We start from the raw sequence: 220,657 nt of genomic DNA, 5'->3' as shown, positions 1-220,657 counted from the left end.
CAGCACACCTGGGATTGTCGAGCACCAGCTCGACAACTAGGTTACCTGAACCACTGCTGGTCGAGCTGGTGCTCGACCGTCCCAGGTTGGCTTGCCCGGTACTGTCTGAATCACCGGGGCCGGGTGGAACCCGGCCCTCTTCCGGGAAAGTATCTCAGTTCAGTACATTCTCCACGATGGTGTAGATCAGGCCGGTGGTGACGGCTACCAGGACCAGGTTGCTGCCGGAGCGATGCCATTCGTAGCCGGGGTAGTGGGGTAGGTGTCGTACATGCTGATGGGGCAGGCGCTGGCCCCAGCCGTGGGGGATGGGGCGGCCGGTGATCAGGCGAGCGCGGGGCGGCAAAGCCGGGCCGCGCCCGATATGGTGTCGGTTCCGATGGATCTGGCGGCGCAGCTGGCTGCGGTCGGGTGCCCGATACTGGTGGCGTTGTTCGTAGATCTGCCGGTGACTGGGCGGCCGGGCGTGGTCCCGTGGCCGATAGCCGGAGCCCGGATGTTGCTGGCCGTGGCGGTTATGGTCACGGCGCAGCATCTGGTCGCGGTGGCGGTCCCGCTGTTGCTGATGGTGTTTGAACGCCTTGCGGTGTTCCTGGGATTTACCGGGGGCATAAGGTCTTTCAGCGGCTTGGGCCATGGAGCCCAGCAAGGCCGCTACGGCGAACAGGCTGATAAAAAGGTGGCGTAATCTCATGGTGATACCCTCGTTCTGATAAGGCTTAGAGCAGCGCCGGCGGGTGGAATTCCTCGGTGAGCGAACTTTGTGGGAGATCCAGCTCCAGCTCCGGCTCTCGCCCAAGCAAGCTCAGCATATGGCATTGCCAGGGGCAGAAGTGGTTTGTAAAGGAGGGTTTACTTGGTTTTACGCAATGCAGTCATTGAACGCGGCGCAGATGGGTTTGGTAATCAGCACGATAGAATCGATTGATTTTGGTTATTTGTCCGAGCTGCCTAGGATAGAGCCATCCAATACAGTCTACGGAGCGTTTCACTATGGATCTTCTCAAGCGAATCTTTCTACATACTCGTACCAAGCCCAAGGCGGCCTTGGTCGAAGACCATCCCAACTTCTGGATGTATCGCTGAGCAAATGCGCTTCGCCCTTGGGGCGAGCGCATTGCGTCGTTTACTGTGCGGGGCTGGCTATCGGTAGTATCCGCGGCAGGATATCGGCGAGGGTAACGACACCGCGCATGCGTCCGTCGGTCATGATGACGGCGAGCTGCACGCTTGATTTGCGCATGCGGGCGAGGGACTCGTAGACGGGGGTTTTCGCGTCGAGCACGAAGGCTTGTCGGGCGAGCTCATGCGCGGGGCGGGTATCCGGTTCGAGCAGGGTGTCACGCAGGTGGACAACCAGCGGCGCAGCGTCATCGGTGCCGAGCACGAGGATACGCAGGTGGCCCGACTGGCTGGCCGCTTCGCGAACATCGGCTACCGTTGCGCCATGGGGAACGTGCGTTGGCATCGTACCCTCAGCCAGCAGGGCCTCCACGGGCATGGCACCCAGATCGATAAGGCTCGATATCTGCTCTTGCACGTGCGGCTTGAGCGTGCCGACTTTCGCTGAATGTTCGACGAGCTGCCGGATGGTGGCAATGTCTTGCCCGCCAACGGCCGCGCTCTCGACCGGTTCGACACCCGCTGCCTTCACCAGCCAGTTGGCGATGCGATTGATCCAGCGCAGTAGCGGGCGCAACGGCCAGGTATAGGCCCGCGCGATGATGCCAATCGTCAATGCAGACCTTTCGGGGTGAGCGATGGCCCAGGATTTGGGCGCCATTTCGCCAACCACCAGGTGCAGGAAGGTCACGATGAACAGGGCCAGGGCGAACGCGGCCCCGCCGGCGGCCCATTCGGGCATTCCCCAGAGGGTAAACAAGGGGCTGAGCCAGCTATCGACGGCTGGTTTGGTCACCGCACCCAAAGCGAAGGTGCAGAAGGTGATACCCAGTTGCGCTCCGGCGAGCATCAGAGTCAGGTCGTTCATGCCGCGCAGCGCGGCACGCGCTGAGGCGCTGCTGCCGGCAAGCTCCTCAAGACGATGCCGCCGAGCGCCGAGCAGGGCGAATTCGATGACGACGAAGAAGGCGCTCATGACAATGAGCGCGATGGTTACAAGGATGACGATCAGTGGATCATTCATGGGCTGTCCTCTATCGTCGTTTCAAGTAACCGCACGCGTACCTGGGTCGGGACATAGCGCTCGACCCGCAACACATCAACCACCAGTTGGCGCAGAACCGGTGCCGTGGCAATGACTTCGGAGGGATCAACGGGCAGGTCGATAGTCACGGTGGCGCCTTCCACCGGCAATGCGCCCAGCTCAGCGATGAGCAGGCCGGCTACGGTTTCAACTTCATCGCCGCGCGGCAAGTCGTAACCAATGGCGCGCTCGACTTCGTCGAGGTGCACGTCGCCGTCCATTATCCAGCTGCCATCGTCACGGGGCATGAGATGGTCGCCGGTCTGGTCGTCATGTTCGTCGGTGATTTCGCCGACGATTTCTTCAGCCAGATCCTCCAGGGTGAGCACGCCGGCGAAGCCACCATACTCATCGATGACACAGGCCAATTGGTTGCTGGTGCGAATCAACTGGGCAAGGGCATCGGGCAGAGGCATCAGCGTGGGCAGTACCGCAGTGGGTCGCATCACCGAGGCGACGGTCTCGTCGGGACTGCCGGTGGATAGGCGCGCCAGCACGTCGGCCAGGTGGGCTACGCCCACCGGGGTATCTTCATCGATCACCGGATAGCGGGTATGCCCGCTGGCCATGAGTTCGCGCAGTTCTTCCAGGGTGGTTTCGGGCCGCAGCCAGTCCACCTGCGAGCGGGGAATCATCGCGTGTTCAACATCACGCTGGGGAAAGTCGAGAATGCGGTCCAGCATGAGCGACAGCTCGTGGGGCAGATCGCCGCTTTCGCGGGAGTCGGCAATGATGTGCGGCAGGTCATCGGCCGAGACGCTCACATCGAGGTCATGTACCGGTTCGATACGTAACGCCCGCAGAAACAGGTTGGCGGATTTGTCGAAGAAGCCGATGAGCCAGCCGAACACCGTGAGGTAGATCAGTGTGGAGCGCGCCAGGCTGCGTGCGAGCGGATCGGCGTTGGCGATGGCGAGGTTCTTCGGAAACAGTTCGCCGAAGACCATCTGGATGATGGTCGCCAACGCCAATGCCGACACCGTCGCGACAGTAACGCCCACCTCGGTCGGAATGCCGACGCCACCGAGTAGTTGGCCGAGCGATTCTCCGACCAGTGGCTCGGCGACAAACCCGACCAGCAGGCCGGTGACGGTAATGCCGAGCTGGGCACCCGACAGCATGAAGCTGGTGCGACGGGTTACCGCCAGCGCGCGCTTCGCCGCGGCGTCGCCCTCGGCGGCACGCGCGGCGAGTCGTGTGCGGTCGACCGCCATGTAGGCGAATTCCTGCGCGACGAAATAGCCGTTCGCAGCGATGATCGCCAGGATAATCAAAGTGCCGAGGAGTAAAGCCAGAACCGGTTCGTTCACCGTGCCTCCTGCCTGTATTGGGTAGAAGGCAAGAAACGGCGTGTTACGAGGTTGTTATTCACAAAGGTTCCGAGGCGGCTATTAGTGTCGTCAAGCTATAGCAGCCCTCTTCGCACTGTCAAGACGGCCCCCCGTTTCAGCTTGTTATGCTGGCTCTTCTTCCAGCAAGGTCGCCAGCACATCGGGTGAGCTCTTGAAGGCTTTGGCAAACAGATCGCGGTGTCTGGCCATGTAGATGCCGGCTTCTTCCGCTTGCGCTTCGTTGATCGACGGTACGGCCTGGCGCAGGACGTCACTCAGCAGCTCGGCCAGTTCCAGCATCTTGTCGTGACGGTCGGCTTCGGCTTTATCCATGAACAGGCGCTCCGGGTCTCTGCTGCTTCGATAGACTATTTCAACGGCCATTTTTTACCCCTGGCTTGAATGTGATTCGTTGGGCCTGCGGCGCTGCATGCCGCGCGGCGGTCGACAGTATACTGGTTTTTTATCCAGTTTTGGTTTTTCGCTTACGGCAGATGGGTTGCGCTTGCTAGAATCGCTCATCGCTTGCATCGAATCGAGACAATTTCATGAGCATTGAAACCTGGCTGGCCTTCTTCGTGGCGTGTTGGCTGATCAGCCTGTCGCCCGGCGCCGGGGCGGTGGCCTCAATGGCCAGCGGCATGAACTACGGGTTTGCCCGGGGCTATTGGAACGCGCTGGGGCTGCAACTGGCGCTGGTACTGCAGATCGTGATTGTCGCTGCGGGGGTGGGCGCGTTACTGGCGACGTCGGCCCTGGCGTTTGCGCTGATCAAGTGGTTCGGGGTGCTCTATCTGTTGTACCTGGCTATCCGGCAGTGGCGGGCGCCGGCGCAGACGATGACCCTGGAGCATCGTCCCATCGGCAGGCCGCTGAGCCTGGTGCTGCGTGGCTTTGTGATCAATTTCAGTAACCCCAAGGCGATCATCTTCATCCTGGCAGTGCTGCCGCAGTTCCTCGATCCGGGGCGACCGATGCTGATGCAGTACCTGATCATGGCAGTGACCATGGTGGCGGTGGATCTGGTCGTCATGGCCGGTTATACCGGGTTGGCCGCCAAGGCGCTGCGATTGCTGAATTCACCGCAGCAGCAGCGCCTGCTCAATCGCAGTTTTGGGGTCATGTTCGGCGTTGCCGCCGGCCTGCTCGCCACGGTGCGCCGGGTGTAGCCGACGCCCGCCGGGTTATTTCCAGTCGGCTGACTCGATGTAACGACTGGTGATGATCCAGCCGATGCCGAAACGATCGGTGAGCATGCCGAAGCCCTCGGCCCAGAAGCTGGGCCCAAAGGGCATACGGGTGGTGCCGCCATCGGACAGCCGGTTGTAGGCCTGCTCGGCGGTCAGCACATCATCGTAGTACAGCTGGACAAACACGCCCTGGGCCTGCTGATAGGTACCCGGCGGTGCGTCAGAGCCCATGATCACCTGATTGGCCACGGTGACCTCGCCATGCATGACCTGATCCAGCCAATCTTCGGGCACTCCGGTGCCTTCCGGCGCATCGCGGTGGCTGTGAATTTCCCCCAGGGTGCCGCCCAGCTCCCGGGCATAGAACTGCAGAGCTTCCCGGCAGTTGCCGGGGAAGGTGAGATAGACGGCCAGGCTGACCGGGGTTTTCGGTGTTGTTGCCATGGGTGCCCCCTGGGTGTCAGTGATGGGGATTGGCGGCGTCGCCGCGATTCTGCTGCGGGCTGCCGCTGCTCAGGCCAGAGTCGACTTCTGCAGTCGCCGCGGCATCGGCTGCCGTGGCCGGAGCCATACCTGCGCTCAGCTCATCGGCCAGTTGCTCGGTCATGGCCAGGTGATGCTCCATCTTGCTCTGGGTTGCCCTGGCGAAGTTGCTGATGTCGAAGTCATCGAGCCGGGTGCCGCGCCGGTACAGGTCGATCGCCTTGCGGTGTGCGGTAATCTGATGTTCGGCATAAGCCTGGTCAAAGGACTGGACAGATCTGAGATTCAGCAAGGTGTCGCGGGCTTTTGGGGCGAGACTGTCCGCGCCGGCGACAGGATAGCCGCGGCTGTTGCCCAGTTGTTCAAGTTCACGATTGATCGCGGTGTGATCCTCGATCATCTGGCGAGCGAACTCCTTGACCTTGTCGTTGCCGGTTCTCTCCAGTGCCAGGCGTGCCGCCTCGATTTCGGCCAGCCCCTGGAGCATGGCTGCGTCGATGAAACGGACGGGAGCCGTTTGCGAGGTATCGGCGTATTTACGGTACAGGGCCGTCACGGCGCCGACTGCCAGCAGGCCGTAAGTGAGATTGCGCAATCTGATCATGGGTCCTCCACAGATGATGAATCAGCCATTGAGTTGCCGTTCATTACTGTGATGGGAGGGCGTGCGGGGAGTTCAGGCGGGTGGATGAGTGGTCGGGCAGGCCGTGTTGGCCTGCCCGGTATGTTCAATGGGCGGAATGATCGGCCGCGGGTTGAAAGGTCATGATTCCGGCGCCGTTGCGCAGGGTCAGCCGCGTGCCGGCATCGTTCAGCTGCACTTGCAACGGCTTTTCCAGGCGTTGCTTGATGGCATTTTCGCGGGCCATCAACGGTGGTTCGCAAGCCATCATGGTCTGCATCAGCATACCTACTTCCAGGGTGTCGCCCTTGAGTGTGTAGTTCCCGCCCATGCCATTGCAGGCATTGCTCACGCCGATACGGTCGGGCTGGAAGCTCAGTTCGATGGGTGCGCGACTACCGCCGGTGAGGTCTGTGTCGAGACGGCCGTCGGCGTCGGTTGCTTCGACCAGCGCCCAGGCGTGAGCGGTGAGGGCATCCGGGGACGTGGACGGGGTGGTGCTGGCGCAGCCAGCAAACAGCAGGGTGGCTGCCAGTGTGGCAGGCAGCAGCGTGCGGAAAGTGCTCATGGTATCTCCATTAAACGGGATCGCGCACATCCTGCACGATCCTGCGGTTGTCGTCGAGTCTACCGTCAGGATACGCCGCCATAAGGCGGGGTATTGGCTGAAGCGGCTTTGTCGGGCATGCCGGCGACCTTGACTTCGGGCAGGTCGCCACCGATGAATTCTACGCGACGGATGGGGAAGGCGAACTCCACTTCCATGTCGCGCAGCGCTTGCAACAATTGCAGATTGATCTCTTGTTGAATATCCATGTACTGATTGTAGTCAGCAGTCTGGACGATATGCACCACCTCGAATGTCAGCTGGCTTTCGTTGAAGGCAAAGAAGTGCGCGCGGTCGAATTTGGTCTTCTCGGTGCTATCAATGATGCGTTTGATCTGCGCCCCGACCTCGCGTACCTGGTCCGCCGGGGTGTGGTAGCTGATGCCGAAGGTGAATACGATCCGCCGGGTATTCATCCGCTTGTAGTTGTGCACGATCTGACTGAGCAGGTCGGCATTGGCGATCACTATCTGCTCGCCACTCAGGGCGCGGATACGGGTGGTTTTAAGGCCGATATGCTCAATGGTGCCGGCCACTTCACCGAAGACCACGAAGTCGCCGATCTCGAAGGGCTTGTCGATACCGATGGACATGGAGGCGAACATGTCACTGAGCAGCGTTTGCACGGCCAGGGCGATGGCTATACCGCCAACCCCGAGACTGGCGATCATGGCGGTGATGTCGACGCCCAGATTGGCGAGGATCGACAGCAACATCATGGTCCAGATCACTATGCGCATGATGATGCCCAGCAGGGTAGTGGTCACCGGGTTGCGCGCCTTGCCGTCGCGGGTCAGGCTGTCGGTCCAGAGCTTGACGGCGTGATCAAGCCAGAGTGCGATCTGAAAGGCCAAGGCGATGAACCAGCCATGGGACATCGCCGATTCCCAGCGGGGCGCCAGCTCGACGGTCTTCAGCCCGATCATCAGCGCGAAGGCGAAGATCAGCAGCTTGCTGGTCGAGCGCAACAGCTCCGAGGCGAAATAGAACACCCGGGATTGGGTTCCTTTGTCACGCTGCTCCAACTGCCGACTCACCACCCGCAGTGCGATAGACAGCAGCAGGTAGGTGGCAAGGGTGACGGTAACCAGAATTCCCAATTGCAGCCAGAGTGAGCGGTCGGTGAGGGTTTCCCAATAGGGCATGCTGAACCTCCAGGCGGATAATCGACAAGCCGGTCGCCGGTGAACTAAACGAGGGCAGACCTTATTTCTGTCGTTGACGAGACGGATTAGTTCCGGCAGTTTCGGCGCTCTACCCCAACGCCTATATCAACAGCGACCTGGAGTCGGTGCTGTTTTCCCTGGCGATCCTGTTCAATGCGCTCAATGAACGGCGGTGGTGATCACCCAACGGGATTGATCGCTTTGTGTGCCTGGTCTTGATCGGGCGTCAAATCTTCTCGGAAGTGCAACAGGGATGACACGCGGCGCTGCCATGCTGGCGCGTCATCACAATCCTACCGAGAACAAGTGCATGAAGAAGACTGCTCTGGCGAGTTTGATCGTCGCCGCATCCAGCCTGTGGCTGGCAGGCTGCCTGGATGGTTCCAGCTCCTCCAATGACAATGCCGCACCGGCGCCGGGGGAGACTGCGCCGGATACCCGCGTACGGGTGCTGCCTTACCTGCAGAACCCGACCGATACCGCGATCAGCGTCATCTGGTTCACTGATACCGACGTGGCCGGCGAGCTGGTAGTCGAGGGAGTTGGTAGTTTCACCTCTGAACCGGAGCTGGTCGAGGCCTTGGGCTATGGCGACAGCGAGGTCGAATATATCCATGGCGAGCGTAATTTCGGCGGTATTCATGCCGACGTGGCGGCAGGGCAGGCGCCGGCGTTGCCGTACCGGCACGTGGTACGGGTAGAGGGCCTCAGTGCAGCGACCACCTATGAATACCAGGTTCGGCAACCGGGCAGTGAAACCCTGATGGAAGCGCAGTTCACCACCGCACCGGCTGTGGGCGAACGCGCGAGCATCCGCTTCCTGGCCATGTCCGACATGGAAACCGAGCCAGAGTCCACCGAGAAAAACGTGGCCTGGGGCGCCAGTGCCCTGGTGATCGGTGGTGATAAGTTGGCGACCGATCCCGCCACCTACGACCGCCTGTACCCGGTCGACCAGACCACCGGCTACCGCGCCAATATCCAGTATGCGATGGAACGTCAGCCGGATTTCTGGGCGATTGCCGGGGATCTGGTGGAGAAGGGCGGTCGCCAGCTGGACTGGGATGAGTTCTGGCGCCATGCCGCAGGTGAGTGGAGCGACTTCGCTTCCAGCACACCGATCTTCCCGGCACTGGGCAACCATGAAAACTACTGGCATCCCGAAGGCGGCTCCTACACGCCACCAGCGGTAATGCGCTCCTACGACAAATGGAACAGCTACTGGGAGTTGCCGCGCAACTACGGCACCGATGAGCGCTACGAGAAACGCTACTATCGCGTGGACTACGGCCCGGTCACCCTGATCACCCTCGACTCGTCCAATGGCGATGACAGCGATCCGCTCAAGGACACCAACTTGGCCATTGATGGTGTGCAATCGCGGGTGCCGGACTTCAACCGCGGCAGTGAGCAGTGGAACTGGGCGGTGAGCGAACTGGCTGATGCCCAGGCCAAAGGCCAGGTGATCTTCGTGCAGTTCCACCATATGCCTTTCGGTACCGGGGTACACAGTCTGCCATCGGGCAGCGCCGGCATTCCGAACAACGAGGACAACCAGTCCGGCCAGCCGATGCGCATCTATCATGAGCTGTTCGAGCGCTACGGGGTGACCGCGGTGCTCGCCGGGCATGACGAACTGCTCGAATACGTGCAGCTGGATGGCGTGCATTACTGGGATGTGGGCTTTGCCGGGGACGGTCTGCGTGGCCCGGGTTATGCGCCGACTACCGACTATGTGCCCTTCAATCAGTTGCCCACAGAGGCCCAGGAGACCCATTGGAGTGCCCACGGCGATGCGCCGGAAATCTGGAACGGCAACCAGTTGATCGACGGCGGCAAGCACTATGGCTTTCTCGAAGTCGAAGTGCGGCCTGCGGGGAGCCATGATTACGAAGTGATAATGACGCCGCGCTACGTGTTTCCGCTGATGGATGAACAGGGCGAGGTCACCGGCGAGTTTGCCCATCGTCAGTACAACAAGGTGGTGAGGGTTCAGGTCCAACGGTAAGCAAGGCTGCAGGTTAAGCGCTGGCTTGTTTAGGCTGGCTGGGGGAGGGGCCTTGGAAAGCCCTTCCTACCCGGGAAACAGCGGCTGAATCGTGCCGGGTTCGGGCTGGAGTTCCAGACGGTGACGCTCCAGTTGCCACCAGCGCGGCAGTAACTGTCGTACTGCCTGTTGGCCGAAGCGATCATCCAGCAGCCAGACCACGCCCTGGTCCTCGGTGGTGCGGATCACCCGACCGGCCGCCTGCACCACCTTCTGCAATCCCGGATACAGGTAGGCGTAGTCATAGCCCTTGCCGAACATCGTCTGCATGCGGCTTTTCACTTCTTCGGTCACCGGGTTGACCTGGGGCAACCCCAGGGTGGCGACAAAGGCGCCGACCAGCCGTTTGCCCGGCAGATCGATACCTTCGCTGAAAGCGCCACCGAGCACGGCGAAGCCGATGCAGCGGGTGTCATCGGTGAACCCCTCGAGAAAGGCTTCGCGCTGCGCTTCGTCCATTTGCCGTGACTGTTCCCGCACCGGTATCTCCGGCGCCATTGCGCGCATGACGTCCAGCACCTGCTGCAGATAGGCGTAGCTGCTGAAAAAGGCCAGATAGTTACCCGGGCGCTCACGAAACTGCCTAGCGATCAGCTGTGCGATCGGTCGCAGGCTGTCGGCGCGGTGCTGATAGCGGGTCGACAGGTTGCCGACAAAACGCACTTGCAACTGTTCGGCGGTGAAGGGTGATTCCACTTCCAGCCACTGGGTATCTGCCGGCAGGCCCAGTAGATCGGCGTGGTAGTGCTGTGGGCTCAGGGTGGCCGAGAACAGCGTGCTGCTGTGCGCAACGGTGAAGCGGTCGCGCAGAAAAGGCGCCGGGACGATATTACGCAGGCAGAGGGTCGACAGCGCACGCCGGCCCAGCTGGCGGCGGGTGATATCGAACAGGGAATGGGGCCCATGCTGTTCGGCGAGCCGGCAGAACAGCATGGCGTCCAGATAGAAACGCAGCAACGCCGCATCGTTGCCCTCGGGCTGGTCGCTGAGATGGTCGGTGATGGCGCTGACCGCTTTCTGCAGGCTGAGGATGAACAGGTCAGCGATGGCGGGGTAGATCTGGTACTCGGCCTGCTGGTCGCGGTGTAGCTGGTTCCAATGGCGATTGACCCGATCCAGCGGTGTTTTCAGGGCGCTGGGGGCGGTTTTGCGCAGGGCATTGAAATTACCCTGATCCAGTTCCGCGGTGTACATGCCGCGGGCGCGGTCGATGAGGTTATGGGCTTCGTCTACCAGCAGGGTCACCCGCCAGTCGTTCACCACCGTCAGGCTGTAGAGCAGGGCGGTCATGTCGAAGTAGTAGTTGTAGTCAGCGACCACGATATCAGTCCAGCGGCACAGTTCCTGGCTGAGGTAGTAGGGGCAGATACCATGGGCCAGGGCGATCTCGCGCACCGCCTGGCGGGTCAGCCAGCGGCGTTCCGAGGCGGCCTGCCGGGCCGCCGGCAGGCGGTCGTAGAAACCCCGGGCGAGCGGGCAGGATTCGCCGTGGCAGGCGCGGTCGGGATATTCGCAGGCCTTGTCCCGAGCGACATGCTCCAGTACCCGTAGCGGTAAGTCCGGCTGCTGGACGCGCAGGCTGGCCAGGGCATCCAGGGCCAACTGGCGCCCTGGTGTTTTGGCGGTGAGAAAGAACAGCCGGTCGAGTTGCTGCTCGGGAAATGCCTTGAGCTGGGGAAAGAGGGTGCCCAGGGTCTTGCCGATGCCGGTGGTGGCCTGGGCCATCAGGGTCTGGCCATCCCGAGCGGCCCGGTACACTGTATTGGCGAGCTGGCGCTGGCCGCGGCGAAAGCTCGGCCAGGGGAACTGCAGCTGGGTCAGGCTCTGATCCCGGGCGGCGCGGTGGGCGGTTTCCTGCTCGGCCCAGGCGAGAAAACGGCGACACTGCAGCTCGAAGAATTCCCGCAGGCTGTCGGCGCCGAAGCGTTCGCGCAATACCGTTTCCTGTTGGCTGAGCACGTTGTAATAAACCACCGCCAGGTCGATTTCCTCCAGCTCGTACTCGGCGCACAACAGCCAGCCGTAGACCTTGACCTGGGCCCAGTGCAGCAGCCGGTGATTGTGGGGGATGCGCTTGACGTCGCCGCGGTGGGTCTTGATCTCTTCCAGCAGGTTGAGCGCGGGGTCATAACCGTCGGCGCGGCCGGTAACCAGCAATCCCTGATAGCTACCGGCAAGGGGCACTTCGCTCAGGTATTCCGGGCCGCGTCGGGATACCACGGTCCGGTGTCCGGTCATGCCTTCCTGGGCGCTGGGGGACGGGGTGAAACGCAGATCCAGATCGCCTTCGCGCGCGGTGAATTCGCACAGCGCTCGCACTGCGATGCGGTAGTTCATGGCTTGGCCCACTGCACATGGCAGACCGCAACCGGCATGCCGTGGCGGTTGCAGAATTCCAGCCAGCGGCGCTGATTGTCCTGCAGGCGGTCACCGGGGCCTTTGACCTCGATCATCCGGTAGCGGCGCTGCTCGGGCCAGAACTGGATCAGGTCGGGCATGCCGGCGCGGTTGGCGCGGATATCCTGCAGCATGCGCTGGAACCAGGTCCGCAGGTGGGCTGGCGGCAGGCAGTGCAGCGCCTGGTCCAACAGCGTTTCGGTGAGCACTGGCCAGTGGACGAAGGGACTCTGGATACCCTGTTTGGCGTGCCAGGTATGGCGGATGCGGTGCTGCCAGGTGCCGCTGTCCAGGTGCGCCAGGCTGGCGGCAAACAGCTCATGCCGGCGCTGGTGGAAGTCGGGGCTGTGCAGATCGGCCGGGGCGCTCTGGAACGGGTGGAAGAAGGCCCCGGGCAGGGGCGCGAAGATGGCGTCCCAGCAGAGCAAGCCGAACAGCCCGGTGATCAGGCTGTTCTCCACGTAATGCACCGGCGCCTGGTCGGCATGCAGATGTTCGCGCACGGCTGTCTCGACGCCCAGCGAATGCGGACCGGGGAGCGTCAGGTCGATGCGCAGGGTGTCGGAATCGATGATCACCGGGTGAGGTGGCTGCGCGAGCTTGCGGGCCAGGCGGCGTTGGGCGCGCAGGGCCAGCTGCAATTCGGCTTCGTTCTCCGGTGCGGTGATGGCGGCCTGCACCAGTTCCCAGGCTCCTTGATACTGCTGCAGTTTTTCCAGAATACGAATCTGCCGCTGACGCGCGCCGGTCCAGCCGCTGCGCTCATAGAGCATCAGCGCCTGGGGTAGGTTCGCTTCCCGTTCCAGTTGACGGGCCAGGGCGAACAACAACCGGGCGTGGCGGCTGCGCAGCCAGGGATTGTCGCATTGCGGTTCGCCCAGTAGCGTCAGCACCTCGGCACAGGGTAGGCCGGCCTCCAGTTGGCTGCGGCAGTGATGCAGGTGCCGGTACAGCTCGATATCCTGGCGGCAGGAGAAGCCGCGGGACTCGGGAGTGATGTTCACGCTTTCGTAGCGGAAGATGCCCAGTTCTGCGAGCACGAATTCCTCCCAGCCCTGGGACAGGTTGCCGAAGAACATCAACCGCAGGCGTTCGCATAGCTCACCGACTTGCAGAGTCAGCAGGCGCTCGGCGTGGCCCGGATACCATTGGTGAAAGCAACGGGCCTCGGGTTCGCTGGCCTGCAGGCGCTCCACCAGTTGAGGTTTGCGCAGGGTGCGCAGCTCCGCTGCGGGCGGTAGCAGGGCGGCGACCTCGTCCTTGCGCAGCAGAGCGCCCAGTTCGGCCGCATCCAGAGGGTGTTGATCATTCAGCCAGCCGAGCTCCAGCAATGGCGCGGCGGCGATATCAAGATCGCCAATTTCCGGGTAGTTCAGGCGGCTGCGGCGAAAGTGCGGGCCCTTGCGCATGATCAATCTGACCAGCAGTGCCTGCGACGCTTTGGGAAGTGCATCGAAACAGCTGAGAAAACGCTGTTCCTCATCATCGAGCAGATCGGCATAGCGCTGCCGCACCCAGATCATCGCCTGCTGGAAGTTGTGCAGGTAATAGAACGGCGGCGGTTGATCAGGAATGGTCTGGGCTGTTGGCTGGTTGGGCATACAGTATTCTGCCCGCGCAGCCGCCTGGGCTTCAAGCCTGGAGTGACGGGTGGAGTGCTGCGTCAGAACCGTTCGAGCAAAGTAATGGCGTCCTGAGCACCCATGGCACGGGCCAGATCCAGGGCGGTCTTGCCATCGGCATCGGTCGCCTGTGCGTCCGCACCGGCCTGCAGCAAGCGTTCCAGCATATCGGTGCGGTTGAACATGGCGGCATACATCAGTGGCGGCTTGCCGCCCTGGGGGCAGCCGTTGGCGTCGGCGCCATGGGTCAACAGGAGCTCCAGCATGGCCATGTCACCCTTGAACAGCACGCCGGCCAGCGGTGTCTGGCAGCGGTCATTGGCCAGCTCCGGGTCGCTGCCATGGGTGAGCAGCACTTCGGCGGCGTCAAGCTGGCCGTTATAACTCGCCAGCATCAACAGGCTGTCGCCCTTGCTGTTGCGCAAGTTGGCCGGCAGGCCGCCTTCGAGCATCGTCTGCAATTGCGCGGCATCGCCGTGGCGGGCCAGATCGAACATGCGCTCGGCGAATGCCAGGGTTTCATCGTCAAGGGTGGGGCGGTCGGCCATGGCTGTGCTCCGGAGAAAAGAACCCATTGTGCCTGCCTGGGGGTAACAGGTCACGCGCAGCACACTGACCGAACAGACAATGGCCGGGCTCAAGCCGCAACTTCTGCTTTAATGAATACAGTGACCAGCAATGAGAGGAGGTACCTATGGAACTGCCGAACAAGGATCTGGGGGATCTGTTTGACCAGCTTGGCTTGTCGTCAACCCCCGAGGATATCGAGGCCTTTTTTGCCAGCCATTCCCTGCCGCCTGACATCAAACTGATCGATGCACCATTCTGGACACCGACCCAGGCCCTGTTTCTCAAGGAGGAAATGCGTGAAGACGCCGAGTGGGCGCCGATTGTCGATCAACTCAATGTGCGTTTGCACGAAGATTAAATGTAACGACCGGGTCACGCCTGACCGGGTCGCGATCGACCGGGTCACACTCGACACCCCCTGACGACTATCGCGATGCCCGAGCAGGCCTTGGGGTTTTTCTGTCTCGGCGCGATCTGGCATGATGTCTGATTGCGCCGAGCCCCAAGCCGTTCGGCCCCTGCATTCTGGACCGCTACATGACCTTACGCTTGCTACTCATTCTGGGTGGCCTGAGCGCCTTCGGGCCTCTGGCAATTGATCTCTATCTCCCTGCGTTCCCCGCGATTGCGCAATTCTTCGCCACCGACTCCGAGCATGTTCAGCTGAGCCTGTCGGCCTATTTTATCGGGCTGGCGTTGGGGCAGCTTTTCTACGGTCCTTTGGCGGATCGCTTTGGACGCCGCAAGCCGCTGTTGTTCGGTATCGGCCTGTTTACTCTGGCCTCTATCGGGTGCGCTCTGGCACCGACCCTGGAGTGGCTGATCATCGCCCGTTTTGCCCAGGCGCTGGGCGGATGCGCCGGTATGGTGGTCAACCGGGCGGTGGTGCGTGATATCTGTACCCCTATCGAGGCGGCGCGGGCCTTTTCGCAGCTGATGCTGGTCATGGGCGTCGCGCCTATTCTGGCCCCGCTGGCGGGTGGTTGGCTAATGCTGTTCGGGGGCTGGCAGTTGATTTTCGCGTTTCTGGCGGTGTTCGCTGGCGTCTTCGGTTTTCTGGTGTTCTTTCGGTTGCCGGAAACCCTGCCGCAGCATATTCCGCCCAGCCGGCTATCCAGTGCACTGGGGCGCTACGGCCGGCTGCTGAGGGAGCCGCAATTCATGTTCCATGCACTGACTGGCGGTATCGCCATGGCCGGGATGTTCGCTTATATCGCCGGTTCGCCCTTCGTTTTTATCGAACTGTATGACGTGCCGGTGCAGCACTATGGCTGGTTCTTCGGCATGAACTCGGCCGGCTTCGTGTTATCGGCGCAATTCAACAGCCGTCTGTTGCGTCGACGCACTCCGCTCAAGCTGCTGAAGATCACCACCTTGCTGTTCATGGGCAGCACCCTGGCGCTGTCAGCAGTGGCGCTCTTCGAGCCGCCCGTTCTATGGCCGCTACTGGTGCCGCTGTTCATGTGCATGGCGCTACTGGCGTTGGTATTGCCCAATTCCTCGGCCTGTGCGCTGGCCGGGCATGGACATCAGGCCGGCGTCGCTTCTGCGCTGATGGGCACTCTGCAGTTCACTATCGCCGGCATTGTTTCGGCGCTGGTGGGGGCATTGCACAACGGAACGGCGTTACCGATGACCGGGATGATCAGTGTATGCGGTGTTGCGGCAGCCACCATGGCGCTGCTGGCGCGCCGGGCGACACCGGCTGAAGTAGCCGTTGGCGGGGCTGTGAAGAAGTAGGAAGGGGACAAGCGAAGGCGGGCAGAGGATTCTGCCCGCCATCAGCCTCAGGCGCCGTTCCAGCGCTTGAGGATCAGGGTGGCGTTGGTGCCACCAAAGCCGAAGCTGTTGGACATGATCAGGTCGACGGCCTGGTCCAGGCGCTCGCGCAGGATCGGCAGATCGGCTGCGTTTTCGTCCAGCTCATCAATATTGGCCGAGGCGGCGAGGAAGTTGTCGCGCATCATCAGCAGGCAATAGATGGCTTCCTGCACACCGGCTGCACCCAGCGAGTGGCCCGAGAGGCTCTTGGTCGAGCTGATCTTCGGTGACTTGTCACCGAACACTTCACGGATGGCCTTGAGTTCGGCCACGTCGCCCACCGGAGTGGAGGTGCCGTGGGTGTTGAGGTAGTCGATGGTGCCTTCAACGGTAGCCATGGCTTGCTGCATGCAGCGTACCGCGCCTTCACCACTGGGGGCGACCATGTCGTAACCGTCGGAGGTGGCGCCGTAGCCGACGACTTCCGCGTAGATCTTGGCACCACGCGCCAGCGCGTGCTCCAGCTCTTCGACCACAACCATGCCGCCGCCGCCGGCGATGACGAAACCGTCACGCTTGGCGTCATAGGCGCGGGAGGCCTTTTCCGGGGTGTCGTTGTACTGGGTGGACAGCGCGCCCATGGCGTCGAACAGCATGGACTGGCTCCAGTGCTCTTCTTCACCACCACCAGCGAAGACCACGTCCTGTTTGCCCAGCTGGATCTGCTCCATGGCGCTGCCGATGCAATGGGCACTGGTGGCGCAGGCGGAGGAGATCGAGTAGTTGATGCCCTTGATCTTGAACGGGGTAGCCAGACAGGCGGAAACGGTGCTGCCCATGGTGCGCGGCACACGATACGGCCCGATCTTCTTCACGCCCTTGTCACGCAGAATGTCGATCGACTCCATCTGGTTCAAGGTCGAGGCGCCGCCGCTGCCGGCAATCAGGCCGGTGCGCGGGTTGCTGATCTGCTCTTCCGTCAGGCCAGCATCGGCAATTGCCTGCTGCATGGACAGATAGGCGAATGCCGCAGCATCGCCCATGAAGCGCTTGACCTTACGGTCGATAGCGGCGTCCAGGTCAATCTTCACGCTGCCGGAGACATGGCTGCGCAGGCCCATTTCTGCGTATTCGGGGTTGTGAGTGATGCCTGACTTGCCTTCTTTCAGGCTGGCAGCCACGCTTTCCAGGTCCTGGCCGAGGCAGGAGACAATGCCCATACCGGTAATCACGACGCGACGCATAGTGATGATCCTCAGAAACTATCAGTAGAAGTGAACAGACCCACACGCAGGCCTTCCGCGGAGTAGATCTCGCGACCGTCAACCGCCATGGTGCCGTCGGCGATGCCCAGAGTCAGGGCGCGGTTGATGGTGCGTTTGATATGTATGGTGTAAGTGACTTTCTTCGCGGTCGGCAGGACCTGCCCGAAGAACTTCACTTCGCCCGAGCCCAGGGCGCGACCGCGGCCTTCAAAGCCGAGCCAGCCAAGGTGAAAACCGACCAGCTGCCACATGGCGTCGAGGCCCAGGCAGCCCGGCATCACCGGGTCACCTTCGAAGTGACAGGCGAAAAACCACAGGTCGGGATGAATATCCAGTTCGGCAACGATTTCGCCCTTGCCGAAGCGGCCGCCCGTTTCGCTGATGTGGGTGATGCGATCGATCATCAGCATGTTGGGGGCTGGCAACTGTGCGTTACCGGGGCCGAACAACTCGCCACGACTGCATTTAAGCAGATCTTCCCGGCTGAACGCATTTTGTTTTGACATAGAGGCTCCTGCTCTTCCCCGTTCGGTGGGGCGCTATTGTATCGGCATGGCGGGGGGTTGATGAACGATGAAGTCCGCCAGCGTAAGCTCAGACTGCTGACGCGGGGTGAAAGTCACACCCGGACAGACCAGAGGCGTTGAGGATACCCGTGATGCCAGCGCAGGACAAAAATTTATGTATCTCTGCGCTGGCAGTTAAAGGCTCCAGCTTCAGTCCAGAACGCCGAATTCGGCCTGGAACTGGTCGCGCAGTTCGCGCTTGAGGACCTTGCCGATAGCGCTGCGGGGCAGCTCATCGGTGAGGATGAGGCGGTTCAGGCGCTGGGTCTTGCCCACCTGACCATTGAACCATTGCAGAATGTGTTCGGCAGGGGTATCGGCGCCGGGCTTGAGTACGGCATAGCCGACCGGGGTTTCACCCCAGCTGGTGGAACGCACGCCAATAACGGTGACTTCCACCAGGTCCGGATGCTGGCGCAGCACGGCTTCGAGATCGCTGGGGTAGATGTTGAAACCACCGCTGATGATCATATCCTTGCGGCGATCCATCAGGGTGAGGAAGCCCTCCTCATCGAACCGGCCGACATCGCCGGTGCGGATGAAGCGTTTGCCGGTGTGGTCGTACCATTCGGCTTCGGCGGTCTTTTCCGGCTTGTTCAGGTAGCCGCTCATCATGGCGATGGAATGGCCGACCACTTCACCGATTTCGCCGACGGGCAGCTCATTGCCGTCTTCATCGATGACCCGCATGTCGTGGCCATCCAGCGGCCGACCGACGGTGTTCAGCTTGTCGGTAAATTCGTGGGCCAGCAGCATGCAGGAGCCACCGCCTTCGGTCATGCCGTAAAACTCGACCAACCCGCCTGGCCAGCGCTCCAGGATGTCGGCCTTGAGCTCACCATGGAACGGCGCGCTGGTACTGAACTTCATCTTGAAGCTGGACAGATCGTAACGGTCGAAGTCATCGCGGGCCATGATGCGCTGATACTGCACCGGCACCAGCATGGTATGGGTGGCGCGGTGCTCCTGGGCCAGCTCCAGGTATTTCTGCGCGTCGAACTTGCTCATCAGCACCAGGGTCCCGCCCAGGCCGATGGTCGGCAGGAAGGAGACCAGCGTGGTGTTGGAATACAGCGGGGTGGACATCAGCGTGACGCCGTCGGCGCCGTAGCCGAAGGCGATGCCGCGCTGGATGTGCGACCAGCGCATGAGGTGATCATGCACGATACCCTTGGGCTCGCCGGTGGTGCCGGAGGAATAGATGATATTGAACAGCGTCTCGGGCTTGAGCTCCACGGGGGTGGGCATGCTGTCGGCCAGCCACTGGCTGAAGCCGGTATTCGGCTGGCTGTCATCCAGACTCAGTAACGGTATCTGGATCTGTCCGGTCACCGGTTGCAGCGCCTGGGCGACGGACTGGTCAACGAACAACAGCTTGGCGGCGGAGTCACGCAGCATGTTGACCAGGCTGTCAGCGGTGGACGAGGGCGCTAGCGGGGCGACGACCATACCGGCGCGCAAAGCGGCGAGAAACAGCACGGCATAGGGTATCGAGTTGGCGGCGCAGATGGCGATGGCGTCGCCCGGTTGCAAGCCGTCGCGCTGCAGCGCGGCGGCGGCGCGATTCACCTGAGTATCCAGCTCGGCATAGCTGAGCCGCTGTCCATCCTGGATAACGGCGGGATGATCAGCCCGGTATCTGGCGTTCAGGGCCAGGAGCTCGGGCAGGGTCGCGAAGGGTGATTCCAGTGTGATCGGATAGCTGGCTACAACGCTCATGCCAATGGATTCCTGAAATGATGATGGGGCGGCCAGTGTCGCCCGTTTGCCCCCGCTGAATCCATCCCCGGGATATTGCTAAATGCCAGTCAATCAATCGCGCTGATGCAAGCCGGCTCAGAGCCAGTGTTCCAGTACCTGCCGCAGCGCCTTGCGGGTCACGGGCTTACTGAGAAAACCCTGCATGCCTGCTTCCTCGCTGCGGCGGCGATCTTCGTCGGAGGCACTGGCAGTCAGTGCGATGCAGGGGCGCGGCTGGATATGGACGTCGGCGCAATGCTGGAGATACCAGCGGTAGGTGTCGAAGCCATTCATGTCCGGCAGCAGGATGTCCATGAAAATAATCGAAAAGGCCTGGGTGGGGTCCTTGAGTAATTGCATGGCTTGCTGCGCATCCTCGGCGAGTACCACCGGGAGGGCCAGGCTGCGCAGCATGCCTTCCATGACCATCTGGTTGACCGGATTGTCTTCTACCAGCAACACCGGCAGAGTGCCGACACGGGCAGCTTCGATCGGCGGGATATCCATCGCCGCCTGCGCTTGACCGGTCAGCTCGAAGGGGAGGTTCAGGATGAAGCAGGAGCCTTGGCCGGGTTGGCTGGTCGCTTTCAGCTCACCCCCCATCTTGCGGGCGAAGTTACGGGCGATCGACAGCCCCAGGCCGGTGCCACCGAAGCGTCGGGACGTACTGCTGTCACCCTGTTGAAAAGCATCGAACATGCGCTCCAGGCGCTCGGGGGCGATGCCTATTCCGCTATCCATCACTCTGCAGGCCAGCTGCAGTGTGCCGTTGGCGTCCACCTGCCAATGTGCGCTCAGCTGGATCAGGCCCTGTTCGGTGAATTTCAACGCGTTGCCCAGCAGATTTACCAGTATCTGCCGCAGGCGCGTCGGATCGCCCAGTACCACAGGGGTTGGTGGTTGGCCGTCCCGTTCGACACTCAGTGACAGGCCCTTTTTGCGAGTGGCATATTCGAATGCGATGGCGGTCCGGTCCAGCAGGGCGGACAAGTCGAAGGGAATATGCTCCAGTTCGAAGGCTTCGCGTTCGACCCGGGAGAAGTCGAGAATATCGTTGATGACCTTGAGCAGGTGCTCGGTGGATTCGCTGGCGATGCGGCAATATTCGACTTGTTCATTGGTCAGTTCGGTGGTTTCCAGCAATTGCAGCATGCCCATCACGCCGTTCATCGGGGTACGCAATTCATGGCTCATCATCGCCAGAAAGTCCGACTTGGCCCGGCTGGCCTGCTCTGCCTGTTCACGCGCATTGATGAGTTCGGTCATGGCGTTGTGCTGCTGCATCTCGGCCTGCTGCAGGGTCGTTGCCAGGCGGTTGATATTGGCCATCAGCTCACCCATCTGGTTGCGCTCGCGGATCTCGAGGCGGGTATCGAGGCGCCCGTCCTGCAGGGCCTGAACGGCTTTGCGCATTTCTACCAATGGGCGAGCGAAAGCCCGGGCCAGGCGGGTCGATAACAGGAGGGCAGCGAGCAGCACTACTGCACCCAATAGCAGGCTGCGAAACAGGATGCTGCGCTGACGTTCGACGAATGATTGATAGCTGAGGCTGATACGAACCTGCCCCAATTGCTGGGGTTGATAGTCTTCCACGACATCGGTGTTGAGCAGAAACAAATCATAGTGCAGGGGGATGCCCTGGCGCTCGATCTGGGCGCTGAACAGACGCAGCGGCCCTTGGGCCACAGGAGTCTTCTGCTCCATCGCCAACAAATTACCGTCCTGATCAAGCACCTCGATCTTATGCACATTGGGCATCCTCAAGGAGCCCTTGATGAGGTTTCTCAGCAGGTCGAGATTACCGGTTATGACGCCGTATTCGGTCGCTGGCGCCAGCTGATCGGCAATCAACTGGCCGGTGGTTTGCATTTCGCGGTCTAGTGCTTCCAGGCGGACATGGGTGAAGTAGCCCAGCAGGGTGACCCCCAAGAGGATGGCCGGGAGCAGGGCGATGGTAATCAAACGGCGGGTAATGCTGCCGCGTCGAAAAATATTCATCGGGGCTGCTCCTGCGCGTGCATGCCGGGAAGCGGACACACTGACGCCGGCGTTGTCAGGCGACGCTGCAGCATGACTTGGCCTGGTTCTGAAGTGGTTGAGGCATGACGACAGTCCTTGTCATTCAGGGTTGGCTCAAAAGTTTAGCCCAGAACACGGGGCGCGAGTTGTTTTGACTGATGTCCATGGTAAACCTGCGGCCAGGTTTTTTCATCAGCGCTTCGCTGTTACTGTTGGCGGACATATACTGAGAGTTGTTTTCTGTCTCAAGGAATTTGCATGACCGACCACAAGGTCCCCGTTACCGTTCTGGGTGGCGGCAGTTTCGGTACCACTCTGGCCAACCTGCTGGCGAGCAATAGCGTTCCGACAACGCTGTGGCTGCGTAATGAAGAGCAGGCGAGCGAAATGCGCGAGCAGAGGGAAAATACCCGGTATCTGCCGGGAATCAAACTGGACCCCCAGCTGACCGTCACCACTGATATGGCGTCGGCGCTGAGCGCGGCGGAGTTGGTGTTTCTGGCCATTCCCAGCGGTGCATTTCGCAGTGTGCTGCAACAGATCGGTCCCGGGCTGGCCGGGAAGGGGCTGATCAGCACGACGAAAGGTATCGAGCAGCCGGGCTTTCTGATGATGAGTCAAATCGTCGAGCAGGAGGTTCCCGAGGCCCGCGTGGCGGTGCTGTCCGGACCCAATCTGGCCCGGGAGATGGCGGCTGGGGCGCTGACGGCGACGGTGGTGGCAAGCGATGATGAGGCGCTGAGTGCTCAGGTGCAGGATGTACTGGGCTGCCAGAGCCTGCGTGTGTATGCCAGCCAGGATCGTTATGGGGTCGAGTTGGGTGGGGCGCTGAAAAACGTCTACGCGATCATCTCCGGCATGGCGGCAGCCATGGGCGTGGGTGAGAACACCAAAAGCATGCTGATTACCCGTGCGCTGGCGGAAATGACCCGCTTCGCCGTGCATATGGGGGCCAACCCGCTGACCTTCCTCGGTCTGGCTGGCGTGGGCGATCTGATTGTTACCTGCACTTCGCCGATGTCACGTAACTATCAGGTGGGGCATGCGCTAGGCAAAGGGCTGACCCTGGAGGAGAGTATTGCCCGGCTGGGGCAAGTGGCCGAGGGGGTGAATACGCTGAAGGTGCTGCGGCAGAAATCACTGGAAGAAGGCGTCTACATGCCGCTGGTGGCGGGTCTGCATGCCATCATCTTCGAGCAGCAGCCGCTGGCAGACGTTATCGGCCGGTTGATGAGCGCAGAGCAGAAGCATGATGTCGAGTTTTCCGCCTTCATGGCGAGCACACCATTGACCAAGGAGCAGAAATGAACGCTTTCAAAGAGAACATCACATCGGCCGATTTCTGGCTTCGCCTGATCTATACCCTGTTGTTCGCGGTGGCATGGCAGGTGGTCGAGGTGCTGCTGGCGGCGATTCTGGTCTTGCAGATCGTGTTTCGCCTGTTTACCGGTGAACCCAGCGGGCAATTGGCCGGCTTCGGTAACAGCCTGTCGCAGTATGCCTGGCAGATGGGTCGCTATGTCACCGGGGCGGCCGAAGAGAAACCCTGGCCGTTCATGGAATGGCCGGATGAAAATGCCGAGTGGCAACCGCGCCCGGCCCAGGATCCGGTAACGGTAGACCCGGCGCATGCCGCTCCGGTGCCGCCAGCGGCCCCGGTAGTGCCTGATACCCATGCTCCCGTCGCTGATGTGACGCCGCCACCGGTGGTGGAAGAGGAACCTGATGCGCCGGTGGTAGCACCTGCGGGCGACGTCATCGTGCCGGAGCCACCGGTGCTGCGGCCTGAGGACAAGATCGATGACACGGACGCTACTCCGGGTGATGGCAGCAGGCTGAAACCATGAAGATGTGGATTCTGCGCCATGGCCAGGCGGAGCCTTCGGCAGCCAGTGACGCCGAGCGGCGGCTGACCGACACCGGGCGGGAGGAAGTGACCGACATGGCGGGCCTGCTGGCGGGCCATGGTCTGGAGGCGATTATCGCCAGTCCCTACCGCCGGGCCCAGCAGACCGCAGAGCTGATGCGTCGGGAGCTGGGGTTTCGCCGCAGCATCATTACGGTGGATTGGTTGACGCCGGACAGCGACCCTCTCGCTGCATTGGATGAGCTGGCCGATCGGGTCGAAGGCGAAGTGCTGCTGGTCAGCCATCAACCCCTGGTCGGGCAATTGCTCAGCCTGGTGGTGGATGGGCATCGCCAGCGCCATTATCCCATGCCCACCGCCGGGCTGGCCTGTCTTGAGATGCCGCTGCCGGCAGCCGGCGTGGCTGACCTGGTCAGCCTGGCAAACCCGGCCAGCGTACGGGAGCGCAGCTGAGAAAAGTGGCTGGAATTCGCTGGCAGGTCATATAACAATCACAATTCATCGGTACAGCGGAGTGGTCATGGACAATCAGACAGGACCGGGGGAGGTCCGGGTACTGGACGCGTTTTTCCAGCGGGCGCAGCTGCATCCGGAGCGGATCTGGCTAGTCCAGCCATTGGCTGGCGGCCAGGTACAGGAATTGACCTGGGGGCAGGGCGCTGATCAGGCGCGCCGCCTCGCTGGCTGGCTGCAGCAATTGAATCTGCCTGAGCGCAGTACCATTGCCATCCTCTCGAAAAACTGCGCACATTGGATCATCTGTGATCTGGCCATCTGGATGGCTGGCCATATCTCCGTGCCCCTGCCGCCGACCACGCCGGATGATGCCGTCCGGCGGATGCTGGAGCATGGCGAGGCCAAGGTCGTCATCATCGGCAAGCTGGATGATTGGCAACGGGTGCGGCCGGGCCTGCCCAGCGGCATACCCTGGGTTGGTATGCCGCTGGCCGAGCCTGACGAGCAAATGCTTGACTGGTCGAGCCTGCAGCAGTCCAGCGAGCCCCTGGCGCAGGTCGTAACGCGCGACCCTGCCGAGCTGGCCACCATCATGTACACCGCCGGCACCACCGGGGTGCCCAAGGGCTGCATGCTCAGTTTCGCCAGCATGCAATTTGCCGCCAACAATTTCCTGCGTCTGTTCCTGGTGAATGACCAGGACCGGGTACTTTCGTGGCTGCCATTGTCCCAGGTAATGGAGCGACAGTTCATTGAGATGCAATCTCTGCTGTCGGGCATGACGGTGTACTTCGCCCATAGCCGCGAAACCTTCATCGACGACCTGCAGCGGGCCCGGCCAACTCTGTTTCTCGGTACCTCAACGACATGGCACCAGATTCGCCAGGGCGTCATGCGCCGGGCACAGCATCGGGTACTCGATGCGGCACTGAAAATTCCTCTGTTGGGCAGGCGTCTAGCCGCCGGTATGCTTGAGCAGCTGGGACTGGACCAGCTGCGTTTTGGCGTAGCCGGTGGCGATGTCGCACCGGCTGAGCTGCTGGAGTGGTATCACCGCATTGGCGTACGGCTGTTCCAGCTATATGGGTTGACCGAGAACTGCGGTTACTCCCACGTCGGGCGGCCAGAGCGGCTGCGTCCGGGCTGGTGCGGGCTGCCCAATCCCGGGGTCGAATGCCGTCTGGGTGAGGAGCGGGAGGTGCTGGTGCGCAGCCGCGCGACCATGCTCGGCTATCACCGTGACCCCGAACGCACGGCTCAGATGATTGATGCCGAGGGGTTCTTGCATACCGGGGATCGGGGCGAAATCGACACCGACGGCTTCCTGCGCCTGACCGGGCGCATAAACGACCTGTTCCACACTGCCGAAGGCCGGAAGATCGTGCCACAGCCTCTGGAACATCGCCTGTTGGCCCACGGCTTCATACTGCAGGCCTGCGTCGCCGGGGACGGCTTGCCGCAGCCCCTCGGCCTGCTGACGCTCACGGAGCGGGCCCGCGCAGCTCCGCGGCACGAAGTCGAACAAGAGCTGGAAGCATTGCTGCGGGCAACGAACGCAGCCCTGCCACGGGCGGAGCAACTGGGTTGCCTGGTAATCCTCGATGAGGAATGGAGCCCGGCCAATGGCATGCTCACCGGCACCCAGCAGCTCAGGCGCAGCGTCATCTATGCCCGCTATCATGATCGACTCGGCGATTGGTCGGTACGGGGCAGGCCAGTCGTCTGGGCTGATTGAAGTACCTCTTATGTGGCTGCATTCAGACCCCGGCACTTGCTTGCCCGGGCGCAGCCCCATCTTTACATTCCATTACCTCGATCATTCAATCAATTACGGGACATCCATGAGCGATAGTCATGAGATACGTTTTACCCTGCCGTCGATCGAAGTTGCCGGCAAGGTTTGGGGAGAGCCGGGCGGTTTGCCGGTCATCGGGCTGCACGGTTGGCTGGACAACGCCGCCACTTTCGATCTGATCGGCCCTGCCTTGGACAATGTCCATCTGGTAGCCCTGGACCTGCCCGGTCATGGCCTGTCAGACCACCTTCCGGCGGGCGGTTACAGCCTCTGGCAGCAGGCGGCGACCGTACTGCAAGTAGCTGACGACCTGGGGTGGGAGCGGTTCGCCCTGCTAGGGCATTCCATGGGCGGCATCATCAGTTGCATCCTGTCCGGGGCAGTGCCGGAGCGCCTGTTGGGCGCGGCCATGATCGATGGCATCCTGCCGGTTACCGGTGAGGCGGCCGATGCACCACAGCAGATGGCGCGCTTTCTCAAGGCCACCCAGGCGCTGGCGAGCAAGCGTAAACCGGTCTATGACAGCGCCTCCAAGGCGGTTACCGCGCGGATAATGGGCAGCACTTTCAGTATTTCTCGCGATGCGGCGAGCAGATTGGTTGAACGTGGCTTGATGCCGGAGCAGGGCGGCTGGACCTGGCGCTCTGATCCGCAACTGATGCTGCCTTCGCCGATGCGGCTGACGTTCGAGCATGCGGTGGCGTTCGCCGAAGCGATAAGCACGCCAACCTGTCTGGTGCTGGCCAACCAGGGAGTGATGGCCAAGCGGCCGCAATTGCGCGAGCGTATCGAAGGCTTCGAACACATCCAGACCCACCACCTGGACGGCGGACATCACCTGCATCTGGAGGAACCGGCGCCCGCCGTTGCAACAATTATCAACAGCTTTTTCCGAACCCTTGCTTGACCCCGGGAGGTGGCTGGGCAAAGCTGCCATGACACCCGCTCTGAAAAAGGCGGCCATCGGTACCGGGCGCTGGCGCCACATACGCGCAGGGGCTGTCTGTTCATAGGAGTATTGATGCATTTGCAATCGAAGGTTCGCCAGGATTGGCGGCCGCTGTTGTTGACCTTGGCATTCTGCGGCTTCGTACCGCCCAGTTTGGCCGCGACCCCCGTCATCGAGCCTTTGCCGCGTTCCGAAGTGGCCCGGGAGCGTATCCAGGAAGATGTCGAACATACTGTCGTCATCGGTAATATCCGCCGAATCAACAATCAGGTACGGGCCGAGCGGGAGGTGTTGGCCGAAGGTGAGCTGCTCCGCATATCCTGGCTGATTCCCGAAGGCCATACCTCCAAGGAGGCCATGGCGCACGCCGCCAAGCAATTGCAAGAACATCCGCACACCACCCTGTTCTTCTGCGAGGGGAGAGAGTGTGGCAGCAGCAGCCTGTGGGCCAATCAGGTGTTGGGCTATTCCCGCCTGTATGGCCCCGAGGAAAACCAGTCCTACCTCGCCCTGCGCCTGGACGATGAACCACAGCGTTTCATCAGCCTCTACGCCATTACCCGCGGTAATCGCCAGGTCTATCTGCACCTGGACCAGATGACCCCGGAGCAGCCGGTTACCGACATGCTCTATCCGACCCCGGCGACCCTGGGCAAGATACTGCGTGCTGACGGTGAACTGAAGATATCCGGCATTACGCCCGAAGACAGCGACAGCGCCATCACCGAAGCCTGGCTTGACCTGACCGCCCGCATGCTGCGCTCAGACAACCGCCTGCGTATTCAGGTCGACGGCGCCCAAGCCCCGGCCTTCGTGCAAAGCCTGCTCGACCGCGGCATCAGCCAGCAGCGCCTGGAAATCGGCGAACCAGAACCGGAGAACGGTGTGCGACTGGAAAAGCGCTGATCCATCAGCGCCCCAGACCACTTTGGGTTCAGGCATATCTCTATTCGTAGCCCGCGCGGCTCCATTGTAGGAGTGGCGCCTAGCTGCGATGGCGCCCGAGGGCGCCTATGCAAGGCCCGGCTCATCCAGGGCTTACTATCCTGCCACGGCGCTATTGTCTGAATGTTGGCTTTGAGTAGTAGCTTGATTTGTGGACAGGCTACCCCTTGGTCGATCAAAGCCGCGGATATCAAAGAAGTTCTCTCCTGACCACCAACGAGCGGTACGCTGCGTGTTACTCAGTACCTGTTGGTCGTGGACAAAGAAGGCAAATAGATCTGCGATTTCTGGTTCCAGCGGTGAAGGCTCGAACCACTCTGTAAGTAGAACCAACCAAACCTCAAGTTGCTGTCGCGTGCCGGCAGCTCTTGTGCGATATATGCGTAAACGGTTTCGCATGTCACGCGCCTCTTCATCGACTTCGCTCAACCAGCGAAACTGGTCATGCAGTTCCGCGCGACGTTGATGAACAGCATTTGTCTGTTCCAGTCTGACTTCACGTTGCCGAGCTGTTTCACTACCCAAGCCAAGCGTTCTGGCAAGCCAGGATGAGTCGGAAAACTGGCTTTGATATAGGGACTCCTCCCGGTCATCCAGTTGCTGCAATTCGGCCTTGTAAGCGTGCCAGATGTTGGCCAGCCAGCGTATGTAATAGCGCATGTTAAGAAGGAAGCCATCATGACCGGGTGTTTGATGGCCCAATAGGCGGCGGTAGCGGGCGGTCAGGCTTTGAGCACCCTGTTGATTCGGGGTTTTGTCGTTGAAAATAAAAAGTTTTGCAACGTTGATATCTTTTTCACCCAATTCTTGCAGTGGAAGCAGTGAAACTCCAGCCGAATATGCTGCTCGGTACATCCGGTGCAGGCTGACCAATGCCAGCTCGTTACTGGGTTTTTGCTCGCCGGGGGCAATACCTCCGCCAATATCTTCGCTTACACCGGGCATGAGTTCTTCCCGCCAACCTCGCCGCTGATCGCCCAGCAACCTCGCGCGGCGATAGAAGCGCCGCTCGTGGGCGGCGACCAAGTGTAGCAATGCTTTGACCTCGGGATGGATCAGTCCACCGTCATCAAGAACATTAGTGGTCGGCAGGAAAAATTCCAGTGGCGGTATCTCAGCAGAAGTACGGTCCACTGCGTCGAACAGACCAGCGAATACAACCTCAATTCTTGCCTGCCGGTAGAATTGATCGTTGCCTTGTTTCTGGCTACGTTCAAAGACAGCATGAACGAAGGCACGCGCCAAGGTGGCGCCGAAATCAAAACCGAAAACTGATATCTTGATAGTGCGTAGAGGGATGGAGCTATTAATTTCTACATCTGCAACTTCTCTATCAAACGCAAGTAAGGCCCCCTGCAAACGGGTGCCCGCCCCGGTTTTTATTAGCGAAGCAGCCCATCGAGAGTCTCGTATTGGCTCCACTACCTCGGCTGCTGTAGTAATTGCTGCGTCTTTTAGTATTTTGAGGCCTTTCAGTGGGTTTTGTTTTAAATCACCTAGCTGGCGTCGTAAACGCTGCCATCCGCTATTGCCGTTCCAGCTATCTTTTACTCCTTGCCATGCTTGGTCTCCAGCGACATCGGTTGGGATGTCCATGGTTTTTGATCCTGCTATATGAGCAGAACCTTTAGCTCGAGCACCAAGAGAGGCATCATAATCAGTACCCAGACCTGAAAGATAAACACGGCGATAGAGATTGAGCTCATCATCCTTTTCAGGGTCGTTATGAGCTAGAAATAATCGTGCTACATTACTGACTTTGTTATCTAATAGGTCGTTTTCGCGATGTCGAGCAAAGCCGTCGAAGAAGAACCCAATATGAAGTGTTTTGCCACACGAGGGATACAAGCTATCTGGTACCCGGCTACGTGAGCTTATTGCTTGTGCAAGTAGTAAGTTGTCACAACTGGTCATCAGGTTTCCTCGGATAGAGGGTATCCAGCTCTTGTTTCAGAGGACTGCTGGCACTCCGGTTCCAGGCAAGGCGCACCTGATTGTTTGGTAGGAAATGCACATGGAGAGTGTCATCCTGGCGTAGCCGGGGCGGATTCGGGATATCCATTTCGTGGCGTTCTTCCTGCAAGCCTTGTGTCTTCTGGGTTTTGGTTAGGCTTACAATCCAGACTACCTTCAGGGTGTCGCCCTCTATACGAGAGCAGCAAACCACACCGCCGCCTCCATTAGCGAAAGCGTTACCGCCCCAGATATCATTGACCCAGTAACTGAATATCGGCCGATCCGTATGATTGTGGCTGTACAGCATGGCCCCTCCGGGGCGTTGATACTGCCAGAGTAGATAACCACCAATCAGGGCCAGGTAGAACAGGGTGATCAATGTCCAGCGCACGGGGGATGACAGGTTGCGCCATTTTTTTCTAAGTACATTCATGCTTGGAAAGAGTCTCTCGCTGTGGTCAGTGCATGTTCAAAATCGATGTTCTGGTCCGACACCATTTGCATGACTATGGGCCAGTCTGGCGCATGATCGGGTGGGTGTCCTTCAAGTAAATACAGTATCGCAAACAGGCTATGATCGTCCGGATGGGTAAGCTCTGTTTTGCGGGCAGCAGCTAGAGCCTGTTCGACTTGCCGCAATCGGTCACCGTGACAGTCTGAGTCAAATACCTGGGGTGCGCTGCGCTGTAGTTCGCCCAGCAGGGCGAGAGCTTGCCTATCCATGGCGAGGGCCAAGAGTAGTTCGGTATCCAGTGTTATTGGTTGATATGTCGGGAGGGTAGTCATACCTCCGCCCTCATACTGCTGAACTTCGGTTCCGTTGAACAGCCACCAACTGTTGATCGGGCCGAAAAAAGCAGCGTGCCAACTGCAGTCCTTGCGAGCATGTAAGGCTGGCAGCACCGAAGGTGCGTAGCTTCGTAGCAGAAGATGCTGACCATCCGGCCCTTGGGCCACCAGAGCGTCGCTGAGATGTTGACTCAATGGCTCGATTGGCAGGTGGCTGGTAAGCCATCCCTTTACCGCTTCTTGTTGAAAATCAGACTGGGGGGTATTGAGTCGGGAGAAAGCGGCATCATCGAGCGCAACCAGCCAGGGGCCTGCATGACTGAGATGTTGAAAATCCTTCTGTTGCATCAATGGCAGACAGGAAAACTCAGTTTGTATCGATATCCTTTGTTCACCGGCATTTGCGGGCTGCTCGATGATGACGAAATGAAGCTCGGGCATCTTTATTCTCCAGTCAGCATCGGTTGGTTTTCATGCAGAGCCTTAAGCCAACATTCCACACAAATATTCTTTGGCGCTTGCAGGCGCTGTTCCAGCAAAGCCCCGGGCGTAGCGGCATCGGCTGGCATAACCTCTCCCGGCAACAACGGCTTGGCCTTTGTCCCGATCCCCGCGCTCCCGCCCGAATTCATCTGCACCTGCGGCCCCACCAGCGACACCCCGCTTGGATCGATCTTGAGAAAGCTGCCGCCAGCTTTGGCGGTCAGTTCCATGCCGGCGTCAATGACCAGTTTGGTGCCGGCGTAGTAGTGGATTTCGTTGCCGGCTTCGATGAAGTGGCCGGTGCCGAGTTTGATGTGTTGATTGTTGGCGACGGTCAGGTGGTCATCGGCCTTGAGCTCGGTTTTGCGGTCGGCATGGGTGGTGCGGTGTTCTTCGGCCAGCAGTTCGGTGTAGCTGTTGGCTTCGACGCGGTCGTGGCGTTCGTTGCCGACGCGGATGTGCTGATCGTGCTGGATCTTCTGGTCCCAGTCGCGCTGGGCGTGGATGAAGATCTGTTCTTCACCGGCCTTGTCTTCGATACGCAGTTCGTTGAAGCCGTCGCCGCCGGGGCTGCTGAGGGTTTTGAAGACGCTGCGGGTCTTGTGCTCCGGCAGACTGTACGGGACCTGGTGGGTCTTGTGGTACAAGCAGCCGGTGATCAGTGGTTGGTCGGGGTCGCCTTCGAGAAAGCTGACCAGCACTTCCATGCCGACTCTTGGAATGGCGATGCCGCCGTAGCGGTCGCCGGCCCAGTTGCTGGCAACTCTTAGCCAGCAACTGGTTTTGTCGTTGGCCTGGCCTTGGCGGTCCCAGTGGAACTGGACTTTGACGCGGCCGTATTCGTCGCAGTGGATTTCTTCGGTTTCGGGGCCGGTGACGACGGCGGTTTGGGTGCCGTTGATGGGGTGTTTTGAGTGATTGGGTTGCGGCCTGAAGATCACGTCCCAAGGGGTGGCAGTGAAGGTGTTGCGGTAGCCTTGGGTGAAGTCATCCCCGGGGTTGGTGGCGCTGGTCACCGATTCTTCCAACACTTGGGGCTGTTTGCCTTCGTGGGTCACAGAGGTCAGCAGCCAGAGGTCGTTCCAGTCTGCTCTTGGGTGTTCGGTCAAAGCCAGAAAGTGGCCGCTGACCAGGGTTGGCTGATCGCTGTCGCCTTGCGCCACACGGTAGTCGCTGCGGTGGGCTTCGAGGGTTCTGGTGGCGAGATGTTTGCCGCGGTCGCGGTCTTGGAAGCGGCCGGGGTAATCGTAGTCCTCCAGGGTGGGCAGGGCTTCGCTTTGCGCTTTGCTTTCCATCAGCAGGCGCGGCTTTTCGAAGTTGTAGTCGCGGCGGCTGACGTGGCTGGGGCGGGTTTGCAGGCGCAGGTTGAAGCGTTTGATGACCGGCTCGTCGGCGACCATGCCGCTGCCCTGGTTGAAGCGGGTCGGGGTCAGTTTGGGGAAGACGGTCTGGTCTTCGCCGAACACCAGCTGATGGCCTTCGGGGCTGTGCTGAAAGTGATAGTGAATCCCTTCTTCCTCGCACAGACGCTGGATAAAGTGCAGGTCGGTTTCGTTGTACTGGGTGCAGTAGATCCGCTCGGGGCCGTCTTCGCGCAGTTGGAAGCGGAATGAATCGGTGAAGATGCCGTGGCCCTTGAGCACCTCGGTGATGATCTGCGGCACAGTGCGGTGCTGGAAGATGCGCTGGTTGGTGGCGTGCTGCAGATAGGCCAGCCGAGGGACCAGGGTGATGCGATAGCGGGTCAGGCGTTTGCCGGATTCGCCTTGGGCGACGCTGTGGATCAGGCCGTGCACGCCTTGGTCCGGGCCGGCGTAACTGAGAAATGCCGGCTGGTGCAATAACCCTTCGATATCCAGGTCCGGCCGTTCGCTGACCAGGTCCAGCTCAAAGCAATAAGGCTGGCTGATGGCTTCGGTGCCCTGGAAAGCCAGTACCTTGAAGTCGTGTTCCAGGTGCGGAATGGTGAGGGTGAAGTGCGCGGTATTGGCCGGGGCGAACATCCTGTATTCCCTTGTCTGACGAACAAAGTCGCCGTTATATCAGACCGGGGCCGGCCAGGCTTCCTTGGGTAAGCAGGGTTGTGAGTCAGTTGGCAAAACCGTGGTGCCAGGGCCGGAACAGAGCTGTTCCGGCCTCATCTTCGAGTCGCTTTACTTACCTCGGGGACGCAAGACGAGCCGGTCGGGCAGGGCGCGAATACCCAGCCAGTCGAACAGGTGGGCGCGATAGTTACCCTGGGCGAATAGCTGCGCCTGGTCGTTGTAATGGGGATCGAATGGGTTGCCGGATTGGCCGAGAGGGTTGATGCCCAATGCCGACTCGAGGTTGCCGAGGTCGATCAGCCGGCGGGTCGAGGGGCCTGCCTCCACATCGTAATGATCGCCGCCGCGCTTGAAAGCCATGTTGTTCATGCTGCCATCAGTACCGGTGACCTCTACCCGAGCGCTGTTGAGTCGCCCGGCAAAGGGAATCTTGTCTGCCAGCGGATGCTTGTGCTGCAGGCTGGCGACGGTGCCCCAGGTCCACTCTTCGGGTGCCATGCCTAGCTGTTCCGTCAGCCCTTCGATGGTACGGATCCAGGCTTGTTCGATGGCGGACTGGCGGCCGTCCATGATCGGCTGCTGGCGGTTGTCCCACCAGGGCGATGCGGGTTTCCAGTACAGGCTGGCGAGGGTTTTACGGGCCATGAAGGTGTCGCGGAAGTGCAGGTAGTGGTCGCCCAGCTCATCGGCGAACAGTGCTTCCATCAGGTTGTCTTCCCAGCGCTGAAACAGCACGGCGCCGACGCTGTCCGGCGTAAAGCGGCCATCCCAGTCAGTCAGAATCTGCTTGGCCTGCTCGGCTGTGGGTCGCAGATTCTGCTCCAGCAACTCGCCGTCAAATAATGGCAGGGCGTCCTGAACCATGGCCACAGCATGGGGCCGCTGGCTGTCCAGCTGCATGGCCTTGAAAACGGAAAAGTCGAGCTTGTCCCGGCTTTTCAGCAATTCAGCCAGACGCTCGGCCCGTTCCGCGGGTGCGTAGTAACCCGGCAGGATACGGCGCACACTGCTTTCCGGATAGGGGTTGTTGGCGCTGTAGATGAAGCCGGACGCGGGGTTGATCAATCTGGGGTTGGCGCTGAAGGGCTGATAGCCGAGGAAGTCATCACGGCGATTGCTGCCATCGAGCAGGCTGAAGCTGTTGTTGCTGTTGGGCCAGCGTTTCAGGCGGCCGGTCGCCCACATGGCGATATTGTCGTCGACATCGGCGTAGATGACATTCAGCCCCGGCGACCAGTGCAGTGCGGCTGCGGCCTCGAACTCGGCCATGCTGGTCGCGCGGGAATAACGATAGAAGGCCTCGGTGGAGTCGCTGCCGGGGGTCAGGAAGGTCCAGAACAGGCTTACCGGTTGCGGCGGCGTACTGCCGTCTTCTGCTGCACTGGCCAGATGATCGTTGATGATGGGGCCGTGGCGTGAGCTGCGCAGGCGCACCAGACGATCTTCCTGGCCGCGTACCTTGATGACTTCCTCATGCACGGTCAGGTTCTGCCAGCGATCACCGACCCGCACCTGGCCGGGGTTGTCCGGATTTACCCGTTCGCGGTAGAAGTCGATTTCATCGTTCATCAGCATGGTCAGGCCCCAGGCATGATGACGGGTCTGGCCGAGCAGCGGGAAAGGCAGGCCGGCGAGGAAGTGGCCGTAGACCTCATGTTGCGGCGTGCGGATGTGCGCTTCGTACCACACCGCTGGCACGGCAAAGCCGATATGCGGATCGTTGGCCAGCAGTGGATGACCGCTGGCGCTCAAGGCGCCCCTGACGACCCAGGCATTGCTGCCCTGGAACTGTCCGGCCGGCAGGTGCTGCTGCACCTGGGCGACCTGGTCGAGCAGTGGCTGGAGCAGCTCGACGGTCAGCGGGTTGCCGGAGGGGCGCGGCGGCAAGCCGTGGGGGACGCCCGGCACTAGGTCCTGCACGTGGCGTTCGCCGAGCGTGCCGCGCACGTGGTCCACCAGGGCGTCGGTGCGGAAGGCTTCGGCGAAGGAATAGGCCATGTAGCCCATGACATGGGCGATATCCGCGGTGGAGAAATAGTCCGGCTGGGTCAGCAGCGCACGGTATTCCACGGGCGTGCGGCCCTGGTCGATATATTGGTTGATGCCGTCCTGGTAAGCCTTGATCAGCTTCACATGGGGTTGATCGGCATTCTGTTCCAGCTGCGCTGCATACTGGCGGGCGTGACGACTGATACCCAGGGTGCGGAAGAACTTGTCGGTGGCATAGCTTTCCTGGCCGAACAGCTCAGCCAGGCGGCCGCCACCGATACGCCGCAGGATGTCCATCTGGAACAGGCGGTCCTGCGCATGGAGGTAGCCGAGGGCGCGGTAGGCATCCTCATCGTTCTGCGCATCGATGTGGGGCACGCCCCAGGCATCGAAGTAAACCGACACTTCCTGCTGCAGCCCTTTCAGGCGTAAGGTGCCGCTGCGCTGTGCTTCGGCGCTGTGCAATATCCAATGGCCAAGGGTCGTCAGGGCGACGGCGATGACGAGCAGGACGGCAACAATTTTCAAGCGGAAACGAGTGCGAGGCTGGATCACGGCTGGCCTTGTAACAGAGAATGGTTCCTGAGCGGGGCATCATGCTGAGACAGCGCTCCGGCGTCAATCGGGATTCAATACGGAGATGATGAAATATGGCACAAAGCGTAGCGCTGGTGCTTGGTAGTGGGGGTGCCAGAGGGTATGCCCATATTGGTGTCATCGAGGAAGTCGAGCGGCGTGGATACTCGATCGAGTGTATCGCTGGCTGTTCAATGGGGGCGGTGATAGGTGGCGTCTATGCTGCCGGTGGGCTCCAGGCGTACCGTGAGTGGGTGTCCGGGCTGGCCTATCTCGATGTGCTGCGGTTGCTGGACTTCGGTTTCGGCAATCTGGGTGCTATCCGCGGCGAGCGGATCTTCTCCCGGATTCATGAAATCGTCGGTGATGTGAATATTGAGGAACTCCGCATTCCGTTCACGGCCGTGGCCACCGACCTGACCAACCAGCAGGAAGTGTGGTTTCAGCAAGGTAGTCTGCAGCAGGCCATGCGCGCCTCGGCGGCCATTCCCAGTCTGTTCTCACCGGTGCGCCAGGGCAGCCGCGTGCTGGTGGATGGCGGGTTGCTGAACCCGCTGCCGATCATCCCGGTGGTCTCCGCCCATTGCGATCTGATCATGGCGGTCAACCTCAATGCCAACCACACCAATGGCTATACCTTGCCGGTCATCGAGCGGCCGGCACCGATACGGCAGCAGTTGGAGCAGTGGATGGACTCATTGAGCCTGCGCAATCTGCTGCACTGGAACAGTGAAGAGGAGGAGGGTGAACGGCAGGGCACGCTGGATATCAGCGAGGAGCCGAGCGACGCGGAGGTGGCGGCAAACCGTCAGAAGGATGAGACCAAGCCGGTGCGCGCGGACATCCCGATAGGGCCGGCCAGCATGCTGGAGCTGGTCAACCTGTCCTTCGAAACCATGCAGGCCTCGCTGACCAAGTACAAGATCGCTGGCTATCCGCCGGATGTGATCTTCGACGTGCCCAAACGGCTGTGCAAGTTCTTTGAATTCCAGCGCGCACCGGAACTGATCGAGCTTGGCCGGATGATTGCCAGCGATACGCTTGATCGGTTCGAGCAGGGCAAGCCGCCGGTTTGACCAGCGAGTTGGCTGGAGGGCTGGTAGAATGCGCGCTGAGTTTTCAGCGGAGGCAGTCATGACCGATACAGTGCGCTTGACCGAATACAGCCATGGGGCTGGCTGCGGTTGCAAGATTTCCCCCCAGGTGCTGGATGAAATCCTCGCCAGCAACCAGCCGGCACCTGCGTATTCGCAGCTCTGGGTGGGCAACAGCAGTCGTGATGATGCTGCGGTATTCGGTCTCGATGACGAGCGCGGTATCGTCAGCACTACCGACTTCTTCATGCCGATTGTCGATGACGCCTACGACTTCGGACGCATCGCCGCGACCAATGCCATCAGTGATATCTACGCCATGGGCGGTACACCCTTGATGGCCATCGCCATTCTCGGCTGGCCGGTGAATGTGTTGCCGGCCGCGGTGGCTGCCCAGGTCATGGCCGGTGCCCGCGCCGTCTGTGCCGACGCCGGCATGCCCCTGGCCGGTGGCCATTCCATCGATGCGCCCGAGCCGATCTTTGGTCTGGCGGTGACCGGCCAGGTCACCCGCCAGCAACTCAAACGCAATGACACCGCCCGTGCCGGCGCCCGGTTATATCTGACCAAGCCGCTGGGTATCGGCATTCTCACCACTGCTGAAAAACAGAAAAAGTTGCGTGAGGAAGATATCGGCGTGGCCCGCGATCTGATGTGCCAGCTCAACCGTATCGGTGCGCGCTTCGCGCAGCTGGACGGCGTGCAGGCGATGACTGATGTCACCGGCTTCGGTCTGCTCGGCCATCTGGCGGAAATGGCCGAAGGCTCGGGTGTACTGGCGCGCGTTACCGAGTCCGCTGTGCCGCGGATTGCCGGCGTTGAGCATTATCTTGCTGCCGGTTGCATACCCGGTGGTACCGGGCGCAACTTCGCCAGCTATGGTCACAAGCTGGCAGACATGCCGGAGCAGTGGCGTCACCTGCTATGCGATCCGCAGACCAGCGGCGGGTTGCTGGTCGCGGTCGATCCTGCGGTCGATGAGGCGTTTCTGGCAGTTGCCCGGGAGGAAGGGCTGAGCCTGCAACCGATCGGTGAGCTGCTGGAGCACCGCGGTGGTCACTGGGTCGAGGTTGTCTGATGCGGGATAATAGCGATGATTACCGCAGCCTGTTTCTGACCGACGTGCCGATGATGGATGTGCGTGCGCCGATCGAATTCGGCAAGGGGGCGTTTCCCGGTGTGCTCAATCGTCCGCTGATGGATGACGAAGAACGCCGCCGGGTGGGCATCTGCTACAAGGAGCATGGGCAGGACGCGGCTATCGCGCTGGGCCACAAGCTGGTCAAGGGCGATCTCAAGGCGGCTCGTATCGCCAGTTGGAAAGCCTTTGCCGAGGCCAATCCCAATGGCTACCTGTACTGCTTTCGTGGCGGGTTGCGCTCGCAGTTGGTACAGCAGTGGCTGGCAGAGGCAGGGGTTGAATATCCGCGGGTGATCGGGGGCTACAAGGCCATGCGCCGGTTTCTTATCGACACGCTGGATGAGGCGGTGCGCGATTGCCCGCTGCAACTGGTGGCGGGCCTGACCGGTACCGGCAAGACCGAAATCATTACAGCGCTCGACAACAGCCTTGATCTGGAGCGCCATGCCCATCATCGCGGCTCCAGTTTCGGCCGTCATGCCACGCCCCAGCCAGTGCAGATCGACTTCGAGAACCGCCTGGCGATTGAAGCGTTGCGGGTGCGCGAGCGGGGCGCACGCACTCTGGTGCTGGAAGACGAGGGCCGCATGGTCGGCAGTTGTTCGGTGCCATTGGAGTTGTTCCGCGCCATGCAGACCGCGCCGCTGATCTGGCTGGATGATAGCCTGGAGAATCGGGTGACGCGCATTCTCGGCGACTATGTCATCGATATGCGGGCCGAATTTGCCCTGCAGTATCCGCAGAGCCCGGAGCAGGCCTTCGAGGCGTTTGCCGCGTACCTGCTGGGGAGTCTGCTGCGCATCCGCAAGCGCCTGGGTCCGGAGCATTTCCAGGCGCTGGATCAGCTGATGCGCCAGGCGCTGGAACAGCAGCAACGCAACGATGATGTTCAAGGCCACCGTGGCTGGATCGAAGGGTTGCTACGCGATTACTACGACCCGATGTATGCCTATCAACGTGAAGCCAAGGAAGAGCGGATCGTGTTTGCCGGAGATAGGGATGCGGTGATCGGCTATCTGCAGGACGGACGGTCTTTATAGCGCCGCTCGCGGAAAACCACTTGTAGGAGCGGGCTTGGCCGCGAAGGCGGTGGAAGGCTTCGCGGCCAAGGCCGTTCCCACCCGTGCTCTGCGAAATCAGTCGTCGCGGCCTTCGAGCATTTCTCGTTTCAGTAGTACATACACCGACCCGGTGCCGCCGTGACGCGGGATGCAGGAGGTGAAGCCGAGCACTTTCGGGTGCTGGCGTAGCCAGGTGTTGACGTGGCTCTTGAGGATCGGGGTGCGGCCGTCCTTGCGTTGGGCCTTGCCGTGGGTGACACGCACGCAGCGCACTTCCAGCTTGGTGGCCTCGGCGAGGAACTCCCACAGCAGTTCGCGGGCCTTCTCCACGGTCATGCCATGCAGATCGATACTGCCATCAAAGGGGATCTGTCCGCTCTTCAGCTTGCGCAGTTGGCTTTCCTGCACACCATTGGCGGTCCAGGCGAGTTCTTCCTCGGGCGCGACATCAATCACGAAATGATCGGACAGCCCATCCACTCGGATCTGCTGCTGTGGCTGCACAGCGCGTTGGCGCAGCGCCTGGAGCTGGGCGCGGTCGCTGCGCGGCTTGCCGGTGTCGGCGCGGTCGGTAGTGATGGGGCGGGCGCCCCGGATGGCCTGGCGGAACAGCTCCAGGCCATCCGCATCATCGTTATCCTGGGTCATGGTTGCGGCTTGGTTCGGCTCATTGAACAGGCCGGCAGTCTATCAGATAGCGCCGCCGGTTCCGATCAGCGCAGGACCACCCAGAGCAGCATCAATGCCTGGAAGATGGAAAACACGATAAGACAGCCGATGGCGAAACGATGGCCGATATCGTTGCGCTTGTACTCATCAAGGGTCGCCTGCAGCGAGGTGAGCTGGGCTTGTTGCTGGCGGTTCAGGGTTTCCTGTTCGCGCAGTTGACGCAGGGTGTCAGCGATGTGTAGCTGCTGAACCCGCTCGACATTCCAGCTGGCAACCAGGTCGCTGACCCGGTTGGCCTGGGCCTTGCCTTCGGTGCGGGCGTCATTGCTCCAGGTCAGATGAAAGCCCGCCCGCTTGAGCAGCCGCTCGCGCATTTGCCGAGTCTCCTCGCTGGGCACTTCACTGGCATGGAGCACGATGGGTGTCACCGCATAGTCGGCGCAGTGGCGTTGGCACCAGTCGATCAACTGGGCGAGCATGAATCCGGCCAACCCCCGCTGGGGCGGGAAGATGCGCAGGCCCGACAGCGGCCCGAAACGAACCCGGTGGTGGCGGTGGTCGATCAGCACTTCCATGAAATTGGTATCCGGCGGCACGGTTTCGTCTTCGATCCGGATCTGCAGGCGCAGCAGTTCGAGTTGGGCAACCCGCTCGCGGGTCACGGCGATCTGCGCCAGGCGTTCGCCGTGCAGCATCAGCCTGCCCTTGAATACCGGCTTGAGCTGGATCCAATAGTATTCCGAGGGCCGTGCATGGGCGAAGGGATCGCGCACGGGAGGCGACTCGGGAGCCTCGGGGTGGGTCAGATCTTCATTCATGGGTGTGATTCCTGCCTGCATATTCCGTTATCGGCGGATTGCCATTGTTCTTGAATGTGACATGCAGTGTGACTATCCGCTGATGGCCTGCCAGATGAGGCGCAGCGCCAGAAGCGTCAGCAGGGCATTGAAGAGCAGCGTGAAGCGGCTGTCGGTCAACCGCCGGAGCAGCCGCAGGCCGGCCCATGTGCCCGCCGCACCGGCAGCGATCATCAGCAGAATCAAGCCCAGCCACTCGGCGAACACAAAACCTGCGGCACCGTAGATCACCGCCTTGGGGGCATGTTGCAAACACATTGCGGTGGCGAATGTAGCCACCGTGGAAAAGCGCTCGCCTTTCTGTTGCTGCTTGACGAAAGCGGCAACCAGCGGCCCGGTAGCACCGACGAACAGACTGACGAAAGTGGTCAGCCCGGCGGCCAGCAAGGTGCCCACTGGGCCGGTAGCCACCGCCGGAATGGGCGGCCCCCAGCACAGCAGCAGAATGAACCCGGCGATGCAGATCTGTACCAGCGCCAACGGCAGGTCGACCAGAAACAGGCTACCCAGCCAGGCGCCGAGCAGAACACCGGGGGCGAACCAGAGAATCAGCCGCAGATTGATATGGCGTAGCGTCATGCTCGCCCGGCTGAGGTTGGAGCCCAGCTGGACCATGCCATGCACCGGAATGATCGCGGCTGGGGGCATGACGATGGCCATGATCGCCAGCAACAGTACGCCGCCGCCGATGCCCAATGAGGCAGTGATGGCCGAGGTGAGGGCGGAAACGGCCACCAGCGCGGCACTGGTCAGCGGCGGCAGGGCCGCGGGCAGCAAAAGGTCCAGCAGTGCTTGCATCGGTCGGTTTGGCTCAAGAAGGTCGGGCCGACAAGATTACCGCCGCCATCTCAGGCTGTCACCCGTGCCGGCCGAGCGTTATACTGCCTGCCTTTCTCTGATCTGGAAATGGATGGCACGCATGGCCGGAAATACCCTTGGCACCCTGTTCACCGTCACCACTGCTGGCGAAAGCCATGGCCCGGCGCTGGTTGCCATTGTTGATGGGTGCCCGCCGGGGCTGGAGCTGAGTGCTGCTGATCTGCAGGCGGACCTGGATCGGCGCAAGCCTGGCACCAGTCGGCATACTACCCAGCGCCAGGAGCCGGATGAGGTCGAGATCCTCTCCGGGGTGTTCGAGGGGCGCACTACCGGGTGCCCGATTGGCTTGCTGATCCGCAATACCGATCAGAAGTCCAAGGATTACTCGGCGATCAAGGATCTGTTTCGCCCAGCCCATGCGGACTATACCTATCACCACAAGTACGGTGAGCGCGATTATCGCGGCGGTGGTCGCTCCTCCGCGCGGGAAACCGCGATGCGCGTGGCTGCGGGCGCGATTGCGCGCAAATACCTGGCCAGCCAGGGCATTACCGTGCGCGGCTACATGAGCCAGCTGGGGCCGATCGAGATTCCGTTCAAGAACTGGGAGGCGGTTGGCCAGAATGCCTTCTTCAGCCCTGATCCGGACAAGGTGCCGGAGCTGGAAGCCTACATGGACCAGCTGCGCCGGGATCAGGATTCGGTCGGGGCGAAGATCACCGTGATTGCCGAAGGCGTGCCGCCGGGCTTGGGCGAGCCGGTTTTCGACCGCCTGGATGCGGAGCTTGCCTATGCGCTGATGAACATCAACGCGGTCAAGGGGGTGGAGATCGGCGCCGGTTTCGGCTCGGTCAGCCAGCGCGGCACCGAGCACCGGGATGAACTCACTCCCGAGGGTTTTTTGAGCAACAACGCCGGCGGCGTGTTGGGCGGCATTTCTTCCGGCCAGCCGATCATCGCTCATCTGGCGCTCAAGCCGACCTCCAGCATCACCACCCCGGGCCGCTCCATCGATGTGCATGGCAACCCGGTTGAGGTGATCACCAAGGGTCGTCACGACCCCTGTGTCGGCATCCGTGCGACGCCCATCGCGGAGGCCATGATGGCCTTGGTGTTGATGGACCACCTGCTGCGTCATCGGGCGCAAAATGGTGATGTGCGGGTCGATACGCCGGTGCTGGGACAGCTCTGATGGGCACGCCGACGTAAACGCTTCGACATCGCTGAGATGTTGCCCTACTGGCGTCTGTCCGGCTTCTATTTCTGCTACTTCGCCCTGCTCGGCGGAGTAGCTCCCTTCCTGTCACTGTACTTCCATCATCTGGGCTTTTCCGCGGCGCGGATCGGTGAGCTGGTGGCCATTCCCATGTTGATGCGTTGTTTCGCTCCGGTGCTGTGGGGCTGGTTGGGTGATCGCAGCGGGCAGCGGCTGTTGATCGTGCGGCTGGGTGCCTTGCTTACCGCGTTGACTTTCACCGGCATCCTTTGGCGTCAGGATTATCTGTGGCTGGCGTTGATCATGGCCCTGCACAGTTTCTTCTGGCATGCGGTCTTGCCGCAGTTCGAAACCATTACGTTTGGCCATCTGGGTGAGCAATCGGCACGCTACAGTCGAATCCGGCTGTGGGGCTCGGTCGGCTTCATCGTCACGGTGGTGGTCCTGGGGCTGTTGCTGGACAGGTTCAGTCCGGCAATCTATCCCCAGGCCATGCTCAGTATCATGCTGGCGATCTTCTGTTGTAGCCTGCTGGTGCCGCCAGCCCCGGTGGCTGCGACCCGCTCCGCCTTGCCGGGTGATGGTTTTCTGCGGCAACTATGGCGGCCTGGGGTGCTGGTGTTCTTTTTCAGCGCCGGGCTGATGCAATTGTCCCACGGACCGTACTACACCTTTCTGACACTGCATCTGGAAGCGCTGGGTTACGACCGGGTATTGATCGGGGCAATGTGGGCGCTGGGGGTGGTTGCGGAGATCATCCTGTTCATGGTGATGAGCGTGATACTGGCCCGTTTTTCACTCAAACAGCTGCTGATCGGCAGTTTTATCCTGGCGGCGCTGCGTTGGCTGCTGCTGGGGTTCTGGGCGGACAGCCTCGTACTGCTGGCGCTCGCCCAGGTAATGCATGCAGCGACCTTTGGCTGCTTCCATGTGGTGGCGGTGCACTTCGTCCAGCGCAGCTTTGCGGAGCGTTATCAGGGGCAGGGCCAGGCACTGTATGCCACGCTGTCCGGTTGCGGCGGGGCTCTTGGTGCGCTGTATTCCGGTTACAGCTGGAATGCCCTGGGCGCCGGCTGGACCTTTGCACTGGCCAGCGTGGCGGCGACGCTGGCGGCGTTGTTGCTGCTGCGTTGGATGCCGGGTCGGGCCAGCTGATGGTCTATAGTGGGGCGGAACAGGAGGTGGCGGGATGAATACCAATTTCATTGTCGTGATGGGCGGTCTGGCACTGCTGTTGTTGGCGCTGTCGGCTATCAGCAGTATTGCGCAGAGCACCGAATCACGCAGCCATAAAACCGGCTGGATCGCTCTGGTGGCCCTCGTGCCGCTGGCAGGCTGGGCTCTATGGTGGCGCAAGGGGCCGCGACGCCCATGAATGAACAGTCAGGCGTGCGAGTGGCGCTGGTAACTGGCGCGGCGCGGGGGATTGGCAAAGGTATTGCCGCCAGTCTGCTGCGCGCCGGCTGGGCGGTGGTGCTGGGTGATGTGGATGAAACTGAAGGGCTGGCCGCTGCAGAGGAGCTGGCGCGGCTGGGAACGGTGGAGTTCGTGCCGCTGGATGTGGCAGACGAGGCCAGTGTGCAGGCGGTGGTCGAGCAGATCGAGGAAGACTTCGGGCGGCTCGACGGCGTAGTCAATAACGCGGGTCTGGCTGATCCGGATAACGGACCCCTGGAGCAGTTGACGCTGGAGGCCTGGAACCGCCTGTTGTCGGTCAACCTCACCGGCGCCTTTCTGGTCTCCCGGCAGTGTATCGGCCTGCTGCGCGAGAGTGGTGGTGCCATCGTTAATATCGCCTCGACCCGAGCGTTGCAATCCGAACCCCATACCGAAGCCTATGCGGCGAGCAAGGGCGGCCTGGTGGCCTTGACCCATGCGCTGGCGGTGAGTCTCGGCCCGGATATCCGCGTCAATGCGGTCAGCCCCGGCTGGATCGATACCCGCCCGAAATCATTGCAGGCCACTGACCCGCTGCGTCAGGTGGATCATGAGCAGCATGCGGTCGGTCGGGTAGGGCAGCCGGAGGATATGGGCGAACTGGCGGCGTTTCTGTTGAGCCCGGCAGCGGCGTTCATTACCGGCCAGAATATCGTTGCCGACGGCGGCATGACCCGGCAGATGATCTATCGGGAATAGGGCGGCAACAGTGGGGGGAGATAAGCAGGCGCCCGGTATCGCAAGTCCGGGCGCCGGTAATGCAGAGGCTTACTTCTCGACGAAGGCCCGCTCGATGGCGTAGTGGCCCTGAATACCCTGGCGGGATTCCTCGAAGCCCCAGTCATCCAGGATGGCGGTCAGGTCCTTGAGCATGGCCGGGCTGCCGCACAGCATGAAACGGTCGTCTTCCAGGTTCGGCTTGGGCAGGCCGATATCCTCGAACAGTTTGCCGTTGCTCATCAGGTCGGACAGGCGGCCTTCATTGCGGTAGGGCTCGCGGGTCACGGTCGGGTAGTAGATCAGTTGCTCGCGCACCTGCTCGCCGAAGTACTCATGATCCGGCAGATCCTCGGTGATCAGCTTCTGATAGGCCAGTTCGCGTACCCAGCGGCAACCGTGGGTGAGGATGACCTTGTCGAAGCGCTCGTAGGTTTCCGGGTCCTGGATGATGCTGATGAAGGGCGCGAGGCCGGTACCGGTACTGAGCAGGTACAGGTTACGGCCGGACAGCACGTTGTCCAGAACCAGGGTGCCGGTGGGCTTGCTGCTGACGATGATGTTGTCGCCTTCCTTGATATGCTGCAGGCGCGAGGTCAGCGGGCCATCCGGTACCTTGATGCTGTAGAACTCCATGGTGTCTTCGTAGTTCGGGCTGGCGATACTGTAGGCGCGCATCAGCGGACGACTGTCGACTTCAAGGCCAATCATGATGAAATGACCGTTCTTGAAGCGCAGACCCGGATCACGGGTAGTCTTGAAGCTGAACAGGGTATCGGTCCAGTGGTGGACACTGAGGACACGTTCGGTTCTGAATTTGGACATCCAGGTGGTTCTCCGCTTGGGATGGTTTCGAATTGCAGCCATTCTACCGTCCAGCTAATCTACCGGTTAAATGACTTATTTTAATTTGCCTATCCGGGAAAACCGATAATGAAGTATACCCTCCGGCAACTGGAAGTTTTTCTCGCCACGGCCTTCCATGAAAACCTGACCCGCGCCGCAGACAGCCTGGCGATGTCCCAGTCGGCGGCGAGCAGTGCTCTGCGAGATCTTGAGAGCCAGTTCGAGGTGCAGTTATTCGACCGAGTCGGCAAGCGGCTGCAGCTGAATGAGCTGGGGCGCAGCATCCGGCCTCGGGCCCAGGCGTTGCTGGAGCAAGCCAACGGGCTGGAGGCGGCGCTGGCTGGGCATGAGGAGATTGGTCATCTGCGGGTTGGTGCAACCATGAGCGTTGGCAACTATATCGCCGTGGGCATCATGACCCGCTACATGCTGGAGCAGCCTGGCGCGCGGGTAGAGCTGGAGGTGGCCAACACGTCGAGCATCGTGCGCAAACTGGTCAACTTCGAACTGGACCTGGGGATGATCGAAGGCGAGACCCGGCATCCGGACCTCAAGATGCTTTACTGGCAGGAAGATGAGCTGGTGGTGTTCTGCGCCCCGGATCATGAGCTGGCCGGCAAACCCTGGCTGACCGATGAGGATCTGATGCAGGCGGAGTGGATCGTCCGCGAGCAGGGGTCGGGTACCCGGCAGAACTTCGAGTGGGCGCTGCACGGCCTGTTACCCCAACTCAACATCAAACTGGAACTGCAGCATACCGAAGCCATCAAGCGGGCAGTGGAAGCGGGGTTGGGGGTGGGATGCCTGTCGGCCATTACCCTGGGTGACGCGTTTCGTCGGGGTACACTGGTGCCCTTACCGGTACCGCATCGGGATTTCAAGCGGGGGCTGTACTTCGTGCGTCATCGCAACAAGTTCATCAGCGCGGGGATGCGCCGGTGGCTGGAACTGTGTCAGGAGGAGTCGAACTAGCAAGACCGACCCGGGCAGGGAGCCCGGGCCGGTTGGTATTACTGACCTGCCAGGACCAGTTGGCCGTCCTGCAGGGGGATGGTGTCGCCGGGGTGGCGATCCATGCGCACGGTGCCATTCTTGTCACCGATGCTGTAGTCCACCTGATAGCCGACAACCTTTTCATGATTGTCGTAGACGGTTTCGCAGCGCTGCTCAGTCGTGGTGTAGGTATTACCCTGCTGGATGCGCTCCTGGGTCTTGTTACCGGCATAACCGCCAGCGGCCGCCCCGGCAACGGTGGCGATTTTCTTGCCGGTACCGCCGCCGACCTGGTTGCCCAGCACGCCGCCTATCACGGCGCCGGCCACACTACCCAATACCTGATGCTGATCCTGAACTGGTTTCTGACGGGTTACGGCGACCTGCTGGCAAACCTCACGCGGAGTGCGTTCGTTTTCCTTGATCTCGACCACATTGAGGACTTGCGCGTGGGTCGGCGTCTTGTCGGACAATGCGTTGTAGCCGGCGATGGCACCACCAGCGGTAGCGACGATTGCGCCGATGACGATGCCTGACAACATTGATTTGTTCATGGTGATTTCCCTGTGCACTGCGTTGATCTGTTGCGGGTATCCGCACCTCTTACCGGCTGAGACTGCCAGGTTTGCCACAAGTTCAAAGCGGGCCGCTGTTATCGCTATGCTGGTGCAGTAGTTCGATCAGCGCCCGGCCGGCATTGGAAAGGGTTCTGCCGTTGTGATGAATGCAGCCCAGCTCGCGGACCAGGCCAGCGTTCGGTACCTGTAGCGCGCGGACCTGGGAGTCGATCATGGTGCGTGGCAGTACGCTCCAGGCCAAGCCGATGGAGACCATCATCTTGATGGTCTCCATATAGTTGGTGCTCATGCTGACCTGTGGAGTGATGCCGTGGCGCTCGAACAGCTGGCCGACTACGCGGTGGGTAAAGGTATTGACCCCGGGAAACACCGCCGGATAACTGGCCAGCTGCTGTAGCTGGACTTCGTCTTTACCGGCCAGGGGATGCTCCGGCGCTACCACGAATTCCAGCTGGTCGTGCCAGATTCGGGTGGCAATGATCGGTGGCTCGACCGCCGGGGCCAGGGTGATCACTGCTAGCTCGATCTCGCCATGCAGGACTTTCTCATAGGCAATTTCGGAGTCGAGAAACTCGATATCCAGCACCACACCCGGATAAGCCTTGGTGAAGCGGCGCAGCAGCGGGGGTAACCGATGCAGTCCGATATGATGACTGGTAGCCAGTCTGAGCCGGCCCTGGATATTGGCCGATAGGTTGCCGAGAGCCCGACGGGTGTCGTTGAGAGTATTGATGATGAGCTCGGCACGGGGCTGCAGGGCGCGCCCGGCCTCGGTCAGCCCGACGTGCTTGCCGATGCGGTCGAACAGGCGCGCGCCGAGCTGTTGCTCCAAAGTGGCGATGCGTTTGCTGATGGCTGGCTGGGTCAGATGCAATTGTTCCGCAGCACGGGAAAAGGAGCCAGTGGCAGCTACAGCGAGAAAAGCGGTGAAGTTGGCAATGTCCATGTGGATTCCTGATGGTTATCCAATGCATGAATATAATGAATTTGTTTTATTGATTGCCAGCTCTTACTATCGTTTTGTATTCAAAACTGTCGGCCGGATGTTCAGGGACCGGCAGACCTCAGCCGATTCAGGAGATAAGCATGTCCGCCAAGACGCTCTACGACAAGCTTTGGGATAGCCATCTGGTCAAGCAACGGGACGATGGTTCGGCCCTGTTGTATATCGATCGCCATCTGTTGCATGAAGTGACCTCGCCACAGGCCTTTGAAGGTCTGCGCCTGGCCGACCGCAAGCCTTGGCGCATCGACGCCAACCTGGCGACGCCGGATCATAACGTGCCCACGATCAACCGTGCAGCCGGAGTGGCTGGTATCGATGATCTGGTATCCAAGCTGCAGGTCACCACCCTCGACGATAACTGCAAGGACTTCGGCATCCTGGAGTTCCAGATGACTGATCGCCGCCAGGGCATCGTGCATGTGGTGGGGCCGGAGCAGGGCGCGACTCTGCCGGGCATGACCATCGTCTGCGGCGACTCCCACACCGCCACCCATGGTGCCTTCGGCGCTCTGGCTCACGGTATCGGCACGTCTGAGGTCGAGCATGTGCTGGCTACCCAGTGTCTGGTCGCCAAGAAGATGAAGAACATGCTGGTCCAGGTCGACGGTGAATTGGGCTTTGGCGTAACCGCCAAGGACATCGTGCTGGCGGTGATCGGCAAGATCGGCACCGCTGGTGGTAACGGTCACGCCATCGAATTTGCCGGGTCCGCTATCCGCGGCCTGTCAATGGAAGGGCGCATGACGGTGTGCAACATGGCCATCGAAGCCGGTGCCCGCGTTGGTCTGGTCGCCTGCGACGAGAAGACCGTGGCGTACGTCAAGGATCGCCCCTACGCGCCCAAGGGCGGGGACTGGGACAAGGCCGTGGCAGCCTGGCAGGACCTGGTATCCGACGCCGATGCGGTGTTTGACACCGTGGTCGAGCTGGACGCCGCGCAGATCAAGCCGCAGGTGTCCTGGGGCACATCTCCCGAGATGGTCGTGGCAATCGATGCCAAGGTGCCGAATCCGGCCCGGGAAACCGACGCGGTCAAGCGCAGTGGCTATCAGCGTGCATTGCAGTACATGGGCCTGGAGGCCGATCAGCCGATCACTTCGATCAAGCTGGATCGGGTGTTCATCGGCTCCTGCACCAACTCGCGGATCGAGGATCTGCGTGCGGCCGCGGTGGTCGCCAAAGGCCGCAGGGTCGCCAACACCGTCAAGCAGGCGATGGTTGTGCCCGGCTCGGGCCTGGTCAAGGAACAGGCCGAGCGCGAAGGTCTGGATGTGATCTTCAAGGCTGCCGGCTTCGAATGGCGCGATCCGGGTTGTTCCATGTGTCTGGCCATGAACCCCGACCGCCTGCAGCCCGGCGAGCACTGCGCCTCGACATCCAATCGCAACTTCGAAGGGCGGCAGGGCAATGGCGGGCGCACCCATCTGGTCAGCCCGGCCATGGCGGCTGCGGCGGCGATCGCCGGCCATTTCGTTGATGTGCGTGACATGCTCACAGAGGAGGCAAGCGCATGAGAGCCTTTACCAAACATACCGGCTTGGTAGCGCCGCTGGATCGGGCCAACGTGGACACCGACCAGATCATTCCCAAGCAGTTTCTCAAGTCGATCAAGCGAACCGGCTTCGGCCCCAATCTGTTCGACGAGTGGCGCTACCTTGATGAGGGCTACCCGGGCCAGGACCATACCAGCCGTCCGCTGAACCCGGATTTTGTTTTGAACCAGCCCCGCTATCAAGGTGCCAGCGTGTTGCTGGCACGGGAGAACTTTGGTTGTGGTTCCAGCCGCGAACACGCGCCATGGGCCCTGGATGAATATGGCTTTCGTGCCGTACTGGCATCCAGCTTTGCCGATATATTCTTCAACAATAGCTTCAAGAATGGCTTGTTACCTATTGTTTTAAATGAAGAAGATATTGACGATCTGTTCAAGCAGGCTGAAGCGGAAGAGGGTTATCAGCTGACCGTGGACCTGCAGGCGCAGACGGTGACCCGTCCGGACGGCAAGAGCTACAGCTTCGAGATCGACGCGTTTCGCAAGCACTGCTTGCTCAATGGCCTCGATGATATCGGGTTGACCCTGCAGGACGCTGATGCGATCCGCGCGTTTGAAGAAAAGCATCGCCAGGCGCAGCCGTGGCTGTTTGATGCCATCAAATAAATTGAAGCTTTCAGCTTAAAGAACAAAGGCTTAGTGAAATATGTCAAAGAAGATTCTGGTTCTGCCGGGCGATGGAATTGGTCCTGAAATCGTTGCCGAAGCGGTCAAGGTACTGGACGTGGCCAGCGAAAAATATGGCCTGGGCGTCGAACTGAGCTATGACGATCTGGGTGGCGCGGCCTATGACCGTTACGGTACACCACTGGCGGATGAGACACTGGAGCGCGCGCGGCAGGCCGATGCGATCCTGCTCGGCGCAGTTGGCGGTCCCAAGTGGGATACCATCGACCCGGCCTTGCGCCCCGAGCGCGGACTGCTGAAGATCCGTTCGCAGCTGGAGTTGTTCGGTAACCTGCGCCCGGCCTTGCTGTATCCGCAGCTGGCCGAGGCCTCCACGCTCAAGCCCGAGGTAGTATCGGGGCTGGACATTCTTATCGTCCGCGAACTGACCGGCGGCATCTACTTCGGTCAGCCCCGCGAGCGTCGGATGTTGGATAATGGCGAGCGTCAGGCCTATGACACCTTGCCCTACAGCGAAAGCGAGATCCGCCGCATCGCCACCGTCGGCTTCGACATGGCCCGTCTGCGCGGCAAGAAGCTGTGCTCGGTGGACAAGGCCAACGTGCTGGCGTCCAGTCAGCTGTGGCGCGAAGTGGTGGAAGAGGTGGCGAAGGACTATCCGGATGTCGAGCTGTCGCACATGTATGTCGACAACGCCGCCATGCAGCTGGTCCGAGCACCCAAGCAGTTCGACGTGATCGTTACCGACAACATGTTCGGTGACATTCTGTCGGATCAGGCTTCCATGCTCACCGGTTCTATCGGCATGCTGCCATCGGCGTCGTTGAATGTGCAGAACAAAGGCATGTACGAGCCCTGCCATGGCAGCGCGCCGGATATCGCAGGGCAGGGCATTGCCAACCCGCTGGCGACCATTCTCTCGGTGTCCATGATGCTGCGCTACAGCTTCGCTGAAGCCGCAGCTGCCGATGCCATCGAGCAAGCCGTCAGTCAGGTGCTGGACCAGGGCCTGCGCACCGGCGACATCATGGCGGCTGGTTGCCGTCAGGTTGGCACCCGGGAAATGGGTGACGCCGTGGTCGCGGCGCTGAAAAACCTGTAACCTGTCGCATTGCTTAATTTGTACCCGGCGCTGGCCGGGTGCAGTTGTCGTGAATTTCACCCCATGGGGGTCTGCAGTTATGAAACAAGTTGGTTTGATCGGCTGGCGGGGCATGGTGGGTTCTGTGCTCATGCAGCGTATGCGTGAAGAGAATGACTTTGCTTCCATTGATCCGGTATTTTTCACCACCTCCAACGTTGGTGGCACCGGTCCGGATATTGGCAAGGCCATTCCCGAGCTGAAGGATGCTTACGACATCGAAGCCCTCAAGCCGATGGACATCATCATCACCTGCCAGGGTGGCGATTACACCAGTGCCGTCTATCCCAAGCTGCGTGCCGAAGGCTGGAAGGGCTATTGGATCGATGCTGCCTCCGCCCTGCGCATGGAAGATGAAGCGGTCATCGTGCTGGACCCGGTCAACCGTCGGAACATCGACCAGGCCGTGCGTGACGGCATGAAGACCTTCGTCGGCGGCAACTGCACCGTCAGCCTGATGCTGATGGGCCTGGGTGGCCTGTTCGAGAACGGTCTGGTCGAGTGGATGACCGCCATGACCTATCAGGCAGCCAGTGGCGCCGGTGCGCAGAACATGCGCGAGCTGATCAACCAGATGGGCGTGATCAACGGCTCGGTGACTGATCAGCTGGCCGATCCGGCCAGTGCCATTCTGGATATTGATCGTCAGGTCGCAGCGACCCTGCGTGATGATAGTTTTCCGACAGAGAACTTCGGTGTGCCGTTGGCCGGCAGTCTGATCCCCTGGATCGACAAGCAGCTGCCCAATGGCCAGAGCCGTGAAGAGTGGAAGGCCCAGGCCGAGACCAACAAGATCATCGGTCGCAGCGGTCGCCCGATCCCGGTAGACGGCATTTGTGTGCGCATTGGCGCCATGCGCTGCCACAGCCAGGCGCTGACCATCAAGCTGAACAAGGATGTGCCGCTGGCGGATATCGAAGCCATGCTCGATGCGCACAATCCCTGGTCCAAGGTGGTGCCGAACGAGAAGGAAGCCAGCATCCGTGATCTCACCCCGACTGCCGTAACCGGCACACTGAAGGTGCCGGTAGGTCGTCTGCGTAAGCTCAATATGGGTTCGCAGTACCTGTCTGCCTTCACCGTCGGCGACCAATTGCTGTGGGGCGCAGCCGAGCCGCTGCGCCGCATGCTGCGGATCCTGCTCGAGGGTTGAGTCGCGCCGGATCAGGCAAGTAATCGGGGCACCCCCGCCAGGCGGGGGTGCCCTTTGTGTTTTCAGGATTCAGTGAGAATTTCCTTATATGAGCAAGACCGGTGATGTTGCGATAGTGGGTATGAGCGGGCTGGCAGGCGAAACCCTGCTGAATGTACTGGACGAGCATGAATTTGCCTTCGGCCGCATTCACCTGCTGGACACCGAAGACCGTGCCGGTGGCCGGCCCATGCTCAAAGGGCAGAGCCAGCGGGTAGAAGTGCTGGAGCGATTCGACTTCACCCAGGTGGCGGTCGTGCTGTTCGCTGATGCGGAGCTGGCCACCGGCTGGGCTGAGCGGGCAGTGAAAGCCGGCTGCCTGGTCGTCGACGGTTGTGGCGCCTTTCGTGGTGAAGCCGATGTGCCGTTGGTGGTCGCCGAGGTCAATCCTCAGGCGCTGGAGGGTGTCCGGGCGCGCGGTGTGGTGTCCTGTCCCGATGCGCAAGTGGTCCAGACGCTGATAGCACTGCAGCCTTTGGTGGCTGAAGCTGGCTTGCAATCAGTCACCGTGGCCACTTATCAGTCGATGTCGACCGTCGGCGGTGAAGAGGTCGAAGCCCTGGCGCTGCAGACCGGCCGCCTGCTCAATGGGCAGCCGCCAGAGAAGGGCGCATTCGACAAGCAGGCAGCCTTCAATCTGATTCCGCGGATCGGTGAGCTGGATGAGAGCGGTAGCAGTACTGCCGAGGTGCGGCTGGCGGAGGATATCCGGCGCATTCTGCAGTTGCCGCAGCTGCCGGTGTCGGCCACCTGCGTGCTGGTGCCGACCTTCTTTGGTAGTGCCCAGGTCATGCAGGTCCGTACCCGGGATGCCCTGCCTGCCAAGCGCGCCGCCACGCTGCTGCGCAAGGCGCCTGGTGTCAAGTTGCTGGACCGGCCCAGTGCCGGGGGGTATCCCACACCGGTTGCCGACGCGACTGGCACGGATCAGGTATGGGTTGGCCGGCTGCGGCAGGATTCCCTGGATCCGGTCAGCGTCAGTATGTGGCTTGTGTCTGATAATCTTCGAAAAGGTGTCGCACTCAACGCGCTTGCTGTTGCAGACTTATTGATAAAAGGCCATTTGTAATCGATACTTGCTGCTGGTTTGTAACTATCGATTCAGGTACTGTCCGGGCAAATACTGATTTTGAGTTCGACTTGTTTTCAGATTGCCGATTGCCGGTGGGGAGTCAGGGTGCGTTGGAAACGCCGCTTATAGAGCGCAGGTGTTTTTCAGCGATATCCTGAACCGGTGGGCGGGAATGGGGTTCATGGACGCGTGTAAAACGATAAAGCAAAGGATCTTCGCTATGGTTCGTAAACTGGTTTTGGCTGTCGCCGCAGCTAGTGCCCTGATGTCATCCAATATGGTCCAGGCGCTGGGGGTTGGCGAGATCAACCTGCGCTCAGCCCTGAATCAGCCGTTGGAAGCCGAAATTGAACTGCTGCAGGTGCGCGATCTGTCGAGTAGCGAGATCCGTCCGCTGCTGGCATCGCCCGACGACTTCGGCAAGGCCGGCATCGAACGTTCGTTCTTTCTCACCGACCTGACCTTTACCCCAGTGGTCAGGCCGGACGGCAAGGCCGTTATCAAAGTGACCTCGACCCGGCCGGTCAAGGAACCCTACCTGAACTTCCTGATGGAAGTGCGCTGGCCGTCCGGTCGCGTGCTGCGTGAATTCACCCTGTTGCTGGACCCGCCGCTGTACCAGCCGACGCCGGTTACCGCCAGCGCGCCGGTTGCCCGGTCGGCGACCCCGGCAACTGGTGATATCGTACGCCCGGCGCCGGGCCAACCAGCCTCGGCTGCCGCCGCGGGCAGCCAGACGCCACGCACCGCCGCGCCGCGTCAGCCTGCGGGCCAGGCCTCTGGCGAATGGAAAACCAATCATGCCGACACGCTCTGGGAAATCGCCCTGAAGAGCCGGCCGCAGGGTGCCAGTGTCCAGCAGACCATGCTGGCTATCCAGGACATCAACCCTACTGCGTTCAGCGGCAACAACATCAACAACCTTCGTGCCAACCACACGCTGAACCTGCCAACCGCCGAGCAGGCAGCCGCTCGCAGTCATGCCGAGGCGGTGGCCGAGGTGGCCAGCCAGACAGCCTCCTGGCGCAACCGTGCGCCAGCCAGCGAGCCCACAGCGCGGCAGCTTGATGCTCGCGAGCGGGACGCGGCTGGCCCGGCGCCCTCACAGAGCAGCAATGAGGACTCCCTGCGGTTGGTTTCCGGCACCGATGAGGCCAGCGAGACCAATACCGACTCGGCCGCCGACGGCGAAAACGGCGGGCTGCGCGACGCGCTGGACCGCACCAAGGAACAGTTGGACTCCACCGAGCGGGAGAAGGACGAGCTCACCGATCGGTTGGCCGATCTGGAAGGGCAGCTGGATACGCTGCAACGTCTGCTCGAACTCAAGGATGCCCAGCTGGCAGCCCTGCAGCAGGAGCTGAGCGGCAACGGCGAGTTGCCTGATGTCCTGCCGGTGCCCGCCGAGGAAGGCGGCGCGGAAACAGCTCTGGAAGAAAGCCTTGCGCCGGTCGAAACATTGCCGGAAGAGCCAGTTGAATCGTCGGCCGACATGGAAACCGACGCCGAGCCTGCCGGGAATGGCGAAGAGGCAAGCGACGAGACTGATGCCAGTGAGGAGCAACTGGCTGTGGCGCCGGTGGCCACACCCACCAATGAACAGCCGTCTGGCGGCCCGGGTGATACTGCGCCGGAGCAGCCCGCTCCTGTAGCGCCAGTTAGCGAACAGCCGCGGATGGACAGCGGCTCACCCGAGGCGCTGCTGCAGCGGTTCATGCAGAACCAGAGCCTGTTGCTGGGCGCTGGCGCGGTTGCGCTGCTGGTCCTGTTGCTGATTCTGATGGCGGTCGCCCGACGCAATGCGCGACGGGAAGCTGAACTGGCGGATAGCTTCATCGCCCAGTCGGCGCTCGCCGGCGACAACACCGATGCTGGCAGCGAAGGCAGCGACTTCAATGTGGCCCTGGCCGGGGCACAGACCGACGCGGCTGATGATATGGATCTGGCGCGCGACCCGCTGGTCGAAGCGGACGCCCTGATTGCCTATGGCAAGCTGGACGAGGCTGCCGAAGCGCTGCAGACAGCCATTCATGAAGAGCCTGAGCGTACCGATCTGCGACTGAAGATGATGGAAGTCGAAGGGCTGCGCGAGAATCCGCAAGGCTATGCGGTCCAGGCTGAGGCATTGCGGCGCATGGGTATGGATGACGCTGCCGTGGAGCTGATGAATGCCCGTTACCCGCTGATGGCTGTTGGTCTGGTGACTGGCGCGGCGTTGATGGCAGATGGCGAGCAGGCGGAGCCGGCCGAGTCGCTGTCGATCGACGACCAGGGCGGTGTGGATGATAATGTGGCGCTGGATGCCGAAGCTGACGAATTCGATTTTACCGACTTCGGCCTGGAAGAAGAGGCTGCTGCCTCGCTGGCCGATGCCGATGGCAGGGAGGAAGTCGGTTTCGATCTGGATTTCGACCTGGACGAGAGTCTGGAAGAGAGTCTGGAAGAGAATCCCGATCAGGCGCTGGATGAAGCGCTGACCGATCTCGCCGAAACCGACTCGACGACGCAACCTGCCGTCGAGCCGGCGCCGGTTGAGCCGGCCGAACAGCCGGTATCTCCGGCTCCGCTCGATGACTTCGAGCTGACGCTGGATGATGAGCTGCAGGCAGACAACCTACTGGCCGAGTTCGAGGCGATGAGCCTGGCCGGTGCCGATAACGATTCCCGTGAGGCTGCAGCCGAGCCGGATGACAGCAGTTTCGCCCTGACCGATGACGACCTGGCTGGTTTCGAAGCAGAGCTGCAATCAGCGATGAACAACGATGCGGCCCAGGTGAGCGGCGAAGCTGGGCACGATGAGTTTTCGACCACCCCGAATGAGGGCTCCATGCCAGCCGAGAACTTGGACGACGACGATTTCGACTTCCTGTCGGATACCGATGAGTGTGCCACCAAGCTGGATCTGGCCCGCGCCTACATCGACATGGGCGATGAGGAAGGGGCACGTGATATCCTTGCCGAAGTGGTCGAAGAAGGGACTCAGCAACAGCAGCAGGATGCTCGGGAACTGATGGGGCAACTTGGCTGATAAATGAGTAGTACACCTGTAGATGCGGCCGCCCCCGAGGCGGCCGCTGTTGTTTCAAGAGTGGCAGCCTGTGTTGAGTACAGCGGGACGGCTTATCGCGGCTGGCAGCGTCAGCAGCCTGGCGTGCGCAGTGTTCAGGAAGAAGTCGAGAAAGCACTGTCGCGGGTAGCCAATCATCCAATTCAGCTGTTCTGCGCCGGGCGCACCGATGCCGGGGTGCATGCCTCCTGCCAGATCATCCACTTCGACAGCAGTGCCCGTCGCGAGCCGACGAACTGGTTTCACGGCGCCAACGCCAATCTGCCCCATGACATCAGCTTTGTCTGGGCCAAGCCGGTGGGGCTGGATTTCCATGCGCGCTTCTCGGCAATGGCCCGACGCTACCGCTATGTGATCTATAACGACCCGGTGCGTCCGGCGCAGCTGGGTCGTGAGGTAACCTGGAATTACCGGCCGCTGGATATCGAGCGCATGCAGGAGGCAGCCCAGGTGCTGGTCGGCGAACATGACTTTACCTCTTACCGGGCTACAGCCTGCCAGGCCAAGTCGCCGATCAAGAAGATCCATCACCTGAAGCTGGTCCGTTTTGGCAAGTTCATCGTGCTGGATATCCGGGCCAATGCCTTCTTGCATCACATGGTGCGCAACATTGCCGGGGTGTTAATGCAGATTGGCTGTGGTGAGCGACCGATCGAGTGGGCCGGGGAAATTCTGCAAGCGCGAGACCGGCATACCGGCGGGTTGACTGCGCCAGCCTATGGCCTGTATCTGGTGGATGTGACCTACGCCGAGCACTTTGATCTACCCAAGCGCTACCTGGGGCCGCACTTTCTCTCGGCACTCAATGAGCTGGACGACTGACGCCCCGTAATCGATCTGCTACTATCGTCTGCTTTACCGATTCAGGGTCATCACTTGCCTATGACGCGTATCAAAATCTGTGGCATCACCCGGGTCGAGGATGCTCTGGCAGCAGCCGGGGCCGGGGCTGATGCCATCGGTCTGGTGTTCCATGCCGGCAGCCCGCGAGCGGTGAGCATCGAGCAGGCCCGGGCCATCGTCCAGGCGCTGCCGCCCTTTGTCACTACAGTGGGCCTGTTCGTCGATGCGGCGGAGGAGACCATCCGTGCGGTGCTGGACCAGGTGCCGCTGGACCTGCTGCAGTTTCATGGTGACGAGCCCGATACCTTCTGCCAGCGCTTTGCGCGGCCCTATATCAAAGCCGTTCGGGTCCGCCCGGGCGACGATCTGGATGCCCTGGCGGCCAACTGGCCGGGTGCCAGCGGTATCCTGTTGGACAGTTACAAGCCCGGCGTGCCGGGTGGCACCGGAGAGACCTTTGACTGGTCCATGATTCCTGCCCAGCGGTCCTGGACATTGGTCCTTGCCGGTGGCCTGCAGTCGCAGAATGTGCGCCAGGCCATCGATCTGACCGCGCCCTGGGCGGTGGATGTCAGTGGCGGCGTCGAGGCCACCAAGGGCATCAAGGATATCGACAAAATCAACGCTTTTGTTCATGAGGTGAAGCGTGGCTGATTCAAACCCCATCGATTATGCGAGCGTCCCCGACCAGCGTGGCCACTTCGGCCCCTATGGCGGTCGCTTCGTCTCCGAGACGCTGATGGATGCGCTCGAGGAACTCGAAACCCTGTATGAAAAGCTGTCCCGGGACCCCGAGTTTCAGGCTGAGTTCGACCGCGACCTGGCGCACTATGTCGGTCGTCCATCGCCGCTGTACTTCGCTGAGCGCCTGAGCGCCAAGGTCGGCGGGGCGCAGATCTGGCTCAAGCGCGAAGACCTCAACCATACCGGCGCGCACAAGGTGAACAACACCATCGGCCAGGCGCTGCTGGCCAAGCATATGGGCAAGCCCCGGGTGATTGCCGAGACCGGCGCTGGCCAGCATGGGGTTGCCACTGCGACTGTAGCCGCGCGCCTGGGTCTGAAGTGCCAGGTCTACATGGGAGCCGAAGACGTAAAGCGTCAGGCGCTCAACGTCTATCGCATGAAGCTGCTGGGCGCCGAGGTGATTCCGGTTACTTCGGGCTCGAAGACACTCAAGGATGCGATGAACGAGGCCATGCGCGACTGGGTCACCAATATCGACGATACCTTCTACATCATCGGTACGGTGGCCGGCCCGCATCCCTATCCCAAACTGGTGCGTGACTTCCAGTGTGTGATTGGTCGTGAGGCCCGCGAGCAATCCCTGGCCCAGGCCGGCCGGTTGCCCGACGCACTGGTAGCGTGCGTCGGTGGTGGGTCCAACGCCATCGGCTTGTTCCATCCCTTCCTGGAAGACCAGGATGTCGCCATGTACGGCGTTGAAGCCGGTGGTGATGGTCTGGAGACCGGCCGCCACGCAGCACCGCTGGCCTCCGGTCGCCCCGGCGTACTGCATGGCAACCGCACCTACCTGATGGAAGACGAGAACGGCCAGATCATCGAGACCCACTCGGTATCCGCCGGTCTTGATTATCCGGGTGTGGGGCCAGAGCACAGCTGGCTGAAGGATGTGGGACGGGTCAACTATGTCGATGCCACCGATACCGAGGCCCTGGCCGCCTTCCGTGAGCTGACTCTGGTCGAAGGCATCATGCCGGCGCTGGAGTCCAGTCACGCGGTGGCCTACGCGATGAAACTGGCGGCGACCATGCGTCCCGACCAGATCATCGTGGTGAACCTGTCCGGTCGGGGCGACAAGGACATCCATACGGTCGCCGGTATTGACGGCATCAGCGTTTGAAGAGGGTGGTATGAGCCGAATTCAACAGTGTTTTGATGCCTTGCGCGCCTCCGGTCGCAAGGCGCTGATCCCCTACGTCACGGCCGGTGATCCAAACCCGGAAATGACCCTGCCGCTGATGCACGAGCTGGTCGAGGCCGGCGTCGATGTGATCGAGCTGGGCATTCCGTTTTCCGATCCGATGGCCGACGGCCCGGTTATCCAACTGGCCATGGAGCGGGCACTGGCGCATAACGTCAGCCTGCGCCAGGTGATGGAGATGGTGCGCGAGTTCCGCACCACCAACCAGACTACCCCCGTGGTACTGATGGGCTATCTGAACCCCATGGAGCGCATGGGTTACGAAACCTTCGCCAGGGAGGCCGCAGCAGCAGGTATCGATGGCGTGTTGACCGTGGATCTGCCACCGGAAGAGGCCGAGGAAGTCGCTCCGCTGTTTCGTGAGCACGGTCTGGACTGCATTTTCCTGTTGGCACCGACCACGACCCTGGCCCGGGCGCGCAAAATCTGCGAGCACGCCAGTGGTTATGTCTATTATGTTTCACTGAAAGGTGTGACCGGATCGGCTGCCTTGAACGTCACCGAAGTAGCAGACAAGCTGGCGCAGCTGCGTACTGTCACCGATCTGCCGATCGGTGTCGGTTTTGGTATCCGTGATGGTGCCTCCGCTGCCGCCGTGGCTGGCGTGGCCGATGGGGTGGTGGTGGGCTCGGTATTGGTCAACCAGATTGCCGCCCATGTCGGCGAGCCCGAGCAGGCCCGTGCCGGCATCACTGCCGTCATCCGCGAGATGCGGGCAGCCATGGATCGCTGAGCGACAGCGCATTCGTACATTTTGGTGAAGCAGACAACAGATAAGGATTGGCAATGAGCAACTGGCTGGTGGATAAACTGATTCCTTCCATCGTGCGTTCCGAGGCGCAGAAGAGCAGTGTGCCCGAGGGGCTGTGGCGTAAATGCCCGTCCTGCGACGCCGTGCTGTACCGCCCCGAGTTGGAAAAGAATCTGGAGGTTTGCCCCAAGTGCAGCCACCACCTGCGGATCAGCGCCCGGCGCCGTCTGGATATTTTCCTGGATGCCGATGGCCGTACTGAGATTGCCGCAGAGCTCGAGCCGGTCGACAAGCTCAAGTTCCGGGATACCAAGAAATACAAGGACCGCCTGGTTGCAGCCCAGAAGCTGACCGGCGAGAAGGACGCACTGGTGGTCATGCAGGGCGCCCTCAAGGGCATGCCGCTGGTGGCCAGTGCTTTTGAGTTCAACTTCATGGGCGGTTCCATGGGCAGCGTGGTCGGTGCGCGTTTCGTGCGTGGTGCCGAGATTGCCCTGCGCGAGCGTATTCCCTATGTCTGCTTCCCAGCCTCGGGCGGGGCGCGGATGCAGGAGGCGCTGTTCTCGCTGATGCAGATGGCCAAGACCAGCGCGGCGCTGGCGCGACTGAAGGAAGAGGGGATTCCCTTCATTTCGGTCATGACCGACCCGGTCTACGGCGGTGTATCGGCCAGTCTGGCGATGCTGGGTGACCTGAACGTCGCCGAGCCCAACGCCCTGATCGGCTTTGCCGGTCCGCGAGTGATCGAGCAAACGGTACGCGAGAAGCTGCCGGCCGGCTTCCAGCGCAGCGAGTTCCTGCTCGATCATGGCGCCCTGGACATGATCATCCCGCGCCACGAAATGCGTGATCGCCTGGCGGGTATTCTGGCCATGCTGACCAACCAGCCGGCACCGGCCGTTGTCGGCACCGACCTGCCGGCCGCAGACGGCGAAGCGGCCAGCATCTGATGGCCGAGCTGGGGCTGGCCGACTGGCTGGCGCGGCTCGAGCGCCTGCATCCTGCGGAAATCGACATGGGCCTGGACCGGGTGGCCGAAGTGGCTACCCGGCTCCAGGTGTTGGACCCGGCACCGCTGGTGTTTACCGTTACCGGGACCAACGGCAAGGGTTCCACCTGTGCGGCGTTGGACAGCCTGTTGCGCCATGCCGGACGGCGCAGCGGCTGTTACTCGTCCCCTCATCTGATCGCTTACAACGAACGTGTCAGCATTGATGGCCAGCCGGTCAGCGATGCCGATCTGTGTGCGGCCTTTGCCGCTATCGATCAGGCACGTGGTGATATCTCCCTGACTTATTTCGAGTTTGGCACCTTGGCGGCGCTCTGGCTGTTCAAGCGGGCCGGGCTGGATGCCGTGGTGCTGGAAGTAGGCCTGGGCGGTCGCCTGGATGCGGTCAATGTAATCGATGCCCATGTGGCGGTAGTCACCAGTATCGGTCTGGACCACAGCGATTATCTGGGCGACAGTCGCGATTCGGTCGGTTACGAGAAAGCCGGCATCCTGCGCCATGGGCGGCCGCTGGTCTGCTCGGAAACCGATCTGCCGCCACGCTTTCTGGAGCAGGTGCGGTTGCTCGATGTGTCCACGCTGCAGCGTGGCCGGGACTATGGCTGGACGGATGGCAGTGACGGACATTGGCGCTTATTCGGGCTCGATGCAGCCCAGACTCGGCGGGACATCAGCGTAGCGCCGGTGCGTCTGCCCCGGGATAACCTGAGTTCAGCGGTGCAGGCCTTCTGGGCTGCGGGGCTGGATATGCCCGACGAGCAGATTGCCGCGGCGCTGGTTGCAGCCTTCGTGCCGGGCCGCCTGGATCGGCGCTCGCTGCAATGGGGCGGCCGGGCGCGGGAGCTGCTGCTTGATGTCGGGCACAACCCGCAGGCGGCAGGTTTCCTGGCTGCTCATCTGGCGGCGGCGCCGGCTCGCCAGCATGCGGTATTCGGCTTGCTGGCGGACAAGGATCTGGATGGCATCCTGCAGCCCCTGCGGGGGCAGTTCGGTTCCTGGGCGGTAGCGCCACTGCCAACGCCGCGCTCGCGGGATGCGCAGTCCCTGGCGGCGCAACTGGACGAGGCAGGCGAGCGCACCCGGATATTCACGACCATCGGTGAGGCGATTGCCTGGCAGCTGGATCACAGTGCCGCTGATGAAAAAATCGTCGTGTTCGGGTCGTTTTTCTGCGTCGCCGAGGCCATACTCTGGCTGAACAAACAGAGCGGCGGAGACAGATAATGGACGAAGGCCTCAAGCAACGCATCATCGGGGCGCTGGTGTTGGTAGTGGCAGCGGTGGTATTCCTGCCAATGTTATTGTCCGGGCAGGATGAGACCGAGCAGGTGCAGGTGGATGTGCCGGAGCCCCCGGTTCTGGATGAGCGCGAGATTGCCGCTGCGACACCACCGAGCCTGCCCGAGCCGGCACCGGTGCCCGATATTCCGCAGTCCGCTGGAGCGCCGGCGGATGAGCCCCCAGCCACGCCGCTGCCCGACACCGCGTCGATCGAGCCCGTGCCGGTAGTGACCGAGCCGGCTGCACCTGCCGCCGAGCCTGAGCCGGCGCCAGCCGAACAGCCCGCTGCCCCAGAGCCGGCGACCAGCGGTGGCTGGGTGATCCAGCAGGCCAGCTTCTCCAGCGTCGATAATGCTGAAGGCTTCCGCAAGACATTGGCCGGTCAGGGCTACAATGCCTATACCCGTTCCGCACAGACCGATGGCAAGACCATTGTGCGGGTCTATGTTGGCCCGCTTGAAAGCCGCGAGGCGGCCGCGCGGGTGCGTGACGAACTGCAGCGCCGGCACCAGAACAAGGGCCTCATCCTGGCCCATGACGACAGCAACCGCGCTCGTTGATCTGTCGGGGATGGCTGCAGGTAGCGTGCATGCGCCTGCAGCTGTTTCGAATGTCATGCAGTTGTTGTTGATTGCCGGTTTCGGTGTGCCGCGGGGCTCTGGTAGAATACGTTTTTCGTTATTGGATACCTGACCGTGACATTGACCGGCGTAGACTGGGTGATACTCGCCGTAATTGCCGTTTCCACTCTGATCAGTCTGACCCGCGGCTTCGTCAAGGAAGCACTGTCCCTGCTGAGCTGGATCATTGCCGGACTGGTTGCATGGATGTTCGGCGGCGCGCTGGCCGAGCTGTTGGTTGATTACATTGCCACGCCGTCCATCCGGGTAATCACGGCCTGCGCCATTCTGTTCGTGCTGACGCTGATTCTCGGTGGTCTGATCAATTACCTGATCGGCCAGTTGGTGCTGGTAACCGGTCTTACCGGTACCGATCGTTTTCTGGGCATGGTATTCGGCGCGGCGCGCGGTGCCTTGCTGGTGGTGGTGGCTGTCGGTCTGCTCAGTCTGGCGCCGGTCCAGGCGGATGCCTGGTGGCGTGAGTCAGCACTCATTCCTCATTTTCTGCTGGTGGCCGACTGGTCAAAAAATCTGATTCTCGGCTTCGTCGGCCGCTGAAACCGGCGTGAATATCCGCCGGTACTTCTTCAAATTCAACGAAAAGGTGTTTAGGCATGTGTGGCATTGTTGGCATAGTGGGCAAGTCGAACGTCAATCAGGCGCTCTATGATGCCTTGACCGTCCTGCAGCATCGCGGCCAGGACGCCGCCGGCATCGTGACCTGCGACAATGACCGACTGTTCCTGCGCAAGGACAACGGTCTGGTGCGGGATGTCTTTCATCAGCGGCACATGCAGCGCCTGATCGGCACCATGGGGCTGGGGCATGTGCGCTATCCGACGGCGGGTTCTTCGACCTCGGCCGAGGCGCAGCCGTTCTATGTGAACTCGCCCTACGGTATCACCCTGGCGCACAACGGCAACCTGACCAACGTCGAGCAACTGTCCAAGGAGCTCTACGAGTCCGACCTGCGCCACGTCAATACCAACTCCGACTCGGAGGTACTGCTCAATGTGTTCGCCCATGAGCTGGCCCGCGAGCGTAAGTTGAATCCAACCGAAGAAGACATCTTCAATGCGGTGCGCACGGTGCATGATCGCTGTCGTGGTGGTTATGCCGCGGTGGCAATGATTACCGGCCACGGCATCGTCGGCTTCCGTGATCCACACGGGATTCGCCCGATCGTCTATGGCAAGCGTGAAACCGAGCAGGGCGTCGAATACATGGTCGCCTCGGAAAGTGTTGCTCTGGACGTGCTCGGCTTCGAGACCATTCGTGACCTGGCACCCGGCGAAGCGGTGTTCATTACCGTGAACGGCGAGATCTTCACTCGCCAATGCGCCAGCGACGCGACCTATGCACCCTGTATCTTCGAGCATGTCTATCTGGCTCGCCCCGATTCCATCATCGATGGGGTGCTGGTGTACAAGGCACGCCTGCGCATGGGTGAGAAACTGGCCGAGAAGATCTTGCGCGAACATCCGGATCACGGCATCGATGTGGTCATCCCGATTCCCGACACCAGCCGGACCTCGGCGGTGGAGCTGGCCAATCACCTGGGCGTGAAGTTCCGCGAGGGCTTCGTCAAGAACCGTTATATCGGCCGCACCTTCATCATGCCCGGCCAGGCTGCCCGCAAGAAGTCGGTGCGCCAGAAGCTCAACGCCATGGAGCTGGAGTTCCGTGGCAAGAACGTGTTGCTGGTGGATGACTCCATCGTCCGCGGCACCACCTGCCGGCAGATCATTCAGATGGCCCGTGAAGCTGGGGCGAAAAATGTCTATTTCTGTTCGGCGGCACCGGCGGTGCGCTATCCGAACGTCTACGGCATCGACATGCCCTCGGCCCACGAGCTGATTGCGCACAACCGGACCACAGAAGAGGTGGGCGAGTTGATCGGCGCCGATTGGCTCGTCTATCAGGATCTGGAAGATCTGGTCGAGGCGGTGCGCGAAGGCAATCCGGCAATCACCGATTTCGATTGCTCGGTGTTCAATGGTGAGTACGTGACGGGCGATATCAACGAAGCCTATCTCGGCCGGATCGAACAGTCGCGTAATGATGCAGCCAAGGCGATAGTCGATGTCGAAAACGCCCAGATTGGCCTGCACAACAACTGATCAGCGCGGAGACAAGAGATGATATCCGATTGGGAACCCGGGCGGCTGGACAGTGATCTGCAGGATGCCGGCTTCGACACCCTTGCGGTACGTGCCGGGCAGCAACGCAGCCCGGAAGCAGAACATGGCGAAGCCCTGTTCCTGACCTCCAGCTATGTGTTTCGCAGCGCCAGCGATGCCGCAGCCTGCTTTTCCGGTGAGCGGGTCGGTAACGTCTATTCCCGTTACATGAACCCCACCGTGCGCACCTTCGAACAGCGTATTGCAGCGCTGGAAAATGCCGAGCAGGCGGTGGCCACAGCCTCCGGCATGGCGGCCATTCTGGCCACGGTGATGAGTCTGTGCAGCGCTGGCGATCATATTCTGGTCTCGCGCAGTGTGTTTGGCGCCACGGTCAGCCTGTTCGACAAGTACTTCCAGCGTTTCGGCGTGGAAGTCGACTACGTCACTCTGGCTGATCTGGACGCCTGGCGCGCCGCCTGCAAACCCAACACCCGCCTGTTCTTCGTCGAGTCACCGTCCAACCCGCTGGCCGAGCTGGTGGATATCCGCGGTCTGGCGGCGGTGGCGAAGGAGCAGGGCGCGCTGCTGGCAGTGGATAATTGTTTCTGCACGCCGGCATTGCAGAAGCCCCTAGACCTGGGGGCCGATATCGTCATTCACTCTGCCACCAAATACATCGATGGGCAGGGGCGTTGTCTGGGTGGTGTCGTGGCCGGGCGCAAGGAGCACATGCAGGAAGTGGTCGGCTTTCTGCGCACTGCCGGACCAACCCTGAGTCCGTTCAACGCCTGGGTCTTTCTCAAGGGCCTGGAAACCCTGCGCTTGCGTATGCAGGCCCATTGCGCCGCAGCGCTGGAGCTGGCCCGGTGGCTGGAACAACAGCCGCAGGTCGAGCGGGTGTACTACGCCGGCCTGCCGAGCCATCCCCAGCATGAACTGGCCAAGGCGCAGCAATCAGCCTTCGGTGCGGTAGTCAGCTTCGAGGTTCGGGGTGGACGTGAGGCGGCGTGGCGGTTCATCGATGCCACGCGGCTGATTTCCATCACCGCCAATCTCGGCGATGCCAAAAGCACCATCACTCACCCGGCCAGTACCACCCATGGCCGTCTGAGCGCGGAAACGCGGGAAGCGGCGGGCATTCGCGAAGGCTTGATCCGTCTGGCGGTCGGGCTGGAAGAGGTCGCGGATCTGCGTACTGATCTGCAGCGCGGACTGGACGCGGCCGGGAGCTGACCCAGTCGGCATGCTCGCCGGGCTCAGTGTCCGACGAGCGTGCCTGCTTCATGCAAGGTGATGCGGTTGCGCCCGGCGGACTTGGACTGATACAGCGCCTGGTCCGCCTCCTCGATCAGCATGTGATAGCTTGTCGTCTCGCTATTAATGCAGGCAATGCCGACGCTGACGGTGCAGGACAGCGGCTGGCCCTCATGATCGATTTGCAGCTGCGCGATGCTGCTGCGTAGCCGCTCGGCAAACTGACCGGCGCCGACCAGATCGGTATCCGGCAGCAGAACCACGAACTCCTCACCGCCGTAGCGCCCCGCCAGATCTGTTTCGCGAGCCATCTGCCGAGTTACTCCGGCCACCTGCCGGATGACTTCGTCACCTGCCCGGTGGCCATAGCTGTCATTGAGACGCTTGAAGTGGTCGATATCGAACAGCACCAGGCTGGCCGGACTGCTGTAGCGGGTATGGCGGGCGAACTCATGCTCCAGACAGGTCTCCCAGTGATGCCGGTTGAGCAGGCCAGTCAGGCCGTCATGAATGGCCAGGGTGCGCAGCTGGGTATTGGCCGTCTCCAGTTGCAGCCGGTTGACCGCTGCGTTGGTCACGTCATAGATGATCAGACAGACATGGTCCGAGCTGTTGCTGACCGTACGCAGTGGCAGGATGGTCACATTCTGGTACATCACATCTGCCAGGCCGGTAATCGGGTGATAGCTCTTGAACCGCATCAGGTAGGGGCGCTGCTCCCAGATGGTGAAGGCGCGAGTGCCCAGCATGACGGCGGTTTCCACCTTGTGAGCGAACCAGGGCCGATCAATTTCGGGAAACAGCTCGAACAGCGATTGCCGGGTTACCTGGCTGGCACTTCGACCGGAGTGGTTTTCCATGAAGCTGTTCCAGGCCTGGATCCGGTAATCGCGATCCAGCACCACCACGCCGACGTCGATGCTCTGGACAATGTCGAGCATCCAGTGCAGTTCGCTGATATCAAGGGGAGCGGTCATGACGGGTCGTCCTGCATGAGAGTCATCAGAGCAGCAGCTCGACTCGCTGCTGCAATCGTTCCACCGAGCTTTCGGTGAACAACAGCATCAGGTCGAAGTGGATGTCGTGGTCTTCCAGGCCGTAGCTGATCTCCACCGCCAGGGTCTGTTTCCAGCGCGGGCGGTTGAGGCGGATCAACTCGTCGATGGTGCAGTGCTGACCGAGCAACAATGGATGCCCCAGCGACAGCTGCAATCCCAACTGCTCGGACAGACCATTGAGACAGGCACCAGTGATGATTGCCGCAAGGTCCAGCAGTAGCTCCGGATGGGAACTGGCGTCCAGTTTGGTATCCAGCAGGCCGGCCACATCGGCGATGGCCGAATCATGGAAGATCAACAGCGCTTCGCCAGCGACACCACCACCGATATAACCCTGGCAGATGGCCGAGACTTGCTGATTGCCCTGGGCGTCGCTCAGCGCCATCTGCAACTCACCGGGTTCCAGCAGGTTGACGTTGGGTATTGGCAGGTGGACAAAGACTTTCAATGCCCGCCCGAGCAGCTCCGCAGCGCGGCCCATGGCAATGTTGGACAGCTCCCGGAGGGCGTCATGGAAACTGACCGAGGGGAGCGGATGCTGTGAATGGTGTTGCAGCGCTGCCGGGGCGGGATTCATGCCCAGGGCGAGCAGGGCGGCTTCCAGTTCCGGTGCGGCCACCGGCTTTCTGAGAAACGCCCGGGCGCCGAGCGCGCGGGCGCGGCGTATCGCTTCTTCCTGAACATCGCCGGAAATGACGATTACCTCAGCCTGCAGGCCTTCATCCCGCACGCGGGCGAGCACCTCGAAGCCGTTCAGCTCGGGCATGGTCAAGTCGAGCAATACTATCCGCCCGCGGCCGCTGCGAATCAGCTCCAGGCCGAGCACACCGTTCTCCGCCTGACTGACCCGGAACGGCCAGTTCGCCGGCAGACTGCGGATCAGTTGCTTGCGGGCCATGCTTGAATCGTCGCATACCAACAGCGGGATGGCGTCGTCCACTGAGGTCATCCTTTTCCGGTAGAGACTAACGTGAGGCATAATGCCATCACTGCTGTCGGCTTACTAGCCCCGCGTCTGCCGTATATACGCAGTCAGCGGCAGAACTGAGAGACCTTTCACAGATCCGGCTGCTGGGGCTTTTGTTAGCGTAGCGTTACGCGTAATTTGCTCTGCAGCCGCAGGGAAGCGCGTAATCATTCGATCGTTGTCCGGTTTTTCTCCCTTGAAGTGCGGTATTCATTTATCCAAGGAGAAAGACCCATGAAAAATATTCTTGCTGCCGTCATCCTCTGTCTGACCGCCTGGTCTGTGGTACCTGCGTTCGCAGAAATCCCTGCTGAACCGCTGGTGACAGTCAACATCAACAATGCCAGCGCTGCGGAGATAGCCGAGACCCTGAACGGTATCGGTCTGGCCAAGGCAGAGGCCATTGTTGCCTATCGGGAAGAGAACGGCGGATTCGAATCGGTTGACCAACTTACCGTGGTCAAGGGAATCGGCCCTGCTACCATCGACAAGAACCGCGAGCGAATTGCGTTGCAGTGATCCAATGAGCTCCCGCCAGCGGCGGCTGACGGGAGCTTGGATATCAGGATTTCAAACGTCCGACCGCGGCGGTCAGTTGATGGGCGAGGGCGGCCAGCTGTTCGCTGGTGGCCGCGCTCTGCACCGTCTGCATGACCGTCTGTTCGGTCACATCCCGAATCTGGATGACACTCTGGGTAATGGACTCGGCAACTTCGCTCTGCTGCTCGACAGCAGAGGCGATCTCACTGTTGCCGTTGCTGATCTGACTCACCGAGGCGGTAATATCCGCCAGCGACGAGCCCGCCTGTTCCACTTGCTCGACCGATTCGTGCGTGAGGCGTGCACTATCCTGCATGTCCGCCACCGCATCATGGGTGCCACCCTGCAGAGCCTCGATCATGCGCTGGATCTCATCGGTGGAGTTCTGTACCCGCTGGGCCAGGGCCCGCACTTCATCCGCCACCACGGCAAAGCCGCGTCCGGAATCGCCTGCCCGTGCGGCTTCGATGGCGGCATTCAAGGCCAGTAGATTGGTCTGCTCGGCAATGTCGCGGATCACTCGTACCACGCCGCTGATTTCCTGGCTGTGACCTTCGAGCTTTTGCATATGCTGCGTGCAGCGTTCAATGCTGGTGGCCAGTCCGGTGATCGTCTGACTGACGCGCAATACCTGATCGCGGCCTTCCCGGGCCATGGCATCCGCCTGGGTGGATTGATCCCGGGTCACCGCGCTGTTGCCGGCAATATCCTGCACGGTGGCGCTCATCTCGTTGACCGCGGCAGCGACCATATCGGTTTCGCCTTGCTGGGTAACCATGCCATCCTTGACGCTGCTCATCAGGCGCGCCATTTCATCGGTGCCCTGTTCCAGCTGGCTGGCGGCCTGACGCACGGTGCCCACAACCTCTTGCTGGGCGCTCTGCATGGCGTTGAAGGTCTGCGCCATGGCGCCTACCTCATCCCGCGATACCACCGGCGCGCGCAGCGTGAGATCACCGGTTTCCTGCACGGTGAGCATGACATCGCGCAGTGCCAGCAGGTTGCGCGTGATGAAGGAGATGAGCAGCTGAGACACCATCAGTACGCCCAGCATCAGCGCCAGCACCACTATCGCATAGAGGGGGGCACGGTCCAGCAGCAGAGCGACATAGCCCTGCCGCTCGACCCCGAGCAATCGCGCCTCGCCACCCTGATTGATCAACCAGGCGCCATGCATGGCATCGGTTGCTTGCGATATCGACAGCTGCTCTGGCTGCAGCCAGGTCGCCGCGCCGGTGGCGGTGGCTGCGGTGTTACCTGCCGGCAACCAGCGCAGCCCGGTCAACTGCGTGCCGGTCTGGGGCTGAGTGAGTATCTCTCGGGCCAGTTCCTGGCGCAGTTCGTGAATCCGGTCCTGTTCTACCCAGAGCGCGACGAGAACCAGCAGCATGGTGCTGACAAAGGTGACGCTGTTGACAGCCCAGAACTTGTACTTGAGCTGCAGGTGTTGAAAAAACGCCATTTTGACTCCTGAGAACTGATAATTGCCGCTGCCGTGCGCAGGCATTCTAGGGCTACTAGGTTCTGTATCGGTTGATACGTATCAATCTTGACCCTTGCGGAGAAAAATACTCAGTAAAAACAAGTGACGAGCGACACATCCGGCTAAAGTTGCAGACCGCGGCGAGGAGTCGGTCGGTTATACTGTGTGATCAGGTCAAGGAACCGAATTTATGACAACTGAGGCCCGCCCTCTCATGATCCACCAGGACGCCGTGCTGGCTCACTGGTGCAAACAATGGCTGCAATTACCCTTCGTGGCCGTGGACACCGAGTTTGTCCGTACTGAAACCTTTTACCCCATCGCCGGATTGATTCAGATCGGCGATGGTGCGCGGACCTACATGATCGACCCGTTGACGATCACTGACTGGTCGCCACTGGTTGCGTTGCTGGAGAGTCCTGACGTCGTCAAGGTGCTGCACGCTTGCAGCGAAGACCTGGAAGTCTTTCAGCACCTGTGCGGCGCGTTGCCGGCGCCGCTGTTCGATACGCAACTGGCTGCGGCCTTTCTGGGCATGGACTTTTCCATGGGCTATTCCCGGCTGGTCAGCAATCTGTTGGGCGTTGAGCTGGCAAAGGAGGAAACCCGTTCCGACTGGTTGCAGCGTCCACTGAGTGAACGGCAGTTGCAGTATGCGGCGGATGACACCCTTTACCTGGCGGCGGTCTATCAGATACTGGCACCACGTATCGAGGCAGCAGGGCTGACCGAGTGGCTGCTGGAAGATACTGCCGAGCTGGTGGCCAATGCGCGAACCATCATGGAACCGGCTGAAGCCTACCGGCGGATCAAGCAGGCTTGGCGGCTGAAGCCCGCGGAGCTGGCCATCTTGCAGGTGTTGTGCGACTGGCGCGAACGCGAGGCGCGGCAACGGGATCAGGCACGCAATCGTCTGCTGCGCGAATCGACCTTGTGCCCATTGGTGCAACGTCAGCCGGATTCCCTGCAGCAACTGGCCCGCCTGGAGGACATGCATCCGCGCACCGTACGGCACGATGGCCAGACTATCATTGAGTTGATCCAGCAGGGATTGGCGGTACCGCCGGAGAACTGGCCCGCGCCGATGCCCGAACCCTTGCCGGCTGATGCCAACCGACTGCTGAAGAATCTGCGCAAGGTGGGGCAGCGGCATGCCGAGCGACTGGGCATGGCCAGCGAAATCGTACTGCGCAAGAAGGTGCTCGAAGCCATGGTGCGCACCGGCTATCCCTGCGGGCCCTATACTCTGCCTGCAGAGCTGAGCGGTTGGCGGCGCGAGTTGATGGGTGATGAACTGCTGGCCCTGGCCAATCAATTTTCCAGCAAGGGGCAACCCGCATGAAGATGCTGTGTTCGATCTACCGCAGCCCGCGCAAGCAGGGCATGTATCTGTATGTGCCGCGCGAGAAGGGCACCCGTGAGGTGCCCGAGCAATTGCTGAAACTGTTCGGCAAGCCCGAGCACGCCATGGACATGGTGCTCACCGAAGAGCGCAAGCTGGCGCGGGAAGACATACTGCAGGTACTCGACAATCTGAAAAACCAGGGTTATCACCTGCAGATGCCGCCCAAGCAGGAAGACTGGATAGTGCATCTTCCCGATGAGCTGCTTACGCGCAACGACCCGGTGTGATTACCAGGCCTTTTCCATGTTCTTGACCGAGATCTGCTCGTTCAGCGTCCAGTAGTCATAGAGCACGCCCAGCAGGAACAGGCCGCCGGTGAAGAAGTAGATGATGGCGGTGATCCACTTGCCCATGTACAGGCGGTGGGCGCCGAAGATCCCGAGGAAGGTCAGCAGGATCCAGGTCAGGTTGAAATTGATCCGGCCGCTGCGAAACCGCTGATCGGCCTGCCGATCCATGCCTGGAATCAGGAACAGGTCAACGATCCAGCCGATGAAGAACAAGCCGAGGGTGAAGAAGTAGAGGGTACCGGTCCACGGCTTGCCGTAGTAGAAACGGTGGGCGCCCATGAAACCGAATATCCACAGCAGATAACCTACTGCTTTGCTGTGTGTGTCTGCATATGCCATTGAATTTTTCCCTGTCCTTGTTATGCGATACTGCCCATAGACCATAGATTAGTTCGGGAGTGCCTGCATGGCAGCAATAAAACCACCGCAGTGGCTGGAGCAGGTTCGACAGCAGGCGACCAGCCTGGGCAATCCGCATGTGAAAGTAGGGGTGACCGGCCTCAGCCGGGCCGGCAAAACTACCTTCATCACCAGCCTGATCAACCAGCTGGAAAACCACCAGCGCGGCCTGCTGGCCAGGCGCGCACCCTTTGATCGGCTGGAGGCGGTGCGCTGGCAGCGGGAGGGGGTGGAGCAACCCTTTGCCTATTTGCAGGCGTTGGAGGCCCTGGCCGGTGAGCCGGCGCGCTGGCCTGAGTCCACCCGGGATCTGTCGCGGGTAGTGATCGATCTGCGTTTTCGCCAGACCGGACTGCTGCAGCGAGTACAGCGCAGCCGCTCGTTGCGGATCGAGATTCTTGACTACCCCGGTGAGTGGTTGCTCGACCTGCCATTGCTGGGCATGGATTACGGCCAATGGTGCGAGCAGATGCGCGAATGGCTGGACGCCGAGCCCCGGCGCAGTCTCGCCGGACCGTTGCGCGAAGCCTTGGAGGCAATCGATCCGCTGGCGCCGCAGGACGATCAACGCCTGGCGGAGCTGGCCGCAGCCTGGACCGACTTTCTGCAGCGCAGCCGCAGCGAAGCGGGTCTGTCACGTAACCAGCCGGGGCGGTTCTTGCTGCCCGGTAGCGGTATTGCCGCCGAGATGCTGCTGTTTGTGCCGCTGCTCAGCGGCAACCGCCATACCCGGGGGCCAGCGGGAAGCTGGTGGTCCGTTTGCGAGGCGCGTTTCCGCTATTACCGCGACTATGTGGTGAAGGGGTTTTATGACGAGCATTTCAGCCGACTGGACCGGCAGATCCTGTTGGTCGACATGCTTGGCCCCATGGACGCCGGGCAGGCTGCCCTGGCCGACCTGAAAGCTGCGCTGGAATCGGTACTGCAGAGCTTCCGTTATGGTCGCGATAGCCTGCTGGGACGGCTGTTCCGACCGCGTATCAGCCAACTGGCCGTATGCGCCACCAAGGTTGATCAAGTCGCACCGGAGCAGCAGCGGGCCGTGCAGCAATGCCTGGAAGATCTGCTTACCGACAGCCTGGCGGATGTGCGTCACGGCGGCGTACGAGTGCGGGGCTTTCCGCTGTCGGCGGTACGGGCTACACGCCAGGAGGGGGACGCTCTGGTCGCCGGGTTGCAAGGGCAGGCCGGCTGGGTCCGTTACCAGCCTGGGGGCATTCCTGAGCATCTGCCGTTGGATCTGCACATCAGTGGCCCGGAGCTGCTCGACCTGCGTCCCCCGGCCGGGTTGCACCGCAATGAACCCTTCCCCCATTACCGAATGGATGAACTCATCGGCTGGATAGTGGAGGGCCACGCGCTATGACCGATCAACCCAAGACCCGGATTCTGGAAACCCTGGAACAGCCAAAAACCACCGAGGAGCTGACCCGCACCCGGGTGCTCGGCGAGGTGACCGCGACGGCTCGCGAGCAGAGCTTGGCCGCCGAGCTGCCCGCGCCGGGGATGCTCAACGCGCCGGCCCCCAGTCGCTGGCCGGCGCGCCTGGCCAAGTTGATCGGGGCCGTTGTGGTGGGTGGCGTCGCACTGGAATGGAGCCAGTGGACTCTGGCGGCCTGGCACTGGCAGCCGCTGGCTGGTGCTGTGGTCGGGTTGGTGGGAGCAGGGTTGGCCGGTACCGGTCTCAAGGCGCTACGGGATGTGCGCCGGCAACGTGCGCGGCTGACAGACCTGGAGCAGTTGCGTCTGGAAATGCAGGCAGCCCTGGCGGACCCGCGCGAGCGGCTGGCGGTGGACTGGCTGGAGCGCCTGCAGGCACTGTACCGGGACACGCCACTGCAATCGCGTCTGGCGCTGGCATGTGCGGACCTGGATACCTCGCACAGTGCCGAGGAGGTCAGTCGGCGGCTGAGCCTGCTGTTCTACCAGCCACTGGACGAGCAGGCACGGCGCCTGCTGCGCCGCGAAGCGGTGGGCACTGGCCTGCTGGTGGCGACCAGCCCCTGGGTCACGGTCGATCTGCTGCTGGTGGTGTGGCGCAATGTCCGGATGATGCAGCGCATCGCCATCTGTTATGGCCTGCCCATTACCCAATTGAACAGCTGGCGCCTGGCGCGCCACGTGCTGCGTAATATCGCCCTGGCCGGCGGCAGCGAGATGGCCATCGGCGCGCTCAGTGACAGCCTGCTGTCAGGGCTGTTGGAAAAGCTCGCCGCCCGGGTGGGGCAGGGTATCGGCGTCGGGCTGTATAGCGCGCGACTCGGACATTTCACCCTTGACCTGTGCCGCGCTGTGCCGCTGCCCAACCGCACTGGGCTGGCCGAAGATAACCGTGGCATTATCCAGGGCATCAGGGAACGTCTGGGAAAGGTAACGGATGACAAGCTTTAAATCGCGCCGGCGCTGGCTGGCGAAGCGCTGGATCGATCGCCAGCGTGAGACATTGGGCGAACGCTGGTCAGAGCTGCGGAAACAACTGCTGCCCGCCAGTTGGCCGGCACGCTGTGTGCGGGCGAGCAGCCTGCCGGATGGTCAGCTGGGTCATTGGCAGCCGCAACCCGGCTCCAGCAGCGCCGAGCTGACCTTGTTGCTGCGGCCGCTGCCCCTGGTGCAGCGCCAGTTGCTCGCCAGCCTGCTGGATGCTCCGGCAGCCGGTGCGCTGGCCCTGGTGGAGGCGGTGGAGCGTCTGGAACTGGATTGGCGGCAGCGGCTCGACCCGCTGCACAGCCACCGTGAATATGCTGCGCAACTGGAAACCCTGGCCCGGTTGCTCGAACTGACGCCGGCGGCGCGCTCTGCCTACCTGGAGAACGAGTGCAGGATATTCCCGGCCTTCGACAGCCTGCTGTTCGAATCGCTGCCCATGCGCCTGCGCACCGAGATGGCCAACCGGCATGTCATGGGTGATGGAGCCTGCCTGCAGTGGTGGCTGGAGCGGCTGTACGCCCGGGCCGGCATAGCCGGGCATGATCTGGCGGGGCTGGGTGATAACGACTGGCCGGATATGCCACCTGGCTGGTTTGCTCTGGGCTGGATCAGCGGGCTGCGTCGCGGCAGTGCATAGACGGTTATTCGGCCTTCCACCCGGCTGCACTATGGAAGGCCGACCGCGGCCCGACCGGCTTCCATCCCGGCCAGCGGTGGCTCAGCTAGCGCTGTTGGTCGAGCTGGTGCTCGACCGTCCCAGGTATCCGGCGCTGGGAGCTAGCTTGCCCGCGAATGGCCGAGGCCGTTTGCCAGTCACTCAGGCCGTTTCGCCAGCAGGGTGGCGCGTAGCGGTGCGGGATAACCTTCGCAGGTGAGTTCGGCATTGGTCGGGTCGAGGAAATCCGGCAGCGATTGAAAGCGCATCCACTCGGTACTGCGCTGCTCCTCGACACTGGTGCGGTTGAGGTCGACGCAGCGCACGTCGGTATAACCGCAGCGGCGCAGAAAGCGCTCCAGCATGCCTACCGAAGGAAGGAACCAGACGTTGCGCATCTGGGCATAGCGATCTTCAGGCATCAGGCATTGCTGTTCATCACCTTCAATGACCAGGGTCTCCAATACCAACTCGCCACCGGGACGCAGGCAGGCCTTCAATTGCAGCAAATGGTCCAGCGGTGAGCGGCGGTGATAGAGCACGCCCATGGAAAACACCGTATCGAATCCGCCGGTGGGTTCCGGCAGCTCCTCCAGGGTGAACGGCAGTTGCCAGACCGGGGCGTCAGGCAGGTAGCGGCGGATGGCCTCGAACTGGGTCAGGAACAGCAGGTTGGGGTCGACACCGATGACCATGCGGGCGCCGTCCTGCCACATGCGCCACATGTGGTAACCATTGCCACAGCCCACATCCAGCACCCGCTTGCCCTGGAGGGTGAGATGCGGCGCCACGCGATCCCATTTCCAGTCGGAGCGCCATTCGGTATCAATTTGTACACCGAACAACTCGAACGGGCCCTTGCGCCAGGGATGCAAGCCCTGCAGCGTCTCGCGCAGGGCTTGCTGCTGTTCGGCAGACAGTTCATCGGCGGCGCCGATCTGTATGCCCTGCTGCAGTTCCACCGTGGCGGGCAGCAGGTCCGGCAGCTGCGTCAGGCAGGCCTGCCACCGGGGCAGGTCACCGTGCCGGTGAGCCTCGGTCAGTCGGCGTTCCAGGGCGGTTGGCAGGTCGGCCAGCCAGTTCTGCAGCGAGGTGCCGCTCAAATCACGATACAGCGGGGAATAATCAATCACGCGTGGGCCATTATCGAACCGAAATTGAGACATTGAAACCAGGTGCAGGCATGGCTGAACCCAGCCGCTTGCAGGCGCTCGAAATGCGCTTCCTGGGTATCCAGCAGCATGACATTCTCGATGGCGCTGCGTTTCTGGGCGATTTCCAGCTCGCTGTAGCCATTGGCCCGCTTGAAGGCGTAATGCACCTGTTCCAGATGTTGCTGGGTGACGGGGTCGGCGAAGCGGAATTTCTCCGAGAGAACCAGAATGCCATCGGGCAGCAGCGCCTGGCGAATACGGGTGAGCACCGCCAGGCGCTGTTCCGGGGCAATGAACTGCAGGGTGAAGTTCAGCACTACCACCGAGCAGGGCTCCAGCTCCAGCTGCAGGATGTCGCCCTGTATCACGGTTGCCGGCACCAGCTCTTCCATCATCGAATCCTGGGCGGCGAGGTATTCGCGGCAGCGCACCACCATGGCTTCGGCATTGTCCACCGCCAGAATGCGGCAATCGGCGCCGCCCAGATGGCGGCGCATGGATTGGGTCGCTGCGCCGAGGGAGCAGCCCAGATCGTAGATCAGGGTGCCGGGCTGGGCATACTGGGCAGCGATCACCCCGATATTCTCCACGATGGTGGGATATCCGGGGATGGAGCGCTTGATCATGTCGGGGAAAACCCGTGCCACATTGTGATCGAACACGAAATCGCTCACCTGGGGCAGGGGAGCAGCGAACAGCTTGTCTACATCGCTCATGAAAGGGTCCGGCTGGGGTCGGCAAAAGGCAAGTTTACCTCAACTTGGCCGGTGTTACCGACAGGTGCGCCGGATCTCGGTCGTCAAACAATTGGCGAAATGCGAGGCGCTCGGCAGAAATGGCAATTTATTTGACGAGATGAGGCTGTTATCGGTTCGCACGATGTTGCTCTGATGGCATAATAATATCTTTCACGGCGTCGCCACGCCCGAACGGGTGGCCAGGATAAAGCAGAGCTAAGGAAGGTTGAAATGGATGCCCATCATCGATTGATCGTTGGAATGGCTTCGCTGGCCGCTCTGTATGCCGGCAGCAGCCATGCACTCGGGCTGGGTGAGGTGCGGTTGACTTCGGCGCTGAGCCAACCGCTCAATGCCGTTATCGAGTTGCATGGTGCTGAGGGTCTGGCCCCCAATGACATCGTTGTGTCCCTGGCTGATGCCGAGACCTTCTCACGGGTTGGTATCGAGCGGCCATACTTTCTCAACGATCTGCGCTTCACCCCGGTGCGGGTGAACTCGCAACTGGCGGTGCGGGTAGAGTCCAGTCGCCCGGTCAACGAGCCCTATCTCAACTTTCTCGTGCAACTGCATCGTCCCAGTGGGGTGTTGCTGCGTGAATACACCCTGTTGCTCGATCCGCCGTTGTATCGGCCGGCTCCGGTATTGGCATCCAGTGCCGATACCGAGTCTGTTGCCGAGCCGGCTGTGGTAGCCAGTACAGTTGTGGCGCCACCGGTAACGCCGGCTCTGCCCGACCTGCAGCCGCAGGCCGATGCCGGGCGCTACGAGACGGTAGTAGGAGACAGCCTGTGGGCCATTGCCCAGGCCACCCGTGCTGACGAATCGGTCGCCGTAGCTCGGCAGATGCGTGCTATCCGCGCGCTCAATCCCGAGGCGTTCGTCAATGGCGATATGGACCGGTTGCGGGTCGGCCGGGAGCTGATCCTGCCGACCGCCGCGCAGATGGGTGTGACGGGCGACGTTTCGGTGGAACCGCCGCAGCTGCGAATCGAGGAGCCGCAACTGGAGGCGGCGGTAGGGGCCGCCCTCGCCGAGAGTGAGCAGATGCAGAGCCGGCTCGCGGCCCTCGAGTCACGCTTCAATGCATTGCTTGCTGAGCTGGAGGAGCGGGATCGCCAGATCACCAGTCTGCAGGCGGAGCTGGAAGCAGCGCGTAATGCCCGCGCTGCGGCTTTGTCCGCTCTGCCGGTGGCAGGGGAGGAAGCATCCGGGAGTATGCTGCCAGCGGCGCAGACGGCAATGGAGCCGGGCGCCGTGGCGCGGCCACTGGCGGATCCGGGCGAAGCGGCAGAGCCGGTGACCAACCCTGAACAGCGCTCTGCGCTCAAGGGCTGGTGGTGGATGCCATTAGCGCTGGTGGCCGCCATTATTGCCCTGGTAATAGGTTATCGCCGCCGTGAATCAAAACCCGAGGCCGAGCCCGAGCCCGAACTCGCCGCGCCCATCGCGCCCCGACCGGTCCCGCAGCCGGTTACCATGCCGGGCAACCGCGCTGCCGACCCGCTGGAAGGAGTGGAACTGTACCTCACCTATGGCCGTCTGGTCGAAGCGCGCACCATGCTGGACAAGGCCATCAAGGCCGAGCCTTTGCGGGTCGACCTGCGGTTGAAGCAATTGGGTGTGTTGGCGGCACTGGGCGATTCCCCGGCCTTTGCCGAACAGGCGCAGGCAGTCTGCGAGCTTGGTGGTGACGTCTCTCGGATCGAGCAGCTCAAGGCGCAATTTCCGCAGATCGACACTGCCCCGCGTACGGAGCAGGTGGCGCCCATGCACGACGACGCTCTGAGCTCGGGGCAGGCTGATCTGGAGATGGACTTCGATCTGAACGCCGATTGGGAACTGATCGACGGGCTGGGGGCAAGAATGTCACGTTCGGAGGTGGCAGAACCTGGCTTCGAAAGTAACCTGACCGACTTTCCCGAGGTGGGCGAACTGGATGAGGACTTCGCCGGGCACTTCGAGCAGGTCGGGCGCAAGAACGACAACTGACCGGGGCTGGTGAGCAGCCCCGGTTATTCATCAATCAAACAAGACCTTGGCCACATCCGCATAGCGGGCGGCGAAGTGGATGGTCATGCCCTGTTGCAGGTAGTCGGGCAGCTCTTCGTAATCTCCGCGGTTGGCCTCCGGCAGAATCAGCTCGAAGATCGATTGCCGGCGGGCGGCAATGACTTTCTCACGAATACCACCGACCGGTAGCACTTGCCCGGTGAGGGTGATTTCCCCGGTCATGGCCACACCGGTCTTCGGCGGCTGATTACGCGCCAGCGAGAGCAGGGCGCTGGTCATGGTCACGCCGGCGCTGGGCCCGTCTTTGGGTGTGGCACCCTCGGGAACGTGCATGTGCACGAAGGCTTCGTCGAAGAAGGTCCGATCAGCCTGAAACCCCGCCAGATTGGCGCAGATATAGCTGTAGGCGATCTCCGCCGATTCCTTCATCACTTCACCCAGCTTGCCGGTGAGCTTGAAACCGCGGTTAAGGGTATGCACCCGGTTGGTCTCGATGGGCAATGTGGCACCGCCCATGGAAGTCCAGGCCAGACCGGTCACCACGCCGACGCCCTTGAGGGTCTTCTCGGTACGGAAGGCTGGCGTACCGAGCAGTTCCTGCAACTGGTCCGGCTTGATGCTCAACTTCTGGTCGGGGTTTTCCAGCAGTGTCATGACCGACTTGCGCACCAGCTTGGCCAGCTGTTTTTCCAGGTTGCGCACGCCGGCTTCCCGGGCATAGCCTTCGATCAACTGACGCAGGGCGCGGTCGGTGATGCGCAGCTGGCTCTTGCGCAGGCCCGCGCGTTCCAGCTGGCGCGGCCAGAGGTGGTGCTTGGCGATCGCCAGTTTCTCTTCGGCAATGTAGCCGGACAGGCGAATCACATCCATGCGGTCGAGCAACGGCCCGGGGATGCTGTCCAGGGTATTGGCGGTGCAGACGAACAGTACCTTGGACAAGTCCAGGCGCAGGTCCAGGTAATGGTCCAGAAACTGGTTGTTCTGTTCCGGGTCCAGGGTTTCCAGCAGCGCGGACGCGGGGTCACCCTGGTGACTGCTGCCGAGCTTGTCGATCTCGTCCAGCATGATCACCGGGTTCATCACCTTGACCTCTTTCAACGCCTGCACGAACTTGCCCGGCATGGCGCCGATATAGGTACGGCGGTGTCCCTTGATCTCGGCCTCATCGCGCATGCCGCCGACGCTGAAGCGGTAGAAGGGCCGGCCGAGACTCTCGGCGATGGAGTGGCCAATGCTGGTCTTGCCCACACCGGGTGGGCCAACCAGCAGGATGATCGAGCCACCCACCGAGCCCTTGAAGGTGCCCAGTGCAAGGAATTCGAGAATGCGCTGTTTCACATCCTCCAGCCCGTCATGGTCGCGGTCCAGAATGTGCCGGGCGCGCTGGATGTCGAGCCGGTCCACGTGGGTCTGGCCCCACGGCATGGCAGTGGCCCAATCCAGGTAGTTGCGGGTGACGGCATACTCGGGGGAGCCGGTCTCGAGAATCGACAGCTTGTTGAGCTCTTCCTCGATCTTGTTCTGCGCTGCTTCGGGCAGCTGCTTGCCGATCAGGCGTTCGCGGAACTGCTCGACGTCGGCGGTGCGATCATCCTTGGACAGGCCCAGTTCCTTCTGAATGACCTTCAGCTGCTCCTTGAGGAAGAACTTGCGCTGCTGCTCGCTGATGGTGCGATTGACCTCGGCGCTGATCTCGCCTTGCAGGCGGGCGACATCGATCTCCTGCTTGAGCAGCACCAGCACCTTCTGCATGCGCCGCAGCACCGGGATGGTGTCCAGCACGTCCTGCAACTCGCTGCCCTTGGCCGAGGTCAGTGCCGCGGCAAAGTCGGACAGGGGGGATGGCTGGTTCGGGTTGAAACGATGCAGGTAATTCTTCAGCTCCTCGCTGTACAACGGGTTCAGCGGCAGCAGTTCCTTGATCGAGTTGATCAGGGCCATGGCGTAGGCGCGTACCTCGTCCCGCTCATCGCTGGGGGATTCGGGATACTCCACTTCCACCAGATAGGGAGGCTTGTGGCTCAGCCACTGGGTGATGCGCACCCGGGTCAGGCCCTGGGCGATGAACTGGATCTTGCCGTCTTCCTTGACCGCCTGGTGGATCTTCACTGCGCAGCCGGTCTTGGGCAGCAGCTTGGGGTCGAGCACGCCATCGGCCGGCAGTGGCTGGTCCACCCAGAACAGCGAGAGCGCATGATGGGGGGTATTGGCCACCCGCTCGATGGTTTCTGCCCAAGGCACTTCGTTCACCACCACCGGCATCACCTGGGCGGGAAAGAAGGGGCGGTTGTTGATGGGTAACAGATATAGCTTCTGCGGCAGGCGCTGGTCCGGCAGCACCAATCCGGTTCCGGGCTGGTCGCTGCGTTGCTGCTCGATGTAGTCCGGCACGTCGTCCTGATCAGTCATGAGGCACCCTAGTCTGAAATATCGTTCTACAAAGGTGGTGTCTGCGACGGGGTATTTCAATGGTGATTGATAAACCAGGCTGCTGAGCGTCGTTTAACCGACTATGTTGTGATAATGGCAGTAACGGGAGTAGCCCATGATCACCGCAGCAGATGTGCTTGATGGAACCTTCCTCGGCGATAGCGCCGATGATTTTCTGGCGATTGTCAGCGCGCACTATGTGCAGGATGAAGCGGCCTGCCTGGAGCAACTGATGCGGCTGGCCGAGCCGGAGAGCATCGCCGCGGTGGCGGACCGGGCAAGACGCCTGATCGAGTCGGTGCGGCGGCGGGACGATGCGGTGGACAACCTGGATGCCTTGCTGCAGCAATACAGCCTGGATACCCGCGAGGGCATCATGCTGATGTGCCTTGCCGAGGCGCTGCTGCGCATACCGGATGCCGCCACCGCCGATGCGCTGATTCGCGACAGGCTCAATGCGGCGCAATGGGACCTGCACCTTGGCAAGAGCGAGCATGCGCTGGTCAATGCCGCTGCCTGGGGGCTGGTGATGACCGGTCGGGTGGTGAATCTGGAGCAGTCGGACGAGGGCACACCGGGGGCGGTGCTGCGGCGCTTGGTCCGCCGCAGCGGTGAGCCGGTGATCAGGGCCGCCATGCTCCAGGCAATGAAGCTCATGGGCCGTCAGTTCGTGCTCGGGCGCAACATTGGCGAGGCGCTGAAGAATGCCCGGGCACAGGCTGCCCGGGGGTATACCCACTCCTTCGATATGCTCGGTGAGGCGGCCCTGACCCGTGCCGACGCAGGGCGTTACCAGCAAGACTACAGTGCGGCAATCGCCGCACTGGCTGAGTCAGGACAAGATGGGAAAGGGCCTCGGCCGAGCATCTCGATCAAGTTGTCCGCGCTGCACCCGCGCTACGAGGCAGGCCGAGAAACCCAGGTACTGGACGAACTGGGTGCCAGCTTGCTGACACTGTTGCGTCAAGCTCGGGCGGGTAATGTGGACATCGCCATCGATGCGGAAGAGGCCGACCGCCTGGAGTTGTCACTCAAGGTGTTTGCCCAGTTGTATCGCCATCCGGACCTGGCTGGCTGGAGCGGTTTCGGCATGGTGGTGCAAGCCTATTCCAAGCGTGCCTTGCCGGTGCTCTGCTGGCTCACGCTGCTGGCGCGGGAACAGGGGGACCGGATACCGGTGCGGTTGGTCAAGGGCGCCTACTGGGACACCGAGATAAAACTCAGCCAGCAGGCGGGCCTGGATGGCTATCCGGTGTTCACCCGCAAGGAGGCGACCGATGTGTCCTATCTGGCCTGCGCTCGCTACCTCCTCGGACCCCATACCGCGGAATTGCTCTACCCGCAGTTCGCCACCCATAACGCCCACACCGTGACTTGCATTCTGGAAATGGCGAACGGCCGGGATCTCGAGTTTCAGCGGCTGCATGGTATGGGTGATGCGCTCTACGACACGGTTATCGACGTGCACCAATATCCCGTGCGCATCTACGCGCCGGTAGGTGCACACCGGGAGCTATTGCCTTACCTGGTCAGGCGGCTACTGGAAAACGGCGCCAATTCTTCCTTCGTGCATCGGTTGGTCGACCCCCGCGTGCCTGTGGACTCGTTGATCGAGCATCCGCTGCAGGCACTGCGCCGCTACCCGGACTTGGCCAACCCGCAGATCCCGCTGCCACGGGATATCTATGGTTCAGAGCGACGCAATTCCCGCGGCATCAATCTGGATATTCAGAGCCACTGGTTGCCATTGCAGGCCGCGCTGTCCGACTGGATGTCTCGGCAGTGGAGCGGTGCGCCGATCGTCGATGGTCACCGTCTGACCGGCCTGGGGCGGCCGGTATGCTGCCCCTGGGATCTTGAGCGCCAGGTGGGTGACGTGATCTGGGCTACCTGCCCACAGGTCGGTTCGGCCATCACCGGGCTGGCGGCAGCTTTTGCCGACTGGAATGCGCGACCGGTTTCCGAGCGTGCTGAAATCATCGAGCGGTTTGCCGATCGTCTGGAAGAGCATCTGCCCGAATTGATGGCCTTGTGTAGCCTGGAGGCGGGTAAGAGTTTGCAGGACGGTCTCGATGAGGTGCGCGAGGCGGTCGATTTCTGTCGTTATTATGCGCACCGCGCGCGACAAGATTTTGCCGTGGTGAGCCTGCCCGGTCCCACCGGTGAGAGTAACGAGCTGTATCTGCAGGGGCGGGGGGTAATGGTTTGCATCAGCCCCTGGAATTTTCCCGTGGCGATCTTCGTCGGCCAGATGGTTGCAGCATTGTTGAGCGGAAACACGGTCGCCGCCAAACCCGCGGAGCAGACCACTCTGCTGGCGGTGCGCTGTGTCGAATTGCTGCTGGAGTCCGGCTTGCCGCCACAGGTGTTGGCGCTGCTACTTGGCGATGGGGAGCAGGTCGGCAGTGTGCTGACCGCGGACCCGCGGATTGCCGGTGTAGTGTTCACCGGCTCGCTGGCCACCGCACAACTCATCAACCGTGCCCTGGCGGAGAGAGCCGGACCGATCGCCACCCTGATCGCCGAAACCGGTGGCCAGAATGCCATGCTGGTCGACTCCACCGCGTTGCCCGAGCAGGTGATCCGCGATGTGCTGCATTCGGCTTTCGCCAGCGCCGGCCAGCGTTGCTCGGCGCTGCGGGTCCTGTATCTGCAGGAGGATATTGCCGATCAGGTGATCGAACTGCTCAAGGGGGCCATGGCGGAACTGCAGGTGGGTGATCCCTCCCGGCGTGATGTCGATCTGGGGCCGGTCATCGATGACGAGGCGCGGCACAATCTGCTCAGGCATATTGACCGACTCACAGCCGAAGGGCGGCTGATCGCGCAAACGCCACTGCCGGCCGATGCCAATGGCCACTTCATTGCCCCCTCGGCCTTTCGCCTGGAGCGGCTGGATCAGCTCGACCGTGAGCACTTTGGCCCCGTCCTGCATGTGATCACCTGGCGTAGCGACGAGCTCGACGAGATCATTGCCCAGATAAACAACTCGGGCTTCGGCCTGACGCTGGGCGTCCATAGCCGCAACGAACAGACTGCCGCCTACATCGACCAGCGGGTACGTATTGGCAATGTCTATATCAACCGTAATCAGATCGGTGCGGTGGTCGGGGTACAACCCTTCGGTGGTCAGGGATTGTCAGGTACAGGTCCCAAGGCCGGTGGCCCGCATTATCTGGTGCGTATGGCGACCGAGCGCACACGCACCATCAACACGGCCGCAGTGGGAGGGGATACAGGCCTGCTGGCGCTGGGGGATGGCCCCGAGGTTATTTGATGACCGCCAGCAGAAAGCTGTACTCCTCGGCCAGCTCCTTCATCGACTGATAACGCCCGCTGGCGCCGCCGTGGCCGGCGCTCATCTGGGTTCGTAGCAACAGCGGCCGGTCATCGGTCTTGCTGTGCCGCAGTTTCGCCACCCATTTGGCTGCCTCCCAGTACTGTACGCGCATGTCGTGATACCCGGCAGTGACGAACATCGCCGGATAAGCCTGCTCGCGCACCTGTTCGTAGGGCGCGTAAGACCTGATGCGCTCGGCCACCGCGGGATCATTCGGATCGCCCCATTCCTCGTACTCGCCGATGGTCAGCGGCAGGGCAGGGTTGTTCATGGTGTTCCATACATCGACGAAGGGCACATCGGCTACCGCGGCGGCAAACAGCTCGGGGCGCTGGTTGACGACGTTGCCGATCAGCAGGCCGCCGGCGCTGCCACCGGCGATGACCAGCTTGCTGCTGTCGGTGTAGCCACTGCCGACCAAGTGCTCAGCGCAGGCGATAAAGTCATTGAAGGTATTGCTCTTGTGCTCCAGCTTGCCCTGCTGATACCAGGCTTCCCCCATGTCGGCGCCGCCGCGCACATGGGCGATGGCGAAGATCCAGCCACGGTCGAGCAGGGACAGGCGGGCATGGGAGAACCAGGGGTCCATGCTGGCACCATAGGCGCCATAGCCATACAGATAGAGCGGGGCGGCAGCGGCCAGGCTGGCCGGTCGGCCGACCAGGCTGATGGGAATCCGGGTGCCATCCGGCGCGGTGGCCCATTCGCGGCGGACTTCGTAATCATCCGCATCGAATGGCCCTTCCACCGGGGTCTGCTTGAGAACGGTCTGACTGCCGCTGGGCAGATGCAGCGCGCGCACCTGGGCTGGCCGATTCAGCGATTCGTAACGCAACCTAATATGCTCGCTGACGTACTCTTCGCCGCCCTGTACATGCAGGCTGTAGACCGCATCCGGCATGCTCACCTCATAGTGCGCGCCGTTGGCCGGGCGTACCTCCAGGCGGGTCAAGCCGCCGTCACGGTAGTGCAGCAGCAGGCCATGGCGCTGCACGCTGAAATCCTCCAGGGTGCGCTGCGGGTCCACATCCACCACCAGTTCCCAGTTACGGCGCAGCGGGTGATGCGGGTCGGTGCGGTAGAGTGCGAAGTTCTCGCCGCGGTCGTTGCTGCGGATAAGCAGGCCGTCTGGGCCATGGTCCACATGGTATTCATGACCGGTAACGCGGCGGCTGAGCAATTGCCAGTCGCCGGCGGGATGGTCAGCTGACACCACCCGCACTTCACTGGTGTTCTTGCTGTCACTGGCCAGTACCAGCCATTGCTCCGAACTGCTGCGGTAGGCATGCAGATAGAAACGCTGGTCGGCCTCGTGATATACGCGGACCGCCGGGGTCCCCAGCTGCAGACGCCAGAGCGTGGCCGGGCGGGAGGCTTCGTCCATGCTGACGGCGAACAGGGTGACGCTGTCGTTGGCCCAGACCAGGCTGCCATCGGCCTGGTCCAGTGGCAGTTCGCTGATATTGCCGCTATCCAGGTGCTTGAGATACAGGCAGTAGGTCTCGTCCCCCTGGCGGTCGAGGCTGTAGGCGAGCCAGTGGTGGTCGGGACTGATGGCAAAGTCGCCCAGCTGCAGAAAACCATCACCGGCCAGCTCGTTAAGATCCAGTAACAATTGCTCCTTGGTCGGGTCGGTCTGCAGGCTGCCGTCGGCGGGCCGGGGACTGCGGAAGTAGCGGGGGTACTCGGCACCGGCTTCGGTACGCTGGTAGTACAGCCAGGGGCCCCAGACCGCCGGCAGCGACAGATCGGTCTCGCGTATGCGCCCGCGGATTTCTTCAAACAGTTGGGCCCGTTGATCATCATGCGTGCTCAGCCATTGCTCGGTATGGCTGTTTTCGGCCTTGAGGTGGTCGATCACTTCGTCGAGGTCGCGCTGTTCCAGCCAGGCATAGGGATCAGGCGTCGCATCACGGCGAGTTGATGGCGGCATGGTTGTAGGACTCCAGGGTCAAAAAAGCTATTATAGTCGCTCGTTTATCGACAACCGGTCAGAGAGCATGTTCAACGAGTCGGAATACCAGACAGTGTGGATGATTTATCTGGGCGCTGCAGCCTGCGGCTGGCTGGTCTGGACCCAGATGACCCGCTGGATCAGCTGGTGGTACGTGCGTGAGCCGTTGTGGCTGGTGATGGCGGTGATCCTGTTCACCCCGTCGCAGGTCGAACCGCTGGAACCTGGTCTGGCGCCTGCCGCCATCGGCTGGGCACTGGATGTGCTGCTGGGGACCGGCGAGCAGGCGCCGAAACTGCTGGGCGACCTGGCGCTGGCGATGCTGCTGGCGAGCCTGGCCTATGTTGGCTTTGCCTGTCTGCGCCTGGTCTGGCGCCATTGGCGGAGCGGCCGCAGCCGCGCTGCCAGCTGATCATTATTCTTCGTTGTTCTGCTCGTACATGATGCGTGCCAGGCGCATGATCTGCTCCTGGAATTCGGTGCGCTGGGTATCGGTCATCGGGCAGATGCCAACCTGCTCGAACAGGCGATAGCCCCGTACCGAGAAGAACAATACCGCGGCCTGGGCCAATCCCAGGGGTGACTTGGCCAGAATATCGAACAGGCCCTGCACGTCATCCGAGGTGGTTTGCAGCAGGGCCGGGTTGCTGGCCGCCGCAGCAAAGATCGCCGAGTCGAGGTTCTTCTCTTCCGTGGACTCGCTCATGTTGCTTAGCAGCAGGGCCTTGAGTTCGCGCATGGGCTCGTCGGGCAGGACGCTTTCATAAGCACCCCAGCGTACGCGGAAGCGCTCCAGGCGATGTTCGATCATCGCTGTCAGCAAGGCTTCGCGGTCGGGAAACAGGGTGCTGAGGGTGGCTTCGTCGACACCGGTGCGTTCGCTCAAGGTGGCGAAGGTGAGCTGGGATGCGCCCAGTTCACTGACGATGGCTTCCGCGGCGCGGAACAGGCTCAGGTGAAGAGAGTCGGTCGATTTCTGATTGGTGCTGTCCACTGCGAGAACCCCTTTGTCTGGACGTCTGGAAGGAGGCTGGCAACAGAATGGATGGTAAGTCTGTCGTCCTCGGATCATTGCGCATAGGGTACGATGTCGGGGCGGTACAGGCGAGTGATTTTTGCCCTGGGACGCCAGAGCTTAAACGCCAGGCAATAAAAAACCCGGCCGAGGCCGGGTTTTTCTATTCAGATTCGGAATTAACCGATGATCTGAATGTTCGCAGCTTGCTTGCCCTTAGGACCAGTAGTGATGTCGAAAGACACCTTCTGGTTCTCGGCCAAGGATTTGAAGCCTTGAACCTTGATCTCGGAGAAGTGGGCGAACAGGTCGTCACCGCCGCCATCAGGAGTAATGAAGCCGAAGCCTTTAGTGTCGTTGAACCACTTAACTGTACCAGTTGCCATTTCAGATAATTCCTATCAAATTGAAATACTTGAGCAAAGCTCAATTAAAGCGTGGGAATCAAAGATTGCGAGAATGACAAACTTACGTACTAAAAGTGCGCTTGCAGCCTACTACTCTATCTCTTGAAAACCTACGCGCTCACTTTGCCCGGGAATCTGAACCAAGTCAAGACAATTACTTGGCAGGCTCTCCGGTACAAACGAACGAAATTCAGTATACGTCAGTTTGCGGAAATAGCACGTCTTTCGTCGGATAATTTTCACAGGGCCTTGCAACCCTCTGCGGCCCGGTCCTGCAGGCGATGATAGGGGTACACGTCGATCACCTTGCCGTCCAGAATCTGCTGTTGTAGCCCCTTCCAGAAGTCCGCATCGAAAAGGTCGCCATGCAACTGACTGAACAGCCGACGCTGCTGTATGTCGGCGAACAGGAACACGGGAAACTCCTCGGGAAATACATCGTTGGGGCCGACCGAATACCAAGGCTCCGACGACATTTCCTGCTCGGGATAGAGCGGTTCGGGTATATGCCGGAAGTTGACCTCGGTCAGATAGCTGATCTCGTCATAGTCATAGAACACCACGCGACCATGGCGGGTGACGCCGAAGTTCTTCAGCAGCATGTCGCCGGGGAAGATGTTGGCGGCGGCCAGTTCCTTGATGGCCTGCCCGTAGTCCAGCAGCGCCTCGCGGATCTGGGATTCACTGGCGCTTTCCAGATAGATGTTGAGCGGAGTCATGCGCCGCTCGGTCCAGCACTGGCGGACCAGCACGGTATCGCCCTGAATGACCACCGTGGAGGGGGCGACTTCCAGCAGCTCCTGCAGGCACTCGGGCTCGAAACTGTCCCGGGCGAAGCGGAAATCGGCAAAATCCTGGGTGTCAGCCATGCGGCCGACGCGGTCGTGGCGCTTTACCAGCCGATATTTCTCGATGACCGTGGCGCGGCTGATGTTCTTCGAGGGGGCGAAGCGATCCTTGATGATCTTGAACACGGTATTGAAACCGGGCAGGGTGAACACCGTCATGACCATGCCCCGCACCCCCGGCGCCATGATGAATCGATCATCGGGAGTGCGCGCCATGTAATCGATCAGCGTCCGGTAGAACTCGGACTTGCCCTGCTTGTAGAAGCCCAGGGCGGTATAGAGTTCGGCGACCTGTTTGCCCGGCAGCAGGCGCTTGAGAAAGCCGATCATTTCCACCGGTACCGCAGCGTCCACCATGAAGTAGGAGCGGGTGAAGGAGAAAATGATGGATACCTCGGACTCGTCGGTGATCACGGTGTCGACACTGACGCCTTCCTTCTCCCGGTGGATCAGGGGAAGTACAAAAGGCCATTTCTCGCCCTGGCTCAATACGCGCCCGACCAGATAGGCACCCTTGTTGCGGTAGAACACCGGCTGGATCAGCTCGACGGTCAGGCCATGGTCCAGCTGGGCCCAATCCGGCAGTCCCTGACGCAGGCAGCGCACAATCAACTGGCAATCGCGCTCGAAGTCCGCCCACGGCACGTCGAAGGCGTACTGATCCAGGATCTGCCGGGCCAGGCTGGTCAGGCAGCCACCGGAGATGAATCCCCGAGTCAGCGGTACACGAGACGGTTTGCGCACCGTCGGTCGGGTGCTGTGGACGAACATGGTGCGGTCGCTGATCTGATCATGGCGATGCATCTTGAAGAACACCGAGTTGAACCAGGTTTCCGCCAGGTCATCGTCGAAGCGGTCTTCGATCAGTTCTATATAGGCTTGCTTGATCGCCGGCCAGCAATCGGCGTCGAGAATATCGTGGCAGGCCGGGTCGGCGGAAAGCTGATCCCGGGTCTCGAAGATGCGCTCATCGTATAGGTTGATGCGCGCGGTGGAGGTTTCCTGGATTTCAGGCCATTGGGCCTGCTCGAAGCGGGCGCGGGCGCCCAGGGTCAGTTCGCGGAACGTCGCTCGATAAGCATCGAAGGCATCCAGCAGGCGTTGGGCGATATGCACGGCGGTATCTGACATGGGCAACCCTGGTAGTGAATCCGGAGGTGCCCAGAATAGCCAGTCAGCGAGTCCGGCGGAAGAGCCGCGGCTGATCGGATACCGGCGAGGTCACGCCGGCTCCGGATCAGCCCGACGGCTCAGGGCAGCATTTCCTGGTCGGTGAACAGGTCGGCGAACAGCATGGTGGACAGGTAACGCTCGCCGGAATCAGGCAGTACCACGACGATGGTGCGCCCCTGCATATCCGGCTCTTCGGCGATGCGCACCGCGGCGGCCATGGCGGCGCCGGAGGAGATACCGCAGAGAATGCCTTCCTCGCGCATGATACGCAGGGCCATGTCCTTGGCTTCTTCGTCGGTGGTCAGCTCTACCCGGTCGACCAGACTCAGATCCAGGTTGCCGGGGATGAAACCGGCGCCAATACCCTGGATCTTGTGCGGTGACGGCTTGATTTCTTCACCGGCCCGGGCCTGGGTAATCACTGGTGAGCTGACCGGCTCCACGGCGACGACAGTAATGGCCTTGCCGCAGGTCTGCTTGATATGGCGCGACACGCCGGTCAGCGTCCCGCCGGTGCCGACCCCCGAGACCAGTACATCGATACCGCCGTCGGTATCGCGCCAGATCTCCGGGCCGGTGGTCTTTTCATGGATGGCGGGGTTGGCCGGGTTCTCGAACTGCTGCAGGAGAATGTGGGTGTCGGGAGCGGCCTGGGTTATTTCAGTGGCTTTCTCGATAGCGCCCTTCATGCCCTTGGCCGGCTCCGTGAGTACCAGTTCGGCGCCCAGCGCCTTGAGTACCTTGCGGCGCTCCAGGCTCATGGAAGAGGGCATGGTCAGAATCAGTTTGTAACCGCGGGCGGCGGCTACGAAGGCCAGGCCGATGCCGGTATTGCCGGAGGTGGGCTCGACGATGGTCATGCCTTCTTTCAGAATCCCCCGGGACTCGGCGTCCCAGATCATGCTGGCGCCGATACGGCACTTGACCGAATGCGAAGGATTGCGCCCTTCAACCTTGGCCAGGATGGTGACGCCGTGGGGGGCCAGGCGGTTGATCCGGACCAACGGCGTGTTGCCGATGGACTGGGAGTAATCTGTGAAAACGTGGCTCATGGTTGTTCTCCTTGTGGATGCGCGGCCGGACCAGCCTATGCCTGGCGTTCATGGGCGTCAATCGGTTGAACTACCGATAACGGCACAAGTCAATCCTGTTATGAACAAGACCCTGCGTATTTCCATGATAACGGTGGCGGTGCTGGCGCTGCTGTTGATCATACTGCACCTGATGCTGCCCTGGTTGGTACGCGAGTTCCTGAATGACAAGCTTGCCGAGATGGGCGACTACCGTGGCCATATAGAAGATGTGGACATGACCTGGTGGAATGGCGCCTACCGGATCAACGAGCTGGTGATCACCAAGACCGAGGGCGAGAATCAGGTGCCCTTCGTCAAGCTGCCGGTTATGGATATCAAGGTCCGCATGCGCGCCCTGTGGAAAGAGGGCGTGCTGATCGGTGTGGTCGACCTGTATGAACCGGAACTCAATTTTGTCGATGGCGAATCCGAGGCCCAGAAGCAGACCGGTGAAGGGGTCGATTGGCGTGCGCAACTGGAAGACATGGTGCCGGTGCGCCTGAACGAGGTGAACGTACACAGCGGCACGGTGTTCTTCCGTAATTTTTCCAGCGACCCGCCGGTCAACATCAACGCCAGTGATATCCAGATGACGGTGCGCAATCTGACCAACGCGCCCGATGCCCAGGGGCAACGCAGTGCCAGTATGAACGGCACCGCCAATTTCCTCGGTCACGCGCCGGTCGAGGCCACGGCGCACTTCGACCCGCTGGGGCGGGTGGACAATCTCGATCTGCAGTTTCGCATGCTGGGCCTGGACCTGACCCGCATCAATGACTTCGCCGGCGCCTACGGCAAGTTCGATTTCCGCGGGGGCGAGGGCGATCTGACCATGGAGCTGGATGTCGAGGACCGGCAATTGACCGGCTACATCAAGCCTTTGATGCGCGATGTCGACGTATTCGACATGGATCAGGATATCCGCAACGAGGACAAGGGATTCTTCCGGGGTCTATGGGAGGCGATCGTCCATGGCGGGCAGGAAGTGCTGCAGAATCAGCGCCAGGACCAGTTCGCCACCCGTATCGAGCTGAGCGGCAGTCTGGATAACGCGGAAATGAGCGCCTTCCAGGCCTTTATTCAGATCCTGCGCAATGCCTTCGTTGAAGCCTTCACACCCCGCTTCGAGCGGGCGCTGGAGGAAGATCAGGAGTAAAAGCCTGCGGTGAGGCGGTCATTTCGAGTGGGGGCGGCCCTGGCCGCGAAGCTCTTCTGCCAGGCCTCTTCGCGGGCGAGCCCGCTCCCACAATGCCAGTTCGCCGTCGTGCAGGTCCGCCCGCCATTCACTGAGTGAATTCCGCCTGTGCGTTTACACCCATTCGGGGTGCGGGCTATAGTCGAGGGCTGAGAAAATAACGTGAATGCCCGCTGTCAGCGGCCCGTCCCAAGGAATTCCCCATGAAGTTCGAAGGTACCCAGTCCTACGTCGCCACCGACGACCTCAAGCTCGCCGTCAACGCCGCCATTACCCTCGAGCGCCCGCTGCTGATCAAGGGCGAGCCGGGCACCGGCAAAACCATGTTGGCCGAGCAGTTGGCCGAGTCCATGGGCGCCAAGCTCATCACCTGGCACATCAAATCCACTACCAAGGCGCACCAGGGGCTCTACGAGTACGATGCGGTCAGCCGCCTGCGCGACTCCCAGCTCGGCGTGGACAAGGTGCATGACGTACGTAACTACATCAAGAAGGGCAAGCTGTGGGAAGCCTTCGAATCCGAAGAGCGGGCCATCCTGCTGATCGACGAAATCGACAAGGCCGATATCGAGTTCCCCAACGACCTGTTGCAGGAACTCGACAAGATGGAATTCTACGTTTACGAGACCAACGAGACGATCAAGGCCAAACAGCGCCCGATCATCATCATCACCTCGAACAACGAGAAAGAACTGCCCGACGCCTTCCTGCGCCGCTGCTTCTTCCACTACATTGCCTTCCCTGACCGCGAGACCATGCAGCGCATCGTTGATGTGCACTATCCGAACATCAAGAAGGACCTGCTCAGTGAAGCGATGGACATCTTCTTTGACGTGCGCAAGGTGCCGGGCCTGAAGAAAAAGCCTTCCACGTCCGAGCTGGTCGACTGGCTGAAGCTGCTGATGGCCGACGACATCCCCGAAGCCGTGCTGCGTGATCGCGACCCGACCAAGGCCATCCCGCCGCTGTATGGCGCGCTGGTGAAGAACGAGCAGGACGTGCAGCTGCTGGAGCGCCTGGCCTTCATGACGCGCCGGCAAAACCGCTAAGCGCTTCACCCTCTCTCCAGCCCTCTCCCTGCAAGGGGGAGGGGCTATCCGAGTTCTCCCGAGAGGCTGCAATCATGCTACTCAATTTGTTCAATGAGATGCGTGCAGCGAAGGTGCCGGTGTCGGTACGCGAGCTGCTGGATCTGATCAACGCGCTGAAGAACCATGTCGTGTTCGCCGATATGGACGAATTCTACTATCTGGCGCGCACGGTGATGGTCAAGGACGAGCGTCACTTCGACAAGTTCGACCGCGCCTTCGGCGCCTATTTCAATGGTCTGCAGGACCTCAACGAGCTGCTGGAAGCGCTGATTCCGGAGGACTGGCTGCGCAAGGAATTCGAGCGCCTGCTCACCGACGAAGAACGCGAGCAGATCAAATCCCTGGGCGGGCTGGACAAGCTGATCGAGGAGTTCAAGAAACGCCTCGAAGAGCAGAAGGAACGCCATGCCGGCGGCAACAAGTGGATCGGCACTGGTGGTACCAGTCCTTTTGGCTCCGGCGGCTACAACCCGATGGGTATCCGTGTCGGCGACGCGGGCAAGCGCCAGGGGCGTGCGGCCAAGGTCTGGGAGCAGCGCGAATACAAGAACCTGGATGATCAGGTGGAGCTGGGCACCCGCAACATCAAGATCGCCCTGCGCCGTCTGCGCAAGTTCGCCCGCACCGGAGCCGCAGACGAGCTGGATATCGACGGCACCATCGACCACACCGCCCGTGACGGCGGCCTGCTGAATATCCAGATGCGCCCGGAACGGCGCAACGCAGTCAAGTTGCTGCTGCTGTTCGATATCGGCGGCTCGATGGATTCGCATATCAAGGTCTGCGAAGAACTGTTCTCCGCCTGCCGGACCGAATTCAAGCATCTGGAATATTTCTACTTCCACAACTGCCTCTACGAGTCGGTATGGAAGGACAACATGCGTCGGACCAACGAGCGCATCCCCACCATGGACCTGCTGCACAAGTATGGGCCGGACTATAAGGTGGTGATCGTCGGTGACGCGGCCATGGCACCCTACGAGATCACCCAGCCCGGTGGCAGCGTGGAGCACTGGAACGAGGAGGCCGGCCACGTCTGGATTACCCGCCTGCGCGAGAAATATCCCAAGATGATCTGGATCAACCCTTATCCCAAGGATGCCTGGGGCTATACCACCTCGACCCGCATCATCCAGGACCTGGTGGAGGATCACATGTATCCCCTGACGCTGGAGGGGCTTGAGGAAGGGATGCGGTATCTGAGCAAATAAGTGTCGGCCTCTTGGGCTCGGGGCATTGTGGTTGTGGTTGTGGTTGTAGGTGTCTGGTGCAAGGACTGCGCTTGGGTACTGCCCTTGGCGGACACGCCGCAAGTACCCGCAAGCGGGGCCTGCCCGTCAATCACAGATTGCCGGGCGTTCGGCTGCACGCGAAGCAGTGCTTCGCAGACGTTTGCCTCACCCCTGTAGGCTCGCGGTTGCCATCCCTGGCAACCGACGGTCCGCCAAGGGCAGTACCCAAGCTCCGCCGACTAGCTCATCGCATATCCCGGCGAAAACACTATGGGGTCTGCGTAGCACAGCTCCTTCTGCATAAATAGCTTCCCCGCTTGGTACCGATGCAGGTTTTCCGTGCAGCAACTTCAGAACGTGCAGGCAGCGTTTGTCGGTCGGGTCAGGCAGACCGTCGGTTGCCAGGGATGGCAACCGCGAGCCTACAGGGATGTATTCACGGCGTGTCTGCGTGGCCCGACCGGCAAATGCTGCCTCTGCGCCAAACTTTCCGCAATGCGCTAAAGCGCAATCAGGTTATAGGAGCCATCACGTGCAATTGAAGCCAGGCCGCTACCGCCACTATAAAGGTAAGGACTACCAGGTGATCGGCATCGCGCGACATTCCGAAACAGAAGAGCCGTTAGTGGTCTACCGTACCTTATATGGCAAATTCGACCTGTGGGTGCGGCCGCTGGACATGTTCACCGAACAGGTGGTTGTGGAAGGCAAAACATATCCACGCTTTACCTTTGTCAGCGAAGACGTGTAGGCTCTGGCCCTCCAGACCGCCTGCGCCCCTTGCAGGCAACGTTGACGCCTCGCTCCCCCGCGCAGGCCGATTTGATTGATTGAGGAATACTGTTACCCATGGGAAAAGCACTGGTCATTGTGGAGTCACCGGCCAAGGCCAAGACGATCAACAAATACCTTGGCAATGACTTCGTGGTGAAGTCGAGTATCGGACACATCCGCGACCTGCCCACCAGCGGCAGCAGCAAGACCGAAAGCAAACCCAAGGGTGGACGCAAGGCCGCCTCCGCACCGGAAGTCGACAAGGCAACCAAAGCGCGGATGCAGCTGGTCAACCGGATGGGCGTCGACCCTGAAAATGACTGGAAAGCGCATTACGAGATCCTGCCCGGCAAGGAAAAGGTCATCGACGAACTGCGCCGCCTGGCCAAGGAAGCCGACACCATCTATCTCGCAACGGATTTGGACCGCGAAGGGGAAGCCATTGCCTGGCACCTGCGCGAATCCATCGGTGGTGATGAAAGCCGCTACCGTCGGGTAGTGTTCAACGAGATCACCAAGAAGGCCATTCAGGAAGCCTTCTCCGAGCCGGGTGAGCTGGACATGAACCGGGTCAACGCCCAGCAGGCACGGCGCTTCCTTGATCGGGTGGTGGGTTATATGGTCTCGCCGCTGCTGTGGCAGAAGATCGCCCGCGGCCTGTCCGCCGGCCGGGTACAGTCGGTCGCGGTCAAGCTGATCGTCGATCGCGAGCGGGAAATCCGCGCCTTCATCCCGGAAGAATTCTGGGAAGTGCATGCCAATCTGAACACCCCGAAAAGCGAATCCGTTCGCTTCGAAGTGGTCAAGGAAAATGGCGAAGCCTTCCGTCCGCTGAACAAGCAGCAGACCGACCAGGCACTGGAGCAGCTGCAGAGCGCCGACTACAAGGTGGTCAAGCGTGACGCTCGCCCGACCAGCACCAAGCCCGGCGCACCCTTCATTACTTCCACCCTGCAACAGGCTGCCAGCACGCGCCTGGGCTTCAGTGTGAAGAAAACCATGATGATGGCCCAGCGGTTGTATGAAGCGGGCTACATCACCTATATGCGGACCGACTCGACCTTCCTGTCGGCTGACGCCGTGAGCATGGCGCGCGGCTATATAGAGAAGAACTTCGGCGCCCAGTATCTGCCCGAAACGCCGAACGTCTATGGCAGCAAGGCCAACGCCCAGGAGGCGCACGAAGCCATCCGCCCCTCGGACGTGAAGCTCAAGTCGACCGAGCTCAAGAGCATGGAGCGGGATGCCGAGCGGTTGTATGAGCTGATCTGGCGCCAGTTCGTCGCCTGCCAGATGCCGCCGGCCAAGTACCTGTCCACCACCATTACGGTGCAGGCGGGCGATTTCGAGCTGCGCGCGCGCGGTCGTATCCTGCAGTTCGACGGTTTCACCAAGGTCCTGCCGCCGCTGGGCAAAGGCGGGGAAGACGAAGTGCTGCCTGACATGCAGGTGGACAACCAGCTTGAGCTGATCAAGCTCGATCCGAAGCAGCATTTCACCAAGCCACCGGCGCGTTATTCCGAAGCCAGTCTGGTCAAGGAGCTGGAGAAGCGTGGTATCGGCCGCCCGTCGACCTATGCCTCGATTATCTCCACCATCCAGGAGCGCGGCTACGTCACCCTGAACAACCGGCGTTTCTACGCCGAAAAGATGGGTGACATCGTCATTGAGCGGCTCAATGAAAGCTTCCCGAACCTGATGGACTACAGCTTCACCGCCCGCATGGAGGAATCCCTCGATGACGTGGCCCAGGGTGAAGTGATATGGAAGCAGGTGTTGGACAAGTTCTACGCCGATTTCAGCCTCAAGCTCAAGGCCGCCAGCGCGGCGGATGGGGAGCAGGGCATGCGGGCGAATCTGCCGACGCCAACCGATATTCCCTGTGTGGAGTGCGGCCGGCCGATGATGATCCGTACCGCCTCTACTGGCGTTTTCCTGGGCTGCTCGGGCTATGCTCTGCCACCCAAGGAGCGCTGCAAGGCGACCGTCAATCTGGTGCCCGGTAACGAAGTGGCAGCCGATGACGAGGAAGGCGAATCACGCATACTGCGCGCCAAGCGCCGCTGCCCGATCTGTGCCACCGCCATGGACAGCTACCTGGTGGATGAGCGTCGCAAGCTGCATGTGTGCGGCAATAACCCCGACTGCAGCGGCTTCGAGGTGGAAGAGGGGCAGTTCAAGATCAAGGGCTATGATGGTCCGGTGATCGAATGCGACAAGTGCGGCAGCGAGATGCAGCTCAAGACCGGCCGTTTCGGCAAGTACTTCGGTTGCACCAACAGCGCCTGCAAGAACACCCGCAAACTGCTGAAAAGCGGTGAGGCGGCGCCGCCGAAGATGGACCCGGTACTGATGCCGGAGCTGCGCTGCGACAAGGTCGATGACGTCTATGTGTTGCGCGACGGTGCCTCGGGTCTGTTCCTGGCTGCCAGCCAATTCCCGAAGAACCGTGAAACCCGCGCTCCGCTGGTCAAGGAGTTGCTGCCGCACCGCGACGCGATCGACCCGAAGTACCACTTCCTGCTTGATGCGCCGGTGGCTGATCCCGATGGCAACCCCACGGTGATCCGCTATAGCCGCAAGAGCAAGGAGCAGTACGTGCAAAGTGAAATCGAGGGCAAGCCCAGTGGCTGGCGCGCGTTTCACGATGGCAAGGGCTGGGTGGTGGACGATGGGCGCAAGCCCAAGCGCTGAGCGGAGGCTGTATGGCGAATGAGATCTATACCCGCACCAACCAGGCACTCTCATTTGCCCGTCTGGCTCTGACATCCTGGGAGGCGGCGGCAGGCGCCACTGATCTGGGCGCCATGACCCAGGCGCGTTACCACCGTGAGCACGTCCTGTTCCATGGTTACCGCGCGGTGTTGGCGCTGATTCATGAAATTGCCGAGCGTTATCGCTGGCCGTTGCTGGACGCTCGCGATGTCGAGCAGGTATTGCGCGGCGATCTGTCCGAACGTTTTCCCGGGCCGGAACTGGGCGAGCTGACGCAGCTGGCGATGGATGATGGCAACTGGCTGGCTGGGCTGTTGCGGGCCTGGGGGCAACTGTTCGCAGCCGAGGCCGCCCCATCCCGAACTGCTGCCGCCGGCGAGCTGATTGCCACCACGGCTGCTCCGGTGGCGGAATGGGGTATCGACGAGGCGCAGGCAGCGCTCGCTGCGCTGGCCGCGCAGATCGAGCGTTATCGCGAGGGAATGCAGGAGTGGTGAGCGGTGGTCGGCTCAGGGTGGCTGTGATACCCTGCGCGGCTTGACTGACAGGAGACGTACAATGCCTTCACCCTTTCTCGAGATCATAGAGCTTGCCGACGGCACTGTCGCTTTGCGCCGCCCGGACGAAGAGGGCAAGCCGCTGTTGACCATCGAGTTCTCCGAAGAGGCAAGGGACTTTCTGCAGGGCAACTACGTGGAAGTGGCCAAGGCGATGATCAGTACTGGCATGCAGATGGCTGGTCAGATCATGGAAGAAGATCCCGATCTGGAATTCGACGAACACCGCGTATTGCATTGACCCAGTCGGGCAGACGCCCGACCGAGGTGGTCACATCAAGCCATGCCGGTGCTGCCCAGGCGCACATTGAGGCTGGCGCAGTACCCTGAGCGGGCAGCTGCCTCCAGGCGTAGATGGGTGCTTGCCAATGGTGGCAGCCAGCTCACCACTGTGTGGCTGTAGCCTAGCCGCAGAATCTCGCAGCATAATTCCAGTGTATCCATGCCATGCTTTGGGCGGATGATGAGTATGCGCTGGGGATCGAGCCCCGAGGCCCGCAGCCACTTCTGGCTGACCGGCAGCGGCGGGTCGATCAACGTCAGCCAGCCCGGACAACTGGCCTGGCTCAGATCCCGCAACACCGGCGCCAACCATTGCAGGCACTGGCGTGGCGTGCCATTCAGACTGATCTCACTGAAGCCGATGTTCTCCGGCTCGCTGTCAGGTAGGGCCGTACCGCTCAGACTCTGTGCCTGCAGGCGAGACGACATCATGACCTGGTGCAGCAGGTCGGGTTGTGCGGCTGAACCTTTGTTTCGCGCATACTGCATGGCGTACTCCTTCAGTGGCGTATCACGCCGACGCTCAGACCTTCGATGATCAGTTCCTGTTCGCGCAGATCGACTTCTATGGGCGCGAAATCAGGGTTCTCAGCAATCAATGACACCTTGCGGCCCTGCTTGTGGAAGCGTTTGACGGTCACCTCGTCATCGAGGCGGGCGACGACCACCTGGCCATTCCTGACTTCGCTGGTGCGATGTACGGCGAGCAGGTCTCCATCAAGAATGCCGATGTCCTTCATGCTCATGCCGCGCACGCGCAGCAGATAGTCGGCACGGGGGCTGAAGAACTCGGGGCTGATGCGGCAATGGTCCTCAATGTTCTCTACCGCCAGGATGGGGGCGCCGGCGGCCACCTGGCCGATAACCGGTAATCCATCTTCCTGGTTCTGGGCCTCACTGTCGGCCGGCAGGCGGATGCCGCGGGAAGCGCCGGGAATCATCTCAATGGCGCCTTTGCGGGCCAGTGCCTTGAGGTGTTCTTCGGCCGCGTTTGGTGAGCGGAAGCCCAGCTCGCGGGCAATCTCCACCCGGGTGGGGGGATAGCCATTGGCACTCATGTATTCCTTCAGGAAGGCCAGTACCTGTTGTTGCCGTGCCGTCAGTTTAAGCATTATCCAGTACCTGTCTTTTTATACAGTTATTGGGATTATATACAGTTGTGCCCGCAGGGCAAGTCGTTTGGCCAGTTTGCTTGCGCAGGCGGCTGTGGTAAAACGTTCAAGTTGACAGGGAGATCGTTTGAAACGTATGTTTCAAACAAATGTATCTGGGAGTTATCCGTGGCACAGTCTGAAACAGTCGAGCGCATCCTTGATGCCGCCGAGCAGTTGTTTGCCGAAAAGGGGTTTGCGGAAACCTCGCTGCGTCTGATCACCAGCAAGGCCGGGGTGAACCTGGCGGCGGTGAACTACCATTTCGGTTCGAAGAAATCCCTGATCCAGGCGGTGTTCACCCGCTTCCTCAATCCCTTCGTCAGCAGCCTGGAGCAGGAGCTCGATCGCAACGAGCAGGCCGGTAATCCAGAGCAGAGTCTTGAGGAGTTGCTGGACATGCTGGTGCGGCTGGTGCTGGCGGTGAAGCCACGCAGCGGGCACGATCTTTCTACCTTCATGCGGTTGCTGGGTTTGGCTTTCAGCCAGAGCCAGGGCCATTTGCGCAAGTATCTGGGTGAGGTCTATGGCAAGGTGTTCCAGCGCTACATGGCGCTGGTATTGCGCAGCTCGCCCGAGCTGCCGGCGGATGTGCTGTTCTGGCGTGTGCATTTCATGCTGGGCAGTGCGGCATTCACCCTGTCGAGTATGAAGGCGCTCAAGGCCATGGCCGAAGCAGAGTGCGGCGAGCGCGCCGGGACCGAGGAGGTGCTGCGACAGATGGTGCCGTTCCTGGCCGCCGGCATGCGTGCCAGCCCGCAGTTGCGGGGGGAGGCGAGCAGTCGCCTGCGCGATGCCCCGGAACCGGTGGCGCCCTAGGACTTACTTCCCGCTGTGTGATCCGCTATCGTGTATGCCTTTGTTGCAGCGGAGTGACCATGCAGCTGGACCTGATCCATATATCCATCGAGCGTCAGTTGCTGACCGGCTCCAGGGCCGGTCGGCAGCTGTGCCAGTATCCGGTATCAACAGCAAAGAATGGTGCGGGGGAATTGAACGGCAGCGGTTGCACGCCGCGCGGCCGGCACCGGGTGCGGGCCCGCATCGGTGAGGGCCAGCCGCTGGGTGCGGTCTTCATTGGTCGGCGGCCGACCGGCGAGGTCTGGTCGCCTGAGCTGGCCGCTACGCACCCGCAGCGGGACTGGATCCTAACTCGCATACTCTGGCTCTGCGGTGAGGAGCCGGGTATCAACCGTGGCGCCGATCGTGATTCCCAGCGTCGCTACATCTATCTGCACGGTACCGGTGATGATCAGCCGATGGGCATCCCGCTGTCCCATGGCTGCATCCGCCTGCGTAATCCGGATATTCTGGCGCTGTTCGAGATGACCCCGGCCGGCTGTGCGGTAATCATCGAATAGCGCTTGCCCTACATTCCAAGGAGCACTTCATTGAAACAAGGCACATTGATGCTGGATCTGGCCGGCACCTGGCTGACGCCGGAAGACCGCCAGCTGTTGAGACAGCCCGAAGTCGGCGGCATGATCCTATTTGCCCGCAATACCGAATCCCCGGCCCAGGTGCGCGAGCTGGTACGCAGCATTCGTGCAGTGCGCCCCGATATGCTGATCGCCATTGACCAGGAAGGCGGGCGGGTCCAGCGGCTGCGGCGGGATGTGTTGCGGTTGCCGGCGCTTGGCCGAATCGCCGGGTGCGCTGCCGCAGAGCAGGAACAGCTGGCCGAGGCTGCGGCCTGGCTGATGGCGACCGAGATGCTCGCCTGCGGTATCGACATCAGCTTTGCGCCGGTACTGGATCTTGATTACGGGCGCAGCCAGGTAATCGGCGACCGTTCCCTGGGCGGTGATCCGCAGCAGGTGAGTCGCCTGGGTCAGGCCTATATCCAGGGGCTGCGGCAGGCCGGCATGGCCGCGACCGGCAAGCATTTCCCCGGGCATGGCTGGGCAGAGGCTGATTCACACTTCGACCTGCCGGTCGATGAGCGCAGCGAGGCGGCGATCCGCGAATCTGATCTGCAGCCCTTTGCGGCGCTAGCGCCGTTGCTGGATGGGATCATGCCGGCGCACGTGGTCTATCCGGCGGTGGACAGCCTGCCGGCGGGCTTTTCCCGCCGCTGGCTGCAGGACATCCTGCGCGCTGAGCTGGGCTTTCGTGGGGTGATCTTCAGTGATGACCTGACCATGGCCGGCGCTCACGCGGTGGGCGGCATGGCGGAGCGGGTCGATGCGGCGCTGGCGTCCGGTTGCGACATGCTACTGGTGTGCAATGATCGCGCTGCGGCTGAGCAGGCGCTGGTGCATGCGCAGCAGACGGGCATGCAGCCGTCGCCCCGGGCGCAGGGCATGTTGGCCAGGAGCACCCCCGGTATCGATTACAAGGCCCAGCCGCGCTGGCGGCAGGCGGTCGAACTGTTGCAAGGAGCGGGCTTGCTCTGATTCTTGGTGGGGGCATCTTTTGAGCTGCCCCCAACCCTATCAGCTGGGCACAGCCCACTTCATCGACGCTTGCCTTTGCCGGGGCTGGGGGGCGGGCTGGGCACTTGCTGCAGCCGTTCCACCAGGGCTTCGACGGTATTCAGGCGCAGCGCCGCGGTGCCCATGGGCGCGCTGAAGCGGAATACGCTGCCGCCATCCAGCCGGTAACGCTGCGGGTTGTCCTGAATCAGGCGGATCAGCGTCAGCGGATCGACACTGGTATCGGCAGCGAACTCGACGCGGCCATGCTCCGCGCCAACATCGATCTTGGCGATACCCAGCGGCGCACAGCGCAGTTTCAGCGCGGTGACCCGGAACAGGGTTTTCACCTGTTCGGGCAGCAAGCCGAAGCGGTCGATCATTTCCACCTGCAAGTCCTTCAGGTCGTCATCATTGGCGGCATTGGCGATGCGCTTGTACAGGGTCAGGCGTGCATGCACGTCCGGCAGGTAGTCGTCGGGAATCAGCGCCGGCAGGCGCAGGTTGATATCCGGGCCGCCGCTCAGCGGGTTTTCCAGCTCCGGCTCCTTGCCCTGCTGGATGGCCTTGATGGCCCGTTCCAGCATGTCCATGTACAGAGTGAAACCGACCGCCTGGATCTGCCCGCTCTGGCCTTCGCCAAGTAGCTCGCCGGCGCCGCGGATCTCGAGATCATGGGTGGCCAGGGTAAAGCCTGCGCCCAGGTCCTGTGCCGCGGCAATGGCTTCCAGGCGCTTTTCCGCGTCACCGGTGAGTTTGCGCCCGGCCGGGGTCAGCAGATAGGCGTAGGCCTGGTGGTGGCTACGGCCGACCCGGCCGCGCAGCTGGTGCAGCTGCGCGAGGCCGAACTTGTCGGCGCGCTCGATGATGATGGTGTTGGCGCTGGGCACATCGATGCCGGTCTCGATGATGGTCGAGGTCACCAGGATGTTGAAGCGGCGATGATAGAAGTCGCGCATCACCTGCTCCAGAGCACGTTCCGGCATCTGGCCGTGGCTGATGCCGATTCGCGCTTCGGGCACCAGCTCTGCCAGGTCGGCCGCGCATTTCTCGATGGTTTCCACTTCGTTGTGCAGGAAGTACACCTGGCCGCCGCGCAAGAGTTCGCGCAGGATGGCTTCCTTGATCACCGCCGGTTGCTGCTGCATGACGAAGGTCTTGACCGACAGCCGCCGCGCCGGCGGCGTGGCGATGATCGACAGGTCGCGCATGCCGGTCATGGCCATGTTCAGGGTCCGTGGAATCGGCGTGGCAGTCAGGTTGAGGATATCCACCTCGCTGCGCAGGGCCTTGAGGCGTTCCTTCTGGCGTACCCCGAAGCGGTGTTCCTCGTCGATGATCACCAGGCCCAGGTCCTTGAACTGGACATCGCCCTGCAGCAACTTGTGGGTGCCGATCATGATGTCGATCTTGCCATCGGCCAGCTCCTGGGTGGCTGCCTTGACTTCCTTGGCGGAGCGGAAGCGGGAAATCACCTCGACTTTCACCGGCCAGTCCGCGAAGCGGTCCTTGAAGCTGTTGTAATGCTGCTGGGCAAGCAGGGTAGTGGGCACCAGTACTGCGACCTGCTTGCCGCCATGCACGGCGAGGAAGGCGGCGCGCATGGCGACCTCGGTCTTGCCGAAGCCGACATCGCCACATACCAGGCGATCCATTGGTTGCGGGCCGGTCATGTCTTTCGTTACCGCATCGATCGCGGCTTGCTGGTCGGCCGTTTCCTCGAAGGGGAAGGCGTCGGCGAAGGTCTGGTAGTCCTGTTCCGGCTGGCTGAAGGCGTAGCCCTTGCGCGCGGCGCGGCGGGCGTAGACATCCAGCAGTTCGGCGGCCACGTCGCGGACCTTTTCGGCGGCCTTGCGTCGGGCCTTCTGCCATTGCTCCGAGCCCAGCCGGTGCAGCGGCGCGTTATCATCATCGGCGCCGGTATAGCGGGCGATCATGTGCAGGTTCGCCACCGGCACATAAAGTGTGGCCTCGTCGGCGTACTCGAGCTTGAGGAACTCGGCCTCCTGGCCTTCGACGCTCAGATTGACCAGGCCGCGATAGCGACCCACGCCATGGTCGATGTGCACCACTGGCGCGCCTTCGCGCAGTTCGGTCAGGTTACGGATCAGGGTGTCGCCCAGGTCGGTAGCCTTGCCGCGCCGCCGACGCTGCATCACCCGCTGGCCGAACAGTTGGCTTTCGGCGATCAGGGCGACGGGCGGGTCCTGGCTCAGCAGCCCTTGATCCACCGGCGCGATCATGATGGCGCAGGACAGCTGGCTGTTGATGAAATCAGCCCAGCTGTCCACCGGCTCGGGCTTCAGGCTGATGCGTGCCAGCAGCTCCAGAAGCGCCTCGCGGCGGCCGGCGGTTTCGGCGATGAACAGCGAGCGACCGTTGAACTCGTCGAGAAAGCGCTGCAGTTCGCGCAGCGGTTGATCCTGCTTGCTATCCAGCGGCAGTTCGGGCGGCGGGCTGCAATTGAAATTGGTGACCCCGGGCGCTGCCGGTAGCGGCTCATCGTGGCAGATGATGCGCGGGTAACGCTTGAGCAGGGCGAAGCACTCTTCAACGGGCAGAAACAGTTCTGCCGGCGTCAGCAGCGGTCTGGTCGGATCGATGCCCTGTTCCTCGTGGCGATTGCGTACATCTGACCAGAACTGGGTGGCACTGTCCTCGATGCCGGGCAGGCTGAACAGCAGCGTGTCGTCCGGCAGGTAGTCGAACAGGGTGCCCAGCTCTTCGAAGAACAGTGGCAGGTAATATTCGATGCCCGGCGGCACCATGCCATCGCTCAGGTCCTGATAGATGGGGCAGCGCCGATGATCGCCCTCGAAACGTTCACGAAAGCGCGCACGAAAGCCGGTCAGCGCACTCTTGTCGAGGGGGAATTCCCGCGCGGGTAGCAAATGGATGCGCTCAACCTTGTCGATCGAACGCTGGGTCTCCGGATCGAAGGTGCGCAGGGTTTCGATTTCCTCATCGAACAGGTCGATGCGGTAGGGCAGGCGGCTGCCCATGGGAAACAGGTCCAGCAGCGCACCGCGCACGGCGTAGTCGCCATGCTCATAGACGGTGTCGACGCAACGATAGCCCGCCGCATCCAGATCCTGGCGCATGCGGTCGATGTCCAGCCGCTGGCCGACCTTCAGCATCAGCACCGAGCCGCCGAGGAAGGAGCGGGGCGCAATCCGGTGCAGCAGGGTGATCATCGGTACGACCAGGATACCGTGCCCTACCTGCGGCAGACGGTACAGCGTCTCCAGCCGCTGGGAGATAATGTCCTGGTGCGGCGAGAAGCGATCGTAGGGCAGGGTTTCCCAATCGGGGAAGGTAGCCACCGGCAGCTCGGGAGCGAAGAACCGAAGTTCCTGTTCCAGGCGGTCCGCCATGGCGGTATCCCGGGTGATGACCAGGCTCAGGCCGGTATGCTGGGATGCTGCTTCGGCAATGGCCAGGGCGCGCGCCGCGGCGGGCAGGTTGCCCCAGGCTGTTTTGTTACCGAGGTGGCTCTGCAACGGTGCGGCGAACAGAAGTGATGTGTCAGGCATGCTGGTGGGCTTATCTTGTTGCGCAAAACGCACAGTTTAACCCCCCGGGCGGTTCCGTGTTGTGATTGCGCTGTTTTTATCTCCGCTTGTCGAAGTCTGAGGCCGGTTATATCATTCAGCCTGCGTGACGCCGGGCCCCTCTGGCGGTGGTTGGTCCCACCGTGATGTCGGAGTCATAAGTTTATTGAAAACTTTGACAGGAGGGCCGCCATGGAGCCTCTGATTTCGTTTTTGACCAACCCCTTTCTCGGTACTGCTGTCTGGCAATGGTTGCTCTTTCTGACCATCGTGCTGGCCATTCTCGCTTTCGACCTTGGTGTGCTGCACCGCGAAGAACATGAAATCGAAGTGCGTGAAAGTTTCCTGTTGTACGGCGGCTACTTTGCCGTCGGTATGCTGTTCGGTCTGTGGGTCTGGTTCCAGATGGGCTCGGCCAGCGCGCTGGAGTTCTACACCGGCTTTCTGATTGAGCAGTCGCTGTCCATGGACAATGTGTTCGTCATGGCGATGATCCTCGGTTTCTTCGGCATTCCGCGCATCTATCAGCATCGGGTGCTGTTCTGGGGCATTCTCGGGGTGATCGTGCTGCGGGCGATCATGATCGGCCTGGGCGCGGCGCTGGTACAGGAATTCGAATGGATCCTGTATATATTTGGTGTGTTCCTGCTGTTTTCCGGTATCAAGATGTTCCTCAGCAAGGATGAGGTGGAGCATACGGACCTGTCGCAGAACCGGATGGTGATTTTTATCCGTCGGCATTTTCGGGTGACCGACGATCTGCATGGTTCGAAATTCTTCGTCCGCCTACCGGACAAGGCTGGCAAGGTGGTGCTGTTCGCCACGCCGCTGTTCCTGGCCCTGGTGCTGATCGAGCTGGCAGATCTGGTATTCGCCGTGGACAGCGTGCCGGCAATCTTCGCCATCACCCAGGATCCCTTCATTGTCTACACCTCGAACATCTTCGCCATCCTGGGGTTGCGTTCGCTGTACTTCGCCCTGGCTGCGCTGATGCATCGCTTCGTCTACCTCAAATATGCGCTGGCGCTGGTATTGATCTTCATTGGTTGCAAGATCCTGCTGCATGGCCTGGATATCAAGATTCATGCTGGTGTATCGCTCGGCGTTACCTTCGCGCTGCTGGCTGGCGGTGTGTTGCTATCGCTGTACCGAACCCGCAGACAGGTGGTCTGACGGCTGGCTGAAACGGCTGCTTCGGCGGGCGCTGGGGCGGTCGTTTTACGTTCGGTGATTGCCTCCTCGGTCAGCTAGCCTCATAATATTGGCCCTTTAGCTCCCTGACCCTGGAAGGAAAAGCCGTGACTCAAGCCCAATACGAGCAATGTCTGGAGAACTGGACCGACCGCGAAGCTACCGCTGAAGCGATGATCCCGTTGATTGGACGTTTGTACCGTGAACACAACGTGGTCACCTCCATCTATGGCCGCGGCCTGGTTAACCGCTCCGTTATCAGTCTGCTCAAGTCCCACCGTTTCGCCCGGCAGATTGATGACAATGAACTGTCGGTACATGACACCTTTCCGCTGATCAAGGCGTTGCTGGATCTGGACCTGGGTCCGGCCTCGATTGATCTGGCTCGCCTGGCGGGCAAGTACGCCCAGGAAGGTAACGGTGATCTGGACGGGTTCCTGCGCAAGGAGCTGGCCAGCGTTATCGGTCGCAAGGGTGAGAAGCGCCAGGGCCGCGATGTGGTGCTTTACGGCTTTGGCCGTATCGGCCGCCTGCTGGCGCGCATCATGGTTGAGAAGGCCGGCGCCGGGGACGGGCTGCGTCTGCGGGCGATCGTGGTGCGCAAGGGCGCGACCAATGATCTGTCCAAGCGCGCCAGTCTGCTGCGTCGCGACTCGGTTCATGGCTCCTTCCAGGGCACCATCACCATCGATGAAGAGAACAACACCCTGACCGCCAACGGCAACCAGATCCAGGTGATCTATGCCGGCGATCCGGCCAGCATCGACTACACCGCCTACGGCATCAATGACGCGATCATCGTGGACAACACCGGTGTCTGGCGTGACGAGGCGGGCCTGTCCCAGCACCTCAAGTGCCCGGGTGCTTCCCAGGTGGTACTGACTGCGCCGGGCAAGGGTGATCTGAAGAACATCGTGCATGGCATCAACCATGCGAGCATCACGCCGGAAGACAAGATCGTTTCCGCGGCCTCCTGTACCACCAACGCTATCGTTCCGGTGCTCAAGGCGATCAATGACAAGTACGGTATCGTCAATGGTCACGTCGAAACGGTTCATTCGTACACTAATGACCAGAACCTGATCGACAACTTCCACAAGGGCGATCGTCGGGGGCGCAGTGCAGCGCTGAATATGGTCATCACCGAGACCGGCGCTGCCAAGGCGGTTGCCAAGGCGCTGCCGGAGCTGGGCGGCAAGCTCAGTGGTAACGCGATCCGGGTGCCGACGCCTAACGTGTCGATGGCGATTCTCAACCTGAACCTTGAGAAGTCGACCGACCGCGACGAGGTGAACAATTACCTGCGTTACATGGCCCTGCACTCGGATCTGCATAAGCAGATCGACTTCACCAACAGCCAGGAAGTGGTGTCTACTGACTTCGTTGGTTCCCGGCATGCGGGTGTGGTGGATGCCGAGGCGACCATCTGTAACGATAACCGCGTCATCCTGTATGTCTGGTATGACAACGAGTTCGGTTACAGCTGTCAGGTTGTGCGGATTCTGGAAGACATGGCGAATGTTAATCCGCCGGCTTTCCCGGCATAACATGCAGTAACGAAAAAAGGCGCTTCGGCGCCTTTTTTTGTGGGCGTTTGGCAGTCGCCTGGAAGCGGTGGGTCGCGTGTCTTGACCTGTATCAAGCGGGAGTGCCCGAGTGCGACACCCTGACACAGGAAGGCTTTAAAAAACCGCGCCTTGAGTAGCTTTGCCTGGCCATGATCTTTATACTTGGCAGGATTTTTTGATCGAGGTCGTGGTCGCGTTGTCTGACTGTTTCTGCTCAATTTTCGCGGAGCCGATCGCCAGCTCTGCGCATTGCCACTGCCTTCCAACAATTCCATTTTCGTGATTAGGCTATTCGTATGATAAATATCAAACGGGGCTTGGATCTGCCAATCACCGGCTCGCCTGAGCAACGTATTGAAGACGCCCGTCCAGTCAGAAGCGTTGCACTTGTAGGTTTCGATTACCACGGTATGAAACCTACCATGGAGGTGCAGGTCGGCGATCGGGTGCAGGCGGGACAGATCCTGTTCAGTGACAAGAAAAACCCCGGTGTACTCTATACCGCCCCAGCGAGTGGCGTGATCAGCGCCATCAATCGTGGCGAAAAGCGTGTACTGCAGTCGGTGGTGATCGATGTCGAAGGTGATGATGCCGTTGACTTCGGCGCCCACGGTGCCGACAGCCTGGAAGGGCTCGATCCCCAGGCGGTACGTGATCAGCTCGTCCGCTCCGGTCTGTGGACCGCGCTGCGGACTCGCCCGTACAGCAAGGTGCCGGCGGTTGATGCGACTCCCAGTTCGATCTTCGTTACCGCTATCGATACCCACCCGCTGTCCGCTGATCCGGCTGTGGTATTGCAATCCTGTGGTGCGGATTTTGAAAACGGCTTGAAAGTGCTGGCCCGTCTGGCTGGCGTCTGGCTGTGCAAGGCCGAAGGCGCGAGCATCCCTGGCGAGAATGTCGCTGGTGTGCGCTCCGAGAGTTTTGCCGGCCCGCATCCGGCTGGTCTGCCGGGTACCCATATCCACATGCTGGATCCGGTCAGCGAAAGCCGGCAGGCGTGGCATATCAACTACCAGGACGTGGTAGCCGTAGGTCGGCTGTTCACCACTGGCCGGCTGTCAGCCGAGCGCGTTGTCGCGCTGGGTGGTCCGCAGATTGAGCGGCCACGACTGCTGCGCACCGTACTCGGTGCCAACCTGGAAGAGCTGGTGGCTGGTGAAATGAAGCCGGGCAACAACCGGATCATTTCCGGCTCGGTGCTGGGCGGCCGTCTGGCCCGTGGTCCGGTACTCTATCTGGGGCGCTATCACCTCCAGGTATCGGTGCTGCTGGAAGGAACTCAGCGCGAGATACTGCACTATCTGCGTGCCGGTGCGAACAAGCATTCGATCCTGAATATCTTCATCTCGAAGCTGGCACCTTCCAAGCTGTTCAACTTCACCACCAGTACCAATGGTAGTGCTCGGGCGATGATCCCGGTCGGCAACTATGAAGAAGTCATGCCGCTGGACATCCTGCCCACGCAATTGCTGCGGTCGCTGATCGTCGGTGATACCGAGATGGCCCAGAAGCTCGGCTGCCTGGAGTTGGATGAAGAGGATCTGGCCCTGTGCAGCTATGTCTGCGCCGGCAAGTACGAATATGGCCCGATCCTGCGTGACAATCTCACGCGCATCGAGAAGGAGGGTTGATCAATGGGATTGCGTAGTTACCTTGACAAGATCGAGCATCATTTCGAGAAGGGCGGCAAGTACGAGAAGTGGTATGCCCTTTACGAGGCGGCGGATACCTTCCTATACAAGCCATCCAGCGTAACCAGAACCACGGCCCATGTGCGTGACGGCATCGACCTCAAGCGCATGATGATTACCGTCTGGCTGTGCACCTTCCCGGCCATGTTCTTCGGCATGTGGAACGTCGGCTATCAGGCCAACAGCATCTTCGCGGTCAACCCTGAGCTGCTCGAGGCCCAGGAAGGCTGGCGCATAGCGCTTATCGGCATGCTGGCCGGCTTCGACCCGAGCAGCATCTGGGACAACATCATCCACGGTGCCACCTGGTTCCTGCCGATTTACGCTGTCACCTTTATTGTTGGCGGTTTCTGGGAGGTGCTCTTTGCCTCCGTGCGCAAACATGAGGTCAACGAAGGGTTCTTCGTCACCTCGGTGCTGTTCGCGCTGATCGTGCCGCCGAGCATTCCGCTGTGGCAGGTCGCCCTGGGTATCAGCTTCGGTGTGGTCATCGGCAAGGAAATCTTCGGTGGTACCGGGAAGAACTTCCTCAACCCGGCACTGACCGGCCGCGCTTTCCTGTTCTTTGCCTATCCGGCACAGATTTCCGGTGATGCAGTCTGGACTGCCGTCGACGGTTTCGCCGGTGCAACGGCGCTGGGCGTCGCAGGTGCCGGCGGTATCGATGCGGTGGTGACCAGCGGCCTGACCTGGATGGACGCTTTCATTGGCACCATGCATGGTTCCATTGGTGAGACCAGCACGCTGGCCATTTTCATCGGCGGTGCTGTATTGCTGATGACCAAGATCGCCTCTTGGCGGATCGTCGCCGGGGTAATGATCGGCATGATCGCGCTGAGCATGCTGTTCAACGCCATTGGCTCAGAGACCAATCCGATGTTCTCCATGCCCTGGTATTGGCACATGGTCACCGGCGGCTTTGCCTTCGGCCTGATCTTCATGGCCACCGACCCGGTATCGGCGTCCATGACCAACATGGGCAAGTGGATCTTCGGTGGGCTGATTGGCGTCATGGTGGTATTGATCCGCGTGGTCAATCCGGCCTTCCCGGAAGGCATGATGCTGGCGATCCTGTTCGCCAACCTGTGTGCACCGCTGATCGATCATTTCATCGTTCAAGCCAATATCAAGCGGAGGCTGGCGCGCAATGTCTAGTCAAAAAGAATCTACCGCCCGTACGCTGGTGGTGGCCCTGATGGTGTGTCTGGTCTGTTCGATCTTCGTGGCAGGTGCCGCTGTGGCGCTGCGCCCGACCCAGATCGAAAATGCCCAGTTGGACAAGCAACGCAATATCCTGGCGATTGCCGGTCTGGGCAGTCCGTCCATGTCCGGTGCTGAAGTCAAGGCCCTGTTCGGCGATCGTATCATCGCCCGTCTGGTCGATCTGGACAGCGGACGGTTCAGCGATGAGTTCGATGCACAGACCTTCGATCCGCTGGCGGCGGCCAAAGACCCGGCGCTGTCGAAGAACCTGACCGGTGGTGAAGATGTCGCTTCGATCAACCGCCGCGAGAATTACACCGTGGTGTATGTGGTCGAGGGCGCTGACCAGCAGATGGAAACCCTGATCCTGCCGGTTCGCGGCTATGGCTTGTGGTCAACACTGCATGGTTTCCTGGCGCTGCAGGGTGATCTGAACACGGTCCAGGGCTTCGGTTTCTATCAACATGCCGAAACGCCCGGTCTGGGGGGAGAAGTAGATAACCCCAACTGGCGCGGATTGTGGCCTGGCAAGGAAGTCTTCAATGACGACGGCCAGCTGGCCATTCGCGTCATCAAGGGCAACGTCGATGCTGCCAGTCCTAATGCAGATCATCAGGTTGATGGTCTGGCCGGGGCCACGCTGACAGCCAATGGGGTCAACAATCTGTTGAACTACTGGCTGGGCGAGAACGGCTTCGGATCCTTTATTGATAACCTGCGCGCAGGGGAGGCTTGATCATGTCACAGCCGACAATCAAACAGGTCCTGTTGGACCCGGTCTTCAATAACAACCCCATCGGTTTGCAGATGCTCGGGATCTGTTCAGCCCTGGCGGTTACCTCGAACCTCAATACCGCGCTGGTGATGAGTATTGCTCTGACCCTGGTGTGCGGGTTCTCCAACCTGTTCATCTCGCTGATCCGCAGCCAGATCCCCAGCTCGATTCGCATGATCGTGCAGATGGTGATCATCGCGTCGCTGGTAATCCTGGTGGATCAGGTGCTCAAGGCCTATGCCTATTCGCTGTCCAAACAGCTGTCGGTATTCGTGGGCCTGATCATCACCAACTGTATCGTGATGGGCCGCGCAGAAGCCTTTGCCATGCAGAATCCCCCGGTGTTGTCATTCTTCGACGGCATCGGCAATGGTCTTGGCTACAGCATCATGCTGATCGGCCTGGGTATCGTGCGTGAGCTGTTTGGTGCAGGCAAACTGATGGGCTATACCGTTTTCCAGTCCATCAATGATGGCGGCTGGTATCTGCCCAACGGCATGCTGCTGCTGCCCCCGTCCGCGTTCTTCCTGATTGGTCTGTTCATCTGGGCCATACGAGTATGGAAGAAGGAGCAGGTAGAAGCACCTGACTTCCGCATGGCCCCGCAGGTTTCCAAGCAGGAGGCATACTAATGGAGCATTACATCAGCCTGTTCGTCAAAGCCGTGTTCGTGGAGAACATGGCGCTGGCGTTCTTTCTCGGCATGTGTACCTTCATTGCCATTTCCAAGAAGGTAGAAACGGCTATCGGTCTGGGTATTGCGGTCATCGTGGTGCAAGGCATCACCGTACCGGCGAACAACCTGATCTATACCTATCTGCTCAAGGATGGGGCGCTGGCCTGGGCCGGTCTGCCCGACGTGGACCTCAGCTTCCTCGGGCTGCTGAGTTACATCGGTGTGATCGCGGCTATCGTGCAGATTCTTGAGATGCTGCTGGACAAGTTCGTGCCTGCGCTCTACAACGCGCTGGGTGTGTTCCTGCCGCTGATCACGGTGAACTGCGCCATCATGGGCGGCACGCTGTTCATGGTCGAGCGGGACTACAACCTGTCCGAGAGTGTGGTTTATGGCTTCGCTTCCGGCACGTCCTGGGCTCTGGCGATCGCGCTGTTGGCGGCGATCCGCGAGAAGCTCAAGTACAGCGACGTTCCCGATGGGCTGCAAGGCCTGGGCATCACCTTCATTACAATTGGACTGATGTCGCTGGGCTTCATGTCTTTCTCTGGCGTACAGCTGTAAGGATGGAGTGAGCAGATGAACTACGAAATTTTTCTCGCCATCGGCATGTTCACAGCCATCGTGCTGGTGCTGGTGGTGGTGATTCTCATCGCCCGTTCCAAGCTGGTGAGCAGTGGCGATGTGAGCATCGAGATCAACGGCGAGCGCACCATTACGGTGCCGGCGGGTGACAGGCTGCTGGGGACTCTTGCGTCCAATGGCATCTTCCTGTCGTCGGCCTGTGGTGGTGGTGGTACCTGTGCCCAGTGCAAGTGCGTGGTGGAGACGGGAGGTGGTGAAATGCTGCCGACCGAGGAGTCTCACTTCACGCGGCGTGAGGCCAAGGAAGGCTGGCGTCTGTCCTGCCAGACCCCGGTCAAGCAGGATATGAAAATCGAGATTCCGGAAGAGATTTTCGGGGTCAAGAAGTGGGAATGTGTGGTTGAGTCCAACCCGAACGTGGCCACCTTCATCAAGGAGTTGACCTTGCGTCTGCCGGAAGGTGAGAACGTCAACTTCCGCGCTGGTGGCTATGTACAGCTGGAGTGTCCGCCGCATACGGTGAACTACAAGGACTTCGATATCCAGCCGGAATTCCGGGGCGACTGGGACAAGTTCGACCAGTGGCGCTATGTATCCAAGGTGGACGAGACCGTCATCCGCGCCTACTCCATGGCCAACTACCCGGAAGAAAAGGGCATCGTCAAGTTCAACATCCGCGTGGCGTCGCCGCCACCCGGCCGTGACGATGTACCCCCAGGTCAGATGTCGTCCTATGTGTTCGCTCTGAAGCCGGGTGACAAGATCACGGTTTACGGTCCCTTCGGTGAATTCTTCGCCAAGGATACCGATGCCGAAATGGTCTTCGTTGGCGGCGGTGCCGGCATGGCGCCGATGCGTTCGCACATCATGGACCAGCTGCTGCGCATCAAGACCAAGCGCAAGATATCCTTCTGGTACGGTGCTCGCTCATTGCGCGAAGCCTTCTATGTTGACGAATATGACAAGTTGGCTGCCGAGCACGAGAACTTCGAGTGGCACCTGGCATTGTCCGATGCACTGCCCGAGGATAACTGGGAAGGCCCTACCGGGTTCATTCACAACGTCCTGTACGACAATTACCTCAAGGATCACCCGGCGCCGGAGGACTGTGAGTTCTACATGTGCGGGCCGCCCATGATGAACGCGTCGGTCATCAAGATGCTGGAAGATCTCGGTGTGGAACCTGAGAATATCCTGCTCGATGACTTTGGCGGTTAGCATGTTAAGTCGCCTTGTTTGGCCCGTCAGTGTTGCTGCTTTGGCAGCAGCCCTGACGGGCTGTTTCAATTCTGCCGAGCCGGTTTCCGAGATTTACGGCTCAACCATGGGCAGCACCTATTCAATCAAGTGGGTCGGTTCCGAGCAGTCACCAGCCGCGACCGAGGTCAAGGCCTCGGTCGATCAGTTGCTGGAAACGTTCGAAGAAGCAGCTTCCACCTGGCGGCCCAACTCGGAGATGTCCCGTTTCAATGCCGCACCCGCTGGTACCTGCCAGGCTATGCCGCAATCGATACTGGAGATTGTGGAACTGGCGCAGCAGCTGCATCGGGACGGTGACGGCAGCTTCGACCTGACACTGGACCCGCTACTGGCGCTGTGGGGATTCCACGGTGATGGTGGGCAGAACGTGCCGGATGACCAGCAACTGGCTGCCGCCATGGCGCATACCGGCCACCAGTACCTGCACATCCGCGATGGGCAATTGTGCAAGGATGTCGCCTTGCAACTGGACATCAGCGGTATTGCCGCCGGTTACATGGTCGACGAGGTGGTGGAACACCTGGCGAGCATGGGCATCCAAGATTATATGGTGGAGTTGACCGGCGAGTTGAAAGCCGATGGTCATAAGCCAGGTGGTCGGCCGTGGCGCATTGCCGTGGAAGAGCCGCGGGATGACAGCCGGATAGCGCAGTTGATTTTGCCGTTGCGCGGGCTGGGCGTTTCTACCTCAGGTGATTACCGAAACTATTTCGAACACGAAGGCCAACGCTACTCGCACACCTTCGATCCGGTCACCGGTCGGCCGGTAATGCACGACCTGGCAGCAGTGACGGTTCTACATCCCTCCGCCGCCTGGGCCGATGGCTTGTCTACTGTCCTGTTGGTCAAGGGCTCGAAGCTGGGTTGGGAATATGCGATCGAGCATGAGCTGCCGGCGTTGTTTGTCATTCGCCAAGGGGATGGCTTCGTTTCCCGAAGCACACCCCAATTCATCGCTCTGCAACAGAGCAAGGAGTAAATCATGGTTTGGTTACTGGCTTTTGTGGTGATGCTGCTTTGCGTCGCCGGCATGGCCGTTGGCGTCATGATGGGTCGCAAGCCGATCGCCGGTTCCTGTGGCGGCATCGGGGCGACTGGCCTGGACAAGAGCTGCGGCATCTGTGGTGGCAACCCCAACAGATGTGAGGAGTCGCGTCAGGACACCGGTTCGACCAAGAGCGCGGCGCTTGGCTACGACGCCACTCGCAAGGATTGAGGATACGCTGCGCGGATATATTCCTATTGTTACAGGACCGAAATTGAATGGCTGTTTATAACTATGATGTAGTGGTACTGGGTGCAGGCCCGGCGGGTGAGGGCGCTGCGGTTAACGCGGCGAAGAATGGGCGCCGGGTAGCGGTGGTCGAGGAACGCAACATGGTGGGCGGTAACTGCGTCCACCTGGGCACCATTCCATCCAAGGCGCTGCGCTACTCGGTCAAGCAGATCATTCAGTTCAACACCAACCCGATCTTCCGTGTGGTCGGCGAGCCACGGGATTTCTCCTTCCCTGATGTGCTCAAAAGTGCAGAGAAAGTCATCGCCCGCCAGGTGCGTTCGCGCAACAGCTACTATGCGCGCAACCGTATCGATCTGTTTTTCGGCAAGGGCAGTTTCGCCGATGCCCATACCATCGAACTGGTGAACGCCGAAGGGGCGGTGGATCGACTGGTCGCCCAGGAGATCATCATCGCCACGGGTTCTCGCCCGTATCGTCCGGCGGACGTCAATTTCAACCATCCGCGGATCTATGACAGCGACACCATCCTGCAGCTCAACCACACACCGCGCACGCTGATTATCTATGGTGCGGGCGTCATTGGCTGCGAATACGCTTCCATCTTCTGCGGGCTGGGCGTCAAGGTGGATCTGATCCACAACCGCGACCGACTGCTGAGTTTTCTGGATGACGAGATCTCCGATGCGCTGAGCTACCACCTGCGCAATAGCATGGCGCTCATCCGGCACAACGAGGAGTATGAGAAGATCGAGGGCCTGGATGGCGGCGGGGTAGTGCTGCACCTGAAATCGGGCAAGAAAATCAGGGGAGATGCGCTGCTCTGGTGCAACGGCCGCTCGGGCAACACCGATGGCCTGGGGCTGGAGAATATCGGCCTCAAACCCAACAGTCGTGGCCAGGTGCTGGTGGACGAGAACTATCGCACCGACGTACCCAATGTTTATGCAGCCGGGGACGTAATCGGCTGGCCGAGCCTGGCTAGCGCGGCCTTCGACCAGGGCCGCTCGGCAGCGGGCAATATCGTCGAGAATGACAGCTGGCGCTTCGTCGATGACGTGCCGACCGGCATCTACACCATTCCCGAGATCAGTTCCCTGGGTAAGACCGAGCGCGAGCTGACCAGCGAAAAGGTGCCCTACGAGGTAGGCCAGGCCTTCTTCAAGAGCATGGCGCGGGCGCAGATCAGCTGTGAGCCGGTGGGTATGCTGAAGATCCTGTTCCATCGTGACACGCTACAGGTGCTGGGCATCCACTGCTTCGGTGACCAGGCTTCCGAGATCGTGCATATCGGTCAGGCCATCATGAACCAGGAAGGGGAGGCGAATACCATCAAGTACTTCGTCAATACCACCTTCAACTACCCGACCATGGCCGAAGCCTACCGGGTTGCTGCACTGGATGGCCTCGGTCGGCTGTTCTGAATGTCTGGGTGGCCGGCGGGCTCAATGAGTTTCGCCGGTACCACCCAGAACCCTCACGGCCAGATGTGGTACATCGGTTATCAGGCTATCGACACCCATGTCCCGCAATCTCAGCATCAACTGCGGATCGTTCACGGTCCACACCGAGACATGCAGTCCCTGGCGTTGGGCCTGGGCAATCCGGGCAGGGGTGCAGAGTTTCCAGTTCAATACCAGAAAGCGGCACTGATATCTCAGCGCGCTTTTCACGGGATCCAGAAAGCCATATTCCTCGACCAGCCCGGTGGACAGTTCGCCGCCGTTCTGCTGGACGTAGCGCAGCAGGGTGCGACTGGATGAGGTGATCACCACCTTTTCGCGCAGGCCGAATTGCTCCACCAACGGCATGACCGCATTCATTACCCGCCGCGATTGCGCGGCCGAGCCACTCTTGACCTCCAGCTGGTAATGCTCGAATTCGGGGCAGCTGTGAAACAGTTGCTCCAGGGTGGGGATGGCGCAGTGCTCGTTCCAGCCGGCCAGCCCGAGCCGGGCATCCAGGCGGGTCAGCTCGGCGGCAGTGTGGGCTGCAATCTTGCCCTTGATGCCGGTAGTGCGCTTGAGCGTGGGGTCATGAATGACCATCAATTGATGATCGGAAGACAGGTGCAGGTCGAGTTCGACCCGTCTGACGCCGGCTTCCAGGGCTTTGTGAAAGCTCGGCAGGGTATTTTCCGGGGCTTCGCCGCGGGCGCCCCGGTGGCCGTATATCTGCATACCGTCTCTCAATTATTCCGCGGGGTGTGCTGATGCACGCTGTGTACTACCTTGTCATGCTCGAAATACACACTGAAACCGGCATAGTCCCAACGGCTGATGGGCGGTTCGCCAACCGCTGCATGGCGGGTTAGCGGTTCGCCGTATTGCTGGCTGACCGCGCTGGTGCTGGTACCCCGTTGCGGCAGGCTGGATTGTTGGCCGGACGCCTGCTGGCCCACCGGAATGGTCAGGGTGTCGGCCTGGATGCTGACTGCGGCGAGCAAGGTGCTGGTGAGTAATAAGGGTAGTGCGTATTTCATGTCGAGGTCCTTTCGTGGTTTTCCTTGGCAGCGCGGATATCCTGTGCCTGCTTGTGCATGATATGCCGAGCCAGCAACTGGTGCTGGGCATCATTGAACTGATCGAAGCTTACCTGTATCAGATGGAGGCCGGAAGCGTCGTCGCGAAGGCAGGCGGCGATCTGTGCTGGAGCGCTCAAACCGATGGGTGTCGGCAACAACAGGCGCAGATTGATCCATTGGCCGACCGGCAGCGCGTCGTGGGCTGGGAAGGTGATGCCGGCTTCGCTCAGGGTTACCTCGACCGGCGTACCCATGTCCTCGGCCATCTGCGACGCCAGTGCCCGACCGATCAACTCCACCCGCTTGCCAAGGATCTTCAGGTAAGCCGCGAGATTGCGGTCACGCTCACCGATCTGGCGCAGCAGATGCTGTGAATCATGGTCCAGCAGGTGGAGTTCGCCAAGCAGGCCGAACAGGGGCGATTCATCCGGTTGGACTGAGGAAGGTGTCGCTGGCGCCTCGATAGGTCGATAGTCCAGTGCCAGATGATCCTGAATCTGGAAATAACCCGTATGCACATCGGTGAGATTATTGGTTTGCATGTTCAGCCCCGTTTACCGAAACCGGATTCAGTGTAACATGACAGCCCGAACTGCTATTCATTGGGGCTTTCCCCATCAGGTAACTGGTATTCCATGTTCAGACCCTTGCCTTTTTTTATCGGGTTGCGCTACACGCGCGCCAAACGCCGTAACCACTTTATCTCCTTCATTTCGTTGATTTCCATGCTTGGCCTGACCCTCGGGGTGCTGGTCATGATCCTGGTGCTGTCGGTAATGAATGGTTTCGACCGTGAACTGCGTACGCGCATCCTCGGCATGGTGCCCCATGCGAGCATCAACGGCTATCAGCCCATCGATGATTGGCGCTCGCTGGCAACGCAGCTTGAGGCAGACCCGAAGGTCGCTGCGGCTGCGCCGTTCATTCAATTGCAGGGCATGTTGACCCATAACGGCAGTGTCGCTCCGGTGCTGGTCAGCGGCGTGATTCCCGAGGCGGAGGCGCAGGTCTCGATCATCGAGGAGCACATGCAATCCGGCACCTTGGCTGATCTGAAAGATGGCGAATTCGGCATCATCATCGGTGAGCTGATTGCCCGCCGCTTCAGTGTGATGCCGGGCGACAAACTGACCCTCGTCCTGCCGGAAGCTTCGGTCACCCCGGCCGGGGTCTTTCCGCGGCTGAAACGTTTCCATGTCACTGGCATATTCAAGGTTGGCGCCGAACTGGATGGCTCCATGGCGATGATCCATGCCGGGGATGCGGCCCGTCTGAGCCGCTGGGAGCCAGGCCAGATGCAAGGTGTTCGGCTCAGACTGCATGACCTGTTCCAGGCGCCGCAGGTAGCCTGGAATCTGGTTGAGCAGCTGCCGGGCAACTATTACGCCCAGGACTGGACGCGCAGCCACGGCAATCTGTTTGCCGCGATCCGCATGGAGAAGACCATGATCGGCCTGTTGCTGTTGCTGATCGTTGCCGTGGCGGCCTTCAACATCATTTCCACCCTGGTCATGGTAGTGACCGACAAGAAAGCCGATATCGCCATCTTGCGTACCTTGGGCGCATCACCGGGCACCATCATGGGCATCTTCATGGTTCAGGGCTCGGTCATCGGTGTGGTTGGCACCCTGGCCGGGGGCATCCTCGGCGTGCTGGCGGCGCTCAATGTATCGGCATTGGTGGCCGGGCTGGAGCGTCTGCTGGGCACCCAGTTTCTCAGTTCCGATGTGTATTTCATCAGTTATCTGCCGTCCCAGTTGATCTGGACGGATGTCGTTGTCATCTGCACCGCTGCGCTGGGCATGAGCTTCCTGGCTACCCTGTATCCGGCCTGGCGTGCATCCCGTACCGAACCGGCGGAGGCCTTGCGTTATGACTGATGTAGTACTGGAATGCCGGAAACTCAGCAAGCACTACGCGGTCGGACCGCAGCGCCTGCAGGTACTGGACAATATCGACCTGAGCCTGCGCGCCGGCGAACGCATCGCGATTGTCGGCAGCTCGGGCTCGGGCAAGACCACGCTGTTGAACATGCTGGGTGGGCTGGATACGCCGAGCACCGGTGAGGTGTGGCTGGCCGGCCAGCAGATGTCAGCGCTCAAGGAGGCGGAGCGGGGCAAGCTGCGCAATACCGGCCTCGGCTTCGTCTATCAGTTTCATCATCTGCTGGCCGAGTTCACGGCGCTGGAGAATGCCTGCATGCCGCTATTGATCGGCGCAACGCCGATCGCCGAGGCGCGTGAACGGGGGCTGGCGATGCTGGACCGAGTCGGGTTGTCGGCGCGGGCTGGCCACAAGCCGGCGGAACTGTCCGGTGGTGAGCGTCAGCGGGTGGCCATCGCCCGGGCGCTGATCAATGAGCCGGCCTGCGTACTGCTTGACGAGCCGACCGGCAACCTTGACCAGCACACCGCCCGCGGCGTCCAGCAACTGATGCTGGAACTCAGTCAGCGGCTGCATACCGCCTTTCTCGTTGTTACCCATGACCTGGCGTTGGCGGGGCAGATGGATCGTGTGCTGACCCTCGATGAAGGTCATCTGGTAGAGCGGCAGCCTGCTTGAATCAGGACTGACGACGGCGTCGCATTTTGCGGCGCTGCCAGTTGCGTGCCACCCAGAAACGCCAATATAACAGGGTGCCGGCGTAGCCGATGCCGGCCAGCACCAGACCCGACAGCACCGAGCCCAGCAGCATGGGCTGCCAGATATGCTGCAATTCCGTAGTCAGCCAGGTCAGCGACAGCTCCATGGGCATGGTGCGTTCGGGTGTGCCGAGCAGCATGGTGCCGATCTTGTATTGCATGAAGAAGACCGGCGGCATGGTGATCGGGTTGGTCAGCCAGACCAGTCCGATCGAAATCGGCAGATTGGCTCGGGCGAACATGGCGATACAGCCGGACAGCACCATCTGCATGGGGATCGGCAACATGGCGACGAACAAGCCAGTGGCTATCGCCCGTGCAACGCTATGGCGGGTGATGTGCCAGAGATTCGGATCATGAAGGATGGCCCCCATGAAACGCAGCGACTTGTTGCGTTTGATCCGTTCCGGACTGGGCATGTAGCGTTTGAGTAGCTGGCGCGGCATCACAGACTGATCGGCGGGAAGGATAGACAGCAATTATGCCCGTAATGGCTGTGGCCGACTACCACCCGCCGTCGCAATTCACCATCACAGGATACTTCCGCGCATGGATGTGCCGCTGCTGCTGATCGCGCTGATAGCCGGCATGCTGTTGCCCCTGGGGTTGCCCGAGCTGCCGCCACTGTGGCTGACAACGCTGCCACTGGTGCCGGCGCTGATGCTGTGGCGACGCCCCGCGGGCCGCTGGCTGGGTGCGCTGAGTCTGGGATTGCTCTGGTCCTGTCTGTTTCATCAGCAGCTGTTGGCGCAGCGTCTGCCGCCTGATCTGGATGGCAGTCGGGTGCAGGTGCTGGCACGGGTCGACGGGTTGCCTCAGGCCACTGCGACTGGCTGGCGTCTGGCCCTGACCCAGGTGCGTCTACTGGAAAACGATCAACCGCTGCCGCCGATAAGGGCGCACTGGTTCCAAGGGCAGCCGGTCAATCCCGGCGAGCTCTGGCAGTTCGAAGTCACTCTGCGCCGTCCGGCGGGTATGGCCAATCCCGGCGGCTTCGATTATGAGGCCTGGCTGTATGCCCAGGGCGTTGGCGCCCTGGGTAGTATTCGCCAGGGCGAGCGGCTCGCCGAGCCGCCCCGTTTCGCCGGGTTCGCAGCGCTGCGAAACCAATTGCGCACCCGCATAACGGCGGTGCTGGAAGAGCAGGCTGGCGGCGCCCGCCTGATTGCTCTGGTGGTGGGCGACAAGGGTGTGCTCGACCGTCAGGACTGGCTGGTGCTGCAGGCCACCGGCACCGCTCACCTGATGGTTATCTCCGGGCTGCATATCGGCATGCTGGCGGCAGCGGTATTCGGTTTGGTAACCCTGCTTGGGCGGATTGGCGTGCTGCGCTGGCCCTGGCCGCGACTATGGTTGGCGGTGGCGGTAGTCGTCCCTATCACCGCTCTCTACGCGATTCTGGCCGGGTTCGGGGTGCCGGTACAGCGCGCCCTGTTGATGATCACGCTGGGGCTGTTGATCCAGCTGTGCTACCGCCGGCCGGGGCTCTGGACCTTCTGGCTGGTCGCCTTTGCCACCGTAGTGGCGCTCAATCCCGCGGCGCCGCTGCGCGCGGGTTTCTGGCTCTCCTTCATCGCGGTGGGACTGCTGCTCTACGGCATGGGTGCCCGGTTGGGCGCGTCCTCGCTGTGGTGGCGCTGGGGGCGGGCGCAATGGGTGGTCTTCGTTGGGCTGTGGCCCTGGTTGATGTTCTGGAGCATGCCGGCCAGCCTGAGCGCACCGCTGGCCAATCTGCTGGCGATCCCCTGGGTCAGCCTGCTGGTGGTGCCGGCCGCCTTGCTGGGTACGGTCCTGGAGCTGCTGTTCGATATTCCCTGGTTGCTGCAAGGCGCGGCGGTGGCACTTAACTGGTTGTTCGACGGTCTGGCTTGGATCGCAGAGCTGCGTGCCGCGGAGCGCCTGGCCACTCCCGACTGGCTCGGTTTCGCGTTGGGCCTGGTGGGGGTGGCTGCCTTGTTGAGCCCCATGGCCCGACTGCTCTGGCTACCGGGGGCGGCCTGTCTGCTCGTGCTGTTGCTACCATCCCACGAGCGACCGCTGCCAGGTCAGCTGTGGGTAACCGTGCTGGATGTCGGCCAGGGCCTGTCGGTATTGCTGCAAACCGAAGAACATGACCTGCTGTACGACGCCGGCGCCCGGTTCAGCAGTGGCTTCGATCTGGGCGAGGCGGTGGTGTATCCGGCATTGCTGGCGCTGGGAGTGCGGGAGCTGGATGTCATGCTGCTCAGTCACGCCGATAACGACCATGCGGGGGGCGCACCCTTCATTGCCGGCCACCTGCCGGTTAAACGCGTCCTGGCGGGGCAGCATGCCGCGATCGATCCGGTATTGCGGGCGCAGCCCTGTGAACCTGGTGAGACCTGGCAATGGGATGGGGTGCGCTTCGAGATTCTCTACAGCCCACCGCCTCCGGCACCACCCAACGAGCAATCCTGTGTGCTGCGGGCAGTGGCTGGGAGCAGCGCCGTGCTGCTGCCGGGGGATCTGGGTATTCGGGGCGAGTACCAGATGCTCGACCGGAGCCTGGCTGCCGACCTGCTGCTGGCGCCCCACCATGGCAGTCGCAGCTCGTCGTCCTATGCCTTTATCCGGGCGGTAGAACCGCGTTGGGCGGTCTTCAGTGCCGGGCGTCACAGCCAGTACGGCCATCCGCATCCGCTGGTTGTCGAACGTTACCGCGAACTGGAAGCAGAACCGGTTTATACTGCCACCGCCGGAGCGATACGCTTTGTCCTGGACGACACAGGGAAGGCCCGCCGGGATTGGTCCTGGCGAGAGCGTGCACGACGCTTCTGGCATGAAGATCAAGCACTGGCCAGGCTGGCTGAACCGCCAGCAAAGCCCGTGCTAGAGTAGACAAATTTTCTGGAGGGAACGCCTGTGTGGGAACTGATCAGTGCCGGTGGTTGGCTGATGTTGCCGATCGTATTGTCATCCGTGGTGGCGTTGGCCATCGTTTTTGAGCGTCTCTGGGCGCTGCGCAGCAGTCGCGTCGCGCCGGCCAATCTGCTGGGGCAGGTATGGCGCTGGATCAAGGACGGGCAGCTGGATGCGACCCGTCTGAAGGCCCTGCGCGCCGACTCGCCATTGGGCGAGATTCTTGCTGCCGGTCTGGCCAATACCCGCCATGGTCGCGAGATCATGAAAGAGAGCATCCAGGAGGCCGCCACCAAGGTCATCCACGAGCTTGAGCGTTATCTCAATACACTGGGCACCATTGCCGCCATCACCCCGCTGCTCGGCCTGCTGGGCACCGTCATCGGCATGATCGATGTCTTCACTGCGGTGATGGTGCAGGGCACCGGCAATACCGCGGTACTCGCCGGCGGTATCTCCAAGGCGCTGATCACCACTGCGGCAGGCCTTACCGTGGCCATTCCGGCTCTGTTCTTCCATCGCTTCTTCATGCGCCGGGTCGACGAGCTGGTGGTAGCCATGGAGCAGGAGGCGACTAAACTGGTCGAGGTGGTGCAGGGCAGTCGCGACGCCGAGCCGAATGGCAACGACGTGGCGGCCGATCCGGCCATCCGGCAAGCCGCCAAGACGGCGCAGGGGAACTGATCCATGAACTTTCGACGTACCCGGCGAGAGGAGGTCGGTGTCAACCTGACGCCCCTCATCGACGTGGTGTTCCTGCTGCTGATCTTCTTCATGGTGTCCACCACCTTTACCCGGGAAACCCAGCTGAAGCTTGATCTGCCGGAGTCCGCCTCGGGCGAGCCGGTGGAAAACCAGAACCTGGAGCAGATCGAGGTGCTGGTGTCGGCCACCGGCGAGGTCACCATCAACGGCAAGAGCCTGATCAATCCAGACCTGGACAATCTGCAGACCGCGCTGCAACGTGAAGCGGCCGGCAACAACAGTCTGCCGGTGGTGATTACCGCGGATGCCAAGGCCTCTCACCAATCGGTGATCACCGTCATGGATGCGGCAGGCCAGCAGGGCTTCAGTCGGTTGCGCCTGACCACCAACGAACTGGAAACCCCTGCCCAGTGAAGAAGGAGTCACTGGAAGGCTTCATGCTGCGCTCCTGGTATCAGGGGCGCCGCTGGCTGACCCTATTGCGGCCGCTGTCCCAGCTGTATCGGCACGTGGCACAACGTCGACGGCAGCGTTACCTGGATGATCCGGCAGCCAGCTGGCAGCCGCCAGTGCCGCTGATCGTCGTTGGTAACATTACCCTCGGCGGCACCGGCAAGACGCCCATGGTTATCTGGCTGGTGGAGCATCTGCGCGCCCGTGGGTTGCGGGTGGGCGTTATCAGCCGGGGATATGGTGCGCAACCGCCAGCCCTGCCTTGGCGCATCCGACCAGACCAGGACACCCCCGAACAGGTTGGCGATGAGCCGCTGTTGATCGCCCGTCGCTGTCAAGTGCCGGTGGTGATTGATCCGGATCGCCCACGAGCCGGCTGCCAGTTGCTGGAGCAGGAGGCAATCGACGTGATCATCAGCGACGACGGCCTGCAGCACTACCGCATGGGCCGCACACTGGAGGTGCTGATGCTCGACCACGCCCGCGGCCTGGGCAACGCCCGCTGTCTGCCCGAGGGCCCCCTGCGCGAACCGGCTTCGCGACTGAAGTCGGTCGACCTGATCGTTCGCAACGGCGCCGCAGCTGATGCCGCCGACGGTTTCGCCATGCAACTGCAGGCCACCGAACTGGTCAATCTGGCCACCGGCCAGCGGATCAGCCCTGCCGAGTGGAAGGCGCCGCCCCGGGTACAGGCGGTGGCCGGCATCGGCAATCCCGACCGGTTCCGCCGCACACTGGAAAGTCTGGGCTTCATACCGACGCTGCAGGCGTTCGCCGACCACGCCGGTTACAATGCCGACAGCTTCGCCGCATTCGATCATGGCGAGCCACTGATCATGACCGAAAAGGACGCGGTGAAATGCGCGGGCTTCGCCCGTGAACATTGGTGGTATCTGCGTGTCGATGCCCAATTGAGTGCCGCTTTTACTGCGGCTCTGCATCAGCGGCTGGACAGCCATCTGCCGTCCAGCCGGACTACTTCTCTTTGACCGGAGTCTGACGATGGATCCCAAACTGCTCGATATCCTGGCCTGCCCGCTGTGCAAGGGCCCGCTGGTACAGAATCAGGACAAGACCGAACTGTGGTGCCGCGCCGATGGCCTGGCGTTCCCCGTACGCGATGGCATTCCCGTCATGCTGGAGACCGAGGCGCGGGCCCTGGATGCGGACGAGAGGCTGGGACACTGACAATGTTTCACGTCATCATACCTGCCCGTTACGCCTCCACCCGCCTGCCGGGCAAGCCGCTGCAGGACATTGCCGGCAAGCCAATGATTCGCCATGTCTGGGAGCAGGCCCGCAAGAGCGGGGCGGCGACCGTGACGGTGGCAACCGATGATGCGCGCATTGTCGACGCCTGCCGCGCCTTTGGCGCCGATGTGGTACTGACCCGCACCGATCATCCGTCCGGCACCGACCGACTGCAGGAGGTGGTAACCCTGCTGGGCCTGGATGCCGACGCCCATGTGGTGAACGTGCAGGGCGACGAGCCATTGATTCCGCCGGCACTGATCGATCAGGTAGCGGGCAATCTGCGGGCCTTTCCAGCCGCCAGCATCGCCACCCTGGCTGAGCCGTTGCAGGATGTCGAGACGCTGTTCAATCCCAACGCGGTGAAGGTGGTTACGGACCACCAGGGCTTTGCCCTGTACTTCAGTCGCGCGCCCATGCCCTGGTGCCGTGATGATTTCGCCGCCGGCAGGCCGGATCAGTTGCCACAGGTGGCGCCGTTCCGCCGGCACATCGGGCTGTACGCCTACAAGGTGGGCTTTCTGCACGACTACGTGCGCTGGCCGGCGAGCCCGCTGGAAAGCGCCGAGTCGCTGGAGCAATTGCGCGCCTTGTGGTTCGGCTGCCGTATTCATGTGGCTGATGCCTGTGAAATTCCTCCGGCGGGCGTGGATACCATTGAGGATCTGCAGCGGGTGCGCCAATTGCTGGCCTCGGCCGAATGATGCCGGACATCCTCCGCGCGGCAGCGCTGCGCGATCTCAATACCTTCGGCATCAACGAATCCGCGGAGCAGCTGGTGCCGGTCGAAACCGAACAGCAATTGCGCGAGGCGCTGGCGCTCGCTGATGCTCAAGGCTGGCCGGTCACTGTGCTCGGTGGTGGCAGCAACATGATCTTGGCCGGTCCGTTGGCAGGCCTGGTCATTGCCATGCGCAGCCGTGGCCGCCGGGTACTGTCCCGCGAGCCGGGCAGTGCGGTGATCGAAGGGGAGGCCGGCGAGAACTGGCATCAACTGGTGAACTGGAGCCTGGATCATGGTTTCCATGGTCTGGAAAACCTGTCACTGATCCCCGGCACCCTGGGCGCTGCGCCAATGCAGAATATCGGCGCCTACGGCGTGGAGCTGTGCGATGTGTTCGACAGTCTCGACGCGCTGGATCGCACCACTGGGGAGGTTTGCCGGTTCGATCGGGACGCTTGCCGGTTCGCCTACCGAGACAGCCTCTTCAAGCAGCAGGCTGGCCGCTTCGTGATCTTGCGGGTGCGCCTGCGACTGAGCACGCAGCCGGTGCCGCGGCTGGATTATGCGCCGCTGGCAGCCGCCTGGAGTGTCACCGGCCTGAGCCGGCCCGACAGCCGCGTCATCAGCCAGCTGGTATGCCAGATTCGCCGCTCCAAGCTGCCCGATCCGGCGCAGTTGGGCAATGCCGGCAGTTTCTTCAAGAATCCTTTGCTGCCGGCGGACCAAGCGGCGGCCTTGCTGGCGACCTGGCCGGAAGCGCCGCATTACCCGCAGCCCGATGGCAGCGTCAAACTGGCTGCCGGTTGGCTGATCGAGCGGGCAGGCTGGAAAGGTCATTGTCGCGACCGGGTCGGTGTACACCGCGAGCAGGCGCTGGTACTGGTCAACCTGGGCGGCGCCCGGGGAGCGGATGTGCTGGCGCTGGCAGAGGACATCCAGCGAGACGTGCAGGCGAAGTTCGGTGTGCAACTGGAGATGGAGCCGCAGCGGGTAGGCGGCTGATGCCAGTTGCCCAACAGGGCTGTTGCTGACAGTGAATCGAGAATGAAAAAGGGGATGCCAATGGCATCCCCTTTTCTATTGCAGCGATGAAACTCAGCCCTTGGGTGTTTCCGGGCGGTTGTCATCTTCCTCAGGCGCGTCCTGTTGTACCGGTGCGCTGGTAGCCGGATGCTCCGGTACCTCGCCTTCGGCAGGGCTGGGGAGTGCGGCTTCGGCTGCCGGCTCGGCTGACTGAGCGTCGGTTGCTGTTTCCGCTTGGTCAGCGGCCTGAGCTTCCGGGATGTGTTCAATCACTTCCTGGGCCTCGGCCATGGCTTCGCTTACCGGCTCGGCTGCAGCTGCCGGCTCGGCGTCAGCTTCCACTGCCGGGGCAGGTGCTTCCGCTTCGGCCTTGGCCTGTGCTTCGGCCTGCTCGGCCAGGCGCTTGGCCTCCATGCGACGCTTGCGGATCTCACGCGGGTCGTTGAATGCGCGACCGCTTTCGGTGAGGGCCGGAATCGCCTGCTCGACAGGCTCCTGTGCTACCGGGGCTGGCTCCTGCGCTTCAACCTGAGCGGGTGCCTGGGCTGCCTCCTCGGTGACTACCGGGGCCGGTTCGGCTTCGGGCGCTTGGGCTACCGGTGCCTCGGGTTCGACGGCTGCTGCGGTTTCAGCGACGGGTTCGATAACGGCGGCAGGCTGCTCTTCGGCCACGACTACAGCAGGTTCGGCTGCGTCAGCTGTGGCGCTCGGCTCGGCTTGAGTGACCTCGGTCTCGGCCTGAGCCGGGGCGCTGTCATCGCGCTGGGACTGATTGAAGGCTTCAACCGCGTTCTCGATCGATTGCTCGATGTCGGATACCGCCTGGGTCAAACCTGCTTCCACCGGTTGCTTGACCTCAGCCAGGGCTTCGGTAGTCGCTTCCGGAAGGGCAGCTTCGACGGCGGGCTCGTTGATCATCTCTGCCGGCTCATGACCTTCACTGGCGGCAACCGCCTCGGTGACGGCTACCGCGGCAGCAGCCGGAACCTTGACGTCGGTAGCGGCAGCGTCGCCGTGCTCGGCCGTTACCGGCTTGCTGGCGTTGCTGTCATCAGTCGCTTCGCTGGTCTGGTTTGCGCTGGCAGCGTTGTCGCCGCTCTGATCATCCTGGGCGGAACGGCTGCGACGATTGTTGCGACGGCGTTGGCTGTTGCGTGAACGACGCTTCGGACGCTCACCCTCAGCGGTATTCTCGCTGTCGGTCTGCTCGGCATTCTGCTCGACTGGCAATTCTTCGTCTTTCACGGTGGCCTGTTCGGCCTGGCGCTGCGGGCGACGATCCTGACGGGCCGGTGCCTGCTCGGTGGCAGCAGCGCGTTGTTCGCTACTTTCAGCGGTTGCGGCCGCGGTGGGGCTGCGACGGCGACGACGACCGGTGGTGCCTTCTGCCGGCTTGCTGGCGCTCGGTGTGGCGGCGTCGGTATCGGCTACGACGTCGCTGGACTTGCGTTCGCTGCGCTGGGGCTTGTCAGTGCGCTCGGCAGCAGTTTCACCACCACGGTTGCCACGTGCACCGCCGCGGTTGTCACGCTCTGGGCGCGGCCGGCGGTTGCGGTTACTGCGGCGCTCGTTGCCACGGCCATCCGCCGCTGGCTTGCGATTGGCCTGGCTGGTCGCCTGCTGCTCGGCTTCCTCTTCCTGGCGGTTGTCCTGGGCGAACATGCCGACCAGGGACTTGATCAGACTCTTGATCAGACCCGGCTGGGACTCCTGGATGGCCTTGTTGGCTGCGGCAACCGGTGCTGGTGCTGGCGCCGGAGCGGCCGTGGGGGCCGGACGCGAGTGGGCGAGGGTCTTGACCGCTGCTTCCTGGCGTACGATGGCACGGGTCTGGCTCACCTGTACCGGCTCTTCGGGCTCGGCTTCGGTGGTCATGCTGTAGCTGGATTCGCCATTGAGCACGGCTTCCTGGTCGTCGCGCAGACGCTGGACCTCGAAGTGCGGGGTATCCATGTGCGGGTTGGGCAACACCAGCAAGCGCACCTTGGTGCGGGCCTCGGTTTTGGCCAGCACATCACGCTTCTCGTTGAGCAGGAAGGTAGCGATGGATACCGGCACGTGGGCGCGCACTTCGGCGGTGCGATCCTTCAGCGCTTCTTCTTCGATCAGGCGCAGTACCGAAAGCGACAGGGATTCAACGTCGCGGATGGTGCCGCGGCCGTTACAACGCGGGCAGACGATACCGCTGGTTTCGCCCAGGGAAGGACGCAGACGCTGCCGGGACATTTCCAGCAGCCCGAAACGGGAGATGCGACCGACCTGGACGCGGGCGCGGTCGGCTTCGAGGCTTTCGCGTACCCGCTCTTCCACGGCGCGCTGGTTCTTGGCCGGGGTCATATCGATGAAATCAATGACGATCAGACCACCGATGTCACGCAAACGCAGCTGGCGGGCGATTTCTTCAGCCGCTTCCAGGTTGGTTTGTAGCGCGGTTTCTTCGATGTCGCCACCTTTGGTAGCGCGCGCCGAGTTGATGTCGATGGACACCAGGGCTTCGGTGTGGTCGATGACGATGGAGCCGCCGGAAGGCAGTTTCACTTCACGCTCGAAGGCGGTCTCGATCTGACTTTCGATCTGGAAACGGTTGAACAGCGGTACGCTGTCTTCGTAGAGCTTGACCTTGCTCGCATACTGCGGCATGACCTGGCTGATGAAGTTCAGCGCCTCTTCCTTGACGGTTTCGCTGTCGATCAGTACTTCGCCGATATCCTGGCGCAGGTAATCGCGGATGGCGCGGATGATGACGTTACTTTCCTGGTAGATCAGGAAGGTGCCGCTGCGTTCGCTGGAGGCGGACTTGATCGCTTCCCACAGTTGCAACAGGTAATCCAGATCCCACTGCAATTCCTCTGCGCTGCGGCCGAGACCTGCGGTACGGACAATCATGCCCATGTCGGCGGGAACGTTGAGGCTGTTCAGGGCTTCGCGCAGTTCGTTGCGCTCTTCACCTTCGATGCGACGGGAAATGCCACCGGCGCGGGGGTTGTTCGGCATCAGCACCAGATAGCGGCCGGCCAGGCTGATGAAGGTAGTCAGGGCGGCGCCTTTATTGCCGCGCTCTTCCTTGTCGACCTGGACAATGACTTCCTGGCCTTCCTTGAGCACTTCCTTGATGTTGACGCGACCTTCAGGCTGTTTGGTGAAGTATTCGCGAGAGATTTCCTTCAGCGGCAGAAAGCCGTGGCGTTCGGAGCCGAAGTCGACGAAAGCGGCTTCCAGGCTGGGTTCGACGCGGGTAATGCGGCCTTTGTAGATATTGGATTTCTTCTGTTCGCGTGCGCCGGATTCGATGTCCAGATCGTACAGCTTCTGGCCATCTACCAGGGCGACGCGCAACTCTTCGGGCTGAGTTGCGTTGATCAGCATTCTTTTCATGAAGTACCGTTGTGTTTCCAATGCTTCCGGAACACGAGTACGGCACCTGATTCTTCTGTTAGGTGTCAGGCGTGTTTCTGCTTGGGCCAACCTTGCCCTTGTTCAGAATTCAAAATTGCCGTGCCGTTGGGCAACAGCATTTCAGTCTGTCTATGGCGAGTACAGAGAAACTTCTTTGTAGGGAGGAATCAGCCGGACTGGGACGGGGACACACATCAATGCAAGTGTCAGCGCTCGTCACATCATCCTGAAGCTGTGCATCTCCACCTAATCACTTGCCCATCTGAATCGGTGCCGCTCGTCGTCTTCGGGGAGCGGGTTAATATTCTGCCGGCCTGTGGCCTGCAGCATGTTTTTCCATCGAGGTTCGCCGGCGTTGCTTCCAGCCTGGCGAAGGCTCTACATCAATGTTTCTGGGAAGGCTGCAATCGCGTCGATCGCGGCTGCCTTCCTGCTGCCTTTTGCGCAGCTCGTCGGACTATAGCAGCATTAATCAAGTGCTTCAATTGCATGAAAAAATGTATCATGCGCCGATGAAAATCGATCAACCCGTTATTTCCGCTGCCGTGCAGACCGACCTGATCAGCGAAGACCAGGCCGGTCAGCGAATCGACAACTATCTGCTGACCCGACTCAAGGGGGCACCGCGCACTCTCATTTATCGCATCCTGCGCAAAGGCGAGGTGCGGGTGAATAAAGGCCGCATCAAGCCCGAGTACCGGTTGCGCGCAGGTGACAGCATCCGGATTCCGCCGGTGCGCCTGCCCCAGCCCGATGAGCCGGCGCTGGTGGGGCAGGGCATTCTCAATGCGCTGGAGAGCAACATCCTCTATGAAGACAAAGGGCTGATCGTGGTCAACAAGCCGGCGGGCCTCGCTGTGCATGGTGGCAGCGGGCTGGACTTCGGCGTGATCGAGGCGATGCGCCAGTTGCGTCCCGAACTGCAACAGCTGGAGCTGGTGCATCGGCTGGACCGCGACACCTCTGGCTGCCTGATGATCGCCAAGAAACGCAGCATGTTGCGCCATCTGCATGCTGAGCTGCGTGGTGACGGGCCGGGCAAGGGGGTCACCAAATGCTACCTGGCGCTGGTGCGCGGACGCTGGCCGTCAACGGTGAAGAAGGTGCATGCACCTTTATTGAAAAACAATCTGCGCTCCGGCGAGCGCATGGTCGAGGTCAATCCGGAAGGCAAGGAGTCGCTGACCGAGTTTCGGGTAATCCAGCGCTTCGGTGACTTTGCCACGCTGGTAGAGGCCAGGCCCATCACCGGACGGACCCACCAGATCCGGGTGCATGCCCGGCATGCTGGTCATCCGATTGCCGGTGATCCCAAGTACGGCGATGATGATTTTTCCAGAATCATTCGAGAAAAGGGTGGTAAGCGACTGTTCTTACATGCGGTTTCCCTTTCCGCTGAGCTGCCCGAGGGCGGGCGCCTGGAGGTGTCCGCCGAGCCTGGGACGGTCTGGGACAGAACCCTGAGCCGCTTGAGCGAGGAGTGACATGAATACCCTGATTTTCGACTGGGATGGCACGCTGGCCAATTCCATCGACAATATTGTCGTTGCCATGCAGCGCGCGGCAGTGGATGTGAGTCTGCCGGTGCGCTCGGTACGGGAGGTGCGCGACATCATCGGCCTGGCCCTGCCGGATGCGGTAGCGGTGCTCTACCCGGAGCTGGATGACCCTGCTCAGGCTAAGCAATTGATCCAGGCCTACGCCGATAATTACCTGACGCTGGAACAGAATCCTTCGCCGTTGTTCGAAGGTGTACGCGGCGCGCTGGATATTCTGCGCGGCCGTGGTTTCCATCTGGCCGTGGCAACGGGCAAGGGGCGGCGTGGACTGGATCGTATGCTCGACTCCCACGGTCTGGAAAGCTACTTCGATGTGACCCGCTGCGCGGATGAAACCGCCGGCAAGCCGCATCCGCTGATGATTGAACAGATTCTCGCCGAGTTGGACGTAACGCCGGCCGATGCATGCATGGTTGGCGATAGTGAGTTTGACATCCTCATGGGCCACAATGCCGGCGTGTGTCCGGTAGCAGTGACCTATGGGGCCATGACCCATGCGCAGCTGCTGCGCTGCCAGCCGGTGCATTGCGTGGATTCCTTCGATGAGTTTCATGGCTGGGTCCTGCCGCGATTCCGGACGGGCCAACTGACAGAGGTGTAATAGATGGAACAGAACCAATGGACTGAAGGCCCGATGGTTGAGCGCAATGAGCTCAAGGCGCAGAAGGAGGACAAGAAGGCCTGGGCGCTGCTGGAGAAAACCCTGCTGGCTTCGGTGCAGGAGCAGCGTCGATCGCGGCGCTGGGGGATCTTCTTCAAGAGTCTGACCTTCCTTTATCTGATCGGCGCGTTGTTTCTGTTTTCCCCGCTCGGCGCCATCGACGGTAGCAGCGCCACTGGCAAGCCTCACACGGCGCTGATCGAAGTGCGGGGCGCCATCGCCGACCAGCAGGAAGCCAGTGCCGACAACCTGGTCACCAGTCTGCGGCGAGCGTTCAAGGATGAGCAGACCCGCGGGGTCGTGCTGCGCATCAACAGCCCGGGCGGCAGCCCGGTACAGTCCGGATACGTGTATGACGAGATCAAGCGGCTGCGCGCGCTGAACCCGGAAGTCAAAGTCTACGCGGTGATCGCCGATATCGGTGCTTCAGGGGCCTATTATATTGCTGCAGCGGCGGACGAGATCTATGCCGACAAGGCCAGTCTGGTGGGTTCGATCGGGGTGACGGCGGCCGGTTTCGGTTTTGTCGAGACGCTGGACAAGCTCGGGGTCGAGCGGCGCACCTATACCGCTGGCGAGCACAAGGCCTTCCTCGACCCTTTCCAGCCCGAGCGTCAGGACGAGCGCGAGTTCTGGCAGACGGTGCTGGAGACCACTCATCAGCAGTTCATCGAGCAGGTGAGAGAAGGGCGTGGTGATCGGCTCCAGGAGCATCCGGAGTTGTTCAGCGGGCTGGTCTGGTCCGGCGAACAGGCGCTGGAGCTGGGGCTGATCGATGGGCTGTCCAGCGCCTCGGCAGTGGCTCGGGATATCGTCGGCACCGAAGAGCTGGTCGACTTCACCCACCGCGAGTCGCCTTTCCAGCGCTTTTCGCGCCAACTGGGCACCAGCATCGGCAATACCCTGGCGACCCATCTCGGTCTGGCGGCGCCCGCACTGCGGTAAGGGTCGCCTTCCGGCAAGCCTCTCGCTGCAGTGTATGCCGACCAGCGGGAGCGGATGTTTGAGGCAGAGTCTTACGGCAGCTGCACTCCTTCCTGGCGCAGCATCTCGCACAGCCTGATCAGCGGTAGTCCGATCAGGCTGTTGGGGTCGTCGCCCTGCAGGGCGCGGAACAGCGAGATGCCCAGTCCCTCCATTTTGAAGCTGCCGGCACAGTCGTATGGGCGTTCACGCTGCAGGTAACGCTCGATGCTGTTCTCATCCAGCTCGCGGAAGCTGACCTTGAAGGGCTCGCTGGTCAGTTGGTATTGATCGGTGGCGCTGTTGAGCAGGCAAAGCGAGGTGGTGAACTGCACGGTGCGGCCGCTGCAGCGCCTGAGTTGCTCTTTTGCCGCGGCATGGGTCCCAGGTTTGCTGACCGCCTGGCCTTCCAATAGCAAGACCTGGTCCGAACCGATAATCAGGTGATCGTTAAAGCGGCTTGCCAGGGCGCGGGCCTTGTCCAGGGCCAGGCGCAGCGTGAGCTGCTCCGGTGTTTCGCCAGCCCGGGGTGTTTCGTCGACCTCGGGCGCGGCATGCTCGAAGGGAATGCCGAGGCGCTCAAGTAGTGCGCGTCGGTAGGGGGAGCTGGAGGCGAGAACCAGATGGGCCATCTTGGGATCCTTGTGCGATAAATTGCGCTATTCTAGCTTCAGTTGTCCCCGTGACGTCGGTGGCATGGTTTTTTCGGCAAATAGTTTTGACAGCGGCCCCTGCGGTGCCTAGAATTGCGCGCTTATGTCTGGACCCATACCTGCACACATAGAGCCGCGTCGGCTGGTTGACCGTGAAATCGTCCTGAAAGGGACCGTGCCCACCGCCAATATGCCCCGTCTCACCGCCTTGCTTGACGCTCCTGCTGGAGATGTTCAGGCGGAGCTCGCATTTGTGCGGGACGCACAGGGCATCAGCGCCATGCACGGGCATTATCAGGTCGAGGTGGCGCAGATCTGTCAGCGCTGCCTGGAGCAGGTTGTGCTGACGCTGGATACCGAATGTGATGTGGGTTTTGTAACGAGTGACGAGGCGGCGAAGAATCTGCCTCGCCATTATGAACCGGTTATTGTGGATGACGAGGCGCTCGATCTGCACGCGCTGATCGAGGACGAACTGCTGCTGGCCTTGCCCGCAGTGCCGATGCATCCGATGGAAACATGTCAGCACCCGCCAGGCTTTCAGCCTGATACTGCGGAGCCTGAGGAAGAAGCTGAAAAGCCCAACCCCTTCAGTGTGTTGGCCAAGTTGAAACGTGATACCTGAAGCTTAGGAGCTTAAAGTCATGGCTGTACAGCAGAACAAAAAGTCTCGTTCCGCACGTGGTATGCGTCGTTCGCACGATGCACTGACCTCGGCGGCTCTGTCCGTAGATCAAACTACTGGCGAGACTCACCTCCGTCACCACGTGTCCCCGGACGGCTTCTATCGTGGTCGTCAGGTGGTCAACAAGGACAACGACGAATAAGTCTTGTCCACGTCAGTCCGCTTAGCGATTGATGTGATGGGCGGGGACTTCGGTCCCCGTTGCATTATCCCCGCCGTTGCCCGCTGCCTTCAGCAGATTCCTGGGTTCAACGTCGTTCTGGTCGGTTCGCCCGAACCGATGGCCAGCCTCTCCCGTGAATACCGCCTGCCTGACGATCGTGTCAGCTTCGTCCATACCTCCGAAACCATTCTCGCCGACGATCTGCCTGCCAGCGTGCTGCGCAGCAAGCGTGATGCGTCCATGCGCGTGGTCATCGAGCAGGTGCGTGACGGCGTGGCCGATGGCTGTCTGAGTGCGGGTAATACCGGTGCGCTGATGGTGCTGGCAAAAACCCTGCTGGGAACGGTGGAAGGTATTCAGCGGCCGGCGATCATGGCGGCTTTGCCGGTAGCCGGAAAGTTCTGCCATGTACTCGATCTGGGGGCCAATGTCGATTGCTCGGCGCGGCAGCTGTTCGAATTTGCCGTGATGGGCTCCGAAGCGGTGGCCGAGCTGACTGATATCGAGCGACCGCGGGTCGGGTTGTTGAACATCGGTAGCGAAATCAACAAGGGTTCCCTGCGGGTGCGTGAAGTATCCGAGCTGCTGCGTGACAGCCGTTCGCTGAACTATGTCGGCCATATAGAAGGTCACGAGCTGTTCCAGGATCGCGCCGATGTGGTGGTCTGTGACGGCTTTGTCGGCAATGTGGTGCTCAAGGCCAGCGAAGGGTTGGCCGGCTATATGCAGGATGAGCTGCGCCGGGCCCTGGCCGGCAGCTTCGCGCTGCGGCTGATGGCGCCGCTGTTGCGACGGGCATTGAAACCGATGGGCGAGCGCCTGGACCCCAATCGCCATAATGGGGCGGTACTGCTTGGGTTGCAGGGGGTGGTGGTCAAGAGCCATGGCAACGCCGACCAGCAGGCGCTGGAGGTGGCCATCGGGCAGGCCGTGCGCGCCTGCCAGTCGCAGATGCCGCAGCGCATCGCGGCACGCCTGGCGCGCTGCCGGGGCGAACTCTTGTGACCCGTCTGACCAGTGGGTCATCTCAGACGGAGACTTAATCAATGAATGACAACAATGAGGAAAGTTGCATGACTCAAACCCTCGCTTTCGTATTTCCCGGACAGGGTTCCCAGGCGGTCGGCATGCTGGCCGGTCTGGCGGAGCAGCACAGTCTGATTGGCGATACCTTTGTCGAAGCCAGCGATGCGCTGGGCTACGACCTGTGGCAACTTTGCCAGAACGGCCCGGATACCGAACTGAACCGGACCGACCGCACCCAGCCGGCCATTCTGGCCGCCTCCGTTGCCCTGTGGCGCCTGTGGCAGGCGAACAGCGAAGCCCGGCCGGCGTTCGTGGCCGGTCACAGCCTGGGTGAATATTCTGCCCTGGTGGCCGCCGAGGTGATCGGTTTCGCTGACGCGCTGCGCCTGGTCGAGCGTCGCGGTCAACTGATGCAGCAGGCCGTCCCGGAAGGCGAGGGCGGCATGGCGGCCATTCTCGGCCTGGCGGACGAGCAGATCATCCAGCTGTGCGCCGAGGCGGCCCAGGGTGAGGTGGTCAGCGCGGTCAACTTCAATGCGCCGGGCCAGGTGGTCATCGCCGGTCAGGCCGCCGCCGTGCAGCGCGCCATCGAGGCCTGCAAGGCCGCGGGTGCCAAGCGCGCCATCGCGTTGCCGGTCAGCGTGCCGTCCCACTGCGCACTGATGCAGCCGGCTGCCGAACAACTGGCACAGGATTTTGCTGCACTGACCTGGCATCAGCCGCAGATTACCCTGGTACAGAACGTGACGGCGCGCCCGGCGGCGGATCTCGACGGTCTGCGTCAGCAGCTGGTCGAGCAGCTGTACAGCCCGGTGCGTTGGGTCGAAAGCATCGAATACATCGCCGCCCAGGGTGTCACTGACCTGGTCGAATGCGGTCCCGGCAAGGTGTTGTCGGGTCTGAACAAGCGCTGCGCCAAAGGTGTGGCTACCCATAATCTGGACAGCGTCGAGGGTTTTGCCGATGCCGTCGCCCGCCTTGCCGAAGGAGCTTGATATGAGTCTGGAAGGAAAAGTCGCCCTGGTTACCGGTGCCAGTCGTGGTATCGGGCAGGCCATCGCCCATGCGCTGGCCGCCCAGGGTGCCATCGTGGTGGGGACCGCCACCAGTGACAGCGGCGCCCAATCCATCGCCGAGAAACTGGCCGCCGCAGGCTTTCAGGGTACCGGCATGAAGCTGGATGTGCGCGACCCGGCCTCGGTTGCCGAGGTGCTTGAGCGCATTGCCGCTGATTACGCAGCGCCGGCGATCCTGGTCAATAATGCCGGCATCACCGCCGATAATCTGCTCATGCGCATGAAAGATGATGAGTGGGATGATGTCATCAGTACCAACCTGGGCTCGGTTTACCGTTTGTCCAAGGCGGTATTACGGGGCATGACCAAAGCGCGTTGGGGCCGTATCATCTGCATCAGTTCGGTGGTTGCCGGTATGGGCAACGGCGGTCAATCCAACTATGCTGCGGCCAAGGCCGGCATGGAGGGCTTTGCCCGTGCGCTGGCCCGTGAGGTCGGTTCACGCGGAATCACCGTGAATGCGGTGGCACCTGGATTCATTGATACGGACATGACCCGGGCGCTGAATGACAATCAGCGGTCGGTCATGCTCGAACAGATTCCACTGGGGCGCCTCGGCCAAGCCGAGGAAATTGCTGCAGTGGTAGCATTTCTTGCCGGTGAGCCGGCTGGATACATTACCGGGGCAACTATCCCGGTAAATGGCGGTATGTTCATGGGTTGATCTTCGGCTGCTTTTGGGCAGTCGGGGCTTTGACTAGTGGGAATCCGGCCTCTCTGGGCCGGGCCATTTTGACACAGAAGCATTTCCAGCTTGAAATCTCGGGAATTCTTTCTATAAACTACCCGCAGTCCGGCTTATCGGAACTGCAAAATCAGGAGTGAGAACAAGGTATGAGTACCATCGAAGAGCGCGTCAAGAAAATCGTTGCCGAGCAGCTCGGCGTCAAAGAAGAAGAAGTAACCAACAGTGCTTCCTTTGTTGAAGATCTTGGCGCTGACTCCCTTGACACCGTTGAGCTGGTGATGGCTCTCGAAGAAGAATTCGAGACCGAAATTCCGGATGAAGAAGCCGAGAAGATCACCACCGTGCAGGAAGCAATCAACTACGTGAACTCGCACCAGAAGTAATCACGCAGTCTGCTTGCAGGTCGAAAAGGCCGCAGTCCTGATATCAGAGCTGCGGCCTTTTTGTTCGTGTTCGCTTTACAGTAGTTCCCCTGAAATAACTGGTGACGGACGGCCGATAATCATTCAGTTGCCGCGCCGCCCCTTTATGCGGACAATAGCCCGCTGTCGAACGAGTTGAATTAAGGAGTCTCCCTTGTCGCGTAGACGCGTCGTGGTAACCGGCCTGGGCATGTTGAGCCCGCTGGGGAATACGGTTGAAAGCAGCTGGCAGGCGGCTTTGGCAGGCAAGAGCGGTATCGCGCCGATCGAGCATATGGACGTCAGTGCCTTCAGTACCCGTTTTGGTGGCTCCATTCGCGATTTCGATATCGAGCCTTACATGTCGGCCAAGGAGGCACGCAAGCTGGATCTGTTCATCCAGTACGGCATTGCTGCGTGCATCCAGGCGATGAATGATGCGGGGCTGGATATTACCGATGACAACCGCGACCGCATCGGCGTGTCCATGGGCTCTGGTATCGGCGGTCTGACCAATATCGAGCGCAATCACGAGTTGCTGCTCAACAGCGGCCCGCGTCGTATCTCGCCGTTCTTCGTGCCTGGCTCGATTGTCAACATGGTGGCCGGTTATCTGTCCATCCAGTATGGACTGCGTGGGCCGAACTATGCGCTGACGACCGCCTGCACCACGGGTACCCACAGCATCGGCATGGCCGCGCGCAACATCGCCTATGGCGAAGCGGACGTGATGATCGCTGGTGGTTCCGAAATGGCTACCAGCGGCCTGGGCCTCGGTGGCTTCAGCGCTGCCCGCGCGCTGTCGACCCGCAACGAAGACCCGACCCGCGCCAGCCGTCCGTGGGATGCCGAACGTGATGGCTTCGTGCTGTCCGACGGTTCCGGCGCCATGGTGCTGGAAGAGTATGAGCATGCCAAGGCCCGCGGTGCGCATATCCATGCCGAGTTGATCGGTTTCGGTATGAGCGGCGACGGTTTCCACATGACCGCGCCGCCGGAAGATGGCCGCGGTGCAGCCATGTGCATGGGCAATGCCCTGCGCGATGCCGATGTGGCGCCAGAACAGGTTGGCTACATCAACGCCCACGGCACCTCGACCCTGGCCGGTGACCTGGCTGAAACCCGCGCGGTGGCAACCGTGTTCGGTGACCACGCCTGTAAGCTGGCCATGAGCTCGACCAAGTCCATGACCGGTCATTTGTTGGGCGCCGCCGGCGCAGTCGAGGCGATTTTCAGTGTGCTCGCCCTGCGTGACCAGGTGGCACCGCCGACCATCAATCTGGACAACCCGGGTGAGGGCTGCAACCTCGATTACGTCGCCCATGAAGCCCAGGCTCGCCAGCTGGACGTGGTGATATCCAACTCCTTCGGCTTTGGTGGCACCAACGGCAGCCTGGTGTTCCGCCGCCTCTGATGGACATCACCGGGATGGCCGCAACCCGCGTCGCCGAATGCCTGGTCAATGGTGTGCCGACCAGTGCTGTTTCGGCCCGCGATCGCGGCCTGGCCTACGGTGACGGACTGTTCGAGACCATTCTGGTTCGCGGCGGCAAGCCGACGCTGGCAGAGTGGCATTTCCAGCGGCTGGCATTGGGGGTGCAGGCCCTGCGCCTGCCTGTGGATCTAGCGGTGATCCGCAGCGAAGTCGAGCAGCAGGCGCTGCTGCTCGGTGACGGGCTCTTCAAACTGATCATCACCCGCGGTGAGTCCCTGCGTGGCTACGCCATGCCGCAGCAACCTCAGGTGACGCGCATTCTCCAATCCTCTCCACTGCCGAGCTATCCCGCACAACATGCCGAGCAGGGCATTCGCCTGTATCCCTGCGCCACCCGGCTGGGCGATCAACCCATGCTGGCGGGTCTCAAGCACCTCAATCGGCTGGAGCAGGTCCTGGCGCGCAGTGAATGGCAGGATTCAGTCCACGCCGAAGGGCTGGTGTGTAATCTCGCTGGCGACCCCATCGAAGGCACTATGAGCAACCTGTTCATGCGGCTGGATGATCGATGGGTGACGCCTGCGCTCGATCGATGCGGCGTGCGGGGCGTGATGCGCGGCTTCCTGATCGAGCAGTTGGCGGCGCAAGGTGACGCCGTAGAGGAGCGTTCGATATCTTTTGACGAACTGTTGCGCAGCACCGAGGTGTTCTGTTGCAACAGCGTATTCGGTGTCTGGCCGGTGGTGGCGCTGGCAGACTGGCAATGGCCCGTCGGCGTCCATACCCGCGACATCCAGACCCTGGCTAAGCAGGTCCTAATGTGAAGTGGTTTATAAGGTTTTTAATGAAAGCTGCTGTTTTTTCAGTGGTTTTGTTGGCTGGCGCTGGGCTCTGGGGATACTACACCCTGAATTCCACGCTGGATCAGTCGTTGCAGATCAAGGTCGCAGATACGCTGGACGTTCCGCCCGGCAGCACGCCCGCCCGGGTGTTCTCCAGCCTGGAGCAACGTGGAGTGATCGAGCGGTCCAGCTGGATACGCCGTTACTGGCAATGGCAGATGCCGGACACCGTATTGCAGGTCGGCGAGTATCGACTCACGCCCGGCATGACGGTGCAGCAGTTGCTGGCATTGCTGCAACGAGGTGAGGTGATACAGCGCAGCGTTACCCTGGTCGAAGGCTGGAACTTCAGCCAATTTCGCGCTGCTTTGGCCAAGGCCGAACGGCTGCAGCACAGCTTGTCCGACGAACTGAGCAACGCCCAGGTAATGGCCGAGCTGAACCTGACGGAAGATCACCCGGAAGGCATGTTCTTCCCTGATACCTACCGGTACACGCTGGGTATGAGTGATCGCGACATCCTGCTGCGCGCCCATCAGCGCATGCAGCAGGAGCTGGAGGCAGCCTGGGAGCAGCGTGGCGAGGGGTTGCCGATCGATACGCCCTACGAGGCGCTGATTCTGGCATCGATCATCGAAAAGGAAACCGGTGTACCCCATGAGCGCGGCGAGATTGCCGGCGTGTTCACCCGCCGCTTGCAGATGGGCATGCGCCTGCAGACTGACCCGACAGTGATCTATGGCATGGGCGAAGACTGGCAGGGCAAGATCCGCCGCAGCGACCTGCGCCGGCCGACACCTTACAACACCTACACCATCGACGGGCTGCCGCCAACGCCCATCGCCATGCCTGGTCGCGAAGCGCTGCTTGCCGCAGTCAATCCGACCCCAGGCAAGTCGCTGTATTTCGTGGCCCGGGGGGATGGCTCCCATGTCTTCTCCGAGACCCTGCAGCAGCACAACCGCGCGGTCCGCCACTATCAGATTCTGCAGCGGGCCCCCAACTATCGCTCCAGCCCGCCTCCGGCGGAGCCAGTAAAAGACAGCGGGGCGGCGCAATGAGCGGACTGTTCATCACCTTCGAAGGCCCGGAAGGGGCTGGCAAGTCCACCAACCTCAAGGTCTTTGCCCAGGCGCTGGCCGAGCGGGGTTGCGCGCCGTTGATCACGCGTGAGCCGGGCGGCACGCCGCTGGCCGAGCGTATCCGCGACGTGCTGCTGAGCCTGCATGAGGAGCCGATGCACGCAGATACCGAACTGCTGCTCATGTTCGCCGCCCGCGCCCAGCACCTCAACGGCCTGATCCGCCCGGCGCTGGCCGAGGGGCGGGTGGTGATCAGTGACCGCTTCACCGATGCCACCTATGCCTATCAGGGCGGCGGCCGCGGTATCGATCCGCAGCGTATCGCCGCGCTGGAGAACTGGGTCCAGGGCGACCTGCGCCCCGATCTGGTGATCATCTTCGATGTGCCGGTGGAGCTGGGCATGGCCCGGGCCCGGGCCCGCAGCGAGCTGGACCGCTTCGAGCGCGAACAGCAGGCATTCTTCGAAGCGGTCCGCGGCAGCTACTTGCAACGCGCAGCGGCTGATCCGCAACGCTATCGGGTGATCGACGCCAGCGGCGACCTCGACTCGGTGCGCCAGGCCATGCAACCCCTGATAGATGAAGTGCTGGAGCGCCACCATGGCTGATCAGGCCGTCAGTCCTTGCCCCTGGCATCTGCCGGTCTGGGATGCCCTGACCGCCGGCAGCCGGCATGCCCATGCCTTTTTGTTCGCCGGCCTGCCAGGGGTCGGCAAGCGGCTGTTCGCCGAGGCCTTCGCCGCTCACCTGTTGTGTCTGCAGCCTCAGTCCGGGCGTGCCTGTGGCCAGTGCCGCAGTTGCCATTTACGCCAGGCGGGCAGCCACCCTGATCGGTTGGTGGTGGAGCCGGAAGAGCAGGGCAAGGCCATCCGCATCGATGCAATCCGCCAGCTTGGCGATTTCATGGGGCAGACGGCGCAGCAGGGTGGCCGCAAGGTCATCATCCTGCATCCAGCCGAGGCGATGAACCTGAACGCTGCCAACGCCTTGCTCAAGTCCCTGGAAGAGCCTACTTCCGATACCTATCTGTTGCTGGTCAGTGATCAGCCCAGTCGATTGCTACCGACCATCCGCAGCCGCTGCCGGGTACAGCCACTGGTCACTCCCGGCCACGCCGAGGCGATGGCCTGGCTGCAGCACAGTCTTCCGGACCTGGATGCCGAGCAGCACGGCGCGTTGCTGTTGATGGCCGGTGGTGCCCCCCTGCGCGCAATTGCCCTGCATGAGATGGACGCCGCCAGCCTGCGTCAACAGGTCGTGGAGGGCGTCAAGGCGCTGTTGAAGAACCAGCAATCGGCCTCCCAACTGGCCGAGCGCTGGCCGAACCTGCCGCTGGAGCTGCTGGCCGACTGGTTCTGTGACTGGACGCTGGATCTGCTGCGGCTCAAGACCGGAGCCATGGAAGCTCCGGTCAATACCGATATGGACAAGGTACTGCCCTACATGGCGCGCCACCTGCAATTGCCCGCGTTGCTCAACTGGCAGAGCTGGCTGCTGCAACATCGGGGCATGCTGCTGGGCAAAGCCAACCTCAATCGGGTGCTGTTTATCGAAACGCTGCTGATCCAGTGGAAACAGTTGCTGGAAAGACGCTAGTCTAGATGGCAGACCCATGCCGAGTATCAACAAGGACAACGATATGAGCATTGCGACTGCGCCAGGACCCCGCAACGGCATTCTTTCACTGACGATCAAGGACAAGTCAGTGCTGTATGCGGCTTACATGCCTTTTGTAAAACACGGCGGGATGTTCATTCCCACCAACAAGACCTATCGCCTGGGCGATGAGGTCTTCATGCTGCTGAACCTGATGGAAGAACCGGAGAAGATCCCGGTGGCAGGCAAGGTCATCTGGATTACCCCGCGAGGCGCCCAGGGCAACCGTGCAGCCGGTATCGGAGTCCAGTTCAGTGATCAGGACAATACCGCCCGCAGCAAAATCGAAACCTACCTGGCCGGCGCGCTCAAATCCGACCGCCCGACCCATACCATGTGACCATGCTGATAGATTCCCACTGCCATCTCGACCGCCTCGACCTCACTGCCCATGACGGCTCTCTCGACAACGCTCTGAATGCTGCGCGCGAGCGTGGTGTCGGCAAGTTTCTCTGTATCGGCGTGGACGCCGCCAACGCGCCGGTGGTCAAGCAGTTGGCCGAGCAGTACGACGACGTCTGGTGCAGCGTAGGGATACATCCCCTGGACCTGACGCGTAACGATCCAACCGATCTTGCCTGGTTACTGGAGGCGCTGGAGCATCCGCGAGTAGCCGCCATCGGTGAGACTGGCCTGGATTATCACTACGAGCCGGACATGGCCCAGGCGCAGCAGGACTCCTTCCGCTATCACCTGCAGGCTGCCGCCACCACTGGCAAGCCAGTGATCATCCACACCCGCGAAGCGCGGGAGGATACCCTGACCATGCTCCGCGAGGCAGACCTGCCCAATGCCGGAGTACTGCACTGCTTCACTGAGGACTGGGACATGGCGCGGGCGGCGCTGGATCTCGGCTACTACATTTCCCTATCTGGCATCGTCACCTTTCGCAATGCCGATGCGCTGCGGGACGTGGCGCGGCGGATTCCCGCCGATCGGTTGCTGGTCGAAACGGATTCACCCTACCTGGCACCAGTGCCGCACCGCGGCAAGCCGAACGAGCCGCAATTCGTCTGCGAGGTGGCTGCCTTTCTTGCCGAGTTGCGCGGCGAGCAGCTGGAGCGCCTCTGGGAGAACACCACGGCCAACTTTCACCGGTTGTTCCCCCTGACGGCTGTCTGAATCAACGGGTCAGCTTGCTGGCAATCTGCGCTACATGCTGGCCCTGATGACGTGCAATGCCCAGTTCCCGTTCATCCGGCTGGCGTGAGCCATCGCCACCGGCAATGGTCGAGGCGCCATAGGGAGTGCCGCCGCCCACCTGGGATATATCGAACAGTGCGGGGGTGGTATAGCCGACAGGCACTATCACCATGCCGTGGTGCGCCAGGGTGGTCCAGGTGGAGGTGATGGTCATCTCCTGGCCGCCGCCAGTGCCGGTGGAGGTGAACACGCTGGCCACCTTGCCCGCCAACGCACCCTTGGCCCAGAGGCCGCCGGTCTGGTCGAGGAAGTTGCGCATCTGCCCGGACATGTTGCCGAAACGGGTCGGTGTGCCAAAGATGATGGCATCGTAGTCGGCCAGTTCCGCCGGGCGGGCTTGGGGGGCCTGCTGATCGGTCTTGCCGCCCGCTGCGGCAAAGGCCTCGGCGGGCATGGTTTCCGGCACACGCTTGATGTCGACTTCGACACCGGGAACCTGACGTGCGCCCTCGGCGACGGCATTGGCCATGGTTTCGATATGGCCGTACATGGAATGGTATAGCACCAGTAGCTTGGTCATTATTGCTTCCTCTGTCGTTATGGTACTCAGTGATTCAACCCATTGGAGTTGCGCCTCTGGCGCATCGTTCAGCTGGATGCGGCCCTGATCAGGCAACATCCACCAGCACGACCTCACTCTCTTCTTCAGCGGTAATCCGCAGCAACGTCTCGCCCTGCACCGCGACGCCGTCACCGGCATTGGCGGTAACACCGTTGATCTCGACCCGGCCGCTGGCCGGTACCAGATAGACCTTGCGCCCCGTGGCAATAGCATAGTCCGCAGTCTGCCCCGGTTTCAGGGTGGCGGCGACCAAGCGGGCATTTGCCCGGATGGGCAGGGCATCGCCATCCTCCGCCAGCCCACTGGCCAGGGTAACAAAGGTTCCGCTGCGTTCACCCTTGGGGAAAGGTCTGGTACCCCAGGAGGGGGCCAACCCTTTCTCGTCGGGCAAGATCCATATCTGGAACAGCCGCGTTTCCTGGTCCTCCAGGTTGAACTCGCTATGGGCGATGCCAGTGCCGGCACTCATTACCTGTACATCGCCCGCGAGGGTCCGGCCCTTGTTGCCCAGACTGTCCTGGTGGGTGATCGCTCCCTCGCGGACATAGGTGATGATCTCCATGTCGCGGTGCGGATGGGTTGGGAACCCCGAATGCGGAGCGATGATGTCATCGTTCCATACGCGCAGATGTCCCCAGTGCATGCGTTTGGGATCATGGTATTCAGCAAAGGAAAAATGGTGCCGGGCATTCAGCCAACCGTGGTGGGCACCACCCAATTCTTGGTAAGGACGCAGTTCGATCATTGTCTGTCTCCTGTTCTATGGTGATCGGAGCTCTGGCTGCTTCGATCAGATGCAGCGATGATCTATCAAAGTAATCTGGGTTAAAAGCGCAAAATACCCAGCATAAATATCGAACAAGTTGATGTATTCTCTGTTGAATAGTTAAAAAAAACCCGAATTCCGGGGGAGAAATTCGGGTCAAGACCATTAGGAGTGATACAAAGCCGGACGGGGCCGGCTCTGCCAGATGCGGCACTTGGGGGAGGTGCTGCATCTGATATGAGAAGTATTGCCGACTTTTGCGGCATTTCCAGTCAGATAGGCCCTTTCATTAAACCTATTCGGAATAAGGTGCAGGAGCTTATCGTGACTGGTTCAGTCTTGCCGCTGGGCGAGGATGCCTTTGAGGATAACCAACGCTCGATCCAGCACGTCCTGCCGCGTATAGAAATGCGGTGACCAGCGAATACCGCCACCGCGAGCGGCGCAAATCACTCCGGCTTCCTTCAACTGGGCAAACAGCTGGCTGGTATCCCAACCCTCGATGCGAAAGGTGACGATGCCCGCGCGTCGTTCAGGTGCCGCAGGGCTGAGAATACGCACCCCCGGCAGGCGACCAAGTGATTGCAGCAAGTACGCCGTGCGCTGCTGCAACGCTTCCTGAATGCGCTGTTCGCCGACCTCCAGCAATAGCTCCAGGCTCGCCGATAGAGCATGTTGGGCGAGGGTATTGGGACTGCCGGGCTCGAAACGTCGGGCGGTGCTCGCTGGCATCCAGTCTTCGCGGTCATAGTCGCCCATGGCCTCGACCATGTGCCAGCCGAATTGCAGCAGCTTCAGCCGGTCGCGCGCAGCGCGTCGGCAATAGAATACGCCCAGTCCTTCAGGCCCCAGCAGCCATTTGTGCCCATCAGCCATGGCGAAGTCGCAATCGATTGCCTGCACGTCCAACGGCAGGGCGCCTAACGATTGAATGGCATCGACGCAAAACAGGATGTTGCGCTCGCGACAGGCGCGCCCCAGGCGCGTCAGGTCCATGCGCAGGCCACTGGCATATTGCACGGAGCTGATGCTCAGCAGACGAGTCGCCGGCCCCATTGCCGCAATCAATGCCGCTTCCGGATCATCTCCATCGAGGCTCACCTGACGCAGAATAACGCCACGACTCTCCAGCGCCTGCCAGGGAATGCGGTTTGAAGGAAACTCCTGATCGCTGACGAGGACCTCGTCGCCGGCCGTCCAGTCCAGCCCCATGGCCACCAGGGATAACGCCTCGGAGGTGTTCTTCACCAGGGCGATATCGCCTTTGCTCGGCGCGTTGAGCAGGGTCTGGAATTGCCCCCGCAGGCGATGCTCCAGTTGAATCCAACGAGGATAATCCTCCGCTCCCCGTGTAATGTTCTCCCGGGCGAAGGCCGTCACTGCATCAGCGGCGCGTTTGGGCCAGGGGGCAACAGCTGCGTGATTCAAATAGCAAATGGTGGGGTCTTGGGGGAACTCATCATCCCATTGCAGTTTATGGAGCATGGTCGGGTCCTGTGCGGATTGCATTTCTGTTGCCGATGATAGCGTGCCTGGAGCCAAACGGAACATGGTCACTGTAAAGGCATGAACTTTTGGTCATATTAATACCAAAAGTGTGCAATTGGTCATGAAATTGGCATAATGCATTTTCATCGTCACGCCCATGCAGGTAAGCATATGCAGAAAGAATCACGCAAGATCCGGGAGTTTCGGCGCCGGGAACAGGAAATTCTGACCTCGGCGTTGCGTTTGTTCCTGGAGCAGGGAGAAGACAGCGTCACGGTTGAAATGATTGCCGATGATGTCGGAATCGGCAAGGGCACCATCTACAAGCACTTCAAGTCAAAAGCCGAGATCTATCTGCGCCTGATGCTGGACTACGAGCGCGATCTGGCCGAGCTGCTGCATTCGGAATCCATCGAAACGGATCGAGAGGCGCTCTCCCGGGAATACTTCGCCTTTCGCATGAGTGATCCGGAGCGCTATCGGTTGTTCGATCGGCTGGAGGAGAAAGTTCTCAAGGCCAATCAGATGCCGGAACTGGTGGAGGAGCTGCATCGCATCCGCGCCTCCAATTTCAATCATCTGACCGGGGTGATTCAGGAGCGTATCGACGAAGGCAAGCTGGAGGATGTACCGGCGTACTTTCACTATTGCGCGGCCTGGGCTTTGGTGCACGGCGCCATGTCCATGTATCACTCGCCGTTCTGGCGCGAAGTGATCGAAGACAAGGAAGGTTACATGCAGTTTCTGATGGATATTGGCGTACGCATGGGCAACCGTTCCAAGCGGCGGCGCGATGGCGATCCCGCCTGAGGGCAGGGCGTGAACTTGAGGCGAAGCGGCGGGTCTACCGGGCAATCGACTTGAACAGGAGTACCCGCTTGCCGCCTTTCCGTTCTGCCTTGTGTCTCCTCGCCGCGCTGGCGGTCTTGCCCGCCCAGGCGCGTGACTACAGTTATACCGATGCCCATCTGCATTACGTCGACTTCTTCCAGGAAACCGACGGCATGACCGAGCTGTTAAAGCAGATGGATGAGCACAATATCCGCCACGCCATGATCAGCGGTGTTCCGGTAGCCAAGAAATGGCATGAAAATGAACCACGTCGGCCGCGTTATTACGCTGGGGATGACGCAGGGGCATACTGGTTCAGCGCAACGGATTACATCGTCGCTCATGCGCTGGAAAAACTGGATGAAAAACAGCGGTCGCGTTTTCATCCCTTCCTCTCTGGTTTCAACCCCAACGACAAGAACTCCGATGAGCACCTGCGCCGCCTGCTGGAGACCTATCCGGGCATGTGGCAGGGCATCGGTGAGGTATTCACCCGCCATGACGACCTGACCGCACTGACCAACAGCGAGGTGCCCCGCGCCAACAGCGAGGCCATGGACCGGATCTACTACCTGGCCGCCGAGTATGATCTGCCGGTGATGATCCACAGCAATATCACCTCCAAGCGTGAGCGCAATCCGCTGTATCTGCCGGAGCTGGAAGAGTCCCTGCGTGACCATCCACAGGTACGCTTCATTTGGGCCCATGCCGGCACCAGCAAGGAAATCCATCGTCACCAGGAGAAGCTGACATTCCTGTTCGATGAGGTGGAGCGATTGCTCGGGCTGTATCCGAACCTGTATATCGACCTGTCGTGGACCATGCTGGAGCCTTACCTGCTCGACAGCGAAGGCAAGCCGGACCCGCGCTGGCTGCAACTGGTCGAACGCTTCCCGGATCGCTTCATGATCGGCTCGGATGTGGTGGGCAAGTTCGGCAGTCTGGGGGAGTACATGAGCGGCTTCGACGTTTTCCTCGATGCCTTGCCCGAGACGGTGGCGCACAAGGTGGCGGGGAGTAATTTCCTGGCGATCCTGCCACGGCAGAGCCAGGATAACTGAACCGTGGCATCGACTGATTCGATGCCACGGCTGGAGCCTGCCTTACCCCAGGGGAATGCGCGGCGGGTTCTCCCAGTAAGCGCATTGGTGGGCTGTGTTGAAGGCGCTCTGATCGACCGCGGCCGGGGTCGGAGCGTCAAGGCGCAGGATCTGCCCGCCTGACGTCAGACGTGGCCATTCCACCGCTTCCGCTGCGCCGTCAGTGCCATTGGGGCCGATGGCTGGGTCGTCGCCGTATTTGGCGAAATTGGTCCAGTAGCGGGCCATATGTTCCGCCAGGGCGAGCTGATCTTCTCCGGCGCCACGGTCAATCAGTGTCTGTTCGGAGCTCAACACGTATTGAATCTCGAAGGAATGAGCAGCACCCAGGGGGAAGGGCGCCGTTACACCGGCAAGAATATTTGGTGCGTTGCGATCAGCAAACCAGTAACCCCAGGTATCCACTTGGCTCTGTAACAGGTTCCACTGGTTGTTGTTCGGGCAGTTGAAGCGCCAGTCGGTACCGATTGCCGAATAGGCATTGACGAACTGCAGGGGGCCGGTGGGTTGCTCTGCGGCATAATCATCGGCGATCTGGCCGGCGTCCAGGGTTGGGTCTTCTGTCAGCAGCTTGGCGACAGCGGCGGTATAGCCCGCCGGGGTGAACAGATCCTCGCCGTCTCCCAGTGCCAGCAGGGTAAATAGCGCGCCTTCATCCAGGTTGCTGCCCATCATCACCGGGACCTCATTGAACTCCCCGCTGGCCAATGCCTGGTTGATCGACCGGGGGAGCGTCGCGGTGTTGGTGACAGGGAGAATATTGCCCGGCTGGGCATCGAGCAGCTCCCGTACGGATAAGTCTCCCAGGCATTGCAGCAGTTGCGCATCCGGGGTATCTCTACAAGTGGTCTGGGCAATGGTGGGGAGGCCAAACAAGCTCTGGCCGCCCGGAATGACAGTGTCCAGCCCCAGGGGGATATCCCCCAGCGGTACCTGCGCGCCGTTGTAGGAACCACTCTGCACGATGGCCTTGTGGAACAGGCCCGCTGCGCCCGGTGAGGCCAGCTGACTCATGACGCTGTGGCCGCCCGCAGACTCGCCGAAAAGGGTGACGTTATCTGGATCGCCATCGAACTGGTCGATATTGTCCTGGACCCACTGGAGTGCCAGCTGCTGGTCCTGCAGACCGAAGTTGGCATTTGCCAGCGCGACATGGGGCAGGAAGCCCAACGCACCCAGGCGGTAATTGAGGGTCACCACTACCACGCCTTGCTCTACCAGCCGCACTGGTTCGTAACTGGCACCGCCGGAGCCATAAATGAAGGCGCCGCCGTGGACCCAGACCATGACCGGATACTCCCCGGGCTCTTCCGGCGCATAGACATTCAGGAACAGGCAATCCTCATCCAGACTTGCTTCACCGAAGGGGCTGGCATCTTGCGGGCAACTGCTGCCGAAGGTTTCACTCAACTGGATGGCATCAGCGTGAGCCGGCGGGAGAGCGGGCGCGGCAAAGCGCTCGGCTACACCGTAGCGAAGGCCACGGAATACCCGCATGCCGTCATGCTCGATCCCGATGTAATCACCCTGCTGGGTGGTGACCTTCAGTGGGTTCTCAGCGGAGCCGCCGTCATGACTGCTGCCGCCACCGCCTCCCGACAGGCAGCCACTCAGGCTGGTAGCCATGACCACTGCCGATAGGGTGGACAGGATGAAGCGAGATGGTGTGATGCTGGTTGTTTTGCGCATTGTTATTATCCGTATGATTATTCAGCCGATTACCCTGGCAAAATGCCTTCTTTCGGTACGGAAACCATAAAAGAATCATCAGCCGCGCGCTAAACCCATACGGGTGATCAATCACCGGGGAGGGCGTATGCCCGGCTATTCTGTAAACTGAGCAGCGAACCTTGATTGGAGTGATGCATGTCAGCCCAGCCCCGTTTTCCCATCGACTACATCGAGCCGGTATTTCGTCCGCCGAGCGAGGCGCATTCGCTGATCTTGCCGGTGACTAACGGCTGCTCATGGAACCAGTGCACCTTCTGCGATATGTACACTGCGCCGCAGAAGAAATTTCGCGCCCGTGACGAACAGCAGGTGCTGGATGAGATCCGCCGCAGTGGCGAGCAGTTGATCGTGCAGCGGGTGTTTCTCGCCGACGGCGACGCCATGGTGTTGCCGACTCACCGCCTGCTACGCATTCTCGAGGCGATAGGCGAGCACATGCCGGAAGTACAGCGGGTCACCTCGTATTGCCTGCCGCGCAATCTGCGCCGCAAATCCGTAGAGGAACTCAGACAGTTGCGCGAGGCCGGCCTGCAGATGCTCTATGTCGGTGCCGAGTCTGGTGATGACGAGGTGTTGCAGCGGGTGAACAAGGGCGAGACCTTCGATTCCACTGCCGAGGCGTTGCTCAAGGCCCAGGAGGCTGGCTTGCAGACCTCGGTGATGATTCTGAACGGGTTGGGTGGCCGGAATCTGTCCGAGCAGCATGCGGCGAACTCAGCCCGGTTGATGAACCTGACCCAGCCGGATTTCCTGTCCACACTGGTGGTCAGCTTTCCCCATGGCATGGAGCGCTACCAGGCGCGTTTCCCTGACTTCCAGCCCCTCGATCAGCTGGGACTGTTTCGTGAGATCGAGATGCTCCTGTCTGCCCTGGAGCTGAACAATACGGTTTTTCGCAGCGACCATGCATCGAACTATCTGGTGCTCAAAGGGATACTGGGTGCTGACCAGCCGCGTCTGCTGGCGCAGGTGCGTCAGGCCATCGAGCAACCGGAACAGGCCGGGCTGCGCCCCGAGCGGATGCGTGGATTATGAAACCGATGATATCGCTGTCCCGAATTACTGCGGTGCTGGCGCTGGCCGTGCTGGCCTGGGGTTGTACGCCCTCGCAGATGAAGGAGGAAGGGCGCTTCTACCTCAGCGATGCCGGGCTGCTGGATCGCTATCAGATCACCCGCAGCGGCAACTTCCGCCTGCAGGCCGACTCGCGATTCTACATAGCGCAGAGTCACTTCGTGCCAGTCGGTCATGCCTATGCGCGCCCGAACATTCTCGCCGAGGAAGGATTTGCCGCCGCAGTGCAGGTCTTTCCCCTGGTGCGGCGCGCGGAACAGCCGTTGGGGCTGGATGAGGCGTTGCTGCATACCCGACAACAGGGGCTGGATTATCTGCTGTACACCCGCTTCGCCAGCGCCCAGAGCAGCGCCGGCGCGCAGCCGACCGCGGAGCAGGCCAGTGCAGGCCATGTGGGGCGCGATGCAGTGGTGTTGCAATTGATGCTGCTGGAAGCGGGCACCGAGCGGCTCATCGATTTTGCCACCATCACCAGCCGCACCGGCTTTCTCGCATTCTACAAAACCCGTCCGGAAGGTCTGCTGCGGGAACCGATGGAAGACTATACCCGTCAATTGCTGGGCAGACCCTAGCCATTCCGAGATCGAGGCACCCTATGGACAACCGACCACCACCACCCCAGTCGCTGCTCGACAGTTTGCCTGAGTCGAGTACCGGCGACGCACGCGAGCCGGCGCCAGTGCATCTGTGGCATCCGGATTTCAGCGGTGAGCTGGATATGCACATTGCCCGTGACGGCACCTGGTATCACGAAGGCGGACCCATCAGCCGCAAGTCCCTGGCGCAGCTGTTTTCCGGCATTCTGCGGCTGGATGAAGATGGCCGCTATTACCTGGTCACGCCGGTGGAGCGCTGGGCCATCCGGGTCGATGATGTCCCCTTCGTTGCGGTACGGCTGGAGGTGGAGGGGCAGGGCCGCGAACAGCGTCTGACCTTCTTCACCAGCCTGGGCCACAGTGTGCTGGCTGGCGAGATGCATCCGATCACCGTCCGAGTGGATGCCGACACCAGCGAACCTTCACCCTACGTGCTGCTGCGCAGCAACCTGCGGGCGCTGATCCATCGCAACGTATTCTATGAACTGGCGGACCTGGCGGTCGAGGAACAGGTCGATGGCCAGCCCCGCATCGGCGTATGGAGTGACGGACATTTCTTTCCGATAGATGGCTCGGCGGTCACCGCCTGAGCTGTCGCGGCCTGCATGCAAGTCAAGATCTCCAGGCCGCATTTTCAGGTTTCCTTTGTTGTTGATCTTTACCATATCTGGGTCTAGGATTCGCACTACGCACAACCAGTAGTGTTTTTCAGGTGCAGGGGTGAGCAGGCGTGAACGTTTGTCAAGCCCGGACAGCACTGATTCCAGGAGAATATGATGAGTCAAACAGCCAAGGTGCAACGTCTGCATAATGTCGTAACCAACATTCCCATGCAGCCGGCCTCGGAAGATATCTGGGATACCAAATATCGGCTCAAGACCAAGGATGGCGTAGCCATCGACCAGACCGTCGATGAGACCTATCAGCGTGTCGCCCGCGCCCTGGCCGAAGTCGAGCTGCCGGAGCTGCGCGAAGAGTGGTATGACAAGTTTCTCTGGGCGCTGCGCCATGGTGCCATCCCCGCCGGCCGCATCACCTCCAACGCCGGCGCGCTGGAACACAAGCCTGCGACCTCGACCATCAACTGCACCGTCTCGGCGACCATCGGCGACTCCATGGACGATATCCTGTCCAAGCTGCACGAGGCCGGCCTGACGCTGAAGGCCGGCTGCGGCATCGGCTATGAATTCTCCACCCTGCGGCCCCGCGGTGCTTATGTCTCCGGCGCTGGCGCCTACACTTCCGGCCCGCTGTCGTTCATGGATATCTACGACAAGATGTGCTTCACCGTGTCGTCCGCCGGTGGCCGTCGTGGTGCGCAGATGGCGACTTTCGATGTGGGTCATCCGGACGTGGCGGACTTCATCCGCGCCAAGCGCGAGGGCGGTCGCCTGCGTCAGTTCAACCTGTCGCTGCTGATCACCGAGGAGTTCATGCAGGCGGTGGAGTCCGACAGCGAATGGAAACTGGCCTTCCCGCTGGGCATCGGCGAAGCCGAAGCAGACAAGATCGATGTCAACGATGCCGAGCAGGTGATCTGGCGTGAGTGGCCAAGCAACGAACGTTATGTGACCCGCGACGACGGCCTGGTAGCCTGCCGCGTGTTCCGCACCATGAAGGCGCGGCGCATCTGGGACATGATCATGACCTCCACCTACGACTTCGCCGAGCCCGGTTTCATCCTGATCGACCGAGTCAACCAGATGAACAACAACTGGTTCTGCGAGGAAATCCGTGCCACCAACCCCTGTGGCGAGCAGCCGCTGCCGCCCTATGGCGCCTGCCTGCTGGGCTCGATCAACCTGACCCTGTTCGTACGCGATCCCTTCACCGATAAAGCCCGGTTCGATTGGGACGAATACCGCAAGGTGGTGGACATCTTCACCCGCATGCTGGACAACGTGGTCGAGATCAATGGCCTGCCATTGGAAGAGCAGCGCAATGAGATTTTCCGCAAGCGCCGCCACGGCATGGGTTTCCTCGGTCTGGGCTCGACCATGACCATGCTGTGCATGAAGTATGGCGATGCACAGTCGCTGGAATTCACCGAGCAGGTCTCCCGCGAAATGGCCCTGCAGGGCTGGCGCACCGGTCTCAAGCTCAGTGAGGAGAAGGGCCCGGCGCCGATCATGGAAGAAGAGTTCACCATCACGGGTGCCATGCTCGCCAAGCGTCCGGAAATGCAGAGGGACGGCTTCAAGGTCGGTCAGCAGATCAAGGGCAAGGTGCTCTGGGCCAAGTACAGCCGCTACATGCAGCAGGTCGCGGGTGAAGATGCGGCCTTGGTCGAGGCGTTGGCGGAACAGGGTTCGCGCTTTACCCATCACAGCTCCATCGCCCCCACCGGCACCATCTCCCTGTCGCTGGCCAACAACGCCTCCAATGGCATCGAGCCGAGCTTCGCCCATCACTATTTCCGCAACGTGATCCGCGAAGGCAAGAAATCCAAGGAAAAGGTCGACGTGTTCAGCTTCGAGCTGCTGGCCTATCGGGAATTCATCGATCCCCAGGCGCTGCCGGACATGGAAGCTGCCTCGCGCAACCTGCCGGATTATTTCATCGCTGCCGATGACGTGAAGCCCACCGAGCACGTGGACGTGCAGGCTGCGGCGCAGAAGTGGATCGATTCGTCGATTTCCAAGACCGCCAACGTGCCGACGGATTATCCCTACGAGGACTTCAAGGATATCTACCTGTATGCCTACCACAAGGGTTTGAAGGGCTGCACCACCTTCCGCTTCAACCCTGAGGCCTTCCAGGGCGTGCTGGTGAAGGAACAGGACCTGGCCAACACCACCTACCGCTTCAAGCTGGAAGACGGCAGCATCATCGAGGCCAAGGGCGGGGAAGAAATCGAATACGACGGCGAAATGCATTCCGCCGCCAATCTGTATGATGCGCTCAAGGAAGGCTACTACGGCAAATTCTGAGCCGCTGGATTACTGCATTGCACGGCTGAACAAACAACACAGCCCCGCCAAGGCGCGGGGCAAGGAAGATGGACATGGCACTCAAGATAACCAGCAAGATTGTCGACTACGCAGTGGTCAAGCCGGACGAGCCGGCCAAGGCGCCCGAACCGGCTGCGCCCACCTATGTCGAAATGCACGAGAAGCTCAAACGCCCCGAGTTCCTCGAAGGCTCGACCTACAAGATCAAGACGCCAACCTCCGAGCATGCCATCTACGTCACCATCAATGACGTGGTGCTCAACCCCGGCAGCGACCATGAAACCCGCCGGCCCTTCGAGATATTCATCAACTCGAAGAACATGGAGCATTACCAGTGGATCTCGGCGCTGACACTGATCATCTCCGCAGTCTTCCGCAAGGGTGGCGACTGCACCTTCCTGGTCGAAGAGTTGAACAGCGTATTCGATCCCAAGGGCGGTTACATGAAGCGTGGCGGCCGCTGGATGCCCTCGCTGGTTGCGGAAATCGGCGATGTGCTGGAGCAGCACCTCAAGCGCATAGGCATGCTTGAGGATGGGATGGACGAGCACCAGCGTGCCTATCTGGAGCAGAAGCGGGCCGAGTTCACCAGCATCAACGCCCCAGCCCAGGCGGCAGCGGACTGTGACGACAGTGCCGAAGCCTACCCGGCCGGCGCGCAGATGTGCGGCAAATGCCACACCAAGGCCGCGGTGCAGATGGACGGCTGTCTCACCTGCCTGGCCTGCGGCGACAGCAAGTGCGGCTGATGGTCTGACGATTCCACTGCGCCGGGGCTACCGGCGCAGTGTCCTGCCTTTACCCCGCTGGCGCTCGCCGGCCATTGTTCCTACCTTCATGCGCTTCGCCCATGGCTGTCACAGTCATTGCCGCAGGGCCGCTACTCGCGCTGGTCGGTGAGGTCGCCACCTCGCGTTAACAGCCAACGGTTACATATTCAGCCATACGCAGGGATAATACCGGGCAGCCATAGGAGATGACCCATGCCCCTGAATGAAATGCGGTTTCTGTTGCCCTTGCTCAGCCTGGCCCTGCTGGGTGGCTGGCTGCTCACCGGCTGGGTGTTACTGCGCCGGGAACGGTTGCTGCAAGGGCGGGTCGATGAGTTGCTTGAGCAAAACCGCAGCCAGCAATTGGAAATGCATCAACAGCTGGGTGCACAGCTGAGTCTGGAAACCCGCCTTGAGCACCTGCAGGAATCCGTAGCCCGGCTGGATGCGGAACGTGGTCGGCTGGCAACCCGCCTGGCTGATGCAGAGGGGCAGTGCAATGAATGGCAGCGTTCTGCCGAGCGCTTTCAGGTCCAGGCCCAGGAGCAGCAGCGCCAGGGCGAGCAGTTGCAGGCCGAACGCCGGACCCTGGAGCAGCGGCTGCAACAATTACAGCAAACCCACGAACAGCTGCGGGTCGAGCATTCCACCTTGCAGACCACCCTGAGCCAGCGCCAGCAGCACTTCGATGAACAGCAGCAATTGCTCAAGGACAGCCGCGAGCAGCTCAAGCTGGAATTTGAGCAACTGGCCGGACGCATCTTCGAAGCCAAGGGCCAGACCTTCACCCAGACCAGTCAGCAGTCTCTTGACGCGTTGCTCAAGCCGTTCCGCGAGCAGATCGATCAGTTCCGCAGCAAAGTGGAAGATATCCATCACAAGGACACCCAGCAGCAGGCGGCTCTGGCGCAGGAACTGCTGCACCTCAAGCAGCTCAACCAGCAGATCACCCAGGAAGCCCACGACCTGAGTACCGCCCTGCGCGGGCAGAAGAAGACCCAGGGCAACTGGGGTGAACTGATTCTGGAGAACGTGCTGGAGCGCTCCGGTCTGCGCGCCGGCATCGATTTCAAGCGTGAGGTGAGCATGACCGCCAGCGATGGTCAACGCCAGCGCCCCGATGCCTTGGTCTACCTGCCCCAGGACAAACATCTGATCATTGATGCCAAGGTGTCGCTGAATGCCTACACCCGCTATATCAACAGCGAGGACGATACCGAGCGCCGGCTGGCCCTGGCCGAGCATGTACAGGCCTTCGGGCAGCGGATACGCGAGTTGGCCGAGCGCAATTACTTCGACCTGCCGGGGCTCAACGCACCCGAGATGGTGTTCATGTTCGTGCCCATCGAATCCGCCTTCGTCGAAGCGCTGAAAGCCGACGAAACCCTGTTCCAGAAGGCCATCGAGCAGAACGTGCTGGTGGCGACGCCGACCACCTTGCTGACCAGCCTCAACATCGTGCGGCAGCTGTGGCGCTTCGAAGACCAGAACCGCCACACCGCCGAGCTGGCCGAGCGGGCCGCACGGGTGCATGACAAGCTACGCACCTTCCTCGGCAGCATGGAGAGTATCGGCAGCAGCCTGGACAAGGCCAGCGAGGCTTATCACAAGGCCTGTGCCCAGTTGGTCAGTGGCCGTGGCAACCTGGTCAAGCAAGTAAATGATTTCAAGGAGTTGGGCGTATCTGTTAAAGCAGAACTTGGGGAAAACTGGACCGATCGTGCCGAGCTTGAGCTCGGCCACGATGTACCGGCAGCGGATACGCTGGGATGAAGTTCGGAAGGGAAGAGGGAAACCCGGCAGGGCGCCGGGCTTTACAGATGGAAGTCGCCGCTTGCTTCGGGCTGGTATTCGATATCGATGATCTTGAGCTTGAGCGGGCGACCATTGGGGCCGGTCCAGTCGATGCTCTGGCCTTTCTTCAGACCGAGCAGGGCAATGCCCACCGGCGCGAGTACCGAGATGGTACCATCCCGTCCGGCCTTGTCAGGGTAAACCAGAGTCAGGACCATTTCGCGGCCGCTGGTTTCATCCGCGAAGCGCACCGTGGAATTCATGGTGACCACATCCGGAGCAACGCGCGTATGAGACACGACCTTGGCTCGCAGCATCTCGTTCTCGAGAGCCTCCAGCAGGTCGATCGGCGCGTCCATGGTATTCAACACCTCATCCAGGCGTTGGACATCCAGACGGGTGAGCACGATAGAGGGTGATTTGCTCATGGCGAACAGCATTACTCCTTGTTAAAGACAATGAAAAAACGGTAGTTGGGAAAAACAGGTAAAGAAGCCAACAGGACATCGGCATAGATAGACAGTACCAGAATGGCGACTTCTTGCAAGCTCCTCGCCGGTTTTGGTGCTGGCGCTCGCCCGGTTTCCACCCGGCCATGAGACTGGAGAAGCTCAGATGCACGCAGTGAAGCAGATCGCGTTGTTCATTCGTACCAATTTATGGATTGTCCCCCTGGCGCTGCTGCTGGCCTGGGGGCTGTTCCGCTTTCTCGACCCGGCGCCGCCGCGGACCCTGGTGATGACCACGGGTGGTGAGTCCGGCGGCTACCATGGCTTCGCCCTGGCCCTGCAGGAACGGCTGGCAGAGGATGGGCTGACGTTGGAATTGCGCCCCAGCAGCGGCTCAGTGGAGAACCTGCAGCGCTTGAGTGATGGCACTGGCGAGGTGCAGCTGGGTCTGATTCAGAGCGGCACCACCAGCCTGATCGAGCCCGCGCAGCGAGCCCGGCTGGAGGGTTTGGCAGCCATCTATCACGAGCCGTTGTGGCTGTTTCAGCGTCGAGGTGCGGATATTACCCGGCTGGCGGACCTGCATGGCCGCAGAGTCTCGGTCGGCACCATGGGCAGCGGCACCTGGGCAGTAGTACACAGCCTGTTCAGTCAGCTCGGTGATCAGGTCGGCGAGGCAGATGTGCTGGCGGGTAACTGGCAGCGTTTGTCGGCGCGGGACTCGCTGGAGGGGCTGCGCAGCGGCGAGCTGGACGCGGCCTTCTTCGTTCTGCCGGTGAATAATGCCACGGTACGCCAACTGCTGGCCGACCCGGATCTGGAACTGGTCAGCCTCGAGCAAACCGAGGCGCTTGCCGCCAGACTGCCGTTTCTCGATACCCTGAGTATTCCCGAGGGGCTGCTCGATCTGGAGCGTAATGTACCGGCCCAGCCCACCCGGTTACTGTCGCCGGTCGCCACCCTGGTGGTCAACGATGCCTTCCATCCGGCACTGGCGTCGCTGGTCTTGAAAGCAACCACCGATGTGTTGCGTCAGGGCAGCCTGCTGGACCCGCCGGGGGCCTTTCCCGCGGCTATGCCCATGGAATTGGAGCTCACTGGTGAAGCGGAGTACTACCATAAGAATGGCGTGCCGATGCTGCAGCGCTATCTGCCGTTCTGGGTGGCCTCGATTTTTGACCGCTACGTGGTGCTGTTGATCCCCTTCATCGTCATCATGCTGCCGCTGATCAAGAGCATGGGGCCGCTCTACAGCTGGCGCATGCGGGCGCGGGTCTATCGCTGGTACGCGGACCTGCGGCGGGTGGACAAGCTGATTCATAACGGCGGTATCCATCAGGTGCTGGAGCGGGAGATTGCCAGTCTGGTAAAGCTGGAAGACGAGCTGACCCGGGTCGATGTGCCCCTGTCCTATGCTCATGAACTGTATAGCCTGCATCTGCATGTAGGCTACATGATCACCCGGTTGCGGCAGATGGAGGAGGAGCAGGGTGCTGCCCGTGGCGAGAGGGCCGCGGGTGTGTGACAGTTCATTGCGCGGGGTTTCAACTGTCAGGGACTGACCATAAGATGGACCAGCAGGCCAACGAGAGGTGTACATGAAGGATGTGCTGAGTAACGCAACGGATGCAATCAACCAGGTGCTGCTGGGCAAACAGCATGCGGTCAAGCTGGCAGTGGCCTGCATACTGGCCCGCGGGCACCTGCTGATCGAGGACCTGCCGGGTATGGGCAAGACCACTCTGTCCCAGGCATTGGCGCGGGTGATGGGGCTCAGCTATCAACGCATCCAGTTCACCAGTGACCTGCTGCCCGGCGATATTCTCGGCACCTCGGTATTCGATCGTGACAGTGGGGGCTTCGTTTTCCATCCGGGGCCGATCTTCGCCGAGCTGGTGTTGGCGGACGAGATCAACCGCGCCACGCCCAAGAGCCAGAGCGCGCTGCTGGAGGCCATGGAAGAGGGGCAGGTCACCGTGGACGGTGCCACCCGGCCGCTGCCTGAACCCTTCTTCGTCATTGCCACCCAGAACCCGGCCTCCCAAGGCGGTACCTTCGCCTTGCCGGAATCCCAGCTCGACCGATTTCTGATGCGCCTGTCCCTCGGCTATCCAACCCCGGCGGCAGAGAAGACGCTGTTATTGGGCGGTACCGGGCGGGCGCGCCTGGATGACCTCAAGCCGGTGCTCACCCGCGCGCAGCTACAGGCATTGCAGGCAGCGGTGCCGCAGGTAACAGCGAGCGAGGCGATCATCGATTACATCCTGCGACTGGTCACCCGCACGCGGGAAAGCCATCTGTGTGCCTGGGGCCTGTCGCCCCGGGGCAGCCTCGGCCTGCTGGCAGCTGCTCGCGCCTGGGCCATGCTGGAACACCGGGCCTACGTCATTCCCGAGGATGTGCAGGCGGTGCTTCCGGCTGTGGTCAGCCATCGTCTGCGCGCCAGTGAGGACCCAGCCGGGCACGGCGGCGGCAGTCTGGCCCAGCGGCTGCTGAACGAGGTGCCGGCGGTTTGATCGCCCGGCTGGGTGGCCAGACCAGCGCCCTGTTCCAGCGCTGGTTGAAAAAGCGCATTCCGGCGGCCAGCCAGGTGACGCTCAACCATCGGCGCATCTTCATCATGCCTACCCGCGCCGGCATGGGCTTGCTGCTGTTGCTGCTGATCATGCTGATCGGCGCCATCAACTATCAGAACAGCCTGGTCTATGCCGTGGTGTTCCTGCTCGGGAGTCTGTTCTGGGTCGGCCTGCACCACACTTACCGCAACCTCGCTGGACTTGAGTTGCATGCCAATGGCAGCCTGCCGGTGTTCGCCGGGGAGGAGGCGGCGCTGACACTGACTTTGCTGGCGCCGCGCCGGGAGCATCAATCGGTCGCCCTGTTCTGGCCGAGCACCCCGCCGCGGCAGGTGGATGTGGAGCAGCAACTGGGCACCACGCTGTCGCTCTATCATCCGACTACCCACCGTGGCTGGTTCAAGCCTGATCGCTTGCGTGTGGAGACCCGTTATCCGCTGGGCTGGTTCGTGGCCTGGAGCCTGGTGGATCTCGACTGGCAGGTATTGGTCTACCCGCAGCCGCTGAGCCTGCCACTGCCGGGTACGCGTGCTGCCGAAGCAGGCGAGGGCGACCAGTTGCTGGCTGAAGGTGTGGACGATTTTCAGGGCCTGCGTGCCTATCAGCCCGGAGACTCGAAGAAACGGCTGGATTGGCGCGCCTGGTCGCGGGGCCAGGGGTTGCACAGCAAGGTGTTTGCCGAGCCGCAGCATGACAGCCTCTGGCTGAGCCTGGAGCAAGCACCCGGCGCCTCGCTGGAGCAGCAACTGAGCTGCCTGGCCGGTTGGGTGCTGCAACTGGAAAGCCGCCACCGGCCCTACGCGCTGGAGCTGGCCGGCCAGCGGATCGGCCCGGCGCTCGGCGAAGCCCACCGGGATGCCTGCCTGCGTGCGCTGGCGCTCTATGGAGTGACCCCATGACGTCCTATGCGCTGATACCCCGCAACAGTCTGGTCTGGTTGCTCACCGCACAAGTGGTCGCACTGGCGCCACACCTGCCCCGGTTACCGGTGTGGGTAGCCGCCCTGTGGTTGGGCTGTGCATTGTGGCGGGTGCAGATTCAGCGCATGCGTTGGCCCTATCCGGGATTCCTGGTACGGGTGCTGGCGCTGGTACTGGTGACTACCGGGGTGTTTCTGGTGCAGGGGACCCTGATCGGGCTTGATGCCGCGGTGATGCTGCTATTGATGCTGTTCATGCTCAAACTGCTGGAAATGCGCAAGCCCCGCGACGCGCTGGTGGTCATCTACCTCGGCTTTTTCATCGTCGCCGCGGCTTTTCTGTTCGATCAGGGCATACCGCTGGCGCTGTTCCAGTGTTTCTCCTTGCTGGTGCTGGTGGCGGCACTGGTCGGTCTGCAACAGACACCGGGGCGCAATGACCCGGCTCGGGCCATGCGCACCGGCGGCATACTGCTGATGCAAGCCGTGCCGCTGATGGTGGTTCTGTTCGTGCTGTTTCCGCGCCTGGGCCCGCTATGGTCGGTCAATGCACCGGGCAACCAGGCGCGCACCGGGCTGGCGGAAAGCATGGCGCCGGCAGATGTGGCCGAGCTGGCCCGTTCCGGTGAGCTGGCCTTCCGTGCGGCGTTCGACGATGCAGTGCCGGCGCAGCCACAGCTGTATTGGCGCGCCATGACCCTGAGCCGCTTCGATGGCCGCACCTGGAGCCGTTCGCGCTTCACCACGGCGGCGGCGCCACCGGAGTGGCAGCCACGGGGCGAGCCGATTGGCTACCGCGTCATTGCCCCGGCCAGTAACCAACCCTGGGTATTCAGCCTGCGCGGCGCCAGTACCGAGGATGAGCGCTTGCTGCTCACCGGCGATTTCGTGCTGCAGGCCCGGCAGCCGCTGGGACGGGCTATTTCCTACGTCGCCAGCTCCAGGATGGACAGCCTGCTGCAACCGCAGGAGCTGGACCCCTTGCAGGAACGGGTCAATCTGCAGTTGCCGGAGGGTAGCGACCCCCGCAGTCGAGCCTTCGCTGCGCAATTGCGTCAATCCCATCCCGAGGATGCAGATCTGGTTCTGGCGCTGCTTGGCCATTTCAACCGCGAACCCTTCCATTACACTCTGCGTCCAACCCCGTTGGGACTGCACAGCAATGATGAGTTTCTGTTCGACAGCCGCCGCGGCTTCTGTGCGCATTTCGCCGGCGCCATGACCTTTGTCCTGCGTGCGGCGGGCATTCCAGCTCGGGTCGTCGCTGGCTACCAGGGTGGGGAAATCAATCCGCGGGGCAATTACGTGCTGGTACATCAGTTCGACGCCCACGCCTGGGTCGAGGCATGGTTGCCAGGGCAGGGGTGGGTGTCGGTCGATCCGACCTTCCAGGTGGCGCCAGAGCGTATCGAGCGGGGCTTGCAGGACGCATTGTCGGAGGAGGGCAGTTTTCTCGAGAACTCGCCCCTGGCTGCAGCACGCTACCGCGACATCGGTTGGCTGAACAATACGCGGCTGTTCTGGGATGATCTCAACTATCAATGGCAACTGCGAGTACTGGGCTACCAGAGCGAGCGTCAATTGGAATTCTTCCGCCGCTGGCTGGGCACGGCCGACTGGCAGCGTATAGGTCTGATTTCCCTGGGTGTGCTGTTGCTGTTCATGCTGCCGATGGCGTTGTGGATCCTCCGTCCAGCCCGGCAACCGCGTGACCCGCAGCAGCGGGCCTGGCAGACGCTGAACCGGCGTCTGGCGCGGCTGCAGCTGCAGGCAAAGACGGGAGAAGGGCCGCGTCACTGGCAACAACGACTGGAGCAAATACTGCCTGGGCAGAAGGCAGAACTGGCGGCCTTCTTCGCTGAATACATCCGTCTGAGCTATGCCACCGCGCCGGCGGCAGCTACGCCGGCAGCAACACAGTTGAACCTGGCCCTGCGAAACCTGCTGCGGGTCTTGCCGCGCACCCGCCCGCGGCGATCGATTACGTCGCTGGACTTGCCTGGTTAGGGCCGCGGTTGTAATGTGAGCGCGTTCACGCTGTTAGACAGGAGCCTGCAGTGCACCCTTTCAATGCCTCACGCCCACCCGGGCTTGCCGTTGGGCTGGCCATGGCTGCACTGGTGCCTTTTGTTACCGGCGCACTGGGTTTGTGGGTTATTCCGGAGGGCTGGCGTGTCTGGGTGATGGAAGAACTGCTTGCCTTCGCCGCGGTGATGCTGGCCTTTATGGGCGCAATTCACTGGGGATTGGCCATGCGGGCCGATGAGTCGAGCCCCGACGCACCGATTCAATTGGGCCTGTCCGTCATTCCGCCGCTGCTGGGCTGGTTCGCTCTGAGCCTGCCGATCGACTTCGCCGTACCGCTGTTCTTCTGTGCCTTCGCCGCGCTGTATTATGCGGACATCTGGGCGGTCAGGCACGGCCTGGCGCCGGATTGGTACCCCGCGTTGCGCAAACCCATCAGTCTGGTCGCCGTCGGCTCGATGGCGGTGGCCTGGGGCGCCACGCTGGTGAAGAATTACTGATCAGCTCTTCTTGACGAACTCGGACTTGAGTTTCATCGCACCGATGCCCTCGATCCGACAATCGATGTCGTGATCTCCGCCCACCAGCCGGATATTCTTTACCTTCGTGCCGACCTTCACGACTGAAGAGGAGCCCTTGATCTTCAAGTCTTTGATGACGGTAACCGAATCCCCATCTTGCAGAATATTGCCATGGGCATCGGTGATAACAGTCTCATCTGCCAGAGCTTCTTGTTCACCCTCTTTTGCCCATTCATGCGCGCACTCCGGACAGACATACATGGTCCCATCTTCGTAAGTATATTCGGAGCTGCAAGAGGGACAGTTGGGAAGTGTGCTCATGATATTACCTTCATTGTTTCCGGCTCTCGGAGCCTGGGTGAAAGCCTGTTTGAATTGGCCCGGACAGTAGCATGCGGAGGAGGGGTTGTCCATTTGCAGGCCCCGAACCAGAGGGCTTCGGCTCTTTCATGGCTGGGTACAGAAAAGTCCCAAGGTTGTAGCAAAGAGACTACTGCTGTAGAATCGACCAATCGAATAAGTCGGCATGGCCCTGAAACAGGCGTTCTGTCCAGTCGATATCGCCATTGTAAAGTCTGCTGTTCATCGCCACTTTCGCAGGTATCGACAGCGTTGTTTCATTGTCTGTCGGGTGAATACGGGTCGATTACCCAATACGTCCGGTTATGTTTGCATCAGGAGATGTTCGTAAAGCCAGCCATATAAATGGACAGAAGTAGCATCGGAGAATAAATAATGTCTATGTTCAACTATCGTGATAAAGACTTAGCATCAGCCCTTCGTTTAAAGACCGCGTTTTACAATCATTCAGCCTACAAAGGCTACCATTAGCACTTCTGCTGTCCTCTCCCGGGAATCTCTGAAAAGCGGCAACGCTCGGCCACGCTGATCTTTCATCGGGCCTGAATCAGGTTTTTCATTCGCGTTTGGCCGGACTCCGGCGCGCTGCGTTTTCCAGAGCATTCTTGTTTCATGGTCGTTTGTCGTGCGCGTAAGTCGAGCGCAGCGGAGCGATTTCGTTTCTTTTTTGTGGTTCGGTCATGCCCCGAATTCGGGTGCTGGGCTCCGCCGCAAAAAGCCTTGAGGTCAAGTAGTGAATTCCGAATTGTTTCAATTTTCCACCATCACGGTCCTGTTGTTGATGGTTGCCTTCTATGGCGGCACTTATCTGCTCTCCACCCGGCTCAAGCAAAACGATGGGGATGCCGATGGCTTTATGGTCGCCAACCAGCGGATCGGCCTGGGTATGGGCGCGGCGAGCATGACGGCCACCTGGATCTGGGCGGCATCCTTCTACGCGGCTGCCACCTCGGGTTACACCTATGGTGTTTCCGGGCCGCTGCATTACGGTTTCTGGGGCGCGCTGATGATCCTGTTCATCTACCCCTTTGGCCGTCGCTTTCGCGAACTGGCGCCCAATGCCCATACGCTGGGTGAGCTGATTCATGCGCGCCATGGCGCTTCCAGCCAGCTGATCCTGGCGTTGTCCAACCTGCTCGGCAGCATCATCAGTCTGATGGTCAACCTGACGGCGGCGGGTGCGCTGGTGTCGGTGCTGTCGCCGCTGTCCTTCCAGGCGGGGATCGTCATTGCCGGACTGGGGGTGCTCAGCTACACCCTGTATTCGGGTTTTCGGGCCTCGGTATTCACCGACTTCGCCCAGTTGATCGCCATGATGGCAATTGCGGTGGTGATCATTCCCGCGGTGCTGTTTGCCATGGGCGGGCCGGCGGTGATGGTCGACAACCTGTCGAACCTGACAGCGGAGCAGGCCAATATCTTCTCCCGTGAAGCCTTCCTGCATCAGGGCGCGCCGTACTTCGTGGCGGTGCTGGCCTACGCCATCGGCAACCAGACCATCTCCCAGCGGCTGTTCGCGGTGGATGAGTCGCATATCAAGCCGACCTTTATCACTGCGACCATCAGCTACGGTGCGATTGTCATCGGCCTGGGCATGATCGGTCTGATGGCGCTGACACTGGGCGTGGAGCCGATAAATGGCAACATGAACAATCTGATCCCGCAGATGGTGTCGAGTTATCTGCCGCCGTTCTTCATCGGCCTGTTCTTCATCCTGGTAATCGGTTCGCTGTCTTCCACCGCCGACTCCGACCTGTCAGCACTGTCGGCGATCATGATGGCCGACGTGTATGGCAAGAACATCGCCAAGAACAATGCCGATCCGAAGAAGATGCTGCTGATCGGTCGAATGACCATGATCGTCGCCACCGTGCTGGGCATCATTCTCGCCAGTTTTTCGCTGGATATCCTGGTCATGCTGGTATTCGTTGGCGCGCTCTGGGGCGCTGTGGTGTTCCCGGTTATCGCCAGTTGCTTCTGGGACCGTGTTACCAACAAGGCCTTTACCTGGGCGGTGCTCTCGGCGCTGGCGGTTTTCTGTCTCGTGCGTTTCGACCTGCTGCCAATGACGGGAGTGCTGGCCATTGGCGTCGAGCTGCTGGCATCGATCGGCGCAGGTGTGGTGGGCGGCTTGATGGTTTTCGGCTTCCTGGGCAAGCGTTTGGGTGTAGCGGCTTTCTTCATCGCTGCCGTGGTGGTGGCCTGGATCGGCGTGGGCACGTTGCGCGAATACACCGTGTTGCTTTCGTCCCTGACCGCCTACGGCGTGAGCACACTGGTTTGTACTGTCATCAGTCTGGCCAGCAACGAACGCTTTGATTTCGATCTCATTCAGGAGCGGGTGGTGGAGTACAACAAGCCCGCCGCCGACGAACTGAAGGGCGAGACGGTCGCCGCTCGCTGAAACAATTTTCAGCAGCCTGCGGTGGCCGCAGGCTGCTCTTTCAACCAAGGAGAATAATCATGCAGACAATCATTCTGGGTTCCTACATCCTGGTCTGGCCCGCTATTACCCTGGGCATGCTCGGGCTGATCAGCTACGCGGTGGTGCGTGACTACCGCGAAGCCAGACGCACCAATGCGGACATGGTGTAACCGGCAGCGTTACTGCCGGTCGGGGGAGCGCTCAGGCTCCCCAGCCGGCTGCAATGCGGTGTTGGCGTCGGCGGTGATGCGTTCCGCGATGCCGCAAGCTAGATCCAGCCGTCGCAGTATCCAGGGTTTCAGGTCATAGACGAAAGGGTCACTGTAGGTTCCTTCCTGCTCCCATCCTCCCACGCTCAGCGGTATGCTCGGCTCCGGCGCTTGTGCGGCGGTCAGGGTACTGTCGATTTTTGCAGCTGCTACGCGCAGTGCGTCTTGGACATCTTCTTGCTCCTGATGCCGCCGCATCAATAACATGGTTTTCACCGTGGTCAGTTGTGCCAACAACTGATAACCATGCCCCAGCAGGCTTTCCAGTGATTCGAGTCTGGGCCGTACCGCTCGTGGCTCGGCGATGGATCGCCGGGTAGCCTGAACCAGCGCCGAGAGGCTGTCATAGGCCTCCTTGCGAGCAAGTCGCCACTCCAGCTCCGGCTCGTTATCCACCGCGGTCAGATGACCCAGGTTCAGCGCGACCTGCGCATGCCGGGCCTGAGCCAGCAGTGTGCGGTTCACCAGCGAGGGAATCTGACTGCGTTCCCAGGATGGCAATACATAGCTGAACGCCCAGGCGATGCCGACCCCGATCAGGGTGTCGGCAATGCGCTCCAGCGCATTGAATACCGGAATATCGACGCCACTGAGCAGGTGCGCCTGGACCAGGCTGACCACCGTCGCCGCGACGGCGGTGATCAGATAGCGTTTGATGGCGAAGGAATGGGATACCGCCTGGGCAATCGGCACTATCACCAGCAGCAGTAGCGTCGGTGCCTGGGTGGAAAGAATCGCGCCGGCCAGAACGCAGCCCAGTATGGTGCCGGCGACACGGCTGTTGCGGCGCTCCAGAGTCTGCGACAGGCTGCCGCGCAGTACTACCACGATGGTTACCAGGATCCAGTAACCGTGGGTAGCCCAAGGCAGCGCCAGGGACAGCAGATAGCCGGTGCCGATCGCCAGCGCAGCGCGGATGGCGTGGCGCATCGGCGGCGCATCCCAACGCCACAGCACCAGGATCGGGCGTAGTGACCAGTTGGTGGGGCTGACGAACAGCTGCCAGGCAGTGCGTACTGCCGCCAGATCAGGTTCCACATCGCCACGTGCCAGCCGGTTCAACCGCAGAATCTCGTCGTTGATGTTGCCTACCCGGTTGGTCAGGCCACGCAGCAGGGTGCGAAGTGACGGTGTATCGCCCGGCTGGCCGGATGACTCGGCCTGGATCCGGTTGAGCGCCGCCAGCGCTGGTCGCAGGTCAGTGAGCGGTGCGGGCTTGCGACCGCGCAACAGCGCATCGGCCATCCGATCGACCTCATCCGCCAGTTGATCGATGACCTTGCGCATGGCGGTCAAAGCCTCCGCCGAATCCGGTCGGGATTTGATCAGGTCCAGATCCAGCTCGCTGGCCAACAGGTGGTCGCGCATTTCCAGCACGTTGATCAGCATGGCGGCCAGACGCTGGCGGCGGGTTGTGCGTGGCGACTCCAGCAGCAGATCGCGGGCCGATTGCAACTGATCCGCCAATGCGGCTTGCTGCTGCATCAACTGGCCGGTCGACGGGGTATCCGTCGTCGGGTCGAAGCGGTCGGCCTGGGTGCGCATCAACTGGCTCAGCGTCAGCATGGACTGTGCCAGCAATTGCACCCGATAGCGGCCGTTGAGCAGCGCATTGGACGCGGTGGCATACAACACGTAGCACGCCGACCCCATGGCGAAATACAAGGCGGTATTCATCAGTGAGCCGGTGTTGAGATGCTGGGGTATGGCCATCGAGAAGATCATCGCGAGCATGATGGAGATGACGATGGGTACTCCGCGCTGCCCCCAGGCACCAGCCAGAAATGCGAAGAAGGTTGCCGGGACCAGCAGCAATCCCAGATACAGCGGCTGGTCGTGCAGTGCCTGGACGCTGACGAACAGCGGCAGACCGAGCAGGGCCGCTGGCAGCAGGCTGCGGAGCTTGCCGCGCCGGGGCAGGGCATGATCGGGCGGGATACAGATGATGGCGCCCACGGCGGCCACCGAGGCGGGGAAGCGGCCGAACAGCAGATAGACGCCGGCTGACACCAGTAAGAGTCCGACCCCGGCAGATATGCCGGTCGTCACGTAAGAACTCAATAACACTCGCAGCGCATTGCCGAGCCGCCTAGCCATATCTTTCCCCTTCCTGCCTTGACTCCAGCATAGACGCAGGTGAGCCGTCACGGGATACGCTTGGCTTCGGCTCAGAGCGTTTCACCCCTTCAGGGCGCACATCGCCTAGAGCCAGGGGCCAGTACGGAAAGTGGTGCCGACGATAACGAAGGCTACGCCGAGGGTGGTGATCAATCGAATGCGCAGCGCCATGGCCGGTAGAGTATCGGCCGATAGCCGGGGAATGACCCGCAGTCGCGCGTCCATCGCCACGGCCAGAGTCAGCGCGAGCAAGGTCAGTTTCAGCAAGATCAGCCGGGTGACGAAATTGTCCGCGGCAAACCAGGAGCCCATATCCGGGATCAGCGTATGGGCGAGCCAGAGGCCGGATAGCACCTGTATCGCCAGCGCCGCCATGCCCCATTTTTCGTAGGCCGACTCGAAGGCCAGCAGATCGGCCACCGAACGTTCCCGCAGAATCCTTGGCAGCAGGGCCAGCGTCAGGACCAGGTGGCCGCCGGTCCAGATCGTGGCGGACAGAATGTGCAATACCAGAACATATTTGTACACGGAGGCTTTCCTTGACGCGGCTGGGTTGACCGCGCGATCAATGCGCCGGGGCGGGGGTGTCCGACACCTCATCGCGTTCGCGATGGCGGGAGAAGTCGTTCTCGGAGAACACGTCGGTGAGGATCGCCTGCTCGATGAAATTGCGCTCACCGGCTTTGGCGGGGATGCGCACGGTCAGGTGGATCTCGCCGGCGACCGGCACCTGGATGGTTACCCGAGGGTCAACCGAGGGCATCATCAGGCCACGCTGGTTGCCGATCTTGCTCATGTAGCGCCGCACCAATTCCAGGTAGGGTTCGCAGTGACGGGTCGCAGACGCCAGCAATGCTTGCTGGGCTGCCTGCCAGTTATCTTCCCGCTTGAAAGGGATGGTGAACACATGAAAGTCGTAGTGGGTGGTGAAGCTTTCGTTGATCACCGGCTCGGATACGAACAGCGCGTTGGGAATGACGATCCGGCGCCCGGTGCGCTGGTGCAGATGCTTGCCAGGACCAACTTCCAGAATGGTGGTCGCCAGCAGGCTCTGATCGATCACGTCGCCACGCAGATCCTTGATCTGGATGCGGTCGCCGAGGACGAAGGAACGCGAACCACTCTTGAGGATCGAGCCAGTGAAGCACAGGATGAGTTCCTTGGTTGCCACTACGAACGCCACAGCGATAGCGACGATGGACAGTGCCAGTGTTCGCAGCTCTTCGCCCCAGATCATTACCAGCCCGAGCAGCAATAGCAGCAGGAAGCCGTTGCGCGAATTGACCAGCCATTTGCCACGCAGTTCGGGCGACTGCACGGTGCGCTGGATGAAGCGTGTCGTCAGTGCGCGTAGGATGAAAACCGTTACCATCAGAATGGCCGAACTGGCCAGCAGGCTCAGCACCGCGTCGGAAATGACGAAGTTATCCGGTAGCCAATCCACATTCTCAAACATGTTGCGTATCCCTGTTGCGGTCAGGCAGGAATGATCTGCTGTCGTCGCGTCGGCGTCAATCTATGACCGCACGGCTGCGTCTCAATAGGGGAAATACGACTCCAGCTCGGTAATCCGTTGGGCGGCCCGGGTCTGCATGCAGCCGAGATAGACGGCGGTGCGGATACTGCCACCGGCGTACAGGGCGAACTGGGCATCGCAATCAGCCTTGCGGAAGTCGATCCACAGACGCTGGGCGGCGCGCACCTGCTCCCGTACCGAGCCAGGATCATCCAGGCCGCTATCCGGCTCGGCAAGGCGATCCATCAACTGCTGATATACCGCATTCAACTGGGCCTCGGTCTGCTCCTGTTGCGCCGCGGCACAGGCATTGATTTCCATGGTGGTCAAGGCGTTGCTGCAGCTGTCGGCCGCAGGCTCTTCGGCGTTGCTGCAGCCAGCCAGTAACATGAACAGGGGCACGGCTCTGAGCGCTTTCATGTTTTCAACCTGTGTTAGGCATTTCTCGATAGTGCTTCGCGGTTTCGGCAGCCCAAGCCGGCGGGTACCTGCCTGGGATGGTAGCAGAGCCGCGAATAATAGTCGCGGCAAGTATAACAGCCCCATCTTGCCTCCAGACTGAGACTGTGATGTTGGCAGTCGAACGTGAAGCATCCGCGAAGAATTAAATAGCACTCTGGCGGGCGGTGGCTTATTCAGGATAGATGTTAGTTGGCCATTCACACGAAAGAGTGAGTACGGTGATTGTAACTCATTGATTTATTGCAAAATACATCGCTTGGTCGACATGTTTATAACCAAGCGAACATTTGAATTAACCCATGCGGGTGAACTTGCCTGTTCGCCATTGACGCCGTGGGCAGCAACTAAAATACTTTCCCGCTGTTGATGGCGGTTCTCGTTCGGGACATCAATATAAAGCGTTATATGCAAGTAACAACAAACTGAAAAACATGTTCCTGGAGTAATAATGATCAATAAAAATCTATCCCAATCGCTGCTGGCCATGATGGCCGCAGGCGCGCTGCTGCTATCGTCCTCTGCCTTTGCGGTCAACCCGCCGACTGATGGACCGACTGATCCCGATCAGGCTTACGAGCGAGGGCCTGACCCGAGCGTCGCCTTCCTCGAGGCACCCACTGGTCCCCACAGTGTGCGGACCAGTCGGGTTTCCGGGCTGGTCAGCGGTTTCGGTGGTGGGACCATTCATTACCCGACCGGCACCACTGGTACCATGGCCGCCATCGTGGTGATTCCGGGCTTCGTATCCGCCGAGTCGTCCATCGAGTGGTGGGGCCCCAAACTGGCGTCCCATGGCTTCGTGGTCATGACCATCGACACCAACACCGGCTTCGATCAGCCGCCTAGTCGTGCCCGTCAGATCAACAATGCGCTGGACTACCTGGTTAGTCAGAACACCAGCCGGACCAGCCCGGTCAATGGCATGATCGATACCGAGCGTCTGGGTGTCATTGGTTGGTCCATGGGCGGTGGTGGCACACTGCGGGTGGCCAGCGAAGGGCGGATCAAGGCAGCCATTCCGCTGGCGCCATGGGATACCACCCGCTTCAGGGGAGTACAGGCACCCACGCTGATCTTCGCCTGCGAGTCCGATCTCATCGCCCCGGTACGCAGCCACGCGTCGCCCTTCTACAATCAACTGCCGGATGACATCGACAAGGCCTATGTCGAGATCAACAACGGATCGCACTACTGCGCCAATGGGGGTGGTCTGAACAATGACGTACTCAGCCGCTTCGGGGTGTCCTGGATGAAGCGCTTCCTGGATAACGATACGCGCTACAGCCAGTTCCTGTGTGGCCCGAATCACGAGTCCGACCGGAACATTTCCGAGTACCGCGGCAACTGCCCTTACTGATCGGCAACAGCAACAGGAAGCCGACCTTGCGAGGTCGGCTTTTTAACATCTGCATCCAGCATCAGCGGCAGAAACCGAAGCCACTGCCGTCGAAGTGAAAGTGATTTTCATGGGGCTGGTTGTAATCGGGCCCCAGCACCGTACCGAAGTAGCCACAGGCGGCATCATGGGCATCCTTGAGGAAGGCCGATTTGTACGTGGCATCTTCATCGTCCCAATGCGTCAGCACCGAGATCTGCTGCCCATTCTCGAAACGAAAGCCCGCCACGTCGAAGGCGTTGGCCGTTGCATGCTGACTGCGCCGAGCGCCTTCACGATGATAGATATTGCGACAGGCAAAACTGCCCAGATGGTCGACCCGTACCAGCGCGCTGTCCAGATGCTGCTGTGCCAGCGGCTGGAGCTGCTGGCGCTCGAACATGACCCAGGCCACCGCCAATGGACAGGTCACCGTGAAGGTGGAGCTGAAACGCACGCCGGTACGGCTGACCCGCACCACATTGGTCAAGGGGCAGCCGGCAACGGGTGTGTAGTCATCCAGCGCCAGGTAGTCAATGGCGCCTTCGGGGGCGGTTTCCAGCACCGCCAGACATTGTTGTGGGTCTTCCTGGAGGCGGGATAGCTTCCATTTACTCACTACCGTCATCGGATGATCAATGGCCAGTGGCTGCCATGGGTGCCAGTGCGGCGGAATACGCTCCCAGGGGCGGGTCAGCACAGCTGCGGCAATGATCCCCAGGACCAGCAGCCACTTCAGCAATCGAAACAGGATGGTCTTCAACAGCAGGCCTCCAGCAATGATGCGGTTCGATAATTCAGACCGGGACGGTGCCCGAAAGTGCAGGCTGTCTGCGATTGCCGGCCCCGGAAGCCGCTGATTCTGTTATGGTTGCCATCCTGTTTTTGCTGGTCGGGAACGTCCCATGTCCACTGTAGACCCGATTACCTTCGCTGGAACCGAAACCCTGAGTCTGCGTCAGCTGGATGAGCTGAACGGCCTGCCCAAGGGCACCAACTTCCGCTGGTTCAAGGTCTGTGAGGCTGATCTCGTTGAGAGGGTGGACTATTTCCTGTTGCCGGCTGATGAGCATCAGGAGCTGATCGACAGGCTCAAGGCCGACGGCAGGATTTATCCCAGTACCCGTCATCTGCTGTTGCTGACCCGCCGTGGTTATCAGCAGTTGCGTCAACGATCACTGAGCTGAGCACCCCTATGTTTTTCGAACTGTTCGCCGTCATGGCTCCCGTACTGATCGTCGCTGGTATCGGCTATGGCTGGGCGCGTTCCGGTCAGGCCTATCCCACCGAGTTCGTTACCCGCCTGGTGCTCAACATCAGCACCCCCTGTCTGGTGCTCTCGACATTGAGCCGCGCCGAGATAGATCTGGAGATATTTGGTCAGATGGCCCTGGGCTGCGTGGTGATCACGCTGTTGATGGCGGTAGTCGGCTGGGTGTTGAGTCGCACGATCAATGCTGATCCTAAAGTGCTGGTGCCTGCTTATATGTTCCCCAACACCGGCAATATGGGATTGCCGATCAGTCTCTACGCCTTTGGTGAGCCGGGACTGGCGTTGGCAGTGGCGTTCTTCGTGGTGCTCTCGGTGGGGCACTTCAGTGTGGGGATGATCCTTTCCGGCGCAGCGGAGTCCTGGCGGCGCCTGTTGCTCAACCCGGTGATTCTCAGCCTGGGGGTAGCGCTGGTGGTCCTCTTGCTGGATCTGCAGTTGCCGCGCTGGCTGGGTAATACGATTGATCTGCTGGGGAGTCTGAGCATTCCCATGATGTTGCTGACGCTGGGTGTATCCCTGGCCAGCATCCGGCCCAAGCAGGTAGGGAAGGGCATGGCGCTCGGCGGGCTGCGGATGCTCTGCGGCGCGGCCATCGGTTGGGGTATCGCCCTTGCCCTGGACCTGCCACCGCTGGCCCAGGGGGTTCTGGTATTGCAGGCGGCGATGCCGGTGGCGGTGTTCAATTACCTGTTTGCGGTGAAGGCCAATCGCTCCCCGGAAACCGTCGCCAGCCTGGTCATCTGCTCGACCCTGCTGTCATTCATATTTATCCCGTTACTGCTGATCTGGTGGTTGCCGGCAGCCGGTTGATAGCCGGCCTCAGGCCTCGCGCCCGTGTGCCTGTTCCGCCAGCTTGCCGGCATCCACCCGCACGAAGATCGAATCACCGATAGCGGTCAGCACATCACCAGCGTAGATCTCGCAAATGATGCGGCTCTTGCGCCCGAGCGGGCCATCCACTCGGGCACGCAGGGTCAACCCCACGCCCATGGGGGTTGGCTTGATATATTTGATGCCCAGTTCGCCGGTCACGCAGTTGATCGCGGTCGGGGCCTTGCCCTCGGCCTGTTCGGCGCGCAGGTGATAGGCCATTGCCGTCCAGTTGGAGTGGCAATCCACCAGCATGGCGATCAGCCCACCGTACACCAGGTCCGGCCAGCCGCAGTATTTGGCCTCCGGCAGATGCCTGGTGATCACATGCACCCCGTCCGTATCCCAGTGGCTCTTGATCTGTAACCCGTGCGGATTGCCGCCGCCACAGCCGTAACATACGCCGTGCGGTGAAAGAAGGTCCTGCAATGCCTGTTCTGTCATGGAATGCCTTGTACTTGTCTCATGGATCAGACAGTCAGTCTGCCCTTGAGCATCGGAAAAGGCCATGCCGGCACTGCGACTATCATCCAGATAAATGGTCATCCATGGCGGTCACAGAATCAACGAACGATGTTGTTCATCGCTTGCCGAATCGACTCTGCATCCTGCGGCCGCACCAGCCGTTCGATTTCTTCCCCGTCGCGCAGGAAGATCAGGGTGGGCCACAATTTGACCCGGAAGGATCGACCCAGTGGCCGTCCGGGACCATCTTCAATCTTCAGATGCTGCAGATGGGGATGTTCGCTGAATGCCTTGGCGAGATGCGGTTGTGCTGCCTGGCAGTGGCCGCACCAGTCGGTACCGAATTCGATCACAGTGGCGCCCTGGTAAGCATCGACCTCTGCGCGGGAAGGGGCCTGCTCGGAATAGTTGCTTAGCATCGCCATGGTGCCCTCCTGAATGAGCCGTTATTGCGGTGTATACAGGGTTGGACTGCCATTTGCGGCCCAGGTGCAGAAATCCGAGAGTTCATTCGATACGAAAACCGGGGCCATGGGCCCCGGTGTGTTTCGGTTCAGACCAGCTCTGCCCAGAGATCATATTCATCGGCGGCGGTGACCCGCACGCTGACGATGTCGCCGGGCTGCAGCGGCTCATCGCTGTCGATATAAACGTTGCCATCGATTTCCGGCGCATCGGCCATGGAGCGGGCGATGGGGCCTTCCTCGTCCACCTCATCAATGAGCACCTGGATGGTCTTGCCGATCTTCAGCTGCAGGCGAGCGGTAGAGATGGCCTGCTGGTGGGCCATGAAACGGTCCCAGCGGTCCTGCTTGATCTCGTCCGGCACAGCTTCCAGGCCCAGTGCTTCGGCGGGAGCACCCTCCACTGGGGAGTACTGGAAGCAGCCGACGCGGTCGAGCTGCGCTTCGGTCAGCCAGTCGAGCAGATATTGGAAATCTTCCTCGGTTTCGCCGGGGAAGCCGACGATGAAGGTCGAGCGGATGGTCAGCTCGGGACAGATCTCGCGCCACTTGCGGATACGGGCCAGGGTCTTGTCTTCGAAGGCAGGGCGCTTCATCGCCTTGAGCACTTTCGGGCTGGCATGCTGGAAGGGAATATCCAGATACGGCAGGATCTTGCCCTCGGCCATCAGCGGGATCAGCTCATCCACGTGCGGGTAGGGGTACACATAGTGCAGCCGCACCCAGACGCCCAGTTCGCTGAGCGCCTCGCACATTTCAGTCATGCGTGACTTCACCGGGCGGCCATTCCAGAAACCGGTGCGGTACTTGATATCCACACCATAAGCGCTGGTGTCCTGGGAGATGACCAGCAGCTCCTTGACGCCCGACTTGACCAGACGCTCGGCTTCGCTCAGCACCTCGCCCACCGGGCGGCTGACCAGCTTGCCGCGCATGGAAGGAATGATGCAGAAACTGCAGCTGTGATTACAGCCTTCGGAAATCTTCAGATAGGCGTAATGCCGGGGGGTTAGCTTGACGCCCTGTGGCGGTACCAGGTCGATCAGCGGATTGTGATCAGCCCGCGGCGACACGACTTCGTGCACAGCATTGACTACCTGTTCGTATTGCTGCGGGCCGGTTACTGCCAGCACGCTGGGATGCACATCGCGAATGGTTCCTTCCTCGACACCCATGCAACCGGTGACGATGACCCGACCGTTCTCGGCAATCGCCTCGCCAATGGCGTCCAGGGATTCCGCCTTGGCCGAGTCGATGAAACCACAGGTATTGACCACCACCACATCCGCGCCCTCATAGGTCGGCACTACCTGATAGCCTTCAGTGCGCAGCTGGGTGAGGATGCGTTCGGAGTCTACGAGCGCTTTCGGGCACCCAAGAGATATGAATCCTACACTGGGGGCACTGTTCTTGGTGGGGGGCGCGGTGTCAGTCATCGAAGGCCATGGAGTAAGAAAAAACGTGGCGTATTCTAGCTGGCAGCCCTGCACCGCGCCATAGCCGTGGTACACCATCGGTCGATCATTTCCGCCGTTAGGTATGGTACGAGCGCTCTGACTATACTGCGGCAATCCACCCGTATGACCGGAGATGTAGCCATGAAGTCATCAATGCTGCGTTGTGTTCTGATTGCTGCCGCTCTCCTGCTGCCGGCAGCCGCCTGGGCCGATAACGAACCGGCGCAAGCGCGCCACCTGCTGTCCAGCCTGCTGGAGGCGGTCGCCGCGGAAGATTACCAACAGTTCAGGGCGCTGGGCACCGAGGACTTCCAGACGGGAATCCCCGAGGAAGAGTTCAACCGGGTGACTGACGTCATCGCTGAGCGGGTCGAGCAAGGTTATGAAGCAGATTACCTCACCCATCTGAATCAGCAGGGGTACCGGGTGGAAATCTGGAAGATCAGCTTCGCCGATGGAGGTGATGACACCCTGGCCCGGCTGGTGGTGTTCGAGGGCAAGGCGGCGGGGTTCCTGTTGCAGTAGGGTGCGGCGTCTTCATGAGAGCCGCTCCCACAGGTATTGACTAACCTCACTGCTTGGTCATTTCATCCTACCGTCTCTTGCGCCGTAGCCTGTCCAGCAATACGCCACGTTCGCGCCAGGACTCTATCTGGCGGTCAAGGAAAAGGAGATAGGTGCGCCGGCGGGCGCGTCTTCTGCGAGACTTTCGGCGTATACGTGAACGCCGTACGTTTGCCATTGCTGCTGCCTTAATGTCGATCCTGATGTTCATCCTGGGTGGAGCGGTCTGCTTTGGGGTGCCCTGCGGGGCGCGCGCCCGCAGGGCAGGGCGAGATCAACGTTCCTTGATTTCGCGGACATCGCCCTGCGGAATCTGATTATCGCGGCCGCTATGGTCCTCGTATTCGATCATGCCGGTGTCGTCGTCGATTTCCGGTTTATTGTCCGCTTCAATGACCTGTCCGTCGCTGGTGCGAATCAGGTGATCGTTGGAGCAGCCGACCAGAGCAAACATTCCGGAGATGCAGAACGCGGCAATTAACCATTTCTTCATGTTTTCAATCCTCTTGTTTGCGTCATCTTTCAATGCAAGTACAAAATTTGTGACAAGAAATCCTTCCGGCCGGTTCCGGTTGTTTTTCGCCGGCATAAAAAAACCCCGCACAGAGCGGGGTTCTTTCACTGATTACGGGTAATCAGATTTCGGTCACCGGAATGCTGGCAGCAGCCTTCTGGTAGGACGCGATTTCGTTGAAGTTCATGTAGCGGTAGACCTCGGCAGACATGCTGTTGAGATCAGCTGCGTAGGTCATGTACTCATCAACGCTCGGCAGACGACCCAGGATGGCGGCAACCGAAGCCAGCTCGGCGGAGGCCAGGAAGACGTCGGCGCCATCACCCAGGCGGTTCGGGAAGTTCCGCGTGGAGGTGGAAACCGCAGTCGACTTGGCGGCGATGCGTGCCTGGTTACCCATGCACAGCGAGCAGCCCGGCATTTCCATGCGCGCACCAGCCTTGCCGTAGATGCCGTAGTAGCCTTCTTCGGTCAGCATCCACTGATCCATCTTGGTCGGCGGGGCGAGCCACAGACGGGTCGGCAGAGAGTCCTTGTTCTTCTCCAGCAGCTTGCCAGCGGCGCGGAAGTGACCGATGTTGGTCATGCACGAGCCGATGAAGACTTCGTCGATCTGGCGGCCGACAACGTCGGACAGCAGACGGGCATCGTCAGGATCGTTCGGCGCGCACAGGATCGGCTCCTTGACGTCGGCCAGATCGATTTCGATGACCGCAGCGTACTCGGCATCGGCGTCGGCTTGCATCAGTTCCGGGTTGTCCAGCCAGGCTTCCATTGCCTGGGCACGACGCTCCAGGGTACGAGCGTCGTCGTAGCCTTCGGCAATCATCCAGCGCAGCAGGGTGATGTTGGACTTCAGGTACTCGGCGATGGCGTCTTCCGGCAGCTTGATGGTGCAACCGGCAGCGGAACGCTCGGCGGAGGCGTCGGACAGCTCGAAAGCCTGCTCGACAGTCAGACCGCTCAGACCTTCGATCTCGAGAATACGGCCGGAGAAGATGTTCTTCTTGCCTTTCTTCTCGACGGTCAGCAGGCCTTCCTGGATCGCGTAGTAGGGGATGGCATGGACCAGGTCACGCAGAGTGATACCCGGCTGCATTTCACCCTTGAAGCGCACCAGTACCGATTCCGGCATGTCCAGCGGCATGACGCCAGTGGCTGCGGCGAAGGCGACCAGGCCGGAACCGGCCGGGAAGGAGATGCCCATCGGGAAGCGGGTGTGCGAGTCGCCACCGGTACCGACGGTATCGGGCAGCAGCATGCGGTTCAGCCAGCTGTGGATAATGCCGTCACCCGGACGCAGCGCGACACCACCACGGTTGTGGATGAAGTCGGGCAGGGTGTGGTGGGTGTTGACGTCGATCGGCTTCGGATAGGCTGCGGTATGGCAGAAGGACTGCATCACCAGATCGGCGGAGAAGCCCAGGCAAGCCAGGTCTTTCAGCTCGTCACGGGTCATCGGGCCAGTAGTATCCTGGGAGCCGACGGTAGTCATCTTGGGTTCGCAGTAGGTACCCGGGCGAACGCCTTCGACGCCACAGGCCTTGCCGACCATCTTCTGCGCCAGGGTGTAGCCCTTGTTGCTCTCGGCAGGTGCTTCCGGCTTGCGGAACAGCTCGGAGCCGCCCAGACCCAGCTCGGCGCGGGCCTTCTCGGTCAGACCACGGCCGATGATCAGCGGAATACGGCCACCGGCGCGTACTTCGTCGAGCAGCACCTGGGTCTTCAGTTCGAAGGTGGTGATGACTTCGTCAGTGCCGTGTTTGCAGACCTTGCCTTCGTAGGGGTAGACGTCGATGGCGTCGCCCATGTTCAGGTCGTTGCAGTCGAACTCGATCGGCAGGGCGCCGGCGTCTTCCATGGTGTTGTAGAAGATCGGAGCGATCTTGGTGCCGAAGCAGAAACCACCAGCGCGCTTGTTCGGCACGTTGGGGATGTCGTCGCCGAAGAACCACAGCACCGAGTTGGTGGCGGACTTGCGCGAGGAGCCGGTACCGACCACGTCACCGACGTAGGCAACTGGCAGACCCTTGGCCTTCATGGCTTCGATCTGGGTCAGCGGACCGGTAACGCCGGGCTCGACCGGCTCGATGCCGTCACGGGCCATTTTCAGCATGGCCAGGGCGTGCAGCGGGATGTCCGGGCGCGACCAGGCGTCCGGAGCCGGGGAGAGGTCGTCGGTGTTGGTTTCGCCAGGCACCTTGAACACGGTCAGGCTGATCTTTTCTGCAACGGCAGGGCGGTTGGTGAACCATTCACCGGCGGCCCAGGATTCCAGCACGGCCTTGGCGTACTCGTTGCCGTTCTTGGCGCGCTCAGCGACGTCGTGGAAGGCGTCGAACATCAGCAGAGTGTGCTTGAGTTGTTCGGCGGCGGTGGCAGCCAGTTCTTCACTGTCGAGCAGCTCGACCATGGTGGCGATGTTGTAGCCGCCCTGCATGGTACCCAGCAGTTCGACGGCGCGGACCTTGTTCAGCAGCGGCGAGGTGGCTTCACCCTTGGCTACTGCAGACAGGAAAGCGGCTTTGACGTAAGCAGCTTCATCCACTCCCGGCGGAACGCGGTTGGTGAGCAGATCAAGCAGGAATTCTTCTTCGCCGGCCGGCGGGTTTTTCAGAAGCTCAACCAGACCAGCGGTTTGTTCGGCATTAAGCGGCTGAGGCACGACGCCTTGGGCGGCGCGTTCTTCAACGTGTTTGCGATAGGCTTCAAGCACAATAATTACCCTCATCAGTCTGTTCCGTTTGTGACGGAACGGTCATCCTCACGGACCTGGGATGCCGAAAATAGGGATGGGTGCAAGCGCAGGCCCGATCTGGTGGGGGCAACCTGATTTACTGGGGTAACAGAATACGGTTGCGGGCAAACGCCTGTACACATGCACTCACGGCGGCCAGCAATTCTACAGGAACAGGCGCACAAAGTTAAGGCAGACGGCGATACAACCTGCCTCTTGTTGTTGGCAAGGGACAAAAGGTCGCGGCCCGGTGGCAGGCCGCGATCATTGGCTCACTTTTCCAGTAGTTGTTCCAGATGGGCGACCATGTCATCAGGTTTGAGTACCAGCACATCTCCGCCCAACTGATCCAGCACCACTTCCGCGGTATTGCCGATCAGCGCACCGGAGATGCCGGTGCGGGCGACGGTGCCGATAACGGTCACGCTGGCCCCGATCTGCTGCGCCACCTTGGGTATCAGCGTATCGGCCGGCCCCTCGTCGATATGCAGGTTGGACTCGGGGATATTGTACTGATCACGGTAACGCGCGGCCTTGTCGGTATAGATCCTGACGATGTTCTCGCGCAGCTGGTAGACCGGGTTGGCTGCCGACAGCATGGGCGCCGGGTGGGCGCTGATCAGATGCATCTGGCCATTGATCATGTCGGCGATATCCGCCGCGTGGCTGACGATGGTGTCATGCAACACATGATGCTGGTCGTCATGGTTGCCCAGGTCGACCGCGGCCAGAACGTTGCCATGCATCCAGGAGGCGCTGTCCTTGACCAGCAATACCGGTGCAGGGCAATAACGCAGCAGCTTCCAGTCATCCGGGGTCAGCAGGGCTTTTTTCAAGGGGTTATCCGGCAGGTGCTGCTTGATTACCAGCCCGCAGCCCTCGGCTCTCAGGGTATGTACTATGGTCTCGGTCAGGTTGGCGTGCCACGTCTGGGTATAACTGGCCGTGACGCCGGCGGCTTCCAGCCCGGCGCACAGCTCCGCCAGCAGCGGTTTGTGGTCGTGGCGGTTCTCGCATGCCAGCAGATGCAGCTCGGCACCGATGAAAGCGGCAATCAGCCTGGATCGTACCAGCGCTACGTTGTCTTCCCGGGTGGGGTCGATGACCACCAGTATTCGTTTGATGGCTTGCATGGGTTCTTCCTTTTCAACGGGGCATGTCGCTGTTGGGAGCCTTCGGATTCCCTTACTGACAATGTAGACGTTTTTTCCCGTCCTGCTGTTGACTCGGATCAATGCCGTGGGTCTGACAGGGTGCCGCCGTAGCCGTATAATCGCCGGTTGATCCACTGACTGCGTGAAGACATGACACTCCCCGACGAATTGCTCGCCTTTCTCTGGCGCGCCACCCCGGATGCCTGGGTGCGCCAGGCGCTGGCACACCCCGAAGAATTGCTGATCGACCATGCCAACTGCGAGAAGAAGGCCGCCTCGACGGCGCTGAACCTGATGTTCCGCTATATCGACAAACCGGAGCTGCTGCAGAAGATGTCGCGCCTGGCAAGGGAGGAGCTGCGGCATTTTGAACAGGTCATTGCGCTGATGAGCAAGCGTGGCGTGGCCTATCGCGGATTATCCGCCAGCCACTACGCTCAGCGGCTGCGCGAGCATGTGCGTACCGTGGAGCCGGGGCGGTTGGTGGATACGCTGATTGTTGGCGCATTCATCGAGGCACGTTCCTGCGAGCGTTTTGCCAAACTGGCGCCGCACCTGGACGCCGAGCTGGGCGACTTCTATCGCTCCCTGCTCAAATCCGAGGCGCGTCACTACCAGGACTATCTCAAGCTGGCCCGCGATTACGCCGATGAGCCGATAGACGAGCGTATTGCCTTCTTTGCTGCGATCGAGGCCCAGGCGATCATCGAGGATGATGCGGAATTTCGCTTTCATAGCGGTGCGGTTGAATCGGCCGCCTGATCTGTCGCTATACTGCGGTCTGTGATGATGACGGGAGAGCGCAGGATGAGGGAGCATACGGCATGCAATGGCAAGCTGTGGTCAGCGGTGGCGCTGACATTCGCCCTGCTGGGCATCAGCGGCCAGACTCTGGCGGCAAACGGCACCTGTGAGCGCATCGTGGTCACCGGCAACGCTCAGTACCCACCGGTGCTGTGGGTGGACCCGGATGATCCCAAGCGGTTGACCGGCGCGGCGGTAGAGCTACTGGAGAAGGTGCTGGACGGCAGCGGTATCCACGTCGATGCACTGCATGTGGGGCCCTGGTCCCGCGCCCAGGAGGAAGTGCGCAGCGGTAGGGTTGATATGCTTGCCGGCGCCTTTCTCACGCCCAGTCGCCTCGCCGAGATGGACTATGTACATCCCGCCTACATGGATGTGCCGAGCGTGATCTTCGTCAAGCGTGGCAAGGCATTTCCCTACAGTGGCTGGGACGATCTGCGCGGCAAGCGCGGCAGCTCGCTGGTCAGTAACAGCTTCGGCGCCGCTTTCGATACCTACGCTGCCGATCATCTCGAAATCAACATGGTTCCTTCCATCCAGCAATCCTTCGAATTGCTGGCGCGCGAGCGGGTTGATTATGTCATCTACGAACGGCATCAGGGGTTGGCCCTGGCGGCGCAGATGAACATCCTCGATCAGCTGGACGTTATTGAAGGTTCGCTGATCAACGAGGCACTGTACTTCACGGTGTCGCATAACTCGGCCTGCAATTCGCCGGCGCTGCGCGCAGCGCTGGCTCAGGGCATGCATCGAATGGCCGGTCAGGGCGAGCCGCGCCGGCTATTGGAGAAGTATCGGGAAATCTGGGAAGGCCAGTTCGCGCCGGCTCCCGGAGAAGAGCCGACGCTGGAGTGAAGCGGATCAGGCGCCGGCTTGCAGCTGTGCTTCCCGTTCCTTGTTCATCTTGCGCTCGAGCTGTTGCGACAGCTCGATAATCTGTTCGCGCATCCAGCGGTTGGCCGGGTCCTGATCGGTACTTTCATGCCAGAACAGGTGCGTCTGGATCGGCGGAATGTCCTCGATTGGCAGCTCCGCCCAGTGCAGGTTATGACGAAGGGCGAAGCGCTCGTTGACGGTCATCACCATGTCGGTCGATTCCAGCACCAGCGGCGCCATCTGGTAATGCTGCGAGCGCAGCACGACGCGGCGCTGGATCCCCATCTTGCCCAAAGCCAGGTCCACATGGCCCAGCCCGTTGCGGCGGCTGGAGATATGGATGTGCGACTGCGCCAGATAGTCGTCCAGGCTGATCTTGTCTTTCCCCGCCAGCGGGTGGCCCTTGCGCATGATGCAGACGTAGCGATCTTCGAACAGCTTTACATGGCGCACCTGGGTATCGGTGTTCAACGGCGCGTCGATGGCAAAGTCCAGACGTCCGGCGGCCAGTTCCTTGGTGGTTTCCCGGCGCCGGGTAAGGAAGCTGTCGATATTGATATTCGGTGCCAGGCGCCGGATGCGCGCCGCCAGGTGCGGCAGGATCACCGCCTCGGTGAGGTCGGTCATGCTGATGCGGTAGGTCTTGTTGGCTTGGTCGGGGTTGAAGCTGCGGCTTTCCTGTACGGAAACGCGCAGCAACTGCAGCGCGTGGCGCACCGGAGTGATGATGTTCTGCGCCATCGGCGTCGGCACCATGCCCTGAGCGGTGCGCACGAACAGCGGATCGTTGAAGGTGTCACGCAGTCGGGCCAGCGCATTGCTCACCGCTGGCTGGGTGATGCCGACGATCTGGCCGGCTCGGGTCAGGTTCGCTTCGGTGTAGATGGCATCAAACACAATGAACAGGTTCAGGTCCACTTTACTGAGGTTCATCGCTGGATCCTTCATATGGCTTGTTTATAGGCTCTTATAGATACAGACGGGCTGAGTATATATAACTTATGAATCTTTATACACGCGGAAAATAGGTTAGATAAATTTGCGTGACTCATCTACCTTTTTTGTGACCCAGATACATATGTACAACAAAACGGAAAAGGTGCGTGAATTATGAATTTCGGATACTCCCCCAAGGTTCAACAGCTGCGTGAGCAGGTCGATGCTTTCATGCAGGAGCATGTCTTTCCCGCAGAAGCAATTTTCCACCGGCAGGTTGCCGAAGGCGATCGCTGGCAGCCCACCGCCATTGTCGAGGAACTGAAGGAAAAAGCCCGTGCCGCCGGCCTGTGGAACCTGTTCCTGCCTGAATCGGAGCTGGGTGCTGGCTTGACCAATCTGGAGTACGCGCCGCTGGCCGAATTGATGGGCCGCTCTGGCCTGGCCTCCGAAGCCTTCAACTGCAGCGCGCCGGATACCGGCAATATGGAAGTGCTGGTGCGCTATGGCAGTGAAGAGCACAAGAAACAATGGCTGGAACCGTTGCTGGCCGGCGAGATCCGCTCCTGCTTCGGCATGACTGAGCCAGGGGTGGCTTCATCCGACGCGACCAATATGCAGGCCAATGCCCGTCGCGAAGGCGATGAGTGGGTGATCAATGGCCGCAAATGGTGGACTTCCGGTGCCTGTGATCCACGCTGCAAGGTGATGATCTTCATGGGTCTGACCAACCCCGATGCGCCGCGCCACCAGCAGCACTCCATGATTCTGGTGCCGATGGACGCGCCCGGCGTAAAGGTTCTGCGTCCGCTCCCGGTATTCGGCTATGACGACGCGCCCCATGGTCATGCGGAGGTTATTCTGGATAACGTCCGGGTGCCCTACAGCAACGTGCTGCTGGGTGAGGGTCGCGGCTTCGAGATTGCTCAGGGTCGCCTCGGGCCAGGCCGCATCCACCACTGCATGCGTTCGATCGGCGCAGCCGAGCGTGCTCTGGAGCTGATGTGCCGCCGCTCGGTGGAGCGTGAGGCCTTCGGACGCCGTCTGGCCCTGCTGGGTGGCAATATCGACCTGATCGCGGAATCGCGGATCGAGATTAACCAGGCGCGCCTGCTGACGTTGAATGCGGCCTATATGATGGATACCGTAGGTAACAAGATCGCCAAGAGCGAGATTGCGCAGATCAAGGTGGTAGCTCCGAATGTGGCGTTGCGCGTCATCGACCGTGCCATCCAGATGCATGGCGGGGCAGGGGTGTCGGAGGACACACCGCTCGCCCACATGTATGCCATGCAGCGTACCTTGCGTCTGGCCGATGGCCCGGATGAGGTGCATCGCGCATCAATCGGCAAGATCGAGCTGGGTAAATACATGGCACGCTGATACGACCGCCAACCACCCTTCGCCGTGTGCAGACAGCAGGTTTGCACGCGGTTTTTTGTTTATGGGGATGTGAGAAAAGCCAGCGGGGGTAAATCATCGCCCCTGACTGAAGTGTCGGGGCGTTGCGGATACGCTACCGCCGAACTCAGCGAGCGCGGTAGGTGATGCGACCCTTGGTCAGGTCGTAGGGTGTCAGTTCAACGCGCACCTTGTCACCGGTCAGGATGCGAATGTAGTTTTTGCGCATCTTGCCTGAAATGTGGGCAGTCACGACGTGGCCGTTTTCCAGCTCAACCCGGAACATGGTGTTGGGCAGGGTGTCCACGATGGTGCCTTCCATTTCAATACTGTCTTCTTTCGCCATTAAGCAAAGGCCTCTCAATCTGTTGCATTAGGCGGGCTGTCGGTATGAGAGCCCGCAAAAAAGGTGAGCAATTGTGCCTCAAAAGGCAACAACAGCCAAGTTTTGCCGGTACTTTTACTTGAACCTGATCAATTGACCCTGATCCAGCGCTGATTGATCAACATTTCCAGCGGCCGATATTCGGTCTTGTAGCTCATCTTGCGGCAGTTTCTGATCCAGTAGCCGAGATAGACTGCTGGCAGACCGGCCAGGCGTGCCTGCTCGATTTGCCAGAGGATCGCATAGCGGCCCAGGCTGCGGGATGACTCGTCCGGATCGAAGAAGGTGTATACCGCCGATAACCCATTGTTCAGCCGGTCGGTGACTGCAACCGCGAGCAGGCGGCCATCCAGGCGGAACTCGTTGAATTCGCAGAATGCATCCTCGCTGACGAGAAAAGACTGAAACTGCTCACGGCTCGGCGGATACATGTCGCCGTCGCTGTGGCGGGCGATGATATAGCGGGAATACAGCTGGTAGATTTCTTCATTCATGGCCGGACGCCGGCTGGTTACCTGCAGGTCGCGGTTGCGCTTGTGGATGCGCGCCTGTTGCCTGTTCGGCACGAAGTCCGCGGACGGGATGCGTGCTGGAACACAGGCCCGGCACTGCGCGCAGTGCGGGCGATACAGGTGTTCGCCACTGCGACGAAAACCCAGTTCCGACAATTGACTGTAGGTATCCGTCTCGATCGGCTGCTGCGGGTCAAGAAACAGCGTCACCGCCTGCTCCTCGGTGAGGTAGCTGCAGGGGTGCGGCTGGGTCGCGTAGAACTTCAGGTGCGCCAGATCAGTCATGGGAATCGCTCTGGAATCTGTCTGCCAGGAGATCTGAGTATAGAAGCTGCATGGAGGGCTTCAATCCTGCGCCCGAGCCGGCATGTTCCGCCAGCAGCTGGGGATCTGCTCATTGCACAGCCTGTCGAGAGCCTGGACGAAAGCCGCGCGGGAAATAGTTGTAGCGCCCAGACTTTCCAGGTGGTCGGTCGGCATCTGGCAGTCGATCAGCTCGCAGCCACACCGCTCGAGTTCGCGAACCAGACTGATAAAGCCGGTTTTCGATGCGTTGCTGCGGCGGCTGAACATGGATTCGCCGAAGAAGACCTTGCCCAGCGCGAGCCCATAGAGTCCGCCGACGAGCTCGGTCCCATCCCAGACCTCCACCGAGTGGGCAATGTTGCGCCGATGCAGCTCCTCATAGGCGCGCCGCATATCGGCGGTGATCCAGGTGGCATCGGTATAATCGCGCGGTTCAGCGCAGGCGCGCAGGACCGCCGAAAAGTCCGTGTCGAAGGTCACCCGGAAGGCGGTCTTGCGCAGGAATTTCGCCATGCTGCGCGAGACATGCAGGGTGGAGGGTGTCAGTACGGTGCGTGGGTCGGGTGACCACCACAGCAGCGGCTGGCCTTCCTCGTACCAGGGAAAGATGCCCCGCCGATAGGCGGCTATCAGACGGGCGGGGGCGAGGTCACCGCCGACAGCCAGCAGTCCGTTGGGGCTGGCAAGCGCTTCGCTGGAGGGTGGAAAGTCCAGACTATCCGGATCCAGCCACCTCAGTTCAGTCATCGCAAATCCCGTATGGTTCGCATTTCAGATAAATGGAATGTTGAAAGGTTTATCAAAAAGCATCGTTAAGTTATTGTCCTCTATCAAGATAGTTCCCATAACTGGCGGAACGCAACCCATCTTTGCAGGTCAACTCAACTGAGTTTTGTAGAACCTGTACAATAAGCGGCTGAATCATGACGGAAGCCAGAGCGTTGAAGGATACCCGATCTCACAAAGGCCAGCACTTTGCCTGGCAAGAGCAGCTCAGTTTGCGCCTGCGCGAAGGTGCGCTGCTGGGCATGATCGCCCTGTGCCTGTATCTGTGCATGGCGTTGTTCACCTATGATGCCAGTGATCCCGGCTGGACGCGCAGCAGCGGCACGGTGGCCGTGCAGAACGCCGGCGGCAGCATGGGCGCCTGGATCGCAGATGTGCTGCTGTTCGTGCTGGGTTATCTGGCCTATCTGTTCCCTCTCATCGTAGCGGTCAAGGTGTGGCAGATGTTCCGCCGCCGGCACCTGCCGTTCGTCTGGAACGGCTGGCTGTTCTCCTGGCGGCTGATCGGCTTTGTGCTCACGCTGCTGGCCGGTACCGCGCTGGCGGCCCTGCATGGGACCGCGCCGGACAGCTTCCCCGAAGGCGCCGGCGCCGGTGGGGTGTTGGGCCAGTTGCTGCAGGATATGGCCATTCCGGTGCTGAACATGCAGGGCAGCACCCTGGTGTACCTCACTCTGTTCCTGTTCGGGATCACGGTTTTCACCAACCTGTCCTGGTTCAAGGTGATGGATCTTATCGGTCGGATTACCCTGGATCTGCTGGATCTGCTCAAGCGTGCCTGGAGCGGCTGGCTGGCACGGCGAGCCGCCGAACGGGACGAGCCGGCCTACAAGGCTCCGTCCGTGCGCCGGGAGCCGTCAGTATCGGCTGAAGAGAAACGCCAGGCCGAAGCATCCCGCGCCCAGCGTCATGAAGCCTTGACCAGGCATGTCGCCGCCCAGGAAAAACGCCAACCGCCGAAGATCGAACCGCTGGACACCAAACCGGCGCCCGCCAGTGTGCGGACCCAGAAAGAAAAGCAGGCCCCGCTGGGCTTTGAACCCGTGGTACCCGGTTCACTGCCGCCAATCGGCCTGCTGGATCCACCGAGCAAGATCAACAAGGGTTTTTCGCCCGAGTCGCTGGAAGCCATGTCGCGCCTGCTGGAGATCAAGCTGAAGGATTTCGGGGTCGAGGCAGAGGTGGAGAAAGTCCAGCCTGGACCGGTTATCACCCGGTTCGAAATCCAGCCGGCGCCCGGCGTCAAGGTCAGCAAGATTTCCAACCTGGCTAAGGACCTGGCGCGGTCGCTGGCGGTGATCAGTGTGCGGGTGGTGGAAGTCATCCCCGGCAAGACCACCGTCGGTATCGAGATTCCCAACGAGGATCGCGAGATCGTGAGGCTGTCGGAAGTGCTGCAGACCCGCGAGTTCGACGAAGCGAGTTCGCCCGTGACGCTCGCCCTGGGGCACGACATCGGCGGCAAGCCGATCCTCGCCGATCTGGCCAAGATGCCCCACCTGCTGGTGGCCGGTACCACCGGTTCGGGTAAGTCGGTGGGTGTCAATGCCATGCTGTTGAGCATCCTGTTCAAGTCGCCGCCCGAAGAGGTACGGTTGATCATGATCGACCCGAAGATGCTGGAATTGTCGATCTACGAAGGCATTCCGCATCTGTTGTGCCCGGTGGTAACCGACATGAAGGAGGCTGCCAATTCCCTGCGTTGGTGCGTCGCGGAAATGGAGCGTCGCTACAAGCTGATGGCCGCCCTGGGCGTGCGCAACCTGGCGGGTTACAACCGCAAGGTCAAGGATGCGCAGAAGGCCGGGGAGCCGCTGACTGATCCGCTGTATCGTCGGGAAAGCATGGACGATATCCCGCCCGAGCTGCAAACCCTGCCGGTGATCGTGGTGGTGATCGACGAGTTCGCCGACATGATGATGATCGTCGGCAAGAAAGTGGAAGAGCTGATCGCCCGGATCGCCCAGAAGGCGCGAGCGGCGGGTATCCACCTGATCCTGGCGACCCAGCGCCCGTCGGTGGATGTGATCACTGGCCTGATCAAGGCCAACATCCCCACGCGGATGGCGTTCCAGGTATCGAGCAAGATCGACTCGCGGACCATTCTGGACCAGGGCGGGGCAGAGCAACTGCTTGGTCACGGTGACATGCTCTATATGCCCCCAGGCACAAGTCTGCCGGTGCGGGTGCATGGCGCCTTCGTCTCCGATGGCGAAGTGCATCGGCTGGTGGATGAATGGAAGCTGCGTGGCGAGCCGGATTATATTCAGGATATTCTCGATGGCGCCGACGATGGCGGTGGCGGCAGCTTCGATGCCGGCAGCATGGGCGGTGACGGCGAAGAGGAAGATGCGCTGTACGACGAGGCTGTGCGTTTCGTCACCGAGAGCCGCCGGGCGTCCATTTCCGCGGTGCAGCGCAAGCTCAAGATTGGTTACAACCGAGCCGCGCGCATGATTGAATCCATGGAAATGGCGGGTGTCGTAACACCAATGAATACCAATGGCTCGCGCGAGGTGATCGCGCCGCCTCCTGTACGCGACTAGTTTCAGCGGAGCAACCAAACCAAGATGATCAGCACCTTACTGCGTTCCACCATTACCGCCGTGTGCCTTGCCGCGCTGCCTCTGGCGGCGCTAGCGGATGACCAGGCCGAAGCGGCCGAGCGGCTGAACGAGCTGCTGTCCCGCGCCCAGACCATGACCGGCGGCTTCTCGCAGATGACCCTCAGCTCCAACGGCGCCAACCTGCAGGAAACCACCGGCACCCTGGCGCTCAAGCGCCCCGGGATGTTCCGCTGGCATACCGATCCGCCGCTGGAACAGTTGCTGGTCTCCGATGGCGAGCGGATCTGGTTGTATGACCCGGATTTGCAGCAGGTCACCATCCAGACCGTGGACAAGCGCCTGAGCCACACACCGGCCTTGCTGCTGTCGGGTGATGTCAGCCAGTTGCAGGAAAGCTTTGATATCGACTGGAGCAAGGGCAGCAGTGTGCAGGATTTCACCTTGACGCCGAAGGACGCGGACTCCATGTTCGACAGCTTGCGGGTTTCCTTCAGCGATGGCGTGATCAATGATATGCAGATGAGTGATCCGGTTGGCCAGCGCACCAATATCCTGTTCCGCAACGTGGAGCTGAATGCGCCGCTGGACGATGCGCAGTTCACCTTCGAAGTACCTGACGGGGTCGATGTCATCAGTGAGTGACATGGATCTGTTTGCCGCCCGGACGCCGCCACATCAGCCGTTGGCGGCGCGGATGCGGCCAGCCAGCCTGGATGAGTATGCTGGCCAGCAGCACCTGCTTGGCCCAGGACGGCCGCTGCGCGTGGCGCTGGAGCAGGGCGCGCTGCATTCCATGATCTTCTGGGGGCCGCCGGGGGTGGGCAAGACCACGTTGGCCAAGCTGTTGGCTACCCTGGCGGATGCGCATTTCGTGACCATTTCCGCGGTCTTGGCCGGCGTCAAGGATATCCGCCTGGCGGTGGATCAAGCACGCCAGCATGCGGCGCAGAACGGCCGGCAGACCATCCTCTTCGTCGATGAAGTACACCGGTTCAACAAGGCTCAGCAGGACGCCTTTCTGCCCTATGTCGAAGACGGCACCCTGTTGTTCATCGGAGCCACCACCGAGAATCCGTCGTTCGAGCTGAACAACGCACTGCTGTCCCGCGCCCGGGTCTATGTGCTCAAGTCGTTGGACGAAGAAGCGCTGGATGCCTTGCTGTCACGCGCGCTCAGCGATGGAGAGCGCGGGTTGGGGCAGCATCAGTTGTCGATCAGCGCCGAGGCCAGGAGCATCCTGATCGGCGCCGCCGATGGGGACGCCCGCCGGCTGCTCAACCTGCTGGAGATCGCGGCTGATCTGGTGCCCGATGGCGGGACTATCGATGTCGAGCTGGTGGGGGATCTGCTCAATGATAACCGCCGGCGTTTCGACAAGGGCGGCGAAGCCTTCTATGACCAGATTTCCGCGCTGCACAAATCGGTGCGCGGCTCCAATCCGGACGCCTCCCTGTACTGGTATGCCCGCATGATCGATGGTGGCTGCGATCCGCTGTACATCGCCCGGCGCGTGGTGCGCATGGCCAGCGAGGATATCGGCAATGCCGATCCCCGGGCCCTTACCCTGTGTTTGCATGCCTGGGATGTCCAGGAGCGCCTCGGCAGCCCGGAAGGGGAACTCGCCATTGCCCAGGCTATTGTCTACCTGGCCTGTGCGCCGAAGAGCAATGCGGTGTACATGGGCTACAAGAAGGCCATGCAGGATGTCGCCGGCCAGTCGTCGCTGGAGCCGCCGCTGCATCTGCGCAACGCACCAACCAAGTTGATGAAGGAGCTGGGCTACAGCCAGGGCTATCGCTATGCCCATGACGAGCCCGAAGCCTACGCTGCCGGGGAAGACTACTTCCCCGAGGAACTGGAGCCGCGCAGCTACTACCAGCCGGTCAGCCGTGGGCTGGAGTTGAAGATCGGCCAGAAGCTGGAGTATCTGCGCTCGCTGGACGCCGCCAGCCCGAACAAGCGCCGACGACCATGATACAGAGCCTGCTGGTGATCGCTCTGGGTGGGGCGCTGGGCGCGATGGCTCGCTTTGGCCTGGGGCAGGGTGTCGCAACCCTGTGGCCAGGGGCCTTCCCATTGGGTACATTGCTTATCAACCTGCTGGGATGCCTGGCGATAGGTGTATTATATGGCGCGTGGCTGAACCGCCCGGAGCTGTCCCCGCTGCTGCAACAGGGACTGATGATCGGTTTCCTGGGTGCCTTTACCACTTTTTCCACCTTCTCCCTGGACGCCTGGCGTCTGTTGGAGACAGGCCAGAGCCTGCTGGCTCTGGGATATGTCCTGCTCAGTGTGTGCCTTTGTCTGATTGCCACCTGGGCCGGCCTGATGCTGACCCGCTAGTCGTCAGGCTGTAACCTGCAACCATAAGATGATGCCCGATGCTTGATCCAAAACTGGTCCGTAGCCAACCCCAACTGATCGCCGAACGCCTTGCCACCCGCGGTTATGAGCTGGACGTCAGTCTGCTCGAGTCGCTGGAAACCCGCCGCAAGGCCGTTCAGACCCGCACCGAGAACCTGCAGGCCGAGCGCAACAGCCGCTCCAAATCCATCGGTCAGGCCAAAGCGCGTGGGGAGGATATCCAGCCGCTGCTGGCTGATGTGGACCGCATGGGCGATGAACTGAATGCGGCCAAGCAGGAGCTGGACGGCATTCAGGCAGAACTCGATGCCATCATGCTTGCCATCCCCAACCTGCCGGATGCCAGTGTGCCGGTGGGCCTGAGCGAGGATGACAACGTTGAAGTGCGCCAGTGGGGCACCCCGCGCCAGTTTGATTTCGAGGCCAAGGACCACGTCGCCATCGGCGAGCTGTATGGCTACCTGGATTTCGAAACTGCCGCCAAGCTGTCCGGTGCGCGCTTTGCACTGATGCGTGGGCCTATCGCCCGACTGCACCGTGCGCTGGCCCAGTTCATGCTCGACCTGCACATCAACGAACACGGCTATGAAGAGGTCTACACCCCTTACCTGGTGCAGGCCGAGGCGCTGCAGGGCACCGGCCAGTTGCCCAAGTTCGAGGAAGACCTGTTCAAGGTGCCGCGCGGCGAAGACCAGCGTGACCTGTATCTGATCCCCACTGCGGAAGTCTCGCTGACCAATATCGTCAGCCAGAGCATTCTCGATGCGACCAGCCTGCCGCTGAAAATGACTGCGCACACGCCGTGTTTTCGCAGTGAAGCCGGTTCCGCCGGCCGTGATACCCGCGGCATGATCCGCCAGCACCAGTTCGACAAGGTCGAGATGGTGCAGATCGTGCGCCCCGACGACTCCGAGCGGGCCCTGGAAGAACTTACCGGCCACGCCGAAGACGTGCTGCAACGCCTTGGCCTGCCGTATCGTGCCCTGGCCCTGTGCACTGGCGACATGGGCTTCGGCGCGGTGAAGACCTACGATCTGGAAGTGTGGATTCCCAGCCAGAACAAGTACCGCGAAATCTCCTCCTGCTCCAGCTGTGGCGATTTCCAGGCGCGGCGCATGCAGGCGCGCTGGCGCAACCCGGAAACCGGTAAACCGGAGCTGGTTCATACCCTCAACGGCTCTGGCCTGGCGGTGGGCCGCACCCTGGTAGCGGTGCTGGAGAATTATCAGCAGGCCGATGGCAGTGTGACCGTACCCGAGGTGCTGCGCAGCTATATGGGCGGGCTCGAGCGCATCGGCTGAGTGCGGAAGCGCTTGTGTAGGAACGGCGCTGGCCGTAATTCAACGAGAGTCTCGCGTGTCGCTATCGAGAGAGGGTAAATATGGATTTTCTACCACTGTTTCATAATCTGCGTGGGCGCTTGGTATTGGTCGTTGGCGGTGGTGACATCGCCCTGCGCAAGGCGCGCCTGTTGACCGACGCCGGTGCCCGGCTGCGCGTGGTGGCGCCGGATATCACCCCTCCGCTGCACGAACTGCTGGAGCAGCATGAAGGGGAAGGGCTGCTACAGGGTTACCAAGCGGCACAGCTGGATGGTGTGCAGCTGGTGATCGCCGCCACGGACGATGAGACGCTCAATGCCCAGGTCTCCCGCGATGCCCAGGCGCGCAACCTGCCGGTCAATGCGGTGGATGCACCGGAGCATTGCACTGTCATCTTTCCTGCCATCGTCGATCGTTCCCCCTTGATGATCGCCATCTCCAGTGGCGGTCATGCGCCGGTGTTGGCACGCCTGACCCGCGCCCGTATCGAAACCCTGTTTCCCCATACCTGGGGCCGCCTGGCGCAGCTCGCCCAACGTTTCAGGGATAAGGTCAAGGCCGCTTTTCCTGGTATCAACCAACGCCGGGTATTCTGGGAAGACGCTTTCCAGGGCGATATCGCCGAGCGGGTATTCGCCGGTCGCGATGCCGAAGCCGAACAGTTGTTGATCGCACGTCTGCAGGAGCAGAAGGGCCAATCCTACCGAGGCGAGGTCTATCTGGTCGGCGCTGGCCCGGGTGATCCGGATCTGCTGACCTTCCGCGCACTGCGTCTGATGCAGCAGGCCGATGTGGTGCTGCATGATCGGCTGGTGCCGGATACCATCATCGATCTGTGCCGGCGTGACGCGGACCGTATCTATGTGGGCAAGGCCCGCGCCAACCATGCGGTACCCCAGGAGCAGATCAATCAGTTGCTGGTGCGCCTGGCGAAGGAGGGCAAGCGGGTACTGCGCCTCAAAGGCGGCGACCCCTTCATCTTCGGTCGGGGCGGGGAGGAGATCGAGGAGCTGGCCGCCAACGGCATTCCCTTTCAGGTGGTACCGGGTATCACCGCAGCCAACGGCTGTTCCGCCTATGCCGGTATACCGCTGACCCACCGCGACCACGCCCAATCGGTACGCTTTGTCACCGGCCACCTCAAGGACGGCAGCACCAATCTGCCCTGGCAGGAACTGGTGGTGCCGGGCCAGACGGTGGTGTTCTACATGGGGCTGGTTGGGCTGCCGGTGATCTGCGAGCAATTGATCCAGCATGGCCGGGCGCCAACCACGCCCATCGCGCTGATCCAGCAGGGCACCACGTCCAGCCAGATGGTGCTGACCGGTACACTGGCCAGTATGCCAGCATTGGTCGAGCAGACTGAAATCAAGCCGCCGACCCTGCTGATCGTGGGTGAGGTGGTGAGTCTGCGCGACAAGCTGAAATGGTTCGACACGCCAGAACAAGGCTGATCCGGAGGGCATATGGCACGCAAGTTGGTAGTCAGGCGCGGGGCCAAGGTCGGAGCACCGCCCGGGACACTGGTGCATATCGGCAAGCACAAGCCGGACAGCGCGGCCATCCGCCTGATCGGTTATACCCCTGACGAGCTGTCCGAATCGGTCATCGAGGATATGGATAGCTATGCCAGGGAGACAGACGCCGAGCGCATCCTGTGGCTCAATGTCGATGGTGTCAGCGACGCAGCAGTAGTGGAAAAGCTCGGGGCGCTGTTCGAACTGCATCCGTTGGTGATGGAAGACATCCTCAATACCGACCAGCGGCCCAAGGTGGAAGACTATCAGGGCTATCTCTATATCGTGCTGCGCATGCTGCAGTTCGACCAGGGGCGGCAGCAGATTCATTCCGAGCAGCTGAGCCTGGTGCTGGGACCGAATTTCGTTCTGTCATTCCAGGAGCGCCCGGGCGATGTGTTCGAGGGAGTGCGCGAACGGCTGCGGGCCGGCCGGCGTATCCGTTTCATGCGCACCGATTATCTCGCCTACGCGCTGCTGGATGCAGTGGTGGATCATTATTTCGAAATGCTGGAATACATCGGCGAGCAGGTCGAGGCGCTGGAAGACCAGTTGATCGACGCACCCGGCCCCGACACCCTGGCACGGATCCATCACTACAAGCGGGAGATGCTGTTGTTGCGCAAGTCGATCTGGCCATTGCGCGAGGTGCTCAGCCGGTTGAGCAGGGACGAAAGCACGCTGATTTCCGAAGAAACCCGGCTCTACCTGCGCGATGTCTATGACCATGCCATCCATGTTATGGACAGCATCGACACCATTCGCGAACTACTGGTCAGCATGCTCGATCTGTATCTATCCAGTATCAGCAAACGCATGAACGAAATCATGAAGGTGCTGACGATCTTCGCCACCCTGTTCATGCCACTGACCTTCATCGTCGGGGTATACGGCATGAATTTCGATGTAATGCCGGAATTACGCTGGCGTTGGGGCTACCCAGCGGTGATGGCCTTGATGCTGGTGATCGTTGTCGGTCTGCTGGTATTCTTTCGCAGGCGACGCTGGATCTGACGCGAGACAGTTGCACCAGGCGACCCCAGCGTCCGATTCAGGATTGCACCTGATATGCAGCTTCGCTTCTAATCATGGGCTATATTGCATTGGCCATGAACAAATAAAAACAAGGAGCATGGGATGAGCGCAGTATTGGTATTGGCGGTAGGACTGATTCTGATGGCGTTGGGATATTTCATCTATTCCAAATTCATCGCCGAGAAGATATTCCGCCTGGATCCGAACTTTCGTACGCCTGCCCATGAGCTGGAAGACGGCGTCGATTTCGTGCCCACCAACAAATACGTTCTCTGGGGTCACCATTTCACCTCGGTTGCCGGGGCCGCGCCTATTGTGGGGCCGGCCATCGCGGTCATCTGGGGCTGGGCACCGGCGTTTCTCTGGGTGGTCTTCGGTACCATCTTCTTCGCTGGCGTGCATGATTCCGGCGCGATCTGGGCGAGTGTCCGCAACAAGGCCCGGTCCGTCGGCTCGCTGACCGGTGATGTGGTCGGCAAGCGGGCACGTAGCATATTCATGATCGTCATCTTCCTGTTGCTGCTGATGGTTAACGCGGTATTCGCCGTGGTGATCGCCAATCTGATGATGGCTTTCCCATCGGCAGTTGTGCCGGTGTGGGGCGCGATTATCGTGGCGCTGGTTATCGGACAACTGATCTATCGGCGCAAGATTGGTCTGATCACCGTATCGGTCGTCGGCGTGGCGGCCTTGTACGGCCTGATTCTGCTCGGGCCGTCAGTGCCGGTGCAGATGCCAGCTGAAGTTGCCGGCATGTCCGGTAACGCCGTCTGGATCCTGCTGCTGTTCCTCTATGCTGGTGTCGCCTCGGTACTACCGGTGTGGATGCTGCTGCAGCCCCGCGACTACATTAACGGCCTGCAACTGTTTGTCGGGCTGCTGATCCTGTATGCCGCTATCGTGCTGCTCAACCCGAGCATGATCGCGCCGATGTTCAACGACAACGTGCCGGCCGGTACGCCATCGATTCTTCCGCTACTGTTTGTGACCATCGCCTGTGGCGCCATCTCCGGCTTCCACGGCCTGGTTTCGTCAGGCACCACCTCCAAACAGCTTAATCGCGAGACCGATGCCCGCTTCGTTGGTTATTTCGGTGCGGTAGGGGAAGGCATGCTGGCCCTGGCGGCGATCCTGGTGGCGTCGGCTGGTTTTGCCACGCTGGCGGACTGGGAGACCATGTATTCCGCGTTTGGCCAGGGTGGGGTGACGGCATTCGTGCAGGGCGGCGCCTACATCATTTCCAACGCCATGGGGGTATCCGATGTATTGGCGGCCACCATGCTGACGGTAATGGCTGCGCTCTTTGCTGGTACCACCATGGATACCGGCCTGCGCCTGCAGCGCTACATCTTCCAGGAGTGGGGTGATATCTACAACATCGAGTGGATGAAGAAAGGCTTGCCCGCGACCGTACTGGCCATCGCATCCTGTCTGTTGCTGGCGTTTGGCGCCGGTGGCGCGGATGGCTCCGGCGGCATGCTGATCTGGCCCTTGTTCGGCACCACCAACCAGTTGCTGGCTGGCCTGACGCTGTTGGTCATCACCGTGATGCTGGTCCACCTGCGCCGACCGATCAGGTATACGCTGGTGCCGCTGTGCTTCGTGCTGGTAATGACGGTCATCGCGCTGGTGCTCCAGATGCGGACTTTCTACGAACAGGGCAACTACTTCCTGCTGGTCCTGGACCTGGTGGTGCTGGTTGCGTCGATCCTGGTCGCCATGGAATGCGCCTCGGCGCTCAAGCGCCACCGCGCCATTGCGGCGCAGGAACAGCCGTGACCGGAGGGCGAGAGCCGAAGCAGCGGGGCTGGCTTGACCAGGCCCGCTTCTTCCTGGAAGAAGCCTACAGCAGCCGCTATCGTGGCGCGATTGCCCGGGCCCGGCGCGATGAGGATGACCTCTTCATGCTGCTGGTCTTTGCCGAGATGATGGGTGTGCCGAACCCGGCTGCCTATTACACACTGGAGCTGCAGCCGTTCTTGCTGGAGCGTTTCCACGACTGGCATCGGCGCATGGGCATGGAACATTCGCCGCTGGATCACTTTCGTTGCTGTTGAGAGAACCCCATGTTTGATCTGTTGAGCCGCAAGCTGGTCTGGGTCGGCGGCAAGGGCGGCGTGGGCAAGACCACGGTGTCGGCTGCGTTGGCGATCCTCGCCGCCGAGCGCGGTCAGCGTTGCCTGGTGGTGTCCACCGACCCGGCCCATAGTCTCGGGGACGTCTTCGCCCGTGAGCTGGACGACCAGCCACGCCGCATACTGCCGAATCTGGACGCCATGGAGATCGATCCGGATGCCGAGGTCGACAGCCACCTCAAGCGGGTAATGGAGCAGATGAAGGGCTTTGCCGCCCCGGAAATGCTCGGCGAACTCAAGCGGCAGATGCAGCTGACGCGACAATCCCCGGGCACTCAGGAAGCGGCTTTGCTGGAGCGCATTGCCCGGCTGATCAACGATCCGGCCAGCGCATATGACCTGATCATTTTTGATACCGCGCCCATCGGTCATACGCTGCGCCTTTTGTCATTGCCGGAAGCCATGGCCGCCTGGACTGATGGCTTGCTGTCGCATAATCGCAAGTCCGCCGAGCTGGGCAAGGTGTTGCAGCATCTGACACCCAAAGCAGGGCGCGACGTCGCCACGCCCTTTGACGATCCGGAGCAAGATTCGCTGAGCACCGTGGACCGGCGATCACGGGATGTTGCCAAAACCCTGATGGACCGTCGTCGGCTGTTTCATCAGGCGCGGCGCAAGCTGGAAGATCCTGCGATCAGCGGTTTTCTGTTCGTGATGACGCCCGAGCGGCTGCCGATTCTGGAAACCGTGCGGGCCGTGGCAACTCTCGCGGAAGTGGGCATTCCCGTGGTTGCGACACTGGTCAACCGGGTCATTCCCGAGCAGGCTGATGGCGACTTTCTGCGCCGACGCCGCGAGCAGGAAGCCGTGTACCTGCAACGGATCGATACCGAATTGAGCCAACTGCCCCGTCCGCGCTTGCCCTGGCTGGAAACCGATGTGCAGGGGTTGGAAATACTGCAATCGATCGCCCAGCGGCTGGCGGCGCTGGGCTTCTGAATTCAATCCTCCTGGAGAGCCGCGTTCAGGGCTTTCGCCAATGCCTCATCCATGTCGTAGGGGTCAGGCAGGTAGCGCAGACTGCCATCCTCCATCACCTGTACGGTCCAGTAGCCGAGGATCACCTGGGGGCCACTCCTGACCCGGATTTCATGGGTCTTGCCGGTGGCCTGCAGCTCGCGGATGCGTTCTCGCTCGCTTGCGTCCAGGTTATCGAATAGATAATCCGCCAGTTCCGTTGCCTGCTCCACCCGCACACAGCCGGAGCTGACATTCCGCGCAGCCCGTTCGAACAACGACTGGCTGGGCGTATCGTGGAGGAATACGGCAAAAGGGTTTTCGAAGCGGAACACCAATGCCCCGAGCGGGTTCTCCGGCCCCGGTGGTTGTCGCAGCAACACACCCTGGGGGTTGTGCCAGTCGATATCCGCGGGGTTCAGCCGGTTGCCCTGGTAATCCAGCACCTGCAGATCGCGCTCGGCAAAGTAGGCCGGATTGCTGCGGATCTGCGGCAGTTTATCCTTGCGGAAAATGGTTGGCGGAATGGTCCAGCTGGGGTTGAGGGTCACCCGGTTGATGCGCGACACCATAAGCGGAGTAGCTCGGTCGGCTGTGCCCGATTGCACCCGGGATGCCCAGCGGACATCGTTGCCCTGGAATATGACCGCGGTGCTGCCAGCCGAATTGACCAGCAACACATGCTCATCCCTCCTGGCCTCCAGCCAGCGCAGACGTTCCAGGTTGATGAGTAGCTGCAGCCGACGTTCTTGCGGGGTGACGTTCAGCGCCGCCACCGTCTGCCGACCGACAATGCCGTCGCTTTGCAAACCATGGGCAACCTGGAATGCCCGGACTGCTTGTTGCAGTTGACTATCATAGCTCAGCGGCTGAGCGCGTACCGGCTCGGCAACCGAGGTGATCGGGTCGGTGAGCGGGCCGGCAGAAGGATCTTCCCATGGCAGAAAACCTTCCAGCATGAGCCGCTGGGCCAGCTGGGGCAGGCGCTGATCAGTCGCTCCCGGCTTGATCGATGGGCCCTCGGGAAAGGCAATAAAGATCACCGGTTCGCGGTCCATCTGCCGGTAGGCGCGGCGTAGTTCCACGTATTGGGGCAGAGTGGGGCGCGCACGGTCGAATGCCCGGGACATGTCTGCTAGCCCATAGCGGCCCAACTCGGCAACGGTCGGGCGCTCTGGTGGCGGATAATCCTTCGGATGCCACATGGGCTCATGGTCTTCGGGGTCCAGGCGGCCGCGGCTCAGGTGCTCCAATGCGTGCAGATAAGTGCCGGTCACCCGCAGTTCTGCGCAGACATCTTCGGGCGGGTCGGCAAAGGCAAGAGCATATTCCCGCGGCTCCAACCCGTCAGTGGCCAGCTCGAGCAACTCCTCCTGCAGGCTCTGCAAACGTTCTTCCTGTTGCCAGATGGAAATGTAGCCATTGACCTCGTAGAGCTGCTCCAGAGCTTCGTCGATCGGCATACTGCGTAGTTCCGGCAGCCCTTCACACCGCTGGGCAGTGCCTTGCATCAAGCTCTCCTGAATGGGCGTCAATGCAACCTTGACGGTGAATTCTGCCTTGGCGGGCACTGCGGCCCAGCAAAGGCAACTGACGAATAGCACTGTACATTTTTTGAGCAACAGGTAATCTCCCAACGACATTTTGGGGGCGCATCTGTTCATCCGGCCTGTTCTGCAGTATAGGCAAAGCCACGCAGACTGTTTGATAAGCAGCCGGAGAGCGACCTGTTTTCTTTATTTTTTGTTGGCTCGACCCTTTTGAGCCGAGGGGTAATTCGATGTTCGATCGTCTACGCTGCGTTGGCGTATTGACTGCTGCCTATCTCGCATTTGTAGCCGGCCCGGCGGCCGCCATGGAGACCGCCATCACCCATCCACCCACCCAATCCTTCCCGCAGAGCCACTTGGCCAGCACCCTGGCCAGCCAGGCCCCTGATCTCAATCCGCAGGTACTGCTGACCGCCGTGTCGGCGATGCAATGTGCGGTCAATAGTGGTGCCGAGCCGGCCGAGCGTCTTGCCGTAATCGACTTCTCCCTGCCATCCAGCGATCAGCGCTTGTGGATCTTCGATCTGCAGACCAGGACGTTGGTGCTGCAGGATCTGGTCGCCCACGGCCAGGGCTCGGGCGATAACCTGGCGAGCAACTTCTCCAATATCGAGGGCAGCCATCAGTCGAGTATCGGCCTGTTCCGCACCCAGGAAAGCTACTTCGGCAAGCACGGCTATTCCCTGCGCATGGATGGCCTGGAGCCGGGCATCAATGATCTGGCTCGACAGCGGGCGATCGTTATTCATCCCGCCGATTATGTTGATCCCAGTTGGATCGAGCGCCATGGCCGTATCGGTCGTAGCCATGGTTGCCCGGCGGTACGCCCGGAAGTGGCGGGCATGGTGGTGGATAGTCTGAAGGGCGGACAGTTCATGTTTTCCTGGTATCCGGATGATCATTGGCTGGCCACCTCGTCGTTCATCAATTGCCCGGTCTCCGAGGGCAGCAACATGATGGTGTCGACCCGCTGAACCGTCCCGCAGGCCGGCAGCAGCGTGATGCTGGCTGCCGGTTTGTAATCAAATTGCAGCCCCTTTTCCATAACAACGCACATTCGGTACTTGGTGCGTTGCCCTCCATGAAGATATCCACCCGCTTGATGCTGGCCGGATGGCTGGCGCTTGACCGCAGCAGCGAGGCGGTAGGGCGCCGTCGCCGGCGAATCCGGTCTGGGGCAGATGCACAACCCCTTCGGCGCGTCTGTACTGATGAGCTAGCAGCCCCTGCAGGTCGATGACACCATCGTCTGGCTCACGAAATAGCGCCTAATTGTGAACTGGATCACAATATTCCCTTAGGTCATGGCGAGACAGTTATTGATTCTGCTCGCTCTGTCGCATAGAGTACTTTACAAACAACAACAAAGAGATCCGGTATGACCACTACCGTTGAAGAGGCCGCCCAGGCGCTGCGTGAAATTGATTTGATCCGGCATCGCGCCGCCGGCTTCCAGGATTATCAGGCCGAATCCGGACAACTGCTGCTATGGGGGCTGGCCTATGTCGTCGGATTTGCTCTCACCGCCTGCTTCCGCGATTACCTGATCCCAATCTGGGTAGTGGTCGTTCTCGTCACCATAGGCGTCGGCACCTGGATGGCCAGCCGTACCGGTGCCGACGGAGCCCGCGTCGCCTGGCGTTATCTGGCCGTCATCGGGACCTTTCTGCTGTTCTGCCTTGCCCTCAATATCGTCTTCTGGCCCCTCACACCCGAGCAGGGCGCCATGCTCGCGCCCATGTTGCTGGCGGCCCTTTACATTCTGCGTGGCATTCAGCTGCGGCCGCGCTATATGGTCATCGGCTTGCTACTCGGCACCCTGTGCCTGGGCGGCTATATCCTGTTACTCCCGGTGTTCTGGCCCTGGATGACGCTCGCCTGCGGGGGCACCCTGATCGTCTCCGGCCTCTGGCTCAGGGCGTTGTGATGCAGACACCTGATGAAATCATTCACCAGCCGGTCCGGCTGAAAGTCATGGCCGCGATGAACACGCTGGATGCGGGGAAGTGGCTCGAGTTCGTGGCGCTGCGCGCCATTGTCGAGGCTACCGATGGCAACCTCGGCGCGCATCTCATCACGCTGGAGAATGCGGGCTACGTGCTGGTCAAGAAGGATTTTGCCGGCCGCAAGCCCCGCACCCGGGTATGCCTCAGCGCCCAGGGCCGTACTGCCTTCAGCCGTTATGTCATGGCGCTGCAGGCCATTCTCGCTCCCCTGAATCCGGATGCCTCCGGCTTCGACGACAACCAATAACAACAAACGAGGTTCATATGGAAATCAATAAGCTTCGATCGCGGGCGGGTAGCTGGCAGGCAAGGCTGCGGCTGATGAGTCTATTGACGCTACTGGGTCTAGCTGGCCTGACCGGCGGTCTGGCATTGGCCCAGGCACCCGCCGCTCCCGCCAGCCCAGCGGTACAACAATCCGGCGATAGTATCGCTCCCGCGGACATCGCTGCCGTCGCGCCCTTCGCGGGGACCGCTGTTGAGCGCTTTGGTGTGCGCGAGATGTTCGTTCAGGCCGACCTGGTCGTGAAGTCGGTCATGATATTTCTGGTGTTCTGTTCGCTGCTGACCTGGGCGATTCTGTTCGAGAAGCTCTGGGCCTTCTCTACCGCCAGACGACGTAACCGGGCATTCATTAATGCCTTCCGCCACGGGGATACCGCCCAACTGACCGAGCAGGCCAGCGGCAGTGCGGTCGGTCGCATCTGGCAGGCAGCACAGGCTGAGCTGAAGCATTTCGATCATCACCGGGGCAGCAACGTCACGGCTGATCAGATTAATCGCTTGCTGCAACGCATGTCGCTGAGCGCGAGCGTGGTGCAGGAAGGGGACCTGTCCCGGCTCGGCGCCATGATGGGCGTGCTGGCGACCATCGGGGCGACGGCGCCTTTCATTGGTCTGTTCGGTACGGTCTGGGGGATTCTCAACAGTTTTGCCGGTATCGCCACCATGAAGACCGCGAGCCTGGCGGTGGTCGCGCCAGGAATTGCCGAGGCGCTATTGGCAACGGCACTGGGCCTGTTCGCCGCCATACCGGCAGTGATGATCTTCAACAAGTTCGCCCGCGACATCAACGGCTTCGTTGGCACGCTGGACAATTTCTGCGCTGAGTTGCTGGCCACGGTGTCCCGACAGATGGATGAGGCTCGCTGAACATGGCCATTCATCTTGATTCCGGACCGACGGTGAAACGCCACAGCTACCAGCAGAACGCCGAGATGAACATCACCCCGTTTGTCGATGTGATGCTGGTGCTGCTGATCATCTTCATGGTGGCGGCGCCGCTGGCTACCGTGGATGTGCCGGTGGATCTGCCCAGCAATGCCGCAGCGCCGAATGTGCCGCCGACCGATCCCGTCTATATCAGCGTGCAGGCCGATGGTCGTCTCTTCGTGCAGGAACGGTTGGTGGCGTTCGAAGAGCTGAGCGCTGCGACCCATGGTGCAACGGGGCAACGGCTGGATACCCGGTTATTCCTGCGCGGCGACCAGGCAGTGGATTACGGCACTCTGATGCGGGTAATGAACCAGTTGCAGAAATCCGGCTACCCGCGCATCAGCCTGGTGGCCATGGAAGAGCTGGTGCCCTGATGCAAGCTCACCGCGGAAACTCGCAGCGGGCCTGGCCGATACGCTTGCTGGTAATCGTGCTATCCATTGGGCTGCATGCGGCCCTGGTGGTCTGGTTGATGGACAGCCGGTTCAGTCATCCGATAGTGCAGCAGTCGCAGGTAGTTGCTATCGAGCTGGTATCGCCGGTAGAGCCCGAACCGGTCCCCGAGCCCGAACCAGAGCCCGAGCCCGAACCAGAGCCAATAGCTGAGCCGGAACCAGCACCCCAACCTCAGCCCCAGGCTGTAGCGCGAGAACCGGCGCCGGCACGGCCGGCAACCCCGCAGCGCAGCGGGCCGCCAGTGCATTCGTTCGGCGATAACCAGGACTGGGCAGCGCCGGCCCCCACGCCCATGGAAAGCCAAGTTGCGGCCCGAGGGCGGCCGGTGCCCTCCGGCTATGCCGATACGGTCAAGGGCCGGGTCACCGCACGTCTCCAGCGTCCGGAAGGATCGGTATACAAGCCGCCGCCGGGGTACAAGGGCGATCCCAATGACTTTAAGCGCCAATGTTATATCCCCTATGAAATTACCGTCGACGCCAGTGGCCGGATGTTGAGTTACGAAATTGATCGCTGTGGTGATGAGTTGCTCGACGCTGCGGCCGAGCAGGCCGTCCGCGGCGCGGGGCCGTTTCCGCCGCCGCCCAATCAGGGAGCCGAGAAATATGTCATCTATGGCACCGCCATCTTCATCAAATGACACCGTTGCAGGGAAGGACTGAGAATATGCCGGTAACAACACGTTTTTCTTGCACCCTGATTGCCGCAGCGTTGCTGGGAGGCTGTGCCGCCCCAGTGCCGCCGAAGCCACCCATCGATACCACTCCCAAGGCCCGCCCGGCAGTGCAGCAGACCCGAGCCAGCTTTGCTTGTACTGGGGCCTTGCCAGCAGTGCATCGGCAGATCTGTGCTGATGATGCACTGGCCCAGCTGGACAAGGCGTTGGTCCAGAAGCAGCACCGGCTGCAACATGAGCTGGACCCGGTAGGCAGCCTGCTGCTGGCGGCAAATCATCGACAATGGCTGCTGAGCCGAGGCGAGAAATGCGCGGTTACAATGGATACCGAGCCCAACGAGCAACTGCGCCATTGTCTTACCGGGTTGTACCAGCAGCGGCGCCGCGCATTGGATAGCTGGCCGCCGGCCAGGCCCACTGCCGGTAATGACCCCCATGCCCTGGCCAGCTACGCCGAATACCGTCTGGTGGATAATCGAGACGCCGGCGTGTGCGAGCAGACCGGCGCCGAGCTGAACCGGGATCTGCGCCGCCATGGCCTGCCGTCACCGGCGCGCCTGGATGGCGTAACGCTGATCGCCGGCAGTCACGCTCAGGTGCCGCAGGCGAGTGTCGACGGGCGCCAGGTCAGGGTCGAGCTCTACAACGCCGGGCTCTACGCCGGCTACCAGACCCGCGCCCGCGGTCTCAGCGTGGATGGCCAGCCGCTGCTGGACGATGCGACTCTGCCGTTCTGGATCGCCGAGCAGCCCAACTACGGAGGGCGTGCCCATGCGGCCTCATCGCAGACCGGTGATTACGGGACCATCGATGTATTTCGCCGGGGTGGGCAGGCCTACGTGCTGGTCAACGAAACCTGGGGCTTCTATTCGCCGGCGGCGCGGGGTGAATCGGCCTACGCCGGGTTGTATCGGCTCGATGGCGCCAACCTGCAACCGCTGTGCCTGTACCAGACCTATCTTACGCCGCCGCGGACCAACACCCTGGCCGGGTTGGCAGCCTATTCCAGGCTGGAAGCCGAGCTCAATGACATCGCTGGCGATCCATTACCGGCCATGGCTCAGCATGAGCGCCGCGACGCCTTTCAGGCCTGGAAGGAAGCGCAGTGGACGCTGCTGAATCTGCCATTGCTGGGAACCGACGCCCTGCAGCGGTACGGGCGGGAGGCGGCGCTGCATCAGCGCCAGGATCAGGCGCTGGATGCGTTGTTCGACTGGTCCGAGCGCAACCTGACCAACAAGCAGATCTACCGGCGGGTGATGCCAATGATGCAGCCGGCCTGGCAGGAGCTGCAGCAGATGTTCCTCGGCCAAGGGCTGAACGAGGCGCAGGCGCGCATTGCAGCGGATCTGCTGCTGCATGAAACCCTGGCCCGCGCCATGGAGAACCTCGCGCCACCGACCCAGCCGGTGGCGCTGCCGCTGGCTGCCCATGCAAGCTATAACCCGCGCTACGCCATGGCCCCAGCTCCGGGCGATCTTGAGCGCGGGCGCCAGTTTGCCACGCTGCACAGCGTGCTGTTGAACAACGCACCGGCGCCAGTGGTGCGGGATTTCATCGCCTATGAATCGAATACCCTCGGCCCACGCCGTGGTCTCGGGCCCGACGACTCGCCGGCGGTAATGGCGGCGGTTCTGCGCCCGGACAATCTGCAGTTGTTGCTCAATGCCGGTTTCGACGCCGATCAACGCAACCGCTTGGGCAAGACCGCGCTCATGAGCGCCGCCGAGCACAACCAAGCCGACAGCGTGCGACTGTTGCTGGACCAAGGCGCCAATGTGCATGGCCAAACCCAGCTGCGCCCGACCATGGGCGTCGGCGGCCCGGAGCGGCGCGAGGCCGGGCAGGGCCGGCAGACCGCTCTGCTGCTGGCAGCCGCTAGAGCGGATCGGACGGTTATCGAGCAACTGACCGCCGCCGGTGCGACGACCCTGGCTTGGGATGGTTACGATCGGCAGGTGTGTCAGGCGATGCAGAGCAACGACACCTTGGACACCACCGAACGGGACCGCCTTCGCGATAGCCTGTGCGGCAGCTACGCTGCATTGCCAGCCGCTGAGCGGCAGCCGGTTGATGTACGCCAGGGCGATGTCCTGCAACATCAAGTCGACGGCGTGGAATACCGTATCAGCCTCAAATCACGGCCCGCCATGAGTTTATTCGGCCGCTCGCTGGACCTCAGGCCTGACGAGCTCGATCGGCAATTGCCTCCACTGGCGCTGAAAATCGGTACCGCGGCCGTGCGCCGCGGCGGCATGGAGCTCACCGGCCCGCTGACGCTGCAATTGCCCGATCTGGCTGGCAGCTCCGCAAGTTCGCTGGCCATGCATGTGGGGTTCCCGGTAGCGGCCAAAGGTGGTCATGTGGCGGGATACAGCCTGTCCCAACAGCCAGCGGCCAAGGTACTCAGTGTGCTCTTCGATAGCGAACGCAATGACGCTGCCGGCACCTGGCGTGCGCTGCTGAGTGCGGCCCAGCTACAGAATCTGAAACCGACCAACCAGGCTTACATCCTCCTGCACACCCGCGGCGGCCGCGCCATAGAGTATCAGTTGATGGTTACAGATTAACGCTCCACGCCGGCTCGCTGCTAGACTGCCATTGTCAGCATGCGAGCAAGGCGGGGCAGGGTGAAGACAGGTTTCCGGACATTATTGATCTTGATAATCGTGACGCTGGTGGGCTGCGCCAGCTCCTTGCCGGAACGCCATTTACCTCCGAGCGTCGCGGTCAAACCCGATTACGGCTCCGAAATCGGCCGCTACGTCCGTGACCATCAGCCTGAGAATAGCGCCGGGCTGTCCGGTTTCACGCTGGTGCAAACCGGCACCGACGCGCTGGCGGCACGACTGGCGATGATCGACGGGGCCGAGCGGAGCCTGGATCTGCAGTACTACATCTACCGCGGCGATGTGACCGGCGGACTGATCGCCGAGCGTCTGCTCAGCGCCGCTGACCGCGGCGTGCGGGTGCGCCTGCTGCTTGATGATATCGGCAGCGGCCTGCGTGACTTCGACGTCGCCACGCTCAACCATCACCCCAATATCGAGGTCAGGCTGTTCAATCCCGTGACCCTGCGCGGGCGTGTGCTGAAATATTTCAGCAAGATTGGTGAATTTGGCCGCATCAACTACCGCATGCACAACAAGCTGATGGTGGTGGATAGCCAGATGTTCATTACCGGTGGACGTAATATCGGTGATGAGTACTTCTCCCTCAGCGCCATGGATTTCCAGGATATCGATATCCTGGGCATGGGCCGCATTACCCGAGACGTGACGCGCAGTTTCGATGACTACTGGAACGCCAACGAGTCGGTGCCAGTGGAAAGCATGTTCCGCCGCCCCGGCAAAGACGCCAGCCTCAAGCTGCGCAAACAGCTCGAGGCGTTGCGTGAGCGGCACGACGGGGGCGCCTATCTGCAGGCGGTGGCCGAGTCGCCCTTTCACCGGGCGCTGCATGATGACCGCATCGTCTGGCATTGGGGTGAGGCGCAATGGCTGTCGGACCCGCCCACCAAGGCCGACCCCCAGCACGACACCAATCAGGTGCCAATACTGGCACGCAAGCTGATCGGCCATGCCCGGGACAGTGAAGAAGAGCTGTTGTTGATGTCCGCCTATTTCATTCCGGGCTCCCGAGGAGAGGTTTTCCTGATCGATATGGTAGAGCACGGTGTGGATGTGCGCGTGCTGACCAATTCGCTCGCCACCACCGATGTGCTCGCGGTGCACAGTGCCTATGCCCGCTATCGCAAGCCGCTGCTCAAGGGCGGTGTGCGAGTCTGGGAGCTCCAGCGCCAGTCCACCCAGCAAGAACGGACCAGCACCTTCCTCGGCGAATCCCAGGCCAGTTTGCATGCCAAGGCCTTCGTCTTTGATCGGGATAAGGTGTTCGTCGGCTCGGTCAATCTCGATCCGCGCTCCATCGTCCTGAATACCGAGGCGGGCGTGCTGGTGCATCAGGCCGACTTGGCGCAAGCGCTGGCTGGCCTGTTTCGCCACTGGACCTCCGGTGAATTCGCCTTTGAGCTGAAACTCGACGATAACGATCAACTGCGCTGGGAGTCCTCTGAACAAAGCTGGGATCGGGAACCCCATGCCAGCCGCTTCCGCCGCACCGCGGCCTGGTTCCTCGGCTGGCTGCCGATCGAGGGGCAGCTCTAGGAGGCTGCCCCTGTACCTGCTTCCCGCGTTTGACGTAGGATGAGCGAAATTTTCCTTGCAGGCCTCGCATGTTTCGGATCGTTCTGCTGTCGCTGGTCACTTTTCTGATGATTCTCAGTAGCCTGTGGGCAGTGCTGGCACTGTGGTTTCAGGCACCGGGTGGTGGGGCGGGGCGCTATGGGTTTCCGCTGTTGTGGCTGCTTGGTCTGGTCGCGCTGCTGTACTGGTTCTGGCTGGGAGGTAGCTGGTGGCAAAGCCTGTTGGTGTACATCGCCCTGTTCGCCCTGCTGGTTGTCTGGTGGGGGACAATCAAGCCGAGCAATCAACGGGACTGGGCTGATGATCTGGCCCACATCACCACTGGCACCGTCGATGGCCGACAGGTCAGGCTGGATAATGTGCGTAATTTCCATTGGCGCAGTCAGCAGGACTACGACATCGGTTGGGAAAGCCGCGTATATGATCTGTCCCGCCTGCGCTCGGTGGACATGTTCACCTCCAATTGGGGGCTGGCAGCCATCTCCCATGTCCTGGTGTCATTTGGCTTCAGCGACGGCGAGCATGTGGCGTTCTCGGTGGAGATTCGCCGGGAGAGGCATGAAAGGTTTTCCGAGCTGGGTGGTTTCTTCAAGCAATTCGAATTGAGCATCATCGCCGCCGATGAGCGCGACATTGTGCGGGTGCGCAGCAATGTGCGTCACGAGGAGCTTGAGCTGTATCGCATCAATCTGGGCCCGGCTGATGCGCGCGAGCTGTTTCGCTCTTTCGTAGTGCAGGCCAACCAGCTCGCTGAGCAGCCGCGTTTCTACCATACGGTGACCGGCAACTGCACCACCATCGTGTATTCGATGATGAAGAAGATCGTCGATGGCCTGCCGCTGGACCACCGGCTATTGCTGACTGGCTATCTACCGGCCTATGTTCATGAGGTAGGTGGCATGGTCCCTGGGCTGTCACTGGCGGAGCTGCAGCGCCGCGGTCGGATTACCCAGCAGGCTCGGGAGGCGGATACGGCTCCCGATTTCTCGGCGCTGATTCGCCGTGGTGTGCCGGGCTGGGAGTAGACGGCACGGCCATTGCATCGCCTCCCGCGTTGGGGGTAATGGGGCTCCGTAGCCAGATTCATTCGATGAGGTGATATGTGAAGATCGGTATTTTGCAATGTGATGATGTGAAGCAAAGCCTGCAGACGCGATACGGCAATTATCCGCAGATGTTCGCCACTCTATTGCAAGAGCTGTTACCCGACTGCGAATTGCCGGTGTACCGGGTGCTGGATGGGCAATTGCCCGCTGGCGCGGACAAATGCGATGCCTGGCTGATCACCGGTAGCAAGTTCGGGGTGAATGATGGCCTGCCCTGGATTGAGGCGCTGTGCGAATTCGTACGCACCCTTTGGGAGCAGAAAATCCCCCTGGTCGGCATCTGCTTCGGCCACCAGCTGATGGCCCGGGCGCTTGGCGGCACGGTTCGGCAGTCGGAAAAGGGCTGGGGGGTGGGCATGTCGTTCAACCAGGTGCTCGAGCGCAAGCCGTGGATGGAGCCCTTCCAGACTCATCTGGACCTGCTGGTCAGTCATCAGGATCAGGTTGTGATCCTGCCGCCGCAGGCCGAGGTACTGGCCAGCAGCGAGTTCTGTCCATACTACTTGATCCAGTACGGCGACAATTTTCTCAGCGTGCAGGGGCATCCCGAGTTCTGCAAAGGCTATTGCCGGGATCTGATGCAGCTGCGTGAGCGGACATTGCCGCCGGCGCGCCTGCGAGCCGGCCTGGCGTCGCTGAGTGCCGAGCCGGACAGCCTGCTGATGATGCGCTGGATCGTGCGTTTTCTGCACGACGCCAGCAGCGCGGCAAGCCAGCCCCAATGCCGCGACGCAGCGGGTGTGGCCGGATGATCCAGTTGTCACCAACCGTCGCGCTGGACGAGAACGAGCTGGAGTTAACCGCCATTCGCGCCCAGGGCGCCGGCGGCCAGAACGTCAACAAGGTTTCCAGCGCGATCCACCTGCGCTTTGATATTCAGGCATCGAGCCTGCCGGATTTCTACAAGGAACGGCTGCTGCAGTTCAAGGATCAGCGCATCAGCAAGGAAGGGATCGTGGTGATCAAGGCGCAGCAGCATCGCACCCAGGAAAAGAACCGGGACGATGCCATTGCGCGCTTGGTGCAGATGATTCAGGAAGCCACCGTGGTGGAAAAGCCGCGCCGCCCGACCAGGGCCACCAAGAGCTCGCAGAAGCGGCGCATGGACAGCAAGACCCAGCGCGGCAAGATCAAGGCGCTGCGTGGCCGGGTCGATGACTGATCCCCTTATTCCAGATCGGCGTCCATGATGCGCTGGATGCGCTCTTCTTCCTCGGCCATGGCCGCCTTGATCTCGGCAACCACTGAATCGACATCCGCGCTCTCGTCGCTTTCATCGAACTGCCCGGTGAGTGGTGTGTCCGGCGTCAGCTTGCCTTCTTCATAGAGCGCCCACATTTCCTTGGCGTAGCGCGTACTCAATAGCTCGGGGGCGTACTGGCCATAGTAGAGCGACATGTTGGTGACATCCCGCTGCAGCATGGAGAAAGCATTATTGTTGGCCGCGGCATCCACTGCCTGGGGCAGATCGATGATGACCGGGCCGTACTCGTCGACCAGCACGTTGAACTCCGACAGGTCACCATGCACCAGACCTTCGCAGAGCATGCGCTTGACGAACTCCATGACCAGGGCGTGATCCTCCAGAGCCTGCTCGGCGGACATGGAAACATCGTTCAGACGCGGGGCTACCATACCCTCTTCGTCGGTCACGAGCTCCATCAGCAGTACGCCGTCAAAACAGCCGTAGGGTTTGGGCACCCGCACGCCAGCTGCGGCAAGCCGGTACAGCGCATCCACTTCGGCGTTCTGCCAGATGCTTTCCTGCTGCTCCCGACCGAACCTGGAGCCTTTCTCCATCGCCCGCGCGCGCCGGGAGTTGCGCACCTTGCGGCCTTCCTGATACAGCGCGGCCTGCTTGAAGCTGCGCTTGTCTGCTTCCTTGTACACCTTGGCGCAGCGGATCGCATCGCCGCAGCGCACGACATAGACTGCAGCTTCCTTGCCGCTCATCAATGGGCGGATGACTTCGTCGACAAGGCCATCGTCGACCAGGGGTTGAATTCTCGGGGGTATTTTCATTGCGCCGTTATACCCTTATCCGGCGTTTTTATCAGCCCCCCGGTAGGCTTTCCGGTGAAAAATCAATCAACCAGGGCGGCGTTGACCAGTGCCCGCAGCTCCTGACGGATCATGTAACTGGAGGAGGGGATCAGTTGGGTCATGAAAATCACGATCAGATCCTCCACCGGATCGATGAAGAAGGTGGTGCCGGCCATGCCGCCCCAACCGTATTCCCCCGGCGAGCCGATGGTCTGGGATTTGGCTATATCGGTTTTCACGGCGAAGCCCAGCCCGAAACCGGAGCCGTCATAGGGCGTCTCGCTGAAGCCGCCGGTGGATACGGAGGGCAGGTCGGTATTGTTCGGCAGGTGGTTGAGGCGCATGAACTCCAGCGTCTTGCGTCCGATGATGCGTGCGCCGTCCAGCTCGCCGCCGTTGGCCAGGGCCTGGGCGAAGCGGTAGTAATCGCCGAGAGTAGAGATCAGCCCGCCGCCGCCTGAAAGATAGCCATGGCGCCGGGTGAAGTGCGAGCTTTGTGGGTCGTCCTGCAGGCTGAAGGTATCGCCATCCTGGTACTGATAGCAGGCCGCAAAACGTGCCAGCTTGTCCTCAGGTACAGTGAAAAAGGTGTCCTGCATGCCCAGAGGTCGGAAAACATGGGCTGCAAAATAATCATCCAGAGGTTTGCCGGACAATACCTGGACCAGGTAGCCGCACACATCCGTTGCCAGCGAGTAGTTCCAGGCGCTGCCCGGGGAGAACTCCAGGGGCAGCCGGGACAACTCATCGATCAGACCCTCCAGGGTCAGGCCGGAGTGGCCATCCAGCCTGAGTTCACGGTAGGCAGCATCCACATTGGTGCGGCAGGAAAAGCCATAGCTCAGTCCGGACTGGTGGGTCAGAAGATCGCGAATCGTCATCGGCCGTGCTGGCGGCGTGGTGATGAACTGCGGATGGACTCCAGACTTGTACACCTGCAGATTGCGCCAGGACGGGATGTACTTGTGCACCGGATCGTCGAGCAAAAAACGCCCCTGCTCATACAGCTGCATCAGCGCGATAGAGGTGATCGGCTTGGTCATCGAATAGATGCGATACAGCGTGTCGCTGTTGGCGGGCAGAGCCCGCTCGACATCCATCAGCCCCTGGGTCTGCTGCCACACCACCTGGCCATGGCGGGCCACCAGCGTCGCCGCGCAAGGCAGTTTGCCGGGCGCAAGGTAATTGTTTTCCAGATGCTCGGCAATGCGGTTCAGTCGGTTCAGGTCCATACCGGCAACAATGGGGGAATCGGCCATCGGGTTCTCCAGGCTAGCGGCGAAACAGGCCCTCGATAGTAACGTGAATGTAGCGGGGCAGGGCAAGGGGCCGCCCCCGGCAGGCAATATTTTTTTCTTCCGCCTACTTGTGAAGAACCGGGTAACAGGCGTAAAAATCTCTTCCGAAAAACGAATGAGGATTGCCATGCGATGAGCGAATTTTCACCCTGCCTGGACTGCGGTGCCTGTTGCTCCACCTTCCGAGTCTCCTTCTATTGGGGCGAGGCCGATAGCGCGCCCGGCGGGCTGGTGCCCGAGCGGTTGACCGAAAAGGTCACCCCCCACCTGAGCTGTATGCAGGGAACCAATCAGCCATCACCCCGTTGCGTTGCGCTGATGGGTGACGTAGGGGACGCGGTACGTTGCAGCATCTATGAAAAGCGCTCCAGCACCTGTCGCGAGTTTCCTTTCCATGGCGAAAATGGCCAGGACAGTCCCGATTGCCAGCGCGCCCGCGCCCTGCATGGCCTGCCGCCGCTGCCGTCTAACCCACGGGGGCCAGGGCTGATACCGATCGTGGCGGCCTGAAGCGGCCGCGCAGGATCTGGACAAACACGAAAAAGCCCCGACAGATCACTCTGCCGGGGCTTTTTGCTGCGCCTGAAACAGGTACAGTCAACGAACCTTACATATTGGGATAGTTCGGTCCGCCAGTACCTTCCGGAGCCACCCAGTTGATGTTCTGGGCCGGGTCCTTGATGTCGCAGGTCTTGCAGTGCACACAGTTCTGGGCATTGATCTGGAAGCGCTTGCTGCCATCATCGTTGCTCACCACCTCGTACACGCCGGCGGGGCAGTAACGCTGGGCCGGCTCGTCATACAGCGGCAGGTTCTGCTCGATCGGAATGCTCGGGTCCTTCAACTGCAGGTGGACCGGCTGGTCTTCCTCATGGTTGGTGTTGGACAGGAACACCGACGACAGCTTGTCGAAGCTGATCACGCCATCGGGCTTCGGATACGCGATCTTCGGCGCTTCGGAGGCCTTCTTCAGCTGCGCATGATCCGGCTTGTTATCGTGCAGGGTGACCGGGATCTTGCCGCCGAACCAATTCTGGTCGACATAGTTGAACGCACCGCCGAGCAGGGCGCCGAACTTGTGAATGGCTGGCCCGAAGTTACGCGAACGGAACAGCTCGTCATACAGCCAGCTGGACTTGAAGCTGTCCACGTAGCCGGTCAGCTCATCACCACCTTCACGGCCGGCTTTCAGTGCTTCGACTACTGCATCAGCGGCGAGCATGCCGGACTTCATGGCGGTGTGGCTGCCCTTGATCTTGGCGAAGTTCAGCGTGCCCAGATCGCAACCGATCAATGCGCCACCGGGGAAGACCATCTTCGGCAGCGAGTTCAGGCCGCCCTTGCAGATGGCGCGCGCACCGTAGGAAACGCGCTTGCCGCCTTCCAGGTACTGCTTGATCACCGGATGATGCTTGTAACGCTGGAACTCGTCGAACGGCGACAGGTGCGGGTTGCTGTAGGACAGATCGATGATCAAACCCACGACAATCTGGTTGTTCTCGATGTGGTAGAGGAAGGACCCACCGGTATTCTCGTTGCCGGTGATGTCCAGCGGCCAGCCGGCGGTGTGTACCACCAGGCCCTGTTCATGCTTGGCCGGATCGATATCCCAGATTTCCTTGATGCCAATGCCGTAGTGCTGGGCGTCGGCGTCGGAGGCGAGGTCGTAACGCTTGATCAGTTGCTTGCCGATATGGCCACGGCAACCTTCGGCGAACAGGGTGTACTTGGCGCGCAGCTCCATCCCGGGGGTATAAAAGCCGTCCTTCGGGTTGCCTTCACGGTCGACACCCAGGTCGCCGGTCAGGATACCGCGAACCACACCGTTCTCGTCGATCAGCGCTTCCTGGGCAGCAAAGCCCGGGTAGACCTCAACGCCCAGGTTCTCTGCCTGCTGGGCCAGCCAGCGGCACAGATTGCCCAGGGAGATGATGTAGTTGCCTTCGTTGTGCATGGTTTTCGGCACGAAGAGGCCAGGCAGCTTGGTGGACTTCTCTTCGCTGGTCAGCATATAGATGTCGTCACGCTTGACCGGCGTATTCAGCGGAGCGCCAAGCTCTTTCCAGTCGGGAAACAGCTCTTCCAGGGCGCGGGGCTCGAACACCGCACCGGATAGAATGTGGGCGCCCACTTCAGAGCCTTTTTCCACGACACAGACGCTGATCTCCTGATCGGCGTCAGCTGCTTGCTGTTTGATGCGACAGGCGGCAGACAGACCGGCAGGGCCCGCTCCCACGATGACGACATCGAACTCCATGAATTCGCGTTCCACTATTTTTATCTCCTAACTCATCGGCCGAATCGAAAATCGCTTTATCTTGAGATCTTCCGTGAATACATAGCGGCGCATTATATCAATCACGCTTCTTCACACCAGTGTAAAGATGTAAAGCTGCCGTTTTTTCAATACTACTTTTGCTGTATGGCTATTGACCCGCCATCGGACCCTCGGCATGATAAGGGGCTTTACGAAATACTCTCTTTAGTCCTTTTGTGACTATAAGTTATAAAGAAGTCACTTTTCAAGACAGGCTTCGCCTGCAGTTACGCGGCAACTACGCGACAAGAACGAGGTAACCATGAAGGTACTAGTAGCGGTTAAGCGGGTCGTTGACTACAACGTCAAGGTTCGCGTCAAGGCGGACAACAGCGGTGTTGATCTGGCCAACGTCAAGATGTCCATGAACCCCTTCTGCGAAATCGCCGTGGAAGAAGCGGTACGCCTGAAGGAAAAAGGCGTGGCGACCGAAATCGTCGCCGTCACCGTCGGCCCGACTGCTGCCCAGGAGCAGCTGCGCACCGCCCTGGCACTGGGCGCCGACCGCGCCATCCTGGTCGAGTCCGCTGACGAACTGAACTCCCTGGCTATCGCCAAGCTGCTCAAGGCGGTCGTCGACAAGGAACAGCCGCAGCTGGTCATCCTCGGCAAGCAGGCCATCGACTCCGACAACAACCAGACCGGCCAGATGCTGGCTGCGCTGTCCGGTTACGCCCAGGGCACCTTCGCCTCGGCCGTGAATGTCGACGGTGAGCGCGTCAAGGTCACCCGTGAAATCGACGGCGGTCTGCAGACCGTTGACCTGAAACTGCCGGCCATCGTCACCACCGACCTGCGCCTGAACGAGCCGCGCTACGCTTCTCTGCCGAACATCATGAAGGCCAAGAAGAAGCCGCTGGACGTGCTCAAGCCCGACGAGCTGGGTGTCAGCACCGCCTCCACCCTGAGCACCGTCAAGGTCGAAGCCCCGGCTGCCCGCAGCGCTGGCATCAAGGTCAAGAGCGTTGACGAGCTGGTCGACAAACTGAAGAACGAAGCCAAGGTGATCTGACATGACGATTCTGGTTATTGCTGAACACAACAACGCCGAACTGAATGCCGCCACCCTGAACACCGTGGCTGCTGCCGCTGCCATCGGTGGTGACATTGACGTACTGGTTGCCGGCGCCGGTTGCGCCGCAGTGG

General features: G+C 61.1%; 206 protein-coding genes and 1 pseudogene. 135 read left to right on the top strand and 72 right to left on the bottom strand.

What is annotated here, in order from left to right; all coding sequences use genetic code 11:
- Positions 1 to 154: 154 nt before the first annotated feature.
- The 4 genes from BM267_RS01030 to BM267_RS01015 all read right to left on the bottom strand — a co-directional run bounded on the left by BM267_RS01030 (position 155) and on the right by BM267_RS01015 (position 3,921).
- Positions 155 to 694, bottom strand: a complete 540-nt coding sequence (locus BM267_RS01030) for an anti-virulence regulator CigR family protein (RefSeq protein WP_074778403.1) — start codon at positions 692 to 694, stop codon at positions 155 to 157.
- Between the two features lie 432 nt (positions 695 to 1,126).
- Positions 1,127 to 2,146, bottom strand: coding sequence for a CNNM domain-containing protein (locus BM267_RS01025; RefSeq protein WP_074778405.1), 1,020 nt, complete (start codon positions 2,144 to 2,146; stop codon positions 1,127 to 1,129).
- Positions 2,143 to 3,516 (bottom strand): hemolysin family protein, encoded by a 1,374-nt coding sequence (locus tag BM267_RS01020; RefSeq protein ID WP_036989544.1) that lies wholly within the window; start codon positions 3,514 to 3,516, stop codon positions 2,143 to 2,145. Before BM267_RS01020 ends, BM267_RS01025 begins: the two co-directional genes overlap by 4 nt.
- A 144-nt stretch (positions 3,517 to 3,660) precedes the next feature.
- The gene (locus BM267_RS01015; RefSeq protein WP_036989545.1) at positions 3,661 to 3,921 is read right to left on the bottom strand and encodes a YebG family protein; all 261 of its coding nucleotides are present in this window, start codon (positions 3,919 to 3,921) and stop codon (positions 3,661 to 3,663) included.
- A gap of 164 nt (positions 3,922 to 4,085) precedes the next feature.
- Between BM267_RS01015 and BM267_RS01010 the strand changes: the two genes are divergently transcribed.
- The gene (locus tag BM267_RS01010) at positions 4,086 to 4,706 is read left to right on the top strand and encodes a LysE family transporter (RefSeq protein ID WP_036989549.1); all 621 of its coding nucleotides are present in this window, start codon (positions 4,086 to 4,088) and stop codon (positions 4,704 to 4,706) included.
- Between the two features lie 15 nt (positions 4,707 to 4,721).
- Here the strand turns inward: BM267_RS01010 and BM267_RS01005 are convergent, their stop codons facing one another.
- From BM267_RS01005 to BM267_RS00990, 4 genes are all read right to left on the bottom strand, one after another.
- Positions 4,722 to 5,171: a VOC family protein gene (locus tag BM267_RS01005; protein WP_051610801.1), complete on the bottom strand. Its 450-nt coding sequence runs from the start codon at positions 5,169 to 5,171 to the stop codon at positions 4,722 to 4,724.
- Positions 5,172 to 5,187: 16 nt separating this feature from the next.
- Positions 5,188 to 5,814 carry a DUF4142 domain-containing protein gene (locus tag BM267_RS01000; RefSeq protein ID WP_074778407.1) on the bottom strand — a complete coding sequence of 209 codons (627 nt, stop codon included), beginning with the start codon at positions 5,812 to 5,814 and terminating at the stop codon, positions 5,188 to 5,190.
- 124 nt (positions 5,815 to 5,938) lie between these two features.
- Positions 5,939 to 6,400: an META domain-containing protein gene (locus tag BM267_RS00995; protein ID WP_074778409.1), complete on the bottom strand. Its 462-nt coding sequence runs from the start codon at positions 6,398 to 6,400 to the stop codon at positions 5,939 to 5,941.
- A gap of 65 nt (positions 6,401 to 6,465) precedes the next feature.
- The gene (locus BM267_RS00990; RefSeq protein ID WP_074778411.1) at positions 6,466 to 7,584 is read right to left on the bottom strand and encodes a mechanosensitive ion channel family protein; all 1,119 of its coding nucleotides are present in this window, start codon (positions 7,582 to 7,584) and stop codon (positions 6,466 to 6,468) included.
- A gap of 331 nt (positions 7,585 to 7,915) precedes the next feature.
- On the opposite strand from BM267_RS00990, the gene BM267_RS00985 reads away from it, so the two are divergent.
- The gene (locus BM267_RS00985) at positions 7,916 to 9,613 is read left to right on the top strand and encodes a purple acid phosphatase family protein (protein ID WP_074778765.1); all 1,698 of its coding nucleotides are present in this window, start codon (positions 7,916 to 7,918) and stop codon (positions 9,611 to 9,613) included.
- A gap of 66 nt (positions 9,614 to 9,679) precedes the next feature.
- On the opposite strand, the gene BM267_RS00980 is transcribed toward BM267_RS00985, so the two are convergent.
- From BM267_RS00980 to BM267_RS00970, 3 genes are all read right to left on the bottom strand, one after another.
- On the bottom strand, positions 9,680 to 11,989 hold the full coding sequence (locus tag BM267_RS00980; protein ID WP_074778413.1) for an ATP-dependent DNA helicase: 2,310 nt from the start codon (positions 11,987 to 11,989) through the stop codon (positions 9,680 to 9,682).
- The gene (locus tag BM267_RS00975; protein WP_074778415.1) at positions 11,986 to 13,650 is read right to left on the bottom strand and encodes a VRR-NUC domain-containing protein; all 1,665 of its coding nucleotides are present in this window, start codon (positions 13,648 to 13,650) and stop codon (positions 11,986 to 11,988) included. Before BM267_RS00975 ends, BM267_RS00980 begins: the two co-directional genes overlap by 4 nt.
- A 62-nt stretch (positions 13,651 to 13,712) precedes the next feature.
- Positions 13,713 to 14,219: an ankyrin repeat domain-containing protein gene (locus BM267_RS00970; RefSeq protein WP_074778417.1), complete on the bottom strand. Its 507-nt coding sequence runs from the start codon at positions 14,217 to 14,219 to the stop codon at positions 13,713 to 13,715.
- 146 nt (positions 14,220 to 14,365) lie between these two features.
- On the opposite strand from BM267_RS00970, the gene BM267_RS00965 reads away from it, so the two are divergent.
- Together BM267_RS00965 and BM267_RS00960 are read left to right on the top strand one after the other, a co-directional pair.
- A complete protein-coding gene (locus BM267_RS00965) occupies positions 14,366 to 14,599 on the top strand; it encodes a DUF2789 domain-containing protein (protein ID WP_074778419.1) in 234 nt (77 codons plus the stop codon).
- Positions 14,600 to 14,778: 179 nt separating this feature from the next.
- Positions 14,779 to 15,981 (top strand): Bcr/CflA family multidrug efflux MFS transporter, encoded by a 1,203-nt coding sequence (locus BM267_RS00960; RefSeq protein ID WP_036989560.1) that lies wholly within the window; start codon positions 14,779 to 14,781, stop codon positions 15,979 to 15,981.
- Positions 15,982 to 16,028: 47 nt separating this feature from the next.
- Here BM267_RS00960 and fabB read toward each other — a convergent pair whose 3' ends face one another.
- The 4 genes from fabB to BM267_RS00940 form a co-directional block, all read right to left on the bottom strand.
- Positions 16,029 to 17,246 carry a beta-ketoacyl-ACP synthase I gene (gene fabB / locus BM267_RS00955; RefSeq protein WP_036989561.1) on the bottom strand — a complete coding sequence of 406 codons (1,218 nt, stop codon included), beginning with the start codon at positions 17,244 to 17,246 and terminating at the stop codon, positions 16,029 to 16,031.
- An 11-nt stretch (positions 17,247 to 17,257) separates the two neighbouring features.
- Positions 17,258 to 17,773 carry a 3-hydroxyacyl-[acyl-carrier-protein] dehydratase FabA gene (fabA, locus tag BM267_RS00950; protein WP_036989562.1) on the bottom strand — a complete coding sequence of 172 codons (516 nt, stop codon included), beginning with the start codon at positions 17,771 to 17,773 and terminating at the stop codon, positions 17,258 to 17,260.
- 210 nt (positions 17,774 to 17,983) lie between these two features.
- Positions 17,984 to 19,552: a class I adenylate-forming enzyme family protein gene (locus BM267_RS00945; RefSeq protein WP_074778421.1), complete on the bottom strand. Its 1,569-nt coding sequence runs from the start codon at positions 19,550 to 19,552 to the stop codon at positions 17,984 to 17,986.
- A 117-nt stretch (positions 19,553 to 19,669) separates the two neighbouring features.
- Positions 19,670 to 21,571, bottom strand: a complete 1,902-nt coding sequence (locus tag BM267_RS00940) for an ATP-binding protein (RefSeq protein WP_074778423.1) — start codon at positions 21,569 to 21,571, stop codon at positions 19,670 to 19,672.
- Between the two features lie 279 nt (positions 21,572 to 21,850).
- Between BM267_RS00940 and BM267_RS00935 the strand changes: the two genes are divergently transcribed.
- The 6 genes from BM267_RS00935 to BM267_RS00910 all read left to right on the top strand — a co-directional run bounded on the left by BM267_RS00935 (position 21,851) and on the right by BM267_RS00910 (position 27,565).
- A complete protein-coding gene (locus BM267_RS00935) occupies positions 21,851 to 22,900 on the top strand; it encodes an NAD(P)H-dependent glycerol-3-phosphate dehydrogenase (protein WP_051610806.1) in 1,050 nt (349 codons plus the stop codon).
- Positions 22,897 to 23,439 (top strand): DUF4389 domain-containing protein, encoded by a 543-nt coding sequence (locus tag BM267_RS00930; protein WP_074778425.1) that lies wholly within the window; start codon positions 22,897 to 22,899, stop codon positions 23,437 to 23,439. The genes BM267_RS00935 and BM267_RS00930 overlap by 4 nt, the downstream gene beginning before the upstream one ends.
- Complete coding sequence (sixA, locus tag BM267_RS00925; protein ID WP_074778427.1) at positions 23,436 to 23,912, top strand: phosphohistidine phosphatase SixA; 477 nt, start codon at positions 23,436 to 23,438, stop codon at positions 23,910 to 23,912. Before BM267_RS00930 ends, sixA begins: the two co-directional genes overlap by 4 nt.
- Before the next feature lie 67 nt (positions 23,913 to 23,979).
- A complete protein-coding gene (locus BM267_RS00920) occupies positions 23,980 to 25,650 on the top strand; it encodes an AMP-binding protein (protein WP_074778429.1) in 1,671 nt (556 codons plus the stop codon).
- Positions 25,651 to 25,756: 106 nt separating this feature from the next.
- A complete protein-coding gene (locus tag BM267_RS00915) occupies positions 25,757 to 26,617 on the top strand; it encodes an alpha/beta fold hydrolase (protein ID WP_074778430.1) in 861 nt (286 codons plus the stop codon).
- Positions 26,618 to 26,731: 114 nt separating this feature from the next.
- A complete protein-coding gene (locus tag BM267_RS00910) occupies positions 26,732 to 27,565 on the top strand; it encodes a DUF4892 domain-containing protein (RefSeq protein ID WP_051610808.1) in 834 nt (277 codons plus the stop codon).
- Positions 27,566 to 27,700: 135 nt separating this feature from the next.
- Here BM267_RS00910 and BM267_RS00905 read toward each other — a convergent pair whose 3' ends face one another.
- The 5 genes from BM267_RS00905 to BM267_RS00885 all read right to left on the bottom strand — a co-directional run bounded on the left by BM267_RS00905 (position 27,701) and on the right by BM267_RS00885 (position 35,394).
- Positions 27,701 to 29,518: a DUF2235 domain-containing protein gene (locus BM267_RS00905; RefSeq protein WP_083392407.1), complete on the bottom strand. Its 1,818-nt coding sequence runs from the start codon at positions 29,516 to 29,518 to the stop codon at positions 27,701 to 27,703.
- Entirely contained in the window at positions 29,505 to 29,993 is a 489-nt protein-coding gene (locus BM267_RS00900; RefSeq protein WP_074778434.1) for a DUF3304 domain-containing protein, read from the bottom strand. The genes BM267_RS00905 and BM267_RS00900 overlap by 14 nt, the downstream gene beginning before the upstream one ends.
- On the bottom strand, positions 29,990 to 30,790 hold the full coding sequence (locus tag BM267_RS00895) for a DUF4123 domain-containing protein (protein WP_074778436.1): 801 nt from the start codon (positions 30,788 to 30,790) through the stop codon (positions 29,990 to 29,992). Before BM267_RS00895 ends, BM267_RS00900 begins: the two co-directional genes overlap by 4 nt.
- 2 nt (positions 30,791 to 30,792) lie before the next feature.
- Positions 30,793 to 32,835, bottom strand: coding sequence for a type VI secretion system Vgr family protein (locus BM267_RS00890; RefSeq protein ID WP_074992192.1), 2,043 nt, complete (start codon positions 32,833 to 32,835; stop codon positions 30,793 to 30,795).
- 150 nt (positions 32,836 to 32,985) lie between these two features.
- A complete protein-coding gene (locus BM267_RS00885) occupies positions 32,986 to 35,394 on the bottom strand; it encodes a penicillin acylase family protein (protein ID WP_074778767.1) in 2,409 nt (802 codons plus the stop codon).
- Positions 35,395 to 35,516: 122 nt separating this feature from the next.
- Between BM267_RS00885 and BM267_RS00880 the strand changes: the two genes are divergently transcribed.
- From BM267_RS00880 to mnmH, 3 genes are read left to right on the top strand one after another with little or no spacing between them, the layout of a single operon-like run.
- Positions 35,517 to 36,518, top strand: coding sequence for a patatin-like phospholipase family protein (locus BM267_RS00880; RefSeq protein WP_036989570.1), 1,002 nt, complete (start codon positions 35,517 to 35,519; stop codon positions 36,516 to 36,518).
- A 58-nt stretch (positions 36,519 to 36,576) separates the two neighbouring features.
- The gene (gene selD, locus BM267_RS00875) at positions 36,577 to 37,614 is read left to right on the top strand and encodes a selenide, water dikinase SelD (RefSeq protein WP_074778769.1); all 1,038 of its coding nucleotides are present in this window, start codon (positions 36,577 to 36,579) and stop codon (positions 37,612 to 37,614) included.
- Positions 37,614 to 38,717: a tRNA 2-selenouridine(34) synthase MnmH gene (gene mnmH, locus BM267_RS00870; protein WP_074778438.1), complete on the top strand. Its 1,104-nt coding sequence runs from the start codon at positions 37,614 to 37,616 to the stop codon at positions 38,715 to 38,717. Before selD ends, mnmH begins: the two co-directional genes overlap by 1 nt.
- Positions 38,718 to 38,813: 96 nt before the next feature.
- On the opposite strand, the gene BM267_RS00865 is transcribed toward mnmH, so the two are convergent.
- The 3 genes from BM267_RS00865 to BM267_RS00855 all read right to left on the bottom strand — a co-directional run bounded on the left by BM267_RS00865 (position 38,814) and on the right by BM267_RS00855 (position 41,062).
- Positions 38,814 to 39,386, bottom strand: a complete 573-nt coding sequence (locus BM267_RS00865) for a Smr/MutS family protein (protein WP_074778440.1) — start codon at positions 39,384 to 39,386, stop codon at positions 38,814 to 38,816.
- Between the two features lie 65 nt (positions 39,387 to 39,451).
- On the bottom strand, positions 39,452 to 40,225 hold the full coding sequence (locus tag BM267_RS00860) for a hypothetical protein (RefSeq protein ID WP_074778442.1): 774 nt from the start codon (positions 40,223 to 40,225) through the stop codon (positions 39,452 to 39,454).
- A 72-nt stretch (positions 40,226 to 40,297) separates the two neighbouring features.
- Positions 40,298 to 41,062, bottom strand: a complete 765-nt coding sequence (locus BM267_RS00855) for a TSUP family transporter (RefSeq protein ID WP_074778444.1) — start codon at positions 41,060 to 41,062, stop codon at positions 40,298 to 40,300.
- 121 nt (positions 41,063 to 41,183) lie between these two features.
- On the opposite strand from BM267_RS00855, the gene aroC reads away from it, so the two are divergent.
- The 4 genes from aroC to BM267_RS00835 are packed head-to-tail and all read left to right on the top strand — an operon-like array spanning position 41,184 to position 44,435.
- Complete coding sequence (gene aroC / locus BM267_RS00850; protein ID WP_036990286.1) at positions 41,184 to 42,275, top strand: chorismate synthase; 1,092 nt, start codon at positions 41,184 to 41,186, stop codon at positions 42,273 to 42,275.
- 27 nt (positions 42,276 to 42,302) lie between these two features.
- Entirely contained in the window at positions 42,303 to 43,454 is a 1,152-nt protein-coding gene (locus BM267_RS00845) for an MFS transporter (RefSeq protein WP_218144711.1), read from the top strand.
- A gap of 34 nt (positions 43,455 to 43,488) precedes the next feature.
- Entirely contained in the window at positions 43,489 to 43,674 is a 186-nt protein-coding gene (locus BM267_RS00840; RefSeq protein WP_074778448.1) for a PLDc N-terminal domain-containing protein, read from the top strand.
- Positions 43,671 to 44,435, top strand: a complete 765-nt coding sequence (locus BM267_RS00835) for an SDR family oxidoreductase (protein ID WP_074778450.1) — start codon at positions 43,671 to 43,673, stop codon at positions 44,433 to 44,435. The genes BM267_RS00840 and BM267_RS00835 overlap by 4 nt, the downstream gene beginning before the upstream one ends.
- Before the next feature lie 69 nt (positions 44,436 to 44,504).
- Here BM267_RS00835 and BM267_RS00830 read toward each other — a convergent pair whose 3' ends face one another.
- Positions 44,505 to 45,278, bottom strand: a complete 774-nt coding sequence (locus tag BM267_RS00830; RefSeq protein ID WP_036989580.1) for a ferredoxin--NADP reductase — start codon at positions 45,276 to 45,278, stop codon at positions 44,505 to 44,507.
- A gap of 108 nt (positions 45,279 to 45,386) precedes the next feature.
- On the opposite strand from BM267_RS00830, the gene BM267_RS00825 reads away from it, so the two are divergent.
- On the top strand, positions 45,387 to 46,271 hold the full coding sequence (locus BM267_RS00825; RefSeq protein ID WP_036989581.1) for a LysR family transcriptional regulator: 885 nt from the start codon (positions 45,387 to 45,389) through the stop codon (positions 46,269 to 46,271).
- A 38-nt stretch (positions 46,272 to 46,309) separates the two neighbouring features.
- On the opposite strand, the gene BM267_RS00820 is transcribed toward BM267_RS00825, so the two are convergent.
- The gene (locus tag BM267_RS00820; RefSeq protein ID WP_036989583.1) at positions 46,310 to 46,846 is read right to left on the bottom strand and encodes a glycine zipper 2TM domain-containing protein; all 537 of its coding nucleotides are present in this window, start codon (positions 46,844 to 46,846) and stop codon (positions 46,310 to 46,312) included.
- Positions 46,847 to 46,928: 82 nt separating this feature from the next.
- Positions 46,929 to 47,816, bottom strand: coding sequence for a LysR family transcriptional regulator (locus BM267_RS00815; RefSeq protein WP_074778452.1), 888 nt, complete (start codon positions 47,814 to 47,816; stop codon positions 46,929 to 46,931).
- Between the two features lie 140 nt (positions 47,817 to 47,956).
- On the opposite strand from BM267_RS00815, the gene leuC reads away from it, so the two are divergent.
- The 16 genes from leuC (at position 47,957) to BM267_RS00735 (ending at position 66,332) form a co-directional block, all read left to right on the top strand.
- Positions 47,957 to 49,390 carry a 3-isopropylmalate dehydratase large subunit gene (gene leuC, locus BM267_RS00810; protein ID WP_074778454.1) on the top strand — a complete coding sequence of 478 codons (1,434 nt, stop codon included), beginning with the start codon at positions 47,957 to 47,959 and terminating at the stop codon, positions 49,388 to 49,390.
- Positions 49,387 to 50,034, top strand: a complete 648-nt coding sequence (gene leuD, locus BM267_RS00805; RefSeq protein ID WP_074778456.1) for a 3-isopropylmalate dehydratase small subunit — start codon at positions 49,387 to 49,389, stop codon at positions 50,032 to 50,034. Before leuC ends, leuD begins: the two co-directional genes overlap by 4 nt.
- 40 nt (positions 50,035 to 50,074) lie before the next feature.
- On the top strand, positions 50,075 to 51,157 hold the full coding sequence (gene leuB / locus BM267_RS00800) for a 3-isopropylmalate dehydrogenase (RefSeq protein WP_074778459.1): 1,083 nt from the start codon (positions 50,075 to 50,077) through the stop codon (positions 51,155 to 51,157).
- Between the two features lie 79 nt (positions 51,158 to 51,236).
- Entirely contained in the window at positions 51,237 to 52,349 is a 1,113-nt protein-coding gene (asd, locus tag BM267_RS00795; protein ID WP_074778461.1) for an aspartate-semialdehyde dehydrogenase, read from the top strand.
- Between the two features lie 88 nt (positions 52,350 to 52,437).
- Positions 52,438 to 53,457, top strand: a complete 1,020-nt coding sequence (locus tag BM267_RS00790) for an aspartate-semialdehyde dehydrogenase (protein WP_036989590.1) — start codon at positions 52,438 to 52,440, stop codon at positions 53,455 to 53,457.
- 223 nt (positions 53,458 to 53,680) lie between these two features.
- The gene (locus BM267_RS00785; RefSeq protein WP_074778463.1) at positions 53,681 to 56,488 is read left to right on the top strand and encodes a motility hub landmark protein FimV; all 2,808 of its coding nucleotides are present in this window, start codon (positions 53,681 to 53,683) and stop codon (positions 56,486 to 56,488) included.
- Between the two features lie 3 nt (positions 56,489 to 56,491).
- Complete coding sequence (gene truA, locus BM267_RS00780; RefSeq protein ID WP_036989592.1) at positions 56,492 to 57,349, top strand: tRNA pseudouridine(38-40) synthase TruA; 858 nt, start codon at positions 56,492 to 56,494, stop codon at positions 57,347 to 57,349.
- Between the two features lie 54 nt (positions 57,350 to 57,403).
- Positions 57,404 to 58,024, top strand: a complete 621-nt coding sequence (locus tag BM267_RS00775) for a phosphoribosylanthranilate isomerase (protein ID WP_136869526.1) — start codon at positions 57,404 to 57,406, stop codon at positions 58,022 to 58,024.
- Positions 58,017 to 59,234, top strand: coding sequence for a tryptophan synthase subunit beta (gene trpB, locus BM267_RS00770; protein WP_036989595.1), 1,218 nt, complete (start codon positions 58,017 to 58,019; stop codon positions 59,232 to 59,234). The genes BM267_RS00775 and trpB overlap by 8 nt, the downstream gene beginning before the upstream one ends.
- 10 nt (positions 59,235 to 59,244) lie before the next feature.
- Entirely contained in the window at positions 59,245 to 60,048 is an 804-nt protein-coding gene (gene trpA, locus BM267_RS00765; RefSeq protein ID WP_036989596.1) for a tryptophan synthase subunit alpha, read from the top strand.
- A 53-nt stretch (positions 60,049 to 60,101) separates the two neighbouring features.
- Complete coding sequence (gene accD / locus BM267_RS00760) at positions 60,102 to 61,016, top strand: acetyl-CoA carboxylase, carboxyltransferase subunit beta (protein ID WP_051610813.1); 915 nt, start codon at positions 60,102 to 60,104, stop codon at positions 61,014 to 61,016.
- On the top strand, positions 61,016 to 62,299 hold the full coding sequence (gene folC, locus BM267_RS00755; protein ID WP_074778465.1) for a bifunctional tetrahydrofolate synthase/dihydrofolate synthase: 1,284 nt from the start codon (positions 61,016 to 61,018) through the stop codon (positions 62,297 to 62,299). The genes accD and folC overlap by 1 nt, the downstream gene beginning before the upstream one ends.
- Entirely contained in the window at positions 62,299 to 62,916 is a 618-nt protein-coding gene (locus BM267_RS00750; RefSeq protein WP_074778467.1) for an SPOR domain-containing protein, read from the top strand. Before folC ends, BM267_RS00750 begins: the two co-directional genes overlap by 1 nt.
- Positions 62,917 to 63,051: 135 nt before the next feature.
- The gene (locus tag BM267_RS00745) at positions 63,052 to 63,534 is read left to right on the top strand and encodes a CvpA family protein (RefSeq protein ID WP_074778469.1); all 483 of its coding nucleotides are present in this window, start codon (positions 63,052 to 63,054) and stop codon (positions 63,532 to 63,534) included.
- A 56-nt stretch (positions 63,535 to 63,590) separates the two neighbouring features.
- The gene (gene purF / locus BM267_RS00740) at positions 63,591 to 65,096 is read left to right on the top strand and encodes an amidophosphoribosyltransferase (protein WP_036989601.1); all 1,506 of its coding nucleotides are present in this window, start codon (positions 63,591 to 63,593) and stop codon (positions 65,094 to 65,096) included.
- Between the two features lie 18 nt (positions 65,097 to 65,114).
- Entirely contained in the window at positions 65,115 to 66,332 is a 1,218-nt protein-coding gene (locus BM267_RS00735; RefSeq protein ID WP_036989602.1) for an O-succinylhomoserine sulfhydrylase, read from the top strand.
- Positions 66,333 to 66,355: 23 nt separating this feature from the next.
- Here BM267_RS00735 and BM267_RS00730 read toward each other — a convergent pair whose 3' ends face one another.
- Together BM267_RS00730 and BM267_RS00725 are read right to left on the bottom strand one after the other, a co-directional pair.
- Positions 66,356 to 67,330, bottom strand: coding sequence for a sensor domain-containing diguanylate cyclase (locus tag BM267_RS00730; protein WP_074778471.1), 975 nt, complete (start codon positions 67,328 to 67,330; stop codon positions 66,356 to 66,358).
- Positions 67,331 to 67,355: 25 nt separating this feature from the next.
- Entirely contained in the window at positions 67,356 to 68,351 is a 996-nt protein-coding gene (locus BM267_RS00725) for a response regulator (RefSeq protein WP_407920266.1), read from the bottom strand.
- 261 nt (positions 68,352 to 68,612) lie between these two features.
- On the opposite strand from BM267_RS00725, the gene BM267_RS00720 reads away from it, so the two are divergent.
- Complete coding sequence (locus tag BM267_RS00720; RefSeq protein ID WP_036989606.1) at positions 68,613 to 68,897, top strand: ComEA family DNA-binding protein; 285 nt, start codon at positions 68,613 to 68,615, stop codon at positions 68,895 to 68,897.
- A gap of 43 nt (positions 68,898 to 68,940) precedes the next feature.
- Here the strand turns inward: BM267_RS00720 and BM267_RS00715 are convergent, their stop codons facing one another.
- On the bottom strand, positions 68,941 to 70,380 hold the full coding sequence (locus BM267_RS00715) for a methyl-accepting chemotaxis protein (protein ID WP_074778473.1): 1,440 nt from the start codon (positions 70,378 to 70,380) through the stop codon (positions 68,941 to 68,943).
- Between the two features lie 211 nt (positions 70,381 to 70,591).
- Here BM267_RS00715 and rnd point away from each other — a divergent pair, with 211 nt between their 5' ends.
- Positions 70,592 to 71,743, top strand: coding sequence for a ribonuclease D (gene rnd, locus BM267_RS00710; RefSeq protein ID WP_074778475.1), 1,152 nt, complete (start codon positions 70,592 to 70,594; stop codon positions 71,741 to 71,743).
- Positions 71,740 to 72,033 carry a YcgL domain-containing protein gene (locus tag BM267_RS00705; RefSeq protein ID WP_074778477.1) on the top strand — a complete coding sequence of 98 codons (294 nt, stop codon included), beginning with the start codon at positions 71,740 to 71,742 and terminating at the stop codon, positions 72,031 to 72,033. The genes rnd and BM267_RS00705 overlap by 4 nt, the downstream gene beginning before the upstream one ends.
- Here the strand turns inward: BM267_RS00705 and BM267_RS00700 are convergent, their stop codons facing one another.
- The gene (locus BM267_RS00700; protein WP_036989612.1) at positions 72,034 to 72,435 is read right to left on the bottom strand and encodes an NINE protein; all 402 of its coding nucleotides are present in this window, start codon (positions 72,433 to 72,435) and stop codon (positions 72,034 to 72,036) included. It lies immediately after the preceding gene.
- A 67-nt stretch (positions 72,436 to 72,502) separates the two neighbouring features.
- On the opposite strand from BM267_RS00700, the gene BM267_RS00695 reads away from it, so the two are divergent.
- Genes BM267_RS00695 through BM267_RS00685 form a run of 3 tightly spaced genes read left to right on the top strand, consistent with a single transcriptional unit; the run spans position 72,503 to position 75,559 of the window.
- On the top strand, positions 72,503 to 73,861 hold the full coding sequence (locus BM267_RS00695; protein ID WP_083392410.1) for a YcjX family protein: 1,359 nt from the start codon (positions 72,503 to 72,505) through the stop codon (positions 73,859 to 73,861).
- On the top strand, positions 73,858 to 74,886 hold the full coding sequence (locus tag BM267_RS00690; protein ID WP_074778479.1) for a TIGR01620 family protein: 1,029 nt from the start codon (positions 73,858 to 73,860) through the stop codon (positions 74,884 to 74,886). The genes BM267_RS00695 and BM267_RS00690 overlap by 4 nt, the downstream gene beginning before the upstream one ends.
- Entirely contained in the window at positions 74,873 to 75,559 is a 687-nt protein-coding gene (locus tag BM267_RS00685) for a hypothetical protein (RefSeq protein WP_074778481.1), read from the top strand. Before BM267_RS00690 ends, BM267_RS00685 begins: the two co-directional genes overlap by 14 nt.
- A gap of 176 nt (positions 75,560 to 75,735) precedes the next feature.
- On the opposite strand, the gene cmoB is transcribed toward BM267_RS00685, so the two are convergent.
- Both cmoB and cmoA read right to left on the bottom strand, forming a co-directional pair.
- Entirely contained in the window at positions 75,736 to 76,710 is a 975-nt protein-coding gene (gene cmoB / locus BM267_RS00680; RefSeq protein WP_177173377.1) for a tRNA 5-methoxyuridine(34)/uridine 5-oxyacetic acid(34) synthase CmoB, read from the bottom strand.
- The gene (gene cmoA, locus BM267_RS00675; protein ID WP_074778485.1) at positions 76,707 to 77,447 is read right to left on the bottom strand and encodes a carboxy-S-adenosyl-L-methionine synthase CmoA; all 741 of its coding nucleotides are present in this window, start codon (positions 77,445 to 77,447) and stop codon (positions 76,707 to 76,709) included. Before cmoA ends, cmoB begins: the two co-directional genes overlap by 4 nt.
- A 252-nt stretch (positions 77,448 to 77,699) precedes the next feature.
- On the opposite strand from cmoA, the gene BM267_RS00670 reads away from it, so the two are divergent.
- Positions 77,700 to 79,460, top strand: a complete 1,761-nt coding sequence (locus BM267_RS00670; protein WP_074778487.1) for a type IV pilus assembly protein FimV — start codon at positions 77,700 to 77,702, stop codon at positions 79,458 to 79,460.
- Between the two features lie 30 nt (positions 79,461 to 79,490).
- Here the strand turns inward: BM267_RS00670 and lon are convergent, their stop codons facing one another.
- Positions 79,491 to 81,890: an endopeptidase La gene (gene lon, locus BM267_RS00665; RefSeq protein ID WP_074778489.1), complete on the bottom strand. Its 2,400-nt coding sequence runs from the start codon at positions 81,888 to 81,890 to the stop codon at positions 79,491 to 79,493.
- 136 nt (positions 81,891 to 82,026) lie between these two features.
- Here lon and putA point away from each other — a divergent pair, with 136 nt between their 5' ends.
- A complete protein-coding gene (gene putA / locus BM267_RS00660; protein WP_074778491.1) occupies positions 82,027 to 85,188 on the top strand; it encodes a bifunctional proline dehydrogenase/L-glutamate gamma-semialdehyde dehydrogenase PutA in 3,162 nt (1,053 codons plus the stop codon).
- Here the strand turns inward: putA and BM267_RS00655 are convergent.
- The gene (locus tag BM267_RS00655) at positions 85,181 to 87,184 is read right to left on the bottom strand and encodes a S9 family peptidase (protein WP_074778493.1); all 2,004 of its coding nucleotides are present in this window, start codon (positions 87,182 to 87,184) and stop codon (positions 85,181 to 85,183) included. The two genes, putA and BM267_RS00655, sit on opposite strands and share 8 nt — an antisense overlap.
- A 67-nt stretch (positions 87,185 to 87,251) precedes the next feature.
- On the opposite strand from BM267_RS00655, the gene BM267_RS00650 reads away from it, so the two are divergent.
- The gene (locus BM267_RS00650) at positions 87,252 to 87,617 is read left to right on the top strand and encodes a hypothetical protein (protein WP_036990291.1); all 366 of its coding nucleotides are present in this window, start codon (positions 87,252 to 87,254) and stop codon (positions 87,615 to 87,617) included.
- 3 nt (positions 87,618 to 87,620) lie between these two features.
- Here the strand turns inward: BM267_RS00650 and BM267_RS00645 are convergent, their stop codons facing one another.
- The 4 genes from BM267_RS00645 to cysK form a co-directional block, all read right to left on the bottom strand.
- Positions 87,621 to 88,199, bottom strand: coding sequence for a TetR/AcrR family transcriptional regulator (locus tag BM267_RS00645; protein WP_036989626.1), 579 nt, complete (start codon positions 88,197 to 88,199; stop codon positions 87,621 to 87,623).
- 200 nt (positions 88,200 to 88,399) lie between these two features.
- Positions 88,400 to 88,606: a cold-shock protein gene (locus BM267_RS00640; RefSeq protein ID WP_036989629.1), complete on the bottom strand. Its 207-nt coding sequence runs from the start codon at positions 88,604 to 88,606 to the stop codon at positions 88,400 to 88,402.
- Between the two features lie 260 nt (positions 88,607 to 88,866).
- Positions 88,867 to 90,606, bottom strand: coding sequence for a bifunctional isocitrate dehydrogenase kinase/phosphatase (aceK, locus tag BM267_RS00635; RefSeq protein WP_074778495.1), 1,740 nt, complete (start codon positions 90,604 to 90,606; stop codon positions 88,867 to 88,869).
- 119 nt (positions 90,607 to 90,725) lie between these two features.
- The gene (cysK, locus tag BM267_RS00630; RefSeq protein WP_036989633.1) at positions 90,726 to 91,700 is read right to left on the bottom strand and encodes a cysteine synthase A; all 975 of its coding nucleotides are present in this window, start codon (positions 91,698 to 91,700) and stop codon (positions 90,726 to 90,728) included.
- A 100-nt stretch (positions 91,701 to 91,800) separates the two neighbouring features.
- Between cysK and BM267_RS00625 the strand changes: the two genes are divergently transcribed.
- From BM267_RS00625 to BM267_RS00595, 7 genes are all read left to right on the top strand, one after another.
- Positions 91,801 to 92,877, top strand: a complete 1,077-nt coding sequence (locus BM267_RS00625) for a DUF748 domain-containing protein (protein WP_036989635.1) — start codon at positions 91,801 to 91,803, stop codon at positions 92,875 to 92,877.
- A gap of 242 nt (positions 92,878 to 93,119) precedes the next feature.
- A complete protein-coding gene (locus BM267_RS00620) occupies positions 93,120 to 93,965 on the top strand; it encodes an AAA family ATPase (protein WP_036989637.1) in 846 nt (281 codons plus the stop codon).
- Between the two features lie 74 nt (positions 93,966 to 94,039).
- Complete coding sequence (locus BM267_RS00615; RefSeq protein ID WP_074778497.1) at positions 94,040 to 95,218, top strand: vWA domain-containing protein; 1,179 nt, start codon at positions 94,040 to 94,042, stop codon at positions 95,216 to 95,218.
- A 553-nt stretch (positions 95,219 to 95,771) separates the two neighbouring features.
- Entirely contained in the window at positions 95,772 to 95,990 is a 219-nt protein-coding gene (locus tag BM267_RS00610; protein ID WP_074778499.1) for a DUF1653 domain-containing protein, read from the top strand.
- A 98-nt stretch (positions 95,991 to 96,088) separates the two neighbouring features.
- The gene (gene topA / locus BM267_RS00605) at positions 96,089 to 98,707 is read left to right on the top strand and encodes a type I DNA topoisomerase (RefSeq protein ID WP_074778501.1); all 2,619 of its coding nucleotides are present in this window, start codon (positions 96,089 to 96,091) and stop codon (positions 98,705 to 98,707) included.
- Between the two features lie 11 nt (positions 98,708 to 98,718).
- Positions 98,719 to 99,225, top strand: coding sequence for a DUF6586 family protein (locus BM267_RS00600; RefSeq protein WP_074778503.1), 507 nt, complete (start codon positions 98,719 to 98,721; stop codon positions 99,223 to 99,225).
- Positions 99,226 to 99,286: 61 nt separating this feature from the next.
- Positions 99,287 to 99,526 (top strand): hypothetical protein, encoded by a 240-nt coding sequence (locus BM267_RS00595; protein ID WP_036989642.1) that lies wholly within the window; start codon positions 99,287 to 99,289, stop codon positions 99,524 to 99,526.
- A 35-nt stretch (positions 99,527 to 99,561) separates the two neighbouring features.
- On the opposite strand, the gene sulA is transcribed toward BM267_RS00595, so the two are convergent.
- Both sulA and lexA read right to left on the bottom strand, forming a co-directional pair.
- Positions 99,562 to 100,056: an SOS-induced cell division inhibitor SulA gene (sulA, locus tag BM267_RS00590; RefSeq protein WP_051610818.1), complete on the bottom strand. Its 495-nt coding sequence runs from the start codon at positions 100,054 to 100,056 to the stop codon at positions 99,562 to 99,564.
- A gap of 11 nt (positions 100,057 to 100,067) precedes the next feature.
- Positions 100,068 to 100,679, bottom strand: coding sequence for a transcriptional repressor LexA (lexA, locus tag BM267_RS00585; protein WP_036989643.1), 612 nt, complete (start codon positions 100,677 to 100,679; stop codon positions 100,068 to 100,070).
- Between the two features lie 168 nt (positions 100,680 to 100,847).
- On the opposite strand from lexA, the gene BM267_RS00580 reads away from it, so the two are divergent.
- From BM267_RS00580 to nagZ, 3 genes are read left to right on the top strand one after another with little or no spacing between them, the layout of a single operon-like run.
- On the top strand, positions 100,848 to 101,537 hold the full coding sequence (locus tag BM267_RS00580) for a TetR/AcrR family transcriptional regulator (protein ID WP_074778505.1): 690 nt from the start codon (positions 100,848 to 100,850) through the stop codon (positions 101,535 to 101,537).
- 59 nt (positions 101,538 to 101,596) lie between these two features.
- The gene (locus BM267_RS00575; protein ID WP_143063016.1) at positions 101,597 to 102,079 is read left to right on the top strand and encodes a L,D-transpeptidase; all 483 of its coding nucleotides are present in this window, start codon (positions 101,597 to 101,599) and stop codon (positions 102,077 to 102,079) included.
- Positions 102,080 to 102,127: 48 nt separating this feature from the next.
- On the top strand, positions 102,128 to 103,114 hold the full coding sequence (gene nagZ / locus BM267_RS00570) for a beta-N-acetylhexosaminidase (RefSeq protein WP_074778507.1): 987 nt from the start codon (positions 102,128 to 102,130) through the stop codon (positions 103,112 to 103,114).
- Positions 103,115 to 103,173: 59 nt separating this feature from the next.
- Here the strand turns inward: nagZ and mfd are convergent, their stop codons facing one another.
- Positions 103,174 to 106,665 (bottom strand): transcription-repair coupling factor, encoded by a 3,492-nt coding sequence (mfd, locus tag BM267_RS00565; protein ID WP_074778509.1) that lies wholly within the window; start codon positions 106,663 to 106,665, stop codon positions 103,174 to 103,176.
- A gap of 210 nt (positions 106,666 to 106,875) precedes the next feature.
- Here mfd and BM267_RS00560 point away from each other — a divergent pair, with 210 nt between their 5' ends.
- The 11 genes from BM267_RS00560 (at position 106,876) to sthA (ending at position 118,296) form a co-directional block, all read left to right on the top strand.
- The gene (locus tag BM267_RS00560; RefSeq protein WP_074778511.1) at positions 106,876 to 107,856 is read left to right on the top strand and encodes a TerC family protein; all 981 of its coding nucleotides are present in this window, start codon (positions 106,876 to 106,878) and stop codon (positions 107,854 to 107,856) included.
- 125 nt (positions 107,857 to 107,981) lie between these two features.
- Positions 107,982 to 109,421, top strand: a complete 1,440-nt coding sequence (locus BM267_RS00555; RefSeq protein WP_074778513.1) for a glyceraldehyde-3-phosphate dehydrogenase — start codon at positions 107,982 to 107,984, stop codon at positions 109,419 to 109,421.
- A 317-nt stretch (positions 109,422 to 109,738) separates the two neighbouring features.
- Entirely contained in the window at positions 109,739 to 111,076 is a 1,338-nt protein-coding gene (locus tag BM267_RS00550) for a Na(+)-translocating NADH-quinone reductase subunit A (protein WP_074778514.1), read from the top strand.
- 3 nt (positions 111,077 to 111,079) lie between these two features.
- Complete coding sequence (locus BM267_RS00545; RefSeq protein WP_074778516.1) at positions 111,080 to 112,291, top strand: NADH:ubiquinone reductase (Na(+)-transporting) subunit B; 1,212 nt, start codon at positions 111,080 to 111,082, stop codon at positions 112,289 to 112,291.
- Complete coding sequence (locus tag BM267_RS00540) at positions 112,284 to 113,075, top strand: Na(+)-translocating NADH-quinone reductase subunit C (protein WP_074778518.1); 792 nt, start codon at positions 112,284 to 112,286, stop codon at positions 113,073 to 113,075. Before BM267_RS00545 ends, BM267_RS00540 begins: the two co-directional genes overlap by 8 nt.
- Entirely contained in the window at positions 113,072 to 113,746 is a 675-nt protein-coding gene (locus BM267_RS00535) for an NADH:ubiquinone reductase (Na(+)-transporting) subunit D (RefSeq protein ID WP_177173378.1), read from the top strand. The genes BM267_RS00540 and BM267_RS00535 overlap by 4 nt, the downstream gene beginning before the upstream one ends.
- Positions 113,746 to 114,354, top strand: a complete 609-nt coding sequence (gene nqrE, locus BM267_RS00530; protein WP_074778523.1) for an NADH:ubiquinone reductase (Na(+)-transporting) subunit E — start codon at positions 113,746 to 113,748, stop codon at positions 114,352 to 114,354. Before BM267_RS00535 ends, nqrE begins: the two co-directional genes overlap by 1 nt.
- A gap of 15 nt (positions 114,355 to 114,369) precedes the next feature.
- The gene (nqrF, locus tag BM267_RS00525; protein ID WP_074778525.1) at positions 114,370 to 115,593 is read left to right on the top strand and encodes an NADH:ubiquinone reductase (Na(+)-transporting) subunit F; all 1,224 of its coding nucleotides are present in this window, start codon (positions 114,370 to 114,372) and stop codon (positions 115,591 to 115,593) included.
- 1 nt (position 115,594) lies between these two features.
- Positions 115,595 to 116,614, top strand: a complete 1,020-nt coding sequence (locus tag BM267_RS00520; protein ID WP_074778527.1) for an FAD:protein FMN transferase — start codon at positions 115,595 to 115,597, stop codon at positions 116,612 to 116,614.
- A 3-nt stretch (positions 116,615 to 116,617) separates the two neighbouring features.
- On the top strand, positions 116,618 to 116,851 hold the full coding sequence (gene nqrM / locus BM267_RS00515; protein ID WP_074778529.1) for a (Na+)-NQR maturation NqrM: 234 nt from the start codon (positions 116,618 to 116,620) through the stop codon (positions 116,849 to 116,851).
- 47 nt (positions 116,852 to 116,898) lie between these two features.
- Positions 116,899 to 118,296, top strand: coding sequence for a Si-specific NAD(P)(+) transhydrogenase (gene sthA, locus BM267_RS00510; protein WP_036989658.1), 1,398 nt, complete (start codon positions 116,899 to 116,901; stop codon positions 118,294 to 118,296).
- Between the two features lie 21 nt (positions 118,297 to 118,317).
- Here the strand turns inward: sthA and BM267_RS00505 are convergent, their stop codons facing one another.
- From BM267_RS00505 to BM267_RS00495, 3 genes are read right to left on the bottom strand one after another with little or no spacing between them, the layout of a single operon-like run.
- Positions 118,318 to 119,052 (bottom strand): glycerophosphodiester phosphodiesterase, encoded by a 735-nt coding sequence (locus BM267_RS00505; RefSeq protein ID WP_074778531.1) that lies wholly within the window; start codon positions 119,050 to 119,052, stop codon positions 118,318 to 118,320.
- Positions 119,053 to 119,060: 8 nt separating this feature from the next.
- Complete coding sequence (locus tag BM267_RS00500; RefSeq protein ID WP_074778533.1) at positions 119,061 to 119,354, bottom strand: hypothetical protein; 294 nt, start codon at positions 119,352 to 119,354, stop codon at positions 119,061 to 119,063.
- Positions 119,351 to 119,938 carry a PilZ domain-containing protein gene (locus BM267_RS00495; RefSeq protein WP_074778535.1) on the bottom strand — a complete coding sequence of 196 codons (588 nt, stop codon included), beginning with the start codon at positions 119,936 to 119,938 and terminating at the stop codon, positions 119,351 to 119,353. The genes BM267_RS00500 and BM267_RS00495 overlap by 4 nt, the downstream gene beginning before the upstream one ends.
- A gap of 93 nt (positions 119,939 to 120,031) precedes the next feature.
- Between BM267_RS00495 and BM267_RS00490 the strand changes: the two genes are divergently transcribed.
- On the top strand, positions 120,032 to 121,276 hold the full coding sequence (locus tag BM267_RS00490) for a lipoprotein-releasing ABC transporter permease subunit (protein ID WP_036989662.1): 1,245 nt from the start codon (positions 120,032 to 120,034) through the stop codon (positions 121,274 to 121,276).
- Positions 121,269 to 121,958, top strand: coding sequence for a lipoprotein-releasing ABC transporter ATP-binding protein LolD (lolD, locus tag BM267_RS00485; RefSeq protein WP_074778537.1), 690 nt, complete (start codon positions 121,269 to 121,271; stop codon positions 121,956 to 121,958). Before BM267_RS00490 ends, lolD begins: the two co-directional genes overlap by 8 nt.
- Position 121,959: 1 nt before the next feature.
- Here lolD and BM267_RS00480 read toward each other — a convergent pair whose 3' ends face one another.
- On the bottom strand, positions 121,960 to 122,484 hold the full coding sequence (locus BM267_RS00480; RefSeq protein WP_036989664.1) for a DUF2062 domain-containing protein: 525 nt from the start codon (positions 122,482 to 122,484) through the stop codon (positions 121,960 to 121,962).
- 103 nt (positions 122,485 to 122,587) lie between these two features.
- Between BM267_RS00480 and BM267_RS00475 the strand changes: the two genes are divergently transcribed.
- The 7 genes from BM267_RS00475 to murB are packed head-to-tail and all read left to right on the top strand — an operon-like array spanning position 122,588 to position 129,050.
- Positions 122,588 to 124,894, top strand: coding sequence for a DNA internalization-related competence protein ComEC/Rec2 (locus tag BM267_RS00475; protein ID WP_074778539.1), 2,307 nt, complete (start codon positions 122,588 to 122,590; stop codon positions 124,892 to 124,894).
- Positions 124,895 to 124,918: 24 nt separating this feature from the next.
- A complete protein-coding gene (locus BM267_RS00470) occupies positions 124,919 to 125,599 on the top strand; it encodes a MotA/TolQ/ExbB proton channel family protein (RefSeq protein WP_036989665.1) in 681 nt (226 codons plus the stop codon).
- A gap of 3 nt (positions 125,600 to 125,602) precedes the next feature.
- On the top strand, positions 125,603 to 126,034 hold the full coding sequence (locus BM267_RS00465; RefSeq protein WP_036989666.1) for an ExbD/TolR family protein: 432 nt from the start codon (positions 125,603 to 125,605) through the stop codon (positions 126,032 to 126,034).
- Positions 126,035 to 126,057: 23 nt separating this feature from the next.
- Positions 126,058 to 127,062 carry a tetraacyldisaccharide 4'-kinase gene (gene lpxK, locus BM267_RS00460; protein ID WP_036990297.1) on the top strand — a complete coding sequence of 335 codons (1,005 nt, stop codon included), beginning with the start codon at positions 126,058 to 126,060 and terminating at the stop codon, positions 127,060 to 127,062.
- A gap of 13 nt (positions 127,063 to 127,075) precedes the next feature.
- Positions 127,076 to 127,261 (top strand): Trm112 family protein, encoded by a 186-nt coding sequence (locus BM267_RS00455; protein WP_036989667.1) that lies wholly within the window; start codon positions 127,076 to 127,078, stop codon positions 127,259 to 127,261.
- A gap of 2 nt (positions 127,262 to 127,263) precedes the next feature.
- Positions 127,264 to 128,028 carry a 3-deoxy-manno-octulosonate cytidylyltransferase gene (gene kdsB, locus BM267_RS00450; RefSeq protein WP_074778541.1) on the top strand — a complete coding sequence of 255 codons (765 nt, stop codon included), beginning with the start codon at positions 127,264 to 127,266 and terminating at the stop codon, positions 128,026 to 128,028.
- Complete coding sequence (gene murB, locus BM267_RS00445; protein ID WP_074778543.1) at positions 128,025 to 129,050, top strand: UDP-N-acetylmuramate dehydrogenase; 1,026 nt, start codon at positions 128,025 to 128,027, stop codon at positions 129,048 to 129,050. The genes kdsB and murB overlap by 4 nt, the downstream gene beginning before the upstream one ends.
- Before the next feature lie 93 nt (positions 129,051 to 129,143).
- On the opposite strand, the gene rne is transcribed toward murB, so the two are convergent.
- Positions 129,144 to 132,446 carry a ribonuclease E gene (rne, locus tag BM267_RS00440; RefSeq protein WP_074778545.1) on the bottom strand — a complete coding sequence of 1,101 codons (3,303 nt, stop codon included), beginning with the start codon at positions 132,444 to 132,446 and terminating at the stop codon, positions 129,144 to 129,146.
- A 533-nt stretch (positions 132,447 to 132,979) separates the two neighbouring features.
- Here rne and rluC point away from each other — a divergent pair.
- The 3 genes from rluC to sppA are packed head-to-tail and all read left to right on the top strand — an operon-like array spanning position 132,980 to position 135,632.
- Positions 132,980 to 133,951 carry a 23S rRNA pseudouridine(955/2504/2580) synthase RluC gene (gene rluC, locus BM267_RS00435; protein WP_036990299.1) on the top strand — a complete coding sequence of 324 codons (972 nt, stop codon included), beginning with the start codon at positions 132,980 to 132,982 and terminating at the stop codon, positions 133,949 to 133,951.
- A gap of 1 nt (position 133,952) precedes the next feature.
- Complete coding sequence (locus BM267_RS00430; RefSeq protein WP_074778547.1) at positions 133,953 to 134,627, top strand: HAD-IA family hydrolase; 675 nt, start codon at positions 133,953 to 133,955, stop codon at positions 134,625 to 134,627.
- Between the two features lie 33 nt (positions 134,628 to 134,660).
- Complete coding sequence (gene sppA, locus BM267_RS00425) at positions 134,661 to 135,632, top strand: signal peptide peptidase SppA (RefSeq protein ID WP_074778775.1); 972 nt, start codon at positions 134,661 to 134,663, stop codon at positions 135,630 to 135,632.
- A 71-nt stretch (positions 135,633 to 135,703) separates the two neighbouring features.
- On the opposite strand, the gene BM267_RS00420 is transcribed toward sppA, so the two are convergent.
- Positions 135,704 to 136,282 carry a Maf family protein gene (locus BM267_RS00420; protein ID WP_074778549.1) on the bottom strand — a complete coding sequence of 193 codons (579 nt, stop codon included), beginning with the start codon at positions 136,280 to 136,282 and terminating at the stop codon, positions 135,704 to 135,706.
- A gap of 274 nt (positions 136,283 to 136,556) precedes the next feature.
- Between BM267_RS00420 and BM267_RS00415 the strand changes: the two genes are divergently transcribed.
- The 13 genes from BM267_RS00415 to BM267_RS00355 all read left to right on the top strand — a co-directional run bounded on the left by BM267_RS00415 (position 136,557) and on the right by BM267_RS00355 (position 146,479).
- The gene (locus tag BM267_RS00415; RefSeq protein ID WP_177173379.1) at positions 136,557 to 136,928 is read left to right on the top strand and encodes a YceD family protein; all 372 of its coding nucleotides are present in this window, start codon (positions 136,557 to 136,559) and stop codon (positions 136,926 to 136,928) included.
- Positions 136,929 to 136,947: 19 nt separating this feature from the next.
- A complete protein-coding gene (gene rpmF, locus BM267_RS00410) occupies positions 136,948 to 137,130 on the top strand; it encodes a 50S ribosomal protein L32 (RefSeq protein WP_074778555.1) in 183 nt (60 codons plus the stop codon).
- Positions 137,131 to 137,133: 3 nt separating this feature from the next.
- Positions 137,134 to 138,156 carry a phosphate acyltransferase PlsX gene (gene plsX / locus BM267_RS00405; protein WP_074778558.1) on the top strand — a complete coding sequence of 341 codons (1,023 nt, stop codon included), beginning with the start codon at positions 137,134 to 137,136 and terminating at the stop codon, positions 138,154 to 138,156.
- A 68-nt stretch (positions 138,157 to 138,224) separates the two neighbouring features.
- Positions 138,225 to 139,172, top strand: a complete 948-nt coding sequence (gene fabD, locus BM267_RS00400) for an ACP S-malonyltransferase (protein ID WP_074778777.1) — start codon at positions 138,225 to 138,227, stop codon at positions 139,170 to 139,172.
- A gap of 1 nt (position 139,173) precedes the next feature.
- Positions 139,174 to 139,917 carry a 3-oxoacyl-ACP reductase FabG gene (gene fabG, locus BM267_RS00395; protein WP_074778560.1) on the top strand — a complete coding sequence of 248 codons (744 nt, stop codon included), beginning with the start codon at positions 139,174 to 139,176 and terminating at the stop codon, positions 139,915 to 139,917.
- Between the two features lie 170 nt (positions 139,918 to 140,087).
- Entirely contained in the window at positions 140,088 to 140,324 is a 237-nt protein-coding gene (acpP, locus tag BM267_RS00390) for an acyl carrier protein (protein ID WP_036989676.1), read from the top strand.
- A 193-nt stretch (positions 140,325 to 140,517) separates the two neighbouring features.
- Positions 140,518 to 141,756, top strand: coding sequence for a beta-ketoacyl-ACP synthase II (gene fabF, locus BM267_RS00385; protein ID WP_036989677.1), 1,239 nt, complete (start codon positions 140,518 to 140,520; stop codon positions 141,754 to 141,756).
- Positions 141,757 to 141,770: 14 nt separating this feature from the next.
- On the top strand, positions 141,771 to 142,601 hold the full coding sequence (pabC, locus tag BM267_RS00380; protein WP_074778779.1) for an aminodeoxychorismate lyase: 831 nt from the start codon (positions 141,771 to 141,773) through the stop codon (positions 142,599 to 142,601).
- Between the two features lie 20 nt (positions 142,602 to 142,621).
- Positions 142,622 to 143,680, top strand: a complete 1,059-nt coding sequence (gene mltG, locus BM267_RS00375; protein ID WP_036989678.1) for an endolytic transglycosylase MltG — start codon at positions 142,622 to 142,624, stop codon at positions 143,678 to 143,680.
- Positions 143,677 to 144,309 carry a dTMP kinase gene (tmk, locus tag BM267_RS00370; RefSeq protein WP_074778562.1) on the top strand — a complete coding sequence of 211 codons (633 nt, stop codon included), beginning with the start codon at positions 143,677 to 143,679 and terminating at the stop codon, positions 144,307 to 144,309. Before mltG ends, tmk begins: the two co-directional genes overlap by 4 nt.
- Positions 144,302 to 145,297, top strand: a complete 996-nt coding sequence (locus tag BM267_RS00365) for a DNA polymerase III subunit delta' (RefSeq protein WP_074778564.1) — start codon at positions 144,302 to 144,304, stop codon at positions 145,295 to 145,297. The genes tmk and BM267_RS00365 overlap by 8 nt, the downstream gene beginning before the upstream one ends.
- A 43-nt stretch (positions 145,298 to 145,340) precedes the next feature.
- Positions 145,341 to 145,697: a PilZ domain-containing protein gene (locus BM267_RS00360; RefSeq protein ID WP_074778781.1), complete on the top strand. Its 357-nt coding sequence runs from the start codon at positions 145,341 to 145,343 to the stop codon at positions 145,695 to 145,697.
- Positions 145,698 to 145,699: 2 nt separating this feature from the next.
- Positions 145,700 to 146,479, top strand: a complete 780-nt coding sequence (locus BM267_RS00355; RefSeq protein ID WP_036989680.1) for a TatD family hydrolase — start codon at positions 145,700 to 145,702, stop codon at positions 146,477 to 146,479.
- 1 nt (position 146,480) lies between these two features.
- Here the strand turns inward: BM267_RS00355 and wrbA are convergent, their stop codons facing one another.
- From wrbA to BM267_RS00340, 3 genes are all read right to left on the bottom strand, one after another.
- Positions 146,481 to 147,080, bottom strand: a complete 600-nt coding sequence (gene wrbA, locus BM267_RS00350; RefSeq protein WP_036989681.1) for an NAD(P)H:quinone oxidoreductase — start codon at positions 147,078 to 147,080, stop codon at positions 146,481 to 146,483.
- Between the two features lie 88 nt (positions 147,081 to 147,168).
- Positions 147,169 to 147,867: a pirin family protein gene (locus tag BM267_RS00345; RefSeq protein WP_074778566.1), complete on the bottom strand. Its 699-nt coding sequence runs from the start codon at positions 147,865 to 147,867 to the stop codon at positions 147,169 to 147,171.
- 354 nt (positions 147,868 to 148,221) lie between these two features.
- Positions 148,222 to 149,373, bottom strand: coding sequence for an aminotransferase class V-fold PLP-dependent enzyme (locus BM267_RS00340; protein ID WP_074778568.1), 1,152 nt, complete (start codon positions 149,371 to 149,373; stop codon positions 148,222 to 148,224).
- A 174-nt stretch (positions 149,374 to 149,547) separates the two neighbouring features.
- Between BM267_RS00340 and BM267_RS00335 the strand changes: the two genes are divergently transcribed.
- Both BM267_RS00335 and BM267_RS00330 read left to right on the top strand, forming a co-directional pair.
- Positions 149,548 to 150,186 (top strand): TetR/AcrR family transcriptional regulator, encoded by a 639-nt coding sequence (locus BM267_RS00335; protein ID WP_036989683.1) that lies wholly within the window; start codon positions 149,548 to 149,550, stop codon positions 150,184 to 150,186.
- Between the two features lie 68 nt (positions 150,187 to 150,254).
- Positions 150,255 to 151,268 carry an amidohydrolase family protein gene (locus tag BM267_RS00330; RefSeq protein WP_074778570.1) on the top strand — a complete coding sequence of 338 codons (1,014 nt, stop codon included), beginning with the start codon at positions 150,255 to 150,257 and terminating at the stop codon, positions 151,266 to 151,268.
- Between the two features lie 42 nt (positions 151,269 to 151,310).
- On the opposite strand, the gene BM267_RS00325 is transcribed toward BM267_RS00330, so the two are convergent.
- Entirely contained in the window at positions 151,311 to 152,996 is a 1,686-nt protein-coding gene (locus tag BM267_RS00325; protein ID WP_074778572.1) for a carboxylesterase/lipase family protein, read from the bottom strand.
- A 177-nt stretch (positions 152,997 to 153,173) separates the two neighbouring features.
- On the opposite strand from BM267_RS00325, the gene BM267_RS00320 reads away from it, so the two are divergent.
- The 6 genes from BM267_RS00320 to BM267_RS00295 all read left to right on the top strand — a co-directional run bounded on the left by BM267_RS00320 (position 153,174) and on the right by BM267_RS00295 (position 160,202).
- Entirely contained in the window at positions 153,174 to 154,073 is a 900-nt protein-coding gene (locus BM267_RS00320) for a radical SAM protein (protein WP_074778574.1), read from the top strand.
- Entirely contained in the window at positions 154,070 to 154,684 is a 615-nt protein-coding gene (locus tag BM267_RS00315) for a DUF4823 domain-containing protein (RefSeq protein WP_235818236.1), read from the top strand. The genes BM267_RS00320 and BM267_RS00315 overlap by 4 nt, the downstream gene beginning before the upstream one ends.
- A 23-nt stretch (positions 154,685 to 154,707) precedes the next feature.
- Entirely contained in the window at positions 154,708 to 155,298 is a 591-nt protein-coding gene (locus BM267_RS00310) for a DUF1285 domain-containing protein (protein ID WP_074778576.1), read from the top strand.
- Positions 155,299 to 155,484: 186 nt separating this feature from the next.
- The gene (locus tag BM267_RS00305; RefSeq protein WP_143063017.1) at positions 155,485 to 157,638 is read left to right on the top strand and encodes an adenosylcobalamin-dependent ribonucleoside-diphosphate reductase; all 2,154 of its coding nucleotides are present in this window, start codon (positions 155,485 to 155,487) and stop codon (positions 157,636 to 157,638) included.
- A 74-nt stretch (positions 157,639 to 157,712) separates the two neighbouring features.
- Complete coding sequence (locus tag BM267_RS00300) at positions 157,713 to 158,408, top strand: TSCPD domain-containing protein (RefSeq protein WP_036989692.1); 696 nt, start codon at positions 157,713 to 157,715, stop codon at positions 158,406 to 158,408.
- Positions 158,409 to 158,642: 234 nt separating this feature from the next.
- Positions 158,643 to 160,202 carry a DNA recombination protein RmuC gene (locus BM267_RS00295; RefSeq protein ID WP_074778580.1) on the top strand — a complete coding sequence of 520 codons (1,560 nt, stop codon included), beginning with the start codon at positions 158,643 to 158,645 and terminating at the stop codon, positions 160,200 to 160,202.
- Positions 160,203 to 160,243: 41 nt separating this feature from the next.
- Here the strand turns inward: BM267_RS00295 and rnk are convergent, their stop codons facing one another.
- Positions 160,244 to 160,651, bottom strand: coding sequence for a nucleoside diphosphate kinase regulator (gene rnk / locus BM267_RS00290; RefSeq protein ID WP_036990314.1), 408 nt, complete (start codon positions 160,649 to 160,651; stop codon positions 160,244 to 160,246).
- 187 nt (positions 160,652 to 160,838) lie between these two features.
- Here rnk and BM267_RS00285 point away from each other — a divergent pair, with 187 nt between their 5' ends.
- The 5 genes from BM267_RS00285 to BM267_RS00265 all read left to right on the top strand — a co-directional run bounded on the left by BM267_RS00285 (position 160,839) and on the right by BM267_RS00265 (position 166,692).
- Positions 160,839 to 162,197, top strand: a complete 1,359-nt coding sequence (locus BM267_RS00285) for a TAXI family TRAP transporter solute-binding subunit (RefSeq protein WP_074778583.1) — start codon at positions 160,839 to 160,841, stop codon at positions 162,195 to 162,197.
- Positions 162,198 to 162,270: 73 nt separating this feature from the next.
- A complete protein-coding gene (locus BM267_RS00280) occupies positions 162,271 to 163,188 on the top strand; it encodes an AAA family ATPase (RefSeq protein WP_074778585.1) in 918 nt (305 codons plus the stop codon).
- Positions 163,185 to 164,147 carry a DUF58 domain-containing protein gene (locus BM267_RS00275; RefSeq protein ID WP_235818237.1) on the top strand — a complete coding sequence of 321 codons (963 nt, stop codon included), beginning with the start codon at positions 163,185 to 163,187 and terminating at the stop codon, positions 164,145 to 164,147. The genes BM267_RS00280 and BM267_RS00275 overlap by 4 nt, the downstream gene beginning before the upstream one ends.
- A complete protein-coding gene (locus tag BM267_RS00270) occupies positions 164,144 to 166,174 on the top strand; it encodes a transglutaminase TgpA family protein (protein ID WP_074778587.1) in 2,031 nt (676 codons plus the stop codon). The genes BM267_RS00275 and BM267_RS00270 overlap by 4 nt, the downstream gene beginning before the upstream one ends.
- A 50-nt stretch (positions 166,175 to 166,224) precedes the next feature.
- Positions 166,225 to 166,692, top strand: a complete 468-nt coding sequence (locus tag BM267_RS00265) for a DUF3429 domain-containing protein (protein WP_036989699.1) — start codon at positions 166,225 to 166,227, stop codon at positions 166,690 to 166,692.
- Here the strand turns inward: BM267_RS00265 and BM267_RS00260 are convergent, their stop codons facing one another.
- Positions 166,693 to 167,034 carry a zinc ribbon domain-containing protein YjdM gene (locus BM267_RS00260; protein ID WP_036989701.1) on the bottom strand — a complete coding sequence of 114 codons (342 nt, stop codon included), beginning with the start codon at positions 167,032 to 167,034 and terminating at the stop codon, positions 166,693 to 166,695.
- A 772-nt stretch (positions 167,035 to 167,806) separates the two neighbouring features.
- On the opposite strand from BM267_RS00260, the gene BM267_RS00255 reads away from it, so the two are divergent.
- Together BM267_RS00255 and BM267_RS16840 are read left to right on the top strand one after the other, a co-directional pair.
- The gene (locus BM267_RS00255) at positions 167,807 to 169,477 is read left to right on the top strand and encodes a sodium:solute symporter family protein (protein ID WP_074778590.1); all 1,671 of its coding nucleotides are present in this window, start codon (positions 167,807 to 167,809) and stop codon (positions 169,475 to 169,477) included.
- Positions 169,478 to 169,536: 59 nt separating this feature from the next.
- On the top strand, positions 169,537 to 169,668 hold the full coding sequence (locus tag BM267_RS16840; RefSeq protein WP_211242646.1) for a putative transporter small subunit: 132 nt from the start codon (positions 169,537 to 169,539) through the stop codon (positions 169,666 to 169,668).
- Positions 169,669 to 169,677: 9 nt separating this feature from the next.
- Here BM267_RS16840 and BM267_RS00250 read toward each other — a convergent pair whose 3' ends face one another.
- The 4 genes from BM267_RS00250 to BM267_RS00235 form a co-directional block, all read right to left on the bottom strand.
- The gene (locus tag BM267_RS00250; RefSeq protein WP_074778592.1) at positions 169,678 to 171,864 is read right to left on the bottom strand and encodes an FUSC family protein; all 2,187 of its coding nucleotides are present in this window, start codon (positions 171,862 to 171,864) and stop codon (positions 169,678 to 169,680) included.
- Between the two features lie 105 nt (positions 171,865 to 171,969).
- Positions 171,970 to 172,413, bottom strand: coding sequence for a CopD family protein (locus BM267_RS00245; RefSeq protein WP_036989703.1), 444 nt, complete (start codon positions 172,411 to 172,413; stop codon positions 171,970 to 171,972).
- Between the two features lie 37 nt (positions 172,414 to 172,450).
- Complete coding sequence (locus BM267_RS00240) at positions 172,451 to 173,341, bottom strand: mechanosensitive ion channel domain-containing protein (protein ID WP_051610826.1); 891 nt, start codon at positions 173,339 to 173,341, stop codon at positions 172,451 to 172,453.
- A gap of 81 nt (positions 173,342 to 173,422) precedes the next feature.
- Positions 173,423 to 173,821 (bottom strand): lysozyme inhibitor LprI family protein, encoded by a 399-nt coding sequence (locus BM267_RS00235; protein WP_036989705.1) that lies wholly within the window; start codon positions 173,819 to 173,821, stop codon positions 173,423 to 173,425.
- Between the two features lie 490 nt (positions 173,822 to 174,311).
- On the opposite strand from BM267_RS00235, the gene BM267_RS00230 reads away from it, so the two are divergent.
- Positions 174,312 to 175,220: an alpha/beta hydrolase family protein gene (locus tag BM267_RS00230; protein WP_036989706.1), complete on the top strand. Its 909-nt coding sequence runs from the start codon at positions 174,312 to 174,314 to the stop codon at positions 175,218 to 175,220.
- 61 nt (positions 175,221 to 175,281) lie between these two features.
- Here BM267_RS00230 and BM267_RS00225 read toward each other — a convergent pair whose 3' ends face one another.
- Entirely contained in the window at positions 175,282 to 176,001 is a 720-nt protein-coding gene (locus BM267_RS00225; RefSeq protein WP_083392414.1) for an extensin-like domain-containing protein, read from the bottom strand.
- A gap of 142 nt (positions 176,002 to 176,143) precedes the next feature.
- Between BM267_RS00225 and BM267_RS00220 the strand changes: the two genes are divergently transcribed.
- A complete protein-coding gene (locus BM267_RS00220; RefSeq protein WP_074778594.1) occupies positions 176,144 to 176,425 on the top strand; it encodes a hypothetical protein in 282 nt (93 codons plus the stop codon).
- 8 nt (positions 176,426 to 176,433) lie between these two features.
- On the top strand, positions 176,434 to 177,321 hold the full coding sequence (locus tag BM267_RS00215) for an AEC family transporter (protein WP_036989710.1): 888 nt from the start codon (positions 176,434 to 176,436) through the stop codon (positions 177,319 to 177,321).
- 9 nt (positions 177,322 to 177,330) lie between these two features.
- On the opposite strand, the gene BM267_RS00210 is transcribed toward BM267_RS00215, so the two are convergent.
- The 3 genes from BM267_RS00210 to rimO all read right to left on the bottom strand — a co-directional run bounded on the left by BM267_RS00210 (position 177,331) and on the right by rimO (position 179,746).
- Positions 177,331 to 177,825, bottom strand: a complete 495-nt coding sequence (locus BM267_RS00210; protein WP_074778789.1) for a PaaI family thioesterase — start codon at positions 177,823 to 177,825, stop codon at positions 177,331 to 177,333.
- Between the two features lie 119 nt (positions 177,826 to 177,944).
- The gene (locus tag BM267_RS00205) at positions 177,945 to 178,271 is read right to left on the bottom strand and encodes a thioredoxin family protein (RefSeq protein WP_074778596.1); all 327 of its coding nucleotides are present in this window, start codon (positions 178,269 to 178,271) and stop codon (positions 177,945 to 177,947) included.
- A 128-nt stretch (positions 178,272 to 178,399) separates the two neighbouring features.
- Positions 178,400 to 179,746 (bottom strand): 30S ribosomal protein S12 methylthiotransferase RimO, encoded by a 1,347-nt coding sequence (gene rimO / locus BM267_RS00200; protein ID WP_074778791.1) that lies wholly within the window; start codon positions 179,744 to 179,746, stop codon positions 178,400 to 178,402.
- 162 nt (positions 179,747 to 179,908) lie between these two features.
- Here rimO and BM267_RS00195 point away from each other — a divergent pair, with 162 nt between their 5' ends.
- Positions 179,909 to 180,292: a hypothetical protein gene (locus tag BM267_RS00195; RefSeq protein ID WP_136869479.1), complete on the top strand. Its 384-nt coding sequence runs from the start codon at positions 179,909 to 179,911 to the stop codon at positions 180,290 to 180,292.
- A 313-nt stretch (positions 180,293 to 180,605) separates the two neighbouring features.
- Here BM267_RS00195 and BM267_RS00190 read toward each other — a convergent pair whose 3' ends face one another.
- The 3 genes from BM267_RS00190 to BM267_RS00180 form a co-directional block, all read right to left on the bottom strand.
- On the bottom strand, positions 180,606 to 180,824 hold the full coding sequence (locus BM267_RS00190) for a YgdI/YgdR family lipoprotein (RefSeq protein ID WP_036990325.1): 219 nt from the start codon (positions 180,822 to 180,824) through the stop codon (positions 180,606 to 180,608).
- 142 nt (positions 180,825 to 180,966) lie between these two features.
- Positions 180,967 to 183,561, bottom strand: a complete 2,595-nt coding sequence (gene acnB / locus BM267_RS00185; protein WP_074778793.1) for a bifunctional aconitate hydratase 2/2-methylisocitrate dehydratase — start codon at positions 183,559 to 183,561, stop codon at positions 180,967 to 180,969.
- A gap of 293 nt (positions 183,562 to 183,854) precedes the next feature.
- Entirely contained in the window at positions 183,855 to 184,715 is an 861-nt protein-coding gene (locus BM267_RS00180; protein ID WP_074778599.1) for a universal stress protein, read from the bottom strand.
- 171 nt (positions 184,716 to 184,886) lie between these two features.
- On the opposite strand from BM267_RS00180, the gene BM267_RS00175 reads away from it, so the two are divergent.
- The gene (locus tag BM267_RS00175) at positions 184,887 to 185,498 is read left to right on the top strand and encodes a MiaE family protein (protein ID WP_074778601.1); all 612 of its coding nucleotides are present in this window, start codon (positions 184,887 to 184,889) and stop codon (positions 185,496 to 185,498) included.
- A 45-nt stretch (positions 185,499 to 185,543) separates the two neighbouring features.
- Positions 185,544 to 186,395 (top strand): substrate-binding periplasmic protein, encoded by an 852-nt coding sequence (locus BM267_RS00170; protein WP_074778603.1) that lies wholly within the window; start codon positions 185,544 to 185,546, stop codon positions 186,393 to 186,395.
- 6 nt (positions 186,396 to 186,401) lie between these two features.
- Here BM267_RS00170 and BM267_RS00165 read toward each other — a convergent pair whose 3' ends face one another.
- Entirely contained in the window at positions 186,402 to 187,349 is a 948-nt protein-coding gene (locus tag BM267_RS00165) for a LysR family transcriptional regulator (protein ID WP_074778605.1), read from the bottom strand.
- A gap of 177 nt (positions 187,350 to 187,526) precedes the next feature.
- On the opposite strand from BM267_RS00165, the gene BM267_RS00160 reads away from it, so the two are divergent.
- A complete protein-coding gene (locus BM267_RS00160) occupies positions 187,527 to 188,735 on the top strand; it encodes an acyl-CoA dehydrogenase (protein WP_074778607.1) in 1,209 nt (402 codons plus the stop codon).
- 145 nt (positions 188,736 to 188,880) lie between these two features.
- Here BM267_RS00160 and infA read toward each other — a convergent pair whose 3' ends face one another.
- The 3 genes from infA to aat form a co-directional block, all read right to left on the bottom strand.
- Positions 188,881 to 189,099 carry a translation initiation factor IF-1 gene (gene infA / locus BM267_RS00155; protein WP_036989719.1) on the bottom strand — a complete coding sequence of 73 codons (219 nt, stop codon included), beginning with the start codon at positions 189,097 to 189,099 and terminating at the stop codon, positions 188,881 to 188,883.
- Between the two features lie 128 nt (positions 189,100 to 189,227).
- Positions 189,228 to 189,935, bottom strand: coding sequence for an arginyltransferase (locus BM267_RS00150; protein ID WP_074778609.1), 708 nt, complete (start codon positions 189,933 to 189,935; stop codon positions 189,228 to 189,230).
- Positions 189,936 to 189,995: 60 nt separating this feature from the next.
- On the bottom strand, positions 189,996 to 190,703 hold the full coding sequence (aat, locus tag BM267_RS00145; RefSeq protein ID WP_074778611.1) for a leucyl/phenylalanyl-tRNA--protein transferase: 708 nt from the start codon (positions 190,701 to 190,703) through the stop codon (positions 189,996 to 189,998).
- A gap of 176 nt (positions 190,704 to 190,879) precedes the next feature.
- Here aat and BM267_RS00140 point away from each other — a divergent pair, with 176 nt between their 5' ends.
- The 10 genes from BM267_RS00140 (at position 190,880) to BM267_RS00095 (ending at position 202,621) form a co-directional block, all read left to right on the top strand.
- Complete coding sequence (locus BM267_RS00140) at positions 190,880 to 193,288, top strand: DNA translocase FtsK (RefSeq protein ID WP_074778613.1); 2,409 nt, start codon at positions 190,880 to 190,882, stop codon at positions 193,286 to 193,288.
- A gap of 24 nt (positions 193,289 to 193,312) precedes the next feature.
- Positions 193,313 to 193,951 carry an outer membrane lipoprotein periplasmic chaperone LolA gene (lolA, locus tag BM267_RS00135; protein ID WP_074778615.1) on the top strand — a complete coding sequence of 213 codons (639 nt, stop codon included), beginning with the start codon at positions 193,313 to 193,315 and terminating at the stop codon, positions 193,949 to 193,951.
- A gap of 1 nt (position 193,952) precedes the next feature.
- A complete protein-coding gene (locus BM267_RS00130; RefSeq protein WP_074778617.1) occupies positions 193,953 to 195,284 on the top strand; it encodes a replication-associated recombination protein A in 1,332 nt (443 codons plus the stop codon).
- A complete protein-coding gene (crcB, locus tag BM267_RS00125; RefSeq protein ID WP_074778619.1) occupies positions 195,281 to 195,652 on the top strand; it encodes a fluoride efflux transporter CrcB in 372 nt (123 codons plus the stop codon). The genes BM267_RS00130 and crcB overlap by 4 nt, the downstream gene beginning before the upstream one ends.
- Before the next feature lie 38 nt (positions 195,653 to 195,690).
- The gene (gene serS / locus BM267_RS00120) at positions 195,691 to 196,974 is read left to right on the top strand and encodes a serine--tRNA ligase (protein ID WP_074778621.1); all 1,284 of its coding nucleotides are present in this window, start codon (positions 195,691 to 195,693) and stop codon (positions 196,972 to 196,974) included.
- 80 nt (positions 196,975 to 197,054) lie between these two features.
- Entirely contained in the window at positions 197,055 to 198,449 is a 1,395-nt protein-coding gene (cysG, locus tag BM267_RS00115) for a siroheme synthase CysG (RefSeq protein WP_074778623.1), read from the top strand.
- A 12-nt stretch (positions 198,450 to 198,461) separates the two neighbouring features.
- Positions 198,462 to 199,526, top strand: coding sequence for a magnesium/cobalt transporter CorA (gene corA / locus BM267_RS00110; protein WP_074778625.1), 1,065 nt, complete (start codon positions 198,462 to 198,464; stop codon positions 199,524 to 199,526).
- Between the two features lie 123 nt (positions 199,527 to 199,649).
- Positions 199,650 to 201,326, top strand: a complete 1,677-nt coding sequence (locus tag BM267_RS00105; protein ID WP_074778627.1) for a carbon starvation CstA family protein — start codon at positions 199,650 to 199,652, stop codon at positions 201,324 to 201,326.
- 53 nt (positions 201,327 to 201,379) lie between these two features.
- Entirely contained in the window at positions 201,380 to 201,604 is a 225-nt protein-coding gene (locus BM267_RS00100) for a cory-CC-star protein (RefSeq protein WP_211242654.1), read from the top strand.
- A 9-nt stretch (positions 201,605 to 201,613) separates the two neighbouring features.
- Complete coding sequence (locus BM267_RS00095; RefSeq protein ID WP_074778631.1) at positions 201,614 to 202,621, top strand: ArsA family ATPase; 1,008 nt, start codon at positions 201,614 to 201,616, stop codon at positions 202,619 to 202,621.
- A gap of 2 nt (positions 202,622 to 202,623) precedes the next feature.
- On the opposite strand, the gene BM267_RS00090 is transcribed toward BM267_RS00095, so the two are convergent.
- Positions 202,624 to 204,150, bottom strand: a complete 1,527-nt coding sequence (locus tag BM267_RS00090) for a L,D-transpeptidase family protein (RefSeq protein ID WP_177173380.1) — start codon at positions 204,148 to 204,150, stop codon at positions 202,624 to 202,626.
- A gap of 344 nt (positions 204,151 to 204,494) precedes the next feature.
- Here BM267_RS00090 and BM267_RS00085 point away from each other — a divergent pair, with 344 nt between their 5' ends.
- The 11 genes from BM267_RS00085 to arfB all read left to right on the top strand — a co-directional run bounded on the left by BM267_RS00085 (position 204,495) and on the right by arfB (position 215,015).
- The gene (locus tag BM267_RS00085) at positions 204,495 to 205,163 is read left to right on the top strand and encodes a murein L,D-transpeptidase catalytic domain family protein (RefSeq protein WP_074778797.1); all 669 of its coding nucleotides are present in this window, start codon (positions 204,495 to 204,497) and stop codon (positions 205,161 to 205,163) included.
- Positions 205,164 to 205,567: 404 nt separating this feature from the next.
- Positions 205,568 to 206,116, top strand: coding sequence for a hypothetical protein (locus BM267_RS00080; protein WP_074778633.1), 549 nt, complete (start codon positions 205,568 to 205,570; stop codon positions 206,114 to 206,116).
- Positions 206,116 to 206,442: a winged helix-turn-helix domain-containing protein gene (locus BM267_RS00075; RefSeq protein ID WP_074778635.1), complete on the top strand. Its 327-nt coding sequence runs from the start codon at positions 206,116 to 206,118 to the stop codon at positions 206,440 to 206,442. The genes BM267_RS00080 and BM267_RS00075 overlap by 1 nt, the downstream gene beginning before the upstream one ends.
- 17 nt (positions 206,443 to 206,459) lie before the next feature.
- Entirely contained in the window at positions 206,460 to 207,347 is an 888-nt protein-coding gene (locus tag BM267_RS00070) for a MotA/TolQ/ExbB proton channel family protein (protein ID WP_177173381.1), read from the top strand.
- A gap of 2 nt (positions 207,348 to 207,349) precedes the next feature.
- Positions 207,350 to 207,784: a TonB system transport protein ExbD gene (gene exbD / locus BM267_RS00065; RefSeq protein ID WP_074778638.1), complete on the top strand. Its 435-nt coding sequence runs from the start codon at positions 207,350 to 207,352 to the stop codon at positions 207,782 to 207,784.
- Positions 207,784 to 208,506: a TonB family protein gene (locus BM267_RS16630; RefSeq protein ID WP_074778640.1), complete on the top strand. Its 723-nt coding sequence runs from the start codon at positions 207,784 to 207,786 to the stop codon at positions 208,504 to 208,506. Before exbD ends, BM267_RS16630 begins: the two co-directional genes overlap by 1 nt.
- Before the next feature lie 26 nt (positions 208,507 to 208,532).
- The gene (locus BM267_RS00055) at positions 208,533 to 211,112 is read left to right on the top strand and encodes an ankyrin repeat domain-containing protein (RefSeq protein WP_074778642.1); all 2,580 of its coding nucleotides are present in this window, start codon (positions 208,533 to 208,535) and stop codon (positions 211,110 to 211,112) included.
- 84 nt (positions 211,113 to 211,196) lie between these two features.
- The gene (locus tag BM267_RS00050) at positions 211,197 to 212,708 is read left to right on the top strand and encodes a phospholipase D-like domain-containing protein (protein WP_051610845.1); all 1,512 of its coding nucleotides are present in this window, start codon (positions 211,197 to 211,199) and stop codon (positions 212,706 to 212,708) included.
- A gap of 68 nt (positions 212,709 to 212,776) precedes the next feature.
- Complete coding sequence (locus BM267_RS00045) at positions 212,777 to 213,772, top strand: Lnb N-terminal periplasmic domain-containing protein (protein WP_074778643.1); 996 nt, start codon at positions 212,777 to 212,779, stop codon at positions 213,770 to 213,772.
- 77 nt (positions 213,773 to 213,849) lie between these two features.
- Positions 213,850 to 214,605 carry a glutamine amidotransferase-related protein gene (locus BM267_RS00040; RefSeq protein WP_074778645.1) on the top strand — a complete coding sequence of 252 codons (756 nt, stop codon included), beginning with the start codon at positions 213,850 to 213,852 and terminating at the stop codon, positions 214,603 to 214,605.
- A complete protein-coding gene (gene arfB, locus BM267_RS00035; RefSeq protein WP_036989739.1) occupies positions 214,602 to 215,015 on the top strand; it encodes an alternative ribosome rescue aminoacyl-tRNA hydrolase ArfB in 414 nt (137 codons plus the stop codon). Before BM267_RS00040 ends, arfB begins: the two co-directional genes overlap by 4 nt.
- Positions 215,016 to 215,020: 5 nt before the next feature.
- Here arfB and BM267_RS00030 read toward each other — a convergent pair whose 3' ends face one another.
- The gene (locus tag BM267_RS00030; RefSeq protein WP_074778647.1) at positions 215,021 to 215,875 is read right to left on the bottom strand and encodes a PA4780 family RIO1-like protein kinase; all 855 of its coding nucleotides are present in this window, start codon (positions 215,873 to 215,875) and stop codon (positions 215,021 to 215,023) included.
- A gap of 62 nt (positions 215,876 to 215,937) precedes the next feature.
- Positions 215,938 to 217,155, bottom strand: coding sequence for a serine hydrolase domain-containing protein (locus BM267_RS00025; protein WP_074778648.1), 1,218 nt, complete (start codon positions 217,153 to 217,155; stop codon positions 215,938 to 215,940).
- Between the two features lie 171 nt (positions 217,156 to 217,326).
- Here BM267_RS00025 and BM267_RS00020 point away from each other — a divergent pair, with 171 nt between their 5' ends.
- Complete coding sequence (locus tag BM267_RS00020; RefSeq protein WP_074778650.1) at positions 217,327 to 217,704, top strand: YkgJ family cysteine cluster protein; 378 nt, start codon at positions 217,327 to 217,329, stop codon at positions 217,702 to 217,704.
- Between the two features lie 97 nt (positions 217,705 to 217,801).
- On the opposite strand, the gene BM267_RS00015 is transcribed toward BM267_RS00020, so the two are convergent.
- The gene (locus tag BM267_RS00015; protein WP_074778652.1) at positions 217,802 to 219,466 is read right to left on the bottom strand and encodes an electron transfer flavoprotein-ubiquinone oxidoreductase; all 1,665 of its coding nucleotides are present in this window, start codon (positions 219,464 to 219,466) and stop codon (positions 217,802 to 217,804) included.
- Between the two features lie 307 nt (positions 219,467 to 219,773).
- Between BM267_RS00015 and BM267_RS00010 the strand changes: the two genes are divergently transcribed.
- Both BM267_RS00010 and BM267_RS16625 read left to right on the top strand, forming a co-directional pair.
- A complete protein-coding gene (locus BM267_RS00010; protein ID WP_036989743.1) occupies positions 219,774 to 220,523 on the top strand; it encodes an electron transfer flavoprotein subunit beta/FixA family protein in 750 nt (249 codons plus the stop codon).
- Position 220,524: 1 nt separating this feature from the next.
- A pseudogene (locus BM267_RS16625) lies at positions 220,525 to 220,657 on the top strand (electron transfer flavoprotein subunit alpha/FixB family protein); the annotation flags it as partial.

The organism is Halopseudomonas bauzanensis, assembly GCF_900114735.1.
GTDB lineage: Bacteria > Pseudomonadota > Gammaproteobacteria > Pseudomonadales > Pseudomonadaceae > Halopseudomonas > Halopseudomonas bauzanensis.
Note: the sequence above shows the minus strand (reverse complement) of the source record. Positions and strands in the feature narration are given on the sequence as shown.

Coding starts and splice junctions, on each gene's coding strand:
- nqrM (WP_074778529.1), top strand. CDS start 116,618: ATGGTTTGGTTACTGGCTTTTGTGGTGATGCTGCTTTGCGTCGCCGGC.
- BM267_RS00080 (WP_074778633.1), top strand. CDS start 205,568: ATGACCACTACCGTTGAAGAGGCCGCCCAGGCGCTGCGTGAAATTGAT.
- BM267_RS00295 (WP_074778580.1), top strand. CDS start 158,643: ATGCCCCTGAATGAAATGCGGTTTCTGTTGCCCTTGCTCAGCCTGGCC.
- BM267_RS00280 (WP_074778585.1), top strand. CDS start 162,271: ATGAAGGATGTGCTGAGTAACGCAACGGATGCAATCAACCAGGTGCTG.
- rimO (WP_074778791.1), bottom strand. CDS start 179,746: ATGACTGACACCGCGCCCCCCACCAAGAACAGTGCCCCCAGTGTAGGA.
- BM267_RS00190 (WP_036990325.1), bottom strand. CDS start 180,824: ATGAAGAAATGGTTAATTGCCGCGTTCTGCATCTCCGGAATGTTTGCT.
- lexA (WP_036989643.1), bottom strand. CDS start 100,679: ATGCTTAAACTGACGGCACGGCAACAACAGGTACTGGCCTTCCTGAAG.
- BM267_RS01030 (WP_074778403.1), bottom strand. CDS start 694: ATGAGATTACGCCACCTTTTTATCAGCCTGTTCGCCGTAGCGGCCTTG.
- BM267_RS00970 (WP_074778417.1), bottom strand. CDS start 14,219: ATGGCCGACCGCCCCACCCTTGACGATGAAACCCTGGCATTCGCCGAG.
- purF (WP_036989601.1), top strand. CDS start 63,591: ATGTGTGGCATTGTTGGCATAGTGGGCAAGTCGAACGTCAATCAGGCG.
- BM267_RS00735 (WP_036989602.1), top strand. CDS start 65,115: ATGATATCCGATTGGGAACCCGGGCGGCTGGACAGTGATCTGCAGGAT.
- BM267_RS00030 (WP_074778647.1), bottom strand. CDS start 215,875: ATGAAAATACCCCCGAGAATTCAACCCCTGGTCGACGATGGCCTTGTC.
- BM267_RS00150 (WP_074778609.1), bottom strand. CDS start 189,935: ATGACTGATCTGGCGCACCTGAAGTTCTACGCGACCCAGCCGCACCCC.
- BM267_RS00940 (WP_074778423.1), bottom strand. CDS start 21,571: ATGAATATTTTTCGACGCGGCAGCATTACCCGCCGTTTGATTACCATC.
- BM267_RS00695 (WP_083392410.1), top strand. CDS start 72,503: ATGGCAGCAATAAAACCACCGCAGTGGCTGGAGCAGGTTCGACAGCAG.
- mnmH (WP_074778438.1), top strand. CDS start 37,614: ATGCGGGATAATAGCGATGATTACCGCAGCCTGTTTCTGACCGACGTG.
- BM267_RS00505 (WP_074778531.1), bottom strand. CDS start 119,052: ATGCAGATATACGGCCACCGGGGCGCCCGCGGCGAAGCCCCGGAAAAT.
- BM267_RS00855 (WP_074778444.1), bottom strand. CDS start 41,062: ATGCAAGCACTGCTGGACCTTTTGCTGCCCGCGGCCCTGCCGCCGCTG.
- BM267_RS00650 (WP_036990291.1), top strand. CDS start 87,252: ATGTTCAACGAGTCGGAATACCAGACAGTGTGGATGATTTATCTGGGC.
- BM267_RS00830 (WP_036989580.1), bottom strand. CDS start 45,278: ATGTCCAAATTCAGAACCGAACGTGTCCTCAGTGTCCACCACTGGACC.
- arfB (WP_036989739.1), top strand. CDS start 214,602: ATGATCCAGTTGTCACCAACCGTCGCGCTGGACGAGAACGAGCTGGAG.
- BM267_RS00615 (WP_074778497.1), top strand. CDS start 94,040: ATGCTACTCAATTTGTTCAATGAGATGCGTGCAGCGAAGGTGCCGGTG.
- BM267_RS00640 (WP_036989629.1), bottom strand. CDS start 88,606: ATGGCAACTGGTACAGTTAAGTGGTTCAACGACACTAAAGGCTTCGGC.
- rnk (WP_036990314.1), bottom strand. CDS start 160,651: ATGAGCAAATCACCCTCTATCGTGCTCACCCGTCTGGATGTCCAACGC.
- folC (WP_074778465.1), top strand. CDS start 61,016: ATGGCCGAGCTGGGGCTGGCCGACTGGCTGGCGCGGCTCGAGCGCCTG.
- BM267_RS00250 (WP_074778592.1), bottom strand. CDS start 171,864: ATGGCTAGGCGGCTCGGCAATGCGCTGCGAGTGTTATTGAGTTCTTAC.
- trpA (WP_036989596.1), top strand. CDS start 59,245: ATGAGCCGAATTCAACAGTGTTTTGATGCCTTGCGCGCCTCCGGTCGC.
- BM267_RS00980 (WP_074778413.1), bottom strand. CDS start 11,989: ATGAACTACCGCATCGCAGTGCGAGCGCTGTGCGAATTCACCGCGCGC.
- cysG (WP_074778623.1), top strand. CDS start 197,055: ATGGATTTTCTACCACTGTTTCATAATCTGCGTGGGCGCTTGGTATTG.
- BM267_RS00305 (WP_143063017.1), top strand. CDS start 155,485: ATGAGTCAAACAGCCAAGGTGCAACGTCTGCATAATGTCGTAACCAAC.
- BM267_RS00220 (WP_074778594.1), top strand. CDS start 176,144: ATGTCCACTGTAGACCCGATTACCTTCGCTGGAACCGAAACCCTGAGT.
- BM267_RS00345 (WP_074778566.1), bottom strand. CDS start 147,867: ATGATCGAACTGCGTCCTTACCAAGAATTGGGTGGTGCCCACCACGGT.
- BM267_RS00465 (WP_036989666.1), top strand. CDS start 125,603: ATGAACTTTCGACGTACCCGGCGAGAGGAGGTCGGTGTCAACCTGACG.
- BM267_RS00240 (WP_051610826.1), bottom strand. CDS start 173,341: ATGTTTGAGAATGTGGATTGGCTACCGGATAACTTCGTCATTTCCGAC.
- BM267_RS00560 (WP_074778511.1), top strand. CDS start 106,876: ATGGAGCCTCTGATTTCGTTTTTGACCAACCCCTTTCTCGGTACTGCT.
- BM267_RS00975 (WP_074778415.1), bottom strand. CDS start 13,650: ATGCCCAACCAGCCAACAGCCCAGACCATTCCTGATCAACCGCCGCCG.
- BM267_RS00700 (WP_036989612.1), bottom strand. CDS start 72,435: ATGGCATATGCAGACACACACAGCAAAGCAGTAGGTTATCTGCTGTGG.
- crcB (WP_074778619.1), top strand. CDS start 195,281: ATGATACAGAGCCTGCTGGTGATCGCTCTGGGTGGGGCGCTGGGCGCG.
- BM267_RS00300 (WP_036989692.1), top strand. CDS start 157,713: ATGGCACTCAAGATAACCAGCAAGATTGTCGACTACGCAGTGGTCAAG.
- BM267_RS00105 (WP_074778627.1), top strand. CDS start 199,650: ATGAGCGCAGTATTGGTATTGGCGGTAGGACTGATTCTGATGGCGTTG.
- BM267_RS00730 (WP_074778471.1), bottom strand. CDS start 67,330: ATGACCGCTCCCCTTGATATCAGCGAACTGCACTGGATGCTCGACATT.
- BM267_RS00690 (WP_074778479.1), top strand. CDS start 73,858: ATGACCGATCAACCCAAGACCCGGATTCTGGAAACCCTGGAACAGCCA.
- rne (WP_074778545.1), bottom strand. CDS start 132,446: ATGAAAAGAATGCTGATCAACGCAACTCAGCCCGAAGAGTTGCGCGTC.
- BM267_RS00495 (WP_074778535.1), bottom strand. CDS start 119,938: ATGCAAACCAATAATCTCACCGATGTGCATACGGGTTATTTCCAGATT.
- BM267_RS00085 (WP_074778797.1), top strand. CDS start 204,495: ATGGAGACCGCCATCACCCATCCACCCACCCAATCCTTCCCGCAGAGC.
- BM267_RS00210 (WP_074778789.1), bottom strand. CDS start 177,825: ATGACAGAACAGGCATTGCAGGACCTTCTTTCACCGCACGGCGTATGT.
- BM267_RS00790 (WP_036989590.1), top strand. CDS start 52,438: ATGAGCAAGACCGGTGATGTTGCGATAGTGGGTATGAGCGGGCTGGCA.
- BM267_RS00360 (WP_074778781.1), top strand. CDS start 145,341: ATGAGCATTGCGACTGCGCCAGGACCCCGCAACGGCATTCTTTCACTG.
- selD (WP_074778769.1), top strand. CDS start 36,577: ATGACCGATACAGTGCGCTTGACCGAATACAGCCATGGGGCTGGCTGC.
- fabB (WP_036989561.1), bottom strand. CDS start 17,246: ATGCGTCGCGTCGTGATTACCGGTATGGGCATTGTCTCCTGCCTCGGC.
- truA (WP_036989592.1), top strand. CDS start 56,492: ATGAGTAGTACACCTGTAGATGCGGCCGCCCCCGAGGCGGCCGCTGTT.
- BM267_RS00620 (WP_036989637.1), top strand. CDS start 93,120: ATGAAGTTCGAAGGTACCCAGTCCTACGTCGCCACCGACGACCTCAAG.
- pabC (WP_074778779.1), top strand. CDS start 141,771: ATGGCCGCAACCCGCGTCGCCGAATGCCTGGTCAATGGTGTGCCGACC.
- BM267_RS00910 (WP_051610808.1), top strand. CDS start 26,732: ATGCATTTGCAATCGAAGGTTCGCCAGGATTGGCGGCCGCTGTTGTTG.
- nqrF (WP_074778525.1), top strand. CDS start 114,370: ATGAACTACGAAATTTTTCTCGCCATCGGCATGTTCACAGCCATCGTG.
- BM267_RS00230 (WP_036989706.1), top strand. CDS start 174,312: ATGATCAATAAAAATCTATCCCAATCGCTGCTGGCCATGATGGCCGCA.
- lolA (WP_074778615.1), top strand. CDS start 193,313: ATGATCAGCACCTTACTGCGTTCCACCATTACCGCCGTGTGCCTTGCC.
- BM267_RS00205 (WP_074778596.1), bottom strand. CDS start 178,271: ATGGCGATGCTAAGCAACTATTCCGAGCAGGCCCCTTCCCGCGCAGAG.
- BM267_RS00420 (WP_074778549.1), bottom strand. CDS start 136,282: ATGGCCCATCTGGTTCTCGCCTCCAGCTCCCCCTACCGACGCGCACTA.
- BM267_RS00670 (WP_074778487.1), top strand. CDS start 77,700: ATGGATGCCCATCATCGATTGATCGTTGGAATGGCTTCGCTGGCCGCT.
- BM267_RS00315 (WP_235818236.1), top strand. CDS start 154,070: ATGAAACCGATGATATCGCTGTCCCGAATTACTGCGGTGCTGGCGCTG.
- BM267_RS00720 (WP_036989606.1), top strand. CDS start 68,613: ATGAAAAATATTCTTGCTGCCGTCATCCTCTGTCTGACCGCCTGGTCT.
- rpmF (WP_074778555.1), top strand. CDS start 136,948: ATGGCTGTACAGCAGAACAAAAAGTCTCGTTCCGCACGTGGTATGCGT.
- leuD (WP_074778456.1), top strand. CDS start 49,387: ATGAGAGCCTTTACCAAACATACCGGCTTGGTAGCGCCGCTGGATCGG.
- mfd (WP_074778509.1), bottom strand. CDS start 106,665: ATGCCTGACACATCACTTCTGTTCGCCGCACCGTTGCAGAGCCACCTC.
- BM267_RS00020 (WP_074778650.1), top strand. CDS start 217,327: ATGAGCGAATTTTCACCCTGCCTGGACTGCGGTGCCTGTTGCTCCACC.
- BM267_RS00195 (WP_136869479.1), top strand. CDS start 179,909: ATGAAGTCATCAATGCTGCGTTGTGTTCTGATTGCTGCCGCTCTCCTG.
- lpxK (WP_036990297.1), top strand. CDS start 126,058: ATGCTGCGCTCCTGGTATCAGGGGCGCCGCTGGCTGACCCTATTGCGG.
- BM267_RS16630 (WP_074778640.1), top strand. CDS start 207,784: ATGCAAGCTCACCGCGGAAACTCGCAGCGGGCCTGGCCGATACGCTTG.
- BM267_RS00170 (WP_074778603.1), top strand. CDS start 185,544: ATGAGGGAGCATACGGCATGCAATGGCAAGCTGTGGTCAGCGGTGGCG.
- BM267_RS00480 (WP_036989664.1), bottom strand. CDS start 122,484: ATGCCGCGCCAGCTACTCAAACGCTACATGCCCAGTCCGGAACGGATC.
- BM267_RS00260 (WP_036989701.1), bottom strand. CDS start 167,034: ATGAGCACACTTCCCAACTGTCCCTCTTGCAGCTCCGAATATACTTAC.
- BM267_RS00090 (WP_177173380.1), bottom strand. CDS start 204,150: ATGCAAGGCACTGCCCAGCGGTGTGAAGGGCTGCCGGAACTACGCAGT.
- putA (WP_074778491.1), top strand. CDS start 82,027: ATGATCACCGCAGCAGATGTGCTTGATGGAACCTTCCTCGGCGATAGC.
- BM267_RS00550 (WP_074778514.1), top strand. CDS start 109,739: ATGATAAATATCAAACGGGGCTTGGATCTGCCAATCACCGGCTCGCCT.
- BM267_RS00075 (WP_074778635.1), top strand. CDS start 206,116: ATGCAGACACCTGATGAAATCATTCACCAGCCGGTCCGGCTGAAAGTC.
- leuC (WP_074778454.1), top strand. CDS start 47,957: ATGTCCGCCAAGACGCTCTACGACAAGCTTTGGGATAGCCATCTGGTC.
- lon (WP_074778489.1), bottom strand. CDS start 81,890: ATGACTGATCAGGACGACGTGCCGGACTACATCGAGCAGCAACGCAGC.
- BM267_RS00475 (WP_074778539.1), top strand. CDS start 122,588: ATGGATGTGCCGCTGCTGCTGATCGCGCTGATAGCCGGCATGCTGTTG.
- asd (WP_074778461.1), top strand. CDS start 51,237: ATGAAACAAGTTGGTTTGATCGGCTGGCGGGGCATGGTGGGTTCTGTG.
- BM267_RS00235 (WP_036989705.1), bottom strand. CDS start 173,821: ATGAAAGCGCTCAGAGCCGTGCCCCTGTTCATGTTACTGGCTGGCTGC.
- BM267_RS00705 (WP_074778477.1), top strand. CDS start 71,740: ATGAAGATGCTGTGTTCGATCTACCGCAGCCCGCGCAAGCAGGGCATG.
- BM267_RS00160 (WP_074778607.1), top strand. CDS start 187,527: ATGAATTTCGGATACTCCCCCAAGGTTCAACAGCTGCGTGAGCAGGTC.
- BM267_RS00920 (WP_074778429.1), top strand. CDS start 23,980: ATGGACAATCAGACAGGACCGGGGGAGGTCCGGGTACTGGACGCGTTT.
- BM267_RS00820 (WP_036989583.1), bottom strand. CDS start 46,846: ATGAACAAATCAATGTTGTCAGGCATCGTCATCGGCGCAATCGTCGCT.
- BM267_RS00685 (WP_074778481.1), top strand. CDS start 74,873: ATGACAAGCTTTAAATCGCGCCGGCGCTGGCTGGCGAAGCGCTGGATC.
- fabG (WP_074778560.1), top strand. CDS start 139,174: ATGAGTCTGGAAGGAAAAGTCGCCCTGGTTACCGGTGCCAGTCGTGGT.
- BM267_RS00990 (WP_074778411.1), bottom strand. CDS start 7,584: ATGCCCTATTGGGAAACCCTCACCGACCGCTCACTCTGGCTGCAATTG.
- BM267_RS00335 (WP_036989683.1), top strand. CDS start 149,548: ATGCAGAAAGAATCACGCAAGATCCGGGAGTTTCGGCGCCGGGAACAG.
- rnd (WP_074778475.1), top strand. CDS start 70,592: ATGACAACTGAGGCCCGCCCTCTCATGATCCACCAGGACGCCGTGCTG.
- corA (WP_074778625.1), top strand. CDS start 198,462: ATGGCACGCAAGTTGGTAGTCAGGCGCGGGGCCAAGGTCGGAGCACCG.
- BM267_RS00545 (WP_074778516.1), top strand. CDS start 111,080: ATGGGATTGCGTAGTTACCTTGACAAGATCGAGCATCATTTCGAGAAG.
- BM267_RS00140 (WP_074778613.1), top strand. CDS start 190,880: ATGACGGAAGCCAGAGCGTTGAAGGATACCCGATCTCACAAAGGCCAG.
- tmk (WP_074778562.1), top strand. CDS start 143,677: ATGAGCGGACTGTTCATCACCTTCGAAGGCCCGGAAGGGGCTGGCAAG.
- kdsB (WP_074778541.1), top strand. CDS start 127,264: ATGTTTCACGTCATCATACCTGCCCGTTACGCCTCCACCCGCCTGCCG.
- BM267_RS01005 (WP_051610801.1), bottom strand. CDS start 5,171: ATGGCAACAACACCGAAAACCCCGGTCAGCCTGGCCGTCTATCTCACC.
- BM267_RS00500 (WP_074778533.1), bottom strand. CDS start 119,354: ATGAAATACGCACTACCCTTATTACTCACCAGCACCTTGCTCGCCGCA.
- BM267_RS00750 (WP_074778467.1), top strand. CDS start 62,299: ATGGACGAAGGCCTCAAGCAACGCATCATCGGGGCGCTGGTGTTGGTA.
- BM267_RS00900 (WP_074778434.1), bottom strand. CDS start 29,993: ATGAATGTACTTAGAAAAAAATGGCGCAACCTGTCATCCCCCGTGCGC.
- aat (WP_074778611.1), bottom strand. CDS start 190,703: ATGACTGAACTGAGGTGGCTGGATCCGGATAGTCTGGACTTTCCACCC.
- BM267_RS00625 (WP_036989635.1), top strand. CDS start 91,801: ATGAACAAGACCCTGCGTATTTCCATGATAACGGTGGCGGTGCTGGCG.
- BM267_RS00175 (WP_074778601.1), top strand. CDS start 184,887: ATGACACTCCCCGACGAATTGCTCGCCTTTCTCTGGCGCGCCACCCCG.
- BM267_RS00905 (WP_083392407.1), bottom strand. CDS start 29,518: ATGACCAGTTGTGACAACTTACTACTTGCACAAGCAATAAGCTCACGT.
- BM267_RS00715 (WP_074778473.1), bottom strand. CDS start 70,380: ATGGCGTTTTTTCAACACCTGCAGCTCAAGTACAAGTTCTGGGCTGTC.
- BM267_RS00490 (WP_036989662.1), top strand. CDS start 120,032: ATGTTCAGACCCTTGCCTTTTTTTATCGGGTTGCGCTACACGCGCGCC.
- aceK (WP_074778495.1), bottom strand. CDS start 90,606: ATGTCAGATACCGCCGTGCATATCGCCCAACGCCTGCTGGATGCCTTC.
- BM267_RS00010 (WP_036989743.1), top strand. CDS start 219,774: ATGAAGGTACTAGTAGCGGTTAAGCGGGTCGTTGACTACAACGTCAAG.
- BM267_RS01010 (WP_036989549.1), top strand. CDS start 4,086: ATGAGCATTGAAACCTGGCTGGCCTTCTTCGTGGCGTGTTGGCTGATC.
- BM267_RS00965 (WP_074778419.1), top strand. CDS start 14,366: ATGGAACTGCCGAACAAGGATCTGGGGGATCTGTTTGACCAGCTTGGC.
- sthA (WP_036989658.1), top strand. CDS start 116,899: ATGGCTGTTTATAACTATGATGTAGTGGTACTGGGTGCAGGCCCGGCG.
- BM267_RS00045 (WP_074778643.1), top strand. CDS start 212,777: ATGTTTCGGATCGTTCTGCTGTCGCTGGTCACTTTTCTGATGATTCTC.
- BM267_RS00860 (WP_074778442.1), bottom strand. CDS start 40,225: ATGAATGAAGATCTGACCCACCCCGAGGCTCCCGAGTCGCCTCCCGTG.
- BM267_RS00070 (WP_177173381.1), top strand. CDS start 206,460: ATGGAAATCAATAAGCTTCGATCGCGGGCGGGTAGCTGGCAGGCAAGG.
- exbD (WP_074778638.1), top strand. CDS start 207,350: ATGGCCATTCATCTTGATTCCGGACCGACGGTGAAACGCCACAGCTAC.
- BM267_RS00310 (WP_074778576.1), top strand. CDS start 154,708: ATGGACAACCGACCACCACCACCCCAGTCGCTGCTCGACAGTTTGCCT.
- rluC (WP_036990299.1), top strand. CDS start 132,980: ATGAAAATCGATCAACCCGTTATTTCCGCTGCCGTGCAGACCGACCTG.
- infA (WP_036989719.1), bottom strand. CDS start 189,099: ATGGCGAAAGAAGACAGTATTGAAATGGAAGGCACCATCGTGGACACC.
- BM267_RS00055 (WP_074778642.1), top strand. CDS start 208,533: ATGCCGGTAACAACACGTTTTTCTTGCACCCTGATTGCCGCAGCGTTG.
- BM267_RS00270 (WP_074778587.1), top strand. CDS start 164,144: ATGACGTCCTATGCGCTGATACCCCGCAACAGTCTGGTCTGGTTGCTC.
- BM267_RS00915 (WP_074778430.1), top strand. CDS start 25,757: ATGAGCGATAGTCATGAGATACGTTTTACCCTGCCGTCGATCGAAGTT.
- BM267_RS00945 (WP_074778421.1), bottom strand. CDS start 19,552: ATGAGCGTTGTAGCCAGCTATCCGATCACACTGGAATCACCCTTCGCG.
- aroC (WP_036990286.1), top strand. CDS start 41,184: ATGGCCGGAAATACCCTTGGCACCCTGTTCACCGTCACCACTGCTGGC.
- BM267_RS00575 (WP_143063016.1), top strand. CDS start 101,597: ATGCAGCTGGACCTGATCCATATATCCATCGAGCGTCAGTTGCTGACC.
- BM267_RS00520 (WP_074778527.1), top strand. CDS start 115,595: ATGTTAAGTCGCCTTGTTTGGCCCGTCAGTGTTGCTGCTTTGGCAGCA.
- BM267_RS00960 (WP_036989560.1), top strand. CDS start 14,779: ATGACCTTACGCTTGCTACTCATTCTGGGTGGCCTGAGCGCCTTCGGG.
- BM267_RS00995 (WP_074778409.1), bottom strand. CDS start 6,400: ATGAGCACTTTCCGCACGCTGCTGCCTGCCACACTGGCAGCCACCCTG.
- BM267_RS00165 (WP_074778605.1), bottom strand. CDS start 187,349: ATGAACCTCAGTAAAGTGGACCTGAACCTGTTCATTGTGTTTGATGCC.
- BM267_RS00895 (WP_074778436.1), bottom strand. CDS start 30,790: ATGCCCGAGCTTCATTTCGTCATCATCGAGCAGCCCGCAAATGCCGGT.
- BM267_RS00890 (WP_074992192.1), bottom strand. CDS start 32,835: ATGTTCGCCCCGGCCAATACCGCGCACTTCACCCTCACCATTCCGCAC.
- BM267_RS00340 (WP_074778568.1), bottom strand. CDS start 149,373: ATGCTCCATAAACTGCAATGGGATGATGAGTTCCCCCAAGACCCCACC.
- nqrE (WP_074778523.1), top strand. CDS start 113,746: ATGGAGCATTACATCAGCCTGTTCGTCAAAGCCGTGTTCGTGGAGAAC.
- BM267_RS00430 (WP_074778547.1), top strand. CDS start 133,953: ATGAATACCCTGATTTTCGACTGGGATGGCACGCTGGCCAATTCCATC.
- BM267_RS00865 (WP_074778440.1), bottom strand. CDS start 39,386: ATGACCCAGGATAACGATGATGCGGATGGCCTGGAGCTGTTCCGCCAG.
- murB (WP_074778543.1), top strand. CDS start 128,025: ATGATGCCGGACATCCTCCGCGCGGCAGCGCTGCGCGATCTCAATACC.
- cysK (WP_036989633.1), bottom strand. CDS start 91,700: ATGAGCCACGTTTTCACAGATTACTCCCAGTCCATCGGCAACACGCCG.
- BM267_RS00455 (WP_036989667.1), top strand. CDS start 127,076: ATGGATCCCAAACTGCTCGATATCCTGGCCTGCCCGCTGTGCAAGGGC.
- serS (WP_074778621.1), top strand. CDS start 195,691: ATGCTTGATCCAAAACTGGTCCGTAGCCAACCCCAACTGATCGCCGAA.
- BM267_RS00655 (WP_074778493.1), bottom strand. CDS start 87,184: ATGCCGCCATCAACTCGCCGTGATGCGACGCCTGATCCCTATGCCTGG.
- sulA (WP_051610818.1), bottom strand. CDS start 100,056: ATGCAGTATGCGCGAAACAAAGGTTCAGCCGCACAACCCGACCTGCTG.
- fabD (WP_074778777.1), top strand. CDS start 138,225: ATGACTCAAACCCTCGCTTTCGTATTTCCCGGACAGGGTTCCCAGGCG.
- nagZ (WP_074778507.1), top strand. CDS start 102,128: ATGCTGGATCTGGCCGGCACCTGGCTGACGCCGGAAGACCGCCAGCTG.
- BM267_RS00840 (WP_074778448.1), top strand. CDS start 43,489: ATGAATACCAATTTCATTGTCGTGATGGGCGGTCTGGCACTGCTGTTG.
- BM267_RS00815 (WP_074778452.1), bottom strand. CDS start 47,816: ATGGACATTGCCAACTTCACCGCTTTTCTCGCTGTAGCTGCCACTGGC.
- BM267_RS00215 (WP_036989710.1), top strand. CDS start 176,434: ATGTTTTTCGAACTGTTCGCCGTCATGGCTCCCGTACTGATCGTCGCT.
- acpP (WP_036989676.1), top strand. CDS start 140,088: ATGAGTACCATCGAAGAGCGCGTCAAGAAAATCGTTGCCGAGCAGCTC.
- BM267_RS00600 (WP_074778503.1), top strand. CDS start 98,719: ATGGCGAATGAGATCTATACCCGCACCAACCAGGCACTCTCATTTGCC.
- sixA (WP_074778427.1), top strand. CDS start 23,436: ATGAAGATGTGGATTCTGCGCCATGGCCAGGCGGAGCCTTCGGCAGCC.
- topA (WP_074778501.1), top strand. CDS start 96,089: ATGGGAAAAGCACTGGTCATTGTGGAGTCACCGGCCAAGGCCAAGACG.
- BM267_RS00180 (WP_074778599.1), bottom strand. CDS start 184,715: ATGCAAGCCATCAAACGAATACTGGTGGTCATCGACCCCACCCGGGAA.
- leuB (WP_074778459.1), top strand. CDS start 50,075: ATGTCAAAGAAGATTCTGGTTCTGCCGGGCGATGGAATTGGTCCTGAA.
- lolD (WP_074778537.1), top strand. CDS start 121,269: ATGACTGATGTAGTACTGGAATGCCGGAAACTCAGCAAGCACTACGCG.
- BM267_RS16840 (WP_211242646.1), top strand. CDS start 169,537: ATGCAGACAATCATTCTGGGTTCCTACATCCTGGTCTGGCCCGCTATT.
- BM267_RS00880 (WP_036989570.1), top strand. CDS start 35,517: ATGGCACAAAGCGTAGCGCTGGTGCTTGGTAGTGGGGGTGCCAGAGGG.
- BM267_RS00025 (WP_074778648.1), bottom strand. CDS start 217,155: ATGGCCGATTCCCCCATTGTTGCCGGTATGGACCTGAACCGACTGAAC.
- sppA (WP_074778775.1), top strand. CDS start 134,661: ATGGTTGAGCGCAATGAGCTCAAGGCGCAGAAGGAGGACAAGAAGGCC.
- cmoA (WP_074778485.1), bottom strand. CDS start 77,447: ATGAGCGATGTAGACAAGCTGTTCGCTGCTCCCCTGCCCCAGGTGAGC.
- BM267_RS00785 (WP_074778463.1), top strand. CDS start 53,681: ATGGTTCGTAAACTGGTTTTGGCTGTCGCCGCAGCTAGTGCCCTGATG.
- BM267_RS00540 (WP_074778518.1), top strand. CDS start 112,284: ATGTCTAGTCAAAAAGAATCTACCGCCCGTACGCTGGTGGTGGCCCTG.
- accD (WP_051610813.1), top strand. CDS start 60,102: ATGAGCAACTGGCTGGTGGATAAACTGATTCCTTCCATCGTGCGTTCC.
- mltG (WP_036989678.1), top strand. CDS start 142,622: ATGAAAGCTGCTGTTTTTTCAGTGGTTTTGTTGGCTGGCGCTGGGCTC.
- BM267_RS01025 (WP_074778405.1), bottom strand. CDS start 2,146: ATGAATGATCCACTGATCGTCATCCTTGTAACCATCGCGCTCATTGTC.
- BM267_RS00835 (WP_074778450.1), top strand. CDS start 43,671: ATGAATGAACAGTCAGGCGTGCGAGTGGCGCTGGTAACTGGCGCGGCG.
- wrbA (WP_036989681.1), bottom strand. CDS start 147,080: ATGACCAAGCTACTGGTGCTATACCATTCCATGTACGGCCATATCGAA.
- BM267_RS00930 (WP_074778425.1), top strand. CDS start 22,897: ATGAACGCTTTCAAAGAGAACATCACATCGGCCGATTTCTGGCTTCGC.
- fabA (WP_036989562.1), bottom strand. CDS start 17,773: ATGTCAAAACAAAATGCGTTCAGCCGGGAAGATCTGCTTAAATGCAGT.
- BM267_RS00825 (WP_036989581.1), top strand. CDS start 45,387: ATGAAGTATACCCTCCGGCAACTGGAAGTTTTTCTCGCCACGGCCTTC.
- BM267_RS01000 (WP_074778407.1), bottom strand. CDS start 5,814: ATGATCAGATTGCGCAATCTCACTTACGGCCTGCTGGCAGTCGGCGCC.
- BM267_RS00320 (WP_074778574.1), top strand. CDS start 153,174: ATGTCAGCCCAGCCCCGTTTTCCCATCGACTACATCGAGCCGGTATTT.
- BM267_RS00355 (WP_036989680.1), top strand. CDS start 145,700: ATGCTGATAGATTCCCACTGCCATCTCGACCGCCTCGACCTCACTGCC.
- BM267_RS00985 (WP_074778765.1), top strand. CDS start 7,916: ATGAAGAAGACTGCTCTGGCGAGTTTGATCGTCGCCGCATCCAGCCTG.
- BM267_RS00095 (WP_074778631.1), top strand. CDS start 201,614: ATGTTTGATCTGTTGAGCCGCAAGCTGGTCTGGGTCGGCGGCAAGGGC.
- BM267_RS00935 (WP_051610806.1), top strand. CDS start 21,851: ATGACCGACCACAAGGTCCCCGTTACCGTTCTGGGTGGCGGCAGTTTC.
- BM267_RS01015 (WP_036989545.1), bottom strand. CDS start 3,921: ATGGCCGTTGAAATAGTCTATCGAAGCAGCAGAGACCCGGAGCGCCTG.
- BM267_RS00285 (WP_074778583.1), top strand. CDS start 160,839: ATGCACGCAGTGAAGCAGATCGCGTTGTTCATTCGTACCAATTTATGG.
- BM267_RS00365 (WP_074778564.1), top strand. CDS start 144,302: ATGGCTGATCAGGCCGTCAGTCCTTGCCCCTGGCATCTGCCGGTCTGG.
- BM267_RS00595 (WP_036989642.1), top strand. CDS start 99,287: ATGCCTTCACCCTTTCTCGAGATCATAGAGCTTGCCGACGGCACTGTC.
- BM267_RS00325 (WP_074778572.1), bottom strand. CDS start 152,996: ATGCGCAAAACAACCAGCATCACACCATCTCGCTTCATCCTGTCCACC.
- BM267_RS00130 (WP_074778617.1), top strand. CDS start 193,953: ATGGATCTGTTTGCCGCCCGGACGCCGCCACATCAGCCGTTGGCGGCG.